Annotated in this window: 209 protein-coding genes, 2 tRNA genes and 3 pseudogenes (1 of these 214 cut by a window edge); 122 read left to right on the forward strand and 92 right to left on the reverse strand. The window is 65.0% G+C overall.

Annotation, left to right across the window (positions count from 1 at the left end):
• Positions 1-6556: calcium-binding protein (locus WDC82_RS01935; protein WP_340115568.1), on the reverse strand; the 6556-nt coding region annotated here is incomplete at its 3' end.
• 3 nt (positions 6557-6559) lie between these two features.
• Here WDC82_RS01935 and WDC82_RS01940 point away from each other — a divergent pair.
• Positions 6560-7036, forward strand: a complete 477-nt coding sequence (locus WDC82_RS01940; protein ID WP_340115569.1) for a hypothetical protein — start codon at positions 6560-6562, stop codon at positions 7034-7036.
• A gap of 1222 nt (positions 7037-8258) precedes the next feature.
• Here WDC82_RS01940 and WDC82_RS01945 read toward each other — a convergent pair.
• The 3 genes from WDC82_RS01945 to WDC82_RS01955 all read right to left on the reverse strand — a co-directional run bounded on the left by WDC82_RS01945 (position 8259) and on the right by WDC82_RS01955 (position 10642).
• On the reverse strand, positions 8259-8903 hold the full coding sequence (locus tag WDC82_RS01945) for a hypothetical protein (RefSeq protein ID WP_340115570.1): 645 nt from the start codon (positions 8901-8903) through the stop codon (positions 8259-8261).
• Positions 8900-9463, reverse strand: a complete 564-nt coding sequence (locus WDC82_RS01950; RefSeq protein ID WP_340115571.1) for a toxin-activating lysine-acyltransferase — start codon at positions 9461-9463, stop codon at positions 8900-8902. The genes WDC82_RS01945 and WDC82_RS01950 overlap by 4 nt, the downstream gene beginning before the upstream one ends.
• A gap of 786 nt (positions 9464-10249) precedes the next feature.
• The gene (locus WDC82_RS01955; RefSeq protein ID WP_340115572.1) at positions 10250-10642 is read right to left on the reverse strand and encodes a VOC family protein; all 393 of its coding nucleotides are present in this window, start codon (positions 10640-10642) and stop codon (positions 10250-10252) included.
• Between the two features lie 264 nt (positions 10643-10906).
• On the opposite strand from WDC82_RS01955, the gene WDC82_RS01960 reads away from it, so the two are divergent.
• Together WDC82_RS01960 and WDC82_RS01965 are read left to right on the forward strand one after the other, a co-directional pair.
• Positions 10907-11272 carry a HigA family addiction module antitoxin gene (locus WDC82_RS01960; RefSeq protein ID WP_340115573.1) on the forward strand — a complete coding sequence of 122 codons (366 nt, stop codon included), beginning with the start codon at positions 10907-10909 and terminating at the stop codon, positions 11270-11272.
• An 894-nt stretch (positions 11273-12166) separates the two neighbouring features.
• The gene (locus WDC82_RS01965) at positions 12167-13699 is read left to right on the forward strand and encodes an ATP-binding protein (protein WP_340115574.1); all 1533 of its coding nucleotides are present in this window, start codon (positions 12167-12169) and stop codon (positions 13697-13699) included.
• Between the two features lie 91 nt (positions 13700-13790).
• On the opposite strand, the gene WDC82_RS01970 is transcribed toward WDC82_RS01965, so the two are convergent.
• The 3 genes from WDC82_RS01970 to WDC82_RS01980 form a co-directional block, all read right to left on the reverse strand.
• On the reverse strand, positions 13791-16955 hold the full coding sequence (locus WDC82_RS01970) for a multidrug efflux RND transporter permease subunit (RefSeq protein ID WP_340115575.1): 3165 nt from the start codon (positions 16953-16955) through the stop codon (positions 13791-13793).
• Positions 16956-16959: 4 nt separating this feature from the next.
• On the reverse strand, positions 16960-18018 hold the full coding sequence (locus WDC82_RS01975; protein ID WP_340115576.1) for an efflux RND transporter periplasmic adaptor subunit: 1059 nt from the start codon (positions 18016-18018) through the stop codon (positions 16960-16962).
• Positions 18019-18458: 440 nt separating this feature from the next.
• Positions 18459-18797 (reverse strand): hypothetical protein, encoded by a 339-nt coding sequence (locus WDC82_RS01980; protein ID WP_340115577.1) that lies wholly within the window; start codon positions 18795-18797, stop codon positions 18459-18461.
• Positions 18798-19168: 371 nt separating this feature from the next.
• Here WDC82_RS01980 and WDC82_RS01985 point away from each other — a divergent pair, with 371 nt between their 5' ends.
• The 3 genes from WDC82_RS01985 to WDC82_RS01995 all read left to right on the forward strand — a co-directional run bounded on the left by WDC82_RS01985 (position 19169) and on the right by WDC82_RS01995 (position 21465).
• Entirely contained in the window at positions 19169-19507 is a 339-nt protein-coding gene (locus WDC82_RS01985; protein ID WP_340115578.1) for a hypothetical protein, read from the forward strand.
• 344 nt (positions 19508-19851) lie between these two features.
• Entirely contained in the window at positions 19852-20430 is a 579-nt protein-coding gene (locus WDC82_RS01990; RefSeq protein ID WP_340115579.1) for an AraC family transcriptional regulator, read from the forward strand.
• Positions 20431-20832: 402 nt separating this feature from the next.
• Positions 20833-21465, forward strand: coding sequence for a response regulator transcription factor (locus tag WDC82_RS01995; protein ID WP_340115580.1), 633 nt, complete (start codon positions 20833-20835; stop codon positions 21463-21465).
• Here WDC82_RS01995 and WDC82_RS02000 read toward each other — a convergent pair.
• Positions 21422-21607: a hypothetical protein gene (locus tag WDC82_RS02000; protein ID WP_370661522.1), complete on the reverse strand. Its 186-nt coding sequence runs from the start codon at positions 21605-21607 to the stop codon at positions 21422-21424. The two genes, WDC82_RS01995 and WDC82_RS02000, sit on opposite strands and share 44 nt — an antisense overlap.
• 441 nt (positions 21608-22048) lie before the next feature.
• On the opposite strand from WDC82_RS02000, the gene WDC82_RS02005 reads away from it, so the two are divergent.
• Positions 22049-22420, forward strand: coding sequence for a response regulator (locus WDC82_RS02005; RefSeq protein ID WP_340115582.1), 372 nt, complete (start codon positions 22049-22051; stop codon positions 22418-22420).
• 477 nt (positions 22421-22897) lie between these two features.
• Here WDC82_RS02005 and WDC82_RS25165 read toward each other — a convergent pair whose 3' ends face one another.
• The 4 genes from WDC82_RS25165 to WDC82_RS02020 form a co-directional block, all read right to left on the reverse strand.
• Entirely contained in the window at positions 22898-23290 is a 393-nt protein-coding gene (locus WDC82_RS25165; protein WP_367576121.1) for a PQ-loop repeat-containing protein, read from the reverse strand.
• 107 nt (positions 23291-23397) lie between these two features.
• Positions 23398-23775 (reverse strand): cytochrome c family protein, encoded by a 378-nt coding sequence (locus WDC82_RS02010; protein WP_340115583.1) that lies wholly within the window; start codon positions 23773-23775, stop codon positions 23398-23400.
• A gap of 45 nt (positions 23776-23820) precedes the next feature.
• Positions 23821-25581, reverse strand: coding sequence for a GMC family oxidoreductase (locus tag WDC82_RS02015; protein WP_340115584.1), 1761 nt, complete (start codon positions 25579-25581; stop codon positions 23821-23823).
• Between the two features lie 12 nt (positions 25582-25593).
• Positions 25594-26367 (reverse strand): gluconate 2-dehydrogenase subunit 3 family protein, encoded by a 774-nt coding sequence (locus WDC82_RS02020; protein WP_340115585.1) that lies wholly within the window; start codon positions 26365-26367, stop codon positions 25594-25596.
• A gap of 640 nt (positions 26368-27007) precedes the next feature.
• Between WDC82_RS02020 and wrbA (WDC82_RS02025) the strand changes: the two genes are divergently transcribed.
• The 14 genes and pseudogenes from wrbA (WDC82_RS02025) (at position 27008) to WDC82_RS02090 (ending at position 39538) form a co-directional block, all read left to right on the forward strand.
• The gene (wrbA, locus tag WDC82_RS02025; protein WP_340115586.1) at positions 27008-27643 is read left to right on the forward strand and encodes an NAD(P)H:quinone oxidoreductase; all 636 of its coding nucleotides are present in this window, start codon (positions 27008-27010) and stop codon (positions 27641-27643) included.
• A gap of 384 nt (positions 27644-28027) precedes the next feature.
• Positions 28028-28339: pseudogene (gene trxA, locus WDC82_RS02030) on the forward strand (thioredoxin); the annotation flags it as partial.
• A gap of 6 nt (positions 28340-28345) precedes the next feature.
• The gene (msrB, locus tag WDC82_RS02035; protein ID WP_340116939.1) at positions 28346-28837 is read left to right on the forward strand and encodes a peptide-methionine (R)-S-oxide reductase MsrB; all 492 of its coding nucleotides are present in this window, start codon (positions 28346-28348) and stop codon (positions 28835-28837) included.
• A complete protein-coding gene (gene msrA, locus WDC82_RS02040; RefSeq protein WP_340115587.1) occupies positions 28821-29339 on the forward strand; it encodes a peptide-methionine (S)-S-oxide reductase MsrA in 519 nt (172 codons plus the stop codon). Before msrB (WDC82_RS02035) ends, msrA begins: the two co-directional genes overlap by 17 nt.
• A 46-nt stretch (positions 29340-29385) precedes the next feature.
• Positions 29386-30345, forward strand: a complete 960-nt coding sequence (locus WDC82_RS02045) for a YeeE/YedE thiosulfate transporter family protein (RefSeq protein WP_340115588.1) — start codon at positions 29386-29388, stop codon at positions 30343-30345.
• Between the two features lie 569 nt (positions 30346-30914).
• Positions 30915-31463: a cytochrome P460 family protein gene (locus tag WDC82_RS02050; RefSeq protein WP_340115589.1), complete on the forward strand. Its 549-nt coding sequence runs from the start codon at positions 30915-30917 to the stop codon at positions 31461-31463.
• A 154-nt stretch (positions 31464-31617) separates the two neighbouring features.
• Complete coding sequence (locus WDC82_RS02055) at positions 31618-32070, forward strand: carboxymuconolactone decarboxylase family protein (protein ID WP_340115590.1); 453 nt, start codon at positions 31618-31620, stop codon at positions 32068-32070.
• A gap of 25 nt (positions 32071-32095) precedes the next feature.
• On the forward strand, positions 32096-32518 hold the full coding sequence (locus WDC82_RS02060; RefSeq protein ID WP_340115591.1) for a cupin domain-containing protein: 423 nt from the start codon (positions 32096-32098) through the stop codon (positions 32516-32518).
• 692 nt (positions 32519-33210) lie between these two features.
• Complete coding sequence (locus tag WDC82_RS02065) at positions 33211-34179, forward strand: carbon-nitrogen hydrolase family protein (RefSeq protein WP_340115592.1); 969 nt, start codon at positions 33211-33213, stop codon at positions 34177-34179.
• A 283-nt stretch (positions 34180-34462) separates the two neighbouring features.
• Entirely contained in the window at positions 34463-34933 is a 471-nt protein-coding gene (locus tag WDC82_RS02070) for a hypothetical protein (RefSeq protein ID WP_340115593.1), read from the forward strand.
• 134 nt (positions 34934-35067) lie between these two features.
• Entirely contained in the window at positions 35068-35331 is a 264-nt protein-coding gene (locus tag WDC82_RS02075) for a cupin domain-containing protein (RefSeq protein WP_340115594.1), read from the forward strand.
• Positions 35332-35372: 41 nt separating this feature from the next.
• Entirely contained in the window at positions 35373-36272 is a 900-nt protein-coding gene (locus WDC82_RS02080) for an NAD(P)H-binding protein (RefSeq protein WP_340115595.1), read from the forward strand.
• A gap of 1102 nt (positions 36273-37374) precedes the next feature.
• Positions 37375-37740, forward strand: a complete 366-nt coding sequence (locus WDC82_RS02085) for a response regulator (RefSeq protein ID WP_340115596.1) — start codon at positions 37375-37377, stop codon at positions 37738-37740.
• A gap of 118 nt (positions 37741-37858) precedes the next feature.
• Entirely contained in the window at positions 37859-39538 is a 1680-nt protein-coding gene (locus WDC82_RS02090; protein WP_340115597.1) for an MASE4 domain-containing protein, read from the forward strand.
• 959 nt (positions 39539-40497) lie between these two features.
• On the opposite strand, the gene WDC82_RS02095 is transcribed toward WDC82_RS02090, so the two are convergent.
• Complete coding sequence (locus tag WDC82_RS02095; protein ID WP_340115598.1) at positions 40498-41064, reverse strand: hypothetical protein; 567 nt, start codon at positions 41062-41064, stop codon at positions 40498-40500.
• A gap of 311 nt (positions 41065-41375) precedes the next feature.
• Between WDC82_RS02095 and WDC82_RS02100 the strand changes: the two genes are divergently transcribed.
• Positions 41376-41696 (forward strand): helix-turn-helix transcriptional regulator, encoded by a 321-nt coding sequence (locus WDC82_RS02100; RefSeq protein WP_340115599.1) that lies wholly within the window; start codon positions 41376-41378, stop codon positions 41694-41696.
• A gap of 7 nt (positions 41697-41703) precedes the next feature.
• The gene (locus WDC82_RS02105) at positions 41704-42951 is read left to right on the forward strand and encodes a HipA domain-containing protein (protein WP_340115600.1); all 1248 of its coding nucleotides are present in this window, start codon (positions 41704-41706) and stop codon (positions 42949-42951) included.
• Positions 42952-43045: 94 nt separating this feature from the next.
• Here the strand turns inward: WDC82_RS02105 and WDC82_RS02110 are convergent, their stop codons facing one another.
• From WDC82_RS02110 to WDC82_RS25175, 6 genes and pseudogenes are all read right to left on the reverse strand, one after another.
• Positions 43046-44326, reverse strand: coding sequence for a hypothetical protein (locus WDC82_RS02110; protein WP_340115601.1), 1281 nt, complete (start codon positions 44324-44326; stop codon positions 43046-43048).
• A gap of 48 nt (positions 44327-44374) precedes the next feature.
• Positions 44375-44779, reverse strand: a pseudogene (locus tag WDC82_RS25170) (TniQ family protein); the annotation flags it as partial.
• Entirely contained in the window at positions 44779-45714 is a 936-nt protein-coding gene (locus WDC82_RS02115; protein ID WP_340115602.1) for a TniB family NTP-binding protein, read from the reverse strand. The pseudogene WDC82_RS25170 and the gene WDC82_RS02115, both read right to left, overlap by 1 nt.
• 176 nt (positions 45715-45890) lie before the next feature.
• Positions 45891-47897 (reverse strand): DDE-type integrase/transposase/recombinase, encoded by a 2007-nt coding sequence (locus WDC82_RS02120; RefSeq protein ID WP_340115603.1) that lies wholly within the window; start codon positions 47895-47897, stop codon positions 45891-45893.
• Between the two features lie 270 nt (positions 47898-48167).
• Positions 48168-48833 carry a TnsA endonuclease N-terminal domain-containing protein gene (locus tag WDC82_RS02125; RefSeq protein ID WP_340115604.1) on the reverse strand — a complete coding sequence of 222 codons (666 nt, stop codon included), beginning with the start codon at positions 48831-48833 and terminating at the stop codon, positions 48168-48170.
• 123 nt (positions 48834-48956) lie between these two features.
• Complete coding sequence (locus WDC82_RS25175; protein WP_367576125.1) at positions 48957-49205, reverse strand: hypothetical protein; 249 nt, start codon at positions 49203-49205, stop codon at positions 48957-48959.
• On the opposite strand from WDC82_RS25175, the gene WDC82_RS02130 reads away from it, so the two are divergent.
• Positions 49152-49343 (forward strand): hypothetical protein, encoded by a 192-nt coding sequence (locus WDC82_RS02130; protein WP_340115605.1) that lies wholly within the window; start codon positions 49152-49154, stop codon positions 49341-49343. The two genes, WDC82_RS25175 and WDC82_RS02130, sit on opposite strands and share 54 nt — an antisense overlap.
• A gap of 507 nt (positions 49344-49850) precedes the next feature.
• Here WDC82_RS02130 and WDC82_RS25180 read toward each other — a convergent pair.
• Positions 49851-50318, reverse strand: a pseudogene (locus WDC82_RS25180) (TniQ family protein); the annotation flags it as partial.
• Between the two features lie 911 nt (positions 50319-51229).
• Here WDC82_RS25180 and WDC82_RS02135 point away from each other — a divergent pair.
• From WDC82_RS02135 to WDC82_RS02145, 3 genes are all read left to right on the forward strand, one after another.
• Positions 51230-52549, forward strand: a complete 1320-nt coding sequence (locus WDC82_RS02135; RefSeq protein WP_340115606.1) for a type II toxin-antitoxin system HipA family toxin — start codon at positions 51230-51232, stop codon at positions 52547-52549.
• 248 nt (positions 52550-52797) lie between these two features.
• Positions 52798-53256 (forward strand): hypothetical protein, encoded by a 459-nt coding sequence (locus tag WDC82_RS02140; RefSeq protein ID WP_340115607.1) that lies wholly within the window; start codon positions 52798-52800, stop codon positions 53254-53256.
• Between the two features lie 242 nt (positions 53257-53498).
• Positions 53499-54326 (forward strand): type IV toxin-antitoxin system AbiEi family antitoxin, encoded by an 828-nt coding sequence (locus WDC82_RS02145; protein WP_340115608.1) that lies wholly within the window; start codon positions 53499-53501, stop codon positions 54324-54326.
• A gap of 285 nt (positions 54327-54611) precedes the next feature.
• On the opposite strand, the gene WDC82_RS02150 is transcribed toward WDC82_RS02145, so the two are convergent.
• The 7 genes from WDC82_RS02150 to WDC82_RS02180 form a co-directional block, all read right to left on the reverse strand.
• Positions 54612-55190 carry a hypothetical protein gene (locus tag WDC82_RS02150; protein WP_340115609.1) on the reverse strand — a complete coding sequence of 193 codons (579 nt, stop codon included), beginning with the start codon at positions 55188-55190 and terminating at the stop codon, positions 54612-54614.
• Between the two features lie 150 nt (positions 55191-55340).
• Entirely contained in the window at positions 55341-59648 is a 4308-nt protein-coding gene (locus WDC82_RS02155) for a hypothetical protein (protein ID WP_340115610.1), read from the reverse strand.
• 740 nt (positions 59649-60388) lie between these two features.
• Positions 60389-61213, reverse strand: coding sequence for an E2 domain-containing protein (locus WDC82_RS02160; protein WP_340115611.1), 825 nt, complete (start codon positions 61211-61213; stop codon positions 60389-60391).
• A 6-nt stretch (positions 61214-61219) separates the two neighbouring features.
• Positions 61220-62743, reverse strand: a complete 1524-nt coding sequence (locus tag WDC82_RS02165; protein WP_340115612.1) for an adenylate/guanylate cyclase domain-containing protein — start codon at positions 62741-62743, stop codon at positions 61220-61222.
• Positions 62700-63854, reverse strand: a complete 1155-nt coding sequence (locus tag WDC82_RS02170) for an adenylate/guanylate cyclase domain-containing protein (RefSeq protein ID WP_340115613.1) — start codon at positions 63852-63854, stop codon at positions 62700-62702. The genes WDC82_RS02165 and WDC82_RS02170 overlap by 44 nt, the downstream gene beginning before the upstream one ends.
• A gap of 458 nt (positions 63855-64312) precedes the next feature.
• Positions 64313-64388 (reverse strand) — tRNA-Ile (locus WDC82_RS02175).
• Positions 64389-64460: 72 nt separating this feature from the next.
• A complete protein-coding gene (locus WDC82_RS02180; protein WP_340115614.1) occupies positions 64461-65174 on the reverse strand; it encodes a CHAP domain-containing protein in 714 nt (237 codons plus the stop codon).
• Between the two features lie 359 nt (positions 65175-65533).
• Here WDC82_RS02180 and WDC82_RS02185 point away from each other — a divergent pair, with 359 nt between their 5' ends.
• Positions 65534-65809, forward strand: a complete 276-nt coding sequence (locus WDC82_RS02185) for a YMGG-like glycine zipper-containing protein (protein ID WP_340115615.1) — start codon at positions 65534-65536, stop codon at positions 65807-65809.
• Positions 65810-65833: 24 nt separating this feature from the next.
• On the forward strand, positions 65834-66418 hold the full coding sequence (locus WDC82_RS02190; protein WP_340115616.1) for a septal ring lytic transglycosylase RlpA family protein: 585 nt from the start codon (positions 65834-65836) through the stop codon (positions 66416-66418).
• Here WDC82_RS02190 and WDC82_RS02195 read toward each other — a convergent pair.
• From WDC82_RS02195 to WDC82_RS02210, 4 genes are all read right to left on the reverse strand, one after another.
• The gene (locus WDC82_RS02195; protein WP_340115617.1) at positions 66415-67296 is read right to left on the reverse strand and encodes an MBL fold metallo-hydrolase; all 882 of its coding nucleotides are present in this window, start codon (positions 67294-67296) and stop codon (positions 66415-66417) included. The genes WDC82_RS02190 and WDC82_RS02195 overlap by 4 nt on opposite strands.
• A gap of 89 nt (positions 67297-67385) precedes the next feature.
• Positions 67386-69494 (reverse strand): RNA polymerase sigma factor RpoD, encoded by a 2109-nt coding sequence (rpoD, locus tag WDC82_RS02200; protein ID WP_340115618.1) that lies wholly within the window; start codon positions 69492-69494, stop codon positions 67386-67388.
• Between the two features lie 118 nt (positions 69495-69612).
• Complete coding sequence (dnaG, locus tag WDC82_RS02205) at positions 69613-71595, reverse strand: DNA primase (protein WP_340115619.1); 1983 nt, start codon at positions 71593-71595, stop codon at positions 69613-69615.
• Between the two features lie 256 nt (positions 71596-71851).
• On the reverse strand, positions 71852-72307 hold the full coding sequence (locus tag WDC82_RS02210; RefSeq protein ID WP_340115620.1) for a GatB/YqeY domain-containing protein: 456 nt from the start codon (positions 72305-72307) through the stop codon (positions 71852-71854).
• A 180-nt stretch (positions 72308-72487) separates the two neighbouring features.
• Between WDC82_RS02210 and carA the strand changes: the two genes are divergently transcribed.
• From carA to WDC82_RS02245, 7 genes are all read left to right on the forward strand, one after another.
• The gene (gene carA / locus WDC82_RS02215; RefSeq protein WP_340115621.1) at positions 72488-73729 is read left to right on the forward strand and encodes a glutamine-hydrolyzing carbamoyl-phosphate synthase small subunit; all 1242 of its coding nucleotides are present in this window, start codon (positions 72488-72490) and stop codon (positions 73727-73729) included.
• A gap of 1 nt (position 73730) precedes the next feature.
• A complete protein-coding gene (gene carB / locus WDC82_RS02220) occupies positions 73731-77018 on the forward strand; it encodes a carbamoyl-phosphate synthase large subunit (protein ID WP_340115622.1) in 3288 nt (1095 codons plus the stop codon).
• Positions 77019-77096: 78 nt separating this feature from the next.
• Positions 77097-77573 carry a transcription elongation factor GreA gene (greA, locus tag WDC82_RS02225; protein ID WP_340115623.1) on the forward strand — a complete coding sequence of 159 codons (477 nt, stop codon included), beginning with the start codon at positions 77097-77099 and terminating at the stop codon, positions 77571-77573.
• 200 nt (positions 77574-77773) lie between these two features.
• Entirely contained in the window at positions 77774-78535 is a 762-nt protein-coding gene (locus tag WDC82_RS02230; protein WP_340115624.1) for an ABC transporter ATP-binding protein, read from the forward strand.
• Entirely contained in the window at positions 78532-79260 is a 729-nt protein-coding gene (locus WDC82_RS02235) for an ABC transporter ATP-binding protein (RefSeq protein ID WP_340115625.1), read from the forward strand. Before WDC82_RS02230 ends, WDC82_RS02235 begins: the two co-directional genes overlap by 4 nt.
• 5 nt (positions 79261-79265) lie before the next feature.
• Positions 79266-80138 carry a branched-chain amino acid ABC transporter permease gene (locus WDC82_RS02240; protein WP_340115626.1) on the forward strand — a complete coding sequence of 291 codons (873 nt, stop codon included), beginning with the start codon at positions 79266-79268 and terminating at the stop codon, positions 80136-80138.
• A gap of 13 nt (positions 80139-80151) precedes the next feature.
• On the forward strand, positions 80152-81108 hold the full coding sequence (locus WDC82_RS02245) for a branched-chain amino acid ABC transporter permease (RefSeq protein ID WP_340115627.1): 957 nt from the start codon (positions 80152-80154) through the stop codon (positions 81106-81108).
• 66 nt (positions 81109-81174) lie between these two features.
• On the opposite strand, the gene WDC82_RS02250 is transcribed toward WDC82_RS02245, so the two are convergent.
• The gene (locus WDC82_RS02250) at positions 81175-82416 is read right to left on the reverse strand and encodes an ABC transporter substrate-binding protein (protein WP_340115628.1); all 1242 of its coding nucleotides are present in this window, start codon (positions 82414-82416) and stop codon (positions 81175-81177) included.
• A gap of 148 nt (positions 82417-82564) precedes the next feature.
• Positions 82565-83065, reverse strand: coding sequence for an Lrp/AsnC family transcriptional regulator (locus tag WDC82_RS02255; RefSeq protein WP_340115629.1), 501 nt, complete (start codon positions 83063-83065; stop codon positions 82565-82567).
• Positions 83066-83279: 214 nt separating this feature from the next.
• Here WDC82_RS02255 and WDC82_RS02260 point away from each other — a divergent pair, with 214 nt between their 5' ends.
• The 3 genes from WDC82_RS02260 (at position 83280) to WDC82_RS02270 (ending at position 87037) form a co-directional block, all read left to right on the forward strand.
• The gene (locus tag WDC82_RS02260) at positions 83280-84326 is read left to right on the forward strand and encodes a mitochondrial fission ELM1 family protein (RefSeq protein ID WP_340115630.1); all 1047 of its coding nucleotides are present in this window, start codon (positions 83280-83282) and stop codon (positions 84324-84326) included.
• A 113-nt stretch (positions 84327-84439) separates the two neighbouring features.
• Positions 84440-85099: a 2OG-Fe(II) oxygenase gene (locus tag WDC82_RS02265; RefSeq protein ID WP_340115631.1), complete on the forward strand. Its 660-nt coding sequence runs from the start codon at positions 84440-84442 to the stop codon at positions 85097-85099.
• 27 nt (positions 85100-85126) lie between these two features.
• Positions 85127-87037 (forward strand): hypothetical protein, encoded by a 1911-nt coding sequence (locus WDC82_RS02270; protein WP_340115632.1) that lies wholly within the window; start codon positions 85127-85129, stop codon positions 87035-87037.
• On the opposite strand, the gene WDC82_RS02275 is transcribed toward WDC82_RS02270, so the two are convergent.
• Positions 87034-87426, reverse strand: a complete 393-nt coding sequence (locus tag WDC82_RS02275) for a hypothetical protein (protein ID WP_340115633.1) — start codon at positions 87424-87426, stop codon at positions 87034-87036. The two genes, WDC82_RS02270 and WDC82_RS02275, sit on opposite strands and share 4 nt — an antisense overlap.
• A 143-nt stretch (positions 87427-87569) precedes the next feature.
• Here WDC82_RS02275 and gloA point away from each other — a divergent pair, with 143 nt between their 5' ends.
• Together gloA and WDC82_RS02285 are read left to right on the forward strand one after the other, a co-directional pair.
• Positions 87570-88010, forward strand: coding sequence for a lactoylglutathione lyase (gene gloA / locus WDC82_RS02280; RefSeq protein WP_340115634.1), 441 nt, complete (start codon positions 87570-87572; stop codon positions 88008-88010).
• A 284-nt stretch (positions 88011-88294) separates the two neighbouring features.
• Positions 88295-89542: an MFS transporter gene (locus WDC82_RS02285; RefSeq protein ID WP_340115635.1), complete on the forward strand. Its 1248-nt coding sequence runs from the start codon at positions 88295-88297 to the stop codon at positions 89540-89542.
• A 6-nt stretch (positions 89543-89548) separates the two neighbouring features.
• Here the strand turns inward: WDC82_RS02285 and WDC82_RS02290 are convergent, their stop codons facing one another.
• Positions 89549-91291 (reverse strand): SulP family inorganic anion transporter, encoded by a 1743-nt coding sequence (locus tag WDC82_RS02290; protein ID WP_340115636.1) that lies wholly within the window; start codon positions 91289-91291, stop codon positions 89549-89551.
• 278 nt (positions 91292-91569) lie between these two features.
• Here WDC82_RS02290 and trxB point away from each other — a divergent pair, with 278 nt between their 5' ends.
• Positions 91570-92541: a thioredoxin-disulfide reductase gene (trxB, locus tag WDC82_RS02295; protein WP_340115637.1), complete on the forward strand. Its 972-nt coding sequence runs from the start codon at positions 91570-91572 to the stop codon at positions 92539-92541.
• Positions 92542-92734: 193 nt separating this feature from the next.
• Positions 92735-93625 carry a LysR family transcriptional regulator gene (locus WDC82_RS02300; RefSeq protein WP_340116940.1) on the forward strand — a complete coding sequence of 297 codons (891 nt, stop codon included), beginning with the start codon at positions 92735-92737 and terminating at the stop codon, positions 93623-93625.
• A 448-nt stretch (positions 93626-94073) separates the two neighbouring features.
• On the opposite strand, the gene msrP is transcribed toward WDC82_RS02300, so the two are convergent.
• Positions 94074-95096, reverse strand: coding sequence for a protein-methionine-sulfoxide reductase catalytic subunit MsrP (gene msrP / locus WDC82_RS02305; protein WP_340115638.1), 1023 nt, complete (start codon positions 95094-95096; stop codon positions 94074-94076).
• Positions 95097-95351: 255 nt separating this feature from the next.
• On the opposite strand from msrP, the gene WDC82_RS02310 reads away from it, so the two are divergent.
• Positions 95352-96797 (forward strand): ATP-binding protein, encoded by a 1446-nt coding sequence (locus WDC82_RS02310; protein ID WP_340115639.1) that lies wholly within the window; start codon positions 95352-95354, stop codon positions 96795-96797.
• A gap of 15 nt (positions 96798-96812) precedes the next feature.
• Here WDC82_RS02310 and WDC82_RS02315 read toward each other — a convergent pair whose 3' ends face one another.
• Positions 96813-97280: a Dps family protein gene (locus WDC82_RS02315; RefSeq protein ID WP_340115640.1), complete on the reverse strand. Its 468-nt coding sequence runs from the start codon at positions 97278-97280 to the stop codon at positions 96813-96815.
• 251 nt (positions 97281-97531) lie between these two features.
• Here WDC82_RS02315 and WDC82_RS02320 point away from each other — a divergent pair, with 251 nt between their 5' ends.
• Positions 97532-98086, forward strand: coding sequence for a PadR family transcriptional regulator (locus tag WDC82_RS02320; protein ID WP_340115641.1), 555 nt, complete (start codon positions 97532-97534; stop codon positions 98084-98086).
• Positions 98087-98099: 13 nt separating this feature from the next.
• Complete coding sequence (locus WDC82_RS02325; RefSeq protein WP_340115642.1) at positions 98100-98408, forward strand: DUF2218 domain-containing protein; 309 nt, start codon at positions 98100-98102, stop codon at positions 98406-98408.
• Here the strand turns inward: WDC82_RS02325 and WDC82_RS02330 are convergent.
• Complete coding sequence (locus WDC82_RS02330; RefSeq protein ID WP_340115643.1) at positions 98405-100447, reverse strand: elongation factor G; 2043 nt, start codon at positions 100445-100447, stop codon at positions 98405-98407. The genes WDC82_RS02325 and WDC82_RS02330 overlap by 4 nt on opposite strands.
• A gap of 424 nt (positions 100448-100871) precedes the next feature.
• Between WDC82_RS02330 and argC the strand changes: the two genes are divergently transcribed.
• The gene (gene argC / locus WDC82_RS02335; RefSeq protein WP_340115644.1) at positions 100872-101837 is read left to right on the forward strand and encodes an N-acetyl-gamma-glutamyl-phosphate reductase; all 966 of its coding nucleotides are present in this window, start codon (positions 100872-100874) and stop codon (positions 101835-101837) included.
• 38 nt (positions 101838-101875) lie between these two features.
• Here argC and WDC82_RS02340 read toward each other — a convergent pair whose 3' ends face one another.
• The 4 genes from WDC82_RS02340 to WDC82_RS02355 form a co-directional block, all read right to left on the reverse strand.
• Positions 101876-102490 carry a glutathione S-transferase family protein gene (locus tag WDC82_RS02340; protein ID WP_340115645.1) on the reverse strand — a complete coding sequence of 205 codons (615 nt, stop codon included), beginning with the start codon at positions 102488-102490 and terminating at the stop codon, positions 101876-101878.
• 174 nt (positions 102491-102664) lie between these two features.
• Positions 102665-104389: a Cache 3/Cache 2 fusion domain-containing protein gene (locus tag WDC82_RS02345; RefSeq protein ID WP_340115646.1), complete on the reverse strand. Its 1725-nt coding sequence runs from the start codon at positions 104387-104389 to the stop codon at positions 102665-102667.
• 266 nt (positions 104390-104655) lie between these two features.
• Positions 104656-106071 (reverse strand): amidase, encoded by a 1416-nt coding sequence (locus WDC82_RS02350; protein ID WP_340115647.1) that lies wholly within the window; start codon positions 106069-106071, stop codon positions 104656-104658.
• A gap of 16 nt (positions 106072-106087) precedes the next feature.
• On the reverse strand, positions 106088-107293 hold the full coding sequence (locus WDC82_RS02355) for an aspartate transaminase (RefSeq protein WP_340115648.1): 1206 nt from the start codon (positions 107291-107293) through the stop codon (positions 106088-106090).
• A 314-nt stretch (positions 107294-107607) separates the two neighbouring features.
• Between WDC82_RS02355 and WDC82_RS02360 the strand changes: the two genes are divergently transcribed.
• The 16 genes from WDC82_RS02360 (at position 107608) to WDC82_RS02435 (ending at position 122983) form a co-directional block, all read left to right on the forward strand.
• Entirely contained in the window at positions 107608-110058 is a 2451-nt protein-coding gene (locus WDC82_RS02360; RefSeq protein ID WP_340115649.1) for a marine proteobacterial sortase target protein, read from the forward strand.
• Entirely contained in the window at positions 110051-110770 is a 720-nt protein-coding gene (locus WDC82_RS02365) for a class GN sortase (RefSeq protein ID WP_340115650.1), read from the forward strand. The genes WDC82_RS02360 and WDC82_RS02365 overlap by 8 nt, the downstream gene beginning before the upstream one ends.
• Positions 110770-110916, forward strand: a complete 147-nt coding sequence (locus WDC82_RS02370) for a hypothetical protein (protein WP_340115651.1) — start codon at positions 110770-110772, stop codon at positions 110914-110916. The genes WDC82_RS02365 and WDC82_RS02370 overlap by 1 nt, the downstream gene beginning before the upstream one ends.
• A gap of 96 nt (positions 110917-111012) precedes the next feature.
• Positions 111013-113178, forward strand: a complete 2166-nt coding sequence (uvrB, locus tag WDC82_RS02375; protein ID WP_340115652.1) for an excinuclease ABC subunit UvrB — start codon at positions 111013-111015, stop codon at positions 113176-113178.
• 46 nt (positions 113179-113224) lie between these two features.
• Positions 113225-113671, forward strand: a complete 447-nt coding sequence (locus WDC82_RS02380) for a YaiI/YqxD family protein (RefSeq protein WP_370661537.1) — start codon at positions 113225-113227, stop codon at positions 113669-113671.
• A 207-nt stretch (positions 113672-113878) separates the two neighbouring features.
• On the forward strand, positions 113879-114310 hold the full coding sequence (gene msrB, locus WDC82_RS02385; protein ID WP_340115653.1) for a peptide-methionine (R)-S-oxide reductase MsrB: 432 nt from the start codon (positions 113879-113881) through the stop codon (positions 114308-114310).
• A 189-nt stretch (positions 114311-114499) separates the two neighbouring features.
• On the forward strand, positions 114500-115549 hold the full coding sequence (locus tag WDC82_RS02390) for a calcium/sodium antiporter (RefSeq protein WP_340115654.1): 1050 nt from the start codon (positions 114500-114502) through the stop codon (positions 115547-115549).
• Between the two features lie 80 nt (positions 115550-115629).
• Positions 115630-116046 carry a dihydroneopterin aldolase gene (locus tag WDC82_RS02395; RefSeq protein WP_340115655.1) on the forward strand — a complete coding sequence of 139 codons (417 nt, stop codon included), beginning with the start codon at positions 115630-115632 and terminating at the stop codon, positions 116044-116046.
• Positions 116047-116630: 584 nt separating this feature from the next.
• A complete protein-coding gene (uvrC, locus tag WDC82_RS02400; protein WP_370661538.1) occupies positions 116631-118547 on the forward strand; it encodes an excinuclease ABC subunit UvrC in 1917 nt (638 codons plus the stop codon).
• 155 nt (positions 118548-118702) lie between these two features.
• The gene (gene pgsA / locus WDC82_RS02405; RefSeq protein ID WP_340115656.1) at positions 118703-119275 is read left to right on the forward strand and encodes a CDP-diacylglycerol--glycerol-3-phosphate 3-phosphatidyltransferase; all 573 of its coding nucleotides are present in this window, start codon (positions 118703-118705) and stop codon (positions 119273-119275) included.
• 11 nt (positions 119276-119286) lie between these two features.
• Positions 119287-119811 carry a molybdopterin-guanine dinucleotide biosynthesis protein B gene (gene mobB, locus WDC82_RS02410; RefSeq protein WP_340116943.1) on the forward strand — a complete coding sequence of 175 codons (525 nt, stop codon included), beginning with the start codon at positions 119287-119289 and terminating at the stop codon, positions 119809-119811.
• Positions 119811-121079, forward strand: coding sequence for a gephyrin-like molybdotransferase Glp (gene glp / locus WDC82_RS02415; RefSeq protein WP_340115657.1), 1269 nt, complete (start codon positions 119811-119813; stop codon positions 121077-121079). The genes mobB and glp overlap by 1 nt, the downstream gene beginning before the upstream one ends.
• 166 nt (positions 121080-121245) lie before the next feature.
• A complete protein-coding gene (moaD, locus tag WDC82_RS02420; protein WP_340115658.1) occupies positions 121246-121497 on the forward strand; it encodes a molybdopterin converting factor subunit 1 in 252 nt (83 codons plus the stop codon).
• Between the two features lie 131 nt (positions 121498-121628).
• On the forward strand, positions 121629-122102 hold the full coding sequence (gene moaE / locus WDC82_RS02425) for a molybdopterin synthase catalytic subunit MoaE (protein ID WP_340115659.1): 474 nt from the start codon (positions 121629-121631) through the stop codon (positions 122100-122102).
• 327 nt (positions 122103-122429) lie between these two features.
• The gene (locus tag WDC82_RS02430) at positions 122430-122702 is read left to right on the forward strand and encodes a ribbon-helix-helix protein, CopG family (RefSeq protein WP_340115660.1); all 273 of its coding nucleotides are present in this window, start codon (positions 122430-122432) and stop codon (positions 122700-122702) included.
• Entirely contained in the window at positions 122690-122983 is a 294-nt protein-coding gene (locus tag WDC82_RS02435) for a type II toxin-antitoxin system RelE/ParE family toxin (RefSeq protein WP_340115661.1), read from the forward strand. The genes WDC82_RS02430 and WDC82_RS02435 overlap by 13 nt, the downstream gene beginning before the upstream one ends.
• A gap of 72 nt (positions 122984-123055) precedes the next feature.
• Here the strand turns inward: WDC82_RS02435 and WDC82_RS02440 are convergent, their stop codons facing one another.
• The 3 genes from WDC82_RS02440 to WDC82_RS02450 form a co-directional block, all read right to left on the reverse strand.
• Entirely contained in the window at positions 123056-123451 is a 396-nt protein-coding gene (locus WDC82_RS02440; RefSeq protein ID WP_340115662.1) for a hypothetical protein, read from the reverse strand.
• Positions 123452-123486: 35 nt separating this feature from the next.
• Positions 123487-123987, reverse strand: coding sequence for a GreA/GreB family elongation factor (locus WDC82_RS02445; RefSeq protein WP_340115663.1), 501 nt, complete (start codon positions 123985-123987; stop codon positions 123487-123489).
• 90 nt (positions 123988-124077) lie between these two features.
• Complete coding sequence (locus WDC82_RS02450) at positions 124078-124971, reverse strand: branched-chain amino acid aminotransferase (protein WP_340115664.1); 894 nt, start codon at positions 124969-124971, stop codon at positions 124078-124080.
• Between the two features lie 281 nt (positions 124972-125252).
• On the opposite strand from WDC82_RS02450, the gene WDC82_RS02455 reads away from it, so the two are divergent.
• The 4 genes from WDC82_RS02455 (at position 125253) to WDC82_RS02470 (ending at position 129002) form a co-directional block, all read left to right on the forward strand.
• Positions 125253-125825 (forward strand): MarR family transcriptional regulator, encoded by a 573-nt coding sequence (locus tag WDC82_RS02455; RefSeq protein WP_340115665.1) that lies wholly within the window; start codon positions 125253-125255, stop codon positions 125823-125825.
• Between the two features lie 67 nt (positions 125826-125892).
• Positions 125893-126618: a response regulator gene (locus WDC82_RS02460; RefSeq protein ID WP_340115666.1), complete on the forward strand. Its 726-nt coding sequence runs from the start codon at positions 125893-125895 to the stop codon at positions 126616-126618.
• A 45-nt stretch (positions 126619-126663) separates the two neighbouring features.
• Positions 126664-128016 carry an ATP-binding protein gene (locus tag WDC82_RS02465; protein ID WP_340115667.1) on the forward strand — a complete coding sequence of 451 codons (1353 nt, stop codon included), beginning with the start codon at positions 126664-126666 and terminating at the stop codon, positions 128014-128016.
• A 203-nt stretch (positions 128017-128219) separates the two neighbouring features.
• A complete protein-coding gene (locus WDC82_RS02470) occupies positions 128220-129002 on the forward strand; it encodes a hypothetical protein (protein ID WP_340115668.1) in 783 nt (260 codons plus the stop codon).
• Positions 129003-129063: 61 nt separating this feature from the next.
• Here WDC82_RS02470 and WDC82_RS02475 read toward each other — a convergent pair whose 3' ends face one another.
• Positions 129064-129435 (reverse strand): tRNA-binding protein, encoded by a 372-nt coding sequence (locus WDC82_RS02475; RefSeq protein WP_340115669.1) that lies wholly within the window; start codon positions 129433-129435, stop codon positions 129064-129066.
• Between the two features lie 344 nt (positions 129436-129779).
• On the opposite strand from WDC82_RS02475, the gene WDC82_RS02480 reads away from it, so the two are divergent.
• Positions 129780-130124, forward strand: a complete 345-nt coding sequence (locus WDC82_RS02480) for a hypothetical protein (RefSeq protein WP_340115670.1) — start codon at positions 129780-129782, stop codon at positions 130122-130124.
• Between the two features lie 24 nt (positions 130125-130148).
• On the opposite strand, the gene WDC82_RS02485 is transcribed toward WDC82_RS02480, so the two are convergent.
• Positions 130149-130631 carry a MarR family transcriptional regulator gene (locus WDC82_RS02485; RefSeq protein WP_340115671.1) on the reverse strand — a complete coding sequence of 161 codons (483 nt, stop codon included), beginning with the start codon at positions 130629-130631 and terminating at the stop codon, positions 130149-130151.
• 309 nt (positions 130632-130940) lie between these two features.
• Between WDC82_RS02485 and ectA the strand changes: the two genes are divergently transcribed.
• The 7 genes from ectA (at position 130941) to WDC82_RS02520 (ending at position 136783) form a co-directional block, all read left to right on the forward strand.
• Positions 130941-131504 carry a diaminobutyrate acetyltransferase gene (gene ectA / locus WDC82_RS02490; protein WP_340115672.1) on the forward strand — a complete coding sequence of 188 codons (564 nt, stop codon included), beginning with the start codon at positions 130941-130943 and terminating at the stop codon, positions 131502-131504.
• Positions 131505-131573: 69 nt separating this feature from the next.
• On the forward strand, positions 131574-132854 hold the full coding sequence (gene ectB / locus WDC82_RS02495; RefSeq protein WP_340115673.1) for a diaminobutyrate--2-oxoglutarate transaminase: 1281 nt from the start codon (positions 131574-131576) through the stop codon (positions 132852-132854).
• A gap of 18 nt (positions 132855-132872) precedes the next feature.
• Positions 132873-133268, forward strand: a complete 396-nt coding sequence (locus WDC82_RS02500) for an ectoine synthase (protein WP_340115674.1) — start codon at positions 132873-132875, stop codon at positions 133266-133268.
• Positions 133269-133342: 74 nt separating this feature from the next.
• A complete protein-coding gene (thpD, locus tag WDC82_RS02505) occupies positions 133343-134254 on the forward strand; it encodes an ectoine hydroxylase (RefSeq protein WP_340115675.1) in 912 nt (303 codons plus the stop codon).
• Between the two features lie 56 nt (positions 134255-134310).
• On the forward strand, positions 134311-135753 hold the full coding sequence (locus WDC82_RS02510; protein WP_340115676.1) for an aspartate kinase: 1443 nt from the start codon (positions 134311-134313) through the stop codon (positions 135751-135753).
• Positions 135754-135846: 93 nt separating this feature from the next.
• Positions 135847-136284 (forward strand): hypothetical protein, encoded by a 438-nt coding sequence (locus WDC82_RS02515; protein ID WP_340115677.1) that lies wholly within the window; start codon positions 135847-135849, stop codon positions 136282-136284.
• Positions 136285-136300: 16 nt separating this feature from the next.
• The gene (locus tag WDC82_RS02520; RefSeq protein ID WP_340115678.1) at positions 136301-136783 is read left to right on the forward strand and encodes a flavodoxin family protein; all 483 of its coding nucleotides are present in this window, start codon (positions 136301-136303) and stop codon (positions 136781-136783) included.
• 12 nt (positions 136784-136795) lie between these two features.
• On the opposite strand, the gene WDC82_RS02525 is transcribed toward WDC82_RS02520, so the two are convergent.
• From WDC82_RS02525 to WDC82_RS02570, 10 genes are all read right to left on the reverse strand, one after another.
• The gene (locus WDC82_RS02525) at positions 136796-137494 is read right to left on the reverse strand and encodes a helix-turn-helix domain-containing protein (protein WP_340115679.1); all 699 of its coding nucleotides are present in this window, start codon (positions 137492-137494) and stop codon (positions 136796-136798) included.
• A 153-nt stretch (positions 137495-137647) separates the two neighbouring features.
• Positions 137648-138397 carry a dienelactone hydrolase family protein gene (locus WDC82_RS02530; protein WP_340115680.1) on the reverse strand — a complete coding sequence of 250 codons (750 nt, stop codon included), beginning with the start codon at positions 138395-138397 and terminating at the stop codon, positions 137648-137650.
• Between the two features lie 188 nt (positions 138398-138585).
• Entirely contained in the window at positions 138586-139092 is a 507-nt protein-coding gene (locus WDC82_RS02535; RefSeq protein ID WP_340115681.1) for a phasin family protein, read from the reverse strand.
• A 284-nt stretch (positions 139093-139376) separates the two neighbouring features.
• Entirely contained in the window at positions 139377-140057 is a 681-nt protein-coding gene (locus tag WDC82_RS02540; protein ID WP_340115682.1) for a TetR family transcriptional regulator, read from the reverse strand.
• A gap of 87 nt (positions 140058-140144) precedes the next feature.
• The gene (locus WDC82_RS02545; protein WP_340115683.1) at positions 140145-140636 is read right to left on the reverse strand and encodes a YbaK/EbsC family protein; all 492 of its coding nucleotides are present in this window, start codon (positions 140634-140636) and stop codon (positions 140145-140147) included.
• Between the two features lie 49 nt (positions 140637-140685).
• Entirely contained in the window at positions 140686-141321 is a 636-nt protein-coding gene (locus tag WDC82_RS02550) for a DUF6064 family protein (protein WP_340115684.1), read from the reverse strand.
• 12 nt (positions 141322-141333) lie between these two features.
• Positions 141334-142176, reverse strand: a complete 843-nt coding sequence (locus WDC82_RS02555; RefSeq protein WP_340115685.1) for an aldo/keto reductase — start codon at positions 142174-142176, stop codon at positions 141334-141336.
• Positions 142177-142293: 117 nt separating this feature from the next.
• Positions 142294-143109, reverse strand: a complete 816-nt coding sequence (gene proC, locus WDC82_RS02560; protein WP_340115686.1) for a pyrroline-5-carboxylate reductase — start codon at positions 143107-143109, stop codon at positions 142294-142296.
• 50 nt (positions 143110-143159) lie between these two features.
• Positions 143160-143660: a YbjN domain-containing protein gene (locus WDC82_RS02565; protein ID WP_340115687.1), complete on the reverse strand. Its 501-nt coding sequence runs from the start codon at positions 143658-143660 to the stop codon at positions 143160-143162.
• A gap of 197 nt (positions 143661-143857) precedes the next feature.
• Positions 143858-144202, reverse strand: a complete 345-nt coding sequence (locus tag WDC82_RS02570) for an accessory factor UbiK family protein (protein WP_340115688.1) — start codon at positions 144200-144202, stop codon at positions 143858-143860.
• A 183-nt stretch (positions 144203-144385) separates the two neighbouring features.
• On the opposite strand from WDC82_RS02570, the gene rfaD reads away from it, so the two are divergent.
• The 11 genes from rfaD (at position 144386) to WDC82_RS02625 (ending at position 154722) form a co-directional block, all read left to right on the forward strand.
• Entirely contained in the window at positions 144386-145384 is a 999-nt protein-coding gene (rfaD, locus tag WDC82_RS02575; protein ID WP_340115689.1) for an ADP-glyceromanno-heptose 6-epimerase, read from the forward strand.
• 24 nt (positions 145385-145408) lie between these two features.
• Positions 145409-146254: a prolipoprotein diacylglyceryl transferase gene (gene lgt, locus WDC82_RS02580; RefSeq protein ID WP_340115690.1), complete on the forward strand. Its 846-nt coding sequence runs from the start codon at positions 145409-145411 to the stop codon at positions 146252-146254.
• A complete protein-coding gene (locus WDC82_RS02585) occupies positions 146254-147393 on the forward strand; it encodes an SAM-dependent methyltransferase (RefSeq protein ID WP_340115691.1) in 1140 nt (379 codons plus the stop codon). The genes lgt and WDC82_RS02585 overlap by 1 nt, the downstream gene beginning before the upstream one ends.
• A gap of 10 nt (positions 147394-147403) precedes the next feature.
• Positions 147404-148171 carry a peptidoglycan editing factor PgeF gene (gene pgeF, locus WDC82_RS02590; protein ID WP_340115692.1) on the forward strand — a complete coding sequence of 256 codons (768 nt, stop codon included), beginning with the start codon at positions 147404-147406 and terminating at the stop codon, positions 148169-148171.
• 4 nt (positions 148172-148175) lie between these two features.
• On the forward strand, positions 148176-149327 hold the full coding sequence (locus WDC82_RS02595) for a Xaa-Pro peptidase family protein (protein ID WP_340115693.1): 1152 nt from the start codon (positions 148176-148178) through the stop codon (positions 149325-149327).
• Between the two features lie 355 nt (positions 149328-149682).
• Positions 149683-150627: a ribose-phosphate pyrophosphokinase gene (locus WDC82_RS02600; RefSeq protein ID WP_340115694.1), complete on the forward strand. Its 945-nt coding sequence runs from the start codon at positions 149683-149685 to the stop codon at positions 150625-150627.
• Between the two features lie 127 nt (positions 150628-150754).
• Entirely contained in the window at positions 150755-151408 is a 654-nt protein-coding gene (locus WDC82_RS02605) for a 50S ribosomal protein L25/general stress protein Ctc (RefSeq protein ID WP_340115695.1), read from the forward strand.
• 27 nt (positions 151409-151435) lie between these two features.
• Complete coding sequence (gene pth, locus WDC82_RS02610; RefSeq protein ID WP_340115696.1) at positions 151436-152086, forward strand: aminoacyl-tRNA hydrolase; 651 nt, start codon at positions 151436-151438, stop codon at positions 152084-152086.
• A 3-nt stretch (positions 152087-152089) separates the two neighbouring features.
• The gene (ychF, locus tag WDC82_RS02615; protein ID WP_340115697.1) at positions 152090-153187 is read left to right on the forward strand and encodes a redox-regulated ATPase YchF; all 1098 of its coding nucleotides are present in this window, start codon (positions 152090-152092) and stop codon (positions 153185-153187) included.
• A gap of 90 nt (positions 153188-153277) precedes the next feature.
• Positions 153278-153958, forward strand: a complete 681-nt coding sequence (locus WDC82_RS02620) for a dienelactone hydrolase family protein (protein ID WP_340115698.1) — start codon at positions 153278-153280, stop codon at positions 153956-153958.
• Between the two features lie 143 nt (positions 153959-154101).
• Complete coding sequence (locus tag WDC82_RS02625) at positions 154102-154722, forward strand: hypothetical protein (protein ID WP_340115699.1); 621 nt, start codon at positions 154102-154104, stop codon at positions 154720-154722.
• Between the two features lie 364 nt (positions 154723-155086).
• On the opposite strand, the gene cynS is transcribed toward WDC82_RS02625, so the two are convergent.
• From cynS to WDC82_RS02645, 4 genes are read right to left on the reverse strand one after another with little or no spacing between them, the layout of a single operon-like run.
• The gene (gene cynS, locus WDC82_RS02630; RefSeq protein ID WP_340115700.1) at positions 155087-155527 is read right to left on the reverse strand and encodes a cyanase; all 441 of its coding nucleotides are present in this window, start codon (positions 155525-155527) and stop codon (positions 155087-155089) included.
• A 52-nt stretch (positions 155528-155579) separates the two neighbouring features.
• On the reverse strand, positions 155580-156524 hold the full coding sequence (locus tag WDC82_RS02635; protein WP_340115701.1) for an ABC transporter ATP-binding protein: 945 nt from the start codon (positions 156522-156524) through the stop codon (positions 155580-155582).
• Between the two features lie 10 nt (positions 156525-156534).
• Positions 156535-157365 (reverse strand): nitrate ABC transporter permease, encoded by an 831-nt coding sequence (gene ntrB, locus WDC82_RS02640; protein WP_340115702.1) that lies wholly within the window; start codon positions 157363-157365, stop codon positions 156535-156537.
• A gap of 10 nt (positions 157366-157375) precedes the next feature.
• Positions 157376-158785, reverse strand: coding sequence for a CmpA/NrtA family ABC transporter substrate-binding protein (locus tag WDC82_RS02645; RefSeq protein ID WP_340115703.1), 1410 nt, complete (start codon positions 158783-158785; stop codon positions 157376-157378).
• 360 nt (positions 158786-159145) lie between these two features.
• Between WDC82_RS02645 and WDC82_RS02650 the strand changes: the two genes are divergently transcribed.
• A complete protein-coding gene (locus WDC82_RS02650; protein WP_340115704.1) occupies positions 159146-161032 on the forward strand; it encodes a sigma 54-interacting transcriptional regulator in 1887 nt (628 codons plus the stop codon).
• Here WDC82_RS02650 and WDC82_RS02655 read toward each other — a convergent pair.
• From WDC82_RS02655 to petA, 5 genes are all read right to left on the reverse strand, one after another.
• Complete coding sequence (locus tag WDC82_RS02655) at positions 161029-161916, reverse strand: VOC family protein (RefSeq protein ID WP_340115705.1); 888 nt, start codon at positions 161914-161916, stop codon at positions 161029-161031. The genes WDC82_RS02650 and WDC82_RS02655 overlap by 4 nt on opposite strands.
• Positions 161917-161956: 40 nt before the next feature.
• A complete protein-coding gene (locus tag WDC82_RS02660) occupies positions 161957-162847 on the reverse strand; it encodes an S-methyl-5'-thioadenosine phosphorylase (RefSeq protein ID WP_340115706.1) in 891 nt (296 codons plus the stop codon).
• 144 nt (positions 162848-162991) lie between these two features.
• On the reverse strand, positions 162992-163942 hold the full coding sequence (locus WDC82_RS02665; protein WP_340115707.1) for a cytochrome c1: 951 nt from the start codon (positions 163940-163942) through the stop codon (positions 162992-162994).
• Positions 163942-165207, reverse strand: coding sequence for a cytochrome b/b6 (locus WDC82_RS02670; protein ID WP_340115708.1), 1266 nt, complete (start codon positions 165205-165207; stop codon positions 163942-163944). The genes WDC82_RS02665 and WDC82_RS02670 overlap by 1 nt, the downstream gene beginning before the upstream one ends.
• Before the next feature lie 15 nt (positions 165208-165222).
• Complete coding sequence (gene petA / locus WDC82_RS02675) at positions 165223-165771, reverse strand: ubiquinol-cytochrome c reductase iron-sulfur subunit (RefSeq protein WP_340115709.1); 549 nt, start codon at positions 165769-165771, stop codon at positions 165223-165225.
• Between the two features lie 276 nt (positions 165772-166047).
• Here petA and WDC82_RS02680 point away from each other — a divergent pair, with 276 nt between their 5' ends.
• Both WDC82_RS02680 and hemF read left to right on the forward strand, forming a co-directional pair.
• A complete protein-coding gene (locus WDC82_RS02680) occupies positions 166048-166524 on the forward strand; it encodes a tRNA (cytidine(34)-2'-O)-methyltransferase (RefSeq protein ID WP_340115710.1) in 477 nt (158 codons plus the stop codon).
• A 26-nt stretch (positions 166525-166550) separates the two neighbouring features.
• Positions 166551-167441, forward strand: a complete 891-nt coding sequence (gene hemF / locus WDC82_RS02685; protein WP_340115711.1) for an oxygen-dependent coproporphyrinogen oxidase — start codon at positions 166551-166553, stop codon at positions 167439-167441.
• Between the two features lie 4 nt (positions 167442-167445).
• On the opposite strand, the gene WDC82_RS02690 is transcribed toward hemF, so the two are convergent.
• The 4 genes from WDC82_RS02690 to WDC82_RS02705 all read right to left on the reverse strand — a co-directional run bounded on the left by WDC82_RS02690 (position 167446) and on the right by WDC82_RS02705 (position 170446).
• Positions 167446-168771 carry a CCA tRNA nucleotidyltransferase gene (locus WDC82_RS02690; RefSeq protein WP_340115712.1) on the reverse strand — a complete coding sequence of 442 codons (1326 nt, stop codon included), beginning with the start codon at positions 168769-168771 and terminating at the stop codon, positions 167446-167448.
• A gap of 114 nt (positions 168772-168885) precedes the next feature.
• Positions 168886-169191, reverse strand: coding sequence for a hypothetical protein (locus WDC82_RS02695; protein ID WP_340115713.1), 306 nt, complete (start codon positions 169189-169191; stop codon positions 168886-168888).
• A gap of 9 nt (positions 169192-169200) precedes the next feature.
• Entirely contained in the window at positions 169201-169875 is a 675-nt protein-coding gene (locus WDC82_RS02700) for a CoA pyrophosphatase (protein WP_340115714.1), read from the reverse strand.
• 37 nt (positions 169876-169912) lie between these two features.
• A complete protein-coding gene (locus WDC82_RS02705) occupies positions 169913-170446 on the reverse strand; it encodes a DUF1285 domain-containing protein (RefSeq protein ID WP_340115715.1) in 534 nt (177 codons plus the stop codon).
• 100 nt (positions 170447-170546) lie between these two features.
• Between WDC82_RS02705 and WDC82_RS02710 the strand changes: the two genes are divergently transcribed.
• Genes WDC82_RS02710 through WDC82_RS02730 form a run of 5 tightly spaced genes read left to right on the forward strand, consistent with a single transcriptional unit; the run spans position 170547 to position 177901 of the window.
• Entirely contained in the window at positions 170547-171563 is a 1017-nt protein-coding gene (locus WDC82_RS02710) for an AAA family ATPase (protein ID WP_370661523.1), read from the forward strand.
• A gap of 26 nt (positions 171564-171589) precedes the next feature.
• Positions 171590-172519 (forward strand): DUF58 domain-containing protein, encoded by a 930-nt coding sequence (locus tag WDC82_RS02715; RefSeq protein ID WP_340115716.1) that lies wholly within the window; start codon positions 171590-171592, stop codon positions 172517-172519.
• The gene (locus tag WDC82_RS02720; RefSeq protein ID WP_340115717.1) at positions 172513-175278 is read left to right on the forward strand and encodes a DUF4159 domain-containing protein; all 2766 of its coding nucleotides are present in this window, start codon (positions 172513-172515) and stop codon (positions 175276-175278) included. The genes WDC82_RS02715 and WDC82_RS02720 overlap by 7 nt, the downstream gene beginning before the upstream one ends.
• Positions 175279-175315: 37 nt before the next feature.
• Positions 175316-177385 (forward strand): hypothetical protein, encoded by a 2070-nt coding sequence (locus WDC82_RS02725; protein ID WP_340116945.1) that lies wholly within the window; start codon positions 175316-175318, stop codon positions 177383-177385.
• 60 nt (positions 177386-177445) lie between these two features.
• A complete protein-coding gene (locus WDC82_RS02730; protein ID WP_340115718.1) occupies positions 177446-177901 on the forward strand; it encodes a TspO/MBR family protein in 456 nt (151 codons plus the stop codon).
• Positions 177902-177916: 15 nt separating this feature from the next.
• On the opposite strand, the gene WDC82_RS02735 is transcribed toward WDC82_RS02730, so the two are convergent.
• Both WDC82_RS02735 and WDC82_RS02740 read right to left on the reverse strand, forming a co-directional pair.
• The gene (locus WDC82_RS02735) at positions 177917-178471 is read right to left on the reverse strand and encodes an N-acetyltransferase (protein WP_340115719.1); all 555 of its coding nucleotides are present in this window, start codon (positions 178469-178471) and stop codon (positions 177917-177919) included.
• A gap of 211 nt (positions 178472-178682) precedes the next feature.
• Positions 178683-179618: a LysR family transcriptional regulator gene (locus tag WDC82_RS02740; protein ID WP_340115720.1), complete on the reverse strand. Its 936-nt coding sequence runs from the start codon at positions 179616-179618 to the stop codon at positions 178683-178685.
• Between the two features lie 132 nt (positions 179619-179750).
• On the opposite strand from WDC82_RS02740, the gene wrbA (WDC82_RS02745) reads away from it, so the two are divergent.
• From wrbA (WDC82_RS02745) to WDC82_RS02755, 3 genes are all read left to right on the forward strand, one after another.
• Positions 179751-180353 (forward strand): NAD(P)H:quinone oxidoreductase, encoded by a 603-nt coding sequence (wrbA, locus tag WDC82_RS02745; protein WP_340115721.1) that lies wholly within the window; start codon positions 179751-179753, stop codon positions 180351-180353.
• A gap of 66 nt (positions 180354-180419) precedes the next feature.
• Positions 180420-181133 carry a pirin family protein gene (locus WDC82_RS02750; RefSeq protein ID WP_340115722.1) on the forward strand — a complete coding sequence of 238 codons (714 nt, stop codon included), beginning with the start codon at positions 180420-180422 and terminating at the stop codon, positions 181131-181133.
• Positions 181134-181175: 42 nt separating this feature from the next.
• The gene (locus tag WDC82_RS02755; RefSeq protein WP_340115723.1) at positions 181176-182162 is read left to right on the forward strand and encodes a glutathione S-transferase family protein; all 987 of its coding nucleotides are present in this window, start codon (positions 181176-181178) and stop codon (positions 182160-182162) included.
• A gap of 156 nt (positions 182163-182318) precedes the next feature.
• Here the strand turns inward: WDC82_RS02755 and WDC82_RS02760 are convergent, their stop codons facing one another.
• Positions 182319-183287 carry an endonuclease/exonuclease/phosphatase family protein gene (locus tag WDC82_RS02760; RefSeq protein WP_340115724.1) on the reverse strand — a complete coding sequence of 323 codons (969 nt, stop codon included), beginning with the start codon at positions 183285-183287 and terminating at the stop codon, positions 182319-182321.
• 181 nt (positions 183288-183468) lie between these two features.
• Here WDC82_RS02760 and WDC82_RS02765 point away from each other — a divergent pair, with 181 nt between their 5' ends.
• Positions 183469-184104, forward strand: a complete 636-nt coding sequence (locus tag WDC82_RS02765; RefSeq protein WP_340115725.1) for a pyridoxamine 5'-phosphate oxidase family protein — start codon at positions 183469-183471, stop codon at positions 184102-184104.
• 10 nt (positions 184105-184114) lie between these two features.
• Here WDC82_RS02765 and WDC82_RS02770 read toward each other — a convergent pair whose 3' ends face one another.
• From WDC82_RS02770 to egtB, 3 genes are all read right to left on the reverse strand, one after another.
• On the reverse strand, positions 184115-184663 hold the full coding sequence (locus tag WDC82_RS02770; protein ID WP_340115726.1) for a DUF924 family protein: 549 nt from the start codon (positions 184661-184663) through the stop codon (positions 184115-184117).
• Positions 184664-184764: 101 nt separating this feature from the next.
• Positions 184765-185748, reverse strand: coding sequence for an L-histidine N(alpha)-methyltransferase (gene egtD / locus WDC82_RS02775; RefSeq protein ID WP_340115727.1), 984 nt, complete (start codon positions 185746-185748; stop codon positions 184765-184767).
• A 14-nt stretch (positions 185749-185762) separates the two neighbouring features.
• Positions 185763-187088, reverse strand: coding sequence for an ergothioneine biosynthesis protein EgtB (egtB, locus tag WDC82_RS02780; protein WP_340115728.1), 1326 nt, complete (start codon positions 187086-187088; stop codon positions 185763-185765).
• A 297-nt stretch (positions 187089-187385) separates the two neighbouring features.
• Between egtB and WDC82_RS02785 the strand changes: the two genes are divergently transcribed.
• Positions 187386-188204, forward strand: a complete 819-nt coding sequence (locus WDC82_RS02785) for a class I SAM-dependent methyltransferase (RefSeq protein WP_340115729.1) — start codon at positions 187386-187388, stop codon at positions 188202-188204.
• 65 nt (positions 188205-188269) lie between these two features.
• On the opposite strand, the gene WDC82_RS02790 is transcribed toward WDC82_RS02785, so the two are convergent.
• From WDC82_RS02790 to WDC82_RS02805, 4 genes are all read right to left on the reverse strand, one after another.
• The gene (locus tag WDC82_RS02790) at positions 188270-189055 is read right to left on the reverse strand and encodes a hypothetical protein (RefSeq protein ID WP_340115730.1); all 786 of its coding nucleotides are present in this window, start codon (positions 189053-189055) and stop codon (positions 188270-188272) included.
• On the reverse strand, positions 189036-189971 hold the full coding sequence (locus tag WDC82_RS02795; protein WP_340115731.1) for a hypothetical protein: 936 nt from the start codon (positions 189969-189971) through the stop codon (positions 189036-189038). Before WDC82_RS02795 ends, WDC82_RS02790 begins: the two co-directional genes overlap by 20 nt.
• A 210-nt stretch (positions 189972-190181) precedes the next feature.
• The gene (locus tag WDC82_RS02800; RefSeq protein WP_340115732.1) at positions 190182-190580 is read right to left on the reverse strand and encodes a VOC family protein; all 399 of its coding nucleotides are present in this window, start codon (positions 190578-190580) and stop codon (positions 190182-190184) included.
• 224 nt (positions 190581-190804) lie between these two features.
• Positions 190805-191680 (reverse strand): helix-turn-helix transcriptional regulator, encoded by an 876-nt coding sequence (locus tag WDC82_RS02805; RefSeq protein WP_340115733.1) that lies wholly within the window; start codon positions 191678-191680, stop codon positions 190805-190807.
• 53 nt (positions 191681-191733) lie between these two features.
• Here WDC82_RS02805 and WDC82_RS02810 point away from each other — a divergent pair, with 53 nt between their 5' ends.
• On the forward strand, positions 191734-193008 hold the full coding sequence (locus tag WDC82_RS02810; protein WP_340115734.1) for an MFS transporter: 1275 nt from the start codon (positions 191734-191736) through the stop codon (positions 193006-193008).
• Between the two features lie 6 nt (positions 193009-193014).
• Here the strand turns inward: WDC82_RS02810 and WDC82_RS02815 are convergent, their stop codons facing one another.
• Positions 193015-193686 carry an exopolysaccharide biosynthesis protein gene (locus tag WDC82_RS02815; RefSeq protein ID WP_340115735.1) on the reverse strand — a complete coding sequence of 224 codons (672 nt, stop codon included), beginning with the start codon at positions 193684-193686 and terminating at the stop codon, positions 193015-193017.
• 468 nt (positions 193687-194154) lie between these two features.
• Between WDC82_RS02815 and WDC82_RS02820 the strand changes: the two genes are divergently transcribed.
• The 5 genes from WDC82_RS02820 (at position 194155) to WDC82_RS02840 (ending at position 199456) form a co-directional block, all read left to right on the forward strand.
• Positions 194155-195336, forward strand: coding sequence for a hypothetical protein (locus tag WDC82_RS02820; RefSeq protein WP_340115736.1), 1182 nt, complete (start codon positions 194155-194157; stop codon positions 195334-195336).
• Between the two features lie 117 nt (positions 195337-195453).
• Complete coding sequence (locus tag WDC82_RS02825) at positions 195454-196416, forward strand: TAXI family TRAP transporter solute-binding subunit (RefSeq protein WP_340115737.1); 963 nt, start codon at positions 195454-195456, stop codon at positions 196414-196416.
• Between the two features lie 96 nt (positions 196417-196512).
• On the forward strand, positions 196513-198375 hold the full coding sequence (locus WDC82_RS02830) for a TRAP transporter fused permease subunit (RefSeq protein WP_340115738.1): 1863 nt from the start codon (positions 196513-196515) through the stop codon (positions 198373-198375).
• Positions 198376-198488: 113 nt separating this feature from the next.
• The gene (locus tag WDC82_RS02835; RefSeq protein WP_340115739.1) at positions 198489-198773 is read left to right on the forward strand and encodes a cupin domain-containing protein; all 285 of its coding nucleotides are present in this window, start codon (positions 198489-198491) and stop codon (positions 198771-198773) included.
• Positions 198774-198883: 110 nt separating this feature from the next.
• Positions 198884-199456: a PAS domain-containing protein gene (locus tag WDC82_RS02840; RefSeq protein WP_340115740.1), complete on the forward strand. Its 573-nt coding sequence runs from the start codon at positions 198884-198886 to the stop codon at positions 199454-199456.
• Between the two features lie 46 nt (positions 199457-199502).
• On the opposite strand, the gene WDC82_RS02845 is transcribed toward WDC82_RS02840, so the two are convergent.
• Positions 199503-199577 (reverse strand) — tRNA-Gln (locus WDC82_RS02845).
• 342 nt (positions 199578-199919) lie between these two features.
• Between WDC82_RS02845 and WDC82_RS02850 the strand changes: the two genes are divergently transcribed.
• Positions 199920-200282 carry a hypothetical protein gene (locus WDC82_RS02850; protein ID WP_340115741.1) on the forward strand — a complete coding sequence of 121 codons (363 nt, stop codon included), beginning with the start codon at positions 199920-199922 and terminating at the stop codon, positions 200280-200282.
• Between the two features lie 22 nt (positions 200283-200304).
• Here the strand turns inward: WDC82_RS02850 and WDC82_RS02855 are convergent, their stop codons facing one another.
• Entirely contained in the window at positions 200305-202917 is a 2613-nt protein-coding gene (locus WDC82_RS02855) for an MMPL family transporter (RefSeq protein WP_340115742.1), read from the reverse strand.
• A 324-nt stretch (positions 202918-203241) separates the two neighbouring features.
• Between WDC82_RS02855 and WDC82_RS02860 the strand changes: the two genes are divergently transcribed.
• On the forward strand, positions 203242-204465 hold the full coding sequence (locus tag WDC82_RS02860) for a peptidoglycan-binding domain-containing protein (RefSeq protein WP_340115743.1): 1224 nt from the start codon (positions 203242-203244) through the stop codon (positions 204463-204465).
• Between the two features lie 25 nt (positions 204466-204490).
• Here the strand turns inward: WDC82_RS02860 and WDC82_RS02865 are convergent, their stop codons facing one another.
• The 3 genes from WDC82_RS02865 to WDC82_RS02875 all read right to left on the reverse strand — a co-directional run bounded on the left by WDC82_RS02865 (position 204491) and on the right by WDC82_RS02875 (position 209123).
• Positions 204491-205375 (reverse strand): 4-(cytidine 5'-diphospho)-2-C-methyl-D-erythritol kinase, encoded by an 885-nt coding sequence (locus WDC82_RS02865; RefSeq protein ID WP_340115744.1) that lies wholly within the window; start codon positions 205373-205375, stop codon positions 204491-204493.
• A gap of 13 nt (positions 205376-205388) precedes the next feature.
• Positions 205389-207170 carry a tetratricopeptide repeat protein gene (locus WDC82_RS02870; protein ID WP_340115745.1) on the reverse strand — a complete coding sequence of 594 codons (1782 nt, stop codon included), beginning with the start codon at positions 207168-207170 and terminating at the stop codon, positions 205389-205391.
• A gap of 294 nt (positions 207171-207464) precedes the next feature.
• Positions 207465-209123, reverse strand: a complete 1659-nt coding sequence (locus WDC82_RS02875; RefSeq protein ID WP_340115746.1) for an electron transfer flavoprotein-ubiquinone oxidoreductase — start codon at positions 209121-209123, stop codon at positions 207465-207467.
• A gap of 316 nt (positions 209124-209439) precedes the next feature.
• Between WDC82_RS02875 and WDC82_RS02880 the strand changes: the two genes are divergently transcribed.
• From WDC82_RS02880 to WDC82_RS02900, 5 genes are all read left to right on the forward strand, one after another.
• Positions 209440-209925: a hypothetical protein gene (locus WDC82_RS02880; protein WP_340115747.1), complete on the forward strand. Its 486-nt coding sequence runs from the start codon at positions 209440-209442 to the stop codon at positions 209923-209925.
• 343 nt (positions 209926-210268) lie between these two features.
• Positions 210269-210970 (forward strand): uracil-DNA glycosylase, encoded by a 702-nt coding sequence (locus WDC82_RS02885; RefSeq protein WP_340115748.1) that lies wholly within the window; start codon positions 210269-210271, stop codon positions 210968-210970.
• A 253-nt stretch (positions 210971-211223) separates the two neighbouring features.
• Positions 211224-213164 (forward strand): lytic transglycosylase domain-containing protein, encoded by a 1941-nt coding sequence (locus WDC82_RS02890; protein WP_340115749.1) that lies wholly within the window; start codon positions 211224-211226, stop codon positions 213162-213164.
• Positions 213151-213696: a molybdenum cofactor biosynthesis protein B gene (gene moaB, locus WDC82_RS02895; protein ID WP_340115750.1), complete on the forward strand. Its 546-nt coding sequence runs from the start codon at positions 213151-213153 to the stop codon at positions 213694-213696. The genes WDC82_RS02890 and moaB overlap by 14 nt, the downstream gene beginning before the upstream one ends.
• Before the next feature lie 267 nt (positions 213697-213963).
• A complete protein-coding gene (locus tag WDC82_RS02900; RefSeq protein WP_340115751.1) occupies positions 213964-214659 on the forward strand; it encodes a nitroreductase family protein in 696 nt (231 codons plus the stop codon).
• 7 nt (positions 214660-214666) lie between these two features.
• Here the strand turns inward: WDC82_RS02900 and WDC82_RS02905 are convergent, their stop codons facing one another.
• Positions 214667-214981: a helix-turn-helix domain-containing protein gene (locus tag WDC82_RS02905; RefSeq protein ID WP_340115752.1), complete on the reverse strand. Its 315-nt coding sequence runs from the start codon at positions 214979-214981 to the stop codon at positions 214667-214669.
• 199 nt (positions 214982-215180) lie between these two features.
• Here WDC82_RS02905 and WDC82_RS02910 point away from each other — a divergent pair, with 199 nt between their 5' ends.
• The 5 genes from WDC82_RS02910 to WDC82_RS02930 all read left to right on the forward strand — a co-directional run bounded on the left by WDC82_RS02910 (position 215181) and on the right by WDC82_RS02930 (position 220923).
• Positions 215181-216293: an NADH:flavin oxidoreductase/NADH oxidase gene (locus tag WDC82_RS02910; protein WP_340115753.1), complete on the forward strand. Its 1113-nt coding sequence runs from the start codon at positions 215181-215183 to the stop codon at positions 216291-216293.
• Positions 216294-216542: 249 nt separating this feature from the next.
• A complete protein-coding gene (locus tag WDC82_RS02915; protein ID WP_340115754.1) occupies positions 216543-217673 on the forward strand; it encodes a PA0069 family radical SAM protein in 1131 nt (376 codons plus the stop codon).
• Between the two features lie 57 nt (positions 217674-217730).
• Positions 217731-219038 (forward strand): cation:proton antiporter, encoded by a 1308-nt coding sequence (locus tag WDC82_RS02920; RefSeq protein ID WP_340115755.1) that lies wholly within the window; start codon positions 217731-217733, stop codon positions 219036-219038.
• 43 nt (positions 219039-219081) lie between these two features.
• Positions 219082-219735 (forward strand): ribonuclease HII, encoded by a 654-nt coding sequence (locus WDC82_RS02925; RefSeq protein WP_370661539.1) that lies wholly within the window; start codon positions 219082-219084, stop codon positions 219733-219735.
• Between the two features lie 150 nt (positions 219736-219885).
• Positions 219886-220923, forward strand: a complete 1038-nt coding sequence (locus tag WDC82_RS02930; RefSeq protein ID WP_340116946.1) for a site-specific DNA-methyltransferase — start codon at positions 219886-219888, stop codon at positions 220921-220923.
• Between the two features lie 13 nt (positions 220924-220936).
• On the opposite strand, the gene WDC82_RS02935 is transcribed toward WDC82_RS02930, so the two are convergent.
• The 3 genes from WDC82_RS02935 to WDC82_RS02945 form a co-directional block, all read right to left on the reverse strand.
• Positions 220937-222217 (reverse strand): Hsp70 family protein, encoded by a 1281-nt coding sequence (locus WDC82_RS02935; RefSeq protein ID WP_340115757.1) that lies wholly within the window; start codon positions 222215-222217, stop codon positions 220937-220939.
• A gap of 223 nt (positions 222218-222440) precedes the next feature.
• Entirely contained in the window at positions 222441-222779 is a 339-nt protein-coding gene (locus WDC82_RS02940; protein ID WP_340115758.1) for a P-II family nitrogen regulator, read from the reverse strand.
• A gap of 23 nt (positions 222780-222802) precedes the next feature.
• The gene (locus tag WDC82_RS02945) at positions 222803-224017 is read right to left on the reverse strand and encodes an ammonium transporter (RefSeq protein WP_340115759.1); all 1215 of its coding nucleotides are present in this window, start codon (positions 224015-224017) and stop codon (positions 222803-222805) included.
• 272 nt (positions 224018-224289) lie between these two features.
• Between WDC82_RS02945 and WDC82_RS02950 the strand changes: the two genes are divergently transcribed.
• Entirely contained in the window at positions 224290-225708 is a 1419-nt protein-coding gene (locus WDC82_RS02950) for a diguanylate cyclase (RefSeq protein WP_340115760.1), read from the forward strand.
• 82 nt (positions 225709-225790) lie between these two features.
• Positions 225791-226936, forward strand: coding sequence for a DSD1 family PLP-dependent enzyme (locus WDC82_RS02955; RefSeq protein WP_340115761.1), 1146 nt, complete (start codon positions 225791-225793; stop codon positions 226934-226936).
• Here WDC82_RS02955 and WDC82_RS02960 read toward each other — a convergent pair.
• Both WDC82_RS02960 and mutY read right to left on the reverse strand, forming a co-directional pair.
• The gene (locus WDC82_RS02960) at positions 226933-227796 is read right to left on the reverse strand and encodes a DMT family transporter (RefSeq protein ID WP_340115762.1); all 864 of its coding nucleotides are present in this window, start codon (positions 227794-227796) and stop codon (positions 226933-226935) included. The two genes, WDC82_RS02955 and WDC82_RS02960, sit on opposite strands and share 4 nt — an antisense overlap.
• 65 nt (positions 227797-227861) lie before the next feature.
• Positions 227862-229004 (reverse strand): A/G-specific adenine glycosylase, encoded by a 1143-nt coding sequence (mutY, locus tag WDC82_RS02965; RefSeq protein WP_370661524.1) that lies wholly within the window; start codon positions 229002-229004, stop codon positions 227862-227864.
• Between the two features lie 58 nt (positions 229005-229062).
• On the opposite strand from mutY, the gene WDC82_RS02970 reads away from it, so the two are divergent.
• The 3 genes from WDC82_RS02970 to smc all read left to right on the forward strand — a co-directional run.
• A complete protein-coding gene (locus WDC82_RS02970) occupies positions 229063-229647 on the forward strand; it encodes a DUF721 domain-containing protein (RefSeq protein WP_340115763.1) in 585 nt (194 codons plus the stop codon).
• Between the two features lie 130 nt (positions 229648-229777).
• The gene (locus tag WDC82_RS02975; protein WP_340115764.1) at positions 229778-230464 is read left to right on the forward strand and encodes a thioredoxin domain-containing protein; all 687 of its coding nucleotides are present in this window, start codon (positions 229778-229780) and stop codon (positions 230462-230464) included.
• Positions 230465-230573: 109 nt separating this feature from the next.
• Positions 230574-230686: the start of a chromosome segregation protein SMC gene (smc, locus tag WDC82_RS02980; protein ID WP_340115765.1), read on the forward strand. It continues 3352 nt past the right edge of the window; 113 of the gene's 3465 nt are visible here — the first part of the coding sequence; it begins with the start codon at positions 230574-230576; its stop codon lies off the right edge, out of view.

Raw genomic sequence — 230686 nt, forward strand, 5'->3', positions numbered from 1 at the left:
CGGCCGGGTCAACATCCTGCAGGACGAGCTTATCCGCCGTGCCAGAGTTCTGCCACTCGACAATCGTGTCGTTGCCGTCACCGCGGGCGTAGATGAAGGTGTCGTTCCCACTCCCGGTGCCACCATACAGAACATCATCACCGCTACCGCCAGTGATGATGTCACTGCCTTCCCCGGCGTTGATGGTGTCGTTCCCAGCGTACCCCAAAATTATATCTTGGGCATTCGACCCGGCAATTACGTCGTCACCTTCAGTTCCTGCAACCGATATAAGCATCTCTCTCAGGTCGGCGCGGGTCCAGGTGGTGCCGTCATCGAAGTGAATCTCGTCGATGCCCCGGCTGTACCACTCGTCGAGGTTGGCTATCAGCAGGATGGAGCCCCCGTCACCAGCGCCTGGCCCCGACTCGGCGATCACCAGGGTGACGTCGTTGCCGTTGCGCAGCAGCGACACCGCGGCCGGATCAACATCCTGCAGGACGAGCTTATCCGCCGTGCCAGAGTTTTGCCACTCCACAATCGTGTCGTTGCCGTCACCGCGGGCGTAGATGAAGGTGTCGTTCCCACTCCCGGTGCCACCATACAGAACATCATCACCGCCACCGCCGGTGATGATGTCACTGCCTTCGTCCCCGTTGATAGTGTCGTTGCCGGCATACCCAGATATGGTGTCTGAGAACTCTGACCCTGTGATTGCGTCATTGCCAGCTGTTCCTTCGACCGTTAAGAGTGCCTCTCTCAGGGTTTCCCGGGTCCAGATGGTACCGTCGTCGAAATGAATCTCGTCGATGCCCCGGCTGTACCACTCCTCCAAATTGTTCCTCAGCACGATGGAACCGCCGTCACCGGCGCCCGGCGTTGACTCCGCAATCACCAGGGTCACGTGATTGCCGGCGCGCAGCAGTGAAACTTCACCCGGATCGATGCCCTGCAGGAAAAGCTTGTCGGCGGTGCCGCCTGGCGCCGAGCTGTAACGGTTCTCCTCCTCGACAATGACATCGTCGCCGTCGCCGCGGGCGTAGAAGTAACTGTCGTTGTGGTAGCCGCCCGCCAGGCTGTCGTTGCCGAGGCCGCCGGTTATACTGTCGTTGCCGCTGCCGCCGTTGAGGGTATCGTTGCCGGCAAAGCCGTCGATGACATTGGACGTGTAGAGACCCGGGATCGCATCGTCGCCGTCCGTTCCCTGCGTGATACGGGCGGTGCCGTCCGCGACGCCCCATACCGTGCCGTCAGAAAAGTGGAAAGACTCGACCCTGTTGTATTCGCTGCCGAATTCGTTGTTGATCCGGAGGCTGTCGCCGGTTGCCGTGACAGTGAAGATCAACGCACTGCCGTCGCTCGAGACCGTCAGGTCCTCCGGTGCGATGCCCGGGCCAAAGAGAATGCGGTCAGACGAGCCCGCGAAGATGCTAACCTCGGAATCGCTGACTACATCGTTGCCATAACCAACATCGAAGACATAGGTGTCGCTGCCGTCGCCACCCGCCAGGGTATCGTTGCCGGCGCCGCCGTCGAGCGTATCGTTGGAATAGAAGCCCTGCAGATTGTCGTCGCCCGCCGTACCCTGGAGCAGGATCAACTGGATGTCCCAGGCGTCCCAGACTGAGCCATCGGCGAAGGCCAGGGACTCCACCTCCTGCATCCGGCTGCCGAGGTTGTTCCAGCTGAACTGGCCCTGGATAGTCAACTGGTCACCTGAACCGGCCAGATCGATGATGAGACTGCTGCCACTGCGCGAGAGGATGACGTCTTCCGGCGCGATGTCGTCGGAAAAGACGACCTGGTCACCCTGATCGGCGAAAATCGAGGTCGCGTTGTCGTAGATGATGTCGCTGCCGGACCCGGTGCCGAAGATATAGATATCGCCTCCGTTACCACCCTGCAGGTAGTCGTCGCCGGCGCCGCCGTCCATGATGTCGGTGCCGGAGAACCCGACCAGCGTATCGTTGCCGCTGGTCGCCCCGCCGTTCAGCAGCTGATTTTGAATGTCCGAGCGCGTCCAGACCGTGCCGTCATCGAAGCGAATCTCTTCAACCTCATTGTAGCGACTGCCAAGGTTGCTGGTGGCGAACTGACCTAGCACCGTCAGGGTCTCGCCGGTTTGAGTCAGGGTGATGACGAGATCATTGAGGCTGCCGCCAGCCCGTGCCAGTGCAACGTCGGCCGGAGTGATGCCGGCACCGAGTTGGATGACATCTGGCGACTCTGCAAAAATGCTGGTCTGTTGATCCTGGATGGTATCGGCGCCGTAGCCGCTGCCGAAAATGTAGGTGTCACCCCCGTCGCCACCCTTCAGCAGGTCGTCGCCCGCCCCACCATCGAGCGTGTCATTGCTGAAAAAGCCGGCCAGGGTATCGTTGCCCGCGGTACCCTGCAGCAGGAGCTGCTGAATCTCCGCGCGCGCCCAGATCGTACCATCATCGAAGTGGATCTCTTCAACCTCGTTGAATCTGCTCCCCAGATTGCCGGCGTCAAACTGGCCGAGGACGGTCAGCGTGTCTCCGCTGGCGGTCAGGGTGAGGATGAGATTGTCGCCGCTGCGGGCGAGGCTGACATCCGCCGTCGTGATGCCGGCGCCGAGCTCGATGATATCCGGATCGTCGGCAAAAATGCTAACCATCTGATCTTGAATAGTGTCGGCCCCATAGCCAACCCCGAAAACGTAGGTGTCGCCGCCGTCAGCCCCCTTCAGCAGGTCATTGCCGAGGCCGCCGTCCAACCGATCATTGCTATAGAAGCCGTCCAGGGTGTCATTGCCGTCGGTGCTCTGCAGCAGATGCTCCTGAATTTGTGTCCGCCCCCAGACGGTCCCGTCTCCGAACACCAGCGACTCAATTTCGTCGAAGCGCGAACCCAGGTTGTTGGCGCCGAACTGTTCTTGGATGGTCAGTCGTTCGCCGGTGGCGGTCACGTCAATAATGAGAGTGTTGCCGCTGCGGGAGAAGGCCAGGTCGTCGAGGTCGAGGCCGTCCTGGAAGACGATCCGGTCTTGTCCCTCGCCCAGAGGATTGTCCATCCCGTCGTAGATGACGTCCTGGCCGTAGCCAAGCCCGAAGAGGTAGGTGTCGCCGTCGTTGCCGCCGGAGAGAAAGTCGTTGCCGGTTCCGCCGTCCAGGGTGTCCTGATAGTCGAAGCCCCAAATGCTATCGTCGCCCGCCGTCTTGGCGTCGGCCACCATCTTCTCGATGATCTCGTGCCACTGGTAGGTGAAACCATTGTCGAAAGTGACTTCCTCGATGCGGTCGAGCCACTGCTTGCCGAAGGGCCCGGTGTAGGTGGCCTCGAATTGGTTCTGGATGGTCAGGACGTCATCGGTGCCTTCAACCAGGATATCCAGGGTATTCGAGTTTCCGTCACGATAGAAGGTGACGTCGGCCTCGGTGATGCCGTCCTTGAAGACGACCCGGTCCTCATTGCCGGAAAGGATGTTGGGCGCGTTCTCGTAAACGGTGTCGTGGCCATAGCCTGCACCGAAGACGTAGGTGTCGCTTTCCTCGGCACCGACCAGAAAATCGTCGCCGGCGCCGCCGTCCAGGGTGTCGTTGTAGGCAAAGCCCCAGATAGTGTCGTTGCCGTCCGTCTTGGCGTCGGCGACCATCTTCACCATGATGTCCTGCCAGCTGTAGTAGCTGCCGTCCTCGAAGGTGAAGAGCTCGATGCGGTCGAGCCATTGCTTGCCGAGCGGGCCGGTGTAAGCCGCCTCAAACTGGTCGACAATCGTCAGGGCATCGCCGTAGTCGCCGATAGTGATTTCCAACGTATCGGAACCGCCGTTGCGGGAGAATATCAGATCCTCCTTCTCGATCCCCTCGCCGAAGATCACGACATCGGTGTGCTCGATGAGGACATTATCGTTGTTGTCCTCGATACGGTCGTGGCCATATCCCAACTTGAAGACATAGACGTCGCTCTCCACACCGCCGATCAGCGTGTCGTCGCCGGCGCCGCCGTCCAGGACGTCGATCTCGGGCGTACCCTGCAGCAGATCGCTGGTCTCCTGCGGGTCTGCGACCGCCCAGGCGATATCGACCCGGTCCCACACCACGCCGTCGGCGAAGGCGATCTCGGTCACCCCGGTGTCGTCGGACGCATCGCCGCCGAAGAGCCCCGGCTCCCGTCCCTCGAACTGGCGCTCGATACGCAGGGTGTCGCCGGTAGCGGTGACCGTCAGGATCAGGTCGATGCCCTCGCGGTGCGCCTCCACCTCGGTGGAGCCGATGTCGGCGAAGCGGACAAGGTCAGGCCCGCGGTTGGCGACGGGCCCCTCGACATCGTCGATCACGTCGTGGCCGAAGTTCTTGCCGATCACATAGACGTCGCTGTCCTGGCCGCCGCGCAGGGTTTGGTCGCCCGTCGAGACGTAGAAGATGTCGCGATCGGCGGTGCCGGTGACCACGGCATTGTCCGTGGTGTCGTGGATGATCGAATCGGTCGGCACGCCGAGGATCGCGGCGGCGTCGATAATCGGTGCGGCGAGACCCGTGCTCTCGTAGGCGGCCACCACGTTCGCGAAGACGAAGCTGGCGCTCATGGCGCCGTTGCCGTGCTGCTCGAAGTCGGCGTAGACCACGTTGAGGATCTCGCGCCAGTCCTGCAGGTAGTCGAGGGCGCCCTGGGAATCGCCCGGCGCGGCGGCGAAGATCGCCTCGTAGAGCGGGATCAACTCGCGAACCGTCGCCGCCTCGAAGACATCCGTCTCGGGATTGTAGACGACGCCCTCGAAGAAGGACGAAAGCCCGGTCTGCGCCGCCAGGCGCACGGCCACCGCCTCGCCCCAGAAGTCGTAGCGCGCCACCACTTCCTGCAGGAACTCGGCCTGCTGCTCCACGTTCTGGACGTAGACCAGGTCGCCCATGGCATCGACAGTAACGACCAGGTTGTTGAGATCACTGAGCTCGGCGCCGCCGGTCTTGATGGCATAGCCGGCCTTCTGGGTATCGAGAAGGTGGCTCTCGGTGATGCTGCCGGCATGTTCCGCGAGGTAGAGCGAGACGAAGTTCTCGAGGTCGGCATGGGTGGCGCCGGCCGGCGTCGCCTGGCCGAGGCTGATCGCCTCCGCCACCGCCTGGGCCGAGGCCCAGTACCCGCCGTTGGGGTCGTCGACGTAGACGGCGTAGTCGACCGCCGTGCCGTTCGTGTAGAAGACCGCGAAGGACTCCACCATCGCCGCCGCCTCCGCCTCCGCGAAGGCCTCGACCCGCCATGCCTCGCCTGCCCCCGCCGGCTGCGCCAGGATGTCCTCCAGCGTCGGCCGCGCGATGGGATCGCCCAGGCCGTCGAGCACCGCCGCCCCGCTGGCCAGGGTCCAGTAGCCGCCCTGGGCGTCCTCCACGTAGACGCCATGGTCCAGCACCGTCACCTTGCCGTCAGCATTCAGCGACACCTTGTAGGGCGCCTCGGGACGACCTGTCAGGGCAGTGGCGCGTTCGGGCGACCACATCTGCTCCAGGCGCCAGGCCTGACCGGCACCCGGCGCCTGCGCCAGCAGATCGTCCAGGCTCGGCCGGGCGATGGGATCGCCCAGACCGTCGAGCACGGCATTGCCGCTGGCGAGCGTCCAGTAGCCGCCCTGGGCGTCCTCCACGTAGACTCCGTAGTCCAGCACCTCGGCGCCGTTGGCATCGCTCTGCACCAGCACCGGGGCCAGCTCCCGCGAGCCCTCGCTGGCGGCGTTCCACGCCAGCAGCAGGGGCTCAACCGCCGCTGTGAGGGCGTCGAGGTCCACCACATTCAGGTTGGCGCCCACCTGGCTCAGGGTCTCGGCCAGGGAGAGGTCGTTGGAGACGGCGACCTTCAGATCAGTCAGCAGCCCGTAGCCCTTGAGGTCCGGTACGTTTGCCGCCCAGTCGGCGATGCCCGCGTCACCCTGGTACTGGGTGTCGAACTGGCTGGCATCCAGCAGCACGTCATAGACGCCGCCCTGGGTCCCGTCGCCGAAGGTGAAGGTGGACTCCGCGTGCAGCACGTTGCCGCTGGGCGTCTCCGTGTTGATGACGGTGGAATTCAGATCGATGGAGACGATGTCGAGGTCGGCGAGCGTGAAGAGTTCGTCAGCGGTGCTTATGCCGTCCTCGTTCAGGTCGCGCCACACCAGCAGGTCGCCAAACGCCGCATCGAGAGCATCGATGACGCCGTCGCCGTTGCTGTCCAGCGCGGAAAGTTCCGAGAAGCCGGAGACGCCCGGCGCTCCGAACAGCTCGGAGATGTCATCGATGGTGCCGTTGCCGTCGCGGTCCATCGCCAGGAAACCGTCGTCGGAGCGCAGCCAGGCGGTGTGCTCGGCAAAGCCGTCGCCGTCGAGATCGAAGTAGGTATCGGAGGTCTTGAGGCCGGTGAATTCCAGCCCGTCTCCGTCGAGGTCCAGCGCCAGGGGATCGTCGGCAGCGATGATTCCCGCCGCCTTCAGTTGGGCGTCGATGATCTCGCCGAGCGGCGTCTGCTTCAGCGGAGGACGCTCATCAAGGATCTGGTAGAAGGCAAACTCGATGCGTGCCACATAGATGCCGAGGGTATTCTCTTCAGCCAACGGCCCGCCGACATAGTCGGCGACGTACATCTTATGACCAAAAGCTTCGATAACCAATTCGCCGTCGACATTGATGCCGTAGCGAATGAAAGGGAAAAAGCTCTGATAGGCCCACTGCGCCTCTTCACCGCCATAGGCAATACCGCCGGTCAGCGTGAAGATGAAGAACAGAATGCGATCTTGTGCCTCGCCATCGGCGATGAGAACGTCAGGTGCCCAGAAGAAAGTGTCTGCACCTTCATCTCCATAGACCTCCGATGCAAAACTCCACACAAACAGTGCATCATCGCCAGCGCCGCCATGCACGATGGCACCCTCGCCGCCAAGGACGGCAATGATGTCGTTTCCAGCGCCGCCATCGAGAGTAAGCCGCAGATCGTCCTCGGCTGTTGCACTTTCGGGGTCGTCTGGATTGATCGGATTTCCCGAAGCAATGAACTCCGGAGTCCATCCGATTATGAAATCATCACCTCCACCACCATCGAGCGTGCCATAGGTGGAGCTGAATAACCAATCCGTTTGAGCGGTACCTTCAACAGCACTCAAGTCGAAACCCAGCAGGCCGCTTATCGCTCCGACTAATGCGTCACCGAAGTACTCGCCTTCGACAATTCGGGAATCAATCACATCTCCGATCTCGGCAAAGGCGTAGTCAAATACTTCCGGGAACTCGTCGTACAGAAACTCGCCAAAACCTGCACCGGCATAAGAGGCCGCGACGCCAAAGGCAACAGCACTGACAATTGGAACAAGAGGAGCCCAGGCGCCGGCGCCTGCAGCGTACTGGAGACCCAGCGCAAAGCCCATGGCGCCACCGGCGAACCCGCCCGCCGTCTCGAACAGGTAGGAAGCCCAGATTCTATTTGCCGCTTGAGTTTCACCCTGTTCATAGAGATCGCTGGTCTTTTGGACTACGATCGCAAAGGACATTACGTCGCCAATAATTCCTGCCTGGCGTGCGACTTCGAGGGCAGCGCCAAAAATAGGCGCCTTAAATATCAAGCTCTCTCCCTCAAAATCGATCCCCAACTTCTGAAGAAAAGTTCTATCAAACTGATCGACTTCAAAGTTGCTTAGAAACGAACTTTTGAATTTCTCTGAATAGCTTGAATTCCAGAAAGGTGCTTGTTTTAGAGATAGAACATAGGATTTGTAGTCGGCGCCGCCAATCTCCCCACGCGCGAGTAGGTCTTGAAGCAATCCGGGAGTGCCATGATAGGCTGGCGCGAACTGACTATTGGCGGCGAGTTTTGTGGGATCCACAGCACCATGAGTGGTGACGCCATCCATGTACCGATTGTAGCCACCGACTTCGTCAGCAATCAGACGATATTCAGCATTAAAGCCATCACCCAAGTATACCTTCAGCTCGTCATAGAGCGCTGAGTTTGTGTATTGATCCTTCGCGAGCCACTCAAGAGATAACTCGCCAGCGTTCCCTCTATTTGCACTAAGTCCCGGATAGTCGTCAGGAAGCATTGCATCTAGGTGGATGATCTTACTTGAAGCCGGATCCTGGGCATTAAAATTGGTATCATACCATTCCAAGAATGCGACCCGTGTCGGCGCTTGCGGATCCTGAAAGCCCTCTACGATTTCGTTATAAACATCGCCTGTGATCACTACCCTATCGCTTGCTTTGAATAGGAGGTTTAGACCTTCTTGTCCGAGAGCGCCGAGATTGCGAAGAGTAGTTGTATCGACGGAAAGAAGATTATCCACAGCCCGCCCCTCAATCTGATACGACGTGACTTTGTCTAAGAGCCTCGATTACTGCGGAACTATCGAGACTTTTGAAAGAACCTGAGTATAATCCGCGCAGCAGTCCCACGGCGGCACTAAGCCCGCTACGGTTCATCAGCCCGTATTTGTGTCGATAACTCGTTTCAAATTGTGCCAGGACTCCCTCCTTATCAACTTCGCGCACGAGGGAGTCCGGAAAGTCTTTGAGCTGCAAGATTACCGACCGAGACGATGAGTCGGCGTCTAGAGCTTTCGCAAATTCAAGTACCTCTTGCACCGAAGGCTTAACTGGCTTGATCATTGGACCTATCCGACTGACTTTTCGATCAGCAAGAAATGCACCAACGTCTTTAGACCTTAAGCTTTCAAAGCTACCAGCGGCCACTTGGCGCAGGAGACAGGCGGCAAGAGCAAGATGATAAGCGTCTCGATTCCATAGTTCGCCTTGACGATATGCTTCGATGACTGCGGATACTTTAGCAGCTTCGTCCGTCGTGAGTTCGCCGTGATTTCCGACGCGTTCAAAGGCGCTCCTAAGCTCTGGCTCAGCCCACATGCGCTCCGCTAATGCAACAATTTCTTCATCGCTCGCAGGCACTAGGCGCTTTTGATACTCTTCGAGCTCGTCAGTCATTCCACTTCGGCCTCTTTTCCATCGTAAAGGACCCCCTTCCTCACCTGCACCTCGCGGTCCTCGGACAGCTCCGCCTTGACCTTCTCGATCAGGACCGGGGCCTGCGCCGCCGGGGCGACTACGTCGACGATCCAGACGCGCTCGCCGCACTTCCAGTCCTGCGGGCGCAGGCGGAAGTTCGGCTGCTGCAGGCGCTGCTCGGTTTCCTCGTCAACCAAGGCCCAGGAGATGAAGCCGGCAGGGGCGCCCTTGTGCTGTACCAGGCGGTACTGCTGCAGGGCGATGGGCGGGATCACCCGCCATTCGAGGTCGCTCAGCAACAGGTGGCGGTGCTGCGGCGACTGCATGAAGATCGAGACCGTCTGGCCGAAGATCTGCGAGGCTCGCGCAAAGGCCATGCGCAGCAGCTGGTCGGAGCTCGGCCGCGCCTTGCTGCCTTCGGGCCGTCCCGCCGCTGCCGATTTCGCCTGCCCCCCAATTCGCCAGCCTCCATCCCGCATCTCGTCGGACAGCATGGCTTCGTTTTCGGCCGCGGTGGTGGGCCCAGAGGCCTTGGTCATGTCCAGTCTACCCTTTCCAGTACGAAATGACCGATACCAGCGGGTAATGCGGCGCGCCGCCAGGCTGTCCGCACCTGTAGGTCGCTGAAAACCTGTGGTTGTCGCTGAGCTTTTGTGCGCTGCGCCAGGAACGCCTCCTGTGTTCCGATGCGGCGCGACGCGCGCAGACCTCGCCGCCGGCGCGCAAAGCACGCCGCCGAAATGTCATTAACAGTTTGTTTTAGATGACGATTTGAGCGGATACCACGACACTGTTCCAGATCTACTGCCGTCCGGGATTGCCAGCTGCCGCGATGGCAGCGGTGTGCAACAACACTGTCTGGCACCGCAGTTCTCCCCCTGCTTGCATCAGTCGGCCCGCACCACAGTCAATTTAAGGTAGCAATGTTCTTTTTCCGTCGCGACACAAAAAGAACGCGCCGCGTGAAAAAGTTGGGCTCGGCTGTCAGTTGGAAACCCTGCACAGCGCCAAGCCAGCCGTGCGCCAAAGTGCGGCCCCCTCCTTCAGTATTCCAGTCGAGGTCCGGTTGGGGTCAAGGACTGAAACTCTCATGCCGAGCAACTCTATTCTGCACAACCTCTAATAGCCGACATGCCATGGCCCTGACGGTTTTCTCTGCCGGGCCCTGGGCTGTTCTTCCGAAATGGGTTGGCGCCATGGTCGTTGTATCCCAGATAACTGCCGAATTGCCGCAGTGCCGCAAGTCGGCAGTCATGGGCCAATTGCTGACGTGCCGTCTGACACGTCCAAACAGCTACAAGTCCTCGCGCACAATCGAGTCGGAGCTATCGCTTCAGCTCCATTAGGTCCCAACGGTTTCCATAAAGATCTTCGAACACCGCAACGATGCCATATTGTTCTTCCCGAGGTTCCTCGCGGAATACCACGCCTCTTGAGCGATAGGCTTGGTAGTCGCGCCAGAAATCATCGGTATGCAAGAAAAGGAAGACGCGGCCACCGGTCTGGTTCCCGATGCGAGGCGATTGCTCCGCAGATGCTGCCTTTGCCAGCAGAAGCCGAGCCTCGACCGACCCCGGCGGGGCAACCAAAACCCAACGCTTGCCGCCACCGAGGTCAGTATCTTCGTATACCGTGAAGCCTAGTTTTTTGACGAAGTAGGAAATTGCTTCGTCGTAATCACGAACAAGTAGCGCAATATATCCGATATGTTGTGGCATTGTATGACTATGCAACGAGCGACCTAGGTCCGCAACGGGTCAACCAGAGACATGCTCCCGATCGGCACCTGAGCCCAAATGTCTGAATTGGCTTGAAAGCCGACATCTTGACGCGAGGCGCTCAAGCCGACGCCATTCGTTCGCGGCTTACCCGCGGTGGTCAGGCAGCCTTCAAAGAGCACACGATCGCAACCGATCGACCACGTAGCAGGTCCCGCCGGGGTCGGACCAGCCGGCTCGCGGGTTCCCACTCGATGGGCTAGAATGCCTGTTGCCCCACGGACACCTGGAGCGCCGCCCGTGACTCTTGAGACATCTGCTGCTGTCATAGCTCATCCTGGCGAGGTCCTCGAAGCGGAGTTCCTCAAACCGCACGGTCTCAGCCGAGCGCGCTTGGCGCGTGCCATGGGATTTTCCTACGGTCGGCTCACCCGGCTCGCCCAGGGCCGCACCCGCATCAGTGGCGAGGCTGCCTTTCTCTTGGCGCGGGTCTTCCAGACGACACCGGAGTTCTGGCTAAACCTACAGGCACACTACGACCTGGCGCGCGCGCAAGCGCAGATCACGTGCGCTCAGGTCGCGCGCGCCAAAGACTTCGGTATTCAGCTGCAGCGGTCGCGGCGGTGTTGACGGCCGCTTTCCCTCGAGCAGAGGCCGCAGCGCACGTCTGGAGTTAATCGGGCATTGTATCAGCACTGTCCGTAACGGAGTTGGAAGGGAACGGGTGTGGTCCTAGCCGGACCTATCGGGAACGGTCATGGCAACGGCTGGGGAGAATGGTTCTCTGGCCACTGCGCGATTACACCGCTACGGGCTCTGAAGTGGCCTGTTTCCCACACACCTCGTGTTGGAACGTTCGTCAGGGTTCACGAGAGGGCTTGCTCTCCCCAATCGTCCAGGGGGTCCGACGACTCCCGCGGTGCCGTCTCAAATACTTAGACCCTCAATGTCGCCTGATGAGGACAGAGCGGACACGCTCTGTCCTCCTCCCAACGTCCGGGTCGTGCCAAAGGACGACATTTGGGCTCTTACTTCTCGCTCAGGTGCCCAAGGTAGTGGCAGCGCACCTGCACCTCGCATCGAAATGATCGCGGCGCTGGGTTCAAACAAGTCGGCGCAGCTTCGCGGACAAGAATATCAAGCCGGCCAATGCTTTGCCTGATCCGGTACCCAGGCGGACATGGCTTATCAGACGCTGCGAAGCACCCCACCGGCCGCGTTTGACAATTGACTTATCCGTCGACTTGACGCTGATAGAATAGCGACCTTCTCGAACAGTATGCTTAGGTGGTACCCGCTTGCAGGGGGCGTGCCCATGGACGCGCCAAGGTGGTTCTGGCCCTCTGTCTGGTGCACTGCAGTAGAGGCCAGCCGCCAGTTCCAACGCTGCCTCTGTAGGAGGCGTGAAATCCTTTTCCCGGTCGAGCGTGACTCGACAAAGTTCGTCTTTGTTCGGCAGTGGGATCGGCCATGTCACATTCCGCACGAGTACCCTCCGAAACCATTCGCAAGTGGCAGGAGATCGTGAACCTGCTCGCTGAGATAATGCAGGTTCCTGCCGCCCTGATAACTCGAGTCGATCCACCAAACCTCAAAGTCTGCATATCCAGCGAGTCCAAAGGCAATCCTTACAAACCGGATGGAGTCGCACCGCTCGATCAAACCTATTGCCAAACCGTTATGACGACTCGGCAACCTCTTCATGTCGCTGATGCCGTCAAGGGCAACGAGTGGCAGTTAGATCCCTCGGTGACACTGGGGATGATCTCTTACCTGGGCGTTCCGATCACCTGGCCAGATGGCGAGATATTCGGCACGATCTGCGTATTTGACAACAGGCGAAACGAATATAGCGACCTTTACCTGCGGCTTCTCCTGCAGTGGCGCGACGTACTGCAGGATGACTTGAAGACCCTGTCGACTTTGCACAGACAGCTCGAAGAGCGCGACGCGAAGATTCGGCGCTTGGTCGACGCCAACATCATTGGGATCTACATTTGGGATTTTGCGGGCCACATTCTCGAGGCAAACGACGCATTCCTTCGTATCGTGGGCTACGACCGGGACGATCTCCGCTCTGGCCGTCTGCGCTGGTCTGACCTGACGCCACCGGAGTGGCTCGACCGCGACCTCGCGAGATGGTTGCCAGAGCTCAAGACGGCCGGGAGTCTGCAGCCTTTTGAGAAGGAGTTTCTCCGACAGGACGGCAGCCACGTTCCCGTGATGATTGGAGCGGCGTGTTTCGAAGACGGTGGAAGCGAAGGTGTCGCTTTCGTGCTCGACCTCACCGAGCGTCAGCGTGCTACCGAAGCATTGCGCGAGGTACAGGCGGAGCTTGCTCACGTCAACCGCATCGCAACGGTTGGGCAGCTGACCGCTTCGATAGCTCATGAAATCAATCAGCCCCTTGGCGCAATCGTGATCGACGCCAGCAATTCTCTTCGTCACCTCAGCGGGGAAAGGCCCGACTTGCAAAAGGCGCGAAACGCAATCGAACGTATCGCTAGCGATGGGGAGCGAGCTGTAAACGTGATCCGCAGCCTTCGCGCTCTGGCACAGAAAGGCGGCCCGAACATAACCGAAGTTGATATCCGGGATGCTATCGAGGAGGTACTGATGCTCACACTCAGCGAACGACATCGACACAGAGTTGAGCTGCGCACCATGTTGGCAACTGAGGATCGGCTGGTCCTGGGCGATCGAGTTCAGATACAGCAAGTCATGTTGAACTTGATCATGAATAGCATTGAAGCGATGAGCACTGTCATGGACCGTCCGCGAGTGCTGGAGGTTTCCGCCGCACTCTGTGAAAGCGATGGCCTTCTTTTGGTAATAGAGGACACCGGTTCAGGACTAGGCCCGGACATCGCCAACCGCATCTTTGAGCCATTTTTTACGACGAAGCCGAATGGTATGGGCATGGGACTTTCGATCTGCCGATCAATCGTAGAGGCACACGGCGGTCGTTTCTGGGGATCGCGCCGCGCACCGCACGGCGCGACCTTCAAGTTTACGTTACCACGCTTGGTCGCGGAATCCGCGGTCATGACGAAGTAGCACCTCGCGTGCCCTTGAGGAGCCGGTAGATCCGACACAACAACGGATCGGATTAGTCGGCCGGTGGCAGCCTGGCGGCTGCCACTCTGGCCTACTCCGTTTTGGCTGCCGGCGGGACTGCCGGGGATCGTCTCCGGCGAACGACGAGTCCTCGCACTACGACGTAGAACACTGGCGTGAATACCAAGCCAAAGATGGTGACGCCAAGCATTCCGAAGAAGACTGTGATGCCGAGAGATTGGCGCATCTCTGCACCAGCACCCGACGCAATGGCGAGTGGCACAACTCCAAGAATGAAGGCGAAGGAGGTCATCAGGATCGGGCGCAGGCGTGTGCGCGCCGCCTCGACTGCGGCGGCGAAACGGTCCTGCCCCTCGGCCTCGGCTTGGCGCGCGAATTCAACGATCAGAATGGCGTTCTTCGCCGCAAGACCGATCAAAACTACGAAGCCCACCTGAGCAAGGATGTTGACGTCCATCCCGCGCAGCAGCAGGCCGCTGACCGCCGCCAAGAGGCACATCGGTACGATCAGAATTACTGCTAGAGGAAGTGACCAGCTCTCGTACTGCGCCGACAGAAGCAGATAGACAAAGATCGCCGCGGCGACGAACACCAGGAGGCCGGAATTGCCAGCCAGCTTCTCCTGCAGCGCCAACTCGGTCCACTCAAAGGCGAATCCATCGGGCAGTTCGCTCGCGGCCAGGCTCTCCATCGCCGCCAAGGCCTGGCCGGTCGAATGCCCGGGCGCAGCTGAACCCTGCAGTTCGGCCGCCGGATAGAGGTTGTAACGCGGCACACGATAAGCGCCCGTGCGGTCCTGGAACGTGGCCACCGCGCCGAGCGGTACCATCTCACCCGCGTCGTTGCGCGTCTTGAGATTGCCAATGGCATGCAGGTCCTGGCGGAACTGTCCATCGGCCTGCGCCGTGACGCGGAACGTGCGGCCCAAGAGGTTGAATTCATTGACGAAGGACGAGCCGAGGTAGATTTCCAGCGTCTCGAAGACGCGGCTCGCCGGCACCCCCAGGATCTCCGCCTGGACGCGGTCTATGTCGGCGTAGATCCTGGGCGTTCGGGTATTGAATAGCGAGTACAGGCCGGCGACGTCGGTCGATTGCGCCGCGGCCTGCATCAGTTGCTGTACTGCAGCCTCCAGCGCTTCAGGACCGCGACCGCGCTGGTCCTGAATCATCATCTTGAAGCCACCGCCGGTACCGATGCCGCGCACCGACGGTGGCCGGATCGTGATGATGAAGGCATCCTGGATTGTGCTGAGGCGCTTCATTATCTCGGCCTGTATCTGATCCACCGTAATTCCTGCTTTGGCGCGCCATTCAAAGCTCTTCTCGACCACAAAGATGCCGCCTGCGTTCGATGCATTGGTGAAGGTGGCGCCGTCGAAGCCCGCAAAGGCTGCCAGCGTCTGTACGCCCGGCACCTGCAAGATCTCCTTCGCGGCTCGGCGTGCCACCTCGTCGGTGCGAGCCAATGACGCACCCGGCGGCAACTGCAGCACGGTAATCAGGTATCCCTGATCCTGCTCTGGGATGAAGCCGGTGGGGGCACGTCCGAACTGCCAGCCGGTCAGGCCCAGGAGGCCGACATAGACCGCGAGCACAACGACAGTGAGACGAACCAGACGAGCAGTCATTCGGCCATAGAGCGCAGCAAGCCAGTCGAAACTCCGGTTAAAGCCGTTGAAGAAGGCGACGAAAGGCCGCGCAAACACAGAAGGTGCCGTATGCGCCTGGTGCGGCTTGAACAGGATGGCGCACAGTGCTGGGCTCAGAGTCATCGAGACAAAGCAAGAGATCAGTGTTGCCGCCGCGATCGTCACGGCAAACTGCCGGAAGAACTCGCCGGAGATGCCCGGGATGAACGCTGCCGGCACGAACACTGCCGACAGCACGACGGCAATGGCAATCAGTGCGCCACCGACTTCGTCCATTGTCTCATGCGCGGCGTCGCGCGGACTCATGCCTTCGCGCAGATTGCGCTCCACATTCTCGACCACGACAATAGCATCGTCGACCACTATTCCGATCGCTAGTACGAGACCGAACATCGAGAGGTTGTTCAGCGAATAACCCATCGCCGCCAGGACAGCAAACGTGCCGACCAGCGATATCGGAATGGCGACAATCGGGATCAGCGAGGCGCGCCAAGACTGTAGGAATAGAACGACAACCAGCACAACCAGCACGACGGCCTCGAACATCGTGTGCACCACGGCGTCAATCGACTGCTGAATGAACTCCGTTGGATTGTAGGTAATATCGTAGCGGAGCCCGGGTGGAAATGACTTGACCAGTTGCTCCATCGTGGTCTTAACGCGCGCGGCCGTCTCGAGTGCGTTAGATCCGGGGCGCTGAAATATCAATAGCGGCAGGGCCTCGCGTTGGTCCATGTAGCCATTGGTGGTGTAGTCCTGGGCGGCCAACTCGACCCGACCGATGTCGCGCACACGTGTCACTCGGCCGTCCGGGTCGTTGCGCACAATGATCTCGCCAAACTGCCGTGGATCCTGCAGGCGGCCCAACGCCTCGATATTGAGCTGGAAAGCAGCTGCCTGCGGCACCGGCGGCTGGTTCAGCACACCAGCTGCAACCTGCACGTTCTGGCTGCGCAACGCCGCCACTACCTCGCCGGCGGTCAGGCCACGAGCGGCGATGCGGTCCGGATCGAGCCATATGCGCATAGCGTAGTCGCGGGCGCTGAACACCCGCACGTCGCCGACCCCGTCGAGCCGAGCCAGCACGTCTCGGATCTGCAGGGTGGCATAATTCGAAATATAGAGCAGGTCGCGGCTTGTATCGGGTGAGCTGAGATAGATGACCATCATCAGGTCTGGGGAGCTCTTGCGCACTGTCACGCCGATACGGCGCACCTCCTCCGGCAAACGCGGCTCCGCGATAGAAACGCGGTTTTGAACCAGGACCTGCGCGGTGTCGAGGTTGGTGCCGAGCGCAAAGGTGATCTGGATCACAAGCTGCCCGTCACCGGTCGCCTGACTTGAAAGATAGAGCATATTCTCGACGCCATTGATCTCTTGTTCCAAAGGCGTCGCCACGGTTTCACTGATCACCTGGGCGGAAGCGCCAGGATAGGTGGCGCGCACCTCGATGGTGGGCGGGGCCACTTCCGGAAATTGAGATACTGGCAAGGTGAGGTAAGCAGCTGCGCCGATGATCGTTATCAGGATCGACAGGACGCTGGCGAAGATCGGATGATCGATGAAGAAGTGCGTAAGGCGCATGACGTCATCCCGGCCGCAACTCGCCGGCCCCTCTTATTTCGCCAGTCTGCGGGGTGACTTTGCCGCCTGCGCGCACCCGCACCAAGCCGTTGATAACGACCATATCGTCAGGCGCCAAGCCGGCACGGATGATGCGCAGCCCGTCATACATTGGGCCGGGCCGAACCACTTTCGGGGTCACAGTGCCATCAGCGCCCACCGTCATCACGATCTTCTGTGATTGGTCGCTCAGAATGGCGCTGTCGGGAACCAGCAGTGCCATGTATGGCTCCGACCCAGGCAAACGGATGCGGCCAAACTGGCCCGGGGTCAAGAAGCCGTCGGGATTAGGAAATACGGCGCGAATGCGGATTGTGCCAGCACTGCGATCGACCTGGTTGTCGACAAAATTGAGCTGACCCTCGCGTGGCCATTCGGGTTCGTCGCGCAGACGCGCAAAGACCGGAACCGCATCGCGGGTCGACTGAAGTTTACCATCCTGCACGGCCCGCTGATATACTGTGAAGTTGGCCTCACTCATATCGAACGAGAAGTAGATGGGATCAGTAGCGACGATGGTCGTGAGCAGCGTGTTACCGCTGCCCGCTTCGCCATTGACCAGGTTACCGTCGCTGACCTCGCGGCGACCGATGCGACCGCCAACTGGCGCCAGTATACGGGTAAACTCTAAGTTCAGCTCCGCGGTACGCACAGCCGCCCTGCCAATCTCAACCGCTGCCTTTGCAACGCGTTGCTCCTGCACGCGCTCGTCGTAAACGCTGGCTGCTACAAAATCGCGTTCACGCAGCTTGCCTGCGCGAGCGAGCTGATTATCTGCAAGTTCGACGCGCGCCTCGGCCTGCTTAAGCAGGCCACGGGCTGACGCCAATGCAGCTTCGAACGGCCTTGGGTCGACGACAAAGAGCAGATCGCCTTTCTTGACGATCTGCCCTTCTTCGAAGTGGTGAGATTGCAGATACCCGCTGACACGGGCACGAAGCTCGACATACTCGAATGCTGAGAATTGGCCCGTGTACTCGTCGTACTCAACGACTTCTCGCTGCAGCGGTGCTGAGATGGTCACTGTCGGCGGCGTCTGCGCGATGGCGCTGGCGTTGCCTATCGAAAGCGACAGAACGATTAGTGTCCAAAGTACCGTTCGCTGTGCAGTCCGACCAAGGCGCCAGGATACTTTCAAAAGCGGACTGGACTCGTCAGTCCTGTGCACCGATCTCATGTGGGTCACGGGAAGCCGCCCTCCAAACGATCAAGGTCTTGCTGATCGCGCGTTTGTTTGGAACAGCCTACCCTCACACTTACCGGACTTTCCGGATTGTGCAAATTCGCTCGGAATTGTCTGCTTGTGACACAACCTCGACATTCTTGATTCCGCCCCCTTTACTGACTGTGCCCTGGCTCAGGGCCACTGCGGATCGATGTAAGGGTTCTCGCCCGGCCAGTGGGTCAGCTTCCCTCTTAGAATTGCCAGCCCTGGCTTGGCCTACTGTAACTCTCTTCTTTTTGTCAGTTCGCGCTCCACCATGCCTCATAGTGTGGGGCACCTTCAGTTCGGCAATCTCCCGTAGTATAGCTCTGCAGAATGGTGCAGTAGTGAGTGAGGGTGACTACGGCGTAGCCGCGACAGGAGTTGAGCCTGACCCATGCGTTGATCCGGTAGTTATTTGCGGATAGGCCACCACCCCGGCTGTGAACGACCTGCATCGACGTGACCTGCTCGGGGCGCACGTCAGCCCGATTCAACGCTTCCTGGATGCGGTTCTCGCATTCAGCGGCCGCTGCTGGAGCAAGGGGCAGCGCGAGCGTTACCCCAATTGTCGCTGTCACAAGCACCACCTGCGCCAAGGCACATCTCCCCGGAGCGGGGCGATATCCACGCGATACAGTGTCTGCTATCGGTAGCGCGACTCGGGTCTGATGATCACTCAGCCTCGTCATGGATCTTGCTCCTGCTGCATTTATGGCGATACGGCAATATCAGCAACAGTGGATCGAGCTATCGGTAGCGTCTTTCAAAATTTCGCTGTCATTGGGCCCCCTATATCGTCCCCGCAGATCGGTGACCTGCTTTGAATCGTGGTGGATGTGCCAGCGACGAGCGCTTTGTCCAATACGCCGCTCGGGAGATGGGTAAGCCTTCTTCTTTCTCAAGTGAGCAAAAGGGCTCTTCATCGCCACGACTCTTATCTCGGAGGCAAGCCGCCAGGAGGCTAAGAATGAATACCAGGTCCCCGATCCGCAAGTACGCCATCTGCGCTGCATCCAGTCTGCTCATGGCCACCGCCACCGCCACCGCCTTTCCGGCAGGTGCCACACCCGGGAATGACCTTTGCGGCAAGCGCCAGGTCATAACGCAGCAGCTACTTCAGAAATACAAGGAAAGCACCGTCGGATTGGGGGTCACTAGCCAGGGCCGACTGATCGAGGTGCTGACCACAGTCGACGGAACAACCTGGTCAATAATCATGACGACACCCGAAGGAATAACCTGCTTGGTCGCCGCCGGAGAAGGCTGGCGCACCAAGACCCTGTCCGCCTTCGGGCCGATGCTATAACTCGGTTCGAACTTCGATTGGGACGTATCTGGTTTACCCACGGCTACCAGCAGGTCCTGGGCCCCGGAAACGACGATCTCGGAAAGAAGAAGAGATGCTGTTGCTTTCAGGCGAAGCCGACAGGCCTCATGCGCGCAAGGACCGACAGTGCATTAGGGAAACCTACGACTGCCAGGGCTGCTGATCATACCTTGGTATAGATAAGCACCCCAATGGCGTACCGTTGTTGCCGCAAGCAGAATTGGCTCACCTACCGCAATGGCCGAGAATGCAGGTGACGGCGGAGGTCTGCCCACCAATGGATTGCCGCCCGAAAAGAGGCGAAATTGCCACGCGAGTGATCCATGCTTCGCCAGCCAATAAGCTTCTGCGGCAACGAGTTCAGCGCAAACATCGGCCGCAACGGTCGTCATAAGGCTGTCGCCGCACTGCTGGAAGACGCTCTCAGAGACCTGGCAGTCGATCACGCAGCAGCCAAGCGATGCATTGAAGAGGCCGCAGCTATACTAAGCGGACAGATCGATAGCCATTCCCCCGGTATGGCAACACAGCCCAGTATAGCCCGCGGTGGCCTTGCGCCCTGGCAGATCAAGCAGTTGCATGCCTACATAGCAGAGAATCTTCCATTGCCTATCGCCCTCGAGGACCTTGCTGCGATATGTCGGCTGAGTGTGAGCCACTTCTCTCGGGCGTTTAAAGCAAGCTTCGGTGAGTCGCCCCACAGCTACATCATGCTGCGACGCATCGAGGAGGCGAAGCGTTTGATGCTCGTGAGCGATGAGCCATTAAGCCAAGTGGCCCTTGCCTGCGGCTTTGCCGACCAATCACATTTCTGCCGAAGCTTCCGACGTGCAGAAGGGGCTAGCCCAAATCTCTGGCGCCGGGCGCGCGCCTTCGGTCCGGTCACTGCGATGGCTGGATAACCGGTCCGCGATCGCGTTCGATCAAGACAGGCCTTCAGGCACTGTTGAAGACCCACCCAGAATGAGGTGCGCCGCCACTGCGGTGGCGGCTATGCTTTCAGCATCGCCTGTCAACGCAGAACTGCTGCTATTAGTTGATTTTCTGTAACCTTCTTCCCGCCGCCAGTGTTCATCCCCATCACTCTTTTGCGATTATCGTACAGGCGTCAAGTTTCGGCTTGAAAAAGAGATGATATTCGCATCGGCCGGTGTAGAAATATGTCGCGCCTGTATGACTGTCCGAAGCTCAATCCGACAGCCAAATCAAGCACCCATCGCTATACTTGCGGTTGAAGACGTGATTGCTGTCATTTGGTGCGGGACGTGGGTTCTTCCACGCTATCTTCGGGAGGAGTCTGTGAGATGCTGCTCCAGTCGGATCAGAAGGCCATCGTCCACATAGTCGACGACGACTCCTCAATTCGAGAAGCGTTACAGGACTTGTGCCGCTCAATAGGGATCGAGACCCGGGGATACGCCACCGCGCAAGACTTCTTTGCCGCAACAGTTGCGGACACCCCCGGCTGCCTCATCATCGATATTCGCCTGCCCGACATGAATGGCCTCGATCTTCAGGCGCAGCTGACACGGGCGGGGGTACGCTTGCCAGTAGTGATGATGACTGGATACGGCGACGTACCCATGTCGGTGCGGGCTATGAAATCTGGAGCGGTAGACTTTCTCCAGAAGCCATTTAAAGACCAGGACATGCTCGATGCCGTGTTGGCGGCCATTGAACGCGATAGGCAGCAGCGCGTCGCTCATCACGAAGTAATGCAAGTACTGGAGCGGTTTGGCACTCTATCGGCGCGCGAGCGGGAGGTGATGCAACTGGTCGCGGCAGGTAAGCTGAACAAACAGATCGCGAGCGTTCTCGGCATCAGCGAAGTCACCGTCAAGATTCATCGTGCTGCAGTTATGCGGAAGATGGGCGCCAAAACCCTGGCAGACCTTATTCGAATGTCCGACGTCGCCTGCTCTGAGCCACAGCCATGACTGACGTCCACTTGATTGATTCCTTCATGCCACCGGCAATCGGCAATGTGAAATGATAGACGGCGCCGTTTGGCGCAATTGCCGTCGCCCAAAGGCGACCGCCATGGGCTTCGACAATTGAGCGGCTGATCGACAACCCCATGCCCCGGCCCTCGGGACCGCTCGAGCTTCCGGCAAAGGTAATTGGTCCCACAGTAACGCGTCCGCCGAGAGCCCCTTAGGTACTCTTCCGGTTGGCACTTGACGCCCTTAGAATCCAGATCAAAAGGCATCCACCACTGCTCCCTGCGCCTAACCTCGGGCCGCAGCACGCGGGAGGGTAGCGGTCTACCAGCAGCAATCGCCGGCGGCACTAAACTCTTAACCGCAAGTGAATTTAGGTCCGAATTGTTGAGGCGTATCTAGCTGCGGCCCAGGGGGTTGAGCGACGGGTGAATCCGAAAGCCGTAGTCGACTAACACCAACGTATGGGTCGGCGGCCACCCTCCTGCGGCAGTACCATGCTCTGGTGGAGCATGGGCCGTTTGCGCCAGCTCTCGGCAGACCAGAGGTTTAGGTAATCTATTTTCATGGTGCTTGCTAAGTGGCAGCCGCAATCATAGGCGTCGTCGATGACGACAAGGGTATCCGCGCCGCGCTCGACGATTTGTTGCAGTCAGCCGGGTTCCGCGTTGTCACGTTCTCTTCAGCCAAAGCCCTTCTCAGTTCGGTTTGCCTCCCTATGCTAGCCTGCCTCATCCTAGATCTTCATATGCCAGGCATGGATGGCTTGACTCTCCAGCGTCACCTGGCCGATGCGGGATTCCGAGTCCCGATCATCGTCCTCACGGCCCTTGGTGACAGCGAAATCCAAGCACGGGCGCTGGACCAAGGTGCCGTGGCGTTTCTCACGAAACCGATCGACAGCGAGCTGATCTTGGCCGCGGTCACGCGCGCGATCACAGGCAACTTTTAGCGCTTGCCGGATCTGCTCATTTGCGCCAGGTGAACGCGAGTAAATCCCCACGCTCGCGTTGTCGCATAATCCAGCAAAATGCAGTGTTTCAGTAAAAGACGTCGCACTCCGCTTTCTCCATCCTGTTGCATCACCTAGTGGCCGGAGCAGTTGCAGACCCATCGTCTCCGGTGAGTGCATTGGTTCCCCGTATCCTTCGTCCACCCCGCTACCCCTGATGTGGTCCTTCCCCCCAAGTCCACATGTCCTCCCTGTCCCGGGTAGCGCCACTGAGGCAGTCTGGTCCATACAGGTCCAGACTGCCTCTCTTTGCTCGAATGGAAGGATAAGCCTTATTGAAAGGGCGCTGCGGCGGCAGAAATGCGGCCGATCATGAGCCGCCGTCTAGCCACACCAGCATGATGCTGAGCGCTCGCCGGCCTGGAGTTCACGTGCGCCTCTTGCACAGGTCGGAAAATTGGACAATGGACTTCTAGGCTAGACCGACTCCTCTGTCCTCACGAGGCGACTCCGTTGAGGCTCGCCTCCGTGCTCTTCGCATCGCTGGCCCCTGTACCTGATGCAGAAGTAAAGGATCAATGCCCCCGCTGCCGCCTGATAGCTCTGCAGAGATATAAAGACTAGATCCTTCCTCGCAATTGAGTAGGTAAGAAGCAACAACGCAGAAGCCACCCACATGAGATATGCTCTAGCGCTCAAACCCGCGGAACAGCGCTCCTTGATCAAGTGTGTGACTTGAGGCAAATAGGCCAATGCTGATAACGTGATGGCTGCGAAACCGAGCCACTCGATTGGAACGCTCATTTTGCCTCCGCGGCATAGTCTCGCCCCCGACTCGGGTGGGGCCGGTTGATTCGCGCCTGGCGTCATCACGACGCAACGCTATGCTCTTAGCCATTGGATCTGAAGCTGACGGCCCTGGCGCCCTAGACTCTCAGCGCAACCGGGTGACTCTTCGCGTTCTGGGTGCGTGGCAACTATTTCAGCGTATTAAGGTACGCAATGAGGTTCGCGCGATCCTCTGCCTGCGGCAGGCCGGAGAATGCCATGACGTTGCCCGGAATGAACGCTTTGGGCGCGACCAGGTACGCGTCTAGCGTGGCATCATCCCATACCACCATCGCGCCTTTCATCGCTCGGCTGTAGCGGAAACCTGGCGCCGAGCCGGCTTGGCGCCCTATGACACCGGCCAAGGTCGGGCCCACGCGTTTTGTCCCGTCCGTCGAGTGACAAGTAGCGCACTTCTTGAATACCTGAGCGCCTGCCTGGGCGTCCTGGGCCAGGGCGGAGCCACTGGCGCCACTTGCTGCGAACAGAATCACGATCGCCAGAAGACTACGCACGAATACTCTCATTACAGTTCTCCGTTCTTCGATCCGTCACCTGCCGCACAGCCCAGGCTAGAGCGCTCGCGGGCGCTCCACATAGCTGTTGAGGTCGTCCCCGAGCCTCAGTGCGAGCGCGCCCAGTGGACCGGTCGGGTTGTATCCTGAGTTGAAGGGGTAGTTCGACGCGCCGACGACAAACAAGTTCTCGGCGTCCCAATGCTGGAGATGGGGGGACACGACACTGGTATGAGGATCACTTCCCATGATCGTGCCACCCGTGACATGCGTAGTCTGATAGACGCGCGTATCGAAAGGACCCTTTCGGGGGTTCGCCGGACCTACAATCGTTGCGCCACTTGCCCTGGCGATCTCCTCGGCCTTCTTCGTCACGTACTGCGACATGCGTAGCTCGTTCTCTCGAAAGTCGATCGTCATCCTCACAAGGGGTTGGCCATAGGCATCGCTATAGGTCGGATCGAGGTCCAGGTAGTTCTCGCGATGCGAGTACCAGCTACCATGCACGGACAGAGGAAAAGCGTGCGCATACCAATCTGCGTTCGCCCGCTTCCACTTCGCGCCCCATTTGGGTGTTCCTGGGGGGACGAGTCGCGACGTGATTGGTCGTCCGTTGGTGACGTTGGCGTAGATGTAGCCGCCGCCGAAGAACCCTAAGCCGGTGTGGTCGAAGTTGTCCTCGTTGAATTCGTCGATGCAGGTCTGCGACGCGCCGGCGGCGAGAAATGGGTTTATCCATCGGTCCTTGAAGAAGAGGTTCACGCTGGACATGGTCTGCAGACAGAAGTTCTTACCCACGACCCCATCGCCGGACTTCGGATCATAACGCTTTCCAATATTCGACATCAGGAGATACTTGGTGTTGGACATGGTGAACGAGGCCAGCACCACGACATCCGCCGGTTGCTCGTACTCCTCGCCCGTCGTGAGATCGACATATCGGACGCCGCGTACGCGCTTGACGTCGTGATCGTAGTCCACCCCGAGCACATGGCTATGTAAACGCAACTCAAAGTTCGGTCGACCAAACAGCAGCGGATAAAGCAGAACCAGTGGACTCGCCTTTGCGTTTGCTTCGCAGATAAAGCGCTCGCAGTGACCGCAGTACTGGCACTCTCCAAGCTGCATCCCATCCGGATTTGTGTATGCGTTTGGCGAGTTGGCAGCCGGCATGGGAAATGGCTTGTAACCAAGCTTCTCCGCTGCGCTTTTGAAGATGAGGCCCGCTTCGGTCATCTGGAGAGGCGGCTGCGGGTACTCGTTCGCACGGGGCGCTTCGAAAGGGTTGCCACCCGGCTGGATTTTACCACCCAGGTTGCCCGCTCTGCCCGCTATGCCGAACAGCTTTTCAAACAGATCGTGATAAGGCTCGAGTTCGGCGTAGGTCACCCCCCAGTCCTGAACCGTCAGTTCTGGCGGAATAGCCGACTTTCCATAGCGATCCTCGAGCCGCGTGCGCAGGATGGGATCGTACTCCATCCACCGCCAGGTCTGCCCGTTCCAATGATTGGCCCCTCCACCCATGCCTTCGCCAGGCAGAAACGCTTCCAACCGGCGCGCTGGCAGAGCATGCTCTTCGATCGAATGCCGCATTGTGTAGGTTTGCACTGACCAGTCCTGCACAAGCCCGGCCCGAACGCTCCATCGCAGCTCATCGCGCTGATTGGGCAGGCTTGACTCTGCCGCCCGGGTTCGGTTTGAACCCCGCTCGAGAACAACCACGTCGACATTCTTTGCGGTCAGCTGACGCGCGATGAGTCCCGCGGTGAATCCGCCACCGCAAATCACAACCGTGCGCTTTCTAAGCTTCGTGACCATAGCCGGGCCTTCCTATGAGAAATCGACGATCGACAGGGGATCCCGGGCGCCCGGATAGGGCTTGCCGCGATACTCCACCATGTCCTGTGTGTGCAAGGCAGGCAGGCCGGGATAGCCAACCATCCTCCAGAAGACCTTGTCCTGGTTGCCCCCGTAGATGGGATCCGCAAAGCACGCCTGTACGAACAGGGGATAGACGACCTCCTCGAACCACATCGTCAGGGACATACGCGGGTCCGTGATCGCGCCGGCGGCCAGCTCCAACAGAAAGGCATCCGCGTCTGGCGCCGCCAGGTCTGCGAAATCGGCGCCAAACTTCCGCCTTGCCGCATCGTTTGCAACTGCGATACCGACCTTAAAAAACTGCTCTGGCGTCAGCGGGAGTTGGTATCCATGTTGCGGCTTTCCCTGCACCCAGGGGCCGCGCATATAGAGCCGCTCTCCCTTGCCGTAGCCACCGGCCAACTGCCGGTCGATGAAAACCGCCAGTCCGCAGTCGACGCCACCGGGGGTCAGTTCGTCCGCAGGACACATGACGTTGACCAGGGTCTCGACGAAGGCCGCTTCGTCAGGACCCAGCGATTGATAGCCCTGTATGCCGGGCCCTAGGCCCGCTGCATTGCCTGTATCGGCATTGCCCTGCGCATGAGCGCTGAGCGGTACAGCAACCATTGTCGCCGCTCCCACTGCTGGCACGAACGGCGCACTACCCGCGAAGGTCGCCGCTTGTTTAAGGAAGCGTCTGCGGGATTCATTAGTCCAGGGAACAGGTGTCTCGTTGGCCACGACGGACCGCCCTCCTCTAGTGTGATGGTCACCGCCTCGATTAGCGCCCTGGACCATCGCACGCACTTTGAGTCGGCGCTTGTGCGAAACTGCGCAGAGTTGTCTCCGCGCGCCAGAACCGCCGTGCTTCACCGAACCCATATCGGAGAGCAAGGACGCGGAGTTGCTTGCGCGCGGGATTAGCACGGCATGGCTAGATCTACGAAACGGCTTCCGAGCATCATGGTCACATTTCCGGAAAACCGCGAACGGGGCTCCGTTTCTAAAGAGCGTGCGCACGGGATTCGACCCTGCTTAGCCGTACGGATTCCAATTAGCTGAATGGATCATTCAAATGATGGTCACTTCCATCAATCCGCCAAGCCCGGCGTTGCGCTAACTGATCAGCAGGAGTGGCGCAGCTGCGGGCCTCCGATCACCTTCTGAGGGCGGCTCTCCAGATCGAAGGCATCGACGCTCCAGTAGTCCACTCTATGCTCAGCTCCGTCAGGGCCCGCGACGCCCCTCTCGTTGGTCGCTTCCGCTCGATCATCGCGTGTTCCTCCTTGGGAAGCTGGTCGACGCACCGCGTATAGGGCCTCCTTAAAGTTCCTGCCGACCTGGAACGCGGAGCGGAGCGATTAGCATCGGAACCGATCACATGATTAAGATACTCGTGCTTTACTATTCGTCTTACGGTCACGTTGAGGAAATGGCGTGGGCCATCGCCAGCGGCGTTCGCGAGGCCGGCGCAATCGTCGCCGTCAAGCGGGTACCAGAGCTGGTTCCTGAGACGGTAGTTATTCGATCCGAGTACACACTGAACCAGGCTGCACCGGTCGCCAGCATCGCTGAGCTGGCCAGCTACGACGCCATCATCATTGGAACGCCCACGCGCTTCGGCAATATGGCTGCGCAGATGAGGAACTTCCTCGATCAGGTCGGTGACCTGTGGGCCCAGGATCTGTTTGTCGGCAAGCTCGGTAGCGTCTTCACTTCGACAGGAAGTCAGCATGGCGGTCAGGAACCCACGATTCTCTCGGCCCACATCGTGCTGCTGCACCTTGGAATGCTGATTGTTGGCCTGCCCTACAGCTTCAAAGGCCAGACGCGGATGGATGAGATCACCGGTGGCTCGCCCTACGGTGCCTCGACGCTTGCCAGCGACGGTATGGGCGGTGACCGGCGACCGAGCCGCAACGAGTTGAATGCTGACCGCTTCCAGGGCCGCCACGTCGCCGACGTCGCAATGTCTCTTGCGCGCGGACGGCGTCAGATTGAGCTCGAGCCGGCATGAAGTGGGTTCAGATGTCACAGCCGCTACAGCGCAGTCCAGCGCACAACAGCATGGCGATGATTCACGCGAGCCGAGAATCTGCTCGATTCGGATCGGCCATTGGCGCCCCTGCCTCGGCTCAGAGATGGCGCGTCCTCCGCACAACCTCGCTATCGAAGAGATCAGCCTGCGAAATGACGGCGGCCCGACCGGTAACGCCACGAAGAGTAACTTCCCCGGGGCCGATTGCGCGGGTGATGTGGTCGAGGGCGACTATCGCCGCACGTCTATTCCGACCACTGCCGTTGCTTTGGCTCCTCCCGCTTCCAAGCGGTATCCGTCCGATCTCGTCGGCCCCAAAGACGTGCCCCGTTTAAGTCGCCTCAAACGAATGGGAGCTATGAAATGAAGACCCGTGATGCTAAAGCGCCAATTCACATCGACGACAACGATTTTCACGACGCCGTCCAGAAAAGCGACCTTGTGCTGGTCGACTTCTGGGCGCCCTGGTGCAGTCCTTGCCGGGCCATCGGGCGCGTTCTGGAAGGACTCGCCAGTGACTACGAAGAAGCCCTTACTGTCGCGAAGATCAACGTAGACGAGAATCAGCGAATGGCCGAGGCGTTTGGCGTGCGAGCTATTCCGACATTGGTGCTATTCAAGAACGGTACTCCAATCGAAACTCTGGTCGGCGCCCAAACGCGTTCCTCTCTGATCGCCGCAATCGAATGCGCGCGAGGAAAGTACGCGAAGACCGACCAGGCGGTCGGTCAGCTGACACCGGAGCAGTACCGGGTGACTCAGCAGAATGGCACGGAAGCGCCGTTCTCGGGTGAATATTTGGACAACAAGGCTGCCGGAATCTACGTCGATGTTGTCTCTGGCGAGCCGCTATTCGCCTCGATCGACAAGTATGACTCCGGATGTGGCTGGCCGAGCTTTACGCGCCCCATAGCGCAGGAGAATGTCGTCGAGCGCTCGGACGACAGCCATGGGATGCGCCGGGTGGAGGTACGCTCCGGACAGGGCGACAGCCATCTCGGGCACGTATTTCCCGATGGACCGGCGGACGCGACCGGCCTGCGCTATTGCATCAATTCCGCGTCGTTGCGCTTTGTTGCGCTAGAGGAAATGGCTGCCGAAGGTTACGGCGCCCTCCTGCACCTTTTCGACGACGAGAGAGACACGGAGCACTTTGATGTCAAGCAAGCCTGATCGTGCGGTACTGGCGGGCGGTTGCTTCTGGGGTATGCAAGATCTGATCCGCAAGCTGCCTGGCGTAATCAACACACGCGTCGGATATACGGGCGGTGATACAGCGAATGCGACGTATCGAAACCATGGCTCTCACGCCGAGGCCATTGAAATCGAGTTCGACCCGCAACGCACCAGCTATCGCGACCTTCTGGAACTTTTCTTTCAGATTCACGATCCGACCACGCTGAACCGCCAAGGCAACGATGTCGGAACGTCGTACCGGTCAGAAATATTCTACGTCTCCGATGCGCAGCGCGATGAGGCGCTCCAGACAATCGACGATGTCAATGCCTCTGGGCTATGGCCCGGCCGCGTCGTGACGAAGGTCTCGCCAGCCGGCGACTTCTGGGAGGCCGAGCCGGTTCATCAGGACTATATCGCGCGTCACCCGCACGGCTATAGCTGCCACTTTCTACGCCCAGGATGGAAGCTGCCGCGGCGTGCCGGCACGACCGCCTGAGTGTGTCCAGCGACACCCCATTGCACCAAATCCGCTAGGTGACTGAATGAGCGAATTCTTCGGGAGGTTATTTGACCTGAACCTACCGGATCCGAACATGCCACTCTGGCCGGGGCTGGCTCTGCTCGGGGCGCTCGGCTTTGGCCTGGGGTTTGCGCTTAACCTCGGCTCGATCTGTACTGTATTGGCCACGTCCGAGCTGGTTCTAGAAAAGCGCCCCGCGCGGTTGCTTGCGCTCGTCGAGTGCGCCTTGTGGGCAGGCATCGCCTACGCGTTACTCGACTCGCCACCGACGATGGCAAACGGCTGGACACCTCTCGGTTACCTTGTTCCCGGCGCCGTACTGTTCGCGATCGGCGCCTATGTGAACGGCGCCTGCATACTCGGCTCTGTCGGCCATTTCGGCAACGGTGATATTAACTTCGGATTTACCTTCCTCGGTATTCTTGGCGTGCTCTACATAGGATCAATAGTCGACCTGCTTCCAAATCAGCCCCCGGCAAGTACCTCAGTGCCCCTTGGACAAATGCCTCTCGCAGTCGTACTCGCTGCCATTATCATGCTGCGGCTTGTCTTGTCGCTCCGAACCAAGGCAAACTTTTTGCGGTTGACGTTGTCGATGGGCTTAACTGCGATAACGTTCACAGCTTTGGCCATTCTCGCACCTCGATTCTCGATCACCACCTCCGTTGGATCGATCATTACTATACCTGTCGCGGGCGTCCTGATCTGCCTTCTCATCTTCGGTGGCAGCCTTGTCTCCGCAAGGATCCGTAAGCATCGCTTCCTCCTGCAAAGGCCCAAGATCAAATATGTCTCCCGGCGCATGGTAGGCGGTACTATGATGGGACTGGGCGCGTTACTTATACCTGGCGGGAATGACGAGCTCCTGATGGTGGGCCTCCCCATGGGCGCTTGGCAGGCCGGACTTGCCTACGCAGTCTTGGTAATGTCGCTCATCGCGCTGCTCGCAAAATTCGGATCGGCAGCTCATCCGCAGTCTTAGACAGGCGCCGCTTGTGGCGGTTTCGTCGGCCAAGCCGACGTGCTGCGGAACCAACGCGTGGGAATCATGTACGCGACCAGTTTCCTGGCCAATCCGTCCTTGTGCCGGCACAACAAAGCCACCGCCACGCTTGGTCAACGAACTGGCATAGAGAGCAAAAGCGCGCTCATTGCGAGCATAAGTTTCGCCGCAACGACATCAGGGGAGCGCTGGATGAAATTAGCCGCATGAAGGATCAAATCTGCGCGATTCTTCATATCAAACGGACCTGCGGCCACGAAACAATGGCGGCATGCAATACTTCACCCTCGACTCGATCCCTTTCGGATGGCGCTCGCAGCGGGAACAACACCCTGCTCCGGCGGCGCTCTTCAGCGCGCTCGCACTCTGCCCTTTGCTGCCGCGGTTGAAGCGCCTCAAAGCATCACACCGATACCACCCCTCTAACCTGTCGCCCATTTCGGCGCCACGGCAGATCCGACACCGCATGAAACTGGCACTCTGCGCCTCGATCCGGACCTCCCCAGCAACACACCGACCTTGGTGATATCATGAGAGCTCTATTCCTTGTGTCCTTGTTGCTTCTTGGCGTTCTCGCCATCACCGCAGCCCTTGCGCAGTCAAACTCAGCAATCGTTGCCTCTCCCCCTGAGGCGAATGCACGATTGCACGTGCCGAGTGTCGACTATCGCCGGGACTGGGTCCAGCTCGGTACCTTCTCTCTTCTTGCCGATGACCCTGAAGAGGGCGCCAAGGAATTCCACATTGTCTATACACCGCCGGAGAGTGTGGATGCTTACCTCAAAACGGGAGTGTTTCCAGACGGGACCGTGTTGGTCAAGGATGTCTTTGTCACGCGAACCGAAACGCTGACTACCGGCACTGCAAGTTATGCCGACACGCTCATAGGACGCTTCGTCATGGTCAAGGACGAGGCTGATCGCTATGCCGGCACTTCCCCGCTCTGGGGCGATGGCTGGGGCTGGGCTTTCTATGAGGGATCGGAAACCCAAACAACAGTCACGACCGATTATCAGGAAGACTGCCTTGGGTGTCACGAGCCGGCACGCGAGGACGACCTCCTGTACGTTCGGGGATATCCAATCCTGAAGCGCTAATCCGGGCCGGATCAACCAGCACTCGGTGTGCTTATGGTGCTTGCTGACGTGCTTATCGCGGAACCGAAATCGGGGGAAGGACTGATTCCTCTCGGCGGTCAGACCGTGCAGTCCCCAGATCGCGAGACCCATCTTTTATCTAGGAGATGTTCAGATGGCCCCACGCATGGATTACAACGCAGCGACACCGGCCGGTGTGAAGGCGCTCGGCAGTGTTTATGGCCATATCAGTCAGAGCGGGCTACCGAAAGCCTTGATTGACCTGGTGTATCTTCGAATCTCGCAAATCAATGGCTGCGCCTACTGCATCGACATGCATTCGCGGGACCTTCTGAATGCGGGAGTATCCGTCGAGAAGCTCATTCTTGTCCCAGCCTGGCGCGAAGGAGGCCCGTTGTTCGATCAGATCGAGCGCGCAGCACTCGCCTGGGCCGAGACAGTAACGCTTATCACCGAGACGGGTGTGCCTGACTCTGACTATGAGGCCGCCACCGCCGTGTTCGACCAAAAGCAGCTCGCCGACCTGACGATCGCGATCGGACTCATGAATGCCTACAACCGAATGGCCGTCAGTTTCCGTGCGACGCCGGCTGCGGCAAAGCAATAGCCAACCGGTACGAGGAGCATTCGCCATGATACGTGCCATATTTACTGCCGGGGCAGTCGTTCTTGCCGTCGCCTCAAGCCCTGTCTACGCAGAAGGCTCGCCCGCACTTCAGGAGACGGTCACTCCCGTCTTCGAGCGTGAGATACCAAACATCCGCGGGAAATCACTTATAGCCCTGGAGGTGGTGTACCAACCCGGCGGGGCTAGTCCGTCACACAGGCATGCGCAGTCGGCGTTCATCTATGCCTACGTTCTCTCGGGCGAGATTGTCAGCGCGGTCAACGACGAAACTCCACATGTCTACCGAGCAGGCGAAAGTTGGTTTGAGGAGCCCGGCGCGCACCACCGAGTATCCCGCAACGCCAGCGAGACAGAGCCGGCGAAACTGCTCGCGATCTTTGTTGTCGATCGCGGCGAGCGGCAGCTAGTGCTCCCGGACCCTGACTGACTGGAGTCCTGCTGGGAGCTAGCCGGCAAACGGAGCATGGCGGCAAGGTCGGTCACCCTCGAGAAGCCTCGCTACTGGTGTGATTCCCGCGGGCAGGCGCTCTCCTAAGAGACGGTGCCGCCGCGACAGTGGTTGTGGTTCGGCCGACTAATTGGTGCTTGGTGCCTTATAAAGGAGGTATGCATGGCCTCACTCTCGACACGTCTATCCCTCGGCTTCCTCGCCGGCTCTCTCTCATACCTTCTCTTCCAGGGCGCATTCGGCTCTGTCCTGTATGCCGCGCATGTCATACCGTCGCTGCCCTGGAGCCTCGCACCTGTGCCGCCATTCGACCTGCCGAAGAGCCTTTCTCTGGGATTCTGGGCCGGCCTCTGGGGCGTAGCTTATGCTCTACTCGAGCCACGACTCACGGCTCGCCTTGGCTGGGTATTGGGTGGGTTGGTTTTCGGCCTCGCTCCGCTAAGCGTATACTGGTTTGTCGTACTGCCTCTGAAGAATCTCGGTATTGGGGGTGGTTTCCATTCTTCGATGATGCTGATCGAGTTAGGATTTCATGCGGTCTTCGGGATTGGGTCGGCAATCCTCCTCAGGACTGGCTTCGTACTCATTCGACGAAAGTTGCGAACCTCGCCACGGCCGCTCTTCACACTGGAGGGCAAAGCAAAGTGAGTACGCTCGTTAGAGCAGCTGCTATGCAGCTTAACCCTGTTCTGTACAGCCGGCAGGGTACCGTCGAGAAGATAGTGAAGAAGATAGGCATCTTGGCGAGACAGGGCGTGCAGTTCGTCACCTTTCCTGAGGCCGTGGTTCCCTACTACCCATACTTCTCATTCGTGCAGCCGGCCTACGCTCTCGAAAAGGAGCATCAGCGATTGCTCGAACAGTCGGTGTTGATCCCGTCTGCCGAAACCCGCGCAATCAGCGAGGCTGCCAAGGCGGCCGGCATGGTCGTATCGGTCGGCGTAAACGAGCGCGAGGGGCGCTCGCTCTACAGTACACAGCTCTTATTCGACTCAGACGGGACACTTATCCAGCGTCGTCGCAAGATCACCCCAGCCTATCATGAGCGCATGATCTGGGGACAAGGTGACGCAACGGGACTCTGTACAGTCGACAGCGCCGTTGGTCGTATAGGACAGCTCGCCGGTGCGGAGCACAATCTGCCACTCGCTCGCTACGCGCTATTAGCCGATGGCGAGCAGATCCACTCGGCGCTATACCCCGGATCAGTGGCCGGCCCGCTGTTTGCCGAGCAATCGGAAATGAATATCCGCCAGCACGCTCTGGAAGGAGCTTGCTTTGTCGTCTGCGCTTCAGCATGGCTCGATGCCAAGCAGCAGTCTCAGATTATGAGGGACACGAACTGCTCCGTTGGACCGATTTCGGGCGGGTGCTTTACAGCCATTATAAGTCCGGACGGCCAGATCCATTGCGGGCCTCTCAACGGCGGCGAAGGTGAGGCGATCGCGGACCTGGACTTCGCTCAGATCGAATGCCGCAAGAGGCTGATGGATGCGGGTGGCCACTACAGCCGCCCCGAAGTGCTGCGCCTCCTGGTCGACCGGACTTCTGCGCCGCCTCTCCATGAACCCACAGCGCGGTCAAAAGTTGTCGCGCTCCGCACGGGTGTCGACGAACCGAGAGCTATCGAGATCCTTTAAGCGCCAATACTTGAGCCTCCTCGGGACCAATCCCTAAGCGCTGTGATAGTCGAGTCAGCACTGAAAAGCTCGATCCTGGTGACATGCCCATTCGTCAACATCGGTGCCGGCGCCCGCAACCTGACCGCCATGCCGCTCGTCAAGGGGCACAGCCGAAAGCGATGTATAGCAGAGTAGCGGTCGAACTAGCCTGATCTCCCTGCAGGCCAGAAGCCAATTTAGGCATTTTCCTTCAATTCTCCGCATGTCGTCCGACGGATAATTCCGGGCTATGGAGATTCCGATGTCTACCAGAACCCCTCAGCGCCTCGCCACCGGCTTCGCCGCCGGTTTCCTCTCCGTATTGGTCTTCTCCAGCGGGACCATCGCCCTCTACCACCTCGCCGGGGCGCCCGTGCCCTTCGCGCCCTGGAGTATGGCGCCAGTGCCGCCCTTCGGTGTACCGCAAACGCTCTCTGCGGCGTTCTTCGGCGGCCTCTGGGGCATCGCCTACGCCGCGATTGAACGCCGCCTGACGGCGAAGGTCGGTTGGTTGGCCGGCGGTGTCATCTTCGGACTCTTGCCGCTCCTGGTGTTGTGGTTTGTCGTGTTCCCGCTGAAAGGCATCCCGGTTGGCGGTGGCTTCACCGCCGGTGGCATACAGCTGGGCATCGTTCTGCATGCCGTCTTCGGCCTGGGCTTGGCGATCTTCTTCAGGATCGCCCGACGTCTCGCAAAAAGTCATCTCTCTGCAAATGAAAGGGAAGCGTCATGAGAACGAGTCGAAAACTTGCGGCCGCAGCGGTGATTGTAGCGGGCGCTTGGGTTGCTCCCGCTGCTTCGGAGCAGCTGTCCGGGACGGAACGCACTGACCTGATGCGCCATGAGCTCAGTGCCCCCGGTCGAGAGGTGATACAGGTCCTGGTCGAGTTTGCCCCCGGAGCGGCCGCGCCGCGGCATTCACACCCAGGCGAAGAACTCGTCTACGTCGTCGAAGGCGTGCTGGAGTATCGGATCGACGGTCAGCCGCCGGTGACGGTGAAGGCCGGCGAGGTGCTGTTCATCCCTTACGGCGGTGTCCATGCCGTGAAGAACGTCGGCAGCGGCAGGGCGGCAGAGCTCGCAACCTACATCGTCGAAAAAGGCAAGCCGCTGCTCGCGATCGCCGAGTGAGGAGACATGCTATGGCATCCAGCCACAGGAGACCAATCCTAGTGACCGGGGCGGCAGGCGATATCGGCGCCGTCGGTCGCACCCTCACCACCCTGCTGCTGGAGAAGGGGCACAGGGTACGGGCCCTGGTACGGCGGGAGGATGGGCGCGCGGAAGTTCTACGACAGCTCGGTGCAGAGGTCGTGCAGGGTGACCTCACCGACCTCGCCTCGATGCACCGCGCCATTGAAGGCTGTCGGCGCATCTACTTCGGCATGTCGGTCTCGCCGGACTATCTGAAAGCCACGGTAAATGCCGCCTCTGTGGCACGCCACCACGGCATCCAGGCCTTCGTGAACATGTCGCAGATGACTGTCACGCAGATGAGCATCACCGAGACTACCGATAGCCCGCAGCATAAGCTGCACTGGCTTGCCGAGCAGGCATTGGCGTGGTCGGGGCTGCCGGTCGTTACCCTGCGGCCGACGGTCTTCATGGAGGGGTTCTTCCTGCGCCTGGCCGCCGCCGATATTCGCGAGACCGACGAGTTGGCGCTGCCGCTGGGCAATGGCAAGACCTCGCCGATCTCGGCTGCCGACGTGGCACGCGCGGCCGCGATTATCCTCGACGACCCGGCGCCGCACATCGGTCGTAGCTACAACCTGACCGGCTTCGAGTCCGCTGGCCTGGATCACTACGCGCAGGTGTTCTCCGCGGCGCTCGGCCGTACGATCCGCTATCGCGACCTGCCCGTCGACGCGTGGAGATCGAAGCTGTGGCAAGCAGGCGTACCCGCGCACCTCCTCAACCACCTCACGACGATGGCTGAACTGCACCAACAAGGTCGTTATGACCGTATGACCGACGACTACATCAGGCTCACCGGCCGCACACCCACTAGCCTGCACGATTTCGTGACGCTTCATGCCGCGGACTTCACGCGATGCGAGGCCGCAGCCTGAGCAATTGATTGAAGAGGATCGGCGGTCCCCGACTGCTGACGCTCCCAAGCCGTACATCTCTCTGTGGACACCTGAAAGGAACAGCTGACCATGATTCTCCCCTTAGAAGGAGCTCAGAGCTCGCCGTCGTTGCTCCCTCGACGCTCTATCCTCCGGCATTTCCTTTCCGGCTCCCTCGCAATCGCCGTCGCCGCCTTAACCGGCTGCGGCTCAAGGCGCGATCTGCCGCCTGAACGTCGGACCAGAGGCAAGTACGGAAGAGGCGATCAGGGAAGCCGATAACCTTATATTCAAATAGTGCCAGATCTCACGCAGTCCAAAGCCCTAGCGTCCGACAAGGGAAAACTGCTGGCTCAATTCTGTTCGCTATCACCGAGCATTGCAGAGATCCGTTATCATCGCTGCTGTCCTTGTCTCCAGAGAAATTCGAAACGGCCGCACCAGTCCTGCTCGCAGGTGCGGGGCCAAAGAGTGCGGATGACGAAATCTTCGCCGTCTTCTCCAACGGCACGGGTGCGGCGCCATCGCTCGGCAAAGCCGTTCTCCACTGCTCTGCCTCTCCCGAAGGGCGCAGCTCTCATGTATCTCCCTCGGGTTTGCTTGAGCCTGTCCCGGCACAGTCCCCTCCGCACGGGTTACTGTCCGTGACGGACTCAAGCCTCTGACTTTTCGCAAGTTTCGGCGCCTGAACCCAAAAGGCCGTTGCAGCGACGGCGCGAGCTGCCAAGCTACGAAGAGGACAAGAACAAATCTGGAACCTTGATAAGTTGCCCGAGTTTACGCGCGTTCTGCGCGATAGATTTAATTGCCTTCCGGTGTCGGATCAGCGGGTCCACCCTTCATTCACCCCAGAAGCATGCAGCGGCAGCGGGGCGGGCCCGACCTCTCGCTAACTTGGGCTCATATGACGCATTTTGCGAGGACTGTTCCCTCTTAAGCGGATCCGGAGATTGAGTTAGAATTTTGAGGCGTTGGGATCCCGTTCGTCTTTAGTTCAAACTGAATGTCTTGCTTGCGCATAGTTTCTATTGCCGTCGCCCCGTGCTAGGATTCTAGGCGCCACGGTTCCCCTTCGCCCATATCCCAGAAAGGAAGCTGTGCGGTGAGCGAGTTCCTGATCGCAGTCATCGACGATGACGAATCGTTCAGGATGGCTCTTGTCGAGAGTCTTTGTTCACTAGGCTTCGGGGCACGCGGATTTGCCTCCGCGGAGGACTTCATAACGTGGGAAGCGGACGCGGAGTGCAACTGTGTCATAACTGACATTCACATGTCAGGCATGAGCGGGCTCGATCTTGGCCGACTGCTCACGGGGCGACGCTGCGGGGTTCCCGTAGTGATGGTCACCGCACGTTCAGATGTGAGCATCGACGCTCGTGCGGCGACCAACGGCGCAATCTGTCTCCTTCGAAAACCGTTCAAAACGGAGGCTTTGATCGACTGTCTCGAAAAGGCTCTCAAGGCCTGAGCTTCTGAGAGGGGTAATCCGCTCACACTTTAGCACGGCTGCAGAAATTTGATTGTCACCCCCTTCCCGGATTCTCACGAGATCAACTATTCGACATCGGGAACGGATACTGCCATCAATGTCAGAAAGCAAGGACGCAGCGTTGGCGCCAGACACCGAGCCGCAGGTTCTGGCAAACATACGCCCAACTCCGGGTCAGCGCCGCCTGGTGCGCGCTTTCCTGCTGGTCTTGCTCGTCATTCTTCTAGGCACATGGCCGTTTGCGGCCTTAAAGCTGCCCGAAGTTCACGCGTTTATACCCACTCTTGCCGCGGCCCTGCTTGTCAGTGACTGCGTGACCGCCGCTCTACTCTTTGCTCAGTTTTCGATTTTGCGTCAGTGGGCCCTCCTGGTGATTGCGAGCGGCTATCTGTTCAGCGGGCTGATAGTAGTTGCACATGCACTAACGTTTCCGGGGGCGTTCACGCCGATTGACTTCTCAGGCGGGGGATTGGAATCCGCTGTCTGGCTCTACAGGTTTTGGCATGTAGGGCTGCCCCTGGCTGTCATTGGTTATGCCCTACTCAAAGACACGAACCGTGTGGCCGACCCCCGCTTCACGGGCCGAGCCATCAGCTTTAGCATCGCGGGCGTTCTGGCCCTCGTCATAGGATTGTTCTGGTTCGTTACGCAGTATGAAGATCTGCCACTGATAACATTTGTAGACGTCCGTCCTCTCAGTGAGTTTCGTAGCTTCATCGGCGTGATGGTGATCCTGGCGCTGAGCTCTATCGCTCTGTGGTTGATGTGGCGGCGCCAGCGTTCGTTGCTCGACCAGTGGCTTATTGTCGCCTTGTGTGCGCTTGTGCTCGAGGTCGTCCTGGTCTCCCTCTTGAGCACCGGCCGCTACAATCTTGCATGGTATGCTGGCCGCTTCTATCAGCTTGTGACAGCCACCGTGGTAATGATCGTTTTGCTTGCAGAAATGGCACGGCTGTACGCGGGCCTCAGTCATTCGAACGCGATGCTGCAGCATGAGCGCATTAGGCTGCAGCGCGCGATTGATGCTCAACGCCGGGAGCGCGATGCCCGGCTGATAACGGGCGATGCCGTTGCCGCGACAATTGCGCACGAGGTCAAGCAGCCCCTTGCGGCCATGACAACGAGATGTGATGCCGGCCTTCGCTGGCTTGACCGAACGGTTCCCGACATCGACAAGGCAAAAGCGGCGTTCATGCGAGTCGCCGCGGATGGGCATCGTGCGGCTGAGGTGATCGAGAGTATCCGGGCGAACTTCCGTAAGGACGCCCGCGTGAGAGTTCCCCTGGACGTCGGCAATCTAATTGAGGAGGCCATCACACTACTTGAGGATGATCTGAGAAGGCACCGCATTCTGGCCAAAGTTGCTCGAAGTGAACTGCCGCTACGCCTAATGGCAGATCGAACACAGTTGCAGCAGGTGCTTCTCAATCTGATTACGAACACGGTCGAGGCAATGACGGCCGTGGATGGCGTTCGCGTTCTCTCCGTGAATTCCCGTCTTCTCGATGAGGGCAGTGTGGAGATCTCGGTTTCCGACACAGGCGTAGGAATCGACCCGAAGGACGCGCAGCGGATATTCGATTCATTCTTCACCACGAAGTCTGGCGGGATGGGAATGGGCCTATCGATCTGCCGTTCGATCGTTGAAGCGCACGACGGCATGCTGTGGGTCGTGCCTAACGTACCACGGGGCTCAACATTTCACTTTGTTCTGGGTGCCGGCACCGCAGATCCCCCGACCAGCGCTGAGGACAGGTCCCGCTCCCCCCAGAGTTGACTCAGCAGACGGGCATACTCCAACAGTGCTGTTTTAAATCCGTGATCGAGTCGCTCCCGATGCGAGCGAAGCGATGAAAAGCAGAGGTCAGAATGGCGAGTATCGCCGAAGGATGGGGCATTTGGGAGGAGTGGAGCGGGTAGTCAGAATACCGAGCTTGAGCAGGGGCTTCATATTCTTGCCCGAAAGGATTGTGGCGCCCCTCCCTGACCTGCCCCGGATTCAGTGCCACTCACTTGTTTAGATCGCCGCGTTTCAGTTGTGTCGACTTAAAGTACGCCTTGGGTCACGAGCCGACTTCCACTGGTCTTCAGCCAAAGTCCGCTAAGAAGGTCCCTGCAGACATGCTCGGCGCGCGCCTTCAATATCCTCTGTCGAAGCAAGGCGGACATCTGCTTCTTGGCCTGAGATGCCAGGCGTCGAGTGGATCTATGTTTCTGTCGGCTAGCTGGCAGCCGTACCCGCCGGCGGCGCAGTCCTCTGGATTTCCTGGAGGGCCGTCGCAATAGGTTTCCAGACTGCGGCCCCCGCCGCCTCTCTCTTGACCGCCAAGCTTTCAGCGCGCCTCTCAGCCTCTTCGTGGGCGCCTTTTCCGTGCTGGTCGATCAACACCTTGGCGCTGCGATATATGTTGAGATCGCTGGTCATGGGCTCGGCGAGAATGGCTCAATCAGTTCCGGGTGATCGTTCTTTCGTAAAGCGACCGCAAATGCGGTCAGCAAAACATAGGGCAGCCCGCCGGCGCTAGTCCGATAAGGCCCCGATGGCTTCCCGGAGATCGCACATCTCCGTCTCGGCCGGCAGTCTCCAGCGGAAATGAGCATTCTGGCCCTCTTCCACCAAGCAGAGGTCACGACCCAGCAAACGCCGTGTCTGCCTTCTCAGCTGGGAGCGCTGGTCCTGGCGTGGGTAGCTGCGATTGGCGAGGCTGCCTACCACGCTCGAAGAGACCAGCTTCGTCAGCGATCCCGGACCGTGCAGATCTGCGGCTCTATGGCCGCACTGAGTTTCCTGACGGCTTCCGGGCTTTCACCGCGCAGCAACCACTGCCGGGGAGACACGGCCTCGTCTTCTTGGCCGGCCACCAGATCACGTCGGGGTGTCACGAAGAACCGGTGGACAGAAAGAGCATGGGCCCCGCCGTCGAGATCCTTCAGGGCTGTCGCCAGACCCGGCAGCGTCCCGGTTCCGCTGAACTGGAACCGTGGCAGCAGCCAGTGCCCCTGCGAGCGAAATCCGTAGAGGTCCCGGCGCCTGATCCTTCGGCGGACGGTGCTCTCGTCAACCCTGAGACGCATAGCCGCCTCGCGGACCCTGAGCGACCGCGCGACGAGCGCCAAATAGTCAGTGATCGCCCTCCCCATGAAGCTTCCCTCTGGAGAGGATCCTCCGGGGCGCAGCGCCCTGCGCTGACGATGGATGGACTCGCCGACGAGCCGGACAAACTCTCCCACGGAGACCTGCATCCCCTGCGCTTTCAGCAGAGCCGCGAGCTCTTCCCCGGGGCCGGCAATCGAATCCGTCACGGCGTCGCTCCTGTCCTGGCGGCCTTCAAGGTCCGGGCTTCCGGCCGGGGGCTTTCCCTCAATACCGGGGCCCGCCGCCACCTGCTGCCGGTATTATAGCACCCCGGCATCCAAGCGGTGGCCGTACGGGGCCCAACATACCATCCGGCACACAACAACACGTCGACTTGCACCGATTGCATCCCCGTCTCTGACAAATGGAATAATAGGATTAATTCCCCCCCCCAACCATTGGCATCCGGCCAAAATCTCTGGTAAAATTGTCACCTTCGCGCTACATATTTTCGGAATATGAAGTGCGAAGGTGACAAATGCCAACTCCACATAAGCCTCCCGCCGCCGTGCGACGCGCCCTGCGCAAACTCGGCGCGGACATCCATGACGCCCGCAGACGTCGTCGGCTACCAATGGCGGTCGTGGCGGAGCGCGCCTTCACGTCCCGCTCGACCCTGCAGAAAGTCGAAGCCGGTGACACTAACGTCAGCATCGGCATCTATGCCGGGGTCCTCCAGGCGCTCGGGCTACTCGACGGCCTCAGCAAGGTCGCCGACATCAGTAACGACAGCGTCGGGCAGGCGCTGGCCAGCGCCGAACTGCCCAAGCATGCCCACCTCAAACGGCCAACTGGATAGTCCCACGATGGCTGATTTCGAGGTCCACATCGATCTGGACGGACGCACGCGCCTGGTCGGACTGGCGAGGAGAAATCACGTCCGGGGCACGGAAACCATCCTATTCGAGTATGACACCGCATGGCTGGAAGACCCCGATCGGTTCTCTCTCGAGCCTGCCCTCACACTGACCCGCGGCGCCTTCGCTCCTCCGGCCGGACTGGCGACTTTCGGCTCCATCGGCGACTCTGCCCCTGACACCTGGGGCCGCCGCCTCATGCAGCGTGCTGAACGCCGCCTTGCCGACCGAGAAGGTCGTGCTGTTCGAACTCTCGCGGAGAGCGACTACTTACTCGGCGTCGCCGACGAAACGCGGCTTGGCGCCCTCCGCTTCCGCTGGATCGCAGAGCAGACCTTCCAAGCGCCAACCCGCGCCGGAGTGCCCGTCCTTATTGAACTTGGGCGGCTTCTCCAAATCACCGAGCGCATTCTCCGGAACGAAGAAACGGACGAAGATCTCCAACTCATCTTCGCACCCGGTTCCTCTCTCGGCGGCGCGCGGCCAAAGGCATCGGTTGTTGACCAGCATGGTCACCTCTCCATCGCAAAGTTTCCGAAGGAGAACGATGACTACAGCATAGAAACCTGGGAGGAGATAGCGCTGCGGCTAGCCGGCAAGGCCGGTATAGCTACCCCACAGCACGAATTGATGGACGTGGCCGGCAAAGCCGTCTTGTTATCGCGGCGCTTCGATCGCAATGGCCAGATCCGCATTCCTTTCCTATCAGCGATGGCGATGATGGGCGCCAAAGATGGCGACCGCGGCAGCTATCCGGAGATCGTCGACGTCCTGTCGCAATATGGCGCGCAGGGAAAAACCGATGCCCATGCCCTCTACCGGCGTGTCGCCTTCAACATGCTGATTTCCAATGTCGACGACCACCTGCGCAATCACGGCTTCCTGTGGCTCGGCAAAGCGGGATGGTCGCTTTCGCCAGCCTACGACCTCAACCCCGTTCCGACGGATATCAAGGCGCGGGTGCTGACGACGAACATTGATCTCGACGAAGGTACCTGCTCGCTCGACCTCTTGGAATCAGCTTCAGAGTTCTTTGCGCTCACACTGACACAGGCCCGCACAATCATCAAAGAGGTCGCGGCCGCGACTGCCACCTGGCGCGATACTGCAAGAGCGATTGGTGCCCGATCGGCCGAAATTGACCGCATGGCCAGCGCCTTCGAGCACAACGATCTCAAGCGAGCGCTGGGGCTATGAAAAGTACATTTCTTCGTGGCTTTGATACAGCCGTCACAAGTCCGGTTATTGGCCAAAGGCGGGGCTTCTAACCGGCGTGTCCCGGAAGTCTGCCCTATCGCCGGCTCGCCAGGTAGCTGGTCAGCTTTCGTTCGATATCACGCCGCCAATAGAGCACTCCCGGGCTGCCATTCGCAGAGCTGGCGAAGGGGATGGCACCTATCCGGTCAAGCGCGGCTCTCCCCTGTGGCAGGCCAGTTCGGGTGCCGAAGATCAGATTGCCTGGCACGACAATCATGTCGAGTAGTTCCCAGAACTGAGCGACGCTCATTTCGGCGCCGACTGGCATACGAAGAGCCTTCCGCAGGTAGCCCTTCTTCTGAAGCCAGCACCACGCCTGTTTGGTCATTCCAAGGTATGCCCAAACCGCATCGGTGGCGATCTGTCCGTTGGAGCTCTTCAGCTGTGGTATGGCAGCCTCCAGGAGATGCCTTTGCGAAAAAATGCAACCTTTCATCCCACGTCGCCGCGGCGCTCCCGCCAGAGTTGGAATGGTGCCACTTCGCGCCTGCCTAATCAGATGCGCCAGCAGCAAAGAGCTTCTGGGGATATGTCTTGCCTTGTAGAAGGGCAAGCCGGTGATGAAGCCGTCGTCCGGTACTGGGAGAGCATGGCGATCCAAGTCTTGAAAGACTTCATTGGCGAGGTCAGAATCAAACAGCCAGTTCAGGCGCTCTCCGCTCTCTTGCGGGGTCACTGTTGGTAAGACGCCATCCCTGGCCAGCTGAATGACCTCATGCTCTGTAAGGCCAAGGTCCTCGGCCAGGGATCTGGCCCCGATTGTCGTTGCATTGCGCCGAGCCACCGGCTCAGGCAGGGATCGCCGGAATCGGGATGCAAAGTCGCTCCATTGGGCGGACTCCATCTGGTCCAGCGCAACGCGAAGGAAGTCAAATTTCTGCTCACGGAAGCGTCCAGCCGAAGCAGCATAGTATTCCGACAGGGACTCTCTGTGCCGGAGAAACGCATCGAAGTCCGGACCCAGCTTCTCCCTGATGGCTCCATGGAGCGCTTCCGGCCAGTTCGCGAGCAGGTCAGCTCCCTTCCTGACAGGGCCGGCCCAGTCGGCGGCCTTGCGCCCCGGCAATAGAGAAAGAGGGTCACGACCGTCCGGACTCCAGCCCAGGACGACTGCCAAGTCCACCAGGTCCTTAGCCATCACCTGATCGAGGTCGTCGCCCAGGGCCGTCAAGGCATCGCTAGTTGGTCTTGCCCCGAATCCGGCCAGATACGCCAGCCATTGATGCAGGGAAATTTCTGGCTCGGATGCCGGCACGGGCTGATTTCCCGTCAGATCGGCACCGCAGGCACAATGGCGCAGACCATGGGCATTCACCCGCGGCGCTCTTCTGCACGTTGGACAGGTCTCGAGGAGTCTGACATGGTGCTCAGGACAGCAGGTGAATGCCTTGATGTCCCACAGAGCATGCCGAAACCCCCGCTGCGAAAGGCAAGCGACGCAGACCCTGGCGCCCTCAAGGTCCAAGTAGCGCAGAGGAAACCAGGCGGACCCGACTCTCGCCTCAGTCACAGCCTCGCCACCCTGCCCCTGATTGCGCAGCGGGAGAAGTTCTTCGAGATCTACGCCCAGGAACCGAGCCAGCCCATCTCTATTCCGCGCAGTTGCCAAGCTGTCCGAGGCCTTTCCGCCCGCCAGCTCGAACATCCACCGATGGTGGGGATAGCCCTGTGCATCGGCCACCCGCGCCAGATAGCTGAGCGGGCTCTCGCCCGCCCGCCGCGAGGGCACGGAGACAATCCTCAGGCCTTCCATCGACATCTCACGCATTACTCGTCGTCCACTGCGAAATCGCCAGAAGGAACCAGTCGGCTCAATTGGGGCGGCGTCACAAACGGATTGGGAAAATTGCCGTTGAAGTGATTGAGCTCTTCTTCATAGACAACCGCCAGGTCCTCGGGACGAACCATCGCAGCATCCTGCCTGATTGCGCGAATTGCCGCCGACCGGATGAGCTTCATAAAGAGCCGGGGGAGCCCGCTGCTGGCCTGGTAGATTGCCATCGCCGTTTCCGTTTCCGCGAGCCCAGAACGTGCAGAGAACGGCAACTCCTCATCGACCAGGTCAAGAAATTTCAGCAACTTCTTCTGGCTTTGACGATCTTTCCAGTCGTAGGGGCGCAGGTCGGCGCGCAGAGAAAACCGGTTGCGCAACTGCGCGTGCCGATCAATAAGCCTGCTGGCATAGGGAACGCCCACGATTACCACCGGAATTCCCGTCTGCGTGATCAGGTTCTTGACCCAGTCCGCCGCTGACTTTCTCAAACTTTCCTTACCGTCAGGAGCCAGATGTTGAATCTCATCGAGGATGATCATCTCGATGCTGCAATTCTCGATGAGGGTGCGCAGGCGTGCCGTCTCGTCTCCCAATCGAGACGTCCGCTTGTTCCATAGAGGATCCCCCGTCGCACGGATAAGCTCCGAGATGAGCCCGCCCACGCTGCCGGGTACTGGCACCATGGCCGAAAGGACCGGAATTATCGTCCTCTCTCCGTTCGCGTCAGTCTCTCTTCGCCGTGGATTACGGTCGAGATAATGTCTGATCGTGAGAGACTTTCCGACCCCGGACTCTCCCTCAATGAACATGCAGCGGGGCTCGCTTGCCAGCCTGGAGCGCTCCCGACACTCGTCTAGTTGCCGAATGATGCGTGCCATCTCTGGCGTACCAACCCAAATGCTTTCAACAATACCAATACGCTTATCCACAGCTCAACTCCTGGTCTCTGCTCATTAATTGGAACGCGGTGCCGGCTTTCTCGCCAGGCAGCCCATCGGATTTATCTGGACGGAAGCAGCCGGCACACGTGTGGTCAGCAAGTGCTATGGCGCTCATGAATCCACCAGGCGCCACCACAGGGTGCATGCCCGGCACTACCCGGCATTTACTGATTCTTCGAATTCGGAAAGTCTGCGTGCGACGTCCAATCGTCCTCGAAAAGATCGGCACCTGCTGGCACTAGCGACTTCTCGTGGTGTCTGGATGTCAACGAGGTGGACTCTGCCACCTTGCCCCGTTTCGACCGTGCGCTTCCGGCTGCACGTTCCTGTTTCTGCGCCTGCCGTCGCCCCTTGCGCGCACGGCGCCGCGCATCTTCGAGATTGCTCATCGCCGCTTTGGCAATCGCCCGCTCATCAATTCTGCCTTTGCCATCACGGATCGCGTCCGCGACGATTGCGTTATGCGCTCTTCGACTACGCCCCACTGCGTACTTTGGCATGTTGTTACAGTAGGCGGTGACCCACCGCTTCCGTTGCGGGTCCGCCACGAGGATCTTATCGAGGACGTCTTCGGAGTAGCGAACGTCAACATTCTGTTTCTTTTGGTGATCGAACATGAATTGGAACTCGTCCGAGTGATAGACCAGGTGATCCATGTGCACGCCGTCTTTATGGAGGGTCCTCTTCGCCTCCTTCATGAAAAAGGCCTGCTCCTCAACCACCTGTGCCGGCGGCGCGGTCACTACGTCCTGTATGTTATCGAGCCACATATGGTAGGGTGACTTGAACAACGCCTCGTGCAGGTCTTGGTGATAAACATCTACGATGTGGCGGACGAACCATTTCTCCAGATCGTCAATCGTCAGTCCGGCGTGCTTCTTGGAATCATACTCCCCGCGCTCTTTAGGGTTGGAGAAGGTCGTCCCTGGAAGCGTGTGAGAAGCGCGATTTATCGTCCTCAGAACCCGCTCGACATGGGGCTTTCCCTGCGGACTCTTGCGCGGCACATAGAGGAGTTCTATGCCGAGAATGCCGCAAAGATATCGCAAGGCTTCAGCGTGATTCTCTCGGCCATTGTCGCACACAAGCACAGCCGGCCGCCCCTCTACCGGCCAGTCGTTCTTCAGTTCCGGGTACCGGGCTACAATCTCGTCCTTCGACATGATCGCCATGCGGAGAGCTGCCGCAATGGATTCGAAGCTGGGTTTCTCGAAGCGCAGATAGTAGCCAACGATGCAGCGGGTAAACTGGTCGATGATCAACGTGAGATACGCGCGCTTCCATCGAACTTTCTCACCAAGAAGATCCGCATGCAGGTCAATAAGCATGACATCCATGCAGGTTGCATCGACCTCCCAGATCTCATTTGGCCGCGTCGCACGGCGCTGGCCCCGCTTGACGATCTTCTGTTTGCTCTTCGCATACTCCGGGCCACGACGCTTAAGGTCCCGGATGTAGGGGTCAATGCGCTCAATGCGTCTGCGAAATGCCCTTTGTGAAGGGCGCTTCAGTTGGTTGTGGGGCTCCCTATACTTGTTGAGTTCCTCCACTGCCGTCGTCAATGCACGATAACAGGTGGGAACATCATTCTGATTCATCGTCAGGTATTCTGACTGAATGACTTGTTGGATCACCGTCTCAATGCGTGGGTCGAGCCGCCCGGAAGACGCTCCTCGTCTAGCTGTCTGCGGCACAAGCGCATCGATGACACGACCCGCGTGGGTCCACAAGGCGTACCACCGTCGGGCTGTGGCCCTGCTGGGCGCTCCGGCCCCGTATCCCGGAATCTTCGTCTCACAATGCTTTGCGGCCACATTGGCAAGCGCTTGGTCAAGAGCGCCATTGGCGATCCTGCCATTGTCCGACACCCGATCATCCACTTCGCGCACATAGTCTTCGCGTCGTCGCGCCGCCTGCCTGTCCCGTGCCGGGAGCATAACGAAGGCATAGCGATCACTGACACCAGTGTCGCGATTGGCCGTGGACAACATCATTCGAGCGGCCAAGTACTCCTGGTTTAGCTCATTGTTTGTGAGACAGACCTCTGGACTGCCGTCAAAAGCCAGAAGTGTGGTGGTATCCTCATCGCTGGCAACGACTTCGTAGGGCTCGCTGTCCTGACTTTCCGTGCGCCGCCACTCAACGATGTCGCCGTTCTTCAAACGGATCATATCTTTTCTCCGCTGGATGCTATGGGATTGGTCTTCAGTTACGAACTTGCCGCCCTGTCGCCACCGACCATGCCAAGACCCTACCGGTGGCCCTCGCCGTCACTGTCGAAAGGGAGGGGCGGCGAACGATGCGCGCGGCACCTTCATTGCTGACGACAAGCACGTCCAGGAGATGGCTTTCTGCCACCAAGTCGTGGCCGCGTACCGCCGAGCGCCGAAATTGATCCCAGGCCCGCATTTGTGAAGTGCCTGCCGAGGCCCAACGTCGCGTCATAGCTTATCGCTCCTCCATCCATGTCCGAGGATTGGCGTCCGGTCGTTGAGCCCCTGTGAGATGTCGACAGCGAGGTGCCCCTGCAGAACGAGGGCGCAGGTTGTGTCGATCTGGCCACCGAGTGCGATGTTCAGGGCGCCGACGGTTTGGCATTCCGGGAGCATGCGGATTGCGCGCGCGATCAGCTGATCGGAGAGGCTCTTGCGGCCGCGCCGGCAGATTTCGTTTGCGCCTGAGAGCCGCGGTTGCCGCTCGATGTCCAGGTCTGTCCACAACCGGTACTTAAATCCACGCTCTCGGCAGATTGCGCCGATTCGGCGCATCTTCTCCCGTTTGTCGGCCTTGAGCAGAGTCCGTGCGCGCACCACATCGATGATCTCGGAAGATCCATCTCGGTAGGTCAGCTCGAAATCCGGAAAGACCTTCCGAACCCTCCCGGCGATAGTTATCCTGAGATCGAGGGGCGGCTGCTCTCGATATGTAGCAATGCGGGGGTGCACTTCCATCAGTGCAACGGCGTTGCGCTCGTTGTCTCCCTCGCAGTGGATTTGGCGCATCATCTTCACGCTCGGAAAAACGATGCGGTTGATGACCCCCGTGGGTCTGGTGACCTTTCGATCACGGCCATGGGGATCCCTGTCATACTCCCAATGATCATCCACCGTCGTTGCCCTCCGGGCATAATGATCCTCCTTCGCCTCGCTGTTCTTGCGGGACGTTGTCACGGTCAGCGGTTGTGTAATCGGCTGGGCGTCGTCTTCAGTTATCGGGCAGACGACGTCAGTTCACGGGGCGGGCCCGGCTCGCTTCGGCGGCATAAGCTGCAGCTCGGACCTTGTGTCGGCGCAGCACCCGGAAGCCTGGGACGTAATCACCTGGTGCTGTCCAGTTGAAGGCCCCTGCATTATCGCTCGGGCGCCCGCATTGGCTCTCGCCAGAGCAGCGACATTACGGAGATCTTCGCACCGGATGCGCCAAGCATGGCCTTTCCCGAAGTCGATGCGATGGGCTGGAAGTTCGCCCAGGGCAATCATCTTTCGCAAACGCTCGCGCGAGAGGCGGGAAGATTTCGACGCCTGCGCCAAGGTGAGCCATTTGAGACCATGAAACTCTTGCAGGCGGCGACGTCCCCGGCGCAGGTCGGCGGCATGAGGAAGGAGCGCTCGATATGAGGATTCGAAGCCTCCTAGGAGGAACTCCCGGGCTGCCGACGGCGGCAGGTCTTTGGCACTCTTCCAGACCCGCCCAAAGGTCTCCGCCTTCGATTTCTCAGAAGCATCCCCCGGCGCGAGGCTCTCGGTCAGCACCTGCGGCCACGAAATGAGGGCTCTGCCCAGTTCCTCCATGACGGGCGCGACCTCTGCACAGCCCAGCCGCTGAACCGATACGGTCATTGGCAGAGACTCCAGCACATGGACGGCGACGAACCGAAGGGACAGACAAAGATCGGCAAGAGACAATGCTGCGAGGGGCTCCCGAGATTCCTGCGCCATGTGAGGGCCAATTGCGGGAGCGTCCGCTGCCGCTCCGAGAAGCTGGTTTGCCCATAACTCCTCGGGGGCCACTTTCGTGATGGGAAAATCGCTCAGGCCCTTGCCGCAGCCGCAGCGATCCCATTCGCGCCGATACCAGGTCACAGCAGCTCCGCAATCAGAGCAGGTGTCGATCAGGCGCACGCTGTGCGTGAGGCAGGCGGTAGACCAGGCCAAATCGTGGTGCGCCGGCCTGCAGTGACCTTCGCTGAGGCAAAGAGGACAGAAACGCTGACGCCGGAGCGCCAGAAAGCGCTTCGCTACCGTTGCTCCATCAGGCCAGCTGATCATATTGCGAGACGCTGACTGGGGGAAGAAATCGCCCAGAACCGCCAGAGCGTCCGGGCTCAGCCAACCGGCGTGGGGTGCTGACGCCCGGTGGTGGGCTCCGTCATAGCCACCCTTCCTCAGAACGTCGGCGGCCCCTCGAAAGCCATTGCACCTGGCGAGACGGTCGAGGTACCCCACCGGGCTTTCGCCTGGCTTGGGGAGTGGCTCCACCAGGAGCATCGAGCGTCCCCTTCGGCTATCGGGCGACATCGGCCGGCCTCCAGTAGCCGCACCAGTCGCTCGCGCGCGTAAGTGGCCAGATCGCCCGTATAGCAAGTTCGTCATGCTCTTCACCGATGGCGTGCGTGCGCGGCGCAACTGCTCGGCAAAGTCCGGCTGCGGGATTGTTCTGATCCCAATACCGACAGCTCTCACAGGTTCCGCCAGATATGTGACGCTCGCACTTGCTCAATGTAATCCGTCCGCTTCCGGCTGCTGGTAGGTCCGCCGAGGTGCGGGAACAGCTTTTGCCGGCGGCTCCCGCGGCGGAAGAACTAGAACATTCTATGTTAACGAAAGGTAAATTTTCGTGTAAATCTTCTGGCAATTGCCAGATATGTAAATAATATTAAATATAGTTATGAATATATAGAATGTACATTCTTACTTCATTATTTACATGTTCGCTTCTATGTGGTTTATTATCTGCGATGTTCTTGAATATTTTAAATGCCTATTCGATTTTCTTCAGAAAGCCTATTCGACGTCGAATAGGCAAACCGCAGCCTATTTAATCCACGAATAGGCTTAGCGCAGCCTATTCAATCCCCCAAATTGGCAAGCGGCTCGCCCATCAAATGCCAAATTCGCAAACGTCAGCCTATTCGATGCCAAATTCGCAAACGTCAGCCTATTCGATGCCGGATAGAATCCCTTTGGTGGGGTTTCGCAGGTGAATTTTGCGTAGGGAGCAAAGAACAGAGGGGCATACGAAGCTCGGTCGTGCCAGAGACTCAGGTAAAATTGGCTGCGATTTTCCGTGATTACTTCATGGCTGCTTGGTGCGAGTGACCTGTTCGCTTCTACATAGGGTTGCCTGTCGCCTCGAAAGGTGGCCCTTGTACCAATGTGGAAAGTTCGCGGTTCAGGAGTTCATTGACCGATGGCCAATGCTCCCGAATCATTACCTCTTTCCAACAGGGACAGTGTGGGGAAGCGGCAGAAAGCGACCCGCGGTGGGGCTGCAGTGAACAACAATGCTATCTGACAGGTATTCTCGCGGGTTCGTTTGGATCTGGCTACCTTGCGCCAAAGAGCCCGTCGTCGCCGGAGAACTGACGGGCGCAGGTCCGGCTACGTCCTTCAGATATGCCGAGAGCTATCTGAACCACGAGAACGCGATTTCTATCTATTCTCCGGACCTGCCTCTTCGCGCAGAGACGCTGACAGCTCCTGGGGACCAGCAGTTGCCGGGACCAATTCGCGATGCCGGGCCTGATGCCTGGGGCAGACACGTCATCCGCTCCGGTTTCTCGGCCAATTGCGAAAGGCCACCCGAATCCGGCCACGAAACCGTCGAGCCCGACGACCTCACCTACCTGATGGAGTCGGGATCTGACCGCATAGGCGCCCTGGATTTTCAGCGCTCCGCGAGTTGCTACGACCCTCGTGTGGCAGAGGACGCCGAACTCGAGATTGTAATTGAGGCAGCAGAAATCGTGGATCAGGGCGGCCCGCTGTCTCCCGCGCTGCTCCGAAGCCTGCTCTATCGCACAGCAGTCGGCGGCGCGCGCCCCAAAGCACTGGTCGAGCTTCAAGGGAGCAAGTACGTCGCAAAGTTCCCCCGCAACCGCGACCGCTATCCCATAGTCCGAGCCGAATTTGCCGCCATGCGTCTGGCGTCACTCGCCGGGCTGGACGTTGCCCCGGTCATCCTGCTTTCGATCACCGGGAAAGATGTGCTGCTTGTCGAGCGGTTCGACCGCCGAGAGGTCGCGGGGGGCTGGGAGCGCAGATCCCTGGTCTCCGCCCTCACCATTCTCGGACTGGACGAGATGCTGGCGCGCTACGCCTCCTACGAGACCTTGGCAGACGTCATTCGCGAACGCTTCACAAAACCCGAAGCAACACTCCGCGAGCTCTTTGGCCGACTCGTCTTCAATGTCCTCATCGGCAACACGGACGATCATGCCCGCAATCATGCCGCCTTCTGGGACGGATGCACGCTCACCCTCACACCGGCCTACGATATCTGTCCTCAGCCCCGAACCGGCAACGAGGCTTCACAAGCCATGCTTATCGCTGGCGACAACCGGCTGAGCCGGGTATCGACCTGCCTTGCCGCCGCCAAAGGCTTCCTCCTGACCGAAGCTGCGGCAATCTCTATCGTCGAGCGACAGATCCAACAAATCGCCCTGTCGTGGGCGACGGTCGCCGAGGAGGCCGGCCTGAGCTCCACGGAGTGCCAACAGATGTTGGGCCGCCAGGTGCTCAATCCCTTCGCATTCCAAGACCTGTCAAGAGCGGCCTCACGGCTCGCAACTCTGGCGGATGATGCCCGGGGCACCAACGCCTAACACCGCGCCGTCGCCCGGCGAAGAACCTGCCGGGCACGCACCCTCTTCTTTCTCCGACCGAATGAATCCGCTCGTCCAAGGGCCGGTGGCGAAAATCGACCCCATGTTTCGAGAGAAGGGGGCTACGGCGACGCGCCTGCCCTTAGCTTCACCGCCGGCGAACCATGGGGGGTCAGATTTGCTCACCCATGAGCCGATATCCACGGACTGACCACGACAAGACAGTCAGGACAGAAAAGGAGAATGACATGCATCATTTGGTGCTGGCCACCGGCGACTGCTGGTGGAGTCCGAAAGCGAAAATCCCTCGGGGGGTCGTCCGCCGCTTCCGGCCGGTCGTCCGCGCGGGCGGCGGCCGTCTCGACGACACCGAGTGGTTCGTGCGCATGCTGCCGGACACGTTGCCCGGCACGGCTGCGTTCGAGTGTCACTATGGCGGCCCACAGTGGCAAGGAGGCCAATGGGTCGGAAGCTGTTACATGGCGTGGACGCAATCCGCTTCCAAGAAGATGTGGGAAGTTGTCCTCAAGCACGAGCCGCTGGTGAAGCCGGGACTCCAGTGCCCGGCGTCGCCCTGGCTTGCCGGCGCTCTCACGCCGAAGGGGCGCGTCACCCTCTCGCCAGAGCACATGTTCCAGCTCTGCGATCTGGAACGCTGTGTGGGGTGGGCCGTCCGGGAGGAGGCTGCGACAAGGAAGGCCGCTTAGGTGCTGGCTGTGGTGCGTGCCCGGCACTCACGCTGGGCGCGACACCACCCGCCGGCGATTAACGTCCCTTCTCGCAGGCCGACGAATCCAAGCAGCGGGGCAAGGTCATCCAACTGTGACCTGGCCGGTCAGACCCTTCCTCAGCAGAAAGACATAATTTGTTTATTTTCAACGACATAAGACGTGATGGCTTGCCATTTCATTCGCCAAAAGACACATTTTCCGTGGTGATGGGGAATGAAATGGCAGTCGATCCGACCTCAACGAAAGCCCGCTGGATGAGCCCGGCCGCCGCCGCGGGCTTCGCCCGGCGCCTGCAGGCGCGCGGGCATTACGGCTTTGCCCTCCAAGAACTCCTGAAGGAGACAGGGCTCTCGCCGGCGGCGGCCAAGGGCCAGCTGCACCGCCTTGCCCCCGGCATCGTCCCCTTCTACCCCCGCTCCTTCTTCTACCTCATCGTACCGCCCGAGCACCTGGCGATCGGCGCGCCGCCGGTCACCTGGTGGATCGACGATTTCTTTGCCATCCGAGCGCAGCCTTACTACCTGGGACTCCTGACCGCCGCTGCCCACCACGGCTCCAGTCACGAGGCCCCGCAGATGATTCAGATCGTGACCGACCGCCCCCTTAATCCGGTCCGCCTCGGCCGCCAGAAGATCGTCTTCGTCACCAAGAAATCAGCCGCCGAAACCCCCGCCGTTCGCGCCACCGGCGGCCAGGCGCCCTTCCAGGTCAGCACGGCGGAAGCGACCCTCCTCGATCTTCTCTACTACCCCGAACACGTCGGCGGCCTCGCCCGCATCGCGGAGCTTGCCCGCGATCTGAAGCCGAAGTTGAGCGGAAAGGGGCTTCGCCAGGCACTGGACCAACCACTGGACACCGCGCTGCTGCAGCGCGCCGGTTTCCTTCTCGAGGCCCTCGGCCTGGAATCCGAGAGCCGCATCGTCGACCGGGCCCTCAAGGGCCGCCGCCGGCGCCCGACAGCCCTCGAGGCCGGCACCCTCCCCAAAGGAGAACCGGACCCACGCTGGCGCGTCACCGGTTCTCTGCCCGAGTTGGAGAGCGGGTGACCCGCCTCACGCGCCAGGCGACCCTCCCTCATCAGGAAGCCGTGCCCTGCCTGACAACGCATTCTTCCTCGTCGCCTCCCGTATAAGGCGTTATGCGCGGATATGAGCGAGGGCGACTTCCATCCCCGTTTGACACACAAACACTCAAAGGAACAACGTCAGCGCACTGGGGAATCACCCGACCTGCACGACGGAACGGAGGAAGGTTGGGGAATGCTCCGCCTCGCACGCTTGTCACCAGTCTTTCACTGGTGGGGACCGCTGGACGGAAACTATGTGTCGCACCTATGGTCGATCCGGACCATCTTCGCGTCGCAATACGCTAACAAGGTCGATCACGTCGCCCCTGCCGGGACTGCAACGAAAGTCGAGTGGCCCAACTCCGACGACATTCCCTACAGCGTCGCAATATTCCTGCAGGCTGTCGAAGAACGACGATACATCCTCCTTACTGTGCTCACCCAATGCCCCCATATTCAGGACGGTCTCCATGTCCAGATGCGAGATAAGTCGGTTGCGCGCGTCCGCTAAGAAATCTCTATAACGCATAACGCCTTTAGAATGCTCTCTGATCTCTTCGGTGAGAAGCCCCCTACGTTTGAGGGCGATGTTCAATGTCGCGACCGTGAGGTTGTCTCTTTTGCGAAACTTGGCCGGATCGGTGATCTTGCAGGCTTGCAAGATCACATACTCTATGAGGATGCGATTTAAGTCATGAAAGAAATGTGCGGCTGTCTGGTGGAGAAGTCGGCTGGTGTCCTCTCCGCTCTCAAAGAGCGCCGCATATGTGTTGTAGCAATTGCGGAGCCATATGCATTCCTCCCTGAAAGCAATGAAAGTTCTTTGAAGTTCTTCCTGGGTCATGTTCCTGGCCTAGGCGTGGGGAATCAAGGAGCGCGGGGAAGGCCAGTTCGCTCCGCACCACAGTTACGCGTGTTACCGGCGCCGGCGTTTAGCCTTCTTTCTTTCGGGGCCGCACGCCTTTGTCTTCGCGCTCGCGGCCTTGCGCAAACCCTACGTCTTGCCGGATACGCTTTTCTTCGCAGTTTTCTTCCGCGGTTTAACCGGTTTCCACGGCGTCATGTCGATGCCGAAAACAGTGACGCGCTCCACCCTCGCATGTGAGCTTTCGACGCGCTTTGCCTCTTCGTTCAGCTCCGCAATCAAAGCATTGAAGTCCAGCGTGCGGCCGCCCACGCGCCAGTTCCTCGGCTCAAGGAGACATAGCAGAAGAACGCCATGACGCGACCGGGCGGCCTTCATGTATTGGCCGACAAGCTGCGTCGAAATCGTGTCTTTCAGGGAATTGAAAGAGTAGCGCTTGCCGTCCAGCGGCTTGATCTCCACCGACACCACGCCGGCCTTGGGGTTGTAGAGCCTGATGTCGGGCTTTTTGTCGTCGGCCACTTCGGCCTCGCGCACGACGTCGTAGCGGCGCCGGGATTCGCGGTCGAACCGGCCCGCGTAGAATCGCTGGAGCTCGCTTTCGTCGGCGCCGGGCTTAAAGATGCCTCGGTCGCTGAAGTCATCGCGCTCGATGCTTTCTTTAAAATCGCTCAGGCGGTCACAGGTCAGCTCGAAAAGCTCGCTGGCGGTTTCCGGGTCTCGGCTGTAGCCAGCGGCGAACTGCCGCACACCCTCGACAGTCCACGCACTCATCTCTACTGCCCGCGCGGAATGGCGCTCCAAGGCGCGCGTATAGGAATCCTTGACCTCCGTGAGGTTGGGATGCGCGGCGAGGTCACGCAGGGCATTATGTGCCTCCATGCCGTCGATGGTTTCCACCAGCGCCGCCAACCAGTCGCGGGTTTCCCGCGCGTTATCATCGGGCGTCACATCGTAAACCACGCCGCTGATATGCTCCGGGTCGGTCGCCACTGGCAAATATTTATACGCCAGCGGAATTAGCCGTTTGAGCAGATCAATGTCGCGCAGGTAGGCGCCTGACTCACTGTTCCTGACATCGTCCCGGATGCGCAGCAGGAACGCCGCCATCGCCACCGGCGCCTGCGTGCCTTCCTTCATGAGCTTCTTTTCCAAAAAGTCGGTTGCGGGGCCTGGCGCCATCCGCATCCAGTCCTGGAGCCAGACCACAGCCGCCGACAGGTCGTCCTTCCACAGCGCCTTGGTCTTGGCCGCCGCGATCCTGCCCCGTTGCGTCTCGGCAAGGGACGCGGCATCCAAGATCGCGAGAACGTCGGATAGCGCGTCGGCCGGAAGCGACGCCAGTGCCGACAGCTCCGCCAGGAGACCGGGCCCGACGATACGCGCCAAGGCCGGGTTGCGGTAGACTTCTCGGAGATTGATGATATCGGCGCGCTGATATTCCGGCGCGGCCAGTTGGGCCTGGATCTCCGCGAGCAGGATCGGAGCCACGATCTCGGGCTTGGCCTCGGCCAGCACCGTCAGCCAACGCGGAAATTGATTGAGTTCACGCAAGGCGTAATGCGTCGCTATGGCCGTTTCCTCCGGCGAGAGCGCGGCAAAGTCCTCGCCCTCACGGAACGCCAAAGCCAGTGCTGTCAGTCCGGTGAGAACGCCGTTTTCCACGGCGGATTTATTTTCCAAGGTCGATTTCAGCGGCGGGGTGAACCGTCGCCAACTGTTATTCAAGCCCGCGCGCAAGGCGTTCGCGAGCGGTTTGTCGTACTGCTCTTCGATGAATCCGATGTTCGTCTGCGCCCAGTTCGCACTTGAAGCGGTCGGCCCACGGCGCATTTCCTTGACGAGGTAAAACATTGCGGCGAAATCGGTCCCGTCGCGCAAATGTTCGATGTTCGCTTCGATGCGTGCCTTGCTCTCAGCGCGAACCTTGATCTCGGCCGCCCGACGCTGGCGCATTTCATTTTCCCATGCGCGGTCTGGCTCTATCGGCCGCGGGTTGAGGATATTCTGCGCATCGCCTCTAAGCTCATCGCTGAGGGCGGTAGCCTCAACAGCCGCCACCAAGGCGTCCCGCTCCTCCGGCGCCCGGCCCAACCAAGCCCAGAGCTGAACCGCGCCATAGGTCAGCTTGCCCCGCGCAGTTTGATCGGTTGCCTCGCTTGCACGGGCAAGCACCCACGCCACGTCGCCCTTCGTAGGGCGCGCGAAGGACAGGCTACTCAGCCAGAACCGCCGCTCGGTCGCGGTGAGTATTTTGTGGATCAGATACGCCCGGCGTTCTTCGGGGTGCTCGCGTAGCGCCTTCTCAATTTCATCCGTGCCCAAAACCCGAAGCCCAGCATGGTTTTTCGCTGTCTCGACCAGCGCAATCGCCTTCACCAGAATCGCCTTGTGGTCGGGGGCCGTTGCGGCGCTCCGCGTGATCGTGAGGCGTGCGACCTGCGCAACCGCATCGATCAACCAGAAGAAACGCTCCGACAAAAGCGGATCGAAACCCCGGTCGGTCTTGAGCGGTGGCGTTTTGACCTTGTCCACCAAGCGCCCCAAATATTCCGGCAGCAAGGCCGGCGGGCAAGCTTCGGTCCAATAGTATGCGACGGTGAAAGGGGGACCGGCGGTGGCCTCGGGGTGCTCGATCTCAAACAGGTCAATCAACGCAAACAGGTCATCCAGCGACAGCGTGCCCGGAAACAACTCGCGGCTCGCGCGCTCCAGGAGCCGCGAATCCGAAATCTTGCCACTTAGAACAGCCGTGCGCAGCTTCGCTCGCTGGGCGGTCGTACCAGCTTGGGCCACGGCGTCAATCGCCCAAATCCGGATGTTGGTCGGTTCTTTGGCCCCGAGGGCTAGACGCGAGGCGGTTGTCGCGGACTTCGGCAATTTGCCGATGGCAGTGAATCGCAGAAGCAGCTTGACCGTGTCGAACGACAGCGTGCGGTCGCCGAGTAGTTCATTGATCGGGCCGTCCATCGTCGGATCGACCGCGCGTGCGTAGTCGATGTCGTTGACTATCCATTCGAAACGCGTCCCGCCGCTGTAGATTCGGGCGAAACTGCGGATGGCTTCAATCCGTTCCTGCACCGGGATAAGCGCCGGGTCGCCCATGAACAACACTGCTTCGGGAACGGCGCGGATCAGATGCGCACGGATGCCGCTGTCGCGCGAGCCCACCCACCCGGCGACCTCCACCATGGAGTTGATGGCCTTTTCCTTTCCGTACACGGTGCCGATCAGGAGGCTGAGAATGCGTCGGCGCGGTGCGCCATCGTCCAACAGGCGCAGCAGCCATAAAGCCGCTAGGAACGTGCGGTTCTGCTTCGGTTCGATCCGCACCCGTCCGCCATATACTTCGGAAAAGATCGGCCGGTTGAGAAGATTCTTGAGGAGCGTCGCGGCGAAGTCGGTAAGCAGTTGCGCCGGGTCGATCCCCGGCTGCGCCGGCCGCGAGCCGAGCGCCGGGTCGGCAATCAGTATATTGGACTCGCGGCACAGGGCGTTGGCGCCGGCAATCTGTTCCGCACCGATCTTCGACAAATCGGGCGGCAAGGTGTCCTTGGCGAGATGTGCGTCATTCTGCTCCCGCAGTTTTTCATCCACACTCATGGACATTATGTCCCATAACGTCCCGAACTTCTTGTGCTTACTCCAGTAAGCCACCAGCCAGTCGATATCGCGGGGTGTCGCGGCTGTAAATAGTACATCGCTTTCAGCCAAGTCGCTCACGAAGGCTGCGGCATCCGCTAGTTGGTACGCTTCAGCCAATTTGACAATCTGTGCGCGGTTGAGCGGCTTGAGCTGCACGAGCTTGAGATCGACGTCGCTATCCCCTTCGATGTCTTCCTGTTGCGTCGCTTCGTCGGCAGAATCATCTCCGACGGGCGCAAATGGGACCGCACCCGTCGCCCGCTTAGCTTGCGCGAGCGGCAGCAGCGCGCCTTTCACAGAATCCAGGTCCGTGACGTATTTCCAGTCGCTGTGGCGACACGAGAGCACCACATTCACGCGTGCGCCGGCGGTCTCCACTGCCGTAACGAACTTGTTGAGGGCGCGGTTGAAACCCCAGTAGGCTTCCAGCTTCGCTTCGTCGACGGAATCGAGAAAGAACACGGCCTCATTGCCGGAGACGAGCCAGGCGTCGAACCGCCCACGGTCGCAGCTGTTCAAGGCGGTCCGAACGTCGTCCTTGGCGATATCGTCGAGCCGCAGGAAGAAAGCATCTTGCCCTGCCGCCACCAAGCGTTTGGCCTGCTGGGTAAGCTCCGTGGTTTTTCCGACCCCGGCGGTCCCGAGTACCAACACAAACCGATACTTGAGAATGTCCGTCCAGGATTTGCCGCTGCCGGCGCGCCCCCCCGCTTCAAAGAGCGAATCAAATTCGCTCTCCGCCTCGTCGTTGGGCGCGTCAACAAAGGTGCGGTCAAGTTCAACGTAGTCCATTCGCCTCTCATGACGACGTGAATTCAGGTGCGGGAAACCGCGCAGCCATGAAGCCGTGCTCGCTGGCCTCTAGGCCCACCCGCATAGTCTGGGGTTCCCCCACGCAGTCGCCATTACCCAATGTTAAGAAAAGGGTCCACGCAATACTATCTTAGGTTGATTTTATCTTGTCCACTTCCTTCACAGCCTTGCCGTTCAAAGGCTCACCCCGCATCTGCGGCGAAGGGCCGTCTCGCCTATCGACGGCGGCACTCTCTTCAATCCACACGAGGAGCGACGGCAATCGCTCAATATTTGAGCGCCTGGACCGATCTCCTCTGGCCGTTAACTCCCATTGGCGCCAGGGCCATCCAAATGTCGACATCGGGTCAAAAGCAGCTGTTGCGTTGAGCATCAGTAGATGTCCGCTGAGCACGGGGTAACGGGCGTCCTGCGTCCATTACAGGCCGCCTTCCCCGAACTCAACCACCCAGAGTGATCGACTCTCTGTGAGATCCCGCGTCTTTATGTGTGACGCCTCACCCACCGCCATCGTTTGCTGAGGCGTCACACATAACTTGCAGATAGAGAGTGCTGCAATATCAGACGCTAAGGGGGATCTCGTCTCAGATAAATGGAATTGGCAATCTCACTTAATCCGCTGATTGAAGCTCTCTGTCTCACATAACTAAGGCATCGCGCCCATGGCATTGGCGGCAGAACTGAGAGGAACTGATCGTACGTGATGAAACCCTCTCAGATTACCTTCCCTTTGCATTTCCCGATGACCTGCGCGCGGCCCGACGATCCTTTCTCGGCGATCGGTCTTTACTGAGTGGGCACACCTTCATGGTCCCGCAACATGGCTTCTTCTTCATGGCCTCCCAATAGCGCTCTTCGGCATCTCGGCGCTGTGCCTCTAACAACATCAGACATGGATCCTGATCTTTAAGACACTCTCTGCGTAGTTTCGTATTGCCAGATTTTTCACGATAACCGCAAAGACATGGCTTCCGCTTGTTCAAAAGGCTCTTACCGTTATCCGTGACCTGCCAGAGATGGTCGGCAATCCATCCATACCCCTGAACAGCTGCCCGGACGCTATCGAGCATCCCCAGCTTCTCGCCCAGATTCTCGGCCTCAAGCTGAAGGAGAGCTGCATCGCCATGCGAGAGGGCAGAGCTGGCCGGCCAGGTCCCCTCTCTATGTGCGGTCTCTTGGCAGAGGAGATGAGCTTCCAACTTTCGCCACCACCGGCGGGCAGCTTCCGGGCCTACAACCCCTCCACCAGCGTTGTAGCCGATGCAGAATGAGCCGTCGGCATTGATATGCCGCTCGGGGCACGACGGTGGAAGGAAGTTTGTGCCTGCTTCCCTTGCGACGACTATCCCTGAGCTGGTGAGCGATATCTGAATCTTGTAGCTCCGACAGGGCCTCTGACTGTCTGAGGTGGGCTGAGCGATAACGAGGAGGTAGTCATCTTGAACTGCCTCAAGGCCTACCCAGTTTGGCCTTGTAAGGTTGAGTGCGGCCAGAGTGGTTACCTGACCGTCCTCAATATCGCTATCCGAGATCGTGTCGGGCACGGAGGCTCACTGTTTGAGATGCGATCGCGCGTCAGGCTCGGACCTCAGAATCTGTACGACGGGAGCCGATGATAACCCCAGAAGATTGAGCGCATCATCGTACTCAGGAATTCTGTCGGTCTTCTCGAAGTGCTTCCTAACCTGAAACGCGGCAACTGATCTGGCAATGGGCCCGAGGCGGGTGCCGCCATGCTCGATGGACTGCTGCATCCGCTCTGAATCGATGACCGCCTTGCCGGCGGCACAACGAATGCTTTCAGCACCTTTTCGACCAACCCTGGTCAGCGGCACGGGGCCATACTCAATGCCAATGGCCAGATCCAATGTGTCGAGCCCGGGAACCGCGTCCAGGCAGAGGTCGAACGAGGATTTCATCGCAGAGGCGCAGACAACGGCATCCTCAATGGCGCCGGATGGGTCGTCCTCTTCTTGACCTTTTGTCATGAGTCCGTGAATGCAGTCGCCAATAAAGCGGACACGTTTTCCACCGCAATCATCTCTCAGGACTGAGTTTAACTCTTCCCTGATGACGTGGATGCCGGTTGCTGCTGTCTTGATGGCTCCGCCACCCATGGCGATGGCGTTATCGACAAAGGCCGTATAGCCGTCGACGTCAGCAAAGAGAGACGCCATACCCATGCGCGCCGTCCGAGATGGCATCAGGTCCTTGAACCTTGTATTCTTCAGTGGAGGCGGAGGCCTGAAAAACCGAAAGGTCGGACCAGCACTTGTGCCCGTCTCGGAAACCACCCTCTCAATAGCGGCATCAAGCTTGGCAAAACGAAAAGTGGACGCCGCTTCCTCCAACGCTTCAGTCCATCGCCTGGCCTTGGTGACTTCGTCAAGGGGATCAGTCCGCCGATAGGCGATCCCTTGAGCGTTTGGCGTCAGATAAATACCCTCTCGGGGGTCTGCGTGTAGTAGTTTGGCCGCATGGTTCGCCGGCCGGCCAAGGAAAAGCGTATCGGTATCGTGAGCTCGCCCAGTGGTCAGGGCCAGGCACGTCCCATGATCGATACCAGAGCGCACTGCTGTTGGAAATCCGTGCACCCGGCCAACGCGTTTTGCGGCCTCTTCCAGCTTCTTTGCCAAAGCTATCGCGCGCAGCACTTGGGCCCTTGGGTTGTTGGCTGGGCTGACAATGACCGCATGAAGCCGAGGACCGTGGAAGTCCACCCGCAATGCCTCGTCTTCTTCGCACAGAGCGTCCCAGATCTCGTAGTGAGCATGCAAAAAGCGGAGCACTTTTTGATGACTTGATTCTGTCTCACCGCGCGCGCCATCGGCGACGAGCTCGTCGAAGCCAAGCAGCTGACTGTAGAGATGGGCTCCATCGACGCGGACTGCCCGTGTACCTGGGAAGCGCCCTTCGGCCTTGGCTCGTGCGATCTCTGCTTTTGCACGATCAAAATGCTCTGCCAAGGTAATGTTGTCATCGACCTCCGGAGCCGTGTTCAGATGCTTCTGAATTCGCTCACGCGCAACTTCATGATTCCACGCCATCGCAATCTCCGTTGCTCCAAAATACATCAAATATCTCTTTTTTAACCCTTACACCCTTTGCGCTCTCCAACTTCCCGATGTCTGCGGCGATGCACGAATGAACTGCCTCACTGATACGAATGGGTCCAACACCGGGGCAATCCTTCTCACGCAACTGCTCGAAGCGCGACGCCAAGTTCACGGTCTCTCCAAGGAGAGTGATGGTGATTCTCTCTTCGGTACCAAAATCTCCGAACGCCGCCGGTCCTTTGTGTAACCCTATGCGCAGACCAAGCTCAGGGGCACCGAGCTCGGACTTCATCTGATTGAACTCGCGCAGAACTTCATGGGCGCAGCGATATGCTGCTAAGGGGGCACCACTGCGGCTTTGCCCGTCGCAAAGCCAAAAGGCCATCAACCCGTCGCCCATCAGCTTGTCGATCTCTCCGCCACAGCGGCGTATCGCCCTGACTTGCAGGCCCATGAGCTCGGCAGCCATCTTGCTAACGTCTTGCGAATCTCTGCCTGTCGCCCAACCGCTGAAACCTGCCAGGTCGCTGAACCACACAACAACCTCGCGATTTGAAATCAGCTTCGGCTGATCCTCAAATGCAGCTCTTGCAAGCCCCAAGGCTTCCTTGTCGCAAAATCGGCTCAGCATGGAACCGCCACGATCACGCTGTTCTATCAATTCGCCGCGTTGGTGCGTGGCCTCTGCGAGTTTTTCATTCAGCACATGGGCCAGAAGCTCGTACCAGGCGGCTTGATTCTCAGCGCTCAGCTTCTCGATGACCACTTCGTCAATCCTGAAGAGGCGCGTAAAGCCGTGCGCTTTTAGCGTAGCGGTTCGTCCACTCGTGCCTCTTGAGAAGTTTCTTGTCGGCGAGCGAGCCATCAAGACGCCCTGCTCCCCGATCAGCGAGCCGGCGCCACGGTCTTTGATATGCCCGGAGTCTTTTTCGTCACCCTGAACCGACACACCGCCCTCAACGATCAGCCAAACACAGTCAGCAGGATCGCCCGCCGAGCAGATGATCTCGCCATTCCTGTACTGGGCAATCGAGCCGATTCCCTGCTCCGTCAGCGCACGGAATAGGCCGTCCGGGTCAGACGAATACTTTTTTAAGAAGTTCAATAAGGCTGGGCGCCATTGCTCCATTGACACGTCCTGGGCGTGAAAAAATGCCGCTCGAGTCGTGATCAGATGGTAGCAGAAGTGTCCGGATTCAACACGAAATTGACACAAAATGATAAACGGCTGGCCGGAGGGTGTGAGCAATTGCCCACGGAACCCACACTCGTGCCAGGCCAAACCAGGTGATCGACGTTTTTATGCGAGATTCGAAGCCTTTATGTGAGACGCCACATTTGCGAGATCATCCGGACGATTAGTGTTGAATAGGGGGATCTGGTTCTGGCTGCCAAGGGCACCCGAAAAGAACCGAAAATCAGCCGAGTCTCACTTTCTGTGACCAACTTTCCGCCAAGTGACTCGCTCTTGAAGTGCGACGGCTCAGATTCGGTCAGCAAAAGCAGATGCTTAAGCGCAATTTTGGGGAGTCTCACTTTTTAAGGCGAGTCTCATCTTTTAAGTCACCCTACAAAGGGGAGAAGCAATGGTGGGCCCGGCAGGATTCGAACCTGCGACAACGCCGTTATGAGCGGCGAGTTCTAACCGCTGAACTACGGGCCCCCGAGAGACTCGGTCACCATTGTGCCGCTGCGCGGCGGCAGATCAAGGGGATAGGGGAAAATGGCGGCCGAATCAGTTGGCTGCCTGACGGATGTCCGGCGATTCCTTGGACTTTGGATAGATGAACCCGTAGACCGCATAGGTGCGCGAGCCCATCTGGTTGCCCGGGGTGTACCATACGCGCACCGCCGACCAGTCGTTCTTCTCGGAGACGTCGCGCACCGGCGTGTAGCGGTGGATGCGCCCGCCGTTCAGCCAGTTGGCCTGGTGCACGACGATGTTCCGGCTGTCCACCACTTCCGCAACGAAGGCGAGGTGACCGAGGGTCAGGCGGCGGGTCTTGCTGAGCACCAGCACGGCACCGGGCCGTGGGGTCTTGCCTTTCGCGTAAAGGCCGTCGGCCTTCTTCCACCAGGTCCAGGCATCGCCGCGCAGGGCAATGCCGGAGAGTTCGCGGGCGTAGGGCACGCACTGCAGGGGTCGCGAAACCCTGACCACCGCCGGGCGCGCCCGCGGCAGAGCCGGTGCCTGGTGCAGCAGAGAAAGCCCTGCCGAGGAGACTTCGCCGAAGGGGTCCATGTCCATCGCACCGGGCGCCTGCCGGGCCGCCTGCTGGCTTGCAAGAGCGCGGCGCCCGGACGGCGAGGTGCCGAAGGGCGTGGCCTTGGAAAATTCAGTCCGGGAATATTCAGAGGCGAAGTCAGCGTTGTCGCCGGCGTCGGCCTGCGGCGCGGCACAGCCCGACGCCAGCAGCATGAGGATCAGACCAACGAGCGGCCGCCGCATCGGGCCAGGCTGTCTAATGGATGCGCCGCGAATGGCAACAGTGGCCTTCGCGTTGCATCGGGTGACAGGCCCCGCAAGAGGCCATTGGGGTAAACATTATAAGGGACTCCCCTCAACGGCGCCCCGGCACCCCGCCGGAGACAAAACCTGAACATCGCAAAGACGAACTCAAGTGATCCGCCGACCTGCTGCAGTGCAAAACCGCTGCTGCGGGTGATCCCGCCTTCTACTTTACGTGATGCCCCAAGAAAGCAGGCTCTTATAGTTTTTAAGGGCACGATTTTGACATAGCAATAGCTGGTTTCGCCCACCAATATCCTGCGCAGCCAACAAACGTCACTTTCGACCGGGAGTTCCCCATGTCCTGCGCAGCTGCCCCCCAACGATCCCTGAAAGCGGCGCTACTGCGCCCTGCCGTCCTTTTGGCTGCCGTCCTCGCGCTTTCCGCCTGCGGCAGCAGCACCGGCGACCGCGGTCTCAGCGGCGCCGGCATCGGCGCGGCGGCCGGCACCGCGCTGGGCGCCGTCACGGGCCTGGGCATTGTCGAGGGCGCGCTGATCGGCGCCGGTGCCGGCGGCCTGACCGGCCTGCTGACCGACGAGGATACCATCGACCTCGGCGATCCCTGGTGGTAAGAGCTTCGGGGAAACGGTGACACGATGACGGACGTGCCAGTGCGAAGACAGTTCGACAAGGCCCTCTCCCTGGCCACACTCCTGCTCCTGCTCAGTGCCTGCGCTGCCTCGCCGGCGGCGAGCGGCGGTCCCCAGGGCATCGCGGCGACAAGCCAATCGTCCCAGCGCGCGCCGGGCGCTTCTGCGGCGGCTCCTTCCACGGCCGACGCGGGCAAAGCATCCGCCGAGGGCCATCTGATCGCCACCCTGCAGCCGAAAGACCAGGCACCGCTCGAAACCGACGGAGCCGCCGACGAGACCGTCACCATGAGCTTTACCGGCCTCGCTTCTTGGTACGGCAAGCGCTTCCACGGCCTTCGCACCGCCAGCGGCGAGCGCTACGACATGACGGCGTTCACCGCGGCCCACCCCAGCCTGCCCTTCGGCAGCCGGGTGCGCGTCACCAATCTTGCCAATGACCGCTCGGTGGTGGTCATCATCAACGACCGCGGCCCCTTCGTGAAAACGCGCCTTATCGACGTCTCACACGCCGCTGCCAAGCAGCTCGGCATCCTGGCAGACGGCGTTGCCGAAGTGCGCGTCGACGTGCTGGCCGATACCGCCAGCTAGAGAGCTTTCCCGAACGACAGCTCCGCCTGCCCGTAGACGACCTTGCGCGCGGTAAGGTCGATGCGCAGCAGGTCCTCCGCCAGCACCAGCGGCCCGGTGAAGTCCGCCGCGACCTCGGCCAGCAGCGCCGCTCGATCGGCCGCCGGTGGCACGAAGTGGGTGAGCGCCAGCGCCTTCACCCCGGCTTCCGTTGCGATCCTGCCGACCTCGCTGGAAAGCGTGTGATAGCCGGCGACATTGGCGACGGTCTCCGCCGAGCGCACACCGGGCACCAGCGGCATCTCGCGGTGGACGAAGACCTCGTGCACCAGCAGGTCGGCACCCTTGGCCGCGGCGATCAGGGCCTCACAGCGTCGGGTGTCGCCCGACAGGGCCAGCTTCTCACTCCCTGCTTCGAAGACGAACCCGAAGGCGTGTCGCACCGGCTTGTGGTCGACCTCGACGGCCCGCACCGTCACGCCGCCGAAGCTCAGCACCTCGCCGGCGGCGATCTCCGTCACCGCGACCTTCAGCGCCTCGGTGGAGGGCCGCTTCTCGTGCGCGATGCGCTGGCTGAGCTCGGACTCCCAAAGGGCCATGAGGCCCTCGACATAGCGCCGCGTGCCCGGCGGTCCGTAGACCGGCAAAGGCCGCTCGCGGCCCTGGTGCCACGACGAGACGATCAGCTGATAGAGATCGACCAGGTGGTCGGAGTGCAGGTGGGTCAGCAGCAGCGCATCGAGATCGCGCCCCGGCGTGCCGGCGGCGACCAGGCGCTGGGTCACCCCGGAACCGCAGTCGACCAGCACCCTGGCGCCGTCAGCCAGAATGAGCTGCGCCGGCCCGTAGCGTTCGGTCGAGACCACCGGGCAGCCGGTGCCGAGAAAGACGATTTCCATGGCCGAGAGGCTAGCGCGGCGCGCGGCAGGCGCAACGGAAAAGGGCCACTCCGAAGAGCGGCCCCTTATGATTTCCGGCTCTGCTTCGCTCAGGTATCCAGGAACGAGCGCAGCTTGCGCGAGCGTGACGGGTGCTTCAGCTTGCGCAGCGCCTTGGCCTCGATCTGGCGGATGCGCTCGCGGGTCACCGAGAACTGCTGGCCGACCTCTTCCAGGGTGTGGTCGGTGTTCATGCCGATGCCGAAGCGCATGCGCAGCACGCGCTCCTCGCGCGGCGTCAGGCTCGCCAGCACCCGCGTCGTGGTCTCGCGCAGGTTGGACTGGATGGCGGCGTCCAGCGGAATGACCGCGTTCTTGTCCTCGATGAAATCGCCGAGGTGGCTGTCCTCCTCGTCGCCGATCGGCGTCTCCAGGGAGATCGGCTCCTTGGCGATCTTGAGGACCTTGCGCACCTTCTCCAGCGGCATGACGAGGCGCTCGGCAAGCTCTTCCGGCGTCGGCTCGCGGCCGATCTCGTGCAGCATCTGGCGGCTGGTACGCACCAGCTTGTTGATCGTCTCGATCATGTGCACCGGAATGCGGATGGTGCGCGCCTGGTCGGCGATCGAACGGGTGATCGCCTGGCGGATCCACCAGGTCGCGTAGGTCGAGAACTTGTAGCCGCGGCGGTACTCGAACTTGTCGACCGCCTTCATGAGGCCGATGTTGCCTTCCTGGATGAGGTCGAGGAACTGCAGGCCGCGGTTGGTGTATTTCTTAGCGATGGAGATCACGAGACGCAGGTTGGCCTCGACCATCTCCGTCTTCGCCTTGCTGGCTTCCTTCTCGCCGGTCTGCACCGTCTTCACGATGCGGCGGAACTCGCTGATCGGCAGCTCGCTCTCGGCGGCGACGTCGGCCACCTCCTTGCGGATGCCCTTCACCTCGTCGCCGTAGCGGTCGGCGAACTTCGACCAGCCCTTGCCCGCCAGGCGCTTCACGCGGCTGACCCAGCGCGGGTCGAGCTCGCGCCCGAAGTAATGGTCAAGGAAATCCTGGCGGTCGACGCCGCAGCGCTCGGCCATGCGCAGCATCTTGCCCTCGAAGCCGAGCAGGCGGCGGTTGAGACCGTACAGCTGGTCGACGAGCTGCTCCAGGCGCGCATTGTTGAAGTGCACGCCTTCCATCAGCGCGACCAGTTCTTCCTGCAGCTTCTCATAGCGCTTCTCCGTCGCCGGCACGGTCTTCTCGCCGCGCTGCAGCGCGGTCAGGCGCTTTTCCTGGACCTTGGTAATCTTCTTCCAGGTCTTTGAAATTTCATCGAAGGTGTCGAGCACCTGGGGCAGCAGCGCCGCCTCCATGGCCGCGAGCGAGATGGAGTTCTCCTCCTCTTCGTCGTCTTCGTCGTCCTCGCCTTCGGCCTTCTCGCCCGTTTGCTCGGGCGCCTCGCCCTCGTCATTGGCGGCCTGCTTGCCCTTTGCCTTGGCGCCGGCCTCTTCCTCGACCTTGGCAGCCTTGCCCTTTGCCTTGGCTTCCTTCGTGTCGCCCTTGGCGTCTTCCTTGCCGGCCTTGTCCTTGGCCTCTTCCTTCGGGGCCGGCTCGTCTTCCATTCCCGCGATCTCGGTGACCGCCTGGTTCAGGGCGTCTTCGGACGGTCCGCCGCCATAGGTGGCGTCGAGGTCGATGATGTCGCGCAGCAGGATGCGGCCCTCGATCAGGGCCTCGCGCCAGGTCAGCAGGGCGCGAATGGTCAGCGGGCTTTCGCAGATGCCGCCGATCATCTTCTCGCGGCCGGCCTCGATGCGCTTAGCGATGGCGATTTCGCCCTCGCGCGACAGCAGTTCGACCGAGCCCATCTCGCGCAGGTACATGCGCACCGGGTCGTCGGTGCGGCCGATGTCGTCGTCGTTGAGGTTGCCGGTGACGGCCTTTTCGCCTTCCTTGCCGTCGTCGTCGCTGGCGGAGTCGTCCTGCTCCTCGCTCTCGATGACGGTGATGCCCATCTCCGACAGCAGGGACATGATGTCCTCGATCTGCTCGGACGACATCTGGTCCGGCGGGAGCACGGCGTTCAGTTCGTCATAGGTGACGTAGCCGCGCTCCTTCGCTTTCGCGATCATCTTCTTTACGGACGCGGACATCGAGTCCATCAGGGGTCCGTCGGGGGTCTCGTCCCGCGATTCCGCCGCTTCAGCGTTTTCGTTCGCCTTGGTCGCCATTCAGCCCACTACCTCAAGATGCCATGGCCGGCGCCCCGACCATGAAGATGCTTCGACCGGGGTACCGGCCGCGTCGATTAACGCCCGCGCAGCCTCTTGCCGCGCCGGCGCGGTACCCTCAACTGTCCGCTTTGTTCGAGCTCGTTTGAAGCATCGCCTCAAATCGGTCCAGATCCACTTTGCGGCCGTTTTCTTCACTCAGCAGTCTTTGACGGGCCTGGACCCGCTGCAACTGCTCCGCCGTCATATCTGCCGCCAGGGCCCGTGCCTCCTCGGCGCGCAGCTGCCCCGATTGGCGATCACGCAACACCCCCAAAATGTGCAAGACAGATTGCCGCGCCACCTCGGCAGAGGCGTCGGGACGGGCAAACCTGCCATGAACATATACCTCCGGGGTTAACAGCGTGGCCAAAAGCCCCGAATACCCCTGGCTGGAGAGGTGGCATTTCACACCTTCGCTGTCAAGTTCCGCATGGCGCGCCACGCAATCGATCAGGGCTTGGCGGAGGGCATTGAGGTCGGCGCTGATGAAGTCGACCCCAGCGAGATCCTCGACGAACTCAATTAATAAACTGTTATGGTTAATCAAGGTGGCAAGGAGTAATTGTTCGGGCCGCTCCAGGCGCAGCATGTCGCCCGGCCGCCGCTGCTTGGCCGGCAGCCCCTCCAAAGGGTCAATCGGACCCCAGCGCCGCCCTTTGCCGGCAAAACGCCCCCCCGAACGCCCCCCGAAACGCTTGGCTTGAGCGCCGGCGGCCGCCCGGCCCTGCCCAGCTTGCCCCCGGGCCTGGCCGCCATAGCCGAAAACCGCCTCGAAGCGACGCTCCATCTCCTGGCGGTAGTCCTCGCGCAACTCCGGGTCGCGGATGTTACGGACCTCTGCGCGCAGGTCGGCGCGGATCGCCGCCCGGCGCTCCGGCGTATCCGCCGCGCGCCCTTCGGTTGCCTTGCGCCAGATGACGTCGGCCAGCGGCTGGGCGGCGTCGAGCATCGCCCGCACCGCCTGGGGGCCCTGGCTGCGCAGCAGGCTGTCCGGGTCCTCGCCCGGCGGCAGCAGGGCGAACAGCAGGCTCTTGCCGGGCTTCAGCAGCGGCAGCGCCCGCTGGGCGGCGCGGAAGGCGGCACGCTGGCCGGCGGCATCGCCATCGAAACAGAGCGTCGGCTCCGCGGCGAGGCGCCACAGCTCCTCGATCTGATCCTCGGTCAAAGCCGTGCCCAGCGGCGCCACGGCGGCGGGAAAGCCGCCCTCGGCGAGGGCAATGACGTCCATGTAGCCTTCGGTCACCAGCAGTTCGCCGGTGTCGTGGGCGGCCTTCCTGGCGCGCGCCAGGTTGTACAGCACACGGCCCTTGTGGAAGAGCGGCGTGTCCGGCGAATTCAGGTACTTGGCCTTGGAATCGCCCAGCGTGCGTCCGCCGAAGGCGATCACCCGGCCGCGCCGGTCGGTGATTGGGAAGATCACCCGGTGGAAGAAGTAGTCCCTGAGGCCCCCCTCGTTGCCCAAGGCTTCCCCTGAATCTCCCCCTCTCTCACCGTCCTCGGCCCGCTTCACCAGGCCGGCCTCGATCAGCTGATCGACGGTGATGCCGCGGGCGCGCAGCGCCTTGGCGAGCACGCCCCGCTGGCGCGGCGCGAAGCCGAGGCGGAAGGCCTTCACGGTCTCGGGCGCAAGGCCGCGGCCGGCGAGATAATCGCGCGCTTCCTTGCCCGCTTCGGTCCGCAGCTGTTCCTCGAACCACAGGCAGGCGGCTTCCAGGACGTCGATGAGGCCGGCGCGCTTTTCGGCGCGCTGGCGGTCCTCCGGCCGCTCCTGCGGCACCTGCAGGCCGGCCAGGCCAGCCAGACGCTCGACCGTCTCGGGGAAGCTCAGGCCCTCGGTGTTCATCACGAAGTCGATGGCCGAGCCGTGCGCCCCGCAGCCGAAGCAGTGGTAGAAGCCCTTGTCGTCATTGACGGTGAAGGAAGGCGTCTTCTCGTTGTGGAAGGGGCAGAGCCCGGAATGCTCGCGCCCCTTCTTCACCAGCTTCACGCGCTTGCCCACCACCTCGGAGGTGGTGACCCGATTGCGCAGTTCGTCCAGAAATTCCGGTGGAAAGGCCATTGGCACCGCTGGTTTGAGAAGACCGCCCTTGCCCCCGCGGGCGGCAAAGGCGGCCGGCAGCCGCCCAAACTATCAAAGCCGCCGCAGCGCCGCACCCGAGCCGGCGCCGAGTCGCCAACAATATTGTAGGCGAAACGGGGGAGAACGCTTGGAAAACCTGGGGGTTGTTTGGGATATCTGGCGCCGAATGCCGGAATATCAAGTGCCAGGCCCTGAGGAAGAAATACCGGCTACCGCTCCAGCCTTGGACCCAGCCTTAGACGAGGGCTTCCTTCACGATGCCGCTGGCCTTGCCGAAGTCCATGCGGCCGGGGTAGCGCTCCTTGAGGGTCGCCATGACGCGTCCCATGTCCTTCACGCTGGACGCGCCCAGTTCGCCGATCACGCCGTCGATGGCCCCGCGCATGTCGGTCTCGTCCATTTGCTTGGGCAGGAAGCGCTCGATGACCTCGATCTCCTCGGCCTCGCGCTTGGCCAGTTCCGGACGGCTGCCCTTGGTGTACATCTCGATGGATTCATGGCGCTGACGCACCATCTTCTGGAGCATCTCCAGGATGGCTTCATCGCCCAGGCCGTCACCGTTGCCCTTGGTGCGCTCTGCGATGTCGCGGTCCTTCAGGGCAGCCAGGATCAGCCGCAGGGTCGAGGTGGCCCGGGCTTCCTTGGCTTTCATAGCGTCTTTCAGAGCGTCGTTCAGACGGGTGCGCAGCATCTATGGTCTTTCCAGTGACTCGCGAAGCGCGGGAGGTTAGCTCAATTCATCCGAAATGGCAAAATGCCCAATGCGGAATTAAGTTATTGAAATATAAGAAGTTTGAACTTTTGCTTAGGCTTGACCGGGGCGGGCCTTTCCCTTAAACATCACCCCGCTCGCGTTCCGAGGATCCGCTTCATGAACGACACTTCCAAGTCCCCGCCCCCGTCTGTCACGGACGGGCCGTTTTCCGCTGCGCCCGTTTCGGTTCCCCCGGGCGTTACCGCCGCGCTGGTGCTGGCGGACGGCAGCGTGTTCTGGGGCAAGGGTCTGGGCGCCGCCGGCCAGGCGGTCGGCGAGGTCTGCTTCAACACTTCGATGACCGGCTACCAGGAAATCTGCACCGACCCCTCCTACGCCGGCGAGATCATCACCTTCACCTTCCCCCACATCGGCAACGTCGGTACCAACCCGGAAGACATCGAGACCGTCACCCCTGCGGTGCGCGGCGTTGTGTTGCGCGCCGACATCACCGAGCCTTCGAACTGGCGCAATGTCCAGCACTTCGATGCCTGGCTGAAGTCGCACAACCTGGCGGGCGTCGCCGGCGTCGACAGCCGCGCCATCACCCGGCGCATCCGCGACCTCGGCGCCCCGCACGGCACCATCGTGCATTTTCCGGACGGAAATGTGGACATCGAAGCCTGCCGGAAGATGGCCGCCGAATGGCCGGGGCTGGAGGGCATGGACCTCGCGGCCGAGGTGAGCTGCCGCCAGACCTATCACTGGCACGAGACGGCCTGGGCACCGGGCCACGGCTACGGCCGCCAGGCCACCCCGCGCCACAAGGTCGTCGCCATCGACTACGGCGCCAAGCGCAACATCCTGCGCTGCCTTGCCAGTCTCGGCTGCGACGTGACCGTGGTGCCGGCCGACACCAGCGCCGAGGACATCCTGGGTCACAACCCGGACGGCGTGTTCCTTTCCAACGGCCCGGGTGACCCGGCGGCAACGGGGGTCTATGCCGTGCCGGCAATTCAAAAGGTGCTGGAGACCGGCAAGCCGGTGTTCGGCATCTGCCTTGGTCACCAGTTGCTGGCGCTCGCGCTGGGCGCCAAGACGACGAAGATGCAGCGCGGCCACCGCGGCGCCAACCACCCGGTGAAAGACCTCGTCACCGGCAAGGTGGAGATCACCAGCCAGAACCACGGCTTCATGGTCGACACCGCGACCCTGCCGAAGGGCGTCGTCGAGAGCCACGTCTCGCTGTTCGACGGCACCAACGAAGGCATCGCCGTCGAAGGCCGCCCGGTGTTCTCCGTGCAGTATCACCCCGAGGCCTCGCCCGGCCCCAAGGACAGCCATTACCTCTTCGAGCGCTTCGTCTCCCTGATCGAAGACCACAAGGGAATCGAAGATCACAAGGTCAGCGCCAAATAGCATGCCCAAACGCACAGACATCAAATCGATCCTGATCATCGGCGCCGGCCCGATCGTCATCGGCCAGGCCTGCGAGTTCGACTATTCCGGCGCGCAGGCCTGCAAGGCGCTGAAGGAGGAGGGCTACCGGGTGATCCTGGTGAACTCCAATCCCGCCACCATCATGACCGACCCGGACCTGGCCGACGCCACCTACATAGAGCCGATCACGCCGGCCATGGTCGCCAAGGTCATCGAGCGCGAGCGCCCGGACGCCCTGCTGCCCACCATGGGCGGGCAGACCGCGCTGAACACCGGCCTGGCGCTGGAGCGCGACGGCACGCTGGAAAAGTTCGGGGTAGAGATGATCGGCGCCAAGGCCGACGTCATCGACAAGGCGGAAGATCGCCAGCGGTTCCGCGTGGCGATGGATAAGATCGGCCTGAAGTCGCCGCGCTCGCACCAAGTGAACTCCTTCGAGGAGGCCTTGGCGGTGCTGCCTGAGATCGGCCTGCCGGCGATCATCCGCCCCTCCTTCACCCTGGGCGGCACCGGCGGCGGCATCGCCTACAATGCCGATGAGTTCGAGGAGATCGTCAAGGGCGGCCTGCGCGCTTCGCCGACCAAGGAAGTCCTGATCGAGCAGTCGGTGCTGGGCTGGAAGGAGTACGAGATGGAGGTGGTCCGCGATTGCGCGGACAACTGCATCATCATCTGCTCCATCGAGAACATCGATCCGATGGGCATCCACACCGGCGATTCCGTCACCGTCGCGCCGGCGTTGACGCTGACCGACAAGGAATACCAGATCCTGCGCGACGCCTCGATCGCCGTGCTGCGCGAGATCGGCGTCGACACCGGCGGCTCCAACGTACAGTTCGCCATCAATCCCGAGGACGGCGATCTGGTCATCATCGAGATGAACCCGCGTGTCTCGCGCTCCTCGGCGCTGGCGTCCAAGGCGACCGGCTTCCCGATCGCCAAGATCGCCGCAAAGCTCGCGGTCGGCTACACGCTCGACGAACTCGACAACGACATTACCAGGGTGACCCCGGCCTCCTTCGAGCCGACCATCGACTACGTGGTCACGAAGATGCCGCGCTTCACCTTCGAAAAGTTCCCCGGCGCCGAGCCGACCCTCACCACCTCCATGAAGTCGGTGGGCGAGGCCATGGCGATCGGCCGTTGCTTCGCAGAGTCGCTGCAGAAGGCGCTGCGCTCCATGGAGACGGGCCTGACCGGCCTTAACGAGGTGGACATCCCCGGCGCCGTCGACGCCGAAGGTAAGGTTGATCGCGACGCCGTGCGCACCGCGCTGGCCGCGCCGCGCCCCGACCGCCTGCTGACCATCGCCCAGGCCTTCCGCCACGGCCTGACGTTGGTCGAGATCCTGGAGACCACCCATTACGACCCGTGGTTCCTGCGCCAGGTCCAGGAGCTCGTCGCCGTCGAGGACGGGGTGCGCAAGGCCGGCTTGCCGCAGGATCACGACGGCTGGTTGCGCCTGAAGAAGCTCGGCTTCTCCGACGCGCGCCTGGGCGAGCTGACCGGGCGCGAGGAGAGCGCCGTCCTGGCCGAACGCAAGGCGGCCGGCATCACCGCCGTCTACAAGCGCATCGACACCTGTGCCGGCGAGTTCGCCTCGATCACCCCCTACATGTACGCCGCCTACGAAGGCGGTCACCAGGGGCCCAACGGTCCCCTGCCGGCCGAGTGCGAGGCCGATCCCAGCGAGCGCACCAAGGTGATGATCCTGGGCGGCGGACCGAACCGCATCGGCCAGGGCATCGAGTTCGACTACTGCTGCGTCCACGCCGCCTATGCCCTCAGCGAGGCCGGCTACGAGACGATCATGGTGAACTGCAACCCGGAGACGGTCTCCACCGACTACGACACCTCCGACCGGCTGTACTTCGAGCCGCTGACCACCGAGGACGTCGTCGGCATCGCCCGCAAGGAGCAGAGCCGCGGCACCCTTAAAGGAGTCATCGTGCAGTTCGGCGGCCAGACGCCGCTGAAGCTGGCCAACGACCTGGAGGCCGCCGGCATTCCCATCCTGGGCACCGCGCCGGACGCCATCGATCTCGCCGAGGACAGGAAGCGCTTCCAGGCGCTGCTCGCCGATCTCGGCCTGAGGCAGCCGCCCAACGGCACTGCGACCTCGAAGGCCGAGGCCCTGGCCGTGGCCGAGAAGATCGGCTACCCGGTGCTCATCCGCCCGTCCTATGTGCTGGGTGGCCGCGCCATGGAAATCGTTCACAATCCGGAACGCCTGGAGCGCTACATCGAGACGGCGGTGAAGGTCTCGGGCAAGAACCCGGTGCTGATCGACAGCTACCTGCGCGAGGCGGTCGAGGTCGACGTCGACGCGGTGGCCGACGGCACCGACGTCTTCGTTGCCGGCGTCATGGAGCACATCGAGGAGGCCGGCATCCATTCCGGCGACTCCGCCTGTTCGCTGCCGCCCTACAGCCTCGCCCCCGCCATCGTCGAGGAGATCGGTCGCCAGACCGAACAGCTCGCCCGCGCCCTGGGCGTGGTCGGTCTGATGAACGTCCAGTTCGCCGTGCGCGGCGAGGAGATCTACATCCTGGAGGTCAACCCGCGCGCCAGCCGCACGGTGCCCTTCGTCGCCAAGGCAACCGGACTGCCGATCGCCAAGATCGCCGCCCGCATCATGGCCGGCGAGAAACTGGCAGGCTTCGGCCTGCCGCCCAAGGGGAACCAGGTGCCGTTGAAGCACGTGGCGGTTAAGGAAGCGGTCTTCCCCTTCGCGCGCTTCCCCGGCGTCGACGTCATGCTAGGCCCGGAAATGCGCTCGACCGGTGAGGTCATGGGCCTCGACCGCGATTTCGCGCGCGCCTTCCTGAAGGCCCAGCTGGGCGCCGGTGTCACCCTACCCCAGAGCGGCACGGTCTTCATCTCCGTGAAGGACGACGACAAGGCGGCCATCGCCCCGGTGGCGCGTGCCATCGCCGCCCTGGGCTTCCGGATTCTCGCGACCGGCGGCACAGCCAAATTTCTGGCGGATCAAGGGCTTACCATCGAGACCATCAAGAAGGTGCGGGAAGGCCGCCCGCACATCGTCGACGCCATGAAATCCGGCGAGGTACAGCTGGTCTTCAATACCACCGAAGATGCCAAGGCGATCGCCGACTCTTTTGAGCTCAGGCGCACCGCATTAACCAATTCGGTGCCCTACAGCACCACGGTCGCCGGCGCCCGGGCTGCTGTTAAGGCCATTGAGGCGCTGAAATCCGACGATCTTGCAGTCGCCCCGCTGCAGTCTTACTTTATTGGGTCCTATTGAGGCGGCCACTTTCAATGCCGCCACGGATCGGGCAAAGTTACTCTCTTGGTCATTTAGGAAAGTACTAGGCTTGCTCCCATGAGCGATAAAGTTCCCATGACGGCGAGCGGTTTCGCCCGCCTGGAAGAAGAATTGCGTTACCTGAAGTCGACGGCGCGCCCGGAGGTCATTCGCGCCATCGCCGAAGCGCGCGAGCACGGCGACCTTTCGGAGAACGCAGAATACCATGCCGCGCGCGAGCGCCAGAGCTTCATTGAAGGCCGTGTGGCCGAGCTTGAAGACAAGATCGCCCGCGCCGAGGTCATCGACGTCGCCAGCCTGAACGGCAAGACCGTGAAGTTCGGCGCCACCGTCACCCTGGTGGACGAGGACACCGACGCGAAGACGGCCTATCAGCTGGTCGGCGAGATGGAGGCCGACGTAAAAGAAGGCCGCCTGTCGATCACCGCGCCGCTGGCGCGCGCCCTGATCGGCAAGGAGGTCGGCGATTCCGTCGAGGTGATGACCCCCGCCGGCTCCAAGGCCTACGAGATCCTCAAGGTCCAGTACATCTAGGCTGAACCGCCGGAACACGGCTGAACCGGCCTTGTCCGACATGGACAAGGCCGGCGGCTTTTCCTATACAGCTCTGCTAAGCTGATCGCTCACAGCCTCAAGGGCGGCCGCACGCGGCCGGACGAAAATCAGGGGCGGGCCGATCGCTGCGGGGCCGCGCGAAGAAGAAGAACAAGAATAAGAACGGGTTTGAGGACCAGATGCTCGTACTCACCGAGCTGACGAAGAACTTTGGCGGCTTCCGGGCGGTCGACCACTGCAGCTTCTCCGTGGCCGAAGGCACCATCACCGGCCTGATCGGCCCCAACGGTGCCGGCAAGACGACGCTGTTCAACCTCATCGCCGGCGCGCTCAGCCCCGACAGCGGTACCGTGGCGTTTCTCGGCGAGGACATCTCCCATCTGCGCCCGCACCGGCGCTTTGCGCGCGGCCTCGTGCGCACCTTCCAGATCCCTCATGAGTTTCATCGCCTGACGGTGCTGGAAAACCTGATGGTCGCCGCCGACCACCAGGACGGCGAGCGCCTGTGGGAGAATTGGCTGGCCTGGAAGAGAGTGACCCGCCGCGAGGACGAAGTGCGCGCCCGCGCCGAGGACACCCTCGCCTTCCTCGGCCTCACGCATCTGGCCGGCGAGCGCGCCGGCAATCTCTCCGGCGGCCAGAAGAAGCTGCTGGAACTCGGCCGCACCATGATGACCGACCCCAAGCTGGTGTTGCTTGACGAGCCGGCCGCCGGCGTCAACCGCACCCTGCTGCGCGAGGTCGAGGAGAAAATTCTCCGCCTCAACCGCGAGCGCGGCTTCACTTTCCTGCTGGTTGAACACGACATGGCCTTCATCGAAAAGCTCTGTGACCCGGTCATCTGCATGGCCGAGGGACGCGTGCTGGTCGAAGGCGACTTCGAGACCGTGCGCCGCAATCCGCACGTTCTGGAAGCCTACCTCGGCGAAAGCACCGCATGAGCCACACCCAGACCGGCAGCCCGATCCTGAGCGTCGCCGGCGTGACCGGCGGCTACGGCAGCGGCGCGGACATCCTGCACGGCATCGACCTGACCGTCGGCCGCCACGAGATCGTCGGCATCGTCGGACCCAACGGAGCCGGCAAGTCGACGGCATTGAAGGCCATCTTCGGCCTGGTTCAGGTGCGCGGCGGCGCCATCCGCTTCGACGACCGCGACATCGCCGGCTGGGCACCCAACCGCATCGTGCGCTGCGGCATCGGCTACGTGCCGCAGGTCGACAATGTGTTCCGCGAGATGACCGTGGAAGAAAATCTCGAGATGGGTGCCTTCCTGCGCCGCAGCGGCGTGGAAGCGGCGCTGCAGCGGATCTACACCCTGTTCCCCGACCTGGTGGAGAAGCGCCGCAAGCCCGCCGGCAGTCTTTCCGGCGGCCAGCGCCAGATGGTTGCCTTCGGCCGCGCCCTGATGCTCGACCCGCAACTGCTGCTGCTCGACGAGCCGACGGCCGGCCTCAGCCCGCGCTACTGCGAGCAGATCTTCCAGATCGTGCGCGATGTGCGCGCCGCCGGCGTCGCCGTGCTGCTGGTCGAACAGCACGCCAAGCAGGCGCTCAGCTTCTGCGACCGTGCTTATGTGCTGGCCTCCGGGCGCAACCGCGCCGAGGGCACCGGCCAGGGTCTCCTCGCCGACCGCGAGATCGCCCAGATGTTTCTCGGCGGCTGACGACTATGGACCTGCTGAGCTTCATCAACTTCTACCTAGTGCCGGGCATCGTGCTGGGGGCGATCTACTCCCTCGGCGCCATCGGCATTACCCTGGTGTTCGGGGTGCTGCGTTTTGCACACCTGGCGCACGGTGACCTCGCGACGATGGGCGCCTTCCTGGTGCTCGCCCTGGTCAGCCTGCTTGGCATGAACCCCTGGGTCGCGCTGCCCGTCTCCATGGCGGCGACGGCAGGTCTTGCCGTCGCGCTGCACTGGCTGTTCTACGAGCATCTGCGCCGGCGCAGCGCCATCCTCACCGTCATCGCGTCCCTGGGTGTGGCTCTCATGCTGCGGGCGGTGGTGCAGGTGGTCTGGGGTGTCGACTCGCAGACCTACGTCGGCGGCATCACCCGCCCGGAAAGCTACTTCGGCATCCGCGTCAAGGATCGCGAGTTCTGGACCCTAGCGGCCACCGCCGCGCTGGTCGTCGGCCTGCAGCTCTTCCTCACTTTCACGCGCTGGGGCAAGGCGATGCGCGCCATGTCCGACAACCCGGACCTCGCGCGGCTCTCCGGCATCGACACGCGCCTCACCACCGCGCTCACCTGGACCATCATCGGCATCCTCTCGGCCGCCGCCGGCTTCTTCCTCGGCATCAACACCGAGCTGAAGTCGCTGATGGGCTGGTACATGCTGCTGCCGATGTTCGCCGCCGCCATCCTGGGCGGCGTTGGACGCGTCGAGGGCGCGGTGCTGGGCGGCATGGTGATCGGCATCGCCGAGGAATGCTCGGTGCTGTTCCTGCCGTCCGAGTACAAGTCAGCCCTGGCCTTTGCCATCCTGCTCATCATGCTCGCCGTCAGGCCCACCGGCCTGCTGCGCGGCAAGGTCCTGTAGAGGGAGACGCACGATGGAATGGATCGGCCTCGCCAACTACGCGGTCTTCATGGCGATCTTCATCGGGATCTACGCGATCCTGGCGCTCGGCCTCAATATTCAGTGGGGGCTGACCGGCCTCTTCAATGCCGGCATCGCCGGCTTCTTCGCGGTCGGCGCCTATACCTCGGCCATCCTCACCGGCCCGGCGATGGAGGGGCGCCTCGGCGGCTTCGAGCTGCCGGTGGCGGTCGGCTGGATCGGCGCCATGCTGGTGGCGGGCCTGATCGCCTGGCCGATCGGCAAGATCACCCTGCGCTTTCGCTCCGACTACCTCGCCATCGCCACCATCGGCGTGGCCGAGATCATCCGCCTGGTTGCGAAGTCGGAAGACTGGCTGACCAACTCGGCGCGCGGCCTCAACAACCTACCGCGCCCCTTCGGAGACCTCGACTACTTCTACTCGCAGCTCGCCTACCTCGGACTGGTGCTGCTCTGCCTCGTGGTCGCCTACCTGTTGGTCGAGCACCAGTTCCGCTCGCCCTGGGGCCGCATGATGCGCGCCATCCGCGACAACGAGACGGCGGCCGCCTCGCTAGGGAAGAACATCGCCTTCCGCCGCCTGGAGGCCTTCGTCTTCGGTGCCTGCCTGATGGGCCTGGGTGGCGCGCTGCTCGCCCACTTCAACCGCTCGATTACGCCGGAAGGCATCGATCCGATGATCGCGACCTTCCTCATCTGGATCATGCTGATCCTCGGCGGCTCGGGGAACAACCGCGGCGCCATCCTGGGCACCGCCGTGGTGTGGATCATCTGGTCGATGACGGAGATCGTCACCGATCAGCTGCCGACCGAGATGGCGATCCAGGCCAAGTACATCCGCATGTTCCTCATCGGGCTGATGCTGCAGTTGGTGCTGCGCTTCCGCCCGGAAGGCCTGCTGCCGGAAGATCCGACGCAGCGCAAAGCGAAAGCCGGAAAAGCCCCCTGAAACGAAAGCGGCGGCGGAAGCTGACCGCTCCCGCCGCCGTGCGGCACTTCCAAACCTGACGTCGGCTTACTCGATGGCGGACATCATCGCCAGGGTGCCGTCCTTCACGCCGAAGATGGCGTAGACACCGGGAACGTCACCGTTGGCGTCGAACTCGTGATCGCCCGCGGCGCCCTGGTAGTTGATGTCCTTGCCCTCTGCGATCAGCTTCTTCGCCTTCTCCCACTCACCCGGCAGGATGACCTCGCCGGGTGCCGAGGCGACCTCGCGCAGCGCCGCCGAAATCTTCGAGCGGTCGGCGGCGCCGGCCTTCTCGATGGCCAGCGCCAGCAGGAACGCGGCGTCGTAGGAGGTGGTCGCATAGACCGCCGTCTGGTCGCCGCCGGCTTCCATGTAGAGCTTGTTGAACACGTCGAGACCCGCCGACTCCGCGCCGACCGGCGCCGAGGTGGTGAACTCCTTCAGATTGTCCGCGCCCAGCGCGTCGATGAGGGCATCGGTCTTCATGCCGTCGCCGCCAACGAATTTCTCGAAGAAGCCGTTCTCCAGCGCCTGACGCAGGATGGTCATGCCGGCGCCGTCGCCGTAGTCGATCAGCACCAGGGTGTCGGCACCCTGGCCGGCCAGCTCGGCCAGCTCGGAGCGGTAGGAGGCTTTGCCGTCCTCGTGCGCGGCGTAGCCGGCGATCTTGCCGCCCTTGGCCTCGAACTCCGACCTGAAGGCCTCGGCGAAGCCCTTGCCGTAGTCGTTGTTCAGATAGGCGACGGCGGCCGACTGGGTGCCGTCGGCCAGCAGCTTGCGCGCCAGCGCCTGGCCTTGGTAGCTGTCCGACGGCGCGGTGCGGAATACCAGGTCCTTGTCGTCCAGCTTGGTGAGTTCCGGCGAGGTCGCAGACGGCGAAACCAGCACGACGCCGGCCGGGATGGCGACGGAGTTGGCGGCGGCCAGGGTGGCGCCGGAGCAATACGGGCCGACCAGGGCGACGACACCTTCGACGTTCACCGCCTTGGTCGCGGCATCGGTGCCGCCCTGCTGGCTGCAGGCCGAATCGCCGACCACGGCGACCAGGGTGTCGCCGTTCAGGATGCCGCCCTGGGCGTTCACGTGCTCGACGGCCAGTTGCGAGGCCTTGATCATCGGCGGCGCCAGCGCCGCGATCGGGCCGGAGATGCCGCCCACGAGACCGATTTTCACCTCGGCTGCCTGAGCGGCACCGGCCAGCGTGGTGACCGCGAACAGCGAGGCTGCCGCGGCGGTTGCGAATCCTCTGCCTCTTTGGGCAGACCGCTTAAGCGACGAGAAAGACATGGGAATTTCCTTTCCGCAGTAGGATGGCGGCGCTGGGGCCGCCTTATAGGGCAGCGGTTGAATTGCGTCCAGCACCACCCTCAACCATACCTCATCTTGGCCGCAGGCGAACATGTCCTGCACCGGCTGCCTGGGGAAGAAAGCGGCTTCAGTCGTGGTTGGCCGGCTCGACGCCCTGGGCAATGTCGATCGGCACGCCCGGCGTGGACTTGGCGGTGCGGATGACCTGAATGGTCTTCACCGTCACCACATGCGCGGCGGAGGTCAGCCGCTGGGTCAGCTCGTTCTCGTGTGCCGTGTTGCGCGCCACGAGCCGCAGCACGAAGTCGTCGGGGCCGCGCGCCATGTGGCATTCGCGCACCTCGGGCCAGCCGGCGACCAGCGTCTCGAAGCCGTGCAGCACCGTCTCCGACTGGCTGTTGAGGCCGACCAGCGCGAAGAAGGTGACTTCGAAGCCGAGTTCCTCGGCGTCGAGATCGGCGTGGTAGCCCTTGATGTAGCCGGCTTCCTCCAGCGCGCGCACGCGGCGCAGGCAGGGTGGCGCGGAGATGCCGGCGCGGCGCGCCAGCTCGACGTTGGTGATCCGGCCGTCTTCCTGGAGGTCCTGCAGGATCTGCAGGTCGATTCGGTCCAATTTGACCCGGCGCATAGGCCCCTCGGTAAGGATATCCCTGAAATGCCCCCGTTGCGGCGGACACTGAGTAACAATATTACCCGAGGGCCCCGGCTGGCAAGCCCAAGACAACCCGGACCGGCTGTGTGAAACCGCTTTGTTTCGCCACCCGCCGGGGCGAAAAGCCGGCGGAGCGCCTCGGTTTCGGCCTTGCACCGGCTGCGGCGTGGGGCGCATAGTCGCGTCCGCAATGAACCCTGCCGACGTTCCTTCCCCGACTGATTTCTCCTCCACGACCGACGCCGATGCCCTGGCCGGGCTCTCCTGCTGGGTGGTCACCGATGGCAAGGCGGGCATGGAGATCCAGTGCAAGGGGCTTGCCGAGGCCCTGGGATTCATGCCGGAAATCAAGCGCATCTCCGTCACGAAGCCGTGGCGCTGGCTGCCGGCGGCGCTCATTCGCGATCCCCTGGCAACTCTCGGTCCCAAGGGCGACCGCCTGGCGCCGCCCTGGCCCGACCTGTGGATTGCCAGCGGGCGGCAGACCGTGCCGCTGACCCGTGATCTGCGGCGCTTGAGCGGCGGGCGCGTCTTCACCGTGCAGATCCAGAACCCGGCCATCGACCCGGCCCTGATCGACCTCATCGTCACGCCGGAACACGACCGCCTGCGCGCACCCAACGTGCTGACCACCCGCGGCTCTCTCGGACAGGTGACGCCGGAGCGCCTGGCGGCAGCGGCCGGGCGCTTCCGGGCGCGCTACGCCCACCTGCCGGAGCGTCGCATCGGCGTGCTGATCGGCGGGGACAACAAGGTCTTCCGCCTCGATTCCCGCACCATGACAACGCTGACCGAGCGGCTTGCCAAACTGGCGCGCGAGGGCTGGGGCCTGATGATCACCCCGTCGCGGCGCACCGGCCCGCGCAACGAGGAGATCCTGCGCCACGGCCTCCACGGTCTCCCCGCGGACATCTGGGACGCCCAAGGCGACAATGCCGGCGAGAACCCCTATTTCGGCATCCTGGCCCTGGCCGACCACCTGGTGGTGACCGGCGATTCGGTGAACATGGTCTCGGAGGCCTGCAGCACCGGCAAGCCGGTGCATACGGTGCAACTGCAGGGCCACGCGCCGAAGTTCGACCGTTTCCACGCCGCTTTGCAGCAGGCCGGCATCACCCGCGACTTTGACGGGAGCCTGCCCGAGTGGACCTACACCCCGCTGGCCGAGACCCGGCGGGTCGCCGGACAAATCCGCCGCCTTCTGCTGGACCACCTGACGCGGCGCCCCGCCGCGTGAGCCAGCTGTGCCGTAGGGCCGGGGCTTGATCTGGCTCATTTGATCTTTACCTGTCCCCCCAGTAAAAAGATTGCCTGAGTCCACTGCGGATCACCCGATCGGAAAGCCGCCGCTTGTCGAGTCTCGCCGCCGAAACCACCCCGCGCTCCCCGCGCCTCGACCTGGACCGCTTCGAGGCGACGGCGTTGCAGCGCGCGCCCTTCGACTTCCTCATCGTGCCCGGCTTCCTGAAGCGCGACGCCCTGCCCGCGGTGGAACGCGACTTCCCGAAAATCACCAGCGGCGGCAGCTTTCCGGCGAGCAGCCTGAAATGCGGCCCCGCCTTCACCGCCCTCTTGGACGAGTTGCAGGGCCCGGAGGTCACCGCCGCCTTCGGGGCGAAGTTCGCCATCGACTTGAAGGGGCGGCCGACCATGGTCACCCTGCGCGGCCAGTCGCGCGCCAAGGACGGCGCCATCCACACGGACTCGCGCACGAAGCTGGTGACCGCCCTCATCTACCTGAACAGCGCCTGGGAGTCCGATGGCGGGCGCCTGCGCATGCTGAACGGTCCCGACGACCTGGAGGACTACGCCGCCGAGGTTCCGCCCGAAGCGGGCACCCTGGTCGCCTTCCGCTGCGCGCCCGAGGCCTGGCACGGCCACAAGCCCTTCGTCGGGCAGCGCCGCTCCATCCAGCTGAACTGGCTGACCGATGAAAGCGTGCTGAAGCGCGAATTGAAGCGCCACGCCTTCTCCGCCTGGACCAAGAAACTACTGCGCTTCGGCAAGTGATTCCGTTCTGACCCTTTCGAGAGTGTAATGGCCCTCAACATCGAGACCTTCAGCAACGCCAAGGGCGGCAACGCCTTCTTCAAGGCCATCGGCCACCCGCTGGCCGCGCGCCAGGCGGCGGACCTGCTGCAGGATCTCGGCACGGGTCCGATCGCGGTCTACGATCCCCTCGGCTATGCGCGCGCCTTCGCCGAGATCTACGATCTCTCCGGCCTCGACATCGCCGCGGTCTACGTGCAGGACCTGGAGGACATCGGCCACGACATTCTCGGGTGCAAGGCGCAGCCGGTCACCGACCTGCCGGAGACCAAGGCAAAGAAAATCTTCGTCACTGCCTTCGACAGCGCGCGCCTCGTCGCGCACATCCGCCACCTGCTGCCGGCCGGCGCCGAAGTGGCGAGCCTCGACGCGCTGCGCCTGCCGGACAGCATGCTGACGAACACGCGCAACTATCTCGACAGCCTGAACTTCGCCACCAACCTGGTGCTGTTCCGTGACGGCCAAGGTCACCATACGCGGCTGGCAACCGCCAACTACTGGTCGGGTTACGGGGCCAAGGCGCCGACGGCGTGGTGCTGCCTGATGGACGAGGACGGCCAGCCGCTCGCCGAGTGGTCCGACCCGCTGCCCGGCGCCTACGCCAGCGTCGTCATCGACTCGCAGGAGGTGCGCGAACGCTTCGACCTGGAAGACTTCACCGGCAGCCTCTTCCTGCACGTCTGCGGCGTCGCCGGCCATGACATCGTGAAGTACGCGCTGGACACCTACGGCGATGGAGACGAGATGCTCTCCTGCACCCACGATGCCAATGCCTGGCCCGCCGATCTCTATGCCGGCGTGCCGGCGCCCAAGGACGGCGAGACGGTGCTGCTGTGGGTACAGAATAGCCATCCCGCAACGGTGCCCGCCGGCAGCGTCGGCCTCAACCTCATGGGCGAGAAAAAGATCGCCTGGCTGGACCGCGCGATTCCGCCCTTCGGCACACTGGCCATCGACACGGCGGATCTGCTGCCCGAGGCGCGCTGGCCGCAGCAGATCGAGGTGCAGGCCGGCAAGCACTTCGTGCGTCCGCGCTACGAAGTGATCGCCAACGGCGCTGTCAATCCGCCGCGCCGCCGCATCGCGCACGCCAACGTGGAGCGGGTCGACCTGAAGCCGGACCCGCGCATCCCCGAACTCTCGAACCTGCTGGGCAAGGGCTTCATCCTGCCGGCGCCGATCCTGCCGCGCGGACGCTTCCGCTCGCTCGCATTACCCACGCCAATGTCGACCTGCCAAGCCAACCTGCCGCTGGCGCTCTACGCCTACGATCCCGACGGCAAAGAGATCGGCGGCAAGTCGCTCGGCAAGCTGCCGCGCAATCACGCGACCCTCGTCGACATCGAGGACCTGGTGGACGGCGCGGGTTCGGACTGGGGCCACATGGAACTGGTCTACGACTTCGCCGCGGGCGGCGAGGCCGACGGCTGGCTGCACGGCCTCTTCCGCTACGAGGACAAGGCCTCAGGGCACGTCGCGGAAACCTCCTTCGGCGCGCACATCTTCAACGCGGTGCTGACCTACAAGGGCGAGCCGCAGTCCTATGCCGGGCGCGCGCCGGGGCTCTCGACGCGCCTCTTCCTCTCCTTCGGGCCTCAGCCCTACGAGGCGCTCTGCCACCTCATCTATCCGGCCTCGACGCCGTGGCACGATAAGAGCGCGACGACGCTCATCCTGCATGATGCGGACGGCCAGCCTCTCGCCGAACACGCCGTCCAGATCGCGTGCGGCGGCTCGCTGCTGTGGACGCCGTCCGACTTCTTCTCTGCCGAAGACATGAAAAAGGCCGGCCCCGCCGGCTACGTCATCATCCGCGACACCACCTGCCGCCTCTTCGGCTACCACGGCCTCACCAACGGCGAGAAGGCCTTCTCCTTCGACCACATGTTCGGGTTCTAGAGGGCAACGTAGTCGACGCTCACACCGAACAACTCGGTCTCCGCGAGAAAGACCTGCTCTGAGCCCCGCCAGGAAACGACGAGTCTGCGCGGCCCGGCCCACTGGACGCTCGTCTCGAGCCGCGCGCGATCGCCATCGGCGATCAGCACGTCGGCTTCCTTCGCCAACAGGCTGTCGAAATTCCGCTCCATCGTGATGTAGGTCGCAACCCCTGTGGTCGCTCCGCAGCTGCCCTCGGAAACCGAAGCCCGATAGCGGCCATCGGGCGAAACGGCCTGCTGCACCACCGCCTTACCGCAGAGCGGAGGCAGCGCAAGAAGCAACCAGACGATGAACAAACAGCCGGCGCCGGTAACGAGCACACCCAAGATCACGAAGCGCCGCAGCATGACGATCTTTTTCCTTTCCGGACCTGCCTCCGCCCTGGCTGACCATGATGCCCCTACAAATCCGGCGGCAATGGCCCTAAATTGTGGCCTGAGCAAGAAACAACACGCGCCCGCATAACCCACAAAATCAGGAAGAGCTTTCGATGCAATACCTGCACACCATGGTCCGGGTGAAGGACCTCGACGCCTCGCTCGACTTCTACTGCAACAAGCTGGGCCTCCAGGAGGTCCGACGCATGGAGAACGACAAGGGCCGCTTCACCCTGGTGTTCCTGGCGGCACCGGAAGACGTCGGCCGCGCCAAGCAGGACAAGGCGCCGCTGGTGGAGCTGACCTACAACTGGGACACCGAGGACTACCAGGGCGGCCGCAACTTCGGCCACCTCGCCTACCTGGTGGACGACATCTACGCCACCTGCCAGCGCCTGCAGGACGGCGGCGTCACCATCAACCGCCCGCCGCGCGACGGCCACATGGCCTTCGTGCGCTCGCCCGACGGCATCTCCATCGAATTGCTGCAGAAGGGCGACAACCTGCCGCCCCAGGAGCCCTGGGCGTCGATGCAGAACACCGGCAGCTGGTAACGCCCCTCCCCCTCACCCAGCTCTGGCTAAGGCGCGGCTTTGCCGCGCCAAGCCTGCGCATCCCTCTCCCACCAGGGGAGAGGGCTTTCTTCGATGCCGCCGCCCTTCTTCCTCTCCCCTCCGTGGGAGAGGGATGCGGAGCCTTAGTGAGGTCGCAAGACCGAACTTAGGCGCAGCTGGGTGAGGGGGCTGCCGTCCCATTTCACTGAACTTGTAGCGGCCTTCAAAACCGGATAGGGGAGCAGGAGCGGCTACCGCCGCTCACCTGAAGGACCCCTGCCCCCATGCTCGCCCGCCGCATCTACGATTCCTGGCCGCTGTTCCTCGGCATGCTGCTGCTGATGATCAGCAACGGCTTGCTGGTCACGCTCTTGACCACGCGGGCGACCGAACTGGGCTTCAGCGCGACGCAGATCGCCTTCATGCAGGCGGCCTATCCGCTGGCCGCCCTCTTCGGCTGCCTGGTGGCGCCGCGCATCGTCGCCGCGGTCGGCCACATCCGCAGCTTCGGCGCCCTGGCCTCGCTGTGCTCCACCGCGGCGCTCATCCACATGGTGACGGCGGATCCCTGGTCCTGGGCCGCCATGCGGGCGCTCGCCGGTTTCTGCTTTCCCGGCCTCTACGTGGTGGCGGAAAGCTGGCTGAACGGGCGCGCCGACAACCACACCCGCGCGGCGCTGCTCTCCATATATTTCATCACCCAGACCGGCGGCGTGGCGCTGGGCCAGCTGCTGCTCGGCATCCCGGACAGCGGCGGCAACCTACTGTTCGTCATCGTCTCGGTGCTGATCTCACTCTCCCTGGTACCGATGCTGCTGTCCGCCCAGCAGGGCCAGGCCTTCGAGGCACCGGCGCGCCTTTCCATGCGCGACCTCTTCCGCCTCTCGCCCCTGGGGCTGTCGGTCAGCTTCGTGAACGGCATCTCGCAGGGGGCCTTCTACGTGGGCCTGGGGCTCTTCGGCGTCGCCATCGGCCTGCCGGTCGGCCAGGTGGGTCTGCTGGTCGCGGCGGGAACCCTGGGCGGCGTCCTTGGCCAGTTTCCGCTGGGGGCGCTCTCCGACCGCATCGATCGGCGCCTGGTCATCGCCGGCGCGGCCCTGGTCGCCTTGGCCGCCTGCGGCTTCCTTGCCGCCACCGCGCCGCTGCTGTCCGGCACCGTCTGGCTCTATGCCGCCATTGCCGTGGTCGGCGCCTTCGTGCTGCCGCTCTATTCGCTCGGCGTCGCCCACACCAACGACCGCCTGGCGCCGGCCCAGATGGTGGCGGCCTCGGGCGGCCTGGTGCTGGTGATGAACGTCGGCATCGTGCTCGGCCCGCCGGCCGGCGGCCTCGCAATCAGCCATTTCGGCGCGCCCGCCCTCTTCGCCTGCCTCGCCGTCCTGCAGGGGGTCACGGCCGCGCTGGCGCTCTACCGGCTCGTCGCCGGCGAGAAGCCGGCGGAGACCGGCACCGCGCTGCCGGTCGGCCACGCGGCGACGCCGGTCGCCAGCCGCCTCAATCCCGAGGCCCGCGAAGCCGCGCCGGAGAACTAAGGCGCGCTACTCCGCGATACCGCTTTCGATCATCGCAGTGGCCATCTCCCGCGCGGCCGCGAAGTTGTCGGCAAAGCGCAGGTTGTCGTGGCGGCCCCCACCACCCGCGGCAGCTCCCGAGCCCACGCCCATGCGCGCCAGAACCTCCCGCGGCTGCGGCCGGATGCCGGAGACGATGACAGCGACGCCCCTTTCGCGGCAGCGGCGCAGAAAGTCCGAGAGCGCGGCGACGCCCGACGAATCGATCATCGGCACGTTGCGCATGCGCAGGATGAAGACCCGCGGCGGCGTCGGCATGGCCTCCAGCGCATCGCGCAGGCTGCGCGCGGCGCCAAAAAACAGCGGCCCGCGCAGAGAAAACATCTCGACCTCCTCGGGCAGCGTCTGGAAGGCGTAGTCGAGCGCCGGAATCTGCGCGTCGTCGACGTCGCCCTGCAGGAAGCCGACACCCTTTTCCACCTGCACCACCCCGGCCATGCGGTGCATGAAGAGGATCGCCGCCAGCACCACGCCGACCTCGATGGCGACCGTCAGGTCGACCATGACCGTCAGCATGAAGGTGACCAGCAGCACCACCGCATCGCCCGGCGGCGCGCTCAGCAGATGGCGGAACTTGTCGATCTCGCTCATGTTCCAGGCGACGATCACCAGCACCGCCGCGAGGCTGGCCAGCGGCACGTAAGACGCCAGCGGCGCCGCTGCCAGCATGAAGACCAGCAGGAAGACCGCGTGCAGCATGCCGGCAATGGGCGAGCGCGCGCCGGTGCGGATGTTGGTGGCGGTGCGCGCGATGGCGCCGGTGGCTGGCAGGCCGCCGAAGCAGGCCGAGGCGGTGTTGGCGATGCCCTGAGCCACCAGCTCGCAGTTGGAGCGGTGGCGCGCGCCCGTCATGCCGTCGGCCACCATGGCGGAGAGCAGGCTCTCGATGCCGGCAAGGAAAGCGATGGTGAAGGCCGAGGGGAGCACCTCGACGGCCTGCTGCAGGCTGAACGCCGGCAGCTGGAGGCCGGGCAGGCTGGAGGGGATCTCCCCGAAGCGGGAGCCGATGGTCTCGACCGGCAGGCCGAGGCCCCAGACCGCCAGCGCGGCGCCGACGACCGCCACCAGGAAGCCCGGCACTTTCGGCGCATAGCGGCGCAACAGCAGGATCACCGCCAGGGCCGCCGCCGCGATCGCGAAGGTCGCCAGGTCCAGGGTGTCGCGCGCCGTCCACAGGGCGTGCAGCTTGGGCAGGAACTCGGCCGGCAACGCTTCGGGCTGCAGGCCGAAGAGATCCTTTAGCTGGCTGGTGAAGATGATGACGGCGATGCCGGCGGTAAAGCCGGTCACCACCGGCTCGGGGATGTACTTGATCCAGGTGCCGAAGCGCATGAGGCCGGCGGCGACCAGCATGACGCCGGCCATGAGCGTGGCCAGCAGCAGACCGTCGTAGCCGTGCTGGGCGATGACGTTGAACACCACCACGACGAACGCGCCGGTCGGTCCGCCGATCTGGAAGCGGCTGCCGCCCAGGGCGGAAATCAGGAAGCCGGCGATGACCGCGGTGACCAGGCCCTTGTCCGGCGTCGTCCCGGAAGCAATGGCAAGCGCCATGGCTAGCGGCAGGGCGACCACCGCGACGGTCAGGCCGGCAACCGCGTCGGCGCGCAGGTGGGCAAGACCATAGCCCTCGGCCAGCACGGTGAAGATCTTCGGCTTGAACAGCTGCCAGAAGGAGGCGCCGGAGGAGGGCGGGCCGGCGTCGGTCATCGCGGGAACCACAAAATGAGAGCCATGAGGAAGCTTCAGCCTATACGCTTTGTCAAAATTTACACATGTTTTCTGTCGAATAGAGCCTTGCATGCCACGCAAAGGGGGAGCGCGGAGGCGCTCAACCGGCCGACCACCCCATCACCGGCAGACTGCTCGGCCAGACTGCCCGGCCAGACTGCCGGCGCGGCGCTTCGCCGCCTTGCGAGGGCCCGCCGGCGTCTCTATTTTCCAGGGACACCCTGCCGATTCCCGCCCCAAGTCCGGAGTTCCCCGTCATGGCCGCCACCCGCCACAGCAAGGTCTTCATTATCGGCTCCGGCGCCGCCGGGCTGACCGCCGCGATCTATGCCGCGCGTGCGAACCTGAAGCCGCTGCTGGTCCACGGCCTGCAGCCGGGCGGCCAGCTGACCATCACCACCGACGTGGAGAACTATCCCGGCTTCGCCGACGTCATCCAGGGGCCCTGGCTGATGGAGCAGATGCAGAAGCAGGCTGAGCACGTCGGCACCGAGATTCTCTCCGACATCATCACCGAGGTCGATTTCTCCAAGCGGCCCCTGGTCTGCAAGGGCGACAGCGGCACCACCTACACCGCCGACGCGGTCATCATCGCCACCGGCGCCCAGGCGCGCTGGCTGGGCATCCCCGGCGAGCAGAAGTTCAACGGCCGCGGCGTCTCCGCCTGCGCCACCTGCGACGGCTTTTTCTACCGCAACAAGGAAGTGGTCGTGGTCGGCGGCGGCAACACCGCCGTCGAGGAGGCGCTCTACCTCGCCAACATCTGCTCCAAAGTGACCCTGATCCACCGCCGCGACGCCCTGCGCGCCGAAAAGATCGCCCAGGACCGCCTGTTCCGGCACCCCAACGTCGAAGTGCGCTGGAACGCCGTCATCGACGACATCCTGGGCGGCGACGGGCCGATGGATGGGGTCACCGGGGTGCGCCTGAAGGACACCCTGGACGGCTCCCTGAGCGAGATTGCCTGCGACGGCGTCTTCATCGCCATCGGCCACGACCCGGCCACCAAGGTTTTCCGCGGCGCCGTGAAGCTGGACGATGAGGGCTACATCCTGGCGGAAACCGGCTCCACCCGCACCTCGGCCCCCGGCGTCTTCGCCGCCGGCGACTGCGTCGACAAGGTGTTCCGCCAGGCAGTTACCGCCGCCGGGATGGGCTGCATGGCGGCCCTGGAAACCGAAAAATTCCTGGCGGAAATGGAAGATTCGGCCGATAAGGCTGCGGAATAGCCTCGTTAACCCTTCCGGCCTATACTGCGCCCTAGTTTTCACGGGGTTTTACGGGGGTTTCTCCGGGAATTCCGGCTGAACGACCCTATTTTCCACCGGTCTGCCGTCTCGGCAGGCGCCTGGTCGCCTTCAGGAGGCGAAAATGCTCGACGATGTTGGCCTGCCCCAGAAGCGGGGCATTGGGGCCACCATTATGGATTGGGACAAGCTGCGCATCTTCCACGCGGTGGCGGAGGCGGGCAGCTTTACCCATGCCGGCGAGCTGCTGAACCTCAGCCAGTCGGCGGTCAGCCGCCAGATCTCGGCCCTGGAGGACAGCCTCAAGGTGCCGCTGTTCCACCGTCATGCCCGCGGCCTGATCCTCACCGAACAGGGCGAGTTGCTGTACCGCACCGCCCACGAGGTCTTCGGCAAGCTGGCAATGACCGAGGCCCAGCTGACCGAGAGCAAGGACCGCCCCAAGGGCCCGCTGAAGATCACCACCACCGTGGCCTTCGGCTCCCACTGGCTGGCCGCGCGGATGAGCGAGTTCATCGAGATCTACCCGGAGATCGAGTGCCACCTGCTGCTGCTCGACCGCGAGGTCGACCTCTCCATGCGCGAGGCCGACCTGGCGATCCGATTCTCGCCGCCCCGGCAGGCCGATCTCATCCAGCGTCACCTGATGACCGTGCACATGCACATCTACGCCGCCGCCGGCTACATCAAGAAGCACGGCGTGCCGCAGACGCCCAAGGACCTCGACAAGCACCGCATCGTGGTCTACGGCGAGGACGTGCGCCCGCCGGTGCCCGACGTGAACTGGCTGTTGCGGGTCGGCTACAAGGACGGCCAGCTGCGCCGTGCCGCGATGACCGTGAACAACGTCTACGGGGTCATGAAGGCGGTCCAGTCCGGGGCCGGCATCGGTGCCCTGCCGGAATTCATGGCGGCCAGCAACCCGGACCTCGTCCAGGTGCTGCCGGAGCTCAGCGGGCCGCAGTTCGACGCCTACTTCGTCTATGCCGAGGAAATGCGGCGCTCCAAGCGGATCTCGGTGTTCCGGGATTTCCTGCTACGTAAAGTTGCTGAATCCAACTTTTGAGTGTTATCCTGCATCCCTGCAGCGGTCGTTTTCGGCCCCTGGAATAGGGGGGTGGGTTACCGTTTTATGGCAGCGAAATCAAAGATTTAGATAGCCATGCGGAACCCGCATGGCTCCACTGCCCGAATGTATGTAGTAAAAGAAACTCAAATCCCTATTTTCAGGGCATCGGATGTTGCGTCGCAGCATCCCACGGATTTTCCGGCGTCGCGCCGGATAAAGTGTTCCAAGCGCCCCCCGCTTGGAGAAGGGCCTTTTTAGGTCCTACGTCTCCCAGACGTGAAGCCTCCCTGTTCAACTTGCCGGGCCCTCGGGCCCGGCATTTTTCTTTTCAGGGTCAAGCCGCCTGAACCGCCCATAAAGAAAGCCCGGGTCCCTTTGGGGACCACGGGCCGTCTCGGTGGCTTCGAAGGCGTTGGCGACGCAGGGGGTTCTTACGTGGAGAGGCCTACATGAAGAGGGCTTCCTGCTGCGGATCGATGCCCTTGTACAGGTCGGCCACGTATTCGCCATAGCCGTTGTAAAGCAGCGTCGGCACCTGCTCGTTCAGGCCCAGCACGCGCTCGGAGGCCTGGCTCCAGCGCGGGTGCGGCACCTCCGGGTTCACATTGGCCCAGAAACCGTACTCGCTGCTCTGGATCGCTTCCCAGAACGACTTCGGCCGCTGGTCGGTGAATTCGAAACGGACAATGCCCTTAATGTGCTTGAAGCCGTACTTCCACGGCACGGCAAGACGCAGCGGCGCGCCGTTCTGCTTGGGGATCGGCTTGCCGTAGAGGCCGGTGGCGATGAAGGCGAGGTCGTGGCGCGCCTCGGCCATGGTCAGCCCCTCGATGTAGGGCCAGGGGTACCAGGCGGCGCGCTGGCCGCCGGCGACATCCGGGTTTTCGAAGGTCGTCATCTTCACATACTTGGCCGACGACAGCGGACGGGCGAGGTCGACCAATGCCTTCATCGCAAAGCCACTGTAGGGCACAGCCATCGACCAGGCCTCGACGCAGCGGTGGCGATAGACGCGCTCTTCCAGCGGCATCTTGGCCAGCAGGTCGTCGATGCCGATCTCCATCGGCTGTTCGACCATGCCATCCAGAGTGACGGTCCAGGGCCGCACCGGCAGCGCCTGGGCCTTCTGCCAGATGTTCTTGGAGGAGCCGAATTCGTAGTAGTTGTTGTAGGTGGTCGCCAAGCCTTCGTCGGTGATCGGCCGGTCGAGGGTATAGGTCTCGTTGCGCGGCGCCGGGTAAAGCTTGGCCGAAGGATCGCCCCCCTCCGCCGCGGAAGCCGTCTCGGAATCCCCTCCGGCGGCCGCCTGGGCCGGGTCGTCATCGCAGGCCGCCAGCAGCCCGCCGGCGCCGAGCATCACCGAGCCGGCCGCCGCTGTCTTCAGCAGGCGGCGGCGATTTAGGAAAACTGTCTCGGGCGTTGCCTGGGAGTCGGGGATCTCCCACCCCTTGCGGATCCGGATCAACATGTGCTTGCGGGCTCCCTTGACGGCTCTCGAAGATTGGTCGGTTTTGAGCAGCTTTCTGCTCCCAAGGACGTAGCCCGCACGGCGAACCCCGACAAGTCAACTAAATGCGAGCCGCCGGTTACCGCGAAAAGGAGGTCTCCGGGAAAGAAATTCGCCCCAAGGTTAATCAAATGGAAAGAGCCCTTTGCTATCCAACAATGTCGGAAATTTGCCGGCGAACCGAGAGCCTCAACCGGATCCGGGCCCAGCACTGCCATGGCGGACTACTCTCTGTCCCTCACCAAGCGATTCGCGCTCTTCGCCGGGCTCGTCGTCATCGCCGCCAGCATGCTGCTGATCAGCATGTACAAGGAAGTTGCGAGCGACGACCTGACGGCAACGGCCGAGCGCAGCAACATCGCCCTGGCGCAGGTGTTCTCCAACCATATCTGGGATTCTCATGCGGGCTTCCTCACCACGGCGCATTTCCTCACCCCCGAAGCGATCCGCCAGCATCCGGAAACGCAGGCCATCCGTGAGCGGCTGCTCACGCGCCTGCGCGATCTCGCGATCCTCAAGGTCAAGATCTACGACCTGAACGGCCTGACGGTGTTTTCCAGCGAGCCCGCGCAGATCGGCGAGGACAAGAGCGGCAACAACGGCTTCCTCGCCGCGCGCACCGGTCACCATGCCAGCGAACTGACCCACCGCGATTCATTCAGCGCCTTTGAGCAGACCGTCGAGAACCGCGACGTTCTGGCCAGCTACGTGCCGATCACCTCGGCCTCCGGCGCCATTGAGGGCGTCTTCGAAGTCTATTACGACGTTACCGCGTTGCTGGGTGACATCGAACGCCGCCAGGTGCTGATGCAGATGGTCGTCGGTGCGACCTTCCTGGTGCTCTATCTGCTACTGATTTTCGGTGTCTGGCGCAGCGAGCGGGAGAGCAGGCATCACCACAGGGAGAACCTGGACCTGGCGCGCGCGGCGGCACGGGCCGAGGAAGCCAGCCGGCTGAAGTCGGAGTTCCTCGCCACCATGAGCCACGAACTGCGCACGCCGCTGAATGCCATCCTTGGCTTCTCGGAAATCCTGAAGTCGCAGCTGCCGACGGCCAACAAGGAAGAAACCCGCCGTGAATATGCCGACAGCATCTGGTTGTCCGGCCACCACCTGCTGAACATCGTCGACGACGTGCTCGACATGTCGAAGGTCGAAGCCGGCGAGATGGTGCTGGAGCGCGAGCCCTTCGACCCCGTGCCGCTGCTGGAGAGCTGCCTGCGCCTGGTTGAGAAACAGGCCGAAAACCAGGGCGTGACCCTGGATTCCAATATTGCCGCCGCGCTGCCCGCCGCCCACGGCGACGAGCGCCGCATCAAGCAGGTGCTCATCAACCTGCTGTCCAATGCCGTGAAGTTCACGCCCGAGGGGGGGCGCATCAGCGTCTGGCTCGGTGCTGCCGCCGACGGTGCCCTGCAGTTCACCGTCAGCGACAGCGGCATCGGCATCGCGCCGGAGAACATCGAAAAGGTGCTGACCCCTTTCGGCCAAGTCGAAACCACCTATGCCAGGCGCTTTGGCGGCACGGGTCTCGGCCTGCCGATCGCCAAGTCGCTGGTCGAGATGCACGGCGGCCAATTCATGCTGGAAAGCACGCTGGGCGAAGGCACCAAGGTCAGCTTCACCCTGCCTTCCGAGGCATCCGCCGCAGCCGCGGCCTGACGGGCTGCCCGCCGCTCAGTCGAGCAGCGAGCGCAGCATCCAGGCGGTCTTCTCGTGCACCTGCATCCGCTGGGTCAGCAGGTCCGCCGTCACCTCGTCCTGGCCTTCCTCGGCGGCCGGAAAGATCGAGCGCGCGGTCTTGGCGACGGCCTCATGGCCGGCGACCAACTGGCGCACCATGTCCTTGGCTTCGGGCACACCCTCCTCTTCCTCGATGGAGGTCAGCTTGGCGAAGGCGGCGTAGCTGCCCGGCGCCGGCTGGCCCAGCGAGCGAATACGCTCGGCGATCTCGTCCAGTGCCGTCCACAGCTCGGTGTACTGCTGCTCGAACATGGTGTGCAGGGTCTGGAACATCGGCCCGGTGACGTTCCAGTGGAAGCCGTGGGTCTTCAGGTACAGCGTGTAGGTGTCGGCCAGCAGGCGCGACAGGCTTTCGGCGATGGCGGCGCGGTCTTCGGCCGCGATGCCCGTATTGATCTGCATTCTCGGCACTCCTGCGGAAAAATCCGACCGCCGTGGCGGCGGCCAGGAACGGAAAGATAGAAGGGGAGATAGGCATATCGCAGTGAGATGCAAGATTTTCTGGAAGGATTCTAATTAACTTTTCACTGCAGTCTTAAGGACAACGCGTCCCGGCCCGCCCCGCGCGGGGAAACAAGAATCGGCCTCTTGAAAAAGATCCGGTTTCGATATATCTATAATTTCGACATATCGAAACCATATCGAGAGACATCATGCACGAACGACATGCAAGACGGTGGAACCACGGTCGGCCGCATCGCGGCCCTGGCGATGGCCCCCACGGGCGGCATCACCGGCACGGCGGCCGCGGCTCGGGCCGCATTTTCGACCACGGCGAACTGCGCCTGGTCGTCCTTGCGCTGATCGCCGAACGGCCGCGCCACGGCTACGACATCATCAAGGCGATCGAGGACCGCCTGGCCGGCAGCTACAGCCCCAGCCCAGGCGTGATCTATCCGACCCTGACCCTGCTGGAAGAACTCGGCCACGCCACGGTCGAGGAGAGCGACGGCAAGAAGCTCTACGCGATCACCGAGGAAGGCCGCGGCTATCTGGCCACGCAGCAGCCCGCGGTGGATGCCGCCCTCGCCCGCATGACGACGGGACACGAGGGCCATGGCGGCCGCCCGCCGCAGATCGTGCGCGCCATGGAAAACCTCAAGATGGCCCTGCGGCTGCGCCAGCGGCAAGGCCGGCTGAGCGACGACGAGTTGCAGCGGATCGCCGAGATCCTGGATACCGCCGCTCTCGCTATCGAGCGTGGCTGAAGAAGGCACCGCTATGACCCGCTATCAGACCGACGTCGCCACGGCGCACGCGAGCCGTTACCTGCAACAGCTCTGCAAGCATTGGAGCCACCGCCTGGAAGTCGCCTTCGACGCCACTCAAGGCGTCGTGCGTTTCGACGGCGCCACCTGCAACCTCCGCGCCGCGGCGGACCGCCTGCATGTGACCCTGGAAAGCGACGACCTCGCGCTGGCGACGACGCTGTGTGGCGTCGTCGCCGATCACCTGAAGCGCTTCGCCTTCCGCGAGGACCTCGGCTTCGACTGGACCGAGGTGCCGGTGCAAGCCGGGGCCGAGCGTTAATCGCCGCCGTTGCGCTGGGCGATCACCTGGTCGGCGAGCCTGCCGGTGAGTTCCTGCAGGTGGTCGAAGCGCCAGTCGAAGCTGCCGACACCGACGGTGAGCGAGCGCAGTTCGATGATGAGGTCCTGCAGCTCGGCCTCCGGCAGGTGGCACTTGAGATCGTCCCAGCCTTTCCAGCCGGCGCGCATCTCGAAGCCGAGAATCTGCCCGCGCCGGGCCGAGACCAGCGAGTGCACCTTGTTGGTGAACTCGCTGGGCACCGAAATGGTGACCTCGTAGATCGGCTCCAAAAGCACCGGGTCGCAGTTCGGCATGCCCTCCGACATCGCCATTCGGGCGACGGTCTTGAAGGCCTGGTCGGAAGAATCGACGGAGTGGTGCTGCCCGTCGTAGAGCGTGACCGCGACGTCGACCACGGGAAAGCCGAGTGGCCCGCGCGAGAGATACTCCTTGGTGCCGTGCTCGACTGCGCCGATGTACTGGCGCGGCACCGAACCGCCGACCACCTTGTCGACGAACGCGAAGCCTTCGCCGCGCGGCAGCGGGCGAATCTCCACGTGCACATCACCGAACTGTCCGTGACCGCCGGTCTGCCGCTTGAAGCGCGAATGCTGCTTGGTCGCCTTGCGGATGGTTTCCTTGTAGGCGGTCTGCGGGCGCGCCGCGTCGACCTCCACGTTGAAGCGGTGCTTCAGGCGGTCGACCGCGAGCTTCAGGTGGATTTCCCCCTGGCCGCGCAGCAGCAGTTCGCCCGTGTCTTCGTTGTGCACGACGACCAGCGAAGGATCTTCCTCGCTGAGCTTGGCGAGGCTGGACGTGAGCTTCACCTCGTCCTGGCGGTTGTGCGGCCGGATCGCCAGGCTGAACACCGGCTTGGGCGTCTCCGGCCACAGCAGGCCCGCGTCCTTCTGCCCGCCGGCGGCGGTCAGCAGCTCGCCGCTGCGCAGCGAGTCGACGCGGCCGAGCGCCACCAGGTCGCCGCGGCCAGCACTGTCGATCTTCTGGCTGTCGGCACCCATCAGGCGGTAGAGGCCGGACACCCGCTCGCTGCCCAGGGTGTCGCCGTCCTTCACCGCACCGCGCCAGATGCGCACGATGGACATCTTGCCGGTGTGCGGCGCGTGGTGCGTTCGGATCACGCTGGCGGCCAGGTCTTCCGCTGCCCCGGTGTCCTCCGGCACGCCGAGCCGCGCTGCGGTCACCGCCGGGTCCGGCGTCTCGTGGCGCAGCGCCTTCCACAGGCGGGTGATGCCGTGGCCCTGTTCGGCGGAGCCGAACAGCACCGGCACGATGAGGTCGTCGGCGAGGTCCTTGCTGAGTTGCTCATAGATCTCGGCCGAAGCCGGCACCTTGTCCTCCAGCAGCTGCTCCAGCAGACCGTCGTCGAAGTCGGCGAGCGATTCCAGCAGCTCGCGCCGCGCTTCCTCCTCGCGGTCCTTCACCTGCTCGGGCATCTCAATGAGGTCGGACTGCTTGTCGAGGTTATAGTGCCAGGCCCGTTCGCTCACCAGGTCGACAAAGCCGGTGACCCCGTCTTCCTCACGGATCGGCACCTGGCGCAGCACCAGCGGCCGGTCGGACACCGACTGCAATGCCTCCAGCAGGTCGCGCACACGCGTCGAGGCCTTGTCCATCTTGTTGACGAAGAGGATGTGGGGGATCTGGTAGTCGTCGAGAAACTTGAAGACCGGCGCCAGCGTCAGGCAGCGCTCCGGCTCCGGCGGTGCGACGATCACGGCGACGTCGACGCCCATGAGGGCGCTGTGGGTGTCCTGCAGCAGCTCAATGGACCCCGGGCAATCGATGAACGACCAGGTCTCGCCAAGATAGTCGCAGTGGGCGAAATTGGGCTCGGTGCTCATCTGACGCTCGCGCGCTTCCGGCATGGAATCGCCGAGCGAATTGCCGGCGGTGACGGCACCCTTGCGGTGCAGCGCGCCGGCCTGGAACAACAGGGCCTCCAGCAGGGTGGTCTTGCCGCTGGTATAGGGTCCCACGAGGGCGGCGCAGCGCGCCGCCGTTACCGATCTGGACGTCATGGTTTCCTCCTCGCCGCCCCAGGGGAGGCCAGGACCGGAAGACCGACCCAGAGTCGGACCATGAGAAGTTACCCCCATGGCCGGCCCCATGGCCGAACCGGCCTGAAACCTGGGGCGAACTGTCCACGTTGGTTGAGCGATCGGGCCTTCCCCGAGCCCTTCTTGAACCTTTAGCAGGCCCATGGTTTCAAACAATCCGGCGGGCTGGCAACTGAAATCCCCGGGGCCCGGCCGTCGGCTGGGCCGTGGATTCCCGCCGCTTTGGCCCGCGCGGCGCGGAATTTCAGTGACTTCGCCGCCGAGACTGCGGATAATTGGCAGTCACAAGCCGCGCAGACGACTTGCGGCCCCCGCGGGGATGCGGTGGGCTGGTTTTTGCGTGACTGAACTGTTGATCCAGTATGGCGTTGAGGACGCGAGAGAGATGACGGCAAAGGTTTTCATCGACGGCGAGGCAGGCACCACGGGATTGCAGATCCGCGCCCGCCTGGAAGCACGCGGCGATGTCAGCCTGATCCGTCTGGGCGACGCCGAGCGCAAGGACCCGGCCGCGCGCAAGAGGTCCCTCAACGAGGCGGACCTCGCCATCCTCTGCCTACCCGACGACGCGGCGCGCGAGGCCGTCGGCCTGATCGACAACCCGGAGACCCGGGTGATCGACGCCAGCACCGCCTACCGGACCGATCCGGCGTGGACCTACGGCTTTCCGGAAATGGATGCGGAACAGACCGCCAGGGTGCAGGCATCCAAGCGGGTCAGCAACCCGGGCTGCTATCCGACCGGCGCCATCGCCCTGGTACGCCCGCTGGTCGCCGCCGGCCTGCTGCCCAAGGACTTCCCGGTCACCGTGAACGCGGTCTCCGGCTACTCCGGCGGCGGCAAGGCGCTGATCCGGCGCTACGAGGACCCGGCGGCAGCGGACGCCCTGAAGAGCGCCTACCGTGCCTATGCGCTTGGCCTCGCCCACAAGCACCTGCCGGAAATGCGGGTGCACGGCGGCCTCGAGCACGCGCCGCTCTTCGTGCCCGCGGTCGGCAATTACTACAAGGGCATGCTGGTGCAGGTGCCGCTGCAGCTCTGGGCGCTGCCCGGCAAGCCCAAGCCGGCCGACCTGCGCGCCGTGCTGGCCGAGCACTTCGCCGGCGAAGCCTTCGTCAGCGTCGCGACGGCAGAGGAGGGCTCCGGTCTGGAGGGCCTCGACCCGGAGGGCCTGAACGGCACCAACGACATGCGCCTCTACGTCTTCGGCAATGCCGCCGGCGACCAGGCGGTGCTGGCTGCGGTGCTCGACAACCTCGGCAAGGGCGCCTCCGGCGCGGCGGTGCAGAACATGAACCTCATGCTGGGGCTCGACCCCCAGGCCGGCCTCGCCCATCGCCTGGCCGCCTGAGCCCCGTCAGGCAGGCGCTCCTGCCGGCCTGAGCGGCTTTACCCGAGTTCGTAGAGTTTGCGCAGCTCGGCAATGCGGGGCTCTTCCGCCAGCGCGGCACAGAGGCGCCCGACGCGCGGCAGTTCGCGGGCCGGCCGATACCAGTCGGCAAGCATCATGAGATAGATATCGGCGGCGCCGAAAGCCTCACCGGTGAGGAAGGGGCTGCGATCGAGCGCTGTCTCGAGGATCGCGAACTGTTTTTGCAGATCGCGCTCCGCCGCCTGGCGGACACCGTCGGCGCCATTCGGATCGGTGGTAAAGCGCGCGGCGTAGTAGAAGCGCAGGATGGCGCCGTAGACGTTCACCGCCAGGAACACCAGCCAGCGGTCGAAGTCGGCCCGTGCCGCGCTGCCGGGAACGGGCGCCAGGTTTGCCTCGGGAAAGCGCTCGATCAGATGCAGCACCATGGCGGCGGACTCGGTCATGGCCTGGCCGTCAGGCAGCAGCAGCACCGGGATCTGGCCCATCGGGTTGATCCGCCGGTAGGCCTCGCCCTCCTGCTCCTTGCCGTCGTAATCGACCCGCTGGCGCTCGAACGGCGCCGCGCTGAGCGTCAGCACGGCATCGGGTGCGAAGGCGCCGGTGTTGGGCGCCCAATAGAGTTTGTACACATCACCTCCCGACTGCACCGGTCCAGCCTAGACGGCGCCAGGATATGACGGATAACCCCTGCCAATCCACGGACAATCCCGGCTGGCCGACGCCGGAAAGCAAGAAAGGGCGGCTTCGAGAGCCGCCCTTTCCCGTCACGCCAGGACTTAAGCTGTGAGCGCTCCGCGCGCCCGTTAGGCGCTTTGACGCACCTTGTCGAGAAAGGCACCGACCTGCCGCTGGAGGTCGTTAGCATCGCCGTTGAGGCCCTCGATTGCGGCCACCGCCTGCTGGATGGCGGTCATGGTCTGCTCGGAAGCCGAGCGCACCTCGGCGATGGTGGAAGACACCCGCGCGGTGTCGGCCGCGGCCGACTGCACGTTGCGCCCGATTTCCTGCGTCGCTGCGTTCTGCTCCTCGACCGCCGAAGCGATCGCGGTGGTCGACTCGTTGACCTGGCCGATCACGCCGCGGATGGTGGCAATGGCGGAGACCGCTTCCGTGGTCGCCTGCTGCATCGCGTTGATCTGGTCGGAGATCTCCTCGGTCGCCTTGGTGGTCTGGGAGGCGAGGGTCTTCACCTCGTTGGCGACCACGGCGAAGCCCTTGCCGGCCTCGCCCGCGCGCGCCGCCTCGATGGTGGCGTTGAGGGCCAGCAGGTTGGTCTGCTCGGCAATCTCGTTGATCAGCTTCACCACGTCGCCGATCTTCTGGGCAGCGGTGTCGAGCGACTGCACCGTCTGGTTGGTGGTCTCGGCCTGCTGCACGGCATCGGCAGCGATCCGGGCCGACTCGCTGGCGCGGCGGGCGATCTCGCCGATCGAGGCCGACATCTCTTCGGCCGCGGCGGCGACGCTGTCGACGTTGCCGCTGGCACCCTCGGCCGCGCCGCTCACCTGGTTGCTCTTGTCGGTGGTCTGACCGGCCAGATCGCGCACTTCCTTGGTGGAAGCGTCGATGTGCGAGGCCGCATCCAGCACGGAGGTGACCTTGCCGGCGACCGAGCTCTCGAACTCGTCGGCCATGGCCTTCATGGCCGCGCGCTTTTCGTCGGCGGCCCGCTTCTCCTGCTCGGCACGCTCACGCTCCAGGCGGCGCTTCTCCAGGGCGTTCTCCTTGAACACCTGGACCGCGCGGGCCATGTCGCCGATCTCGTCGCCCTGCTTCTGGTAGGCGACCTCGACGTCGGTCTCGTCGCGCGCCAGGCGGTCCATCACATTGGAGAGACGCGGCAGCGGACGCAGCAGCCGGCGGTAGACGAAGAAGGCGATCAGCGAGGTGATCAGGATCGTCACCGCGGAGGTGATCGCCAGTTTCTGGGTCAGCTGGTCGAGAATCGCATTGATATTCGACTTCAGCACGCCGGCATAGAGGATGCCGATGACCTTGCCGCCGTTGTCGAAGATCGGCGCGTAGATCGTGTAGTAGTCCTTGCCGAGGATGACCGCCTCGCCGCGGAAGGTCTCGCCCTTGGTCACGATCGGATAGACAGCGCCGTTCTGGCCGAGCGGCGTGCCGATGGCCCGGCTGCCGTCATCCTTCTTGATGTTGGTGGTGCGGCGCCAGAAGTCCTTGGTCTCCTCGTCCCACACGAAAACCGTGGCCGTCTCTCCGGTCAGGTAACCGACGCGGTCGATCATGGTGTGGTCAGGAAACTCCGGCAGCGCGTCGATAGCGATGCGCTCAACCTCTAGGCCCTTCTTGCTCACCTGAAGCTGCGGATAGTTCTCGGCGAAGATGTCGGCGGCGATGCGCAGGCTGGCCGACTGGCGCTCCACCACCTGCTCGCGGATCTGGCCCTGGATGGCGAAGACGGCGGCGGTGGCACAGGCGGCGGCGGCAACGATGATGAGGACGATGTTCATCACCATCGCCTTGGTTGTCAGCTTGATGCTCTTCACGGCAACAAAGGGGTTCATGGATCTCTCTCACTCGACAGCGTTATCACCCGCCAGCACGCCGTGCCGAGGGCCCCGGACGCTGCGATAGTCGGCGGATCACCTTAGGAAAGGGTAAACTTTGATTTGCTGACTAAGGAGTATGCCTAGAAAAACATCTTTTATTTCGATTGATAACTGTTTACAGAATTGTCTGTTTTGATAGTAATTCGCAAGTTATGTGCAAGAATGCGCCATTGTATCGCCTTTAGCGGTCGCCCGGGGGCGCACTGCGGGGCCCCTGAAACTTAACGCGAAGGCCGCCGGGCAAACCACGGCAGCGCCCGCTCGAACTGACCGGCGAGCGCAAACAGGCGCGCTTCCTCACCCACCGCGGCGGCGATCTGCACCCCGACGGGCAGGCCCTCGGGAGTCCAGTGTAACGGCACGGAAGCGGCGGGTTGGCCCGACATGTTGAACATCTGGGTGAAGGTCACGTAGGGCAGGACCGCCCGGTTGAAGCCGTCGAAGTCGTCGGCCATGGTGTCGAGCAGGCCGAGGCGCATCGGCGGCTGCGCCAGGGTCGGCGTCATCAGCACGTCGTAGCGCGTCATGAAGGCGGCCAGCCGCTCGCCGATCTGGCGGACGGCTTGCACGGCGCGCAGGTATTGCGCCGCCGGGATCGTCGCCCCCCGTTCGGCGAAGCGCCAGGTGATGGTTTCCACCTGGCCTTCGCGCGCCCCTTCGGGCAACAGCGGATTGTCCGGCCCCAGCGCATCGGCCATGTTCGCCGCGACGATGGTGATCATCGCCTGGCGCAGCAGTTGGTGATCGATTTCCGGCGCCGCCTCTTCCACGTCGTGGCCGAGTTCCGCCGCCAGGGCCGCCGCCCGTTCGACCGCCGCGCGGCATTCCGGATGCAAGTCGACATCCTCTGGCGTCTTCGCAGTCCAGGCGATGCGCAGCCGGCGGGGGTCGCGCCCCGCCGCGGCGATGAAAGGCTCCTCTGGCTTCGGCAGGCAGAAGGGATGGTGGCGCGGCGGTCCGCAGACGGCATCCAGCAGCGCCGCCGAGTCCCTGACGCTGCGGCTGACCGCGTGGAACACCGCCAGGCCGGCCCAGGCATCGCTGGTCGGATTGCGCCCGCGGCTGGGCTTCAGACCGAACAGGCCGCAGCAGGAGGCCGGGATGCGGATCGAGCCGCCGCCGTCGGAGGCGTGGGCGAAGGGGACCATCCCGGCGGCCACCGCCGCCGCAGCACCGCCGCTGGAACCGCCGGCCGAGTGCTCCAGGCTCCAGGGGTTGCGCGTTGGGCCATGCCGGCGCGTCTCGGTCGATACGTTGAGACCGAACTCCGAGGTCGCGGTCTTGCCCATGACCGTCAGGCCGGCCGCGTGCCAGCGCGCGACCATCGGATCGTCGAAGGGGGCCCGGTAGTCGGCGAACCAGTCGCTGCCATTGCCGCAGGGCCAGCCCTTGCGGAAACTGTAGAGATCTTTCACCAGGAACGGCAGCCCGGCGAAGGGGGTCGCGGGGTCCCGGGCCGTCAGTTCGGCCCGCGCCTCGTCGTAGGCGCGGTGCACCACCGCATTCACCGCCGGATTGCGCGCCTCGATGCGCGCGATCACCGCTTCCAGCAATTCCGGGGCGGCGATCTCGCCCCGGCGGATCAGTTCCGCCAGGGCGAGGCCGTCGTGATCGTCGAGCAGGGCGTCCAGTGACACAGCACGCCCTTCCCGGTCAGTCGGTCAGCGCTTCGCAGGCCTTCTTGATGCGCGTGCAGGCTTCCTTCAGCGCCTCGGTCGAGGTGGCGTAGGAAACCCGGAAGTGCGGCGACAGGCCGAAGGCCTCGCCCTGCACCGCGGCGACACCGACGGACTCCAGCAGGTAGGTGACGAAGTCCTCGTCGGTCTCGAGGGTCTTGCCGTCCGGCGTCTTCTTGCCGATGCAGCCGGCGCAGGAGGGATAGACGTAGAAGGCGCCTTCCGGCTTGTGGCAGTGGATTCCGGGGCAGTCGTTCAGCATCTCGACCACCATGTCGCGGCGCGCCTTGAAGGCCTCGGCGCGCTCCGCGATGAAATCCTGGGTGCCGTTCAGCGCCTCGACCGCGGCGGCCTGGCTGATCGAGGAAGGGTTGGAGGTCGACTGCGACTGCACCTTGGCCATCGCCTTGATCAGCGCCTGCGGGCCGGCGGCATAGCCGATGCGCCAGCCTGTCATCGCATAGGCCTTGGAGACGCCGTTCACCGTCAGGGTGCGGTCCTTCAGCTTGGGCTCAACCTGCGCCGGCGTGGTGAACTCGAAGCCGTCGTAGACCAGGTGCTCGTACATGTCGTCGGTCATCACCCAGACCTGCGGATGGCGCAGCAGCACGTCGGTCAGCGCCTTCATCTCCTCGCGGGTGTAAGCGGCGCCGGTCGGGTTCGACGGGCTGTTGAGGATCAGCCACTTTGTCTTCGGCGTGATCGCCTGCTCCAGGGCCTCCGGCGTCAGCTTGAAATTGTGGTTGGCGCCGCAGGGGATGAACACCGGCTCGCCCTCGGCCAGCAGCGCCATGTCCGGGTAGGACACCCAGTAGGGCGCCGGGATGATCACCTCGTCGCCCGGGTTCAGCGTCGCCATGAAGGCGTTGTACAGCACCTGCTTGCCGCCGGTGCCGACGGTGATCTCCGCGGGGGTGTAGTCCAGGCCGTTCTCGCGCTTGAACTTGGCGCAGATCGCCTTCTTCAGCGCCGGGGTGCCGTCGACTGCGGTGTACTTGGTCTGGCCCCCGCGGATCGCCTGGATCGCGGCTTCCTTGATGTTGTCGGGGGTATCGAAGTCCGGCTCGCCGGCGCCGAGGCCGATGACGTCGCGTCCGGCGGCTTTCAACTCGGCCGCCTTGGTGGTCACGGCGATGGTGGGCGAGGGCTTGATTCGCGACAAACGTTCCGCGATCACGGACATCGATAGAACTCCCGGATTGCCTGTATTTTGAGGGCCACCCTCCCGCACGGGGCGGGTCGGCGGTTCAGCGGCAACTTAGAGCCATCACGCCGCAATTGGAACCGGCAAGCGCGCATATCTGGGCCGCAATCCCCAGGATTCTCAGTCAGTCGCCGCCAATTGGCGGGCGCCCTGCCCCAAAAGCTTCGCAAAGCATCTTGGAATCGCCGCAATCCCGGTCCGCTGTTGCCATGCTGGGCGGGCCTCATGGTCGCCATCCGAAAGCGCCCGCGCCGCGCGCGCGACTGGTCCGATGAAAAACCCGGGGGATAACCATGCGACACGACCCGTTGCCTTTGCCAACCCGCCACCTCGGCCTCGATGCCGTCATCCCGCCCCGCCTGGGCCGCGCCCACTGGCGCAGCCTCACCGTCATGGCGGCCGCCCTGGCACTGGTTCTGGTGGTCATGCTGGGCAGCCTGGCGGCCCGCGCCGAGGCCCCCCTTACACGGGCCCAGGCGGCAGCGGATGACGGCCCCATCGGCCTGTTCTTCCGCGCCGGCCCGGACGGTAGCGTGCTGCAGGCGCCGACCCTGAAGACCGCCGTCGACCTGGAGGTGAACGGCATGGTCGCCCGCGCCACGGTGCGCCAGGTCTTCCACAATCCGACGGGGCGCTGGCTGGAAGGGATCTACGTCTTCCCGCTGCCCGAACGCTCCGCCGTCGACCGCCTGACCATGGTGATCGGCGAGCGCCGGGTCGAAGGCCGCATCATGGAGAAGGCCGAAGCCGAGCGCGCCTACAAGGAAGCCGCCGCCAACGGCCAGCGCGCCAGCCTGGTGAGCGGCGAGCGCCCCAACGTCTTCGTCACCGCCGTCGCCAACATCGGCCCCGGCGAGGACATCACGGTGGAGATCGGCTTCCAGGACGCCGTCACCTACGACAACGGCGTCTTCGCCCTGCGCTTCCCCATGGTGGTGGCGCCGCGCTACACCCCGGCGCCGGACGACGCGGAGGTCGCGGAGGCCCCCGCCCGCACCCCCGGCCCGTCGCCGGCTGTCGTGCGGACCGCCGAGGACGCGCCGCGCGACCTCTTCGGCCCCGTCAACACCGACAGGCTCGACACCGACCCCGAGACCGCCAACCCGCTGTCGCTCACCCTGCATCTTAACGCCGGCATGCCGCTCGCCGGCCTGCGCAGCCTCTACCACCCGGTGGTCATCCAGTCCGACGGCGAGGGCCGCCAGACCATGACCCTGAAAGCGGACGCAGTGCCGGCCGACCGCGACTTCGTGGTCGAGTGGCAGCCCGCACCGAGCGCGGAACCGCGCGCCGCGGTCTTCGCCGAGCAGGCCGGCGCCGACGCCCACCTGCTGGTCATGATGATGCCGCCGTCCGGCGAGTCCAACGCCGCCGAGTCCCAAGCCGGCGAGTCCAAAGCCGGCGCGCCGGCGCCGCTGTCGAGCCCCGCCCTGCCGCGCGAGGTGATCTTCGTCATCGACACCTCCGGCTCCATGCACGGCGCCTCCATCGACCAGGCTAAAACCGCGTTGATCACCGCCCTGAAGCGCCTGAACCCGGAAGACCGTTTCAACGTCATCCAGTTCAACAACCAGACCCACGCCCTCTTCCCGCATCCCGCCGCCGCCAGCGTCGGCAACGTGGCGCAGGCCTGGCACTACGTGAGCGCGCTGGAGGCCGACGGCGGCACCGAGATGCTGCCGGCGCTCGACCTGTCGCTCGACAATCAGTCCCACGACGGCTTCCTGCGCCAGGTGGTCTTCATCACCGACGCGGCGGTCGGCAACGAGGACGAACTGTTCCGTCACGTCGCCGAAAAGCTCGGCGACAGCCGTCTCTTCACCGTCGGCATCGGCTCGGCACCCAACAGCTACTTCATGCGCAAGGCGGCCGAACTGGGCCGCGGCAGCTTCACCTATATCGGCGACCTGGGCGAGGTGGAGACGCGCATGAGCGCGCTGCTGGCCAAGCTGGAGCAGCCGGCGCTGACCGACATCCGCGTCGGCTGGCCGCTTTCGGCGGGCAAGCGCATCGAGCTCTACCCGACCCCGCTGCCCGACCTCTACGCCGGCGAGCCGGTCACCTTCGCCGTGCGGCTCGAGGGCGTCGATCTCGACAAGCTGGATGGCCAACTGCTGGTCACCGGCAACGCGGCCGAAGGTTCCTGGCAGCAACGCGTGGCGCTGACCGGCCTGACGAACGCGCCCGGTGTCGCCGCGCTGTGGGCGCGCGCCAAGCTGACGCAGATCGAGGACGGGCTCTACCGCGTGCAGGACAACGACATCGACCGCACGGCGATCCGCGCCGAGGCGCTGGCGCTGGCCCTCGATCACCAGTTGGTCACCCGCTACACCTCCCTTGTCGCCATCGACGAAGCCGTGGCGCGCCCGCGGGACGAAGACCTGCAGAGCGGCGAGGTCGCCCGCGACCTGCCTGCCGGCTGGGACGCCGGCAAGGTGTTCGGCGACGCGGCGATCGATCCCACGGCCGACCCCGCGGCGACACAACAGGGGGCGATCCCCACGCCGGTGCCTTTTGCCCAGACTCCCCTGGAGGTTGCCGAGGAAGCGTCCATGCGCCGCGTCACCCTGCCAGCGCCGCTGCTGCAGCAGGCCCGCGCCGACGGCGCCGCGGTCAGCCTGCCGCAGACGGCGACCCCGGCCGAGCGCATGGCCGTTGTCGGGAGCGCCTACCTGCTGCTGGCGCTGGCGCTGATCCTGCTGGTGATGCACCGCCGGCGCCGTGCGGGGGATCCGCGTGGCTAAGGCTTTCACCCTCAGCCGGATGGCCCAGAACCGGGTTCTGGTCGGCCTCGCCCTGCTGTCGCTGGCCCTCGGCCTGTGGCAGCTCGGCGGGGCCGCCGCCATCCACGGCAAGGCCTGGCTGGCCCAGCGCCTGCTCGACCGCGCCTGGAGCGCGACGCTGGCCGGCGGCGAAGAAGTGAAGCCCTGGCCCTGGGCCGATACCTGGCCGGTGGCGCGCCTGAAAGTGCCCGACCTGGACGTCGATCTCTATGTCCTGGCGGGGGCGAGCGGGCGCACCCTCGCCTTCGGCCCCGCCGTGGTGCCGGGCACCGAGGGCCTCAACCACCGCATTTTCAGCGGCCACCGCGATACCCATTTCGCCTTCCTGCGCGATCTCGCCGACGGCGCCCGCTTCAGCCTGCAGGGCCGCGACGGGAGATGGCGCGACTACGGGGTGCGCGGCCACCAGGTGCTCGACCTGCGTCATCCGGTGACGGCGCAGCGAGCGCAAGGGGCGGAACTGGTGACCCTGGTCACCTGTTGGCCCTTCGACGCCGTCGACCCGGGCGGGCCGCTGCGCTACGCGGTGACGGCGCAAGCCCTGGCCGAAACCGAGAAGACTCCCGAAGACACCACGACGAGCCCGCCGCTTGGGGAAGCGGCGTTCCTGCAACCGGCGTCCGGGGGGACGCCACTTGGAGACGGTGCCCCCCTTGGTGCCCCTGCGCTGTAATGCTGTTTGACCCCGCCCAGTTCACCACCCACCAGCCCCTCGCCCGCGGCTCCGCGCTGCGCCGCTGGCTGACGCGGCTCTGCCTTTGCGTCTGTCTTGCCGTGGGTGCCGGTGCCGCCCTGCTGCTGTTTGCGCCCCTGCTGTGATTTTTCTTCGCTCCTGACACACAGGTGACAGGAGCCAGCGGGACGCCCCGGCCCTCCCCCCTGGCAACGGCGGGGGTGAAGCGCATATAAAGGGGCATGTCGAACCCGGCCACCGCCCCCTTTCCGGTCAAACCGGTCAACGTGCCCCTGGGCACGCCCTTCCGCATCGACTCCGATTACAGGCCGGCGGGCGACCAGCCGCAGGCGATCGCCGAGCTGACCGCGGGACTGAAGCAGGGCGAACGCGACCAGGTGCTGCTGGGCGTGACCGGCTCCGGCAAGACCTTCACCGCCGCCCAGGTCATCACCGAGGTCCAGCGCCCTGCGCTGGTGCTGGCGCCGAACAAGACCCTGGCCGCCCAGCTCTATGCCGAGATGAAGTCGTTCTTCCCCGACAACGCGGTGGAGTACTTCGTCTCCTACTACGACTACTACCAGCCGGAAGCCTACGTCCCGCGCAGCGATACCTATATCGAGAAGGAAAGCTCGATCAACGAGCAGATTGACCGCATGCGCCACTCGGCGACGCGCGCCCTCTTCGAGCGGCGCGACGTGGTGATCGTCGCCTCGGTCTCCTGCATCTACGGCATCGGCTCGCCGGAAACCTACGCCACCATGACGGTGGAGGTGAAAGCGGGCCAGGAGGTCAACCGCGCCGAGCTGCTGAAGAAACTGGTCGAGCTGCAGTACAAGCGCAACGACACTGCCTTCCAGCGCGGCGCCTTCCGCGTGCGCGGCGACACCATCGACATCTTCCCGGCCCACTACGAGGACCGCGCCTGGCGCCTGACCCTGTTCGGCGACGAAGTAGAGAGCATCAACGAGTTCGATCCGCTGTCCGGCGACAAGACCGGCTCGCTGGATGCCATAAAGGTCTATGCCAACAGCCACTACGTGACGCCGCGCCCGACGCTGCAGCAGGCGGTGAAGCTGATCAAGCAGGACCTTAAGGTCCAACTCGACGTCTTCACCCAGCAGGGCAAGCTCTTGGAGGCCCAGCGGCTGGAGCAGCGCACCATGTTCGACATCGAGATGATCGAGGCGACGGGCTCCTGCGCCGGCATCGAGAACTACTCGCGCTATCTGACCGGCCGCAAGCCGGGTGAGCCGCCGCCGACCCTTTTCGAGTACCTGCCGGAAGACTCCCTGCTGTTCGTTGATGAGAGCCACGTCACCGTCGGCCAGCTGAACGGCATGTTCCGCGGCGACTACGCGCGCAAGTCGACCCTGTCGGAGTTCGGCTTCCGTCTGCCGTCATGCATCGACAACCGCCCGCTGAAGTTCGAGGAGTGGGAGCAGATGCGCCCACAGACGGTCTACGTCTCGGCGACGCCCGGTGACTGGGAACTGCAGCAGACCGGCGGCGTCTTCGTCGAGCAGATCATCCGCCCCACCGGCCTGATCGATCCGCTGTGCATCATCCGCCCAACCGAAAGCCAGGTCGACGATCTGATCGCCGAGTGCCGCGACGTCGCCGCGAAAGGCATGCGCACCCTGGTGACCACGCTGACCAAGCGCATGGCCGAGGACCTCACCGAGTACCTGCACGAGGCGGGTCTCAAGGTGCGCTACATCCACTCCGACGTCGATACGCTGGAGCGCATCGAGATCATTCGCGACTTGCGGCTCGGCGTGTTCGACGTGCTGGTGGGCATCAACCTGTTGCGCGAGGGCCTGGACATCCCCGAATGCGCCCTGGTCTGCATCCTGGATGCCGACAAGGAAGGCTTCCTGCGCTCCACCCGCTCGCTGATCCAGACCATCGGCCGGGCGGCGCGCAACGTCGACGGGCGCGTCGTGCTCTATGCCGACAAGATGACCGACAGCCTGATGGCGGCGCTGGAGGAGACCAACCGCCGCCGCGAGAGACAGCAGGCTTTCAATGCCGCCAACGGCATCACCCCGGAATCCATCAAGCGGCGGATCGCCGATATCCTGGAGAGCGTCTACGAGCGCGACCACGTGACGGTGAAGACCGGCGATGCCGAGGCCATGCACCTGGTCGGCCACAACCTGCAGGCCTACATCGCCGACCTGGAAAAGCGCATGCGCGAGGCCGCCGCCGACCTGGAGTTCGAGGAAGCGGCACGCCTGCGCGACGAGATCAAGCGCCTGCAGGATCACGACCTCGGCCTCGACAAGCCCGGCATGCCGACAGGCCAGGGTGGCGGGGCCGGCGGCTTCGCCGACCGCATCGCCCAGGCCGGCGCCGCCAGCAAGTCGCGCAAGGGTAAAGGCAAGTACCGTGGCAAGCGACGCTAGGGTTCCGCCGGCGAGCGACAAGGCGGTGGGCACCATCCCAGGCACGATATACGTGGACGCCGATGCCTGCCCGGTGAAGCAGGAGATCTACAAGGTCGCCGAGCGCCACGGCTGGACCGTGCAGGTGGTCGCCAACGACATCATCGCCCTGCCGGTGCACCCCCTGATCAAGCGCGTGGTCGTGGGCGGCGGCTTCGATGCCGCCGACGACTGGATCGCCGAGCGTGCCGGGCCCGGCGATGTGGTCATCACCGCCGATATTCCCCTGGCCGCACGCTGCGTGAAGGCGGGCGCGGCGGTGCTGGCGCACAACGGCAAGGGCTTTTCCGACCGCTCCATCGGCATGGCGCTCGCCAGCCGCAACCTCATGGCCGAACTGCGCGAGGCCGGCCAGGTGACCGGCGGACCCAAGCCGTTCTCGCAGCGCGACCGCTCCGCCTTCCTCTCGGCCCTCCACGAGACTCTGGAGAACCTGAAGCGGCCGAAGAGCTGAAGTTGCGCTCGACCTCCATCGTCAAATTTAGTTCGTTTGATTATAATTTCACATTGAAGCGCCGAATCTACGCTTAAAGTCCTGCAGCCCGGCACGCGATCATCGACCTGTGACTTGCCAATCTCCCTCACCGCGCCGAAATAGTCGGAAGTCCGGCAAGCGTATGGCCCCTAATCGGCACCCCGCCCGGCAGAAGGAGGTCTCTCGATGACTGCGAAAGTGAAGAAAAGCCGCGAGGAATTGCGGCAAAGCCTGAGCCCCGAGGAATATCACGTCACCCAGGAGGGCGGCACGGAGCGCGCCTTCACCGGCCGCTACCACGACAGCAAGACGCCGGGCACCTATCGCTGCGTGGTCTGTGGCGAGCCTCTGTTCTCCTCCGAAACCAAGTTCGACTCCGGGACCGGATGGCCGTCGTTCTACCAGCCGGTGAGCGAGCAGGCGGTGGCGACCAAGGAGGACCGCAAGCTGTGGATGCGCCGCACCGAGGTGCTCTGCGCAGCCTGCGACGCCCATCTGGGCCACGTATTTCCCGACGGGCCGCAACCGACCGGCCTGCGCTATTGCATGAACTCGGCAGCCCTGAAACTTCAACCAGCGGCTGCCGGCGACAGCGGCAAGAAGGACGAAAAAGCGTAGGCCCGCCGCGCGGCGTCCGGGGCTTTCCGCCCTCGGCGCCGCTTTCTGCCATTGAAAAATCCGCCGGGGGTCGACATCTAAGCCGTGCTTGGCCATTGTGCCGCTCGTAGCGGCGGACAGCCGGCCCCGCCCACGGGGGTCTGGCGTCTGCCGCCTTTATGTTGCAACCGCCCTGGTACCCCGTCCCACATGACAGCCCTCGCATTCCTGCAAGCCGGAGGTGGTCTCGCGCTGCTGTTTGTCGGGGGTGAGGTGCTGCTGCGCGGGGCCGTCGGCCTGTCTCTGCGCTTCGGCCTGTCGCCGCTGCTCATCGGCCTGACCGTGGTCGCCATGGCGACCTCCATGCCGGAACTGGTGGTTACCGTCACCGCCGGCCTGCAAGGCGCGACCGACATCGGGGTCGGCAACGTGGTCGGCTCCAACATCGCCAACATCCTGCTGATTCTCGGCCTCGCGGCCCTGCTCTGCCCCATCGAACGCGAGCCAAAGCGCATCCTGCGCGACACCATGGCCATGGTCGCGGCCACTGCCGTGTTCATTCTGCTGGCCTGCTTCCAGACCCTCACTTTCGTCCACGGCGCCGTCATGATCCTGCTGATGGGCGGCTACCTGGTAATGAGCTACGTCATCGAGCGGCGCGGCGGCAACGACACCGAGACCGGCCTGGAGGCAATCGAGGAGGCCGGCGCGACGCCGAAGTCGGTATGGATTGCTGCCGCCCTCATCGTTGGCGGCATCATTGCGCTGGCCGGCGGCTCGGAGCTGCTGGTGCGCGGCGCCACAACCATCGCACGGGCGGCGGGCGTGTCGGAGACCGTCATCGGCCTGACCCTGGTCGCCGTCGGCACCTCGCTGCCGGAGCTGGCCACCGCCATCATCGCGGCCATGCGCGGCCACACGGAAGTGGCCCTGGGCAACGTGCTGGGCTCCAACATCTTCAACATCCTGCTGATTCTCGGCGCGCTCTTCATGATCACCCCGGTGACCGTGGCCCCGGAGGTGCTGAATTTCGACATCTGGGTGCTGGCGGCGGTGACCCTGCTGGCGGTGCCGGTGATGCTGACCGGCCGGCATATCACCCGCATCGAGGGGGCCGTCTTCGTGCTGCTCTATCTGGCCTTTGTCTGGTACCAGTTCGACCCGCACAAGCAGGCTTCCTTCGATGCACCCCATGGCGCTGCCGCAACAGCGCCAGCAAGCGGCGCTCCGGCGGTTGAGACCGCGCCGGCACGGCCCTAGGATGCCTTCCTCATCCTGTTCCTGAGAACCGCAGCCGCCGCCGCGCACTCGGCGCGGGCCGGTCAAAGCGAGAGTCCCCGATGTCCATCACTGAGCCCCGCCAGACCGGCGACCGCGTAAAGTCCGACGTGCTGTCGCAGCGCATCCTGATCCGCGACCTGACGCTGTCCTGCAGCATCGGGGTCAGCGACGAGGAGCGCGCCCGGCGCCAGCGCCTGCGCATCAACGTCGAACTCCTGGTCGACTACCCGCCGCCGGTGCGCGACACCATTACCGAAGTGGTCGACTACGGCCGTCTCGCCAAGGCCGTGCGCAACCACTGCCTCGGCACCACCTTCCGCCTCCTGGAAACTCTGGCGGAGGAACTGTCGGATGTCTGTTTCGGCTTTCCGCCGGTCAGCGAGACCAGGGTGCGCATCGAGAAATTGGACCGCTACGCGGATATCGGTGGTATCGGCGTCGAGATTGCGCGCCGAAGGCGAAGCGGCCAGGCCTAGCCGGACCACGCTAAGCCTTTGCAGCAGAAGCCAATCCGGCGCCGCGGATACCGAGTTGTACACAGGGCTCTCGCAGCCGCCAAAAACACCCGAGAGTCGATGACAGAATTGCGACGTTAGCGTTAACTTTAATCTTGACTTGGTTTTTCATACTAGAAATCAATGACCTAACTACTTTTGCCTAAATAATAGGCAGATTAATAAAAATGTAGAATTTCCTAAGAAGCGCCTTGTGGAGGTCCTGGATAGCCACAGTTTTATCCACAGGTTTGGTGGATAGAATCGACCCCTCTCTTTGGCAATCCCGGGTGCGGACTGCTGCCGGTCTTGGGCACCGCATTCATGGGGCGGTCAGGGCGGCCTCCGTGGCGGCAGGCGGCGATTGACCGGGCAGGCGGCGATTGCTTTGCTTGCTGAACAGCTTATCAGCACGACTCGACACCTCAGCCCGATTCCAGAGCCGCAAGACCCGGACCCTGTTCCCCCGCATGACGAAAGCCCCGAAACGATCCTCCGCCGCGCGCCTCCGCGCCAGAAGCGCTCTCAAGGATCCTTCCGCCGGCGGCAAGCGCTCCGCCATGGGCATGGAGGAGGATCCGGCCGAACCCTTCATCACGGAAGGCGAGGACGTCGATCTCTCCGGGCTGGGCGAGGGTCTGGCGCGCGGCGTGACGGTCATCGCCGACACAGTGAAGACTCTCTCGTCCAGCCCCGGCGTCTACCGCATGCTGAACCGCAAGGGTGACGCGGTCTACGTCGGCAAGGCGCGCAGTCTGAAGCGGCGGGTGACGAATTATACCCAGATCGCCAAGCTGCCGCGCCGCCTGCAGCGCATGGTGGCCGAGACCGTGGCCATGGAGGTCGTCGAGACCCACACCGAGGTCGAGGCCCTGCTGCTGGAGAGCAACCTCATCAAGCGCCTGATGCCGCGCTACAATGTGCTGCTGCGCGACGACAAGTCCTTTCCCTACATCCTGCTGACCGCCGACCACGCCATCCCGCAGATCACCAAGCATCGCGGCGCCCACACCCGCGAGGGTGACTACTTCGGCCCCTTCGCCTCGGCCGGCGCGGTGAACCGCACTATCACCGCGCTGGAGCGCGCCTTCCTGCTGCGCTCCTGCAGCGACGGGGTGTTCTCGGTGCGCACGCGGCCCTGCCTGATGTACCAGATCAAGCGCTGTTCGGCGCCCTGCGTGGAGCGCATCTCGGCGCCTGACTACCGCGACCTCGTCACCCAGGCGCGCAAGTTCCTCACCGGCAATTCCCAGGAGGTGCAGCAGCAGCTGGCCGCCAAGATGGAGGACGCGGCGGGGCACCTCGACTTCGAGACCGCCGCCGTCTACCGCGACCGCATCCGCGCGCTTTCGCAGATTCAGGCGCACCAGGACATCAATATCGAGGGGGTCGACAACGCCGACGTCATCGCCGCGCACGAGGAAGGCGGCCAGATCTGCATCCAGGTGTTCTTCTTCCGGGCCGGGCGCAACTACGGCAACCGGGCCTATTTCCCCAGCCACGACAGGAGCCTGACCATCGAGGAGGTGCTGGGCGCCTTCGTTGCCCAGTTCTACGACAACAAGCCGGTGCCGCGTCTCGTGCTGCTGAGCCACGGCCTGGAGGAACAGGCCCTCATCGCCGAGGCCTTGTCGATGAAGGCCGAGGCGAAGGTGGAGCTGACCCGCCCGCAGCGCGGCGCCAAGCGCAAGCTGGTGGAGAACGCCCTGCACAATGCCCGGGAAGCGCTGGCCCGGCGCCTGGCGGAGAGCAGCAGCCAGCGCAAGCTGCTCGAACAGGTGGCGGAGATCTTCGGCCTGGACTCCACACCCGAGCGCATCGAGGTCTACGACAACAGCCACACCCAGGGCGGCGAGCCCTACGGCTGCATGATCGTGGCCGGGCCCGAGGGCTTCCGCAAGAATGCCTACCGCAAGTTCAAGATCAAGGACCCCGAGACCGAGGCCGGTGACGACTACGCCATGATGCGCGAGGTGCTGACCCGGCGCTTCCAGCGCAGCCTGAAGGAAGATCCGGAACGCAGCGGCGGCCAATGGCCGGACCTGGTGCTGCTGGACGGCGGTCAGGGCCAGCTGGCGGTGGGCGCCGAAGTGTTGGCCGACCTGGGATTGAGCGACCTGCCGATCGCCGCCATCGCCAAGGGCCCGGACCGCGACGCCGGGCGCGAGCGCATCTTCCTGCCCGGCAAACCGTCCTTCATGCTGCAGCCGCGCGACCCGGCGCTTTACTTCCTCCAGCGCCTGCGCGACGAGGCACACCGCTTCGCCATCGGCACCCACCGGGCCGGCCGCTCCAAGGCACGCCTCCGCTCGGCCCTCGACGAGGTTCCGGGCATCGGCGCCAGGCGCAAGAAAGCCCTGCTGCTGCACTTCGGCGCCGCCCGGGCCGTCGCCCGCGCCGGCCTCGCCGACCTGGAAGCGGTGGAAGGCATTTCCAAGACGGTCGCCCGCAAGATTTATGACCACTTTCACCGGGATGGCTGACAGACCGGAAGGTTGAGCTTTTAGGGCGATTTTCCGCCCTTGAGGCCTGCCCACCCCCCTGGGTCGCGCCGGGCTGCTATGATACAAGAGGTTTGGAAACGGGAGGTCCGCGGCACCGGCGGCGGGCAGCTCTTCAGGAGGAAGAACCGGGACCCATGCTGACCAGCCTGCCCAACATTCTGACGCTGTCGCGCATCGCGGCGATTCCGCTGCTGCTGGCACTGATCTACGTGGACACGCCGTTCTATCGCTGGATCGCCTTCGCCGGCTACGTCATGGCCTGCGTCACTGACTACTTCGACGGCTACCTCGCCCGCCACATGAACCAGATCTCGCCGTTGGGCCGTTTCCTCGATCCCATCGCCGACAAGCTGCTGGTGGCCACCCTGATCGTCATGCTTGTCGCCACCCAGGAGATCGCCGGCCTCGCCGTGATCCCGGCCATCATCATCCTGGCCCGCGAGATCCTGGTCTCCGGCCTGCGCGAGTACCTCGCGGAGATCAAGGTTTCGGTGCCGGTCACCGGGCTCGCCAAGTGGAAGACCGCCATTCAGATGGTGGCGCTCGGCTTCCTCATCGTCGGCGACGCCGGCCCGGCCGTCCTGCAGGTCTCCCTGATCGGCGAGATCGGCCTGTGGATCGCCGGCATCCTCACCGCCGTCACCGGCTACGACTACACGGCGCGCGGCCTGAAGCACATGGTCGGTCAGGAGAACGCCGGCCGATGAGCGAAGGTAGTATGAAGGTCATCGGCCTCGCCGGCTGGAGCGGCAGCGGCAAGACCACGCTCATTGTTCAATTGATTCCGGCCCTGGTGCGCCGCGGCCTCAAGGTGTCGACCATGAAGCACGCCCATCACGCCTTCGACGTCGACAAGCCCGGCAAGGATTCCTTCGAGCACCGCGCCGCCGGCGCGACCGAGGTGATGATCGGGTCGGGCAGGCGCTGGGCGCTGATGCACGAGCTGCGCGACGAGGCCGAACCCGACAGCCGCAACCTGATGCAGCACATGACCCAGGTCGACCTGCTGATCATCGAAGGCTGGAAGGCCGAGGGCCACGAAAAGATCGAGATCCACCGCCCCGCCCACGGCAAGCCCCTGATTCAGCCGGACGACCCCAAGGTGGTCGCCGTGGCCAGCGACGCGGACCTGTCCGGCTTGCCGGTGCCGCGCCTCGACCTGAACGACGTCGAGGCCATCGCCGACTTCATCGTCGCGCACTGCGGCCTCGCCGAAAGGGCGCGAAAGGGCGCCGCCGAGTAATGGCGCAGCTCAGCGACGACTGCTTCGCCCAGGGCGGCCCGCTGATGCGTGTCGACGAGGCGCGCCGGTTGCTGTCAGACACCATCGTGCCGGTGACCGCCAGCGAGCCCGTGGCCTTGCACGACGCCCTCGGACGCATCCTCGCCGAAGACATCGTCTCGCCGGTCGACATCCCGCCGGCGCCGAACTCGGCCGTCGACGGCTACGCGGTTTTCCACGCCGACCTCGACCCGGACGGCAATACCCGCTTGCCGGTCTCCGGCCGCGTCACCGCCGGCCAGATGAAGCTGCCCGAAGCAACGCGCGGCAGCGCGATCCGCATCTTCACCGGCGCGCGGCTTCCCGCCGGTGAGAAGGGCGGCCCCGACACCGTGATGATGCAGGAAGACTGCGAGATTGACGGCGATCATGTCGTCGTCCGCCCCGGCATCAAGAAGGGCGCCAATGCGCGCGAGATCGGCGAGGACGTGAAGGCGGGCAGCGTCGTACTGCACAAGGGGCAGAAGTTGCGCCCACAGGATGTCGGCCAGGCCGCCGCCGTCGGCCGCCGCGAGGTTCTGGTATCCCGCCGCTTGAAGGTCGGGCTGTTCTCCACCGGCGACGAACTGCGCGAGCCGGGCAGCGACCTCGAGCCCGGCGCGATCTACGATTCCAACCGCTACACGATCCACGCGCTGCTCACGGGGCTCGGCTGCGCGGTCGACGACCTCGGTATCCTGCCGGACAAGTTTGATGTCGTGCGCGCAGCACTCGACGAGGCCAGGGGCAGGCACGATCTGCTGGTGACCTCCGGCGGCGTTTCCGTCGGCGAGGAGGACCACGTGAAGTCCGCCGTCGAGGCGCTGGGCAAGCTGCACCTCTGGCGCCTGGCGGTGAAGCCGGGCCGCCCCATCGCCCTCGGCCAGGTCGGCCGCGTCCCCTTCGTCGGCCTGCCCGGCAACCCGGTCGCCGTGGTGGTCACCTTCCTCACCATCGTGCGCCCGCTGATCCTGCGCCTCATGGGCGGCAAGGATGCGCCGCCGCATACCTTCCGCGTGCGCGCCGGCTTCGACCACAAGAAGAAGAAGGACCGCCGCGAGTGGGTGCGCGCGCATCTAGTCGAGGATGCGTCCGGCGGCCTCACAGCGGAAAAATTCCCGCGCGACGGCGCCGGCATCCTCTCCTCCCTGGTCGCCGCCGACGGCCTCATCGAACTGCCCGAGGACTTGACCCGCCTGGAGGCCGGCGCGATGGTCGAATTCCTGCCCTTCAGCGAAGTGGCGCAGTAGCTATATTGGAAGGGTGGCCCATCCTTCGAGACGCTTGCTTCGCAAGCTCCTCAGGACGAGGTCAGAGATAAGGATAGAGCCTCACCCTGAGGAGACGCTAAAAGCGCCGTCTCGAAGGGCGAGGCGGGCCGCAGGGCCCGATGGCAAGCCTTAGGAAAGAGTGACCGTGAAACTGCTGTATTTCGCCTGGCTGAAGACCAAGACCGGCATGGCCGAGGAGGACGTGGCGCTGCCCGAGGGCGTCGCCACGGTCGGCGAGTTGCTGAGCTGGCTGGAAGGGCGCGGGGCCAACTTCGCCGACGCGCTTTCCGACCGCGGCGCCATCCGCGTCGCCGTGAACCAGAGCTATGCCAAGCCCGGCGATCCCGTCGGGCCCAACGACGAGGTCGCCCTCTTCCCGCCGGTGACGGGAGGCTGACTCTTGTTCTCGCTGCGCTCGATTTCCGGCTCCGGCCCGCTCCCCCTCCCGGCCACCCATAGGATACTACCGTGGGGTGGCCGGGAGGGGGAGCGGGCCGGAGCCGCCCTTCCCGAAGGCAAGCATAAGCAATGAGCATCCGCGTCCAGGCAGAAGACTTCGATGTCGGCCAGCAAATGGCCAGGCTCACCGACGGCAATCATGCCATCGGCGGCGTTGCCGTCTTCGTCGGCCTGGTGCGCGATCTGGCGGGTGGCAGCGAAATCTCCGCCATGACGCTGGAACACTACCCGGCGATGACCGAGAAGATGCTGGCCGAGATCGAGGCAGAAGCGAAAGAACGCTGGCCGCTGGAGGCGAGCCTCATCATCCACCGCTACGGCCGCCTGGAGCCCGGTGATCAGATTGTGATGGTCGCCACCGCCTCCGCCCACCGCCAGGCCGCCTTCGAAGCCTGCGAATTCCTCATGGACTGGCTGAAGACCAAGGCCCCCTTCTGGAAGCTGGAAGAGACCGAAGAGGGCGCCCAGTGGGTCGACGCCCGCGACAGCGACGACACCGCCGCCGCCCGCTGGGTCAAGAAGGACCCCGACGCGGCGGAATGAAGAGCGCACCCGCCTGAGAGCCCAAACCGACAAATTCTACGACAAGTACCGGACAACGGTTATCGTTTCGGGCACCAATCGCTTCTATGTCGTGGCAAACTGGGTTTCTATCGAAGAAAACCAGCTCGATATCTACGAAACGCCTTATGGAAGCATCGGTTGGCTTCGTAAAGGCTTCGATGCCGCGCCAAAGGAATAGTCGGCCTCACTTAGCCGAGCTCCTTCGCCTCACCCCCAGGCCCTGTCGCCGGATTGGCAGCCATGGACAGCCCCGCAAAGGGCGCCTAGTATTGAAAGGTAATACCTGGCAATAACGGAACCTCCCCGATGGCCACCTCGGTCAAGCTCGATGTGGAACTTGCGGACCGCCTGAAGCGCCTGGCCGGGCGCCGTCAACGCTCGCCGCACGCGCTGATGCGCGAGGCGATCCGCGAGTACGTCGAGCGCGAGGAAGCCCGCGAGCGCTTCAAGGAGGAGGCGCTGGCTTCCTGGACCGCCTTTCAGGAGACCGGGCGGCACCTCAGCGGCGACGAACTGCGCGACTGGCTGGAGACCTGGGGTAGTGACGCGGAGACGGAAACCCCCGATTGCCACGAGTAGTCGTTACCGAAGGGGCAGCACGGGGGCTGGAAATCAGTCGAGGGTTCCTGGCGCAGAAGAACCCGGAGGCGGCCCGCCGCGCGGCGCAAGCCATTCTCCGGCAATTCGAATTGCTGGAACACCACCCGGCCATGGGCAGGCCGCTGGACGACGTTGCAGACCTGCGGGAACTCCTCATTCCTTTCGGCGATTCAGGCTATGTGGCGCTCGATCGCTACGAAGCCTCCCATGACGCCATCTACATTCTCGCTTTTCGACATCAGAAAGAAGCCGGCTACTGACCGCCACCCGCTGAGTGAAGGAAGCCCCCGACGTGGCGGAGTAGGACACCCTGGCCGATCGAAGCGTGGCGGCTAGAAGGCTTCGACAATCAAATCGACAGACCGACCTTTGACCTCAAGCCGGAAACTATCAGCAACCTTTGCCGCCCCCACTTCCATCACGAACCCGCGTCCGTCGCCGCCGAGGTTCATAACGTCGATGTCGCCAACGTCCTTGTATTCGTCCATTGCAGGATTCCACTGCGGATCGTGACGCGCTGAAGGGAGACCGCTCACCTGTTGGGGTCCGCTGACGGAAAGACGTGCCGTCTTGTAGCAGCCGACATGCTTCTTCTCATCGAAGGGCTCAAACAGCGGGTGATCGCGCCGTAAATGAACATCAACGTAAAGGACCAGCAGGTCGTCCGTCTTTTCCCAGCCCAGCAGCCAGGAATCCTCCCACCAGATCTCGTCGAGTTGGTCGATCATCAGGCGAGCGCCTGAATCCAGGTAGAAACGGCGGCCTACCCCTCGTACTTGATCGCCATGACCTCCAACTCCTGGTCGCCGGCTGGGCGTTTCCAGGTGATGCTGTCGCCGACCTCGGCGCCGTCGAGGGCGCGGGCCAGCGGCGAGACGTAGGAGACCTTGCCGTTCTGCGGCTCGGCCTCGTCCTCGCCGACGATCTGGTAGTCGTGCGGCTTGCCGTCCTCGTCCTCGACCGTCACCACGGCGCCGAAGGCGACCTTGTCGCGCGGCTGCTTAGCGGGGTCGACCAGGATCGCCGTGCGCAAGCGTTCCTCCCAGTAGCGGACCTCCTGCTCGACGCGCGGCAGGTGCGACTGGCTGGACAGTTCGGTGCCGTGCTCCTTCAGCTTCGCGCGCTCGGCCTCGTACTGCTTCACCTTGTCGCGCAGCATCTGAAGCCCCGCCGGGGTGACGAAGTTGGGATGCTCGCTGACCGGCAGGTCGACCTTCTCTTCCGGCGTACCGGCGTCGTCTTCCTTCACGAAAGCACGGGACATCGAGGAGTCTCCTTAATTCCCTAAAAATAAAAAAACCGGGCGGCGCCTCCGTTGCGCCGCCCGGTCTTCTTAGGACCGATGTCTGCGGCGCTAGGCGGCGCTGGCCGCCGCGTGCTTGCGCACGAGGGCGTCGTAATCGTTCACCAGGTTGCGGGTGATCTCACCCGCCTGAAACGTGTAATTGTCGATCTCGGCCACCGGAGTCACCTCCACCGCGGTACCCGTTAGGAAAACTTCCTGTGTCTTCCCGAGTTCCTCCGGCTTGATCGCCCGCTCGATCACCTCGTAGCCGCGCCGCTTGGCGAGGTCGATGACCGTACGGCGGGTGATCCCGTCGAGGAAGCAGTCCGGCGTCGGCGTGTGGATCTTGCCGTCCTGCACCAGGAACACGTTGGCACCGGTCGCCTCCGCGATCAAGCCGCGGTAATCGAGCATGAGGGCGTCATTGTAGCCCTTGCCCTCGGCCGAATGCTTGGAAAGCGTGCAGATCATGTACAGGCCGGCGGCCTTGGAGCGGCAAGGCGCGGTTTCCGGCGACGGGCGCTTCCAGTCGGCGATGGTCATGCGGATGCCCTTCATACGGGCCTCCGGCGTGAAATAGGCTGGCCACTGCCAGGCGGCGACGGCGACGTGGATCTTCGTCTGCTGGGCGGAGACGGCCATCATCTCGCTGCCGCGCCAGGCGACCGGACGCAGGTAGCCGTCCGAAATGCCGTTGGCCTCCAGCACCGCCATGGCCGCCGCGTCGATCTCCTGGCGGCTGTAGGGCACGTTGAAGCCCAAAAGCTTGCCCGACGCGATCAGACGGTCGTGGTGCTCCTCCATCTTGAAGATGCGCCCGGCGTAGGAACGCTCTCCTTCGAACACACAGGACCCATAGTGCAGGCCGTGGCTCAGCACGTGCAGCTTGGCGTCGCGCCACGGGCGCAGCTCGCCATTGTACCAGATGACGCCGTCGCGGTCGTCGAAGGGAATGATGGACATGGTCGTTTCGTCCCTAAACCTCAGTTATCTATCGCCCCCGCCTTAAGCTTCGCCGGAGCCTTATAGATCGTTGCAATGAGCGGCCCAATCCCCCACAAAATGGGGCCACCGTCCGCTCCCCCTATCATCCCAGGAGAGCCCTGAATTCAGCCCGGAACCTTACGGAATATCCGTCAGCAAGGCTAACCAATCAGAGATTTTTTTCCGTTAATAGTTCCGATTTGATACTTTCGATCAAATATTGCTATATCTATGTAACAAGATTAGGCAGATATGTCAACATGGCTGACGTAAAAGGTGGTCCCAATCCCCTCTTCCTGCGCGAGGAGGAATTGCGCCAGGCGATGGAGCTGCTGTTCTTCGCCTACCGCGACTTCACCGGCGAGCCGGACCAGATCCTGGCGGACTACGGCTTCGGGCGCGCCCACCACCGGGTCATCTACTTCGTCGGCCGCAATCCCGGCATCACCGTGTCCGAGCTGCTGGCCATCCTGCGCATCACCAAGCAGTCGCTCTCGCGGGTGCTCAGCCAGCTGGTGCAGGACGGCTTCATCACCCAGCGTCCCGGCCTGCACGACCGCCGCCAGCGCCTCCTGGAACTGACCGACAAGGGCCGCGAGCTGGAGCACAAGCTGACGGAGCAGCAGCGCATCCGCATCGCCCGCGCCTACCGCGCCGCCGGCGCCGAGGCGGTAGAGGGTTTCCGCACGGTGCTCATCAACATCATCGACGAGGCCGACCGCGCCCGCTTCGAGCGTCCCGAGGCACCGGCCAAGGGGCTTGCCCCGAAAAGCCTGGCGGGCAAGCCGGCGCCAGCCAAGCCGTCGCTCTCGAAGTCAGCCGTCCGCCGTTGAGGCAGCGGCGCCAACACGGCCATCTGTCGCTGGCGGGGCCTGTCGGCCCGGCCTATACTCCGGCCCCATGAGCCAGCCCGCGAGTCAGCCAGCCAGCGATCACGCCGTGGCGGAACAGCCGCACATCCTGGTCATCGACGACGATACGCGCCTGCGCGACCTGCTGCAGCGCTATCTCAGCGAGCAGGGCTTCCGCGTCACCACCGCCGCCGACGCCGCCGACGCGCGCGCGAAGCTCACGTCCATCGCCTTTGACCTGCTGGTGCTCGACATCATGATGCCCGGCGAGACGGGCCTGCAGCTGACCGAGACGCTGCGCCGCGACAACGCCGTGCCGATCCTGCTACTGACCGCCATGAACGAGACGGAGAACCGCATCGCCGGATTCGAGTGCGGCGCCGACGACTACCTGCCCAAGCCTTTCGAACCGCGCGAACTGGTGCTGCGCATCAACGCCATCCTGCGCCGCGTGCCGCCGCCGCCCACGGCGCTGCCGCCGCGCAAGGTGGTGTTCGGCAAGTTCTGCTTCGACCTGGAGCGCGAGGAGCTCACCAAGGCCGGTGCCCTCGTGCGGCTGACCACGGCCGAGGCCTCGCTGCTCAAGGCACTGGCCCAGCGCGCCGGCGAGCCGATCACCCGCGACGACCTGGGTGAGGAAAGCATGTTCAGCGGCAACGCGCGAACCATCGACGTGCAGGTGACGCGGCTGCGCCGCAAGATCGAGGACGACCCCAAGTTCCCCCGCTACCTGCAGACCGTGCGCGGCACCGGCTACGTGCTGATGCCCGACTGATGCAGTCCTGACGCCCGTGCTCCCTCCCCGACGGTTGCTGTCGCGATGATCACTCCGCCCGATCCGCTCTATCCGCACGGCGGACCCGGACCGGTCCGCCGCTTCCTGCCACGCTCCCTGCTCGGCCGCTCGCTGCTGATCATCATCACGCCGCTCATCCTCATGCAGGTGATCTCCACCTGGGTGTTCTACGACCGCCACTACAACACCATCACCAAGCGCCTGGCACAGGGCCTGGCCGGCGACGTCGCCGCGGTAACGACCCTGCTGATGCGCGATCCATCGGTCGAGCAGCATCGTGAAGTCTTCAACATCGCGCGCAACACCATGCAGCTGCGGCTCACCCTGCTGGAAGGCAACGAGCTCCCGCAGCTGGCCCGGCCGCGGGTGCGCACGGTCGTAGAATTGCGGCTGGAGGACGCCCTGCAGGAGCGCCTCGGCCTGCCGTTCGTGATCGATGCCCGCTCGATCGAGGACCGTGTCGAAATTCTGGTGCAGCTGCCCCAGGGCGTGCTGCGGGTGCTGGTGACCGACGAACGGCTGTTTTCCTCCACCACCTACATCTTCATCTCCTGGACCATCGGCAGTTCTGTCCTGCTGTTCGGCATCGCCGTCATCTTCATGCGCAACCAGGTAAAGCCGATCCGCCGCCTGGCGCGGGCGGCGGAAAGTTTCGGCAAGGGTCGGGAGGTGCAGGACTTCAAGCCGGAGGGCGCAACCGAGGTGCGCCAGGCCGCGGCCGCCTTCATCAACATGCGCGACCGCATCCAGCGCCAGATCCAGCAACGCACCGAGATGCTGGCCGGCGTCAGCCACGACCTGCGCACGCCGCTGACGCGCATGAAGTTGCAGCTGGAGATGCTGACCGACGTGCCCGACGTGAAATACCTCCAGTCCGATGTTGCCGAGATGGAGCACATGGTCGAGGGCTATCTGGCCTTTGCCCGCGGCGAGGGCCAGGAGACGCCGGCCCCCACCGATCTGGGCGTGTTGCTGCGCGACGTGGTCGCCCAGATGACACGCGACGGCCGCGCCGTTGACCTGCATGTCGAGCAGGATCTCATCCTGCCGCTGCGCCGCGAGGGGATGCGGCGCTGCCTGACCAACCTGATCGCAAACGCCCAGCGCCACGGCACCCAGGTGGCGGTGCGCGCCGGCCGGCGCAAGCACGCGGTGGAGGTGACCGTCGACGACGACGGCCCGGGCATTCCGCCGGCGCGCCACGAAGATGTCTTCAAGCCCTTCTTCCGCCTCGACCAATCGCGCAATCCGGCGACCGGCGGCATCGGCCTGGGCCTGACCATCGCGCGGGATGTGGCGCGCAGTCACGGCGGCGACGTGGCTCTGGAGAGCGCGCCCGGCGGCGGCCTGCGCGTGCGGGTCTGGCTGCCCGTCTGAGCCGCCCTCCGTCCTTCTCGCACCCGCCCGAGAACTTCACCGGGTGTCGGCACCGCCCCCGTCTCTCGGCTCGGTTGCAGGACCGCCCCTTCCGGAGGCCGCCGCCCCGGCGGGCGTTTATACAGCCTTAACCCTTGTGCGGCTAAGCTGCGGCGTTCCAGTTTGCGACAAAAATACCGGAAAAGTAGGTAACGGAGAGGGCAATGGCCGTCACGCATGGGTTGATTTCCGAAGAAGAGGTAGACTCGCAGATCGAGAGCGAGGTGATCGACGAGGCGCGCGACCTTGTCAGCAACCTCGAACTGCGCGTCCAGCAGGTCAAGAACGGCGTCCTCAATCCGAAGGAAGCAGCCAAACTGCTTGCCCAGGAGTCGGCCAACCTGCGCATGAAGGCGCGCGCGGTGAACCTGACCGGTTTCGGGCCGCTGACCCACCGCCTCGACGAGTATCTGAGCGAAATCGACTCCGTCGATGCCAAGCACGCCGACAACCTGATCGCCTTCGCCGACCGCATCTCCGCGGTCCTGGACGGCGAGAAGGTGACCGTCGAAAAGGTCGCCGAGGTGCTGCGCGAGCTGCCGCATCAGAGCACCTTCAATGTCGAAGACGTGACGGTGATGGACAAGGAGGTGACCCTGGTGCTGCCGCAGCGCTCGGCGGCCAAGGTCGTCGGCCGCGAGTTGGCCGCCTGCGGCTACCGCGTCTCCAACGTGCTGAATCCGATCGAGGCGCTGGAGCTGATCCTCGAGACCAAGCCGGACCTCGTGATCACCGCCCAGGTCATGCCGCGCATGAGCGGCGTTGATCTGGCCTGCGCGCTGGCCGCGATGCCGGCGACCAAATCGATTCCCGTTGCGCTGCTGACCAGCCTGAACCCGGACCATCCGGACCTACGCGCGTTGCCGATGAACGTCGGCCTGATCCGCCGCGGCGCCCAGTTCGGCGACGACCTCGCCGACGTGCTGCAGCGCTTCAAGATCACCTGATTTGTATCACCTGTGCATTTCGGAAGGGCCGCCCCGCAAAGGCGGCCCTTTCTGATTCGGGCTAGTACAGCCGGCCGCCGTTGGGCACCGGCTGGTCGGCGGTGACCAGCACCACCTCGCCCTCGGCATCGGGAAAGCCGAGCACCAGCACCTCCGACATGAACTTGCCGATCTGGCGCGGCGGAAAATTCACCACCGCGGCGACCTGCTTGCCGACCAGGTGGCCGGGGTCGTAATGCACGGTGATCTGGGCGGAGGACTTCTTCACGCCGATCTCCTCGCCCAGGTCGACCCACAGCTTGATCGCCGGGCGGCGCGCTTCGGGGAACGGCTGGGCATCGATGATGGTGCCGACCCGCACATCGACCTTGGCGAAGTCCTCGAAGCTGATCTCGGCGCTAACGCCGCCTTTGCCGTCCTGCTGTACCGCCATCGCCTGAGACGTCCCCTGCTTCTTCAATCCTGCCGTTAGTCGACGGCGGCGAAACTATCACCGCCGCGGCGGTGCGGGCAAGGCGGCGAGCCTGTTTCCCCCCAAACCGCCGGCCGTCTTTCCCCCGCGGAACAAATCTTAACTTGTCGTAAAAACGACCGACTGTCGCTTTTTGACAACTCATGCCTCGTGCTGTAGGGTCCCGTTCCCTGACAACAGCCGGCGCCGATGGCGCCCGGAGGCCCCCGATTACCGTCTCTCGCGAAGAACTCGATTTCGTTGTCCCGGCGCGCGCGCCACGCACAGCCAATCCGAAGCGCCGCAAGCAACTGGTCGACCGCCGCATGGACGACCTGCGCCGAATTTTCCTGGCCGGCCTCGATCACCAGATCGGCCTGGCCCACGACCCGGACTATCGCTATCCAAGCCATGTCTTCGTCGAGGAAAACGGCGAGACCGTAAAGCAGATCACCTACAAGCACCCCGAGCCCTGGTGGTTCGAGGAGAACGGCGCCCTGTTCGTACGGCTGAACTTCGGCGAGCGCACCATGCAGATCCCCGGCAAGAATCCGGTGATCCGCGTCGGCAAGAAGAGCGACCTGCTCTCCACCCTGGAAGCGCTGCACATCCTGGTCGACAACCGGGAAATGGACGACGTCATAGAGAAGATGGTGGTGGTCAGCCGCTAAGGGGGCGCCCGAGTGCGGCCCCCTTCAGTGCTGCTCACGGTCTATGGCGCCGACGTCGAGCACCGGCGCGGCGTCGATCGTCTCGGCATCCAGCAGCGCGGCGACGCGCTCCAGTCCGGCGACCAGCATGGCCTGCTCCCACGAGGCCAGATTCTCGAAGCGATCCCTGAACTTCTCCTGCAGGCCATCCGGTGCGGCCGCCAGCTTCTCGCGGCCCTCCTCGGTCAGCGACAGCCACACCTGGCGGCGGTCGGAGTCGCCGCGCTGACGGTGCACCAGTCCGCGCGCTTCCAGCTTGTGCAGCAGGCTGGTGGTGGTCGCCTGGGTAATGCCCATGTGGGCGGCGATCTGGCCTGCGGTGGTTTCGCCGTGCTCGTCGAGCACCTGCAGCAGAAGCAGCTGCGAGGCCGTCAGCCCGGTGTCCCGCGCCAGCTTGCGCGCATAGTTCTCCGTCGCGCGCAGGATTTGCCGCATCGCCGACAGGGCCTGCTGGGAGCGCCGCTGCATGTCGTCTTCCCTGTCCTCCCGCCGATCCTTCGAGAATCGAGCCTTCCGTGGCCGGATTCTAGGGTGCGCATTCAAGCCCGCCAACCATCCATTTAGTTCACCTAACGAAAGAGAATTTCCTCTCACTTCAAAAACCCTTTTTGCCTAAAATTTCCTTCGATTCCACCATCTTGGAGAATCCGCGTGGTTTTCAAGGAAGATACTGGGCATGGGGTCAGAGGTGCCGGAACTTCATGGGCCCTTAACGGTTGACAATTTAGTTTGACGTACAAATTATTCGGACCTCTTCAACACCTGGAGATGCACGAGATGCAGTTAGAGAAAGCCATCGACGCGACCCGCGCCGGGACGGATGCCGAAGAGCGCCAGGCCCTGCGCTTCCGCAAGCCGCGCAAGGCCGACGGCGCCGCCGTGTGGGCGCTGATTCAGAGCATTGACGCGCTCGACGACAACTCGATGTATTGCAACCTGCTGCAGTGCTCGCACTTTGCCAGCACCTGCGCCCTCGCCGAATTGGATGGCGAGGCGGTCGGCTGGATCTCCGGCTATCTGCCGCCCGACAAGCCCGACACCCTTTTTGTCTGGCAGGTCGCGGTGCACCCCGATGCCCGCGGGCGCGGCGTTGCCAAGCGGCTGATCCACGAACTGCTGCGGCGCCCGGATTGCCGCAAGGTCCGCCACATCCACAGCACCATCACGCGCGATAACGCGGCGTCCTGGGCGCTGTTCCGTGCCATCGCCGACGACCTGGACGCGCCGATCTCGGACGACCCCCACTTCGAGCGCGAGACCCACTTCGACGGCCAGCACGACACCGAGCATCTCGTTGAGATCGGTCCGATCGACCGGGTCGGCCTGCGCCGCGTCGCCTGACGCGCCGCCCGCTCCTCCCCCGCTCCTCCGCCGTGCCGCCTGTTCCGTAACCGACAAAGAGGCCCTTTTATGTCCGCAGCCATCGAGACCTTTACCCGCCGTGAATCCGAAATCCGCAGCTACTGCCGCAGCTTTCCGACGGTCTTCGAACGCGCCCAGGGCGCCGAGTTGATCGCCGAGGACGGCCGTCGCTACATCGATTTCCTGGCCGGCTGCTCGACGCTGAACTACGGGCACAACGACCCCGACATGAAGCTCGCCTTGGTCGACTACATCCTGCGCGACGGCGTCACTCACGGCCTCGACATGTACACCGACGCCAAGGCCGCCTTCATCGAGGCCTTTGAGGAGATCATCCTGAAGCCGCGTGGCATGGACTACCGCCTGCAGTTTACCGGCCCGACCGGCGCCAACGCCGTCGAGGCCGCATTGAAGCTGGCGCGCAAGGTGACGGGCCGCCGCCAGGTTGTCGCCTTCACCAACGGCTTCCACGGCGTGACCCTGGGAGCGCTGGCCTGCACCGGCAACGGCTACCACCGCGGCGGCGCGGGCCTGCCGCTGGACGGCGTCATGCGGGTACCCTACGACGGTTACCTGGAGAACGACGCCGCCGACGGGGCGGGGGGCCTGGCGACGCTGGAGCAGATGCTGGACGATCCGTCCAGCGGCATGGAAGCGCCCGCCGCCTTCATCATCGAGACGGTCCAGGGCGAGGGCGGCCTCAACGTCGCCTCGGCCGAGTTCATGCGCCGCCTGGAAAAGCTGGCGCGCAAGCACAAGAGCCTCTTGATCGTCGACGACATCCAAGCCGGCTGCGGACGCACCGGTAGCTTCTTCTCCTTCGAGGAGATGGATATTTCGCCAGACATCATCACCATGGCCAAGTCGCTGTCGGGCATGGGCCTGCCGTTCGCCATGGCGCTGCTGAAGCCGGAGCACGACATCTGGGGCCCGGCCGAGCACAACGGCACGTTCCGCGGCAACAACCACGCCTTCGTCACCGCCAGGGTGGCGCTGGAGAAGTTCTGGAAAGACGACGCCTTCGCCGAGAAGCTGCGCGCGAAGGGCGATCACTTGGGCAAACGCCTGGCCGAGATCGCCGAGAAGCACGGCTATGCCACCAAGGGACGCGGCATGTTCCGGGGCATCGATGTGGGCGACGGCGAGACGGCCTCGGCGATCTGCGCCGCCTGCTTCGAGCGCGGGCTCATCATCGAGACTTCCGGCGCCCATGACGAGGTCGTGAAGGTGCTGGCCCCGCTGACCATCAAGCAGGAGCAGCTCGACGCCGGCCTCGACATCGTCGCCGAGGCCTTCGCCAAAATCCATCGCAAGGCCGCTGCCGCTTAACAGGAGTACGAAAGTAAAATGATTGTCCGCGATTTGAAGGAAGCCCGGAACAGCGAGCGCCACGTCTTCTCGGAAGGGTGGGACAGCGTGCGCCTGCTGCTTAAGGGCGATCAGATGGGCTTCAGCTTCCACATTACCACGATCCATGAGGGGGCGGAGCTGCAGATGCACTACAAGAACCACCTCGAATCGGTTTACTGCATCTCCGGCGAAGGCTCCATCGAAGACTGCGCCACAGGCGAGACTCACGCGATCCGCCCTGGCGTCATGTACGCCCTCGACAAGCACGACAAGCACGTGCTGCGCGGCAAGACCGAGATGGTCATGGCCTGTTGCTTCAACCCGCCGGTGACCGGCAAGGAAGTGCACGGGCCGGACGGCGCCTATGCGCTGGAAGTCGACGAGGTTGCCTGAGCGGCAGCGCAGATAGCCTGAGCAACAGCGAGAGAGAGTGTGTGTCGAGTCGAAGCATTCGTTTTGAGGAGGAGATGAGTTCTTTTGCGGACCCCTACCCATCCCGTGTCGATCCCGAGCCCCGGTGGCTGCCGCGCCTTGACCCCGTCGTCTGGAACGACAAGGTGCGCGCCGAAGGGCCGCTAACGCGGGGTCAGCTGGCGGACTACGAGCGGGATGGCTTTCTGTTTTTCCCAGGCCTGTTCCAGGAGTCGGAGATCGCGGCGCTTGTCGACGAGATGAACCGGCTGAGCCGCGACCCGGAGGTGCTTTCACGCGAAGGCAGCATTACCGAGCCGTCCAGCGGCGACCTGCGCACGGTGTTCGAGATCCACAAAGCGAGCGCGCTCTTCGCAAAGCTGGCGCAGGATCCGCGCGTGGCCGGCGCCGCAGAGCAGCTGCTCGGCGACGCCGTCTACGTCAGCCAGTCGCGGCTGAACTACAAGCCCGGGTTTCGTGCAAAGGAGTTCTACTGGCATAGCGATTTCGAGACCTGGCACGTCGAGGACGGCATGCCGCGCATGCGCGCGCTCAGCATCTCGATCACGCTGACCGAGAACTACGCCTTCAACGGCCCCCTCATGGTAGTCCCGGGCTCGCACCGTTGGTTCGTCTCCTGCATCGGCGAAACGCCCGAAGATCACTATAAGACCTCGCTGAAGCGCCAGGACTACGGCGTTCCCGATGACGAGTCTCTAAGACGGCTGATCGCAGACGGCGGCGTGTTCAGCACCACCGGAAAAGCGGGCTCGGTGATTCTGTTCGACTGCAACATCATGCACGGCTCCAACAGCAACATCACGCCGTTCCCGCGCTCCAACGCTTTCTTCGCGTTCAACGCCATCAGCAATGCCGTGGGCGCACCTTTCGGCGGCTCGCAGCGGCGGCCGGACTTCCTCTGCGAGCGGCAACCCTATCCTGTCCGGCCGACGCGGCGGGCAGCGTGACACGGCGTAAGGTCGGACAAAGCGCCGGCAAGATGAAACATAAAAAGAGGACAGCAATGACCACCCTTAGCGTTCATAAGATCGGCGGCACCTCGATGTCCGCCGTCGACACCGTGGTCGACGATATCGTGCTCGGCGGACGGCACGGCGAGGCCCTCTATAACCGGGTTTTCGTTGTCTCCGCTTACAGCGGCATGACCGATCTGCTGCTCGAACACAAGAAGACGGCCGAGCCCGGGGTCTACGCGCTCTATTCAGGCTCCGAAAGCGAGTGGGCCTGGGGCGATGCCCTGACGCGCACAGCTGCGGCGATGCGGGAGAAGAACCGCGCGGTGCTCGACGACCCGGCCGATGTCGCCGCAGCCGACCGCTTCGTCGAGGAGCGCATAGAGGGCGCACGCAGCTGTCTGCTCGATCTTCGGCGGCTCTGTTCGTTCGGCCACTTCAAGCTGCCTGAGCATCTGATGACGGTGCGCGAGCTGTTGAGCGGGCTGGGCGAGGCACACAGCGCGCACAACCTGATGCTGCGCCTCAGGCGCTCCGGCATCGATGCCGTGTTCGTCGATCTCACCGGCTGGCGCGGCAGCGAGAGCGTCAGTCTGGAGCGCCGCATCGAGGAGGCCTTCGAGCCCATCGACCTCACCCGCCAGCTGCCGATCGTCACCGGCTATGCACAGTGCGAGGAGGGTCTGGTCAAGCTCTACGGGCGCGGCTACAGCGAACTCACCTTCTCGCGCATTGCCGTGCACCTGGGCGCCGCGGAAGCGGTGATCCACAAGGAGTTCCACCTTTCCTCCGCCGACCCGAAACTGGTCGGCGCCGAAGTGGTGAAGCAGATCGCAGAAACCAACTACGACGTCGCCGACCAGCTTTCCAACATGGGTATGGAGGCGATCCACCCCAGCGCCGCCAAGGGCCTGCGCCAGGCGCGCATCCCGCTGCGCATCAAGAACACCTTCGAGCCGCTGGACCCCGGCGCTGTGATCCGCGGCGATCTCGAGGCTGCCGACCCGGCGGTGGAGATGGTCACCGGCCTCAAAGGCGTCTTCGCCTTCGAGTTCTTCGAACAGGACATGGTCGGTGTGAAAGGCTTTGACGCGGCGATCCTCGAGGTGCTGCAGCGCCACAAGGCGCGCATCGTCTCGAAGACATCCAACGCCAACACCATCACCCATTTCCTCAAAGGCTCCGCCAAGGCGGTGAAGCGGGTCGAGGAGGACCTCACCCGGCGCTTCCCCTCGGCATCCATCGCCTCGCGCAATGTCGCGGTGGTCGCTGTAATCGGCCGCGACCTGCGCCTGCGCGGCCTCGGCGCACGGGTCCTCACCGCACTCGCCGAGGCGGGCATCGAGCCCTTGGGCTTCAACGATCCCCTGCGCAAGGTCGACATGCAGGTGATCGTCGACGAGGCTGACCACGATGCCAGCATCCGTGCCCTGCACAAGGCGCTGATCGAGCGTTCCGCCGAGGCCGCGCCGTCGCTGGTCGCCGCGGCCTGAATGACGGGTTGATTGCCGGGACGTTTGCCCAAATCGGCACAGTTTGGCTAAAGTCGCGCCCAGCGGACGAACTTTATGGAAGCGAGGCGCGCGATGACCGACAGCTTGGAACCCAGTCGCTTGGATCGGGCGGAGCTGATCTCCCTGCTCGAAACCCTGGGCAGCGAGAACGACGAGGAAGTGCTGGCCGCCGCGCGCGTGCTCGATACCAAGGTGAGCGCCGCCGGCACCTCGTGGAACGTGCTGCTGGCCGCCGGCCGCGGCGTTGAGGCTGACCCGGCGGATGAGGACGCGCACGATGACGACGGCGGCGAAGAGGATGCGCCCGCCGTCTCCGCCGGCCTGCCCGCCGACACGGAGGCGAAGAACGCCGAGACCCTTGCTCTCATCGGCCGGCTGCTGGGCCGCGGCGGCCACTCCGAGGCGTTCCGCGAGGAATTGGAAGGCTACAAGGCCGACATCGCCGCCGGCGAGATGACCGACGCCGATCACAGTTACGTCCGGGCGCTCTACAAGCGCCTGACGGGCTGAACGGCCCGGCGGACCGATGGCCGGCGCGCCGCGGGCGGAAAAGCGGCTGCTGATCGTCGCCCACGTCCCGTCGCCTAACACCACGCGCTTGCGCGACGCGGCGCTGGAAGGGGCCCGTGCACCGGAGATAGCGGGTGTCGAGACCCGCGCCCTCACCCCCTTCGAGACCGAGCCGGACGACGTGCTGGCGGCCGACGCCCTCCTGATCGGCACCACCGAGAACCTCGGCTATATGAGCGGCGCGCTGAAGGACTTCTTCGACCGCTGCTACTATCCCGTGCTGGAGAAAACCGAGGGGCTGCCCTATGCGCTCTACATCCGCGCGGGCCACGACGGCACCGGCACCCGGCGTGCCGTCGAGAGCATCGCCACCGGCCTCAAGTGGCGGGCGGTGCAGGCACCGCTGATCTGTCGCGGCGAGTGGCAGGAGCATTTCGTCGACGACTGCCGCGAGCTCGGCATGGCCATGGCCGCCGGCCTGGAGGCTGGGATTTTCTGACCACCAACGCCGTCAGGCGACCATGCGCTCGACCTTGGCGAAGGGGCTGAGCCGCAGCCACTTCTGCAGGGCGTCCTCCAGCGCGCGGCTGCCGGTCAGCACCATCTGGCCACTGTCCTTGGCCGCGGCGGCCGTCTTGTAGCCCATCCAGATCTCCGTCATGGTCCGCAGGTCGGTCGCCACGTAGAGGTCCACCTCGAAGCCCGGATCGACCGAGCAGAGATCGACCGCCGCGCCGGGCTCCACCACCAGCCACCAGTCGCGCCGTGCCGCCGGCTGGTCGCTGAAGCTCACCTCGATGGTGCTGCGGCGCTGCGGCATCGGCGTCGGATCGATGTTGCGCCGCATGTCCCACATCAGAAGCTGCGGGTCGAGCTTCTGCAGCGAAGCTTCCGATTCGACCCAGCGCTGGCCCCAGATGCCCATGGCCTCGATGACCGGCTTGAGGTCGCGCCCCGCCGCGGTCAATCGGTATTCATGCCCCTCGCCGTCGCCGGGCCGGCGGACGCGCTCCAGCACGCCGGCGTCCTCCAGGTCGCGCAGGCGCTTGGTCAGCAGCGCCGGCGACATTCGCGGCACACCGCGGCGCAGCTCGTTGAAGCGGGTCGAGCCGGCGATGAGCTCACGCAGCAGGACGACGGTCCAGCGGGTGCAGAGGATCTCCGCCGCCATGGCGACGGGACAGAACTGTTTGTAGCTGCCTTCGGTCATTGGACACTCCCGGTCACGGCCCCCACGAGCGCACGAGCCTGCCGGACTCTAGGCCGGGAGAGCTGAGGGCGACCAGTACATAAAGTGTACCAATTGTAGCCGTCGCCCGGCCCGCGACGGGTGCGCGGGGCCGGGCGGCTGCCGCCTGCCGGATCAGCTGCCGGTCAGGGTGGTACCGAGGAAATCCTGGAAGGCGTCCCACGACTGCTGGTCGGCGACCTCGCGGTAGGCCTGCGAGCCGAACACCGTGAACGCGTGCGGCGCACCGGAGTAGACCTCGATCTCGTAGGTGAGCCCCGCGGCCTCCAGTTCCTTCGACAGTGCCGCAACGTCGTCCATTGTAATGGCGCTGTCGGCGCCGCCATGGGCGATCAGCAGCGGCGGCGTGTCGGCCGGGTAGCTCTGTCCTTCCGGCGTCGAAAGTCCACCGTGGAATGTCGCGTAGCCTGCGACGCCCTTGGCCTGGCCGGAGCGCGCCATTTCCAGCGTCGCGGCGCCGCCGAAGCAGTACCCCATGACCACCGCCGGGGCGCTGCTCAGCTTGCGCGCCTCGGCAAGGCCGCCCAGCAGCCGGCTGCGCATCGCCTCCCGATCACTGTAGAGCTTGCCTGTTTCGGCCCGCTTGGCGTCGGTCGTCTCCGGCCGGTTGCCCTGGCCGAAGAGGTCGACGGCAAAGGCGTCGTAGCCCATCTCGGCCAGCATCTCGGCGCGCTTTTCCTCGTACTCGGTGAGGCCGTCCCAATCGTGGATGATCAGCACCAGGCCCTTGGACGTCCCCTTGGCCGGCGCGCTGTAGCCCTCGTAGTTGCCGCCTTCGACGGTATAGACGACCGTCTCGCCGGCCACTGCAGCGACCGGCAGCAGTGCCGCCCCGAAAGCCAATCCCAGAACTGCAAGCCTCATGTCCGCTCTCCCTCTTTCTGGTGGAGTGATTTCGCGACACAAGATAGAGCGCGGCGCGGAAATGTTAAGTCCGCAAGGCGTCGCCCCGAGACCGCCTGCGCAAAACAAAAAGGGCCGTCCGGCAGGACGGCCCTTCTAGGCTAGCAACAGGGTACTTTTCGGAGGAAATAACTCCGCGACGAAGCGGCTTACTTCTTCTTCGCGGTCTTCTTGATCTCGCCGGTGATCTCGCCGAAGCTCTCGCTCACGCGGGTCGACAGCAGATCGGCGGCTTCCACGTTGGACTTGCTGGCCATCTCGGTCAGCTCGCGCAGGTTGGCGACGGCGGCCTCGTAGGCCTCCTTGGCCAGTTCAGCCTGCTTGGCGAACTTGTCCTGCGGGGTCTCGGCGGAATTCAGCTCGGACAGCGCCTTGGAGGCGTCCTCGACGCCCTTGCGCAGGATCTCGGCCTGACGGCGGATCACCGCCTGGGCGCCTTCCAGAGCAATCTTGTTGGCGGAGGCGAAGGCCTCGAGGTTGCGCTTCTGGTACTCGACCAGAGCCTGGGCGTCGAGGCCCGGCATCTTGAACTGGTCGGCCATCTTGGTGAAATCGAACTTTTCCCACTGCTCGGTGAGCTTGCTGGGATCCATGAAAGTGGCGAAGTCGAACTTGGAGAACTCGCCGTTCAGAAACGGGTTACCGGAAACAGCCATGACTTGGGCTCCTCATCCCTAGCGGGGGTCTCCCGCGGTAAAATGGGCGGGGGGTTCCCCGCAGAAAATGTTGCACCGCACAAAAGTCGGCGTGACCGTGATATAGGCCACCGTTCGTACGCCGTCAAGGATTTTATTGCACTGCACAATGAATTTTTCCTAGGCAAACCAACGAGTCGCGGGCCCTGGCGCGTGCAGTTGCGAAATTCCTTAACCATAAGAGGGACTTGGAACCGGGACCCGCCGGGCCGGCGAATCGCCCAAACGGCGGCTCTGCCGGCTGCTCAGGCGGCCGCGTGGCCGGAACGGTCGCGGCCCGGCCGGTAGCTCTTGAGGCGCCCCACCAGGTTGTCGATGCGGGACAACTGCTTGTCGAGGTGCGCCATGGTGGCGGCCATATCCTCGCTGTCGTCGCGCAGCCACACCCGGACCGTGGAGAGGTAAATCGCCGCAAGCCCCTTTACCCGCAGCACGCCGCGGCATCCTGTGGTCGAGAAGCCCGCGGCCTCCAGGGTGGCGGCCATGGACCGGCCGAGACGGCCGAGGCCGCAGCAGGCGGCCAGCGGGTCGCGCAGCTGGTCCTGCAGGATGACGCCCAGCGCCTCCTTGTAGGGCTGCAGGGCGTCGAAGCGCCGCATCACCATGTCGAACAGGCGGTCGCGGGCGGGGCTGTCGAGCCCCTCGCTGCCTTCGGCCAGCATCTGCGCATCGACCTCCCGCGAGAAGCCGTCGAGGATCGCCTGCTTAGAGGGAAACAACGGGTAAACCTCGGACAGCGGCAGGCCGGCCGCCTCGGCGATTTCCGCCAGGGACAGATCGCGCCAGCCTTGCTCCAGCGCCAGGGCGAAGGCGGCGTCGATAACCTGCCGGCGCGGCTCTCCGGCAGCCTTGGCGCCGGCCTTGCCCGCAGCCTTTTTGCCGGCAGACTTCTTGGAGGACTTAGGGTTCGTGGGTTTCTTCACCATGTCGGACGTTCCTCCTTAGCCTCTTAACGTAGGGCGCCGGCCCGGCCCTGTGAAGCCCGCGCCTTCCCCGGCAGGCCTATCGCGTCTTTACGACCCCTTCTTTACCGCGGCCACGGCGCCCCCGGTCAGCGCCACCAGGTCCGTCGGCGTCAGGCGGAAGACCGCGTTGGGCGTGCCGGCGGCGGCCCAGATCTCGTCCAGCGCCATGAGGTCCGCGTCGATGAAGACGACCGGCGCCTCGCGGTGGCCGACCGGCGGCACGCCGCCGATGGCAAAGCCGGTCCTGGCGCGGACGAAGTCGGCATCGGCCCGCGCCAGCTTCTCCCCCAGGAGGCCCGCCACGGCCTTTTCGTCGACCCGGTTGGCGCCGCTGGCCATGACCAGCACCGGACGGCCGGTGTCCGCCGCGCGAAAGATCAGCGACTTGGCGATCTGCGCGACGTCACAGCCGATCGCCGCCGCTGCCTCCTCCGAGGTGCGCGTCGAGGCGGGAAACTCGCGGACCTGGAACGCGAAGCCCGCGTCTTGGATCGCCGCCTGCACCCGACGCGCGCTGTCTTTCAACTGAAGCCCGCTCATGAACGCAACCGCCTCCGCTGTACGGTCTCTTCGCGCCAGCATAGCACCCTCACGCGGCGCGCCAATTGCCGGCAGCCATACCCGCCACCGCCGCGACCGAGAGACCCGCCAGGGCGAGGTACTCGGGCACGCCCAGCACCCAGCCGGTGACACCGGCAACAGCGGCCCACAGCGCCGGGATGACCAGCAGCAGCCAGCGCGTCCGGCCCGGCATCAGCAGCAGCACGGCCAGCGTCAAGAGCACCGTCGGGGCCGGGGCCACGCCGACCACCCCGGCGGCGGCGAAGCCGGGTCCGGCCAGCCCGCTGACGAGCGGCAGGCCGAAGAGAGAGGCCGCCGCCAGCGCCAGGGCAAGACCGCCGAGGCGGCCGCCGGCGGCGTGCAGGGTACCGCCGCGCCACACCAGCGCCCAGAGCAGCAGCACCGCCTCGGCGATGAAGGCCCAGCCATAGATCTGCGCCATGAAATCGAGCGATGCCATGTGCCGCAGAAAAAATGCAGCGCCGCACCACAGCCAGCCGAGGGCGAGGATCGCGCCGAGTGCGCGTCCGCTCCACGGTTGCGGAGAAAGCGTCAGCCAGACCGCAATCAGCGCCGCCGCAAGCGCAAGGACCTGCGCCGGCCAGATCGCCGTGTTGTACTGAGCGTAGAGGGAGGCCAGCACCTCCGCATTGAAAGGAAACATGGCGCGGGAAGCCTACAGGCTCTCGACGTCCGCCACCATGCGGCGGCGCAACGCGGCATCGGGCAGCGGTCCGGTCAGCACGGCCATGTTCTCGGCCATGTGGTCGACGCGCGAGGTCGCCGGAATGACGCAGGTGACGGCGGGATGCGAGACGATGAACTTCAGCAGCACCTGTGCCCAGTTCGTCGCGCCGATCTCCGCCGCCCAGCCGGGCAGCGGCTGCCCCTCGAAGCGGCGGATCAGCGCCTTCTGGCGGAACGGCCGATTGACCAGCACCGCCTGGCCGCGGTCGGCGGCCAGCGGCAGCAGCCGCGCTTCGGCCTCACGATCGAGGATGTTGTAGGTGAACTGCACGAAATCGAGCGGCTGGCCTTTCATCACCGCTTCCATCTCGTCATGGCGGCTGCCGTGCGAGGTGGTGATGCCGAGATAGCGGATGCGGCCCTCGTCCTTCATGCGCTTCAAGGTTTCCAGATGGCCGTCCCAGTTCAGCAGGTTGTGCACCTGCATGAGGTCGAAACGCTCGACGCCCCAGGCCGCGCGCTGCTCTTCCATCTGCTCCGGACCGTCGCCCTGCAGCCAGGTCCACACCTTGCTGGCAGAAAAGAGCTGCGGCCGCCCGAGCTTTTCGAGACCGTAGCCGATCACATCGGCGGAACTGCCGTACATCGGCGAACAGTCGATCACCGTACCGCCCCGCGCGAAGAACTCCCGCAGCACCTCGGCGCGCTGGTCGCGCAGATCTTGGTTGCTGCCGACGTTGAAGGTGATCCACGAGCCCATGCCGATCACCGGCACCTTCTCAACGCTCGACGGAATGGTGCGGGTGATCGCTGCATCCTGCGCCCGTGTCAAAGTGCTCGCAAAAGGCAAGGCCGCAAGGCCGCCCAGCACGCTTCGCCGCGAAGGTCGCCAAGATCCGGTCATGGGAAGAACATGGGCCCTGCGGGCCGAATGTCAAAGAAACGGGATCTAACCCAGTTCCCTGCTGCGCTTGGTGGCGGCGGCGATGGCGCGGGTCATCAGCGGCTGCAGGCCGTCCTCGGCCATGAGGATCTTCAAGGCCTCCAGCGTAGTGCCGGCGGGTGAGGTGACGTTCTCGCGCAGCTTGGACGCCGGCTCGCTGGCGATGTGGACCAGTTCGCCGGCACCGGCGACGGTCACGCGGGCGCACTGCATGGCGAGGTCCTCCGGTAGTCCGGCGGCGACGCCGGCCTTGGCGAGGCACTCGATCAGCAGGAAGACGTAGGCCGGGCCGCCGCCGGAGACGGCGGTGACCGCGTCGATCAGGCCCTCGTCGTCGACCCAGGCGGTCTCGCCCACCGCGGCCAACAGCGCGCCGCAGATATCGCGCAACTTGGCATCGGCACGGTCGTTGGCGACCAGCACCGTCATGCCGCGGCCGACGGCGGCGGGCGTGTTGGGCATGGCACGCACCACAGGGGTGGTCTCGCCCAGTACCTTCTCGAAGCCGGCGATGCGCCAGCCGGCGGCGATGGAGAGCGCCGCCGCACCTTTCGCGGCAAAATCTTTGTAGGCCGGCAACGCATCGGCCAGCATCTGCGGCTTCACCGCGAAGACGATGAGGGCGGGCTTGAAATCGGCAGGCAGGGCGGCGGCATCGGCGGCGTGGTGCACGCCCTGGGCGATGAAGCCCTGCAAGGGATCGGCATGAGGTTCGACGATCCACACCTCGGCGGGGGAAAGGCCCTGGCTCAGCCAGCCTTCCAGCAGCGCACCGCCCATCTTGCCGCAGCCGACCAGCAGTAGCGGTCCGCCGAGATTCATGACGCGCAAAGTTCCATGGCAGACGGCTTCATAACGGCTTCATAACGGCATCAGGCTTCGCCGACCGTCTCCAGCATTGCCGTCTCGAGTGCCTCGCGCACCGGCGAGCCGCCCCAGACGACGAGCTGCAGCGCCGGATAGATGCGGTCGCATTCGGTCAGCGCCGCTTCCACCAGGTCCTCCAGCTGCTCCACCGAGGCGCCGGGCAAGCCGCGCAGCGGGATGGTGTGGCGGTACATCACCGCGCCTTCGTCGGCCATGAGGTCGAAGTGGCCGAGCCACAGGCGCTCGTTGGCGTGGGCCAGCAGATCGCAAACTTCCTGGCGCCGCTCCTGCGGCACCTTCATGTCGAAATGGCAGGAGAAGAACATGGAGCTGACCTCCGACTGCCAGACGGAATACATGTGATACTCGCACCAGTGGCCGCCCATCTCGATGAGCAGCTCGGACTCGCTGTGGCGGTCCAGAGTCCAGTCGTTGGCGGTGCCGAGTTCTTCCAGGAGGTCGAGGGGGTTGATCGGATGGTGGTATTCGGAAACGAGTTCGACCATTGCGACGCAGCCTCTTCGGTTGGCGGTGGCAGGGTCGAGCGTCCCGCTTGGACCGATATATGGATTAAGGCGACGCCGCCGCTACCAAATGTAGCGTAGCCCCAAAAGATTCCGCTCTGCAACAAACGATTGGGCGGAAATCCGCCATTCCGCGAGAAACCTGTGGACGAGACGAGAGAAAAAGGGCAGCAGCGCCGTCAGCCGTCGCCCTGCCCGGCACTGGGCCCGGTGCCGGCCCCAGTGCCGCCCGGCGTGGCCGCGGATTTTTTCGAAACCGCCTCCAGCGCGGCTTCCAGGGCCGCCAGGCGCTGTTCCAGTGCCGCCACCTGCTCGCTCAGCACCTCCTGCTGCTCGCGGGCGGCGGCGGCCACCGCCGCCATGGCATCGAACTCCTCGCGCGGCACCAGGTCCATCTGGGCCAGCAGGCGCTCCAGCTGCTCGCGGAAGCGCGCCTCGACCTCGCTGCGCATGCCGGCGGCGACCCCGAAGGCGCTGCTCGCCACCTTGGCTATGTCTTCCAGGATCTTGCTCTGGCTCTGCATTTGGGAATCCTTCCTCGCGCGTCGGGTTTCGCCACACTATGACCGGCGCGGGGGGACGCTTCAACCGGCTGCCGTCGCTGTGATGCAGCCTGCGGGCGCCGGAGCCGGGGTTGCGGAGCCTTCGGCCGCCCCTCTATAAGGAAGCGCCTGAGATTTCCCAAGATTTGAGGATTCACCCCGCGCATGCTCCTCGTCACCGGCGGCGCCGGCTTCATCGGCTCCAACCTCGTCGCCGCCCTCGCGGAACGCGGCCACGACGTGGTGGTCTGCGATCGGCTGGGCGAGGGCGACAAGTGGCGCAACCTCGCCCACCACACCATCGAGGACGTGATTCCGCCGGAGGAGCTGCCGCAGTTCCTGCGCTGGGCCGAGGGGCGGCTCTCCGCCGTGTTCCACCTGGGCGCCATCTCGGCGACCACCGAGACCGATGGCGACGCGTTGCTCGCCAACAACTTCCGCCTCTCCAAGGTATTCTGGGACCATTGCGCGCGCGAAGGCATTCCACTGATCTACGCCTCCTCGGCGGCGACCTACGGCGACGGCGCCGAGGGCTTCGACGACGACGCCTCCGCCGAGTACCTCGCCCGCCTGCGCCCGCTGAACGGCTATGGCTGGAGCAAGCACCTCTTCGACCGCTGGGTCATGCGGCGCCTGGCCAAGGACGCGCCGCCGGATGAATCCTGGGCGCCGCCGCAGTGGGCGGGCCTGAAGTTCTTCAACGTCTACGGCCCCAACGAGTATCACAAGGGCGGCCAGGCCAGCGTCGCTTGGCACCTCTTCGGCCAGCTCTCGCGCGGCGAGCCGGCAAGGCTCTTCCAGTCGCACCATCCCGACTACGCCGACGGCGGCCAGCTGCGCGACTTCATCTGGGTCGGCGATTGCGTCGACGTCATGCTGTGGCTGCTGGACCATCCGAAGGTCAGCGGCCTCTTCAACGTCGGTACCGGCAAGGCGCGCAGCTTTGCCGACCTGGCACGTGCCGTCTTCGCCGCCATGGATAAGCCGGAGAACATCAGCTACGTTCCGGCACCCGAAGCGATCCGCGACAAGTACCAGTACTTCACGGAAGCAAAGATGGCGCGGCTGCGCACCGCCGGCTACGGCAAGCCCTTCACGGACCTGGAAGAGGGCGTCGCCCGCTACGTGAAGGACTATCTCACCCAGTCCGATCCCTACCGCTAGTACCCATTATCAGGATTAGGCCCCATGGCATCCCCGGCTGAGTCCGCCGTCCACTCTCTCGGCCAGATGCTGATGGCCCTGCAGCACCCGAACTTCGATCCGGTCGCCTTTTCCATCTGGATCTTCGACGTGCGCTGGTACGCGCTGGCCTACATCTCCGGCCTCATCCTCGCCTGGCTGTACTGCCGCTGGATGACGAAGCTGCCGCCGAACCGCCTGAAGCCGGTGGACTTCGACGACTTCCTCTTGTGGGCGACGCTGGGCGTGGTGCTGGGCGGGCGCCTCGGCTACGTGCTGTTCTACAAACCGGACTACTACCTGGCGAACCCGATGGAGATCGTCTTCATCTGGCGCGGCGGCATGTCGTTCCACGGCGGCCTTCTTGGCGTATTGGCGGCCATTGGCCTTTTCGCGCGCAGCCGCGGCGTCAGCTACTTCACGCTCTCCGACATCGTCGGCGCGGCGACGCCGATCGGGCTCTGCCTCGGCCGCGTCGCCAACTTCATCAACGGCGAGCTCTTCGGCCGCACCACGGATTCCACCGTGGTGCCCTGGGCCATGGTATTCCCGCAGGGCGGTCCCATCGCGCGTCATCCGAGCCAGCTCTACGAGGCGCTGCTGGAAGGCGTGGTACTCTTCATCATCCTGCACATCATGGTGCGCAGGGGCGCGCTGCAGACGACCGGCCTCGTCTCCGGCGCCTTCATGATCGGCTACGGCCTCGCGCGCATCGTCGCGGAGTTCTTCCGCCAGCCCGACGACTTCCTGAACTTCGTGCTGCCCGGCACCACCATGGGCCAGGTGCTGTCGGTCCCCATGGTGCTGGTCGGCATCGCCGTCACCCTCTGGGCGCTGCGCCGCAAGGCCTGATGGCCATGGTCATTCAGAGCCTGCTCGACCACCTGCGCACACGCCTTACCCGCGAGGGCGCCATGACCGTGGCGGACTTCATGGGCGAAGCGCTGACACATCCGGCCAGCGGCTACTACATGCACGGCGATCCCTTCGGCGCGCCCTCTGCGGCGGGCGGCGACTTCATCACCGCGCCGGAGATCAGCCAGATGTTCGGCGAACTGCTGGGCATCTGGTGCGTCGACACCTGGATGCGGCTGGGCAAGCCCGACCCCTGCCTGCTGGTCGAGCTGGGCCCCGGACGCGGCACCCTGATGGCCGATGCCCTGCGCGCGACGCGCCTGGTGCCCGGCTTCCACGATGCGCTGAAGGTGCAGCTGGTCGAGATCAGCCCGGCCCTGCGCGAGCGCCAGCGCGAATCCCTCGGCGCGCACCGGATCACTTGGCTGGACAACGTCGGCCAGATTCCCGAGGCGCCGCTGCTGCTGGTCGCCAACGAGTTCTTCGATGCCCTGCCGGTGCGCCAGTTCGAACAGACCCGTGAAGGCTGGGCCGAGCGGGTGGTGGTGCTGGACGATGCCGGCAAGCTGACCTTCGCCCTGGCCGCGCCCTCGCCGGCCAACCGCGTCCTCATCCCCGCAACCCTGCGCGACGCCGCCAAGGGCAGCCTGGTCGAGATCTGCCCCGCCGCCCTCAACATCGCCGCCTTCTTGGGCCACCGCCTGGCGCGCCAGCCCGGCGCCGCCCTGATCATCGACTACGGCCCCGCCGCCTCGACACCCGGTCCGACCCTGCAGGCGCTGCGCCGCCACAAGCGCCACGACGTGCTGGAGGCCCCCGGCACCGCCGACCTGACCGCCCACGTCGACTTCCAGAGCCTCGCGCAGGGCGCCACCGCGGCCGGCTGTACGGCGCACGGCCCGGTGACGCAGGGGACCTTTCTGAAGGCGCTGGGCATCGAGGTGCGCGCCGCGCAGCTTGCCGAGTCGGCGCCCCGCGCCGCCGCCGCGCTCACCGCCGCCCGAAAGCGTCTGACCGACCCGACGGAGATGGGCGAGCTGTTCAAGGTCCTGGCCCTGACGCCGCGCGACATGCCGCCGCCGGCAGGGTTCGAGTCCCTGTCGCCGCCCCTATCCTCGCATGGCGAAGGCGGTTAAAGTGCCGGCCATGCTGACGACCGGAGCCCTCAACGACCTGCCCGCCGTGCGCCACGGCTTCTTCTGCCGCACCGGCGGGGTCTCGGAAGGCCTCTTCTCCAGCCTCAACTGCGGCTACGGCTCCGGCGACAAGCCGGAGAACGTGACCGAGAACCGGCGCCGTGCGATGGCCGAGATGGATCTGGAGGGCGGGCGCCTGGTGACCGCCTACCAGGTGCATTCCCCTGCCGTGGTCGAGGTGACGAAGCCCTGGGCGCGCGAGGACGCCCCCAAGGCCGACGCCATGGTGACGCGCGAGCGCCAACTGGTGCTCGGCATTCTCACCGCCGACTGCGTGCCGGTGCTCTTTGCCGAAGCGGAGGCCGGCGTCGTCGGCGCCGCCCATGCCGGCTGGAAGGGCGCGCTGACCGGCGTGATCGAGGCCACCGTGGCCGCCATGGCGGCGCTCGGCGCCGACCCCAAGCGCATCGTCGCCGGCATCGGCCCGGCGATCGCCCAGCGCTCCTACGAGGTCGGGCCGGAATTCCCCGCCCCCTTCCTGGAACAGCACGCCGCCAACGCCGATTTCTTCTGTCCCTCGCCGCGTGACGGACACTTCCTCTTCGACATCAAGGGCTACGTCGCCCGCCGCCTCAGCTTCGCGGGCCTCAAGTCGATCCAGTCGCTGCCCTGCGACACCTGCGCCGAGGACACCCGTTTCTTCAGCTACCGCCGCTCCTGCCACCGCAAGGAGCCGGACTACGGCCGCGGCCTCTCCGCCATCTATCTGGAACCGTAAGAAAATGCCGCTGCACTTCAGCAACGCCGAGCTGACCGGCCGGCGCGACCGGACTTGCGGCCTGCTGGCCGAGGCGGGCCTCGACGGCCTGCTGATGTTCCGCCAGGAGTCCATGTACTACCTGACCGGCTACGACACCTTCGGCTACGTCTACTTCCAGTGCCTCTACCTGGGCGCCGACGGGCGCACCATGCTGCTGACCCGCTCGGCCGACCTGCGCCAGGCCGAGCAGACCTCGATGGTGAAGGACGTCCGCATCTGGGTCGACCGCCCCGACACCAACCCCGCCGTCGAACTGCGCGAGATCCTGCGGGAATTCGGCTGTGCCGGGAAAAAGCTGGGCGTCGAGTACGAGGCCTACGGCCTGACCGCCGCGAACGGCAAGCGCCTGGACGCGGCCCTCGACGGCTTCTGCACCCTGGAGGATGCCTCCACCCTGGTGAGCCGCCTGCGCGTGGTGAAGAGCCCGGCGGAGATCGCCTGCGTGCGCGAGGCGGCGGCGCTGGCCGACGCGGCCTGGCAGGCGGCGCTCGACACCGCCGGCCCCGGCGCCTTCGAGGGTGACATCCTGGCCGCCATGCACGGCGCCATCTTCCGGGGCGGCGGCGACGACCCGGCCAACGAGTTCATCATCGGCTCCGGCCAAGGCGCTCTGCTGTGCCGCTATTTCAGCGGGCGGCGGACTCTCGATCCCAGGGATCAGCTGACCCTGGAGTGGGCCGGCACCTGGCGCCATTACCACGCCGCCATGATGCGCACCGTGCCCATCGGCGCCGCGCAGCCGCTGCACCGGGAGATGCACAAGGTGGCCGAGGACGCGCTTCTCGCCGTCGAGGACTGTTTGCGCCCCGGCAAGACCTACGGCGAGGCCTTCGACGCCCATGGCCGGGTGATGGACGCCGCCGGTTACCAGGCCCACCGGCTCAATGCCTGCGGCTACTCCCTCGGCACCACCTTCGCCCCCAACTGGATGGACTGGCCGATGCTCTACCACGGCAACCCGGTCCCCTTCGAAGCGGGCATGGTGGTGTTCTGCCACATGATCCTGTTCAATTCCGAGGCGGGGGTGGCGATGACCCTGGGGCGCACCAGCCTGGTCACCGAGGGGGCGCCGGAGTCCCTGTCCAAGGCCGGCCTCGCCCTGGAGACGCGTTAACCATCGCCCCCTGTTTTCCGGTCCGCTGGCGGCGATTTGAAGGCAGGCGAACATGCCCCACCTGACCATCATGGTGCTGATGCTGCTGGTGGTCTCCCTGGCCACCTGCATCCTGCTTTGAAATCACAGCCGAAGAGCTAGTTTCCCGCGGATTCTTCGCCTTTCGGGCGAACCGGTGGCGGCCTGGAAAGAGGCCCCAGAAAGTCGCCCGAAAGTCCACCCAAGGCCGTTTACAGGTCCGGGGCCCGTTGATATGGTCCGCCCCGCCTGGGCCCAAGGGGAAGGGCAAGACAGCGACTTTCGCGCCTTGCCCAAAAGGTCCATGCCCAGCGAGTAGGGCTCTAGGGATATCGCCATGAAAATCATGACCGGGAACAGCAATCGGCCCCTGGCCGAGGCGATTTCGGCCTTTCTGAACCTGGAACTGACCAAGGCCAGCGTGCGCCGCTTCTCGGACCTGGAGGTTTTCGTCGAGATCCACGAGAACGTGCGCGGCGAGGACGTCTTCATCATCCAGTCGACCTCCTACCCGGCGAACGACAACCTGATGGAGCTGCTGGTCGCCATGGACGCCCTGAAGCGGGCCTCGGCACGGCGGATTACCGCGGTTCTGCCCTACTTCGGCTATGCCCGCCAGGACCGCAAGTCGGCCCCGCGCACGCCGATCTCGGCCAAGCTGGTGGCCAACCTGATCACCGCCGCCGGCGCCGACCGGGTGCTGACCCTGGAGCTCCACGCCGGCCAGATTCAGGGTTTCTTCGACATTCCGACCGACAACCTCTTCGCCACGCCGGTCTTTACCAAGGACATCATGGAGAAGAACGGCAAGGGCAACCTGACCATCGTCTCGCCGGACGTCGGCGGCGTGGTGCGGGCGCGGGCCATCGCCAAACCGCTTGACGCCGAGCTTGCGATCATCGATAAGCGCCGCGAACGTGCCGGGGTCTCCGAGGTGATGAACATCATCGGCGACGTCGAGGGCAAGCGCTGCATCCTGGTGGATGACATCGTCGACTCGGCCGGAACCCTGTGCAATGCCGCCGTCGCCCTGAAGCAGGCCGGCGCCACGTCTGTTTCCGCCTACGTCACCCACGGGGTGCTCTCGGGCGGGGCAGTGGCCCGGGTCAGTTCCTCCCCCTTGGAGGAACTGGTCATGACCGACAGCATTCAGGCGACCGAGGCCGTGCGGGTGGCCCAGAACATCCGCCAGATTTCGATCGCCCCGCTGATCGGCGATGCCATGCAGCGCATCAGCGACGAGCGGTCGGTTTCGAGCCTGTTCGACGTACCCGCCCTTTAAGGGCCGGGCGCGCGGGGCCGAAGCGATAGAGAGCTTTACCGATGCCGGCACCCCTGGAGGCCGGATCGGGCAAGACGGATGGCGGCATGGGGCCGGCGTCCGTTTCCTACGTCAAGGAGTTTGACTGATGTCTGACGTTGTTGAGCTTCCCGCCATCGCGCGGGATCGGGCCGGGAAGGGGCCAGCCCGGGCTGCACGTCGCGCCGGGCAGGTGCCCGGGGTGATCTACGGAGCCAAAAAGGACCCCAGCCTCATTTCCGTCGAGGGGCGGCTGCTGAACAAGCTGCTGCACCAGGGCGGTTTCTTCTCCACGCTGTTCGACGTGAAGGTGGACGGCAAGGCCGAGCGGGCGCTGGCCCGCGACATTCAGTTCGATCCGGTGACCGACTTCCCGGTCCATGTCGACTTCCTGCGCGTCTCCGGCACCACCTCGGTCCACGTCGAGGTGTCGGTGCACTTCCTCAACGAGGACAAGTGCCCGGGCATCAAGGAAGGCGGCGTGCTGAACGTCGTGCGCCACGAGATCGAACTGGTCTGCCGCGCCGACGCCATTCCGGCGCACATCGATATCGACCTCACCGGCCTCGAGATCGGCGAGGGCGTGCACATCTCCATGGTCAAGCTGCCCGACGGTGTGCATCCGGCCATCACCGACCGCGACTTCACCATCGCGACCATCGCCGCTCCCACCGTGGTGCGCGACGAGGCCGCGGCCGAGCAGGCCACCGAGGGCGAAGACGAGGCCGAAGAAAAGGCTGCCGAAGGGTCCGACGAGGACTAAGCCTCCCCACAGTAAAGGGTGGCCAGCATGCTGTTGCTTGCCGGGCTCGGCAATCCGGGCTCCCGCTACGCCAACAACAGGCACAACATCGGCTTTATGGCGGTGGACGAGATCGTCCGCCGCCATTCCTTTTCGCCCTGGCGCAGCCGCTTCCAGGCGGACTGCGCCGAAGGTTTTCTGGATGGCGAGAAGGTCCTGGTCCTGAAGCCGCAGACCTACATGAACGAATCCGGGCGCTCCGTCGGCGAGGCGCTGCGCTTCTTCAAGCTGGCGCCGGAAGACGTCGTCGTGCTGTACGACGAGATCGACCTGGCGCCGGGCAAGCTGCGCGTGAAGCAGGGTGGGGGCACCGGCGGCCACAACGGCATCCGCTCCCTCGAGGCGCACATCGGCAAGGAATTCTGGCGCGTGCGCCTGGGCGTCGGCCATCCAGGACAGAAGGAACTGGTACACGGCCACGTGCTGAGCGACTTCGCCAAGGCCGACCAGCCCTGGCTGGACAAGCTGCTCGACGCCGTAGCGACGGAGATCCCGCTGCTGGCCAAGGGCGACGCCCCGCTCTTCATGTCCCGCGTCGCGGAGTTAACCGCCCCACCCCGCCCGAAGAAACCGAAGCCTGCCCCCCAGGCCGACGATACGGCCCCCTCTTCCTTACCCCCTGCCAAGAGTGACGACTGATCCATGGGTTTCAATTGCGGTATCGTCGGCCTGCCCAACGTCGGCAAGTCCACCCTGTTCAACGCGCTGACCGAGACGGCGGCGGCTGAGGCGGCCAACTATCCCTTCTGCACCATCGAGCCCAACGTCGGCCGCGTGCCGGTGCCCGACCCGCGCCTCGACAAGCTGGCCGTGATCGCCAAGTCGGCCAAGGTGATCCCCACGGTGCTGGAGTTCGTCGACATCGCCGGCCTGGTGCGCGGCGCCTCCAAGGGCGAGGGTCTCGGCAACCAGTTCCTCGCCAACATCCGCGAGGTCGATGCCATCGTCCACGTGCTGCGCTGCTTCGAGGGTGAGGTGACCCACGTCGAGGGCTCGGTCGACCCGATCCGCGACGCCGAGACGGTGGAGACCGAGCTGATGCTCGCCGACCTCGATTCCGCCGTGAAGCAGCGCGACGCCGCCATCAAGCGCGCGCGCGGCAACGACAAGGAAGCCAAGGAGCGCCTCGCCATTCTGGAGCCGGTGATCGAGGCGCTGGAGGCCGGCCGGCCGGCGCGCAGCGTGAAGATCAGCGACGAGCAGAAGCCGCTGTTCCGCCAACTGCAGCTCTTGAGTGCCAAGCCGGTGCTCTACGCCGCCAACGTCGACGAGGACTCGGCGGCCACCGGCAACAAGTACTCCGCTCTGGTCGAGCAGCGCGCCCAGGAGACCGGCGGGCTCTGCGTGGTGGTCTCCGCCGCCATCGAGGCCGAGGTCGCGGCGCTCGGCGACCCCGCCGAGAAGAGAGAGTTCCTGGAAAGCCTCGGCCTGGAGGAGACCGGCCTCGCCCGCGTCATCCGCGCCGGCTATCAGCTGCTGGACCTCATTACCTTCTTCACCGTCGGCCCCAAGGAAGCGCGGGCCTGGACCGTCAGGCGCAACAGCAAGGCGCCGCAGGCCGCCGGTGCCATCCACACCGACTTCGAGCGTGGCTTCATTCGGGCCGAGACCATCGCCTACGAGGACTTCGTCGCCTGCGGCGGCGAGAACGGCGCCAAGGATGCCGGCAAGATGCGCGCCGAGGGCAAGGAATACGTCGTCCACGACGGCGATGTCTTCCACTTCCGCTTCAACGTGTAGCCCGGGTTTCGTCCGGGTGGCAGGGAACGCCGCCTTGCTGCTAAACGTTACCGTCTGGAGCCTTGGACTGCGAACGATGGGAGACGAAGCATGGGTGAGCACAGCGGCGAGACGGTGAAACTGGCGTCCAACGACGGCCACAGCTTCGATGCCTACGTGGCGCGGCCGGCCGAGCAACCGCGCGCCGGGCTGGTCATCATCCAGGAAATCTTCGGCGTCAATCCGCACATCCGGGGCGTGGCCGACAGCTATGCCGCCGAGGGATACCTGGCGATCGCCCCCGCCCTCTTCGACCGTGTCGAGCCGGGCATCGAACTGGGCTACGACAAAGACGACGTCACGGAGGGTCGCGCCATCCGCGGCAAGATCTCCTACGACGCGGCGCTCGCCGACATCTCCGCCGCCATGGGCTTCCTCGCCGGCGCCGGCAAGGTCGGCGTCGTCGGCTACTGCTGGGGCGGCTCGCTGGCCTGGCTCGCCGCCACCCGGCTCAACCCCGCCGCCGCGGTCTGCTACTACGGCGGCAACATCCACGAATTCCGCAACGAGCAACCTTCCTGCCCGGTGATGCTGCACTTCGGGGAGGACGACGGCGGCATTCCGATGGACCAGGTGAAGGCCGTCGCCGAGGCACAGCCGGAGGCCGAACTCTTCACCTATCCCGGTGCCGGACACGGCTTCAATTGCGAGATGCGCGGCTCCTACCACCCGGAGAGCGCCGGCATCGCCCTTGAACGCACCCTCGCCTTTCTGCACCGCACCCTCGGCTAGAGGGCCGACTTGCGTCCATAACCAGCCCGCCAGCCGTTGCCGCAGGCCAAAGAAGCCACAACGACAAGATTGAAGCGTTACCGGGCGATCCTGCGTAGATTCAGCTGAACTGCACGAACTGGCTGATATATGGGCTTCCCGAGATGATCACAGAAAGCGCAAGCACTCAGACCGGCAATGCCTCAGGTCCGGCCGTTGCCATCGGCCGCTCCGCTTCCTATTTCCAGATCATGTCCCAGATCGTGACAGGGCGTTTCGCCTTTGTGCTGGTAACGACGCTGCTGCTGGCGGCCTGTTCGACGGCGCAGCCGAGCCTCTACGCGCCCATGGCAAGCCGCGACGGCTACGCCGAGGAGAGCCTCGGCAAGGGCCTCTACCGGGTGACCTTCCAGGGCAATGGCGTCACCTCCAAGGAGCGGGTGCAGAACTACTGCCTCTATCGCGCCGCCGAACTGACCCTCTCGCAGGGTGACGAGCGCTTTGCCGTCCATGACAAGGAAACCAAGCAGTTCACCCAGGTGACGCGGGACTACTACGACGGCTGGGGCTATCCCTACTATGGGCGCCGTTCCTTCTACCGGCCCTATCCGGGCCCGGCCAGCAGCAGCGAGCGCACCACCTTCCGGGCCGAACTGACCATCGAGCCGTTCTCCGGGCCGGGTACGCCCGGCAACAGCGAGACCGCATTCCAGGTCTATGAAGCCCAGGCCGTGGTCGACCAGTTCGCCCCGCAGATCGTGCGGCCGCAGGACCAGCCGCAGTAGGCGAGCCTGCTGGAACTGTGCCGCGCAAGAATAGATCCTCGGGAAGCTCTATCGCGTTCACACATCTCTAGCGGTGTGCCCGCCATGCTTCTACACACACCATTGTCGTCCCGGGGCTTCACCCCGGGACCCATTGGCGTCAGTGCGTGGCGCTGCCGTGTAATAGGTGCATCCCTACCAGCCGCAAGCACGGAACACGCTGTCCATGATCGAGAAATCGGCCAGGGCATTGGGTCCCGGGGTCAAGCCCCGGGACGACAGGCGTGGGTTTGGCAGGGGCGAGCCTCTACAGCATCCGATGTGTGAACCCGGTAGGGTCCTGTCCTAGGATGACAGCAAAGGGCAGGCAGAAAAACGCACCCGGCTACCAGGCCTTGTAGGGCAGGAACTTGCCGCTCATCTTCACTTCGATGCGGTCGCCCTTGGGGTCGGGCACTTTCTCCACGTACATCTCGAAGTCGATGGCGCTCATGATGCCGTCGCCGCCCTTCTCCTGGATCAGCTCCTTGATCGTCTCGCCGTAGACGCCGACGATCTCGTAGAGCCGGTAGATGCAGGGATCGGTCGGCACGGTCTGGCTGAACATCTTCGTCGGGAACTCGGCCAGCACCACGGCAGCCTCCTGAGGCAGCGCCAGGTGCTTGACCAGCAGGTCGGCCTTTTCCCGCGGCATGGAGTTCATGCCCAGGCAGGCCGAAGTGGTGAAGACCGGCGACATGCCGATGGCTTCGGCGATGCCCTCCCAGGTCAGGCCCGCGGTCTTCTTCTTCTCGACGATCATTTCCGCCACATCGGTCTTGTTCATTGTCTTGCCTCTTCGTTTTGCAATGCTTGTGGTTCGTTGTCGGCGCGCGCCGTCAGCGCATCAGGGAAACCACGCCGCGCTCATCCGGGCGGGCCGGCTCGCCGTCGTCGTCTTCGTCCGCAGCGCCCGGCGACATGCCGGGCCGCACGGTGACCGGTCGCTCGGGCCCGGTACCCGCCGCACCGCGCGCCGCCAGCCCTTCCTCGGCAAGGGTCTTGGAGCGCAGGGCGAGAAACTCCACCAGGTGGTTGCGGATGGCGTAGTAGGCCTTGTCGTGGATGATCTCGGCCCGGTTGCGCGGGCGCGGAATGTCGATCACCACGCTCTCGGCAACGCGCGCGTAGGGTCCGTTGGTCATCAGGAGAATGCGGTCGGCCAGCAGGATCGCCTCGTCGACGTCATGGGTGATCATGAAGACCGTCTGGTCCGATCCCGACCAGATGCGGATGAGTTCGTCCTGGATGGTGCCGCGGGTCAGCGCGTCGAGCGCGCCGAAAGGCTCGTCGAGCAACAGCAGCTTCGGCCGGATGGCAAAGGCGCGGGCGATGGAAACGCGCTGGCGCATGCCGCCGGACAGCTGCGCCGGCTTCCTGTGCTCGGCGCCGCCGGAGAGGCCGACCATCTCCAGGTACTTGTAGGAGTGCTCCAGTACCTGTTCCTTCGACCACTCGGGATGACGCGCGCGCACGCCGAAGGTCACGTTCTTCAGCGCCGAGCGCCACGGCAGCAGCGAGTAGTTCTGGAACACAACGCCGCGATCGAGGCTGGGTCCCACCACCTCCTTGCCGTCCATGGTGACGGCGCCGGAGGTCGCGGTGTCGAGACCGGCCAGCACGTTCATAATGGTCGACTTGCCGCAGCCCGAATGGCCGATGATGCAGACGAACTCGCCCTGGTCGATGTCGAAGCTGACGTTCTCGAAGACCGTCAGCTCGCCGCCTTCGGGATTCGGGTAGCGCTTGGCCAGGGCGTCGATTTCGAGAAACGGCTTTTCCATGTCGCGCCCCCTATTCTTGATAGCGCACGGCGCGCTGCACTTGGGCGAAGGCGGCGTCGAGCAGCATGCCGACCACGCCGATCACCAGGATCGAGAAGATCACGCTGGTAAGGTCCAGGTTGTTCCACTCGTTCCACACGTAGTAGCCGATGCCGGTACCGCCCACGAGCATCTCGGCGGCGACGATGACCAGCCAGGCGATGCCGATGGAAATGCGCATGCCGGTCACGATGGTCGGCGCCGCCGCCGGCAGGATGACGGTGAGCGCCGTCCGCAGTGCTCCCAGTTCGTGCGTGCGCGCGACGTTCACCCAGTCCTTGCGCACGCCCGCGACGCCGAACGCGGTATTGATCAGCATCGGCCAGATCGAGCAGATGAAGATGACGAAGATCGCCGAGGCTTGGCTGTCCTTGATGATGAAAAGCGCGAGCGGCATCCAGGCCAGCGGCGAGATCGGCCGCAGCACCTGGATGAAGGGGTCGAGCGCCCGGTACATCAGCGGCGACATGCCGATCAGGAAGCCGACCGGAATGGCGACCAGGGCGGCGAGGAAATAGCCGGTGAGCACCCGGAACAGCGAATAGCCGATCTGGATGCCGATACCCTTGTCGTTCGGCCCGTTGTCGTAGAAAGGATTGGAGAGTTCCTCCCACGCGCGTTCGATGATCTGCGAGGGGGGCGGGACGCGGGCTTCCTGGTCCGCGCCGCCCATCAGCAGCTCATACTCGGTCATCTCGCCGGCGGCTTTCACCGCCGGCGTCGACAACTCCCAGATGCCCAACCCCACCACCAGCATGGCGGCGGAGAGGATGAGCGCCCGCAGGCCAAGCGACATCGCCATGAAGCCGTCCCTAGACCCGCGTGATCGCGAAGCTCTTGGCGTAGGCCTCCGGCTCGTTGGGGTCGAAGGTCTTGCCCATGATGGTGTAGTTCTCGTAGGTCTTGTCCGGCGGCGTGAGGCCCAGATCGGTCATGATCTTGGCGCAGTCTGCGGTGAGGTAGACCTGCTCGGCGACACCCTTGTAGTCGACGTCGCCCTCGATGTAGCCCCAGCGCTTCATCTGCGTCAGGATCCATACGCCCATGGAGTGCCAGGGGAAGGGATCGAAGTCGATGCGATCGGGCACGTCCTTGATATTGCCGAGACCGTCGGCATAGCGCCCGGTCAACACCTGCTCGATCACCGGCACCGGCTGGTTCAGATAGTTGGTCGGCGCGATGGCCGCCGAGATCTCCTTGCGGTTCTCCTGCTTGCTGGCGTACTGCGTGCCGTCGACCAGTGCCTTCAGCAGCGCACCGTAGGTGTTCGGCAGGGTCTCGGCGAATTCGGCCGAGCAGGCGAAGGCGCAGCAGGGATGGCCTTCCCAGATGTCCTTGGTGAGAATGTGGATGAAGCCGACCTTCTCCCACACCGCGCGCTGATTGAAGGGGTCCGGCGAGAGGTAGCCGTCCAGGTTGCCGGCGCGCAGGTTGGCGACCATCTCGGGCGGCGGCACCACGCGGATCTGGATGTCCTTGTCGGGATCGAGGCCGTGCTCGGCGACGTAGTAGCGCAGCAGGAAATTGTGCATCGAGTATTCGAAGGGCACGCCAAACTTGAAGCCCTTCCACTGCTTGGGGTCCTGCTTGTCCTTGTGGTCGACGTGCAGGACGATGGCCTGGCCGTTGATGTTCTCCACCGCCGGCATGATGAAGGGCGTCGCCGTGGAGCCGGCGCCCATGGTGATCGCCAGCGGCATCGGCGTCAGCATGTGCGAGGCGTCGTATTCCTTGTTCAGCGACTTGTCGCGCGCGACCGCCCAGCCCGCCGTCTTGATCACGTCCACGTCCAGGCCGTACTTCTCATAGAAGCCGAGGGGCTTGGCCATGATGATCGGCGTCGCGCAGGTGATGGGCACGAAGCCGACGTTCAGCTTCGCCTTCTCCGGCTTGCCGAGGGTGTCGAGAATGGCGGCCTTGGCCTTGTCCATGGGGAACACGGCCGAGAGCGCCGCCGACAGCGTGGTGCCGCCCAGCAGCGCGGCGAAGCTGCGCCGCGAGAGCTCGTTGTGGCCGAAGACCGAGCGCACCACCGCGCTCTCGACGGCGCGCTCCAGGATATCCTCCGAGCTCGCCAGCGGGTTGGCGTCGGCCGGCGCCGCGTGGTGTGCGTGATCGCCATCGCCGCCGCAGGCCGTGCAACCGCAGCCGGCGCCGTGGCGCAGGTCGCTGTCGGCGCTGAAGGGATCGCCTAAAGAACTGATCGGACGCTTCGAAGCCATCTCTGTCCCCCTGTTTGGTCTGGACTGCCCTGTTGGTTTCGCACCGGCGCGACCGCCGGCCGTTGCCCTCTCTTGAGCAAGCGCCGTGCCAGTTTTTGTGCACTGCACATACGAATGTGATTCCAAGTGCTTAGGCCCCACCATCCACAGGAGGAGGCATTTACGAATCTTCGTAATTTTCAAATTCTCGTAAGGTCGTTATGATTTTTCGTAACGCCGCCGCTTGGAGAAGCCGCCTTGCCATCCAGCATCACCGACTTTTTGGTCCCCCGCCCCCTCGCCGACCCCCGCGAGACCGCGACAGATCGAGCCCACCCAAGCCTTGCAGCCCAAAGCCTGGCGGCGGGTGAGGCCCTGAAAGTGGCCTTCGACCGCGCGCCGGAGCCGCGGCTGGTGGTCGATCCCTTCAGCGACACCATCCTGCGCGCCAACAAGGCAGCCTGCGCGATTTATGCGCTGACTCCCGACGAGCTGCTGAAGCGGCGCTTCTCCAGCCTCTACGGCGAATCGCGCGGCGAGTTGCTGGTCTTCACCGAGGAGGCCATGGACCGCGGCCATGCCTGGAGCCGCGACCTGGTGCTGCGGCGCCCCGACGGCAGCCCGATGAACCTGGAGCACAGCCTGATCGCCTGCCCGCAGCGCGACCGCCTCTGCCTGCTTCTCTCGGTCCTCGACCTGACCCTGCTGCGCTACCGCACCGTCGATGACGAGGCCAACAGCTACCACCGCCAGGGATTGGAAGAATGGCGCCGCGCCGAGCGCTTCTTTCGCGAGATCGAGCGCGAGAACCAGATGATCCTCTCCGCCGCCGGCGAGGGCATCTACGGCGTCAACGCCGACGGCATCACCACCTTCGTCAATCCCGCGGCCGAAGCGATGCTGGGCTGGCACGCCGACGAACTGGTCGGCAAGGAGATGCACGCGCTGATCCATCACACGCGCCACGACGGCAGCCGTTATCCCAACGCGCACTGCCCGATCTACAACGCATTTCGCGACGGCATGGTGAACACCGTCGATGACGAGGTGTTCTGGCGCAAGGACGGCAAGCCGCTGCGCGTCGAGTACACCTCCACCCCCATCGTCGACGACGGCGCGGTGGTCGGCGCGGTGATCGTGTTCCGCGACATCGCCGAGCGCAAGCAGCAGGAGGAGACGCTGCGCCACGCGCTGGAGGAGAACGCTGCGCTGCGCGAGCGCCTGGAAAAGGAAAACGCCTACCTCCAGGAAGAAATCCTGACCCACGCCAACCATCACGAGATCATCGGCAAGTCGGCGGCGGTGAAGAAGATCCTGCAGCAGATCGACCTGGTCGCGCCGACCGACGCCTCGGTGCTGGTGACCGGCGAGAGCGGCACGGGCAAGGAACTGGTGGCACGCGCCATCCATCAGGCCTCGGCGCGGCGCGACCGGCCGCTGATCCGCGTGAACTGCGCGGCGATCCCGCGCGAGCTGTTCGAGAGCGAGTTCTTCGGCCACGCAAAGGGCGCCTTCACCGGCGCGCTGCGCGACCGCGTCGGCAGGTTCGAGCTGGCCGACGGCGGTACCATCTTCCTCGACGAGGTCGGCGAGATCCCCCTCGACCTGCAGGCCAAGCTGCTGCGCGTGCTGCAGGACCGCCGCTTCGAGCGTGTCGGCGAGGACAAGACCCGCGAGGTCGACATCCGCCTGATCGCCGCCACCAACCGCGACCTGAAGCAGGAGGTGGCCGCCGGGCGCTTCCGCGAGGATCTCTACTTCCGCCTCAACGTGTTCCCCATCGAGTGCACGCCGCTGCGCGAGCGCGGCGACGACATCCCGATTCTCGCCGAGCATTTCCTGAAGACCACGGCGGCGCGCCTCAACATGCCCAAGCCGACGCTGACCAACGCCAACATCGAGACGCTGACCGCCTATGCCTGGCCGGGCAACGCCCGCGAGCTGCAGAACATCATCGAGCGTGCCGTGATCCTGGCGCGCCACGGCCGCCTGAGCTTCCACCTGCCCAGTGGCGGCCCCGGCGGCGCCACCAGCGAGGGACCGCCCTCCGCCAGGGAAAAGCCGACGCGCAGCCTGCCCGGTGAGGGCGAGGTGCTGACCGCCCGCCAGCTGGCCGCCTTCGAGCGCGACAACATCGAGCGCGCTCTCAAGGCCGCGGGCGGCAAGGTCGCCGGCAAGCAGGGCGCCGCCGCCCTGCTGGGCCTCAAGCCCACCACGCTCTACTCAAAGATCAAGGCGCTGGGAATTGGCGCCCGGGAGAACAGCTAGACGCCCTCGGCGAACTCGATGAGCACGCCGCACGCGGCCTGGGCGGGAACGCGCAGCAGGCGCGGGCCGTCCCAGTGCACCGGCACGTGGTTGCGCTCCAGCCGGGTGGCGCAGGCGCCGAGGTCCTCGACGGCGATCCTGAGCGCCGCCATCCACGGTGTCGGCAGGCGCGGCGCTCCGTTCAGCCCGGGGTGCAGGCTGGCCAGCATGTCCGCCGTGGTGAAGCGCAGCCAGGTGCCGCCGCAATCGACCTCCACCAGGCCGTCGCCGGCGCGCACGCGGTCGAAGCCGAAGATCTCCGCATAGGGGATCGCCAGGGCCGAGGGATCCTTCACCACCGAGGTCATGGCGATGATGCCGGTGGCGCCATTGGGGTGGCGGCACCACTCCGGGCGCCACACCAGCTCCGGCGTCAGATGCTGGCAGATGAAGGCCGAGGTGCCGGGCGTCGCCTCCGGCGGCATGTGCAGCAGCTTGAAGCGCGGCCAGACCTCGCCGTCCGGGTCCTCCAGGATGCGCTTCAGGTCGCGCATCTCGCCCGGCGTGATGCCGGCGCGGCGCAGCGCGCGCTCGGCCAGCGCCACGTCGTCGCTGGCGAAGGCGAGACCCAGCAGGCCCTCGCGGGTCTCCAGGAAACGGTTGAGGTTGTTGGTGAACTGCGCCGGGTCGATGATGCCCAGCAGTTCGATGTAGTCGTGCTCGAACATGACGCAGTAGTTGGCGGTGCCCCAGCCGATGTGGCGGCCGCGCGGCGAGACGGTAAAGCCGAGCCGGTCGTAGTTGAAGCGCGCCGCCTCCAGGTCGCGCACGCCGACCAGCACGTGGTCGATGCCGCGGATCGGCCGCGCCGCCTCGACGCCGTTTTCGCCCACCACCAGCTTCATGGCCTCCGCCTCTCCCCTGCTCTCATCCGGCCGTCGCCCGCTAGCTCTTGGCCAGCACCCGCCCGGCCACCGCGTCGAGGCGCGCCAGCAATTCGGGATCGCGCGCCTGCGGATGGGTGATCAGCGCCGCGTCCAGCGCATGGTGGCAGCCCTTGGTGCAGGGCGCCGCGCGGCCGCTCAGCTTCGGCACCGCCTGCTTGATCAGCGCGCGCGCCTTGTCGGCATTGTCGAGCAGTGTCTTCACCACCTGGTCCACCGTGACATGCTCGTGCGCATCGTGCCAGCAGTCATAGTCGGTGACCATCGCGACGGTCGCGTAGCAAATTTCGGCTTCGCGGGCGAGCTTGGCCTCGGGCATGTTGGTCATGCCGATGACGTCGCAGCCCCAGGCGCGGTAGAGCCGCGATTCCGCGCGGGTCGAGAACTGCGGGCCTTCTATCACCACGTAGGTGCCGGCGCGCTTAGTCGGCAGACCGAGTTCGCCGGCGGCGGCCTCGAGGTGGTCGCCGAGCCGCGCGCAGACCGGGTCGGCCACCGAGACGTGCGCCACCATGCCGGTGCCGAAAAACGACTTCTCGCGTGCGAAGGTGCGATCGATGAACTGGTCGACGATGACGAAGGTGCCCGGCGGCAGGTCTTCGCGCAGCGAGCCGACGGCGCTCAACGAGAGGATCTCGGTCACCCCGGCACGCTTCAGGGCATCGATGTTGGCGCGGAAGTTCAGCCCCGAGGGCGCCAACTTGTGGCCGCGGCCGTGGCGCGGCAGGAAAACCAGGCGCTGGCCGTCCAGTTCGCCGAACAGCAGGGCGTCGGAGGGCTTTCCGAAGGGCGAGTCGACCTCGCGCCACCGGGCGTCCTTCAGGCCCTCGATCTCGTAGATGCCGCTGCCGCCGATGATGCCGATCACCGGCGGGGTCCCGGGCTCAGCCATGACACCCCTTCTCCTGGTTCCGCTGTCTGAGGGATTCCCTTTACGCGACGCCGCCCGGCTTCACAAGGGAGGCAAAGAAAAAGGCCGCCCGAAAGCGGCCTTTTCCTGCACTCGAATGGTCGGGCGTCGGCGGTGCCGGCGTCCTCAGTGAACGTCGCGCCACACCTTGCGCTTGGCGGCATAGAGCACGCCCGTGAAGACCACCAGGAAGATCAGCACCTTGATACCGGTCTCCTTGCGGTCCTCCAGCTTCGGCTCGGCCGCCCACATGAGGAAGTGGGAGACGTCCGTGGCCATCTGATCGACCGTCGCCGGCGTACCGTCGGCGTAGGTGATGCCGTCCTCGTAGAGCGGCTGCGCCATGGCGATGCCGTAGCCGGGGAAGTAGGCATTGAAGTTGGAGGTTTCCGCCAGCCCGAGGTCCTCGATGCTGGTGACCGGCTGCGGCTCTTCCGGCTCGACCGGGCGCCGCGCGGTCGGATCGTCCTCCACCCTGTCCTCGTAGGCCTCGAGCTTGTCGAGGTACTCGGCGTGCGCGGCCTCGTAGGCGGCCATGCGCTTTTCCGTCTCGTGCTGGAAGATCCATTCCAGGACCTCGGGCGAGACGAGGTCGCGATAGCCGGTCAGGATGCCGTGGGTGTAGTCCGGGCCGCCGACGCGGGCCTTGGCCATCAGCGAGAGGTCCGGCGGCGCCGCGCCGCCGTTGGCCGCCGCGGCGGCCTTCTCGTTCGGGAAGGGCGAGGGGAAGTAGTCGGACGGCGCGCCCGGCCGCTCGAACATCTCGCCCTCGTCGTTCGGCCCGTCGGTAACGGTGTATTCCGCCGCGATGGCCTTGATCTCATCTTCGTTGTAACCGAGGTCCGCGAGATTGCGGAACGCCACGTACTTCAGGCCGTGGCAGCTCGAGCAGACCTCACGGTAGACCTGCAGGCCGCGCTGCAGGGAGTGGCGGTCGTAGGTCCCGAAAGGACCGTCGAAGCTCCACTCGATGTGCGGCAGCGCGGGGCCTTCACCGGCCGCCTGGGCGGCTCCGGAAACCGACAGCGAGGTCAGTGCGGCAAGGCCCGCCAGTCCAAACAACAGTCCCTTGCGCATCAGGCCTTCTCCATCGGCTTGGCAGTGGCACCGGCGCCCATGGGGGAGCCGCCGCCTTTCAACACCGGCTCGCTGATCGACGCGGGCAACGGCTTCGGCCGTTCGAACACGCCGAGCAACGGCAGGATGATGAGGAAATGCAGGAAGTACCAAGCCGTGGCGATGCGGCCGACGACCAGCCAGAGGCCTTCAGGCGGCTTGGCGCCGACGATGCCCAGCACCACCGCGTCGACCATCAGCAGCACGAAGAAGATGCGGAAGAGCGGGCGGAACTTGCCGCTCTTGACCGGCGAGCGGTCGAGCCAGGGGAGGATGAACAGCACCGCGATGGAACCGAACATGGCGACCACGCCCAGCAGCTTGTCCGGGATCGAGCGCAGGATCGCGTAGAACGGCAGGAAGTACCATTCGGGGACGATGTGCGCCGGAGTCGAGAGCGGGTCGGCCGGGATGTAGTTGTCCGGATGGCCCATGTAGTTCGGGATGTAGAAGATCACCGCGGCGAAGGCGATGAGGAACACGCCCAGGCCGAAGGCATCCTTCACCGTGTAGTAGGGATGGAAGGGGATCTTGTCCTGCGGGCCCTTGGGGTCGATGCCCAGCGGGTTGTTGGAGCCGAACTGGTGCAGCGCCCAGATGTGCAGCACCACCACCGCGACGATGATGAAGGGCAGCAGGTAGTGCAGGGCGAAGAAGCGGTTCAGCGTCGGGTTGTCGACGGTGAAGCCGCCCCACAGCCAGGTCACGATGCTCTCGCCGAATATCGGCACGGCGGAGAACAGGTTGGTGATCACCTTGGCGCCCCAGAAGCTCATCTGACCCCACGGCAGCACGTAGCCCATGAAGGCGGTCGCCATCATCAGCAGCAGGATCACCACGCCGATCATCCACAGCAATTCGCGCGGCGCCTTGTAGGAGCCGTAGTAGAGGCCGCGGAAGATGTGGATATAGACGACGATGAAGAAGAACGAGGCGCCGTTCATGTGGATGTAGCGCAGCAGCCAGCCCGAATTCACGTCGCGCATGATGCGCTCGACGGAATCGAAGGCGAGGTCGACGTGCGCCGTGTACTGCATCGCCAGCAGGATGCCGGTGACGATCATGATCACCAGCGTGATGCCCGCCAGCGAGCCGAAATTCCACATGTAGGAAAGGTTCTTCGGCGCCGGATAGCTGGAGCCGAGCGAGTGATCCACGAAGGAGAACACCGGCATGCGGTGCTCGATCCACTTGATCACCCGGCTGTTGGTCTGAAAGCCGCTCATAGCCTTTGCTCTCCCTTACCCGATCACGATCGACGTGTCGCCGGTGAACTCGTAGGGAGGCACAGGCAGATTGAGCGGCGCGGGACCCTTGCGGATGCGCCCGGAGGTGTCGTAATGCGAACCATGGCAGGGGCAGAACCAGCCGCCGAACTCGCCGCGGTCCTGGCCGGCCTTCTGGCCCAGCGGCACGCAGCCCAGGTGGGTGCAGACGCCGATGACGACCAGCCATTCGGGGTTCACGACGCGCGCGTCGTCGGCCTGCGGATCACGCAGTTCCGCGACATCAACCGCTTCGGCCTGCTGAATCTGGTCCGACGTGCGGTGGTCGATGAACACCGGATTGCCGCGCCAGGTCACGGTGACCCGCTGGCCGACTTCGATCGGCGAGAGGTCGACCTCGGTCGACGCCAGCGCCAGAACCTCGGCCGAGGGGTTCATCGTGTTGATCAGCGGCCAGGCCACGCAAGCGGTGCCCACGGCGCCCATGCCGACTGCGGCCAGGTACAAGAAATCGCGCCGCGTTTCGCCGGATCCGGCCTGCGCGGGTGTGGCGGTATCTGCCATGCGTCTTTTCCCCTAAGATCCCTCTTTTGGAGCTTGGCGGATCAAGGTTCAGACCAACCGATCGAGCGGACCTTGACGCCCTGTGGATGGACTGAACCATATCGCGCGATAGCGCCCCGAGAATGCGGCATCGTGCCGCGCCCGGAACCCCAGCGCCCCTTTGTCGGGCCCGATATAGAGTAATTTTCCGTGGAACGCAAAGCCCGTTAGCGCCCAGCCAAACTATCCAATTCGCCTATTCCTTGAAGCGATTAGCAGAGACCTTCTACCCACCCCATGCGCCTGGCCCTCTTCCAGCCCGACATTCCGCAGAACTGCGGCGCCCTGATCCGCCTGACCGCCGCGCTGGGGGTCGGGTTGGACGTCATCGAACCCTGCGGCTTTCTGCTGGACGACCGCCGCTTGAAGCGGGCGGGCCTCGACTATCACGCCCTCGCCGAGATGCGCCGCCACCCCTCGTGGACCGCCTTCTGGACCGGTTTCCAGGCCAGTCGCGGTGCTGACCGGCGCCTGCTGCTGTTGACCACCGGGGGAGATTGCCCGTACACCGACTTCGCCTACAGCCTCGGCGACACCCTGCTGCTGGGGCGCGAATCGGCGGGCGTACCGGCCGAGGTGCACGCCGCGGCGGATGCCCGCCTGGTGATCCCGCTGCGGGCGGACTGCCGCTCGCTGAACGTGGCCCAGGCCGGCGCCATGGCGCTGGGCGAGGCACTGCGCCAGACCGGTGGCTTTCCCGCCCCGCAACCCTAAACGGCCTCTATCAGAGTGAGCGAGCGATGACCGACGCAGCGATCCAAGAAGTGACAGAAGAGCGCAAGGCCCGGGCCAGGGCCTGGTTCGAAAAGCTGCGTGACGACATCTGCGCCGCCTTCGAGTCCCTGGAGGACGAACTCGCCGGCCCCAATGCCGAACGCTTCGCCGACGTCCCGCCCGGCCGCTTCGAGCGCAAGGCCTGGGAGCGGCCGGCCGAAGCCGGCAGCGGCGGCGGCGGCGTCATGGCGCTGATGCGCGGGCGGGTGTTCGAGAAGGTCGGCGTCAACGTGTCGACCGTCTATGGGCAGTTTTCGCCGGACTTCGCCAAGCAGATCCCCGGCGCGGAGGCCGATCCGCGCTTCTGGGCCAGCGGCATCTCGCTGGTGGCGCATCTGCGCTCGCCCCTGGTGCCGGCGGTGCACATGAACACCCGCCACATCGTCACCACCAAGGCCTGGTTCGGCGGCGGCGGCGATCTCAACCCGATGTATCCGGTCGACGAGGACACCGCCGATTTTCACGCCGCCTTCCAGGCCGCCTGCGACCGCCACGACCCCAGCTACTTTGCGAAATTCAAGAAGTGGTGCGACGAGTACTTCTTCATTCCCCACCGCGGCGAGGCACGCGGCGTTGGTGGCATCTTCTACGACTACCTCGACAGCGGCGACTGGGAGGACGACTTCGCCTTCACCCAGGACGTCGGCCGCGCCTTCCTGGATATCTACCCCACGCTGGTGCGCCGTCACATGGCCGAGCCCTGGAACGAGGCGCAGCGCCGCCACCAGCTGTTCCGCCGCGGGCGCTATGCCGAGTTCAACCTGCTGTACGACCGCGGCACCAAGTTCGGCCTGCAGACCGGCGGCAACGTCGAAGCGATTCTCATGAGCCTGCCGCCCGAGGCCGCCTGGCCGTAAGTACCTAGGTTCCCGGAGCTCGGGGTGCTGCGGGGGAAAGCCTGGCCGCCTCGGCCGCCAGGCGGGCACGGCAGGCGTCGCGGTCCGGGGAGAAGTCCTCGGCGATCCACCAGTCCTCCACCGCGCGCAGCAGGGCGCCGACCTCGGGCCCGCTGGGGTAGCCGAGCGCCAGCACGTCGGCACCGGCGAGCGGGAATCGGCGCGGCTGCCAGGCGTCTGCCGCCGCCAGCGCGGCCTTGAGCCCGGCCCGCGCGGCCGGCTCGTCGGCCGGGGCTGCGGCGACCAGGCGGATGAAGGCGATCACCAGGGCGACACGGACCCGCGCGGCGCCGGCACGGTAGAGCGCGGTCGCCAGGGCATGGCGCACGGCAGGATCGTCGAGGCCACGACCGAGTGCCGCCGCCGCCTCGCCCAGGGTCGCCGCCGGATCGCCCAGCAGCTCCAATTCGGCGGCTTCGGCATTGGACAGGCGCAGGCGCTGCGCGACGGCACCGGCGATGTCGTCGCCCGGCCGCAGCAGCGCGGCGAGGCGCAGCACCGGGTCGTCACGCTCCGGCAGGTCCAGCGCCAGGAGGCGGCGCAGCACCGCGGTGCCTTCAATTTCCGGTAGGATGGCGGCCAGGATGTCACCGGCCAGCATGACCTCCAGCACCGGCAGCGGGTCCGGCGCCGCCAGCAGGCGCAGGACTTCGCTGCGCACCCGCTCGCCGGAAAGACCGGCCAGGCGCGGCGCCAGTTCGCGCGCCACCGCAAGGGTCTCGGGCTCCGGGGCCTCGCGCCCGTAGTGGGCCTGGAAACGGAAGAAGCGCAGCAGGCGCAGGTAGTCCTCCTCGATGCGCGCGCGCGGGTCGCCGACGAAGCGCACGCGCCCGGCGGCGAGGTCCGCGCGTCCGCCGAAGGGATCGAACAGCGTGCCGTCCGGGGCGCAGGAAAGCGCATTGAAAGTGAGATCGCGGCGCGCCGCATCAGCCTCCCAGTCGTCGGTAAAGGCGACCTTCGCGCGCCGTCCGTCGGTTTCCACGTCGCGGCGCAGGGTGGTGATCTCGAAGGGATGGTGGCCGGTGACGGCGGTGACGGTGCCGTGCTCGACCCCGGTGGGAATTGCCTTGATGCCGGCGGAGGCAAGCAGTTCCATGACCTTTTCCGGGCGATCGGGCGTCGCCAGATCGACGTCCTTCACCGCGCGCCCGGCCAGCGCATCGCGCACGCAGCCGCCGACGAAGCGCACCTCGGCCCCCTGCGCCGTCAGCGCCGCGATCACCGTGCGGGTCTGCGGCGCGGTCATCCAGGGCTGCGGCTCGATCCGCTCAGGGCCGCCGGCTGTCGTCATGAAATCTGCCGTTCCGAGTGGTTTTGCTGTGGTCATACTGCGGGCAACGCCCCGCGCAGCCTGCCGTTCCTCCGCCCGGCTTGCAACCGCCGTCCCGGTTCCGGTAGGCGGTGGTCAGTTCCCGGGCAGACTGGATCCCGGATGACTTTGTTCGGGATGGCTGGGCACCACCCGGCCGTCGATCAGCGCCGGCGGGACCAGCTTGGTACCCGCCGGGTGGCCGGTGGTGACGTAGATATAGGCAAAGCCGGCCAGGGCCCCGGCCATTCCCACCGCCAGCAGCCAGGGCCAGGGCGATTCACGCCAATCGAGCACCAGCTCACCGCCGGCAACCTTGTGACGCACCAGCCAAGCCCAGGCGATGTAGAGCAGGAAGGGCGCGGCGAGCGGCAGCAGCACGGTGAGCACGACTCGCAGCATGGCTTCTTCCTACGCCCCCTCAAGATCGGCGGCGCGCAGGACGTCGCTGAGATTGGAGAGCATACCGGCGGTCGCCCCCCAGATGTAATAGTCGCCATAGGGATAGGCGTAGAAGAAGCGCTCGGCGCCGCGGAACACGCGGCTGTGCAGCTGACGGTTGGCGGGATCGAGGAAATAGGCCAGCGGCACCTCGAAGATTTCGTCGACCTCGCCGGCCTCGGCCCTGAGGTCGAAGGGCGGGTGCAGCAGGCCTACCACCGGCACGACGCTGAAGCCGGTGCGCACCAGGTAGGTATCGAGGCGCCCCAGCAAGGTTACGTGGCGCGGCGCAAGACCGACCTCCTCCTGCGCCTCGCGCAGCGCCGCCGCCTCGGCATCGGCATCGCCGGGATCGACGCCGCCGCCGGGAAAGCTGATCTGCCCCGGATGGTCGGGCAACGCGTTGCTGCGCCGGGTCAGTAGCACCGTCAACTCCTGCGGCCGATCGATGATCGGCACCAGCACCGCGGCGTCGCGCAGCGGGCGGCCGGGATCGTAGACCTGGGGATTCAGTTCGGGATTGAGATCGTGATCGCCCCGCAGCGCCTCGGCCTCGACCGAGGCCGGCCCCTCGGGGGCCGCGCGCAGACCCGGGGCCGGCAAGCTGGCGAGACGCTCCAGCACCTCCTCCGCACGCCACTTCATGCGCGCCCGCTCCGCGCCCGGTGCCGCTTTGCCGGCTTCATGCCGCCCGTCCCAAAGGAAAGAACACGCCCTTGCTCCATACGCCGAGACTTTCCGCCGATTCCGGCCCCTGGACCGTCGCCGCGACCGCCAGTTCAGCCAGTTCATAATACACCGGCCTCAGGATCAGTGCCTCGAGCCGGCCCCGCACCAGGATATAAGGGCTGATTTCGCCGTTTTCAGGGTTTTCGGCGACGCGCAGGGGATGCTCCGAATCGGCCTCTACCCAGTCGTCCAGATTGGTCCTGAAGGCGAGTATCTGGTCCTTTCCTTCGCCCCTCACGGAAAGTTCAACCGCGGTAAAGGGCGCATCCTCCACCGTGATGCGGCCTTTTTCCACCGGCGTCTGCAGCCAGTAAACGCCGCCATCGTCTCGCCACAAAACCGAGGCAAGAAGCTTCACAAGGGGTTTTCGGCCGATCACGCCCCCCTCGTGGTACCAGGTGCCGTCGCGCGCGATACGGATGTCGAAAGTCCCGGCATCCTTGGGCGGCGGGAAGTCTCTCTGTCCTGGCGACTGGTCAGCGGGCATGGAAAGACTTATCTTTATAGGTCAAGATCGTGCGGTTGGTTACGACCCGCCAGCGGGAAGAGCCCACCGGCCCCCTGCAACAGCTGGGAGATGCTGTCCCGTGACGACGACGCCCACTCTTTCCGCCGACGCCGCCGCCGATGCCAAGATCGCCGAACAGATCGAGGAGTTCGGCGATAAGCTCAGCCTCGTGCGCCAGTCCATCGGCCGCGTCATTTTCGGCCAACAACAGGTGGTCGATCAAACTCTTATCACGTTGCTGGCCGGCGGCCACGGTCTTCTGATCGGCGTGCCCGGCCTTGCCAAGACGCGTCTGGTGGAAACCCTGGGCACGGTCTTCGGCCTGGACGACAAGCGCGTGCAGTGTACCCCCGACCTCATGCCGGCCGACATTCTCGGTTCCGAGGTGCTGGAGGAGAACGAAACCGGCCGCCGCTCCTTCCGCTTCATCCCGGGGCCGGTGTTCTGCCAGCTGCTGATGGCCGACGAAATCAACCGTGCCAGCCCGCGCACCCAGTCGGCGCTGCTGCAGGCGATGCAGGAACGCCGCGTCACCGTGTCCGGCCATCCGCACGACCTGCCGGCGCCGTTCCACGTGCTGGCGACGCAGAATCCGCTGGAGCAGGAGGGCACCTATCCGCTGCCCGAGGCGCAGCTCGATCGCTTCCTCATGGAGATCGACGTCGGCTATCCGGAGGTCGATGCCGAGCGGCAGATGCTGATCGAGACCACCGGCGTCCAGGAGAGCCGGGCCAAGGCGGTGATGAACCCGCAGGAACTGATGAACGTGCAGCACCTCGTGCGCCGCGTGCCGGTCGGCGAGAGCGTGGTGGAAACGATCCTCGCCATCGTGCGCAACGGCCGCCCGGAATCGAGCGAGTTGGAAGAGGTGCGCAGCCAGGTCGCCTGGGGCCCCGGCCCGCGCGCCAGCCAGGCGCTGATGCTGGCGGTGCGCGCCCGCGCCCTGCTCGACGGCCGCTTCGCGCCTTCGGTCGACGACGTCATCGCGCTCGCCCATCCGGTGCTGAAACACCGCATGGCCCTCAGTTTCGCGGCGCGGGCCGACGGCGTCACGCTGGACCACATCATCGCCCACCTCGCCGCGCCCTACACGTAACCCGCCCGGGAGTTTCCAGCCGCCTTATGACAAGCCCCCTCCCGCTGCGGCATCGCGCCGAGCAACTGGCCGCCACTCTGCCGCCGCTTCTGGTGGCGGCTGAACGGGTCGCGGCCACGGTCGCGCAGGGGGTGCACGGCCGTCGCCGCGTCGGGACGGGCGAGACCTTCTGGCAGTATCGCCACTACGACCTGGGCGACCAGCCGCAGTCGATCGATTGGCGCCAGTCGGCCAAGTCCGACATGGTCTTCGTGCGCGAGATGGAGTGGGAAGCCGCGCAATCGGTTTGGATCTGGCGCGACACCTCGCCATCGATGAGTTGGACCTCCGACCGCAACCACCAGACCAAGCGCCAGCGCGCCGACCTGCTGTCTCTGGCGCTCACCGCCCTGCTGATGCGCGGCGGCGAGCACGTGGCGCTGCTCGGCTCGGGCCTCAGGCCCTCGGCCAGCCGCGCCACCCTCACCAAGATCGCCACCCTGATGGAAGGCCGCCCCGGCAAGGCGCCCCCCCAGGAGGGCGCCAAGGAGATCGGCGCTCAGCAGGCGCGGCCCAGCGACAACCTGCCGCCGGCGCAGCCGCTGCCGCGCTCCGCTCAGCTCGTCTTCATCGGCGACTTCCTGGCGCCGCTCGACGAGATCAACAAGGCGCTGCGCTACTACGGCGAAAGCGGCCAGCGCGGCGCGCTGCTGCAGGTGCTCGACCCGGCAGAGGAAAGCCTGCCCTACGACGGCCGCGTGCGCTTCGACGGACTGGAGCACGAACCCTCGTGGCTGGTCTCGCGCGTCGAGGCGGTGCGCGGCGACTATGCCAAGCGCCTGCAGGCGCAGCGCGAGGGCCTGCGCGACATCAGCCGCGCGCTGGGCTGGACCTTTGACTTCCACCACACGGACCAGGCGCCGCAGGCCGCGCTGCTGCGCCTCTACACCCACCTTTCCCAGGCCGTGCCATGCTGAACCTCGGCCTGTTCGCCTTCGCGCAGCCCTGGCTGCTGCTGGCCCTGCTCGGCCTGCCGGTGCTGTGGCTGCTGCTGCGGCTGACCCCGCCGGCGCCGCGCCGCATGGCGTTCCCCGCCATCCGCCTGCTCGCCGGCCTGAAGGCGCCGGAAGAAACGCCGGCGCGCACGCCCTGGTGGCTGCTGCTGCTGCGCCTCTTGATCGTCACCCTGATCATCCTGGCGCTGGCCCAGCCGCTGCTCAATCCGCAAGCGCGTCTGGGCGGCAGCGGGCCGCTGGTGCTGGTGATCGACGACGGCTGGGCTGCCGCCCGCTTCTGGCCCGCGCGCCAGATCGCGGCGGCCAACCTGCTGTCCCAGGCCGAGCGCGAGGACCGCTCGGTGGTGGTGCTGACCACCGCAGCCGACTCCCAGGACGCCCCGCCGGAAGCCAGCGGCCTGTTGACCGCCGCCGAGGCGCGGCGCCTGCTGCAGGGCCTCAAGCCGAAGCCCTGGCCGAGCGACCGTGCCGCCGCGCTGGAGGCCGTCGAGGCGCTGAACCTGCCGGGCTCCTCCCATGTGGTGTGGCTGTCCGACGGCCTCGCCGACCCGGACAGCGACGCTCTGGCGCGTGCCCTGCAGAATCTCGGCAGCCTCCACGTGCTGCGCGAGCAAGGCGACGGTCTCGCCCGTCTCGCCCTGCCGCCGGTGACCGAGGGCGTCGACCTGGTCGCCCGCGCGCTGCGCGCCGATCCGGACGGACCCAGCGAAGCCGCCGTGCTGGCCGTCGCCGGCGACGGGCGCATCGTCACCAAGGCGCCGCTGGTGTTCGAGCCCGGTGAGCAGGAGGCCCGCAGCCTGCTGGACCTGCCGACGGAGATGCGCAACCGCATCGCCCTGCTGACCATTGAGAACGAGAACACCGCCGGGGCCACCGTGCTGCTGGACGAACGGTGGCGCCGCCGCCCGGTCGGCCTGGTGATGACCGGGGCCGAGCAGGAGGCGCAGCCACTGCTCAGCGAGAGCTACTACCTGGAAAGCGCGCTCGAGCCCTTTACCGAGCTGCGCAAGGGCAACGTCGAGGACCTGCTGCAGCGCCAGCTCGCGGTGCTGGCACTGCCCGACAGCGTGACACTCGGCGCCGAGGAGCGCGAGCAGATCGCCGCCTGGGTCGCCCAGGGCGGCCTGCTGCTGCGCTTTGCGGGGCCGCACAGCGCCGCGGCTCCGCAGGTCGCCCAGGGCCAGACCGCGGGCGACGACCTGCTGCCGGTGCGCCTGCGCGTCGGCGACCGCACCCTGGGCGGCGCCCTTACCTGGGACACCCCGGCGCGCCTCGCGCCCTTTGCTGCCGACAGCCCCTTCGCCGACCTGCCGCTGCCCGACGACGTGGTGATCCGCCGTCAGGTGCTGGCCGAACCCTCGCTCGATCTCGCCGACAAGACCTGGGCGCGGCTGACCGACGGCACTCCGCTGGTCACCGCCGAGCGGCGCGGCGACGGCTGGCTGGTGCTGTTCCACACCACCGCCAACACCGACTGGTCGAACCTGCCGATCTCCGGCCTTTTCGTCGAGATGCTGCGGCGGGTGATGGCGGTCAGCCAGGGCGTCGCCGGCGGTGGCGGCGGCCAGGCTCTGCCGCCGCTGGAGATCATGGACGGCTTCGGCAGCCTCGGCACGCCGCCGGCGACCGTGCTGGCCCTGGAGACCGGTGACGACTCGGCGAGCGGCCTCGGCCCGCGTCACCCGCCGGGCTACTACGGCAACGACAGCCTGCGCCGGGCCCATAACCTCAGCAGCTTCGTGCCCGAGCTGACGCCGCTCGGCCGACTGCCCGGCGGCGTCACCGCCGGCCTCTACCATGAGAGTCCGGAGCAGGACCTGAAGCCCTGGCTGCTCGCCGCCGCGCTGATTCTGGCGCTGGCCGATCTGCTCATCTCGCTGCTGCTGCGCGGCCTGCTGCGGTCTTCCGGTCCCGCCGCCGTCACCCCGGCGCTGGCGATCGGCCTGATCGTCGCCGGGCTCGTCCACACTCCGCCGGCCGTGGCGCAGGAGGCCAACGACGCGCGCGCCCTGGAGGCGACGCTGATGACGCGCCTCGCCTACGTGGTGACCGGCGACGACCGCATCGACGAAACCAGCCGCGCCGGTCTGCTGGGCCTCACCCGCGTGCTGGAACGACGCACCTCGGTGGAGGCCGGTCCGCCGCTGGGCATCCGCCTGGGCCGCGACGACATGGCCTTCTTCCCGCTGATCTACTGGCCGATCACGCCGACCCAGCCCAATCTCAGCGCCGAAGCCGTTTACCAGGTAAACGATTTTCTCACCCACGGCGGCACCATCCTGTTCGACCTGCGCGAGGCCAGCGGCGGCGCGGTCCTGTTCGGCGGCGGCAGCCGCGGGACCCAGGACCTGCAGCGCCTGACCCAGGGCATCACCATCCCGCCGCTGGAGCCGGTGCCGACCGACCACGTGCTGCGCAAGTCCTTCTACCTGATGGAGGACTTCCCCGGCCGCTTCGTCGGCGGCACACTGTGGCTGGAGGCGCCCGGCGAGACCGTGAACGACGGTGTCGCCTCGATCCTCATCGGCAGCAACGACTGGGCCGGCGCCTGGGCGGTGAACGAGCTCGGCCGCCCCCTGAACGCCGTGGTGCCGGGCGGCCCGCGCCAGCGCGAGATGGCCTACCGCTTCGGCATCAACCTCGTGATGTACGCGCTGACCGGCAACTACAAGGCGGACCAGGTCCACATCCCCTTCATCCTGGAGCGGCTCGGCCAATGAAGACGGCGCCAACGACGGAGATCGGCCCTTGAACGCGATGACCGTGCAGTGGGCGCCGCTGCTGCCGCTGTGGCTGATCGGCGGCCTCGCCGCCGTCGCCCTGCTGCTGCTGGCGCTGGCGCTGTGGCGCCGCGCCGCCGGCATATGGTGGCGCGCCGGCGCCTTCGCGGTGCTGCTGGCCGCGCTCGCCAACCCCTCGGTCATCGAGGAGCAGCGCGATCCCCTCAGCGATGTCGTCTTCGTCGTCGCCGACGAGAGCACCAGCCAGCAGATCGAGAACCGCGGCAGCCAGACCGAGCAGGCGGTCGCCCACCTGCTGCAGCAGATCGGCGCCCTGGAGGACACCGAGGTCCGCCTGATCCGCGCCGGCGAGGTGACGGGCGCCCTCGACGTCGAGGGAACCCACCTGTTCGGTCCGCTGCGCCAGGCGCTCGCGAAAGTGCCGCGCCAGCGCGTCTCCGCCATCATCCTGGTGAGCGACGGCCAGATCCACGACCTGCCGGAATCGGTCGAGAGCCTGGGCATCGAGGCGCCGGTCCACCTGCTGCTGACCGGGCGGCCCGACGAAGGCGACCGCCGCCTCACCGTCGTCAGGGCACCCTCCTTCGGCATCGTCGGCGACCAGCTGAGCCTGACCCTGCGCGTCGACGACCTGCCCGGCGGCGGCACCAGCGGGCGCGCCCGTGTGGTGCTGCGCCAGGACGGCGTCGCCAAGCAGGGCATCGATGCGCGCATCGGCGTCGAGGAGCAGATGACCTTCGAGCTCGAGCACCGCGGCCCCGCGGTGCTGGAGATCGAGGTGCAGCCCGGCCCGCAAGAGCTGACCCTGGCCAACAACCGTGCCGCGGTGGTGGTGAACGGCGTGCGCGACCGTCTCCGGGTCCTGCTGGTTTCCGGCGAGCCGCACGCCGGCGAGCGCGCCTGGCGCAACATCCTGAAGTCCGATCCCTCCGTCGACCTGGTGCACTTCACCATCCTCCGGCCGCCGGAAAAGCAGGACGGCACGCCGATCCGCGAGCTGTCGCTGATCGCCTTTCCGACGCGCGAGCTGTTCGAGGTGAAGCTCGACGAGTTCGACCTCATTATCTTCGACCGCTACCGCCGGCGCGGCGTGCTGCCCAGCATCTACCTGGAGAACGTCGCCAACTACGTGGAGAAGGGCGGCGCCCTGCTGGAGGCCAACGGGCCGACCTTCGCGACGCCGCTGTCGCTCTACCGCACGCCGCTGGGCCGCGTGCTGCCGGCCGAGCCGACCGGGCAGATCTTCGAGACCGGCTTCCACCCGGAGGTCACCGACCTGGGCAGCCGTCACCCGGTGACCGCGGGTCTGGACGGCGGCGGCGGCCCCGATGCGGCACCGACCTGGGGCCGCTGGTTCCGCCAGATCGAGGGCGACACCATCCGCGGCAACATCCTGATGCAGGGCATCCAGCAGGCGCCGCTGCTGATCCTCGACCGCTTCGGCGAAGGCCGCGTGGCGCAGATCATGAGCGACCACATGTGGCTGTGGTCGCGCGGCTTCGAAGGCGGTGGCCCCCAGGCGGAATTGCTGCGCCGCATCTCCCACTGGCTGATGAAGGAGCCGGACCTGGAGGAGGAGGACCTGCGCGCCCAGGTGCGCGGCGGCCAGCTGACCATCACCCGGCGCTCGCTCGCCGTCGCCCAGCCGGAGATCACCGTCACCCTGCCCTCCGGCGAGACCCGCAGAGTCACCCTGACGCCCGCCGATTCGGGGCGCAGTTCGGCGACCATCGCGGCGGAGGCCAACGGGCTCTACCGCATAACCGACGGCACCCTCACCACGCTGGCCGCCGTCGGCCCGCTGAACCCGCTGGAGCTGCGCGACCCCCGCTCCTCCGGCGCCCTCGCCGAGCCGCTGGTCGACGCCAGCGGCGGCACGGTGCGGCGCCTGGAAGGCAATGACCTGCCGGCGCTGCGCAAGGTCGCCGCCGACCGCGACCGCTTCGGGCGCGACTGGATCGGCCTGAAGCGCGGCGGGGGCTATGTGGTGACCGGCGTGCTGCAGATCCCCGTGCTGCCCGCCCTGCTGGTGCTTTGCCTAAGCCTTGCGGCTGCGGTATTAGCATGGCAGCGGGAAGGACACTGACGGGGCAACCAACCCACCATGCATTATCCACGGCACAGGGCTCCGCTGACGAGCCCGATCATGCTGCTCGTCTTCGTGACCATCTGCCTGGCCGCCGGACGGCTGGGCGCGGCGATCACCGAGCCGGCCCTGGATACCTGGTACCGCGGCCTCGCGAAGCCGGACTGGACACCGCCCGACCTGGTCTTCCCGGTCGCCTGGTCGCTGATCTTTCTCGCCATCGGCATCGCCGCCTGGCTGGTGTGGAAGACTGCCGAACGCGGCGAGGCGCGGCTGCCGCTCACCCTGTTCTTCGGCCAGCTCATCATCAACGTGCTTTGGTCGTTCAGCTTCTTCGGCCAGCGCGACCCCTTCCTGGGCCTCGTCTGCCTGGGCGCCCTGGTCATCGCCGTGGTGCTGACCACGCTGGCCTTCCTGCGCGTGTCGCAGATCGCCGGCTGGCTGTTCCTGCCCTACCTGCTGTGGCTCGGCTACGCCGCCGCCCTCAACTTCGCCATCTGGCAGATGAACAGCTAGGCCAGGTCGCGGCCCTCACGCGACCGAGCGGCGAACCCGCCTCCGTCGGGCGGGCTTGTCAGCAGCCTTGGCAGGCGCCTTACCCCGGCCGATCACGCCGTGCACGCCTTTCAGCGCGCCGGGCACCAGTTCCTGCACCTGGAAGCGTTCCGGCTCGACCGGGCCGGGCAGCAGCAGGCCGTGGCCCGAAGCCGGCAGAAAGCCGAAGGGGCGGTAATAGGTGGGATCGCCCACCACGACGCAGATCCGGTGACCGGCCGCCTTGGCGGCGTCCAGGCTGTGGCGCACCAGCGCCTTGCCGATGCCGCGGCCTTGCAGCGCGGGCTCGACGGCAAGCGGGCCCAGGAGAATCGCCGGGGTACCGGCGATCTCGATCGGCCAGTAGCGGATCGAGCCGAGCAGGCCGCCGTCACCGGCGACCGCCGAGAAGCACAGCTCGGGCAGCGGATCGAGGTGCTCGCGCAGCCGGTAGACGGTCTTGCGCGTGCGCTCGAACCCGAAGGTCCGGTCCAGCAGCGGAGAAATGAGAGGGGCGTCTTCGGGCCGCTCGGCCACGATGGTGAAGGTCATGATCTTGGTTCCAGGCTGGCCGTGGTCAGGCACGGCACGAGAAAACTGCAGGCTGAAGCGCGCGCCGGAAGCGCGGGGTTCAACGTCGTCGTCGCAGTGTTTCCTGCCTGGGGGCCCGGATGATCATGGAGTCTCTTTACCAGTCCGATCATTAACCCGAGGTGAATATCACAGTTCGTGCAAGCGGGGTAGCCTGCAAAAGCGCGGCCCGTCAGCCGGCCGGAGCGGCGATCAGGCCGTCCAGGCCCGCGTCCCAGTACGGTTCGGGGCCGAAGTGGTCGGCCAGGAAGTCGACGAAGACACGCACCTTGGGCGACAGGTTGCGGCCGTGCGGGTAGACCGCGTGGATGCCCTGGTCGGGCAGAGGATGGCCGGGCAGCACGACCTCCAGGCGGCCCTCGCGCAGCTGGGGGCCGACGATGAAGGTCGGCAGGCGGGTGATTCCCATGCCCGCCACGGCGGCACCGCAGAGGACGTCGCCGTTGTTGGCGATCAGCGGTCCTTTCACGGCGACCGCCTGGCGTCCGCGCTGTCCGTGGAACGTCCATTCCCGCGGATTGGCGCTGTTCGCATAGAGCAGACAGTCATGGCCGGCGAGATCCTCCGGCCGCCGCGGGTGCCCCCGACGCGCCAGGTAATCCGGGCTGGCACAGAGCACCGCGCGGCAGGGCGCGAGACGGCGGGCGACGAGGCTGGAATCGCGCAGGGCGCCGATGCGGATCGCGACGTCGTAGCCCTCCTCCACCAGGTCGACGAAGCGGTCGTTCATCGCGGCATCCACGGTGATCTGGGGATAGCGGGCGTGGAAGGCCGGGATCGCCGGCCCCAGGTGCAGGAACCCGAAGGACATCGGAGCGTTCAGTCTCAGAAGACCGCGCGGCGCCGCCGCGAGGTCGGAGACCGCTTGCTCGGCGGAGGCCGCCTCGTCCAGCACCCGCCGGCAGGCGTCGTAGAAGGTCGCGCCGGCCTCGGTCAGCGACAGGCGCCGAGTGGTGCGGTTCAAGAGGCGCACGCCGAGCCGATCTTCCAGGCGGCCGACCTGCTTGGAAACGGCGGACTTGCTGAGGCCGAGGCGGCGCGCCGCCGCCGAAAAGCCTTCGGCCTCGACGACTTCGGCGAAGATCTCCATCTCATCCAGACGAGGCATAGGATTGTTTCCACCAAGAAACAATATTGTTCCACAAGGCGGTATTAATATCAGGTCGACAACTAATTAACTATCGCCCATCGATGCCGGCATCCGCCGGCGCGCTCCAGCCGACAAAGGGGAAATCCAGCCATGACCAAAGTTCTCGTGCTCTACTACAGCACCTATGGCCACGTCGAGACCATGGCCAAGGCGGTCGCCGAAGGCGCCCGCGGCGTCGACGGAGTCGAGGTCACCGTGAAGCGGGTGCCGGAGCTGATGCCGGAGGACGTCGCCAAGAAGGCGGGCGTGAAGCTGGACCAGGAGGCGCCGATCGCCAAGCCGGAGGAACTGGCCGACTACGACGCGGTGATCTTCGGCACGCCGACGCGCTTCGGCAATATGGCCTCGCAGATGCGCAACTTCCTCGACCAGACCGGCTCGCTGTGGATGAACGGCAGCCTCGTCGGCAAAGTCGGCAGCGCCTTCGCCTCCACCGCCACGCAGCACGGCGGCCAGGAGACCACCCTGACCTCTTTCCACACCACCCTGTTCCATCTCGGCTTCGTGGTGGTCGGCCTGCCCTACAGCTGCAAGGAGCAGATGGACATGACGGAGATCGTCGGCGGCTCGCCCTATGGCGCCACGACGCTGGCCGGTGGCGACGGCAGCCGCCAGCCGAGCGAGAAGGAATTGACCATGGCGCGCTTCCAGGGGCGTCATGTGGCGGAGATCGCCGCCAAGCTGGCGGCCTGACGCTGGGCCGGCCGCACGAACCCCGACGGCAACGGCCCGTGCCGCTGCCCCCGAAGGATCACGACGATGATGGAGATCAAGAATTTCGAGGGATTGGGGCGCTTCGACAACGACTGGCTGTCGGCGCGCTACCACTTCAGTTTCGCCAACTACTATGACCCCGAGCGCATGGGGCTGGGACCCCTGCGCGTGTGGAACGACGACACCATCCGACCGGGGACCGGCTTCGACCAGCACGGCCACCGCGACATGGAGATCATCACCTACGTGCGCAAAGGCGCCATCACCCACAAGGACCACCTGGGCAACCAGGGGCGCACCGAGGCGGGCGACGTGCAGGTGATGTCGGCGGGTACCGGCATCATGCATGCCGAATTCAACCGCGAGGACGAGCCGACCGAGATCTTCCAGATCTGGATCGAGCCGGCGGTGCACGGCGTGCCGCCGCGCTGGGAAACCCGCAGCTTCCCCAAGGCGGGACGCGAGGGTGTGCTGGTACCGCTCGCATCGGGCCGCAAGTCCGATGCCAAGGGAGATGGTGAGGGTGCGCTGCCGATCTACCAGGATGCCGCTATCCTGGGGGCCACCCTGAAGACCGGCCAGTCGGTAACCCACCAGCTGGCGCCGGGCCGCAAGGCCTACCTTGTTGCGGCGACCGGCGCCCTGACGGTGAACGGCAAGCCGGTGCAGGCGCGCGACGGCGTCGCCCTCACCGACGTCGAGGCGGTGGAGATCGCCGCCGAGGAGGATGCGGAAATCCTGCTCGCCGATGTCGGATAACCGGCGTCAGCTGACATTCGAACCGACGAGAGGAGAGAAACGATGGGACTGCTGATCGATGGCGTGTGGCACGACAAGTGGTACGACACGAAGAAGAGCGGCGGTCGCTTCGAGCGCCAGGACAGTATCTTCCGCAACTGGGTGACGCCCGACGGCAGCGCGGGCCCCGGCGGGGACGCGGGCTTCAAGGCCGAGGCCGGGCGCTATCACCTCTACGTTTCGCTCGCCTGCCCCTGGGCGCACCGCACGCTCATCTTCCGCAAGCTGAAGAAGCTGGAGGATCTGATCTCCCTCTCCGTGGTGCATTGGCACATGGGCGAGGAAGGTTGGACCTTCGAGCAGGGCCGCGGCGTGATTTCCGACAGCGTGAACGGCGCCGAAAAGCTGCACCAGGTCTACACCGCCGCGAAGCCCGACTACACCGGCCGCGTCACCGTACCGGTGCTGTGGGACAAGCAGCGCGAAACCATCGTCAGCAACGAGTCGGCGGAGATCATCCGCATGTTCAACAGCGCCTTCGACGGCATCACCGGATCGACGCTGGACTTCTATCCGAAGGAACTGCGCCGCGAGATCGACGCGGTCAACGACACTGTCTACAACAACGTGAACAACGGCGTTTACAAGGCCGGCTTCGCGACGAAGCAGGAACCTTATGAGAAGGCTTTCGACGCGCTCTTTGCGACCCTCGACGATCTCGAAGAGCGGCTGTCACGCCAACGCTATCTCGCGGGGCCGCGGCTCACCGAAGCCGACTGGCGGCTGTTCACCACGCTGCTGCGCTTCGATCCGGTCTACCACGGCCACTTCAAGTGCAACCTCAGGCGCCTCATCGACTATCCCAATCTCTGGGCCTATGCCCGCGAGCTCTACCAAGTGCCGGGCGTCGCCGAGACCGTGGACTTCTTCCACATCAAGCACCACTACTACGAAAGCCATCCGACGGTGAACCCCAGCGGCATCGTGCCCAAGGGCCCGGCGATCGACTTCAGCGAGCCGCACGGCCGCGAGGCGCTCAAGGCCGCGTAGAGGATGTGCCGGTCCTCCTGCTTCGAGACGCCCGCTGTCGCGGGCTCCCCAGCATGAGGTCTGTAATTCCAAGCCCTGCCTCACCCTGAGGAGCGGGCCAAACGGCCCGCGTCTCGAAGGGTGCGGTGTCGCTCCCTGTCAGACGTGGCTTTTCTTCTACAGATCGAACTCGGCGATCAGCGGGGCGTGGTTGGAGCGCGGATCGTCCGCCGCCATCTCTTCCTCATCGGGCAAGGTTTCGTTGCCGACGATGATCTTGCGGCAGCGCGCGGCGAGCGGCTGCGAGCAAAGAATGTGGTCGAGCATGCGCCGCCGCCCGGCGTGCAACACGGTGTAGCGCCGCGCCTCGGGCAGACGCCATTCCAGCGCCTCCAATGCGCGTGAGGCGAGCGCCTCGTTGCCGCTGTCCGCCAAGGTCGCCTGCAGGATGCGCGAGGGCGTTTCCTCTTCGCCGGCGTTCAGATCGCCGCAGACGGCAATGAGGGCCTCAGGGTCGGCATCGAAGATGCGCTCAACGAGGAGCCGCGCCTCCAGCGCCTGGCCGCTGCGCTTCAGCGTGGCGGTGAAGTAGCCCTCGGCCCAGCCGGCAAGCGAGCCCCAGGTATCGGCGTTCAGCTTCTGGCCGGGGATCGGCGAGGCCAACGGACTGCGCAGATGGAGATTGATGACGTGCAGCGTTTCGCCGTCCGCGGTCTCAAAGGCGGCGTGCAGCAGCGGGCGATCCCATTCCAGGGTGAGATCGCGGGCAGACTCGGGCTGCGCGGTGATCGAACGGTAGGGCAGCGGCGGCACCAGGCGGTGATGCAGCGCCTCGCTCTCGTGCGCGGGGCGGCGGCTGAGAATGACCAGATTGTGCACGTCGGCGACGCCGCCCTTCGGGCTTTTCGCCGCGCTGGCGACCACGTGGTAGGTGTCATAGCAGGTCTCCGCCAGCAGGCGCGTGAGGGCCGTCAACTCACGGCCGGCCTTGCCGGGAACGTGCTGGCCGTTGACCTCCTGCAGACAGAGAATGTCCGCCTGCAAAGCTTCCAGCTGCGGCCTGAGCACCGCCGCGCGGTGCTGGAAGGCGGCCTCGCCGTCCGGAGCAAGGTCGAGGCTTTCCAGATTGAAGGTGGCAATGCGCATCGTCGCCTTCGCCTCTTCGTCCGCCTCTTTACAGGGGCTTCAAGAACTTAGCTAACCACGTTAGCAGGCATCCACTTGTGCCCGAATGACCCAGCGCAAGTCCAGGACCTCGAAAGCGTTTGCGCCGACGCCCGTCAGGGCTAGACTGGCCGGTAATAACAGCACGTACCGGGGGAATAGCTTGATCGGGACCAACCTGGATATCTGGCACTCGGAGGACGAGCCGCGCCTCGGCGCCGTGCTAGCCGAATGCTGGCATTTGCTGAGCGACGGGGTCGCCGACCCGCAGCACGACTTCCACACCCTGGCGATGGCGACGACCCACGCCGGCCTGGGCTGCACGCTACGCACCGTGGTGCTGCGCAAGGTCGACCCGGAAGCGCGTGAGCTGTGGTTCTACACCGACCTGCGCAGCCACAAGATCGGCGAGATCCAGGATGATCCGCGCGTGGCCCTGCTGTTCCATTCGCTGAGCGACGATACCCAGGTGCGCGTGCAGGCCGAGGCCGCGATACACCACCGCGACTCTGTGGCCGAGGACGCCTGGCAGGCGCTGACGCCGCGCCGCCGGCGCGACTACCTGGTCTCCGGTCCGCGCGGCCTGCCGTGGGCCTGGGCGACCTCCGGCCTGCCCGCCGAACTGGAGGGCCGTGATCCGAGCGAGGTGGAGAGCGACGCCGGACGCCTGAACTTCGCCGTGGTGGTCTGCCACATCCGCCAGATTGACTGGCTGCTGCTGACGCCCTACGGCCACCGCCGCGCCAACTTCAGCTGGAACGGCAGCGGCCAGCTGCAGACCAGCTGGCTGGTGCCCTGAGGCCATTCCTTCAGAACGACGAGTTCGGCTGCTTCAGGAACTCGATCTCTTCTTCGGTGCTCTCGCGGCCGAGGATGGCGTTGCGGTGCGGGAAGCGGCCGAAGCGGGCGATGACATCGCGGTGACGCTCGGCGTAGGAGAGAAACTCCGCCGCGCCGTCCAGCCCGGCCACCAGGCGCACGCAGTCCTGCTGGTCCTTCAGATCCTCGCTGTGCTCCAGCGGCATATAGAGGAACATCCGCTCCGCGGTGGAGGCGAGCGCCCGGTCGAAGCCCGCGGCCAGGGCATGGCGGGTCACCGCGCGCGCCGCCGGATCGGTGGCGAAGGCGCGCGGCGTACCGCGGTAGACGTTGCGCGGCACCTGGTCGAGCAGCAGCACCAGCGCCAGGCACCCCGGCGGATCGCGCCGCCAGCTTTCGTACTTGCCGGCAAGCGCGGCCTGCAGATGGGGCAACAGCACGCGGCGCACCTCTGCATCGAAGGTCTCGCCGCCGTCGAACCACTGGTCCTGGCGGCCCTGGGCGAACCAGAAGCCGAGAATGTCCTGCAGCGCACTCATCCTGCCAATCACGCTCTTGTGGGGCCGCAGTGAACCCGCGGCCAAGAATGAGCGGACTATAGTCGTTTCGCCGGCGCGATTGCCAGGACGAAGCAAGCCGCCTATTCCGCGACGAGGCCGTGCAGGCTGAAGAGACCCTCGGGATCGCGCCACTGCGCCGCGACGCGCCAGCCGCCCTGGCGGGCAAGGTCGGCGAAGGACTCCAGGGTGTATTTGTAGGAGTTCTCGGTGTGGATCGACTCGCCGTCGGCAAAGTCGAAGCGCTGGCCCGCCACCGTCGCCGCCTGGAGGCGGCGGCTCACCAGATGCATCTCGATGCGGCCCAGCTGCGCGTCGTAGCGCGCCTCGTGGCGAAAGGCGGCGAGATCGAAGGTGCCGTCCAGCTCGCGGTTGATGCGCCGCAGGAGATTCAGGTTGAAGGTCGCGGTGACACCCTCGGCGTCGTCGTAGGCGGCGATGAGGCGGTCCTCGTCTTTTTGCAGGTCGGCGCCGACCAGAAAGCGCGCGCCGTCGCCCAGCAGGCGGCGCGCGCCCTGCAGGAACGCGACCGCCGCCGCGCGATCGAAGTTGCCGATGGTGGAGCCGGGGAAGAAGCCGGCGCGGCCCGCTGCGGGGACACGTTCGGGCAGCGCGAAGTCGCGGGTATAGTCGGCGTGCAGCGGCACAACGGGGAAGGCGTAGTCGCGCGCCAGCGCCCCGGCGGTCGCCTTCAGATGCGTGCCGGAAATGTCGATCGGCACGTAGCAAGCGAGATCCGGCAGGGCATCGAGCAGGATGCGCGTCTTCACCGAGGAGCCGCTGCCGAACTCGATGAGGCTCGCGCCCGCGCCAACGAAGTCCGCGATGGCGCCGGCATGGTGGCGCAGCAGCGCCGCCTCCGCCCGCGTCGGGTAGTATTCCTCCAGTTCGGTGATGGCATCGAACAGCTTGGAGCCGCGCGCATCGTAGAAGTGCTTGGCCTCCAGGGTCTTCGGGGCGGCGGCGAGGCCCGCCAGCACGGAGCGGCGGAACTCCGCACCGGAGACGTCGGGCGCCTCCTCGGTGACGGTGACGATGGGTTCCGGCTTGCGGAGTGCTTGCGTCATCGTGGCCTCCTCCTTCACAGGTCTTTGGCCAGACGCAGGCCAGTGAACTGCCAGCGCTGGTGCGGATAGAAGAAATTGCGGTAGCTGTCACGCAGCTGCGCGTCGGGCGTTACGCAGGAGCCGCCGCGCAGCACGAACTGGTTGCACATGAACTTGCCATTGTATTCGCCGACCGCACCCTCGGGCGCGCGGAAGCCGGGATAGGGTGCATAGGCGCTCTGCGTCCACTCCCAGACATCGCCGTACAGCTGGACCGGATGACCGTCCGCCGACGCGTCCACGGCCTGGGGGGCCGCTTGCGGCACCAGCGCGTCGCGGCTCAGGAGGTTGCCGGCGATGGGCCGACCGGCCACGGCGACCTCCAGTTCAGCTTCCTTGGGCAGGCGCGCGCCGGCCCAGCGGGCATAGGCGTCGGCCTCGTAGAGGCTGACGTGACAGACCGGCGCCGCCGGGTCGACCGGGTGGCGCCCGAGCAGCGACATGGCGCTCCAGACGCCATCGTCCTCCTCCTGCCAATAGAGCGGCGCCCGCCAGCCCTCGCGCTGAACGGTGGCCCAGCCGTCGGAGAGCCACAAGGCAGGGTCGCCGTAACCGCCGTCGGCCATGAAGGCGAGCCAGTCGCCATTGGTGACGGCGCGGCTTGCCAGGGCGAAAGGTTCCAGCAGAGCGCGGTGGCGCGGTCCCTCGCAGTCGTAGGCAAAACCATGTCCACCGTGACCAATCTCGACGATGCCGCCGTCGTGCTTGCACCACGTCTGCGGCAGGGTGTCACCACCACGCGGCGGCATCACCTCCCTGTAGGCGGGATCGAGCGGATTCTGCGCCAGGAGATGCAGGATGTCGGTCAGCAGCAGCTCCTGGTGCTGCATCTCGTGATGCAGGCCGAGTTCGAGCAGCGGCGCCACCTCAGTCCAGACGGCGTCAGGCGCATCCTCGATCATCGCCACCATCGCGGTGTCGACATGGCGGCGGTAGGCCAGCACCTCGTCGACCGAGGGTCGCGTGAGCAGTCCGCGGCGCGGCCGCGCGTGCCGCGCGCCGACCGCCTCGTAGTAGGAGTTGAAGAGATAATTGTAACGCGAATGGAATTCCCGGTAGTCCGGCTGACGCTCGCGCAGGATGAAGGTCTCAAAGAACCACGTAGTGTGCGCCAAGTGCCACTTGGTGGGGCTTGCGTCCTCCATGGACTGCGCCGTCATGTCTTCCGGCGACAGCGGCCGGGCGAGGGCGTCGCTGCGCGCGCGCACCTCGCGAAAGCCGTTCAGCAAGCGTTCGCGGTCGATGGCGGTCTCGGAAACGCTGCTCTGCGATTCCTGGCGAAGGGCAGTGGCTGGGGACATGCGGCAACCCTTTTGTCGTGAAGCGCCCAAAAACAAACGCGGGGCAGCCTCAGAAGTTGCGCCCGCGGGGTGTATCCCCTGCATTATGGGGAGTCGAGATGACAGGTGAAGGGGCGCGCCGATCACAATCGCGTCGGCAAGAGGCCGTCAGCAGCCAACGGGGTGTCAGGAGCCTGCACGCTCCGCCGCGGTGGACCCGTGCCGCTGCGCCGTGACCGTTCTGTGACCCGCTTGCGATCTGGCGCAACCTTGACGGCGGGAGTAGGCTGCGCCGCCGCTTTGAAGAGAGACCACGCCATGTCCGCCAGCCCAGAGTCAGTTACCAGGGACGACATCATCGCCGCCAACCGCAAGTCCTGGGACGAAGCGGCCGAGCGCCACCGCAGCCACGACCAGTACGCCGAGCTGCTGGCGGGCTTCGCCACGCCCGGCTATTCGGTGCTGGACGCGACACTGACGGAGCGGCTGACAGGCCTCGGCGTCGAGGGCAAGGCCGTGGCGCAGCTGTGCTGCAACAACGCGCGCGAGCTGCTGTCGGTGAAGACCCTGGGTGCCGCGCGGATGACCGGCTTCGACTTCTCGGAAGCCTTTCTGGCGCAGGCGCGCGAACTGGCCTCAGTGGGGAAGATCGAGGCCGAGTTCGTGCAGACGGAAATCGCGAAGATCCCGGCTGGCTATGACGGCCGCTTCGACATCGCGCTGGTGACCATCGGCGTCCTCGGCTGGATGCCGGACCTGGCCGAGTTCTTCAGGACGGCAAGGCGGGTGTTGAAGCCGGGCGGGCATCTCGTCATCTACGAGAGCCACCCGCTGCTCAACATGTACGACGACCGCAACTTGACCGTGCCGGCCTATCCAGACGAGTCCTACTTCCGCAGCGAGCCCTACCGGGCCGAGGGCGGCCTCGACTACTGGGCCAACCAGGAATACGAGGCGACCGCCTGCTACTGGACCTTCCACAAGATGAGCGACGTGATCATGAGCCTGCTGCGCAGCGGCTTCGCGCTGGAGGACTTCGAGGAACTGCCGCACAACGTCGGCACCCACGACCACCTGGAGAACCAGCCCCAGCAGCTGCCGCTGAGCTACATATTGGTGGGACAGAAGGAGGGTTAGAACTCTAAAGTCAATATCTCAGTCGTGCATCAGTGACGTTGACCGAACCGCCAAATCACGCCGACCTAGACATTTGGCAAAATCCGCACCTCAACTTCTCTCGCCCCCATCGGCGACAGAATAGCCATTTCAACATCTTTGTCCCATTCGATCAGCCTATCATCGTGCAACCGCGAAAGAACATCGCGGCGAAAATTGGCCTTATGCGAATGCTCTGTCCAAGCAAACAAGTCTTCTGTAGGGACCGCCTTCTCGACCTCTGAATAAAGAAGCAAGAGAACCTGATCGCGGTACGTTAGTGCAGTGTTGAGGATACGCTTTCGCCCCAAGACATTCCAAACTGCTGGCAATCTCCGTTCAGAAATTGCATCGCACAAAAGCTGCGCATCCTCGAGCGCAATATTCTGAGAAACTCTGATCAACTCGCAAATGCACCAATCGGCCAGTCGCACCGCTGTCAGCGCGTCAATTTCGTTTGCATCAACCTCACCACCAACATGCCCAAAGTCTCTCTTGTTTCTCAGTGTGTACAAGAACAGAAGAGCGCGAGGCATCAATATCCGCAAACCCTCGGGACCCGCTGCCTTTGACGTCTTTTCGATATTCTCGCACTCGGCTTTGAAATTCCCGAGGTTCGCGCTTAATGCAGTGTGAGTCCCAGTCAATAAATGCTGCAAAGCTCTAATGAGAACCTCAGCAAGCTTACCCGCTTGATGACCAATAGCATCATGCTGTCCCTCAAGCGCTTCGTTCTTTATGGTCGAATATATTCGTAGAATGCGCTTCACAAGCGGTGCGGGCAATGACTGGAGAGCGTGCTCGAGACTGAGCTTAGGGTTTCCGGTACTCATATTGTCCCTCTGCATTCTCGTCTCGCTCTAGCTTGCCCTCCCTAACAAGCCTCAGCAGCGATACACGCAGTTGCGTGACATCAAACTGGAGCCCGCGCTTCTTGCGCAAATACACCTGGACGTCAGGCCCTGTCCGACCTTCATCAAAAAACCCCGCCGCTATCAACTCTTCAACTACTGACTTGGAGCCGACACTGGCGTTCTTACGTACCTTTTTGTTCGAACGCCCCTTAGCCCCAGCCGTCGATGAAAGTCGTTCTGAAGGAGGATCCTCGTAGCTATCAGGTTCGGAGGACGATTTTGATGGTTTTCGACGAGTCCTCTTCTTGGATTGGCCACCTTGCTTAGTTGATTTTGCAGTCGCACCGTCGGTGCTTAAGTGCAAAAGGCATTCTTCACCAGGAGCCATGATTCGGTAGATGAATCCCTTTCCTTCGGGAACTCGATCAACCAAGTCGGAAACGCCCCCGAGCGCCATGCGTACAGCGGCATCAGTGGTTCTTATGCGAAACTTCGCGCTCAGTATTTTCGCTATCTCTCCAGGGGAGAGGCCGTCGACATCATGGTCGGCATGAGCAATCTGAAGAACCCTCAGCGACCTTTCTAGCACCTTCCCAGAACGCGCAACTTCAGGGTACTTGGTTGAGTCAATACCTTGGAGCAGATTGTCAACTGGCCGGGCAGTCTGCGACAAAGCCTGTTGAGTTGCTCTGGGCTTTTTCCGCTGAACAGTCGCGCCGAGATTATTTGGACTCGGAGGTATTTTTTCGTCTGCTCCTCCCAGCCCCTGATCACGGGTCAATATGTCTATCGCCTTATTGAACGCCGCTTCTTGAAGGTTTTCAGGAACTTGCTGAGCTATATCTGAGGCCTGCTTAAACAGGTCTACAAGGTTTGGATCTGACTTCCTGGACATGCCTCCTCCGAAGCTACCTCACAATTATTTAGTGAGTTGTATGTTTTCTTATTCAATATTAGATTGCAAGAGGATCGTCTCAGAGCACCCCTGATCCCGAGCTAATCGCCAATTGCAGACCCGAAATGATGCAACGGGCTCGATTAAAGGATGGCGAGCCTAGCGCTCGGAACCAAGTTCGATACGCACACCGTCAGCCCGCCCGGCCCTTCAGCCCGCCGGCCCCTTCAATTCGATCGTGTTGCCGTCGGGGTCGTTGATGTAGACGGAGGGGCCGTCGCCCTCGGCGCCGTAGCGCTGCACCACCTCGCCGGCGTCGATGCCGAATTTGCCCAGGTGGCTGCGCAGGGCCTTGGGGTCGAAGGGTTCGATGCGGATGGCGAAGTGGTCCATGTTCTTGGTCGGCCCGGAGAAGTCGCTGTCCTCCGGCCCGGGATTCACGAGCTGCAGATCGATCATCGAGGCGCCGGCGCGCAGCTGCACGAGGCCGATGCGCTCGACCCGGCGCTCCTCCTTGCAGCCCAGCACCTCGGTATAGAACTGCAGCGCGCGGCCGAGGTCGCTGACGCAGACCACCACGTGGTCGAGGTTCCTGATCGCGAAGGCCATGGGGGATCTCCTGCGGTGCTATGCCGGGCAACGTTCTAGATATGGGGGATGCCGCGCAGGCGTGCAATTAAATGCGGCAGCGCGCCCCCTCCTTCCACAATACAACTGTCATGCTCGGGCTTGACCCGAGCATCCAGGGCAACAGCGAGAAACCTCAACCATGGACCCTCGGGTCAAGCCCGAGGGTGACAAGTGAGAGACGGCAAGGGCAAAGCGGTAGTCGACTAGTCGGCGTCCTGCGCCTTCTTCAGATAGCGCCCCGGCGTATCGCCCAGGGAGCGGCGGAACATGGCGATGAAGGCGCTGGGGCTCTGGTAGCCGAGGTCGTAGGCGACGGCCGTGACGGGCTCGCCCTCGGCGAGGCGCGCCACGGCCGTGGTGAGGCGCAGGCGCTCGCGCCAGGCGCCGAAGGTCATGCCGGTTTCCTTCACGAAGAGGCGGGCGAGCGTGCGCTCGCTGGCGCCGGCGGCCTTGGCCCAGCCCGCGAGTACGCGGCCGTCGGCGGGGTCGGCCAGCAGCGCCTCGGCGATCTTCTTCAGGCGCGGGTCGCGCGGCGTGGGCAGGTGCAGCGGCTCGGGCGCGAGGCTGCGCAGCTCGTCGAGGATCACCGCCATGACCCGCGCCCCGGCACTGTCGGGCCGATAGTCGAGGCCGATCTCCATGGCGCGCAGGATGAGCTGGCGCAGCAGCGCGGGGATTGCCACCACGCAGCACTCGCCGGGCAGCTCCCGCGCCGCCACCTCCGGGTCGATGTAGAGCGTGCGCATGGCGATGCCGGTGCTGTGGCCAACCTGGTGCTCGACGCCCGGCGGCACCCAGACCGCCTGCTCCGGCGCCACCACCCAGGCCCCCGCCGCTGTGCTGACCCGCATGACGCCCTGGTCGGCGTAAAGCAGCTGGCCGCGCCGGTGGTGGTGCCAGGGGCGCAGCGAGGAGCCCTCGTAGTCGATGGCCAGCGGCGCGATGGGCCGCGAGGGGTCCTCAAGGTTGCCCGGGTGGCTCGGCAGCGGATCGCTGTGGACGTGCTGCGGGCCCCGCTTCCACACCGTCGAAGCGGCCGTGCTCGAGGCACCCGTCCTGCTTTGTCTGTTTCGCACCATTCATTGGCATTCTACAGCAAGACGGGCAAAGCAGGGAGGGGTATATCGGACGCATGACGACGACAGACACCCCTGGCGATCCCATCGCCCCCGCCGCCGCTTCTCCCACCGCCCCTGCCGGGGGGCTGCTGGCGCGCTTCCGCCGCCCCGAAGTCCTGCTGCTGCTGATGGCGGCGGGCGTCCCCTTGAGCTTTGCCACCTGGCAGGCGCTCATCAACAACTTCGCTTACGAGCGCGCGGCCTTCGGCGGGGTCGAGATCGGCATCATGCAGTCGCTGCGCGAGGTGCCCGGCTTCCTCGCCTTCGGCGTCGTCTTCCTGCTGTTCCTTATCCGGGAGCAGCGCCTCGCCGTGCTGTCGCTGGCGCTGCTCGGCCTCGGCACCGCGGCGACCGGCTTCTTCCCCTCGGTGCTCGGCATCTACGCCACCACCGTCATCATGTCGCTCGGCTATCACTACTACGAGACCCTGCAGGTCTCCCTCTCGTTGCAGTGGATCGACAAGGTCCGCGCGCCGGAGACCCTGGGCCGGCTCATCGCCGCCGGGTCGCTCACCTCCATCGTGGTCTACGGCCTGGTGTGGCTCACCAGCGATCTTCTGGCCATGGACTACCTGTGGATCTACATGATCGGCGGCGGCGCCACGGCGGTGATCGCCCTCGTTGCCTGGCTCGGCTTTCCGCAGTTCAAGCAGCCGGTCGAGCAGCACAAGCACATGGTGCTGCGCAAGCGCTACTGGCTCTACTACGCCCTGGTCTTCATGTCGGGCGCGCGCCGCCAGATCTTCATCGTCTTCGCCGGCTTTCTGATGGTGGAGAAGTTCGGCTACGACGTCGGCGCCATCGCCCTGTTGTTCCTGCTGAATTCGGCCATCAACATCTGGTTGGCGCCGAAGATCGGCCGCTTCATCGGCCGCATCGGCGAGCGCCACGCCCTCGTCTTCGAGTACATCGGCCTGATCGGCGTCTTCGCCGCCTATGCCTTCGTGAACGACGCGACGCTGGCCGCCGGGCTCTACGTGATCGACCACCTGTTCTTCGCCCTGGCCATCGCCATCAAGACCTACTTCCAGAAGATCGCCGATCCGGCCGACATCGCCTCCACCGCCGGCGTCAGCTTCACCATCAATCATATCGCCGCGGTCTTCCTGCCGGCCGCCTTCGGCTTCCTCTGGCTGGCCTCACCCGCCGCGGTGTTCCTGGCCGGCGCCGCCATGGCCGGCTGCTCCCTGGTGCTGGCCCTCAACGTGCCGCGCCACCCGCAGCCGGGCCACGAAGTGCTGCTCGGCCGCGTGCCGGCGCCGGCGGCGGCGGCGGCGGCAGCGGAGTAAGCCGCGTCAGGTCGCCGCCTGCACGCCCAGCACGATGGTGGTGGCGGCGGCCAGGGTCACGGCGATGGCCACCACGCCGACGGCCAGCCCGGCGAAGACGACGGCGCCGTCGCGCTCGGCCAGCCCGATCCCGGCGACAAGAAGGGCAAAGGCGGAAATCATCCCGCTGAAAGGGATCGGCAGGAACAACGCCACCGACACCAGGAACAGGCCGACGCCGACGATGCGCTCGGCCCGCGGCGCAAAGAGCCAGACATGGCGCGGCCGGATGATCCGCTCGATCCGCCGCAGCAGTGGCCTGAAACGCAGCACCACGCCCTGGAAACCCCGGCGCGGGATGTGGCGCCGGGCGATGATGCCGGGCAGACGGACGTGGGAAAAACCCAGCACCATCTGGCCGGTCAGCAGCAGCAGCGGCAGGGCGGTGACCACGTTGGAGCCGAACGGCAGGGGCAGCAGGTTCACCAGCGCGAAGACGATGATCGACCAGCCGAACGAGCGGTCGCCCAGTTCGGCGAGGATCGCACCCAGGCTGCGGGTGGCATCGCGGGCATCCTGGGGCTCGAATGCTGGGCCTTGCGAGTCTTCGGCGGCGGAATCGCGGGCGCGGCGACGCCTGAGCGCCATGAGCAGCGACCTGGACATCGGCCGGCGCCGGGTGACGGGTTGAACTGACAAGCGAACTCCCTCGTCGGACAAGCTGCGCCGCGATATGTCAGGTGGCGGAGAGAGGCTTTCAAGCGGCAAAATGGTGACAGCGTCAACCCCCGGTCGGCAGAAGACCGCCGGGTTCCCGCGGCGGGCGCGGCGGCAAGACGGCTACCCTGCGGGTCGGCAGGGAAGTAAGGCGCCTTTACGGCATCGCCGCCGCCAGCAGCAGGGTCACGGAGTACAGGTAGGGCAGGTCTCGGCGCCCGCCCCGGTTCCGGCGGAGTAGCTGGCGGCGTCCTCCCACACCGAAACGTCTCAGCTAAGCTAATTTTCTACAACTACGGTCGGCATCACAAGACCCTCCGCTTCACCAAGAGGCTGCGCGACAGGACAATTAAGCTGAATTCGGCAGTGGTCACTCGATTAGATATACTGAGGAGAACGGTCGTGTTGAGCGACACCCCACCGTCGATCCAAAAGGCAAGGACTGCGGCTATGGACTGGAAGCCAGGTTGGGTTTTACCGAATATTGAGATTGATAAGGCTATCGACACTGAGTACTTCGCACTCGCTCCCACGAGCGATCCGCGTGTCAAGAAGCTAAAAAAACAGCACCCAGAGTTTCGTGAATTTATCGGAAGCTTCAGAGATTCCTTTAAGAATCGCCTGCGCCCTGCAGTCATTCTTACCCGTGACGATGCGCCAAAACGACTCAAGACCGTGGACGCAGTGGGGGGATTTCGTGACATCCTTGCAGCATCGACAGTTCCTAAAGCTAATGCCGAGAACACGATATATGATGGAGGACGCGACAGAATTGGGTACTCAAGCGCATTCTCAGTCTATCCATGGGCACTGACTACAAATCTTGACCATATTGTTGCCCTAACACCCGCCTTTCTCGGCGTTCACGAAGCGCGAGCCTTCCAAGGTCAATCTTCGCCTGAATTACCACCCGTTCGCGCTAGTCGAAGGGATTTTGACTTCCCGCTATTCCGCGCGCTGCAGGAGCGCTGGCTTGGTCGATTCAATGCTGCGTCCCCAGCGTGGAGTGACATAGCACTGTTTCGCTCACTGAATATGGCCAACCAAGCAATGATGATCCCGGGCGGTACTGACGCAACAATTCATCATTTTGGACGGACCATTTCATTTTGGGTTTCAGCATTCGAAATCTTGGTGCATCCAGGGGGAGATGGCAGAGCAAATCTCAACAAAGTTTTTGAATTATTAGAGAATGCACCATGGATCGAAAAGCGATGCCGGCACAGGCTCTATGAGACCGGAACGAAGAATAAGAAAGCCCGTCGTAATCTTGCTTGCTGGCTCTATAGGGAGCTAAACAATCGCCGCAACGACTTCTTACACGGCAATCCAGTGACTCGCGCAAGCCTAAGAGTTCCGTATTCCGGACGCGGGCTAATTTACGTAGCACCGGTTCTCTATCGCTTAGGCCTAACATCATTTCTTGGTCTCAGCTGGAACCGAGAAGTCCCAGCCCCTGAAAATGCAGACCAGTTTGCCCAATACATTACAGAGCATTCAGAATTTCATTCACCACAGAAGGATGCAGAAAGGGCCCTACTTATGGCCCGCATCTCGGTAGATGAGGCAAGACGACAGAGACGACAGCGAATTGAGGAAACAAGACGACGCAGGCGCAAACACCAACAGTGAACCTGCCGAAGCCCCGAATCGCGGACTTTACGGCATCGCCGCCGCCCGCTATTGATCGGGGGAAAGGGGTCGCGCCAAGCGGTCCCGCCGACATTTCCGCATCAGGGAGCAGCCCCTATGGTTCGCAACAGCCTGGCCGCCTTGGCGGCCGCGGCGGTGATCGCCGCTTTCCCCTTCGCTAAAGACGCTTCAGCTGAGACCCGCGTCACCTTCAAGTCGGCGAAGTCCGGTACGTCCTACTACCAGATGGCGGTGCAGATCGCCGAGGCCATGAAGGCCGGCACCGACGGCGCGGTCATCGTGACCGTGGAGGAGAGCCAGGGCTCGGTCCAGAACGTGAAGGAGGCCGCCAACCGCAGCGGCAACTACGTCTTCACCACGCCGCCAGCGCTCGCCCAAGCGGCCATCGCCGGCAAGGGCCAGTTCGAGCCCAAGGACCCGGCCTTCGACAAGCTGCGCAGCCTCTTCCCCATTCCCTTCCTCACCATGCACTACGTGGTGCGCGCGGACTCGGGCGTCACCGACTTCGCCGGCCTGGCGGGCAAGAGCTTCATCATCGGCAAGGGCAGCTTCGGCGCCAGCGAGGCCGAGAAGAACTTCGAGACCTTCGGCGTCGCCGGCAAGGTGAACCTGGTGGACGTGGAACTGGGCTCCGCCGTGCCCGCCCTGAAGAACGGCCAGGTCGATGGTTTCGCCACCGCCGGCTCCTACCCCGCGCCCAACGTTATCGAGGCGGCCGCCGGGACCGGGGTCCGCCTGCTCTCCATGACCGACGAACAGGTCGCCGCCACCGGGCGCACCAGGCTGGTGATCCCCGCCGGCACCTATCCCGGCATCGACGAGGACACCGTCACCACCTCGCTGCCGGTCGGTGCCTACACCACCAGCGACATGGACGAAGAGACCGCCTATCAGCTGACCAAGACCTTTTGGGAGCGCAAGGCCGCCATGGCCCAGGACAATCCCTGGTGGGGCGGCGTCGCCCCGGCGATGCTGGAGACCCTGGGGGCGACGCTGCACCCAGGCGCGCTCAAGTACTACAAGGAAGCCGGCTTCGATATCCCCGGCGGCCTGATGTAAGGCGGCACCTCGCATCGCTGCAGGGGTGGCCTGCGTCCTTCGAGACGCCCGTCCGGCCGGGTCCGGACGGGCTCCTCAGGATGAGGCGGATCTTTGATGGCACAAAGAAAGGACCTCATGCTGAGGAGCGCTGAAAGCGCGTCTCGAAGCACGCACGACGACGATGCCGCGGCAACCATCAGGGCAACGCCTTGGCGTGCGGTCTTCACGCTGCTGGCCCTCGCTTCGGTCGGCTTTCATCTCTGGCTGATCTTCGCCGGCCTGATTCCCAATCTCATCAGCCGGCCGATCCACCTGATGCTGGCGCTGCCCTGGGTGTTCGTCGCCGCGCGGCAGGAGAGCGCGCTCGCCCGCTGGATCGGCTGGGCGCTCTGCCTGGCGGGCCTCGCGAGCTGCCTCTATATCATCGTGAACCTGCGCGCGCTCGACGACCAGTACGGCAGCCTGAAGGGACCGTTGCAGTACGCCATGGCCGGTGTCCTCATCGTCACCGTCCTGGAGATAGCGCGCCGCGCCATCAAGCTGGCGCTGCCCATCGTCGCCGTCATCGCGCTGGCCTACGGCCTGTTCGGCCAGTACCTGCCGGGCCAGTTCGGCCACCCGGGAATCCCGGTGAACTCCTTCCTCGGCACCCTCACAATCGCCGAAGGCGGTGTCTGGGGTGAGCTTACCGGCGTCTCGGTGACGGTGGTGGCGGTCTTCGTCATCCTCGGCGCCTTCGTCGGGGCGGGCGAAGGCGGGGCCGGCTTCATGGCGCTGGCGACGCGCCTGGCCGGGCGCTTCCGCGCCGGGGCGGCCAAGGTCTCTGTGCTGTCCTCTGCTTTCTTCGGCTCGATTTCCGGCTCCGCCTCGGCCAACGTCGCCTCGACCGGCGCCATCACGCTGCCGGCCATGAAGCGCCTCGGCTATCCGGCACCGTTTGCCGCGGCGGTGGAAGCCGTCGCCTCTTCCGGCGGACAGATCATGCCGCCCCTGATGGGCGCCGGCGCCTTCATCATGGTGGAGCTGCTGCGCCTGCCCTACACGGCGATCATGGCGGCGGCGATCCTGCCGGCGATCCTGTTCTTCTGGGCCACCTGGTGCGGTGTCGACCGCTTCGCCCGGCGTCACGGCCTGCGCGGCATGAGCCGTGAGGAGCTGCCCGACCGCGCCACCCTGCTGACCACGGCGCCGTTCTTCCTCATTCCCTTCGGCCTGCTGCTCGCGGTGCTGTTCTTCACCGGCTACACGCCGCAGTACGCCGCCGGCCTCGCCATCCTCGCCGCCGCGCTGCTTCTGTTCGCCGACCGCCGGGGCCGCGTGTCGCTGCGCGAGGGCCTCGCCCGCTTCGAGGGTGCCTGCAACGACGCGGCGCGGCAGATCGCCGGCATCGCCGCCATCATCCTCTGCGCCGGCATCGTCATCGGCGTCCTGAATCTCACCGGCCTGGGCGTGAAGGTGACCTCGGTCATCCTCGCGCTCTCCGGCGGCACGCTGTGGGGCGCCCTGCTGCTGACGGCGCTGGCCTGCCTCATCCTCGGCATGGAGGTGCCGACGACGGCGGCCTACGTGATCTGCATCTCGGTCGCCGGGCCGGCGCTGCAGGAGCTCGGCCTGCCGCCGCTGCAGGCGCATCTTTTCGTCTTCTGGTACGCGTTGCTCTCGACCATCACGCCGCCGGTCTGCGGCACCGTCTTCATCGCCGCCGGCATGGCCGAGACGCCCTGGGTGCCGGTGGCGGGCCAGGCCATGCGCCTGGGGCTCGGGCTCTACCTCGTGCCGCTGGCCTTCGTCGCCAATCCCGCCCTCATCGCGCCGGACACGGCGCTGCTGCCGGCACTGCTGGCCTGCGCCAAGATCGGCCTCGGCCTCTGGCTGCTCAGCCGCGGCCTCATCGGCGCCGGCGACCCGCTGTGGCAGCGCGCCCTCGCCCTCGCCGCCGGCGCGGCCGCCATCTTCGCCTTCGGGATCACCGCCTAGGCGCGGGCCCGGACGTCTTGAGCCCATCGATCGCCAGGTCCTGGCGCTGTCTTCTCCCAGCCGATGCGCTAGGCTGGCGTCTCACGAATCACAGCGGCGGCAGGAGAGGCAGGATGGCAGCGCAGGCCAAGGGCGACATGCAGGAAGACAACGACACCGCGCGGGTAACGCGCTGGTCCTTCGCGCCGGGCGCCGAGACCGGCTTCCACCGCCATGAGTACGACTACGTCGTGGTGCCGCTGACGACCGGCGCCTTGAAGATCGTCGACAAGGAAGGCAAGGAGAGCACCTCGCAGCTGACCGCCGGCGTCTCCTACTTCCGCCGCGCCGGCGTGGAGCACAACGTCATCAACGCCAGCGGCGGCGACTTCGCCTTCGTCGAGATCGAGTTCAAGTAGCCGCCGCGCGGCCTGCGCACGCAGGCCCTCGCTTAACGCCGCCTTAACGGCCACGCCGTACTTTCCTGCCATCGGTTGAAAAAGGGGATTGAACGGGGAGTAGCCGCCGCATGCAGCGCGATGGGGCCATCTGGAGCGAACTCGACCTGCAAGACTTTCTGTCCCGCTTCGCCGATCCGCGATTCGAGACGCTGATCCGGCATTGGCTCGCCCTGCGCCAGGCCGATGCGGTTCCCCAACGCGGCGACGTTGATCCGACCAAGTTCCGCCACCTCCTAGACGGGGTCTGGCTGCTGGAGCGGCATCCGGACGGCCACTACCGTTACCGCCTGGCCGGCCAGACGATCACCGAGATCCATGGCGGTGTCCGCCGCGGCACCAACCCCGCCGACCTGTTCAGTCCAGAGGCCGTCGACATGTTCCGGCTGCGCTGGGAAGCGGCACTGGATCACGGCAAGCTGGTCCGCGCCGAGGGCATCGTCCGCCTGTCCGATGGCGTGCAGACGGCGAAGATCGAGCGTCTGATGCTGCCGCTGCGCGGCGACGACGGCAGCGTCTCGATCGTGCTGGGCGCGACCAACTACGACAGGCCGCGCGGAACCTGCCTGACCACGACGGACTTCCCGCCGACCGACGTTCAGGTCTGCCCGATGAACGACATCCCGCTGGGCTCCAACCGCTGATGCGCGGCCCCGAAGTGGCTCAACAATCGATTTAAATTGAGAGCGTTGGCTGGGGCGGCAGGATTCGAACCTGCGAATGCCGGTACCAAAAACCGGTGCCTTACCACTTGGCGACGCCCCAGCAGGGCCCGGCAGGGAGGCCGGTGAGCGGCGGGCCGGGCGGGGCCGCAACTTAGCGCCGCCGGGGCGGGGCCGCAACGGCCTTTGGGGACGCCGCCCGCTTGGGCGGCCGGTCCGGGAGCCCGGGAAAATCAACCCCCTGGGGATCCCCGGCGAGCCCCTGCCCCCGCGCAGGGCCGGGTAAGACCGTCTTAGGCTAAACGACCTGTTAAGCCTCTCCGGGGTATCTTGCGGGCGGAAATAGGGAAGCCAGGACAGCGGTTTCCGGCGCCTGACACCGGCCGGCGGCCCGGCTCCCCGCTACTGGGAAGCACCCCAAGTGACACGCGTTAAAAGGGTCTCCATGACTCAAAAGTCCAAGTCCGCCTTCGCGACGGAGTTCGACCAGTCGCGCCAGATGACCACGTTCCTGAATGAACTGGACATGGGCATTCGCGCCGCCAACCAGGAGATCGTCCACGAACGCATCCCGGATCTCAGCCGGGAAAAGGCCTTCGTTTTCGCCACCATGGTGGCGCGCTTGCGCGCCGACTACCTGGATGCCGCCTTCAGGCACTGCAGCCCCGGCGCCCCGCTGGACTCCGAGGCGATCGAGGACCTGCGCGCCAAGCGCCTGACCTACGAGGAAGCCCGCGAAGCCTTCCAGGCCCTGCGCCACGCCATCGAGGTCGGCTACATCGACATCGAACAGATGAGCAAGCGCTAGAAGCCCTCCGCTTCTCTCAGCCTCATACCTTCGGCAGACGGCCGGCGAGCGCCAGCAGGGCCGGCAGGAAGGCCAGCACGCAGACCAGCGTCAGCACGATGGCGATGGTGAGCAGCAAGCCCATCGACGCGGTGCCCGGATGCTGCGACGTCGCCAGCGCACCGAACGACGCTACCGTGGTCAGGGCCGAAAGCAGGATCGCGCGCGGGGTGGAATTCGCCGCGCTGTGAACGCCCGCCGACTCCTCACGCGCGCGCATGACCATGTGGATTCCGCTGTCGACGCCGAGGCCGAGCAGCAGCGGCAGCACGATGACGTTGGCGAAGTTGAACGCCGGGCCGAAGACGACGCTGACAGCCACCGTCAGCAGCGCCGCGAGGAACAGCGGCACCAGCACCAACAGGGCATCGAGCGGCGAGCGCAAGACCACCAGCAGCAGCACCACGATGGCGGCCAGCGCCAGCAGGGTCGCCTGAGCAAAAGCGGTGACGACGGCCCGGCCCGCCTCCACGATGGTGACCGGCACGCCGGATACCTGAGGCGCCACCGCCTGCAGGGCGTCGACGAAGCGCTCGCGCGCCGCCGGATCGCGCAGATCCTGGACCGGGATCACCTCGATCAGCACGCTGCCCGCCCGCGGGCCTTCGGCGGCCCGGTAGCGGCCGGCGAGGTCGGCCGGCAGGCTTTCCAAGGTCACCGCCTCGGCTTCCAGGCCATCGAGCAGGCGATCCAGCGCCGGCTCGAAACCGCCGAGCCAGGCCTGGTCCAGACGCGCCGGCGGCACGTCGCCGAGCGCTTGCAGGGCCGCGCGCAGGCGGCCGGCCGCCGGCTGCAGGCTGTCGGGGGCGGCATCCAGCGTTGCGATGAGGCGCTGCAGCGCCGCCGTGCGCTCGGCGGCATCGGGCGCCGGCGCCGGCGGCGGCGCGGTGAACAGCGGCGTCAGAAAGAGTGCCACCTGATCGAGGATGGCGAGCTTTTCGTCCTGCGCCGCCGGCACGAAGCTGGTCACGGTGACGGCCGCCTCGACCTCCGGCAGCGCGGCAAGGCGCGGTGCGACCGACTGTGCCGCCGCCAGGTCGTCGACCAACAGCTGGGCGCTGTAGGGCGAGACGCGGGGATCGGTCATCATCTCCAGCAGTGCCGCCACGGAGGGGGACTCCGGATCACGCAGGTTCAGGGGATCGTCGTCGAAACGTGCCTGTGGCAGGGCGAAGGCGGCCGCTACCGCCAGCAGCAGGCCGAGAGTCGTGAGGCCGCGCGCGTGGCGCGCCGCGCGCCGCTGCAGGGCGGCGCCCGCCCGTGCGACCGGGCCGAGGTGCGCGGCTCCGGCCGCGGCCGGCATGAGCGCCATCAGCGCCGGCAGCAGAGTGAGGTTGAGAAAGAGGGCAATGAACATGCCTGCCCCGGCGATAAGCCCCAGTTCCGAGAGGCCGCGGTAGGCGGTCGGAAAGAAGGCGAAAAAGGCCAGGGCGGACGAGAGGGCGCAGAGCAGCAGCGGGCGGGCGATCAGCGCAGCCGCCTCGGCCAGCGCGACCGGCGGCGCCAGCCCCTGCGCCTGGCTCTCCTGGACCCGCAGGGCGTAGTGAATACCGAAGTCGACGCTGAGACCGATGAACAGCACCGCAAAGGCGACCGAGATGATGTTCAGCTCGCCCACCGCCAGGGCGGCGAAGCCGGCGGTCCAGGCAAGGCCGGCAGCCAGTGTCATCAGGATCGGCACCGCCAGGCGCCAGGACCGCAGGCCGGCGAAGAGCACGATCGACACCAGCACACCCGAGATCAACCCCACGAGGCCGATGCCGGTGCTGACCGAGACCAGTTCGTCCTGCAGCATCAGCGGCTCGCCGGTCAGGCGCAGGCGATAGCCCTGCGCGGCGGTGAGCCCGAGCTCGTCGGCGGCCGCCTCCACGGCCGCGACGGCCTGCGCCATCGGGGCGAGCGAGGCGAAATCGATCACCGGCTTCACGATGACGAAGCGGCGCCGGTCCTCGGCGGTCTGCGGCGTATCGGAGAGCAGGGCCGACCACGAAAGGCGTGCGCCGGGATCCTGCGGCAGGGCCTCGGCCACCGCCGCCAGGCGGTCGAGCAGGGCGGCAAGGTCGCCGCCCGCCGGCGCCTCTTCGCCGGAGTCGCCCGCGCTGGTGGCCTGGGCGAGCAGCTCGGCAAGGCCGCGCAGGCTGGGGTCGGCCTGCAGGGCGGCGAGCAGCGGCTGCGCCCCGGCGAGGCGGTCGCCCAGCGCCTGCAATTCATCGGGAGACAGGTAGAGCAGGCCGTTGCGCCGGAAGAAGGCGCCGCCCTGCGGCAGGAAGACCGATTGCACCACGGCCGGCTGCGCCGCCAGGGCCGAGGCCAGGCGCGCCGCGGCGGCTTCGGCGGCCAGGGCGTCCGGTGCCTCGATGGCGATGGTCAAGGTATCGACCAGTTGAGGAAAGGCCGCGTCGACCGCCTCGTTCTGGGCGCGGAAGGGCAGTTCCTCCGACAGCATGTCGTTGGTCGAGGTATTGATGCTGAGCGTCGCGGCGGCGAGCCAGAGCAGGCCGGCGGCCGCGCCCAGGCACAGCAGCGCCACGGCCCGTGGCCGGCGGCACGCCGCGGTGACCCAGGCCGCGGCCCAGGCTGCGAAACCCGTCGGCAAATCAGGGGCCTGCCCGCTGCGGGGGGCCATTTTCCGCGGCGGCGGCGGCCGGCCGCCGGAAGATAAATTTTTTTTCACAGGCATTCCGTCCCAGGCCTAGCTCCGCATATAGCCCCGGATTTGCGCCGAAGACAACGCCTCCGGCCTCCCGCGAATCGTCAAAAAGTTATGTTTTTGAAAGGCTTCGAATTAGGGCTCCGTTAACCACGGCTGCCCCATAACGGACTATTGGAGCCTTCTGCGCGGGGCCGGAAACCCCGGCGTATGCGCGCAAGGCCCGCGAGAAACGCATGATATCAGGTTCGGAACAGTCCGCCGAAGAGCATGACAGAGCATTGGGACAAGGCCGCAGATAAGTCCAACAAGGCCCGCCCCGGCAAACGGGGCGGCCGGTCGCGCACGCCCAAAGGCAAGCGCGCGCAGGCGCCCGGCGGCACCGCGTCTTCCGAGGCCGGCAACGGCAGCGGCACCGACGCGGATGCCGCCGGCACCCTGCCGGCGGCCGACGCCAAGCCGGGGCTGACCAATTCGGGCCCGACGAATTCGGGCCTGACGAATTCGGGCCTGACCGCTTCCAATCCTGCCGTGCCCACCACCGCCTCGCCCCGCAATCCTTTGGCGCCCGATCCGGCGACCATCACCTTCGGCAGCAACCGCCCCATCGTGGCGGCTCCGCCGAAGCTGCCGGAGAGCAGCGGCTTGCGGTTCTCCGGGCCGTCGGCCGGCATCCTGAAGGCGAGCGGCCCGCAGCCGACCTCGCCGAAGGCCAGCGGCCTGACCTTTACCTCCGCCAAGGCGGCGACCTCCGCCAAGGCAGGGGCCTCGGCCAAGGCGGGCGGCCCGGCCAAACCCGCTGCCGCCGCCAAGCCGGCCCCCGGCGGCAAGCCGCCGGCCGGCGATCCGGCCAAGGGCGAAGCGAAGGCGCCCGGCGACAAAAAGGCGGGCGACAAGAAGCCGGGCGAGAAAAAGGCCGACACGAAGACCGATGCCAAGCATGCCGACAGCATGCCGGGCGCAGCGAAGCCCGCGGCGGCCAAACCCGCCGCCACCAAGCCCGCCATAGCGCCGCAAGCCAGCGGCCGCATGTTCGACAAGGAACGCTCGCCGGCCAGCAGCCTGATCGCCGTTCTGGTGGTCCTGGTGGTGATCGGCAGCGGCCTGTCGTTCTGGCTGAAGCTGGGCAACGAGACTCCGCCGCGCGAAAGCGTCGCCGCGGTGGAAAATCCCGCCTCTGATATCACCGCAACACCGGACAGCGGCCCGGTCGCCTCGGTGCGCGCGCCGCAGACTCCCGGCCCGCTGGCCGACGACAGGGCGAGCGACGATGCGGCGATGAACGACGCGCTGAGCGCGGCGGAGATCGGAGAGATCCAGACCCTGCTGAGCCGCCTCGACCTCGACCCCGGCAGGCACGACGGCGTGTTGACGGCGGCGACCACCGAGGCGATCCGCAGCTATCAGGAAATGGCCGGCCTCCCCGCCGACGGTGCCGCCGACAAGGCGCTGCTCGACGAACTGCGCACGGTAGCCGACCTCTACGGCGGCTGACGCCGCCTCCTCTCCCTTCGGACTCTCAGGCGCGCAGCAGCGCCGGCACCACCCACCAGTCAGGATGCTGGACGGCAAGCGCCTCAGCGGCCTGCCGCGCGGCGTTTTCGCTCTCGAAGAGGCCGAAGCAGGTCGCGCCGCTGCCGGACATGCGCACCAGCAGGCAATCGTCGCATTCGTCGAGCGCGGCCAGCGCCGCGACCACTTCCGGTGCCTGCCGGCAGGCCGGCGCCTGCAGGTCGTTGGGCCGCGCCGCCAGCCAGTCGACGAAGGCGGCGAGACCGAGCGGCGGCAGGCGCGGCTCGGCAACCGCCGAGAAGTTCCCCGCAAGCGACCTGAACACCGCCGCGGTAGAAACTGCGACGCCGGGATTGACCAGCAGCAGCCACAGCGGCGGCAACGCCGGCACCGGCTGCAGCCGCTCGCCGATGCCCGACATGATCGCCGCCTCGCCGCGCAGACACACCGGCACGTCGGCACCCAGGCGCAGCGCCAGAGCCTCCAACTCCCCCGCTGGCAGGCTGACGTTCCACAACCGCGAGAGCCCGCGCAAGGCCGCCGCCGCATCGGCGGAGCCGCCGCCGATGCCGGAGGCGACCGGCAGGTTCTTGGTGAGAGTCAGCGCCGCGGCGGGAAGAACGCCCGCACGCTCGGCCAGCGCGCGCGCGGCGCGCAGCACCAGATTGTCGTCTTCCATTGCCAATGCAGGGGCGAAGGGACCGGCGACGGAGAGGGAGAGATCTCCGGCCGCTTCGATCTTCAGGCTGTCACCCACTTCTGCAAAGACCACCAGGCTTTCCAGCTCATGGTAGCCGTCCGGACGCCGCCCGACGACCTGCAGAGTGAGATTGATCTTGGCCCAGGCCCGTTGCACGCAGGCGGTTCCGGCAGCGGCCGACTCGGCACTCACGACAGTGTCCCGTCTAGATATCCTTCGGCGCCACCGTCACGCCCTTCTTGATCTTGTCTTCGATCAGCGGGACCTGGTCCTCTTCCGGATCCAGGCTGAGGGCGCGATGCCACTGAAAGCGCGCCTCGTTCTTGCGGCCGACCTGCCAGAGGGCATCGCCCAGGTGGTCGTTGATCGTGGGGTCCTGCGGCCGCAGCTCGACCGCGCGCTCCAGCTGCACCACGGCTTCTTCGTAGCGGCCCAGGCGGTAGTAGACCCAGCCCAGGCTGTCCACGATGTAGCCGTCGCGCGGGCGCAGCTTCACCGCGCGCTCCAGCATCGCCTCCGCCTCGTCGAGGTTCTGCTTCTTCTCGACCCAGGAATAGGCCAGGTAGTTCATCACGTAGGGCTGGTCCGGCTGCAGGCCGAGCGCATGCTTGAAGTCGGCCTCGGCCCGCTCCCACTGATCGGATCGCTCCAGCGCGATGCCGCGGAAGTACAGCAGCGACCAGTGGCGCGGCTCGATCTCGCCCCTGCGCTCCAGCCGCTCGACAGCGCCGTCGTAGGCGTCCACCGCTTCCCCGAAACGCTCCTCCTCGCGCAGCAGGTTGCCCTTGCGCGACAGCGGCTCGTAGGCGTCGGGACGCTCGGCGGCCAGACGGTCAAACTCCGACAGGGCGGCTTCGGTCTCGCCCACCACCTGCAGCTCCTCGGCGACGCGCAGGCCGACGATCCAGCCGAAAGGCGAGTCCTGCGGGATCCTGCGGTAAGCGGCGATGGCCTCGTGGCTGCGCTGCTGCTTCTGCAGGATCTCGCCGAGCAGCACCTGGGCCAGCATGAAGTCGGGCTTCAGCGCCAGCGCCTGATGCAAATGGATCAGCGCGATGTCGTCCGCCTGTTCCTGACTCAACAGGCCGGAAAGGTTGAACAGCACCTCGGCCATGCCATCGGTGGCGTTGGCGACCTCCACCGGGCTCTCGCCGCCTTGCTCGGCGCGCTCCAGCATCGGCGCCAGGATGTCGGCGCCGGGCGCATCGTTGACGAACTCGCGGTAGAGCGCCAAAGCGCGCTCGCGCTGGCCATGGCGCTCGAAGAAGCTGCCGGCCAGCCAAGTGATGCGCAGCGTCGGCTGCTGGGTCTTGGCGAGAAGGGCCTCGTATTCCTGCGCCGCCAGCTCGCTGCGCCCGGCGACTTCGTTGATGAGGGCAGCATGCACGCTGTACAGCACGCCGGTGCCGCCCTCGCCCTGCAGCACGGAGAGCGCCTGGAGACCGCCGTCGACGTCGCCCTGGCCGATCTTGATCCAGGCCATCAGCATGGGCACCAGGACCTGATCGAAGCCACGCTGGGGCAGCGCCGTCAGGCGCGCCTCGGCGCCGGCGAGGTCGCCCTGGCGCGCCGCGTCCACGGCCAGCACCAGGCTGGCGATGCTATGCTGCGGCTCGACCTCCAGGATCCGCGAGGCGAGGCTGACGGTTTCCTCCTGACGGCCGGTTGCCGCCGCCAGGTGCATGGCCGGGAACAGCAGCTCGGGATTGTCCGGGTCGTAGGTAAGGGCCTGCAGCAGATAGTCGGCGGCCGCTTCCAGATCGCCGTCGCCGCGCGCGACCAGACCCGCCAGATAGGCACCGTAAGGCGAGGAAATCGGCGGCGGTGCCTGCACCACGGCATCGCCCTGGGCGAGCTGGGTGGAGAGGTCGGCGCTCAGCAGCGGCTGTTCGGCGCTGCAGGCGGCCGGAATCAGGCCGACGACGAAGGCGAGGAGCGCCGACTTGGACCAGGCGGCCCGGCGCATCAGGAACGGAATGTTCGACAAGTCACTCTCCCGGCGGTTTCGACCCGGTGGATGAGGTGCAGTGGGCCGATCGGCAAACCGGCCAAGGCCCTGAATCGCAGGCCAATTGATCAGCGAGGGCAGTCTAACCGACCGCTCCAAGCCGTCACAATGCCTGCCTTGGGCCCACCATGTGGTCAAGATAGGACCGACCCCAGCCGCGCCACCGCCCGCTGAGGTCGCGGATTCGCAGCTGCCGGCAACGACGCTGCGGATAACATGGCATTTTCGCCGCCGCATGCAAGGCATGGGGACCCCCGCGCAGCGGTGAAATCCTTACATGTTCGGGTAGTTGGGGCCGCCGCCGCCCTCCGGCGTCACCCAGACGATATTCTGGGTCGGGTCCTTGATGTCGCAGGTTTTGCAGTGGACGCAGTTCTGCGCGTTGATCTGCAGGCGCGGATTGGCGCCGTCGTCGTCGCGCACGATCTCGTAAACGCCCGCCGGGCAGTAGCGCTGCGCCGGCTCGTCGTAGAGCTTCAGGTTGTGCGCGACCGGGATCGCGGGATCCTTCAGCGTCAGGTGGACCGGCTGGTCTTCCTCGTGGTTGGTGTTGGAGATGAACACCGAGGAGAGCCGGTCGAAGGTGATCTCGCCGTCGGGTTTAGGGTAGTCGATCCTGGGCATCTCCGCCGCCGGCTTCAGGGTCTCGTGGTCGGCGTGCTTGTGATGGAAGGTCCAGGGCGCCTTGCCGCCGAGCAACTTGAGATCGAGGCCACCGTAGAGCATGGCCCCGTAGAGGCCCCACTTGCTGAAGGCCGGGCGGAAGTTGCGCGCCTTGTGAAGCTCCTCGTAGACCCAGGAGCTTTCGAACTTCCGGGGGAAAGCCGCGAGCTCGGCCGGCGCCTCGCCCTCACCGGCCCCAATAACGGCCTCGAAAGCCGCCTCGGCCGCCAGCATGCCGGTCTTCATGGCGTTGTGGCTGCCCTTGATCTTCGGCACGTTGAGGAACCCGGCGGCACAGCCGATCAGCGCACCGCCGGGGAACACCAGCTTCGGCAGCGACTGCAGACCGCCTTCGTTGAGGGCGCGCGCGCCGTAGGCGATGCGCTTGCCGCCCTCCAGCATCGGCCGGATCGCCGGATGGGTCTTGAAGCGCTGCATCTCGTGAAACGGCGAGAGGTGCGGGTTGTCGTAGTCCAGACCGACCACGTAGCCGATGTAGGCCTGATTGTCCTCCAGGTGATAGATGAAGGATCCGCCCCAGGTGGTGGTGTTCATCGGCCAGCCCGCGGTGTGGATGACGGTGCCGGTCTTGTGCTTGGCGGGATCGAGCTGCCACAGCTCCTTGATGCCGATGCCGTAGGTCTGCGGATCCGCGCCCTCGCGCAGGCCGAATTTCGACTCCAGCTGGCGCGTCAGCGAACCGCGGCAGCCCTCTCCGAACAGGGTGTAGCGGCCGTGCAGTTCCATGCCCGGCTGGTAGCTGTCCTTGTGGGAGCCGTCCTTGGCGACGCCCATGTCGCCGGTGGCGACGCCCTTGACCCGGCCGTCCTCGTGATAGAGCACCTCGGACGCCGCAAAGCCCGGGTAGATCTCGGCGCCCAGCGCCTCGGCCTGCTCCGCCAGCCAGCGGCAGACGTTGCCCAGCGACACCACGTAGTTGCCGTGGTTGTGCATCTGCGGGGGCAGCATCCACACCGGCACGCTGGTCGCGCCTTTCTCCGACAGGAGGAAAAACTTCTCCTCGTCGACCGGGGCGTTCAGCGGCGCGCCCTTTTCCTGCCAGTCGGGGATCAGCTCGTTGAGGGCGCGCGGCTCCAGCACCGCACCGGAGAGAATATGGGCGCCAACCTCCGAGCCCTTCTCGAGAACGCAGACGGTGACTTCCTTGCCGCTCTCGGCCGAGAGCTGGCGCAGCCGGATGGCCGCCGCCAGGCCGGCTGGGCCGGCACCGACGATGACCACATCGTATTCCATGAATTCGCGTTCCAAGTTCCCTCTCTCTCCTGCGGTCCCGGGCCCGGCGGCGGCGCCTTCGGCGCCCGCTCGCTCAGCCGTCGATCGTCTGCTTGCGGGCGTCGTTGCACCCAGCCTCGATTCCGGCCTCGCTGCCGGGTCGCGGCCCTTCATAGTACAGCCCGGCCGCCGGGGCAAAGCCCTGCAACCGCGCCGTCATTTCGCCTGAGGGCGGCGTGCGCCGCAGCTGAGCGGCCGCGCGCTTCGCCGGTCTCCCAGCCGAAATGCGGGAGAAACTTACAGAAAAATTTACCTTTACTGGCGACCATAGCGGCGTAGGAGACCGCAAATCATGGTTGCTGAGCAGATCCTGGATCACGACGAGCCGGCGCGCGAAAACACCCCGAGCGAGCTGGACGAGCTGACGCATGCAGAGATGTGCATGCTGTATAAGGAGTCGGCTGATTCGATCCGCTTTGCCAAAGCGCACCAATGGAAGTCGCTGGGGTCGACCCTGCTGGTGTTCGGCGGCATGATCGCGCTGGGGCAGCTGGCACCCAACAACATGACGCTGGTGAACCTGATCATCGCCGTCAGCTTCCTCAGCAGCGCGGCGGTCATCTACATGCTGGTGCTCTACCAAGTGTGGCAGAACACCGAGCGCGAAAAGCTGCGCGACATCTCCAGCCACTTTTCCAGCTTCTCCCAGTTCACCCGGGCGATCAAATCCTCGCGCGAGGCGAACGTCCACCGCTATACGCTGCTGGTCTTCATGATCGCCGCAACCCTGATCGGCAACGTCCTGCTGGTGCTTTCGGTTTCACCGCTCTACCGCTGACCCGGCCTAGCTCGGAGCCCGGACCGCCGACGATTCCCGCCGCTTTCTGAATCGGGGGTGCCGATGATAAGCTCGCGCCATGCCGACTTCCGAGGTTTTCCCTGATTCCGGCCCTGGTTCCGAAGACGCGCTGCTCGATGCCCTGAGATGGCAGATCGAAGCCGGCGCCGACGAAGCCATCGGCGAGCGGCCGGTCGACCGCACGGCTGCCTCCGCCGGGGCGGCGGCGAGGCCGGCGCCGGCGCGCCCGCCAGCCCCCAATGGTCCTGCCCCAAATGCACCGGCCCCCAAAGCACCCGGGGTCACGGCATCAGGGGGTATGGCCGAGGCGTCCGCCGCGAGGATGGCCCCGGCTGCCGCCGCGCGTCCGCCGGCAAGCCTCACCTCCACCAGCGAAGCCCAGGCCTCGGCCCAGCGCCTGGCTGCCGCGGCTCAATCGATCGCGCAGATCCGCGAGGCCCTGGAGACCTTCGAAGGCTGCCCCTTGAAGGCGACGGCGACCAACCTTTGCCTCTACGACGGCAACCCGGAGGCCCGGATCATGATCGTCGGGGAGGCACCGGGCGCCCAGGAAGACCGCCAGGGCAAGCCCTTCGTCGGCCCGGCCGGCCAGTTGCTGGACCGCATGCTGGCGGCCATCGGCCTGGACCGCAGCAAGGTCTATATCACCAACCTGCTGTACTGGCGCCCGCCGGGAAACCGCAACCCGACGCCGGGAGAGATCGCCTCCTGCCTGCCGTTCCTGGAACGCCAGATGGAGATCCTGCAGCCGCGCCTCCTGCTGCTGGTCGGTGGCATGTCGGCCAAGACCCTGCTGAACCGCAGCGAGGGCATTCTGAAGCTGCGCGGACGCTGGGCCGACTATCACCATCCGCGCCTGGAGCACCCGATCCCGGCACTGCCGACCCTGCACCCCGCCTATCTGCTGCGCCAGCCGGCGCAAAAGCGCGAGGCCTGGCGCGACCTGCTGTCCTTCGCCGAAGCCATGGAGCGCGAAGGCCTGGCGCCGGAGCCTGGCGCGGAGCAGCCGAAAGCGCCCTCCTGAGCCGCCTCCCCGCCCGCCCTCGGCCCGGCAAAGACCCCTCAATACCCGGGCAATAGCGCTTCAAATATCTGATTTAACGCCGACTTAACGGCCCCTGTGGCTTACTGCGGGTCGGCCCTTCCCGGGCCTTCGCGGTGCGGCGGCGACCCGGCATCCCGGCAGCCCTTCCAGTGCCCCGCGAGGACTTTCCCAGGGCCCCTGTTGCGGCCCGCAGAACTGTTGGTTAGGGTCGATGAAAAGAGCGGGGGTCGCTGTGCAATCCAGGACTTGCGCCCGGCAACGGGCCGAACGCCTTCAGCGGAACGCGCGGGGCGCTGCCTTTGGGCTCGCCGTCCTTCTCGGTGCGGTCAGCTTTGCCGCCCCTCTCGCCGCCCAGGTCCTGCAGGCGCAGGATCTGCGCCCCAGCAGCCTGCAGACCACACTGCAGCCCGGCTACCAGAGCCAGGCCACGCTGCCGGCCGCCGATGACCAGCTGCCGCTGGCCGGCCCTGACGGCCTCCCCGCCGTCCTGTCGGCAGGCGATGCCGAGCTCTACCGCCAGATCTTCGCGGTGCAGGAAGGCGGCCGCTGGGCCGAAGCCGACCGCCTGATCGCCCAGCTGAGCGATCAGCGCCTGATGGGCCACGTGCTGGCCCAGCGCTACCTGCATCCGACGGCCTATCGTTCCAAGTACGTCGAGCTGAAGGAGTGGATGGACCGCTACGCCGATCACCCCCAGGCCAAGCGCATCTACGACCTGGCGCTGAAGCGCCGCCCGGCCAACTATCGACGCCCGCAGCCGCCGGAAGTCGCGCGGCGCGGCGCCGGCTGGGCCGGCCAGCGCGCCAGCTACGACTACGTCTCACCGCGCCAGCGCTCCAAGTCGACGCGCAGCAAGGTGTCGCGCCTGCTGCGCCAGGTGCGCAACAACGTCATGCGCCAACGTTTCTCGGTGACCGAGGAACTGCTGGAGCGCCGCTCGGTGCAGGAACTGCTCGACACGGTGGAACTGGACGAGGCGCGTGCCCTGGTCGCCGCCGGCTGGTTCTACTATGGCGAGCCGGAACGCGCCTACGGCCTGGCCGCGCCCGCCGCACAGCGCTCCGGCCGCGCCGCGCCGATGATCAACTGGGTCGCCGGCCTCGCCGCCTGGCGCCTCGGGCAGATCGACGAGGCCGCCGTCTATTTCGAGACCCTGGCTCATGCCGACAACGCACCGGGCTGGAACGCCGCCGCCGGTGCCTACTGGGCCGCACGCGCCCATCTGAGGCAACAGCGCCCCGACCGCAGCTCTCCCCTGCTGCGCCGCGCCGCCGCCTATCCGCGCACTTTCTACGGCCTGCTGGCGCGCCGCGCGCTGGGCATGCCCTTCGATTTCGACTTCGGCGCCCATCGCCTGGCGCCGCAGACCGTCGCCCTGCTGGACCGCAGCCCGGCCGGCGGCCGCGCCCTGGCCCTGCTGCAGATCGGCGATCGCGAGTTGGCCGAGGACGAACTGGTCGGCGCCGGTGACTGGAACAGCCCGGAAGGCGGCGAGGCCCTGCTGGCGCTTGCACAGCACGCGCGCATGCCGGCCCTGGCCTATCGCATGGGCAGCCAGCTGGCACGCGCCGGCAGCGAGACCGACGATCTCGGCGGTGTGGTCGATGCCGCGCTCTATCCCATCCCGCCGTGGCAGCCGCAGAGCGGCTTCACCGTCGACCGCGCCCTCATCTTCGCGATGATGCGCCAGGAGTCCGCCTTCAACACCCGCGCCATGAGCCCCGACGGCGCGCGCGGCCTGATGCAGCTGATGCCGCGCACCGCCAGCTACATCGCGCAGGACCGTCGCTACCACGGCAAGAACCGGCACGAGCTGTTCGAGCCGAGCCTGAACATGGAACTGGGCCAGCGCTACATCGCCTATCTGCTGGTGCACGAGCGCGTGCAGGGCGACCTGTTCCGCCTGACCACCGCCTACAACGGCGGCCCGGGCAACCTCGGCAAGTGGGAGCGCGCCATCCAGGCCGACGACGATCCGCTGCTGTTCATCGAGGCCCTGCCGTCGAAGGAAACCCGCCTGTTCATCGAGCGGGTGCTGACCAACCTGTGGATCTACCGCCACCGCCTGGGCCAGCCGGCGCCCTCACTGGAACGACTTGCGGGCGGCGACTGGCCGCGCTACGAAGCCTTGGACGGAACCCGTGCCGAGGTAGCGCAGAATGGCTCGAATTGACGAATCGCTTCCCTTCCTGCCCGTCAACATTGCTGTCCTGACCATTTCCGACAGCCGGACCCTGGCCGACGACAAGTCGGGCGACCGCCTGGTCGAGATGATCACCCGCGACGGCCACAAGGTCGCCCAGCGCGCCATCGTCACCGACGATGCCGACAAGATCGTCGCCGCGTTGAAGGCTCTCGCCGCCGATGCGCAGATCGACTGCGTCATCACCACCGGCGGCACCGGCGTGACCGGACGCGACGTGACGCCGGAAGCCTTCAAGCAGGTGATGGAAAAGGAGATCGAGGGCTTCGGCGAGCTGTTCCGCATGCTGAGCTACCAGAAGGTCGGCACCTCCACCATGCAGAGCCGCGCCATCGGCGGCGTGGTCAACGGCACCTATCTCTTCGCTCTGCCCGGCTCCCCCTCCGCCTGCAAGGACGGCTGGGAGGACATCCTGAAGTTCCAGCTCGACTCGCGGCACAAGCCCTGCAATCTGGTGGAACTGATGCCGCGCCTGAAGGAACACCTGAAGGCGGCGAGCTAGATCGGATCATGGTGAGATGGAACCACTCAGTGGTTCCATCTCACCATGTGAATCCGATCTACCTCAAAAGCATAGAGCAGATTCACAGGGTCGATGGATCGCCTTCGGCGATTCCATCCGACCCTGATCTGCTCTAGGCCGCCAAGCCGCCTGGCGCCCAACTTCTGCACGAAAAGTTCATCGTCACTTCCGCTTTCACCTTTGAAAGCGGCAGAAGAAGCCTGCTTTACTGAAAGCTAGAGTGCCGTCGCCGAGGAGCCGTTTCAGATGAGTGATGCCAGCCTTTCCGAGCGCGGCTACGAAGCCGTGCCGCTGCCCGATCGGCGCCGCTTCGGCGATGCTGAGATGGTCGAGCGTGCAGAACGCTTCCTCGCCGAGATGAAGACCCGCCATTCGGTGCGCGACTTCCAGGCGGCGCCGGTGCCACGCCGCGTGATCGAGGCCTGCATCGAGACGGCCGGGCGCGCCCCGAGCGGCGCCAACCACCAGCCCTGGCACTTCGTTGCGGTCGGCGACCCTGATGTGAAGCAACGCATCCGCGAGGCCGCCGAGGCGGAGGAGCGCGCTTTCTACGCCGGCAAGGCCGGCGAGGACTGGCTCAGCGACCTGACGCCGCTGGGCACCGACGCCGAGAAACCCTTCCTGGAAACCGCGCCCTGGCTGATCGTCGTCTTCGCCGAGCGCTACCGCGTCGACGCCGACCGCAAGATCGGCAAGAACTACTACATCGGCGAGTCGGTGGGCATCGCGACGGGCATGCTGATCACCGCGCTGCACTGCGCGGGCCTGGCGACGCTCACCCACACGCCCAACCCGATGCGCTTCCTCAACGAGATCTGCGGCCGGCCGGAGAACGAAAAGCCCTACATGATCCTGGTCGCCGGACACGCCGCCGAGGACGCCACGGTGCCGCGCCACGCCAAGGTGAAGAAGCCGCTGTCGGAGATCGCCAGCTTCCTCTGAGGGACACTCAGGTTTTCGCCGTTTCCTTTACCGTGAGCACCGAATCGAGCAGGCCGGGGAACAGCCGGTCGAGTTCGTCGCGGCGCAGCTCGTTCATATGGGCCGGGCCGTCGGTGCGGGTGAGCACCACGCCGGAGTCGCGCAGCACCCGGAAATGGTGGGACATGCTGGACTTGGGCCGGCCGTGATCGAGCGCCGCACAGGTGCAGGTGCCTTCGTGCGCCAGCTGGCGCACCACGTCGAGGCGCACCGGGTCGCTGAGGGCATAGAGTACCCGGGTCAGCTCGATCTCCCCGGCCTTGGGGTGCTTGAGGGTGCGCATGGGCGGCCTCCGTCCTCCTGAAAAATTCGTCCGCAAAACTTCCGGCGAGTATAGCTCTTGAACCGCGGCGGCGGGTCTCCATATTTCGTTTATTCGAATATTATCGAACTATCGAACATATAGGCGCGCTCCCGGGTTCACACAACCCCGGCGGCGCCGACCCAACCCAAACTGGAACCCGAACCCGAAGGGACCCCCCATGTCGTCGCTGTTCTCCCCCTTCTCCCTCAAGGACGTCACCCTCAAGAACCGCATCGCCGTCTCGCCCATGTGCCAGTACTCCGCCACCGAGGGCGTGATCAACGACTGGCACCATGCGCATCTGGCCGGCCTCGCGCGCGGCGGCGCCGGGCTGGTGGTCGCCGAGGCGACCGCCGTATCGCCGGAAGGGCGCATCACGCCGGGCTGCGCCGGGCTGTGGAACCAGCGCCAGGCCGAGGCCTTCGCGCCCGCCGTCGCGGCCATCAAGGCGGCCGGCGCGGTGCCGGGCATCCAGATCGCCCATGCCGGCCGCAAGGCCAGCGCCAACCGCCCCTGGGAAGGTGACGACCATATCCCGCTGGGCGATCCGCGCGCCTGGGAGACCATCGCCCCCTCCGCCCTGCCCTTCGGCGCCAACCTGCCGCGCCGCCCGCGCGCCATGACTAAAGGCGACATCGCCCGCGTGCAGCAGGACTACGTCGCCGCCGCCGAACGCGCCCGCGCCGCCGGCTTCGAGTGGCTGGAGCTGCACTTCGCCCACGGCTACCTGGCGCAGTCGTTCCTGTCGCCGCACTCCAACCAGCGCGACGACGAATACGGCGGCACCTTCGAGAACCGCAGCCGCTTCCTGGTGGAGACCCTGGAGGCGGTGCGCGCCGTCTGGCCGGAAAACCTGCCGCTGACCGCGCGCCTGGGCGTCATTGAGTTCGACGGCCGCGAAGAGACCTTCGAGGAAGCGATCGCCCTGGCGCGGGTGTTCGCCGCCAAGGGCCTGGACCTGCTGGACGTCAGCATCGGCTTTTCCATCCCCGGCGCGCAGATCCCCTGGGGCCCCGCCTTCATGGCGCCGCTCGCCGCGCGGGTGCGCAAGGAAGCCGGCATCCCGACGGCGACCAGCTGGTTCATCAACGATCCGCAAGAGGCCGACGCCCTGATCCGCGACGGCCAGGTCGATCTCGTCATGCTGGGCCGTGCCCTGCTCGCGAACCCCCACTGGCCCTACGAGGCGGCGCTGGCCCTCGGCGTCGCCGATCCGGCCTGGGTGCTGCCGGCGCCCTATGCCCACTGGCTGGCGCGCTACCGCCCGCAGCGCGCCGAGGCCGCCGCATAAGTTGCAGCCGCGCCCCGGAAACACGGCATGCGACAAGAACATCGGAGAACATGCCGTGTTCCGGCGGCCGGGGACCGAGCTAGATTTTGTAGTCCTGACAACCCCGACCGCTAGTTGAAGTAGTGGTTCGGCGAAGCAATCCTGACGAATCGGTGGCGCCGATTCGGACCAGGGATTCCGCCGGCTACAAGCGTTTATTTTCCTGTTTTGTTCTTGTTTTATTCATGGTTTGGGGCTACGTTCCCCTCCATGGTTGATCTGATCCCCGACCGACCGAAGAAGGGCCGTGGCGCCGTCAGCAACGCGAGCGGCCGCTACGAGCCCTTCACCCGGGTCGCCATCGACGACGGCTGGAACGATCCGGACGGCAGCGTCGGACCGGACGGCTTCGGCGAACCGCCAATGTCCCCCGCGGCTCCTCCGACCGAGGTGACCTGGGACGCGACCCGCAGCATCATCACCCGCAATTCTTCGCCGGACGTCCCCTTCGACCGCTCGATCAACCCTTACCGGGGCTGCGAGCACGGCTGCATCTACTGCTTCGCGCGGCCGAGCCACGCCTGGCTCGGCTATTCCCCGGGGCTCGACTTCGAGACCAAGATCCTCGCCAAGCCCGAAGCGGCCGCGCTGCTGCGCAAGGAACTTGCGCGCAAGGCCTACAAGGCGGAGCCCATCGCGCTGGGCACCAACACCGACCCCTACCAGCCGGTCGAGCGACGCCTCGGCATCACCCGCGCCATCCTGGAAGTGCTGAAGGAGACCCGCCATCCCTTCACCATCGTCACCAAGTCCAACCTGGTGCTGCGCGATCTCGACATTCTGGCGCCCATGGCGCGCGAGAACCTGGTGCGGGTGATGATCTCGCTGACCAGCCTGGACAGGAAGCTGTCGCGGGTGATGGAGCCGCGCGCGCCGACCCCCGAGCGCCGTCTGGAGGCGCTGCGTACCCTCAACGCCGCGGGCGTGCCGGCCGGCGTGCTGACCGCACCGATGATCCCGGCGATCAACGACGCCGAGCTGGAGGCCTTGCTGGACGCTGCCGTGCGCGCCGGCGCCAGGCACGCCGGCTACGTGCTGCTGCGCCTGCCGCTGGAGATCAAGGAACTCTTCACCGAGTGGCTGGAGACGCACTTTCCCGAGCGCAAGGCGAAGGTGCTGAACCTGGTACGCGACACCCGGGAGGGCGGGCTCTACCAGTCCGAGTTCGGCCTGCGCCAGCGCGGCAGCGGCGTCTACGCCGACCTGCTGCGCACCCGCTTCAAGCAGGCCGAGCGGCGCCTGGGCTTGAACCGCGGCCTGGCGCCGCTGGACGTCACCCGGTTCGCCGCGCCGCGCGACGCGGCAAAACAGGCCGACAAGCGCCAGCTGTCGCTGCTGTGAGGGCCCTCCGCTTCCCCCGTTAATCCCTTAAACGCTGATTTGTGTTAGCTTTCCGGCATGGAAGGCCACACCAGCAACATCACCGAACTGGCCATCGTCGTCGTGGGCGCGATGGCCTGCGGCTTGCTGATGCGCCATTTCCGCCAGCCGATCCTGCTGGGCTACATCATCGCCGGCGCAGTGCTCGGCCCCTCCGGCTTCGGCTTCGTGCAGAGCCGCGAGCAGGTCCAGCTGCTGGCCGAGCTGGGCGTCCTCATGCTGCTGTTCTTCATCGGCATGGAGCTGAACCTGCGCGACTTCCGCGCGGTGTGGAAGGTGGCGGTGCTGACCACCGCGTTCCAGATCGTCGTCGCCTTCCTCGGCATGTACCTCCTGGGCCTGCTGCTCGACTGGCCGATGGCGCTGACCGTGGTGGTCGGATTCGTGGTGGCGCTGTCGTCGACCGCCGTCGCGATCAAGATGCTGGAGGAGATCGGCGAGAAGCGCACCCGCGTCGGCTACGTCACCATCGGCATCCTGATCGCCCAGGACCTGGCGGTGATCCCGATGATCCTCATCATCGGCGCCTTTCACGGCGACGGCGGCATCGGTGCCCTGGCCATTGGAAAGATCGTCATCTCCATCGTCTTCCTGGCGCTGATGATCGCCTATCTCGGCAAGCGCAAGCGCGTGCGCCTGCCTTTCGCCAAGGGGGTCGGGCGCAACACGGAGCTGACCCCGCTGGCCGGGCTCGCCTTCTGCTTCGGCGCCGCGGCGGTCTCCGGCCTGCTCGGCCTCTCGGCCTCCTACGGCGCCTTCCTGGCCGGCCTGGTAATCGGCAACTCGACCCTGCGCCGCGCCATGATCCACTACACCGAGCCGATCCAGGCGGTTCTGCTGATGGTCTTCTTCCTCACCATTGGGCTGCTGATCGACATCCAGTACATCTGGGCCAACCTCGGCACCGTGGTCATGCTGGTGCTCTTCGTCGCGGTGCTGAAGACCGCCCTCAACATCGGCCTCATCCGCGCCCTGGGCGAGACCTGGCCGCGCGCCTTCCTCTCCGCCGTGCTGCTGGCCCAGCTCGGCGAGTTCTCCTTCATTCTGGCCGCGCAAGGGCTTGCCGTCGGCGCCATCGACTGGGAGAGCCACCGCATGCTGGTCGCCGTCACCGTGCTGTCGCTGATGGTGAGCCCGGTTTGGCTGGAGGCCGCGCGCCGCCTGCACCGCATCGCCTTGCTGGGCATCACCTCGGGCCGCGAGACCATTCGTCTGACCATCGGCCCGGAGGCCTTGGCACTGGGCCGCTCGCGCGGCATCATCGCGGCCTGGCTGGCCCGCCTGCGCAAGGACCGGGCGTCGCCGGGGGACTCATCGGCCGAATAGGAACGGCCGAACCATGGGGAAAGGGGCGAGGGTGCCGGATTTCGTGCTTGAACTGGAACTGGGTCAGGACCAGGGCAACATCATCATCGGAATCGACGAAGCCGGACGCGCGCCGCTGGCCGGCCCCGTCACCGCCGGCGCGGCATGGCTGGATCACGGGCGCCTCGACCCGGCACTGGCCTGCCGCATCAACGATTCCAAGAAGCTCTCGGCGCAACTGCGCAACACGATCTTCGAGGCGCTGACCGACGAAGCCAGCGCCTGTGCGGTCGTTGCCGTCGGTGAGGCCAGCGTCGAGGAGATCGACAGCATCAATATCCTGCAGGCTTCTCTCCTGGCCATGCGGCGCGCCGCCGAGGGGCTGATTGCCGCCCTCGGCGCCCGGGAGCCGATCCGCAGCGTGCACACCGCGCTGATAGACGGCAACCAGTTGCCCAAGGCCCTGCCCTGCCCGGGCCGTACCGTCGTCGCCGGTGACAGCCTCTCTCTCAGCATCGCCGCCGCGTCCATCGTCGCCAAGGTGACGCGCGACCGGGCCATGGCGGCCTTTGCCGAGCAGTTCCCGGGATACGGCTGGGAACGCAACCAGGGCTACGCCACACCGGAGCACCGCGCCGGCATCGCCCGCCTGGGAATCACCCCCCTGCACCGACGCTCGTTTCGACCGGTACGTGAAGCCCTTTTGCTAAAGGCTTGAGTCACCAAGACTCTCTTGACGCGCGACTCGGCTTGACTCAGGATGCCCGCTTCGCGCCGAATCGGGGACGGCGTACCGCCCCGGGGGCGCATAGAGGGGGATCAGCCAGTGCAGAAGGATGTGGTCAAGCAGGGCGACTGCATCGCGTTGATGGAGGCCATGCCGGAGGCCTCGGTCGACATGGTCTTCGCGGATCCGCCCTATAATCTTCAATTGGCGGGCGATCTGCACCGTCCCAACAACAGCAAGGTCGACGCCGTCGACGACGCCTGGGACCAGTTCGACAGCTTCGCCGTCTACGACGACTTCACCCGCCGCTGGCTGCGCGCCGCGCGCCGCGTGCTGAAGGACAACGGCACCCTCTGGGTGATCGGCAGCTACCACAACATCTTCCGCGTCGGCACCGCGCTGCAGGATCTCGAGTACTGGATCCTCAACGACGTGGTGTGGCGCAAGACCAACCCGATGCCGAACTTCCGCGGCCGGCGCTTCACCAACGCGCACGAGACCATGATCTGGGCGGCCAAGGACAAGGACGCGCGCTACACCTTCAACTACGACGCCATGAAGCGCCTCAACGACGACCTGCAGATGCGCAGCGACTGGCTGATCCCGATCTGCAGCGGCGGCGAGCGCCTGAAGAATGATCAGGGCGAAAAGGCGCACCCGACCCAGAAGCCCGAAGCCCTGCTCCACCGCGTCATCATGGCGGCGACCAGGCCGGGCGAGACCGTGCTGGATCCCTTCTTTGGCTCCGGCACCACCGGCGCCGTCGCCAAGAAGCTGGGCCGCCACTTCATCGGCCTGGAGCGCGACCCCGACTACATCGCCGCCGCCAAGAAGCGCATCGCGCAGGTGCAGCCGATCACCGACCTGGAACTGATCGAGACGCCGGGCAAGCGCAGCGAGCCGCGCATTCCCTTCGGCTGGCTGATAGAGCACGGCCTGCTGGAACCGGGCACCGTGCTGCACGGCCCCGACAAGCGCTTCCGCGCCAAGGTGCGCGCCGACGGCACCCTCATCACCAGCGACTTCAAGGGCTCGATCCACCAGGTCGGCGCCCACCTGCAGGGCGCACCATCCTGCAACGGCTGGTCGTTCTGGCACGTCATCACCGACGGCAAGCCGGTCTCGATCGACGTGCTGCGCCAGAAACTGCGCGCCAACCTGCCCAAGACGATGAACTGAAGCGGACGCGGATTCAGCAGGGGGCTGCCAGATAGGCCCTCTGCGCCGCCTTCGTCAGGCCCTTTGCGACAGCCGAAAACGGATCTGAGGGGACGAGGCGTGCATTGGGCACGACATCCAGGATGGTCCGGCGTATTTCCGGCAGCAAAGTCGACCCGCCGGTCAGGACGATATGATCGATACGTTCCGCGGGTACGCCGGCAAGTTCCAGCGTCTTGCCGACCGAGAGTCCGATTCGCTCCAACTGAGGTTCGAAGTACTGCGACAGAGCCGCCTGGCTCACGTCGATCGCCCCCAAACCGTCGAAGTCAGGAAGGTTCAGCCGGGCGGTCGGGTTATCGCTGAGGGCGATCTTGACCCGCTCGACGGCGTTGGCGAGCCTGTGGCCGAGCCGCCGCTCCAAAATCATGAGAAGATGCGCAATCTTCTGAGGCTCCAGAGCCTGGCCCATCACCTCACGGACTTCCCGGCGAAGCGCTTGGGTGTAGCAGAAGTGGATTTTCTGCCAGGTCGCCAGGTCGCGGTAGTAACGCGGCGGAACCGGCAGAATGTCGTCTGAAGTGAGGGCGCGCATCTCGGATCCGTAGCCGAACATCGGCATGACCGCTTTCAAGGAAAGGCGCCTGTCTAGGTCGGTACCGCCGATATGCACGCCGTGATTGGCAAGAATCTCGAATCCACCGATGTCATGCGAGGATCGACCCGCCGACCGATGCGCCACCGAGAAGTCCGACGTGCCGCCCCCGATATCGGCGACCAGGACGTATTTCGGATCACCCATGTTCGCTTCTGCATCGATAAGGGCCGCAACCGGTTCGTAAACAAACCGCACTTCGCTGTAGCCAGACTTCTCCAGAACATCGCGCAACAGCGCTTCTGCTTCTGCGTCCTTCTTGTCGTCTTCGTCGACGAAGCGGACTGGACGCCCCGCGACCAAACGCGAAATCTCCGCGCCAGCGGATCTCTCTGCGCTGCTCTTCAGGTCGGTGAGAAAGTGCGCCAGCAATGCGCGCAGCGGCCAGGCACGCCGGCCCATCCGCGTCGACTCCTCTGCCAGACTGGTTCCAAGGATGCTTTTCAGGGCGCGCAGATAGCGCCCCTCATGACCATCGAGGAAGCGCGCTTCCGCCTCGTGTCCGCAAACCAAGACCGCCTCGTCTTCGTCGTAGAACAGCGCTGTCGGTACGGAATGTCCCCCGCGCTCGAAGCGGTGCAGTTGAAGAGCCCTGTCGGTGGCGAATCCGATCGCCGAATTCGACGTGCCAAAGTCCAGCCCGGCTACGATGGAATTCATTGGTTTTGCGAGTCCGCTTCAACTGGCGAGGCACCGGCGCGCGGCGGGGCGGCAGATGCCTCGAGGGCATCTTCGATTCCCGCACACTTGCCCGGTCCAAAGCTTCTAGCGATAGACCCGGCCAAATGCTACGGCAATGAAGGCAGAGTCGAATTCGGACGCACTAACGCGGCGCGGAGCCGACGCCGTCGCCGAATCACGCTGCAACGTCGTCCCGACCTGCCTAAAGCGCGTTGTCGCCGGTCTCGCCGGTGCGGATGCGGCGCACCTCGTCCAGGTCGAACACGAAGATCTTGCCGTCGCCGATCTTGCCGCTGCGCGCGGCCTCGGTGACCGCTTCGACCACCGCCTCGGCCTGGCCGTCGCTGACCGCGATCTCGATCTTGACCTTGGGCACGTAGTTGATCTCGTACTCGGCGCCGCGATAGACCTCGGTGTGGCCCTTCTGGCGACCGTAGCCGTAGACGTCGCTGGCCGTCATGCCGTGCACGCCGATGGCGCCCAGCGCCTCGCGCACCTTGTCCAGGCGGTGCGGCTGGATGATCGCCGTGATGTATTTCATGGCTGTTGCCTCCTTATGGCCGCTCAGGGGTTGTAGGCGGTTTCGCCGTGGGCGGTGAAATCCAAGCCTTCGATCTCCTGCTCCTTGCTGACGCGCAGGCCGATGGTCATCGCGATGACCTTCACGATGACGAAGGTGGCGAGCGCGCTCCACACCGTGACGGCGCCGACGCCGGCGAGTTGCACCACCAGCTGGCTCATCGCGCCGCCTTCCGCGTTGACGCCGGTGCCGCCCGGCAGGAAGGCCAGAAACGCGACCAGCAGGGTACCGGTCGCGCCGCCGACGCCGTGCACCGCCAGCACGTCGAGGGAGTCGTCGATCTTGAGGCGGTGCTTCACCAGGTCGACGGCGAGGTAGCAGACGATGCCGCCGGCAAGGCCCAGCAGAATGCCGCCCAGGGGACCGACGAAGCCGGAGGCCGGCGTGACGGTGGCGAGGCCGGCGATGGTGCCGGTGACGAATCCGACCACGCTGGGCTTGCCGAAGCGCCACCGCTCGATGACCAGCCAGGTAAGCGAGCCGACGGCAGCGGAGAGATGCGTCACCAGCATCGCCATGCCGGCATCGCCGCCGGCGCCAAGCGCCGAGCCGGCGTTGAAGCCGAACCAGCCGACCCACAGCAGGCAGGCGCCGACCATCACCATCCAAGGCGCGTGCGGCGGGCGGATGGAACGCGGAAAGCCGTCGCGCGCACCCAGCATGGCGGCGATCACCAGCGCCGACACGCCGGCCGTCACGTGCACCACGATGCCGCCGGCGTAGTCCATCACGCCCAGCCCCGCCAGCCAGCCGCCACCCCACACCCAGTGGGTGACCGGCACGTAGACCACCAGCAGCCAGGCCACCGAGAAGACCATGACGGCGCCGAAGCGGATGCGTTCCACGAAGGCGCCGACGATGAGCGCCGGGGTGATGATGGCGAAGGTCATCTGGAACATGATGAAGACGCTCTCCGGCAGTCCAGTGCCGTCGAACGCGGCGCCGCGCTCCAGCCCGGCCAGCAGCACCCGGTCGAGGCCGCCGATGACGGCATTGCCCGCCTCGAAAGCCAGCGAATAGCCGCAGATCACCCAGACGACGGAGGCCAGGGCAGCGATGGTGATGCAGTGCATCAGCACCGAAAGGACGTTCTTGGCCTGCACCAGCCCGGCATAGAACAGCGCCAGCCCCGGCAAAGTCATCAGGAGCACCAGCGCCGTGGACGTCAGGATCCAGGCGGTATCGCCACTGTTTGTCATCGGATTTCCCCCAAGAGCCGGCCCGCGCTTGGCGCCGGACAGCACGGCAATTCGTTATTATACGAATGAGGGATAGCCGAGCGGGGCAGCCGCTGCAACTGGCGGATCACCCCACCGCAGCAGGAAGGGGAAATGCCACGACGACAATCAGCCTGCCGAATTATCAATCTATAATTGAATTAGTCCACAACGGAGAAAGCCTTTAGTAAGGAAGCAAATGATACGATTGGAAATCTAGCCAGTACAATTATCTCCATGTGGCAAGGGTCCCCATGCCGGCAGCCATCCCGATTCCTGCGGACGAGCAAGAGCGCCTTGAACGGCTGCGGCGGTACCGGATTCTGGACACGCTGCCGAACGAGGCCTTCGACCGCATCACCCGGCTGGCCAGCCGCCTGCTGAAGGTGCCCATCGCCGTGGTCTCCTTCGTCGATGAGGACCGCCAGTGGTTCAAGTCGAAGATCGGCCTCGAGGCGGTGGAAACTCCCCGCGAGGTTTCCTTCTGCGCCCACGCCATCTGCAGCGACGACGTCCTGGTCGTGGCCGACGCGCGGTACGACCCGCGCTTTGCCGAGAACCCCCTGGTGACCGGCGACCCCCGCATAAGGTTCTACGCCGGGGCGCCGCTGCGCAGCCCGGACGGCCACAACATGGGAGCGCTCTGCATCGTCGATCAGACGCCGCGCGCGTTCTCCGAGGAGGACCGCGTGCTGCTGCACGACCTCGCGCAGATCGTCATCGACGAGATGGAACTGCACGCCCTAGCCCAGCGCGAGCAGCAGGCCCGCGACCGCCTGTTCGACGCCATTGAAGCGCTGCCGGACGGCTTCGTCTACTACGATGCCGACGACCGCCTGGAGATGTGCAATCAGCGCTACCGTGAGATCTATGCCGAGAGCGCCCACCTGATGGTGCCGGGCACTCCCTTCGAGGAAGTGATCCGCGGCGGCGTGGCCAACGGACAATACCCCGCAGCAGCCGGCAACGAGGAAGCCTGGATCCGCAATCGCTTGCAGCTTCACCGCGCGACCCCGGGGCCGCTGGAACAGGAGCTGCCCAACGGCCGCTGGATCCGCATCGTCGAGCGGCGTACCGGGGACGGCGGCCTGGTCGGCTTCCGCACCGACATCACCGAATTGAAGGAGCGCGAATTCGCCCTGCGGCGCCTGGCCACCACCGATCCGCTCACCGGTGCGATGAACCGCCGCCTCTTCCTCGACGCGGGCGACCGCGAATTGCGCCGCGCGCGCCGCTACGAGGCGCCGCTCTCGATCATTCTGCTGGACGTCGACTTCTTCAAGCGGATCAACGACGGCTTCGGACATGCCGCGGGCGACAGGGTGCTGCGGCGCCTGGTGGAGGAAGCCAACGCGACCCTGCGCGAACACGACCTGGTGTGCCGCTACGGCGGTGAGGAATTCGCCGTGCTGTTTCCGGAGACCGATGAAGTTGCCGCCGAGATCGCCGCCGAACGCCTGCGTAGCGCCATCGAAGCACTGGAGGTCGCGACGGAGAAAGGCATCGTGCGGACCACCATCAGCATCGGCGGCACCCAGATCGACGTGCACAACGACAGCCTGGAGTCCGCACTGTCGCGCGCCGACACCGCGCTCTACGCGGCCAAGGCGGCCGGACGCAACCGGGTCCAGTTCCAGCGCGCCAACTTCGCGCCGCTGGAGGCTGCGCTCTAAACCCTAGCCCGTGCCCGTTTTCCTTTGGGCGGGAGAGCCCCCGCGCGATAGGCTGCGCCGTCTTCAGTCATCGGCGATTCCCATGCCCCAAGTTTTTCTCGATCGCGACCTCATCGGCCGTCCCGGCGGGCGGCGCGACATCACCACCCCCGCCCTGGTGCTCGACCTCGACGTGCTGGAGGCCAACCTCGATGCCATGACGGCCTGGGCCACAAGCCAGGACATCGCGCTGAGGCCCCACGCCAAGACCCACAAGTGCGCCGCCATCGGCCGGCTGCAGATGGAACGCGGCGCGCTGGGCTTGTGCTGCGCCAAGCTGGCCGAAGCCGAAGCGCTGAACGCTGCGGGGCTCCGCCGCTTCCTGCTGACCTCGCCGGTCGTCGGCGCACGCAAGGTCACGCGGCTGATGACGCTGGCCGCACAATGCGAAGACCTCATGGTCGTGGTGGACGACGCCGGCAACGTCGATGACCTCGCCGCCGCGGCAAAAGCGGCCGGCCACGATCTGGCGCTGCTGATCGACGTCGACGTCGGCCTGCGGCGCACCGGCGTCACCTCCACCGAAGCGGCGCTCGCCCTGGCCGAGCGGATCGCCGCCGCCCCCCGCCTGAAACTGCACGGCCTGCAAGGCTATGCCGGCGGCGTGCAGCACATCACCGACTTTGAGGCGCGCCGCCGCGCCTCTCACGAGAGCCTCGCCATCCTCGCCGCAGTGCGCGCGGCGCTGGAGGCGGCGGACCATCCCTGCCCGATCATGACCGGCGGCGGCACCGGCACCCACGCCATCGACCCCGCCGCCGGGGTGCTGAACGAGTTGCAGGTCGGCTCCTATATCGTGTCGGACGTCGAATACGACGCGGTCGACTTGACCGGTGACGCCAGCCGGCGCTTCCGCAACGCGCTCTGCGTCTATGCCCGGGTCGTGAGCGCCTGCCATGAGGGCATCGCTACCATCGACGCCGGGTCCAAGAGCCTGGCCATGGACGGCCCCGCACCGCGGGTCGCCTTCGGCGCACCGGAGGGCACGCGCTACAGCTGCAGCGGCGACGAGTTCGGCGAGCTGGCGCTGCCGCGCGGCCACAACGAACCCCTGCGGCCCGGCGACCTGGTGGCGCTGGTGGTGCCGCACTGCGATCCGACCATCAACTGCTTCGACTGGTACCACTGCGTCCGCGGCGACACCCTGGTCGACGCCTGGCCGATCGAGGCGAGAGGGGCCGCGGCCTAAGCGCGCTTCACCGGCAGGCGCCGACCGATCGCCACAGACGCCACCACGAAGACGGCAAAGCCCAGGGTCATGGCATCGATACCCTCGCCCAGCAGCAGCGCCGAGGCGGCGATGGTGAGGAAGGTCTGCAGCAGCTGCACCTGGCTGACCCGCGCGACGCCGCCCAGGGCAAGGCCGCGGTTCCAAGCGAAGAATCCGAAGAGCTGGCTGAACAGCGCGACGTAGAGGAAGGCGGCCCAGCTCTGGGGTGAGCCGGGCAGGCCGTGCACGATCACAGCCGGCACCACCGGCACCAGCAGCAGCGGAAAGGCGAGCACCAGCGCCCAGCAGATGACCTGCCAGCCGCCGAGGCTGCGGGTCAGCCGCGCGCCCTCGGCGTAGCCGACCGCGGCACAGGCGACCGAAGCGAGCAACGCCAGGTGGCCGATGCCCGCCTCGGACCAGGGCGACCCGCCGCCCCGCAGCAGCGAGAAGGTCACCACCGCCGCGCCGCCGGTGAGCGAGACCAGCCAGAAGCCCAGCGAGGGCCGCTCGCGCAGCATCACCACGCTGGCCATGACCGTCGCCAGCGGCAGAATGCCCAGCACCACGCCGCCATGGGCGGCGGGCACCCGCTGCATGCCCCAGGCGGAGAGCAGTGGAAAGCCGAAGATGACGCCGGCGGCGACCACCGCCAGCGCGCGCCACTCCCGCCCGCGCGGCCAGCGCTGGCGCGTCGCCAGCAGGATCGCAGCGGCCACCGCGGCCGCCAACAGCGAGCGCCCGAGGCCGAAGACCACCGGATCGCTGTCGGCCATGGCAAGCCGTGTCACCGGCAGAGTGAGGCTGAACACCGCCACGCCGATGAAGCCCAGCAGCATCCCCCTGCCTTCAGAGTGGGGGCTCCCGGCGATGGGATCGCGCTCTTGGGCAACGACGGACCCGGTCATGATCCGGCAGCGGTATGAATGAGTCCGTGCTCGATGATCTTGCGCATCACCGTCGGCAGCGCCTCGTCCGCAAGGCCATCGAGGGCAACCCAGCGGCCGTCCAGATCTTTGCTCGTGTCGGCCTGCCTCTTATCGGCCTGTGCCGCCCAGACCGTCACCTCGAAATGGAAATGGGTAAAGGTGTGGCGCACCACGCCGGGCAGTTCGCGCCAGGACGCCGCCAGCGGCGCCGCCCTCTCCGCCTCGGAGTCGTCCCAGGGCGCCGCGCGCCAGTCGGTGGAGGGCACCTCCATCATGCCGCCCAGCAAGCCCTTTTCAGGGCGGCGGCGCAGCAGCAACGCGCCGCCGGGCCCCTGCAGCCAGAAGGCGACGGCGCGGCGGGTCGGCTTGGCTGCCTTGGGCTGGCGCCGCGGCAATTCCTGTGCGACCCCCGCCGCCTTCGCAGCACAATCCGCCTCCAGCGGACAGAGCAGGCACTTGGGGCCGCGCGGCAGGCAGACCGTGGCGCCGAGATCCATCATCGCCTGGGCGAAGTCACCGGCACGGTCGTCCGGGGTCAAGGTGTCGGCGAGGCGGTGCAGGTCGGGCTTGGCCCCCGGCAGCGGCGTTTCGACCCGAAAATAGCGGGCGACCACGCGCTCCACGTTGCCGTCCACCACCACGGCGCGGCGCCCGAAGGCGATGGCGGCGACGGCGGCAGCGGTGTAGCGGCCGATGCCCGGCAGCTTCAGCAGTTCCGCTTCGCAGTCTGGGAAGACGCCGCCCAACTCGGTTGCGACCACCTGGGCGCAGCGGTGCAGGTTGCGGGCGCGGGCGTAATAGCCGAGGCCCGCCCAGGCAGTCAGCACGTCGTCCAGCGGTGCGGCGGCGAGATCGCCCACCGTCGGCCAGCGGGCGAGGAAAGCGGCGAAGTAGGGACCGACGGTGGCCACGGTGGTCTGCTGCAGCATGATCTCGCTGAGCCAGACCCGGTATGGGTCAGGCAGCGCGTCACCGGGGGGCGAACGCCACGGCAGCCGCCGCGCGTGCCGGTCGTACCAGTCGAGCAGGCGTGCCGCCGCGCGGGGATCCCGCCGGCGGGTTTGCTGAGAACCCTCACTTGCCGGTGATCGGGTCCTTGAGGATGCGACAGGGGCCATACCCTCCTCTATACTAAGCGGGCAATTCACGGCAAAGCAGGCATTTGTCACCGCGACAATGACGGATTCCCCCTCCTCATCGGGCGCCCCCCGGCGCGCCTCATCCGGCGTTGCCCGGCGCGATTCACCGGGTGCCGACCGGCGCAGCAGCGGCCTTAGGGCGCTGGGCGGCAGTCTCGGCACGGTGACCAAACGCGCCTTCGCGCGCCGTGGGCTGACCGGCGCGGACATCGCCCGCCAGTGGCCGGCCATCGTCGGCGCCGAACTGGCCGCGCACTGCCGCCCCCGCCAATTGCGCTTCCCCAAAGCCGGAGAAGCCGTCGACGGCCGCCTTACCCTGCGCGTGGCGCCCGGCTGGGCGCTGGAAGTACAGCACCTGGAGCCCCTTGTGCTGGAGCGCATCAACGGCTATTTCGGCTACCGCGCGGTCGCCCGCCTGGTGCTGCAGCAGGGCCCGCTGCCGCGCCTGGAGCATGGCGTTGCCGGTGCCCGCCGGGAGACTCGCAAGGGACCCCGGGCCCCCTTGGAGGCGTCCCTGGCGGCCAAACTATCCACAGTCGCCGATCCGGCCCTGCGCGAGGCCCTGGAAGGGCTCGGCCGCTCGCTGCGGGAAAAACGGAATCGGGGCCCGAAAAAGCCATAGAATCCGCCGCGCGCGCGACCACATAGAGCGGGACCTCACGGGGCGGAAAAGCGCGCTTTTGCAAGGGAAAAGGGCGCTTGTGGAATCTGAAACTGCCCTCTAGCATGCACAACATCTGGTAGGTTGAGCCATGAAAAGACGGAACATTGTGATCGGTTTGGGCGTCGTCGCCGCCGGTGCCGCCGCAGGCGGCGCCTGGTGGATGACGGCTGGGCGCAAGGCGCCGCAGACAGCAACCGCCGAAGCCCCCGGCGGCATGGTCCTGGCGACCGCCGCCGGCGACATGCCGATCTACGAAGACGACCACATCCTGGGTGACGCCGCGGCGCCGGTCACCTTCATCGAATACGCCTCGCTGACCTGCGGCCACTGCGGTGCCTTCCACCGCGAGACCCTGCCGGAGGTGAAGGCGAAGTGGATCGAAGAGGGCCGCGCCCGCATGGTCTTCCGCCACTATCCGCTGGACCAGCTGGCGCTGCGTGCCGCCGCGGTTTCCGAGTGCATGAAGGGTGAAACCTTTTTCGGCTTCCTCGACGTGCTGTTCAAGAACCAGGAGAAGTGGGCCGCCAACGCAAACCCGCTGCAGGTCATCGGGCAGTACGCGGCGCTCGCCGGGCTCGACGCCCAGGCCTACCAGCTCTGTGTCAGCGACGAAGAAGTCATCGACCGCATTTTGAAGCGCCAGACCGATGGCCGCGACAGATACAACATTGCGTCGACTCCGAGTTTCGTGGTCAACGGCACCCCGGTGGTCGGCAATCAGACCTACGAAGAGTTCAACAAGGTGCTGGAAGCTGCCGCCAGCAAGGCGTCGTAATCCGCGGCGCCGCCGACAAGAAAAGTCTTTGAGAGCATAGTCAGCGATGGGATCTTTTATGACGCGATGCGCGGCGCGGCGCGTTGAAGTTCTGGAGGCATAGCCGGGCGTGGTGCAGTTCACCAAGCTTCGCTTAAGCGGCTTCAAGTCCTTCGTCGATGCCACCGACCTGGTGATCGAGCCGGGCATCACTGGCGTCGTCGGCCCCAACGGCTGCGGCAA

This window comes from Pelagibius sp. 7325 (genome assembly GCF_037652055.1).
GTDB lineage: Bacteria > Pseudomonadota > Alphaproteobacteria > Kiloniellales > Kiloniellaceae > Pelagibius.

Coding starts and splice junctions, on each gene's coding strand:
- WDC82_RS25165 (WP_367576121.1), bottom strand. CDS start 23,290: ATGACGCCAGGCGCGAATCAACCGGCCCCACCCGAGTCGGGGGCGAGA.
- egtB (WP_340115728.1), bottom strand. CDS start 187,088: ATGTCCCCAGCCACTGCCCTTCGCCAGGAATCGCAGAGCAGCGTTTCC.
- WDC82_RS02595 (WP_340115693.1), top strand. CDS start 148,176: ATGCCGCTGCACTTCAGCAACGCCGAGCTGACCGGCCGGCGCGACCGG.
- WDC82_RS02070 (WP_340115593.1), top strand. CDS start 34,463: ATGTCTACCAGAACCCCTCAGCGCCTCGCCACCGGCTTCGCCGCCGGT.
- moaE (WP_340115659.1), top strand. CDS start 121,629: ATGAGCATCCGCGTCCAGGCAGAAGACTTCGATGTCGGCCAGCAAATG.
- lgt (WP_340115690.1), top strand. CDS start 145,409: ATGGCATCCCCGGCTGAGTCCGCCGTCCACTCTCTCGGCCAGATGCTG.
- WDC82_RS02705 (WP_340115715.1), bottom strand. CDS start 170,446: ATGCCCGCTGACCAGTCGCCAGGACAGAGAGACTTCCCGCCGCCCAAG.
- WDC82_RS02000 (WP_370661522.1), bottom strand. CDS start 21,607: ATGGGGTTGTCGATCAGCCGCTCAATTGTCGAAGCCCATGGCGGTCGC.
- petA (WP_340115709.1), bottom strand. CDS start 165,771: ATGGCAGATACCGCCACACCCGCGCAGGCCGGATCCGGCGAAACGCGG.
- WDC82_RS02915 (WP_340115754.1), top strand. CDS start 216,543: ATGGTTGATCTGATCCCCGACCGACCGAAGAAGGGCCGTGGCGCCGTC.
- WDC82_RS02455 (WP_340115665.1), top strand. CDS start 125,253: ATGGCTGACGTAAAAGGTGGTCCCAATCCCCTCTTCCTGCGCGAGGAG.
- WDC82_RS02450 (WP_340115664.1), bottom strand. CDS start 124,971: ATGTCCATCATTCCCTTCGACGACCGCGACGGCGTCATCTGGTACAAT.
- WDC82_RS02370 (WP_340115651.1), top strand. CDS start 110,770: ATGCTGTTTGACCCCGCCCAGTTCACCACCCACCAGCCCCTCGCCCGC.
- WDC82_RS02540 (WP_340115682.1), bottom strand. CDS start 140,057: ATGGTGAAGAAACCCACGAACCCTAAGTCCTCCAAGAAGTCTGCCGGC.
- ectB (WP_340115673.1), top strand. CDS start 131,574: ATGTCCGCAGCCATCGAGACCTTTACCCGCCGTGAATCCGAAATCCGC.
- WDC82_RS02185 (WP_340115615.1), top strand. CDS start 65,534: ATGTCCTGCGCAGCTGCCCCCCAACGATCCCTGAAAGCGGCGCTACTG.
- WDC82_RS02900 (WP_340115751.1), top strand. CDS start 213,964: ATGAGTGATGCCAGCCTTTCCGAGCGCGGCTACGAAGCCGTGCCGCTG.
- WDC82_RS02940 (WP_340115758.1), bottom strand. CDS start 222,779: ATGAAATACATCACGGCGATCATCCAGCCGCACCGCCTGGACAAGGTG.
- WDC82_RS02810 (WP_340115734.1), top strand. CDS start 191,734: ATGACGACGACAGACACCCCTGGCGATCCCATCGCCCCCGCCGCCGCT.
- WDC82_RS02105 (WP_340115600.1), top strand. CDS start 41,704: ATGGCTGATTTCGAGGTCCACATCGATCTGGACGGACGCACGCGCCTG.
- WDC82_RS02275 (WP_340115633.1), bottom strand. CDS start 87,426: ATGCTGCGGCGCTTCGTGATCTTGGGTGTGCTCGTTACCGGCGCCGGC.
- WDC82_RS02475 (WP_340115669.1), bottom strand. CDS start 129,435: ATGGCGGTACAGCAGGACGGCAAAGGCGGCGTTAGCGCCGAGATCAGC.
- WDC82_RS02460 (WP_340115666.1), top strand. CDS start 125,893: ATGAGCCAGCCCGCGAGTCAGCCAGCCAGCGATCACGCCGTGGCGGAA.
- WDC82_RS02760 (WP_340115724.1), bottom strand. CDS start 183,287: ATGCGCATTGCCACCTTCAATCTGGAAAGCCTCGACCTTGCTCCGGAC.
- WDC82_RS02140 (WP_340115607.1), top strand. CDS start 52,798: ATGCATCATTTGGTGCTGGCCACCGGCGACTGCTGGTGGAGTCCGAAA.
- WDC82_RS02835 (WP_340115739.1), top strand. CDS start 198,489: ATGGCAGCGCAGGCCAAGGGCGACATGCAGGAAGACAACGACACCGCG.
- WDC82_RS02535 (WP_340115681.1), bottom strand. CDS start 139,092: ATGGCTGTTTCCGGTAACCCGTTTCTGAACGGCGAGTTCTCCAAGTTC.
- gloA (WP_340115634.1), top strand. CDS start 87,570: ATGCAATACCTGCACACCATGGTCCGGGTGAAGGACCTCGACGCCTCG.
- mutY (WP_370661524.1), bottom strand. CDS start 229,004: ATGGCCCCTGTCGCATCCTCAAGGACCCGATCACCGGCAAGTGAGGGT.
- WDC82_RS02795 (WP_340115731.1), bottom strand. CDS start 189,971: ATGTCCAGGAAGTCAGATCCAAACCTTGTAGACCTGTTTAAGCAGGCC.
- WDC82_RS02330 (WP_340115643.1), bottom strand. CDS start 100,447: ATGACGTCCAGATCGGTAACGGCGGCGCGCTGCGCCGCCCTCGTGGGA.
- WDC82_RS02625 (WP_340115699.1), top strand. CDS start 154,102: ATGATCACAGAAAGCGCAAGCACTCAGACCGGCAATGCCTCAGGTCCG.
- uvrC (WP_370661538.1), top strand. CDS start 116,631: ATGGAGGAGGATCCGGCCGAACCCTTCATCACGGAAGGCGAGGACGTC.
- WDC82_RS02950 (WP_340115760.1), top strand. CDS start 224,290: ATGCCGGCAGCCATCCCGATTCCTGCGGACGAGCAAGAGCGCCTTGAA.
- WDC82_RS02930 (WP_340116946.1), top strand. CDS start 219,886: ATGGAGGCCATGCCGGAGGCCTCGGTCGACATGGTCTTCGCGGATCCG.
- WDC82_RS02060 (WP_340115591.1), top strand. CDS start 32,096: ATGATACGTGCCATATTTACTGCCGGGGCAGTCGTTCTTGCCGTCGCC.
- carB (WP_340115622.1), top strand. CDS start 73,731: ATGCCCAAACGCACAGACATCAAATCGATCCTGATCATCGGCGCCGGC.
- WDC82_RS02510 (WP_340115676.1), top strand. CDS start 134,311: ATGACCACCCTTAGCGTTCATAAGATCGGCGGCACCTCGATGTCCGCC.
- WDC82_RS02045 (WP_340115588.1), top strand. CDS start 29,386: ATGAGCGAATTCTTCGGGAGGTTATTTGACCTGAACCTACCGGATCCG.
- WDC82_RS02620 (WP_340115698.1), top strand. CDS start 153,278: ATGGGTGAGCACAGCGGCGAGACGGTGAAACTGGCGTCCAACGACGGC.
- WDC82_RS02740 (WP_340115720.1), bottom strand. CDS start 179,618: ATGCCTCGTCTGGATGAGATGGAGATCTTCGCCGAAGTCGTCGAGGCC.
- WDC82_RS02285 (WP_340115635.1), top strand. CDS start 88,295: ATGCTCGCCCGCCGCATCTACGATTCCTGGCCGCTGTTCCTCGGCATG.
- WDC82_RS02515 (WP_340115677.1), top strand. CDS start 135,847: ATGACCGACAGCTTGGAACCCAGTCGCTTGGATCGGGCGGAGCTGATC.
- WDC82_RS02270 (WP_340115632.1), top strand. CDS start 85,127: ATGGCCCTCAACATCGAGACCTTCAGCAACGCCAAGGGCGGCAACGCC.
- WDC82_RS02825 (WP_340115737.1), top strand. CDS start 195,454: ATGGTTCGCAACAGCCTGGCCGCCTTGGCGGCCGCGGCGGTGATCGCC.
- WDC82_RS02720 (WP_340115717.1), top strand. CDS start 172,513: ATGCTGAACCTCGGCCTGTTCGCCTTCGCGCAGCCCTGGCTGCTGCTG.
- WDC82_RS02320 (WP_340115641.1), top strand. CDS start 97,532: ATGCACGAACGACATGCAAGACGGTGGAACCACGGTCGGCCGCATCGC.
- WDC82_RS02290 (WP_340115636.1), bottom strand. CDS start 91,291: ATGACCGACGCCGGCCCGCCCTCCTCCGGCGCCTCCTTCTGGCAGCTG.
- WDC82_RS02240 (WP_340115626.1), top strand. CDS start 79,266: ATGGACCTGCTGAGCTTCATCAACTTCTACCTAGTGCCGGGCATCGTG.
- WDC82_RS02210 (WP_340115620.1), bottom strand. CDS start 72,307: ATGCTGCGCACCCGTCTGAACGACGCTCTGAAAGACGCTATGAAAGCC.
- WDC82_RS01960 (WP_340115573.1), top strand. CDS start 10,907: ATGCCTGTTGCCCCACGGACACCTGGAGCGCCGCCCGTGACTCTTGAG.
- WDC82_RS02805 (WP_340115733.1), bottom strand. CDS start 191,680: ATGGTGCGAAACAGACAAAGCAGGACGGGTGCCTCGAGCACGGCCGCT.
- WDC82_RS01940 (WP_340115569.1), top strand. CDS start 6,560: ATGACCAAAAGCTTCGATAACCAATTCGCCGTCGACATTGATGCCGTA.
- rfaD (WP_340115689.1), top strand. CDS start 144,386: ATGCTCCTCGTCACCGGCGGCGCCGGCTTCATCGGCTCCAACCTCGTC.
- pth (WP_340115696.1), top strand. CDS start 151,436: ATGCTGTTGCTTGCCGGGCTCGGCAATCCGGGCTCCCGCTACGCCAAC.
- pgsA (WP_340115656.1), top strand. CDS start 118,703: ATGCTGACCAGCCTGCCCAACATTCTGACGCTGTCGCGCATCGCGGCG.
- WDC82_RS02430 (WP_340115660.1), top strand. CDS start 122,430: ATGGCCACCTCGGTCAAGCTCGATGTGGAACTTGCGGACCGCCTGAAG.
- WDC82_RS02905 (WP_340115752.1), bottom strand. CDS start 214,981: ATGCGCACCCTCAAGCACCCCAAGGCCGGGGAGATCGAGCTGACCCGG.
- WDC82_RS02150 (WP_340115609.1), bottom strand. CDS start 55,190: ATGACCCAGGAAGAACTTCAAAGAACTTTCATTGCTTTCAGGGAGGAA.
- WDC82_RS02355 (WP_340115648.1), bottom strand. CDS start 107,293: ATGTCCGTGATCGCGGAACGTTTGTCGCGAATCAAGCCCTCGCCCACC.
- WDC82_RS02655 (WP_340115705.1), bottom strand. CDS start 161,916: ATGAAGCTGGTGGTGGGCGAAAACGGCGTCGAGGCGGCGCGGCCGATC.
- WDC82_RS02695 (WP_340115713.1), bottom strand. CDS start 169,191: ATGCTGCGAGTCGTGCTCACCGTGCTGCTGCCGCTCGCCGCGCCCTTC.
- ntrB (WP_340115702.1), bottom strand. CDS start 157,365: ATGGCGATGTCGCTTGGCCTGCGGGCGCTCATCCTCTCCGCCGCCATG.
- WDC82_RS02690 (WP_340115712.1), bottom strand. CDS start 168,771: ATGACGACAGCCGGCGGCCCTGAGCGGATCGAGCCGCAGCCCTGGATG.
- WDC82_RS02975 (WP_340115764.1), top strand. CDS start 229,778: ATGAAAAGACGGAACATTGTGATCGGTTTGGGCGTCGTCGCCGCCGGT.
- egtD (WP_340115727.1), bottom strand. CDS start 185,748: ATGACGCAAGCACTCCGCAAGCCGGAACCCATCGTCACCGTCACCGAG.
- msrA (WP_340115587.1), top strand. CDS start 28,821: ATGTCAAGCAAGCCTGATCGTGCGGTACTGGCGGGCGGTTGCTTCTGG.
- glp (WP_340115657.1), top strand. CDS start 119,811: ATGGCGCAGCTCAGCGACGACTGCTTCGCCCAGGGCGGCCCGCTGATG.
- wrbA (WP_340115721.1), top strand. CDS start 179,751: ATGACCAAAGTTCTCGTGCTCTACTACAGCACCTATGGCCACGTCGAG.
- WDC82_RS02840 (WP_340115740.1), top strand. CDS start 198,884: ATGCAGCGCGATGGGGCCATCTGGAGCGAACTCGACCTGCAAGACTTT.
- WDC82_RS02480 (WP_340115670.1), top strand. CDS start 129,780: ATGGACGACCTGCGCCGAATTTTCCTGGCCGGCCTCGATCACCAGATC.
- WDC82_RS01985 (WP_340115578.1), top strand. CDS start 19,169: ATGAATACCAGGTCCCCGATCCGCAAGTACGCCATCTGCGCTGCATCC.
- WDC82_RS02645 (WP_340115703.1), bottom strand. CDS start 158,785: ATGGCTTCGAAGCGTCCGATCAGTTCTTTAGGCGATCCCTTCAGCGCC.
- WDC82_RS02550 (WP_340115684.1), bottom strand. CDS start 141,321: ATGTTTCCTTTCAATGCGGAGGTGCTGGCCTCCCTCTACGCTCAGTAC.
- WDC82_RS02135 (WP_340115606.1), top strand. CDS start 51,230: ATGCTATCTGACAGGTATTCTCGCGGGTTCGTTTGGATCTGGCTACCT.
- WDC82_RS02525 (WP_340115679.1), bottom strand. CDS start 137,494: ATGACCGAAGGCAGCTACAAACAGTTCTGTCCCGTCGCCATGGCGGCG.
- WDC82_RS02860 (WP_340115743.1), top strand. CDS start 203,242: ATGACAGAGCATTGGGACAAGGCCGCAGATAAGTCCAACAAGGCCCGC.
- WDC82_RS02820 (WP_340115736.1), top strand. CDS start 194,155: ATGGACTGGAAGCCAGGTTGGGTTTTACCGAATATTGAGATTGATAAG.
- msrB (WP_340115653.1), top strand. CDS start 113,879: ATGACTGCGAAAGTGAAGAAAAGCCGCGAGGAATTGCGGCAAAGCCTG.
- WDC82_RS02520 (WP_340115678.1), top strand. CDS start 136,301: ATGGCCGGCGCGCCGCGGGCGGAAAAGCGGCTGCTGATCGTCGCCCAC.
- WDC82_RS02255 (WP_340115629.1), bottom strand. CDS start 83,065: ATGCGCCGGGTCAAATTGGACCGAATCGACCTGCAGATCCTGCAGGAC.
- WDC82_RS02465 (WP_340115667.1), top strand. CDS start 126,664: ATGATCACTCCGCCCGATCCGCTCTATCCGCACGGCGGACCCGGACCG.
- WDC82_RS02065 (WP_340115592.1), top strand. CDS start 33,211: ATGCAGCTTAACCCTGTTCTGTACAGCCGGCAGGGTACCGTCGAGAAG.
- WDC82_RS02730 (WP_340115718.1), top strand. CDS start 177,446: ATGCTGCTCGTCTTCGTGACCATCTGCCTGGCCGCCGGACGGCTGGGC.
- WDC82_RS02445 (WP_340115663.1), bottom strand. CDS start 123,987: ATGTCCCGTGCTTTCGTGAAGGAAGACGACGCCGGTACGCCGGAAGAG.
- carA (WP_340115621.1), top strand. CDS start 72,488: ATGAACGACACTTCCAAGTCCCCGCCCCCGTCTGTCACGGACGGGCCG.
- WDC82_RS01950 (WP_340115571.1), bottom strand. CDS start 9,463: ATGACCAAGGCCTCTGGGCCCACCACCGCGGCCGAAAACGAAGCCATG.
- WDC82_RS02170 (WP_340115613.1), bottom strand. CDS start 63,854: ATGGAGCAATGGCGCCCAGCCTTATTGAACTTCTTAAAAAAGTATTCG.
- WDC82_RS02660 (WP_340115706.1), bottom strand. CDS start 162,847: ATGGCTGAGCCCGGGACCCCGCCGGTGATCGGCATCATCGGCGGCAGC.
- WDC82_RS02680 (WP_340115710.1), top strand. CDS start 166,048: ATGCGCCTGGCCCTCTTCCAGCCCGACATTCCGCAGAACTGCGGCGCC.
- trxB (WP_340115637.1), top strand. CDS start 91,570: ATGGCCGCCACCCGCCACAGCAAGGTCTTCATTATCGGCTCCGGCGCC.
- cynS (WP_340115700.1), bottom strand. CDS start 155,527: ATGAACAAGACCGATGTGGCGGAAATGATCGTCGAGAAGAAGAAGACC.
- WDC82_RS02165 (WP_340115612.1), bottom strand. CDS start 62,743: ATGTATTTTGGAGCAACGGAGATTGCGATGGCGTGGAATCATGAAGTT.
- mobB (WP_340116943.1), top strand. CDS start 119,287: ATGAAGGTCATCGGCCTCGCCGGCTGGAGCGGCAGCGGCAAGACCACG.
- dnaG (WP_340115619.1), bottom strand. CDS start 71,595: ATGGCCTTTCCACCGGAATTTCTGGACGAACTGCGCAATCGGGTCACC.
- uvrB (WP_340115652.1), top strand. CDS start 111,013: ATGTCGAACCCGGCCACCGCCCCCTTTCCGGTCAAACCGGTCAACGTG.
- WDC82_RS02570 (WP_340115688.1), bottom strand. CDS start 144,202: ATGCAGAGCCAGAGCAAGATCCTGGAAGACATAGCCAAGGTGGCGAGC.
- WDC82_RS02770 (WP_340115726.1), bottom strand. CDS start 184,663: ATGAGTGCGCTGCAGGACATTCTCGGCTTCTGGTTCGCCCAGGGCCGC.
- WDC82_RS01945 (WP_340115570.1), bottom strand. CDS start 8,903: ATGACTGACGAGCTCGAAGAGTATCAAAAGCGCCTAGTGCCTGCGAGC.
- WDC82_RS02015 (WP_340115584.1), bottom strand. CDS start 25,581: ATGGTCACGAAGCTTAGAAAGCGCACGGTTGTGATTTGCGGTGGCGGA.
- WDC82_RS02605 (WP_340115695.1), top strand. CDS start 150,755: ATGTCTGACGTTGTTGAGCTTCCCGCCATCGCGCGGGATCGGGCCGGG.
- WDC82_RS02180 (WP_340115614.1), bottom strand. CDS start 65,174: ATGCGGCGGCCGCTCGTTGGTCTGATCCTCATGCTGCTGGCGTCGGGC.
- WDC82_RS02360 (WP_340115649.1), top strand. CDS start 107,608: ATGCGACACGACCCGTTGCCTTTGCCAACCCGCCACCTCGGCCTCGAT.
- ychF (WP_340115697.1), top strand. CDS start 152,090: ATGGGTTTCAATTGCGGTATCGTCGGCCTGCCCAACGTCGGCAAGTCC.
- WDC82_RS01970 (WP_340115575.1), bottom strand. CDS start 16,955: ATGCGCCTTACGCACTTCTTCATCGATCATCCGATCTTCGCCAGCGTC.
- hemF (WP_340115711.1), top strand. CDS start 166,551: ATGACCGACGCAGCGATCCAAGAAGTGACAGAAGAGCGCAAGGCCCGG.
- ectA (WP_340115672.1), top strand. CDS start 130,941: ATGCAGTTAGAGAAAGCCATCGACGCGACCCGCGCCGGGACGGATGCC.
- WDC82_RS02395 (WP_340115655.1), top strand. CDS start 115,630: ATGTCCATCACTGAGCCCCGCCAGACCGGCGACCGCGTAAAGTCCGAC.
- WDC82_RS02955 (WP_340115761.1), top strand. CDS start 225,791: ATGCCCCAAGTTTTTCTCGATCGCGACCTCATCGGCCGTCCCGGCGGG.
- WDC82_RS02230 (WP_340115624.1), top strand. CDS start 77,774: ATGCTCGTACTCACCGAGCTGACGAAGAACTTTGGCGGCTTCCGGGCG.
- pgeF (WP_340115692.1), top strand. CDS start 147,404: ATGCTGACGACCGGAGCCCTCAACGACCTGCCCGCCGTGCGCCACGGC.
- WDC82_RS02155 (WP_340115610.1), bottom strand. CDS start 59,648: ATGGACTACGTTGAACTTGACCGCACCTTTGTTGACGCGCCCAACGAC.
- WDC82_RS02130 (WP_340115605.1), top strand. CDS start 49,152: ATGGCCTTTCCCGAAGTCGATGCGATGGGCTGGAAGTTCGCCCAGGGC.
- WDC82_RS02750 (WP_340115722.1), top strand. CDS start 180,420: ATGATGGAGATCAAGAATTTCGAGGGATTGGGGCGCTTCGACAACGAC.
- WDC82_RS02960 (WP_340115762.1), bottom strand. CDS start 227,796: ATGCTGCTGGGCTTCATCGGCGTGGCGGTGTTCAGCCTCACTCTGCCG.
- WDC82_RS02970 (WP_340115763.1), top strand. CDS start 229,063: ATGACGGATTCCCCCTCCTCATCGGGCGCCCCCCGGCGCGCCTCATCC.
- msrP (WP_340115638.1), bottom strand. CDS start 95,096: ATGTTGATCCGGATCCGCAAGGGGTGGGAGATCCCCGACTCCCAGGCA.
- WDC82_RS02195 (WP_340115617.1), bottom strand. CDS start 67,296: ATGGAAATCGTCTTTCTCGGCACCGGCTGCCCGGTGGTCTCGACCGAA.
- WDC82_RS02920 (WP_340115755.1), top strand. CDS start 217,731: ATGGAAGGCCACACCAGCAACATCACCGAACTGGCCATCGTCGTCGTG.
- WDC82_RS02725 (WP_340116945.1), top strand. CDS start 175,316: ATGACCGTGCAGTGGGCGCCGCTGCTGCCGCTGTGGCTGATCGGCGGC.
- WDC82_RS02390 (WP_340115654.1), top strand. CDS start 114,500: ATGACAGCCCTCGCATTCCTGCAAGCCGGAGGTGGTCTCGCGCTGCTG.
- WDC82_RS02235 (WP_340115625.1), top strand. CDS start 78,532: ATGAGCCACACCCAGACCGGCAGCCCGATCCTGAGCGTCGCCGGCGTG.
- WDC82_RS02735 (WP_340115719.1), bottom strand. CDS start 178,471: ATGACCTTCACCATCGTGGCCGAGCGGCCCGAAGACGCCCCTCTCATT.
- greA (WP_340115623.1), top strand. CDS start 77,097: ATGAGCGATAAAGTTCCCATGACGGCGAGCGGTTTCGCCCGCCTGGAA.
- WDC82_RS02545 (WP_340115683.1), bottom strand. CDS start 140,636: ATGAGCGGGCTTCAGTTGAAAGACAGCGCGCGTCGGGTGCAGGCGGCG.
- WDC82_RS02315 (WP_340115640.1), bottom strand. CDS start 97,280: ATGCAGATCAATACGGGCATCGCGGCCGAAGACCGCGCCGCCATCGCC.
- WDC82_RS02310 (WP_340115639.1), top strand. CDS start 95,352: ATGGCGGACTACTCTCTGTCCCTCACCAAGCGATTCGCGCTCTTCGCC.
- WDC82_RS02585 (WP_340115691.1), top strand. CDS start 146,254: ATGGCCATGGTCATTCAGAGCCTGCTCGACCACCTGCGCACACGCCTT.
- WDC82_RS02120 (WP_340115603.1), bottom strand. CDS start 47,897: ATGATCCGTTTGAAGAACGGCGACATCGTTGAGTGGCGGCGCACGGAA.
- WDC82_RS02935 (WP_340115757.1), bottom strand. CDS start 222,217: ATGAATTCCATCGTAGCCGGGCTGGACTTTGGCACGTCGAATTCGGCG.
- WDC82_RS25175 (WP_367576125.1), bottom strand. CDS start 49,205: ATGATTGCCCTGGGCGAACTTCCAGCCCATCGCATCGACTTCGGGAAA.
- WDC82_RS02530 (WP_340115680.1), bottom strand. CDS start 138,397: ATGAGGCTTGCAGTTCTGGGATTGGCTTTCGGGGCGGCACTGCTGCCG.
- thpD (WP_340115675.1), top strand. CDS start 133,343: ATGAGTTCTTTTGCGGACCCCTACCCATCCCGTGTCGATCCCGAGCCC.
- WDC82_RS02345 (WP_340115646.1), bottom strand. CDS start 104,389: ATGAACCCCTTTGTTGCCGTGAAGAGCATCAAGCTGACAACCAAGGCG.
- WDC82_RS02100 (WP_340115599.1), top strand. CDS start 41,376: ATGCCAACTCCACATAAGCCTCCCGCCGCCGTGCGACGCGCCCTGCGC.
- WDC82_RS02670 (WP_340115708.1), bottom strand. CDS start 165,207: ATGAGCGGCTTTCAGACCAACAGCCGGGTGATCAAGTGGATCGAGCAC.
- WDC82_RS02800 (WP_340115732.1), bottom strand. CDS start 190,580: ATGGCCTTCGCGATCAGGAACCTCGACCACGTGGTGGTCTGCGTCAGC.
- WDC82_RS02790 (WP_340115730.1), bottom strand. CDS start 189,055: ATGAGTACCGGAAACCCTAAGCTCAGTCTCGAGCACGCTCTCCAGTCA.
- WDC82_RS02850 (WP_340115741.1), top strand. CDS start 199,920: ATGACTCAAAAGTCCAAGTCCGCCTTCGCGACGGAGTTCGACCAGTCG.
- WDC82_RS02880 (WP_340115747.1), top strand. CDS start 209,440: ATGGTTGCTGAGCAGATCCTGGATCACGACGAGCCGGCGCGCGAAAAC.
- WDC82_RS02300 (WP_340116940.1), top strand. CDS start 92,735: ATGGATTGGGACAAGCTGCGCATCTTCCACGCGGTGGCGGAGGCGGGC.
- WDC82_RS02090 (WP_340115597.1), top strand. CDS start 37,859: ATGTCAGAAAGCAAGGACGCAGCGTTGGCGCCAGACACCGAGCCGCAG.
- WDC82_RS02565 (WP_340115687.1), bottom strand. CDS start 143,660: ATGGTCGAACTCGTTTCCGAATACCACCATCCGATCAACCCCCTCGAC.
- WDC82_RS02440 (WP_340115662.1), bottom strand. CDS start 123,451: ATGATCGACCAACTCGACGAGATCTGGTGGGAGGATTCCTGGCTGCTG.
- WDC82_RS02145 (WP_340115608.1), top strand. CDS start 53,499: ATGGCAGTCGATCCGACCTCAACGAAAGCCCGCTGGATGAGCCCGGCC.
- WDC82_RS02190 (WP_340115616.1), top strand. CDS start 65,834: ATGACGGACGTGCCAGTGCGAAGACAGTTCGACAAGGCCCTCTCCCTG.
- wrbA (WP_340115586.1), top strand. CDS start 27,008: ATGATTAAGATACTCGTGCTTTACTATTCGTCTTACGGTCACGTTGAG.
- WDC82_RS02500 (WP_340115674.1), top strand. CDS start 132,873: ATGATTGTCCGCGATTTGAAGGAAGCCCGGAACAGCGAGCGCCACGTC.
- WDC82_RS02470 (WP_340115668.1), top strand. CDS start 128,220: ATGGCCGTCACGCATGGGTTGATTTCCGAAGAAGAGGTAGACTCGCAG.
- WDC82_RS02665 (WP_340115707.1), bottom strand. CDS start 163,942: ATGCGCAAGGGACTGTTGTTTGGACTGGCGGGCCTTGCCGCACTGACC.
- WDC82_RS01955 (WP_340115572.1), bottom strand. CDS start 10,642: ATGCCACAACATATCGGATATATTGCGCTACTTGTTCGTGATTACGAC.
- WDC82_RS02600 (WP_340115694.1), top strand. CDS start 149,683: ATGAAAATCATGACCGGGAACAGCAATCGGCCCCTGGCCGAGGCGATT.
- WDC82_RS02485 (WP_340115671.1), bottom strand. CDS start 130,631: ATGCAGCGGCGCTCCCAGCAGGCCCTGTCGGCGATGCGGCAAATCCTG.
- WDC82_RS02910 (WP_340115753.1), top strand. CDS start 215,181: ATGTCGTCGCTGTTCTCCCCCTTCTCCCTCAAGGACGTCACCCTCAAG.
- WDC82_RS02715 (WP_340115716.1), top strand. CDS start 171,590: ATGACAAGCCCCCTCCCGCTGCGGCATCGCGCCGAGCAACTGGCCGCC.
- WDC82_RS02635 (WP_340115701.1), bottom strand. CDS start 156,524: ATGGAAAAGCCGTTTCTCGAAATCGACGCCCTGGCCAAGCGCTACCCG.
- rpoD (WP_340115618.1), bottom strand. CDS start 69,494: ATGGCGACCAAGGCGAACGAAAACGCTGAAGCGGCGGAATCGCGGGAC.
- WDC82_RS02010 (WP_340115583.1), bottom strand. CDS start 23,775: ATGAGAGTATTCGTGCGTAGTCTTCTGGCGATCGTGATTCTGTTCGCA.
- WDC82_RS02830 (WP_340115738.1), top strand. CDS start 196,513: ATGGCACAAAGAAAGGACCTCATGCTGAGGAGCGCTGAAAGCGCGTCT.
- WDC82_RS02245 (WP_340115627.1), top strand. CDS start 80,152: ATGGAATGGATCGGCCTCGCCAACTACGCGGTCTTCATGGCGATCTTC.
- WDC82_RS02785 (WP_340115729.1), top strand. CDS start 187,386: ATGTCCGCCAGCCCAGAGTCAGTTACCAGGGACGACATCATCGCCGCC.
- moaB (WP_340115750.1), top strand. CDS start 213,151: ATGGCTCGAATTGACGAATCGCTTCCCTTCCTGCCCGTCAACATTGCT.
- WDC82_RS02325 (WP_340115642.1), top strand. CDS start 98,100: ATGACCCGCTATCAGACCGACGTCGCCACGGCGCACGCGAGCCGTTAC.
- WDC82_RS02055 (WP_340115590.1), top strand. CDS start 31,618: ATGGCCCCACGCATGGATTACAACGCAGCGACACCGGCCGGTGTGAAG.
- WDC82_RS02260 (WP_340115630.1), top strand. CDS start 83,280: ATGAACCCTGCCGACGTTCCTTCCCCGACTGATTTCTCCTCCACGACC.
- WDC82_RS02700 (WP_340115714.1), bottom strand. CDS start 169,875: ATGAAGTGGCGTGCGGAGGAGGTGCTGGAGCGTCTCGCCAGCTTGCCG.
- proC (WP_340115686.1), bottom strand. CDS start 143,109: ATGAATCTCGGCGGACCGCTACTGCTGGTCGGCTGCGGCAAGATGGGC.
- WDC82_RS02885 (WP_340115748.1), top strand. CDS start 210,269: ATGGCCCCGGCTGCCGCCGCGCGTCCGCCGGCAAGCCTCACCTCCACC.
- argC (WP_340115644.1), top strand. CDS start 100,872: ATGACGGCAAAGGTTTTCATCGACGGCGAGGCAGGCACCACGGGATTG.
- WDC82_RS02250 (WP_340115628.1), bottom strand. CDS start 82,416: ATGTCTTTCTCGTCGCTTAAGCGGTCTGCCCAAAGAGGCAGAGGATTC.
- WDC82_RS01990 (WP_340115579.1), top strand. CDS start 19,852: ATGCTTCGCCAGCCAATAAGCTTCTGCGGCAACGAGTTCAGCGCAAAC.
- WDC82_RS02755 (WP_340115723.1), top strand. CDS start 181,176: ATGGGACTGCTGATCGATGGCGTGTGGCACGACAAGTGGTACGACACG.
- WDC82_RS01995 (WP_340115580.1), top strand. CDS start 20,833: ATGCTGCTCCAGTCGGATCAGAAGGCCATCGTCCACATAGTCGACGAC.
- WDC82_RS02945 (WP_340115759.1), bottom strand. CDS start 224,017: ATGACAAACAGTGGCGATACCGCCTGGATCCTGACGTCCACGGCGCTG.